This is a genomic window from Flavobacterium sp. LC2016-01 (genome assembly GCF_009711135.1).
Taxonomy (GTDB): domain Bacteria; phylum Bacteroidota; class Bacteroidia; order Flavobacteriales; family Flavobacteriaceae; genus Flavobacterium.
The window spans coordinates 57672-224091 of the sequence record NZ_WMIC01000009.1; the positions used below are offsets into that span (position 1 = coordinate 57672).

General features: G+C 32.2%; 167 protein-coding genes (1 of these 167 running past the window's edge). 138 read left to right on the forward strand and 29 right to left on the reverse strand.

What is annotated here, in order from left to right:
• Positions 1-926: the 3' portion of a sodium:proton antiporter gene (locus GKZ88_RS17770; RefSeq protein WP_155103682.1), read on the forward strand. Its footprint begins 337 nt before the window's first position; the window shows 926 of its 1263 coding nt (coding positions 338-1263); its start codon lies beyond the left edge, outside the window; its stop codon occupies positions 924-926.
• A 143-nt stretch (positions 927-1069) separates the two neighbouring features.
• Here GKZ88_RS17770 and GKZ88_RS17775 read toward each other — a convergent pair whose 3' ends face one another.
• From GKZ88_RS17775 to GKZ88_RS17815, 9 genes are all read right to left on the reverse strand, one after another.
• Complete coding sequence (locus GKZ88_RS17775; protein WP_347343894.1) at positions 1070-1729, reverse strand: ElyC/SanA/YdcF family protein; 660 nt, start codon at positions 1727-1729, stop codon at positions 1070-1072.
• Positions 1730-1852: 123 nt separating this feature from the next.
• The gene (locus GKZ88_RS17780) at positions 1853-3880 is read right to left on the reverse strand and encodes a M3 family metallopeptidase (protein WP_155103683.1); all 2028 of its coding nucleotides are present in this window, start codon (positions 3878-3880) and stop codon (positions 1853-1855) included.
• A gap of 36 nt (positions 3881-3916) precedes the next feature.
• Complete coding sequence (locus GKZ88_RS17785; RefSeq protein WP_155103684.1) at positions 3917-4204, reverse strand: type II toxin-antitoxin system RelE/ParE family toxin; 288 nt, start codon at positions 4202-4204, stop codon at positions 3917-3919.
• The gene (locus GKZ88_RS17790; RefSeq protein WP_155103685.1) at positions 4205-4432 is read right to left on the reverse strand and encodes a hypothetical protein; all 228 of its coding nucleotides are present in this window, start codon (positions 4430-4432) and stop codon (positions 4205-4207) included.
• Between the two features lie 161 nt (positions 4433-4593).
• Positions 4594-5079 carry a 5-(carboxyamino)imidazole ribonucleotide mutase gene (gene purE, locus GKZ88_RS17795; RefSeq protein ID WP_155103686.1) on the reverse strand — a complete coding sequence of 162 codons (486 nt, stop codon included), beginning with the start codon at positions 5077-5079 and terminating at the stop codon, positions 4594-4596.
• Positions 5080-5190: 111 nt separating this feature from the next.
• Positions 5191-6348, reverse strand: coding sequence for a 5-(carboxyamino)imidazole ribonucleotide synthase (locus GKZ88_RS17800; protein WP_155103687.1), 1158 nt, complete (start codon positions 6346-6348; stop codon positions 5191-5193).
• Between the two features lie 187 nt (positions 6349-6535).
• Complete coding sequence (locus GKZ88_RS17805) at positions 6536-7090, reverse strand: hypothetical protein (RefSeq protein WP_230392547.1); 555 nt, start codon at positions 7088-7090, stop codon at positions 6536-6538.
• 19 nt (positions 7091-7109) lie between these two features.
• Positions 7110-9212, reverse strand: coding sequence for a TonB-dependent receptor (locus GKZ88_RS17810; RefSeq protein WP_155103688.1), 2103 nt, complete (start codon positions 9210-9212; stop codon positions 7110-7112).
• A gap of 222 nt (positions 9213-9434) precedes the next feature.
• Entirely contained in the window at positions 9435-10706 is a 1272-nt protein-coding gene (locus GKZ88_RS17815; protein ID WP_155103689.1) for a sorbosone dehydrogenase family protein, read from the reverse strand.
• 166 nt (positions 10707-10872) lie between these two features.
• Here GKZ88_RS17815 and hpt point away from each other — a divergent pair, with 166 nt between their 5' ends.
• The 5 genes from hpt (at position 10873) to GKZ88_RS17840 (ending at position 16954) form a co-directional block, all read left to right on the forward strand.
• Positions 10873-11403: a hypoxanthine phosphoribosyltransferase gene (hpt, locus tag GKZ88_RS17820; protein WP_155103690.1), complete on the forward strand. Its 531-nt coding sequence runs from the start codon at positions 10873-10875 to the stop codon at positions 11401-11403.
• 71 nt (positions 11404-11474) lie between these two features.
• Positions 11475-12047: an adenylate kinase gene (locus tag GKZ88_RS17825; RefSeq protein WP_155103691.1), complete on the forward strand. Its 573-nt coding sequence runs from the start codon at positions 11475-11477 to the stop codon at positions 12045-12047.
• A gap of 203 nt (positions 12048-12250) precedes the next feature.
• On the forward strand, positions 12251-13525 hold the full coding sequence (locus GKZ88_RS17830) for a hemolysin family protein (RefSeq protein ID WP_155103692.1): 1275 nt from the start codon (positions 12251-12253) through the stop codon (positions 13523-13525).
• A gap of 103 nt (positions 13526-13628) precedes the next feature.
• Positions 13629-14630, forward strand: coding sequence for a GTPase ObgE (gene obgE / locus GKZ88_RS17835; RefSeq protein ID WP_155103693.1), 1002 nt, complete (start codon positions 13629-13631; stop codon positions 14628-14630).
• A 179-nt stretch (positions 14631-14809) separates the two neighbouring features.
• The gene (locus GKZ88_RS17840; RefSeq protein ID WP_155103694.1) at positions 14810-16954 is read left to right on the forward strand and encodes a S46 family peptidase; all 2145 of its coding nucleotides are present in this window, start codon (positions 14810-14812) and stop codon (positions 16952-16954) included.
• Positions 16955-17198: 244 nt separating this feature from the next.
• On the opposite strand, the gene GKZ88_RS17845 is transcribed toward GKZ88_RS17840, so the two are convergent.
• Positions 17199-23732, reverse strand: coding sequence for an MG2 domain-containing protein (locus GKZ88_RS17845; protein ID WP_155103695.1), 6534 nt, complete (start codon positions 23730-23732; stop codon positions 17199-17201).
• A gap of 130 nt (positions 23733-23862) precedes the next feature.
• Here GKZ88_RS17845 and GKZ88_RS17850 point away from each other — a divergent pair, with 130 nt between their 5' ends.
• The 5 genes from GKZ88_RS17850 to GKZ88_RS17870 all read left to right on the forward strand — a co-directional run bounded on the left by GKZ88_RS17850 (position 23863) and on the right by GKZ88_RS17870 (position 28315).
• Positions 23863-24549: a hypothetical protein gene (locus tag GKZ88_RS17850; RefSeq protein WP_155103696.1), complete on the forward strand. Its 687-nt coding sequence runs from the start codon at positions 23863-23865 to the stop codon at positions 24547-24549.
• Positions 24550-24615: 66 nt separating this feature from the next.
• A complete protein-coding gene (locus GKZ88_RS17855; RefSeq protein WP_155103697.1) occupies positions 24616-25971 on the forward strand; it encodes a Mur ligase family protein in 1356 nt (451 codons plus the stop codon).
• A 191-nt stretch (positions 25972-26162) separates the two neighbouring features.
• On the forward strand, positions 26163-26852 hold the full coding sequence (gene radC / locus GKZ88_RS17860) for a DNA repair protein RadC (protein ID WP_155103698.1): 690 nt from the start codon (positions 26163-26165) through the stop codon (positions 26850-26852).
• 3 nt (positions 26853-26855) lie between these two features.
• Positions 26856-27542 carry a YjjG family noncanonical pyrimidine nucleotidase gene (locus GKZ88_RS17865; protein ID WP_155103699.1) on the forward strand — a complete coding sequence of 229 codons (687 nt, stop codon included), beginning with the start codon at positions 26856-26858 and terminating at the stop codon, positions 27540-27542.
• Positions 27542-28315: a hypothetical protein gene (locus GKZ88_RS17870; protein ID WP_347343895.1), complete on the forward strand. Its 774-nt coding sequence runs from the start codon at positions 27542-27544 to the stop codon at positions 28313-28315. Before GKZ88_RS17865 ends, GKZ88_RS17870 begins: the two co-directional genes overlap by 1 nt.
• Before the next feature lie 15 nt (positions 28316-28330).
• Here GKZ88_RS17870 and GKZ88_RS17875 read toward each other — a convergent pair whose 3' ends face one another.
• A complete protein-coding gene (locus GKZ88_RS17875; protein WP_155103700.1) occupies positions 28331-29608 on the reverse strand; it encodes a replication-associated recombination protein A in 1278 nt (425 codons plus the stop codon).
• A gap of 172 nt (positions 29609-29780) precedes the next feature.
• Between GKZ88_RS17875 and GKZ88_RS17880 the strand changes: the two genes are divergently transcribed.
• Together GKZ88_RS17880 and GKZ88_RS17885 are read left to right on the forward strand one after the other, a co-directional pair.
• Positions 29781-30548, forward strand: a complete 768-nt coding sequence (locus GKZ88_RS17880; protein WP_155103701.1) for a rhomboid family intramembrane serine protease — start codon at positions 29781-29783, stop codon at positions 30546-30548.
• A 65-nt stretch (positions 30549-30613) separates the two neighbouring features.
• Positions 30614-31120, forward strand: coding sequence for a hypothetical protein (locus GKZ88_RS17885; RefSeq protein ID WP_155103702.1), 507 nt, complete (start codon positions 30614-30616; stop codon positions 31118-31120).
• A gap of 3 nt (positions 31121-31123) precedes the next feature.
• Here the strand turns inward: GKZ88_RS17885 and GKZ88_RS17890 are convergent, their stop codons facing one another.
• The 5 genes from GKZ88_RS17890 to GKZ88_RS17910 form a co-directional block, all read right to left on the reverse strand.
• The gene (locus GKZ88_RS17890) at positions 31124-31927 is read right to left on the reverse strand and encodes a DUF2490 domain-containing protein (protein WP_155103703.1); all 804 of its coding nucleotides are present in this window, start codon (positions 31925-31927) and stop codon (positions 31124-31126) included.
• A 43-nt stretch (positions 31928-31970) separates the two neighbouring features.
• Entirely contained in the window at positions 31971-32705 is a 735-nt protein-coding gene (gene rlmB, locus GKZ88_RS17895) for a 23S rRNA (guanosine(2251)-2'-O)-methyltransferase RlmB (RefSeq protein ID WP_155103704.1), read from the reverse strand.
• Positions 32706-32792: 87 nt separating this feature from the next.
• On the reverse strand, positions 32793-34238 hold the full coding sequence (locus tag GKZ88_RS17900; protein ID WP_155103705.1) for a SusD/RagB family nutrient-binding outer membrane lipoprotein: 1446 nt from the start codon (positions 34236-34238) through the stop codon (positions 32793-32795).
• A gap of 11 nt (positions 34239-34249) precedes the next feature.
• Positions 34250-37495 (reverse strand): SusC/RagA family TonB-linked outer membrane protein, encoded by a 3246-nt coding sequence (locus tag GKZ88_RS17905; protein ID WP_155103706.1) that lies wholly within the window; start codon positions 37493-37495, stop codon positions 34250-34252.
• Between the two features lie 85 nt (positions 37496-37580).
• Entirely contained in the window at positions 37581-39299 is a 1719-nt protein-coding gene (locus GKZ88_RS17910; RefSeq protein ID WP_155103707.1) for a hypothetical protein, read from the reverse strand.
• Between the two features lie 167 nt (positions 39300-39466).
• Here GKZ88_RS17910 and rpsL point away from each other — a divergent pair, with 167 nt between their 5' ends.
• The 37 genes from rpsL to GKZ88_RS18095 all read left to right on the forward strand — a co-directional run bounded on the left by rpsL (position 39467) and on the right by GKZ88_RS18095 (position 63099).
• Positions 39467-39850: a 30S ribosomal protein S12 gene (gene rpsL / locus GKZ88_RS17915; protein ID WP_007136570.1), complete on the forward strand. Its 384-nt coding sequence runs from the start codon at positions 39467-39469 to the stop codon at positions 39848-39850.
• 24 nt (positions 39851-39874) lie between these two features.
• On the forward strand, positions 39875-40351 hold the full coding sequence (rpsG, locus tag GKZ88_RS17920; protein ID WP_017495022.1) for a 30S ribosomal protein S7: 477 nt from the start codon (positions 39875-39877) through the stop codon (positions 40349-40351).
• A gap of 11 nt (positions 40352-40362) precedes the next feature.
• The gene (gene fusA / locus GKZ88_RS17925; protein WP_155103708.1) at positions 40363-42519 is read left to right on the forward strand and encodes an elongation factor G; all 2157 of its coding nucleotides are present in this window, start codon (positions 40363-40365) and stop codon (positions 42517-42519) included.
• An 11-nt stretch (positions 42520-42530) separates the two neighbouring features.
• Complete coding sequence (rpsJ, locus tag GKZ88_RS17930; RefSeq protein WP_007803605.1) at positions 42531-42836, forward strand: 30S ribosomal protein S10; 306 nt, start codon at positions 42531-42533, stop codon at positions 42834-42836.
• Positions 42837-43239: 403 nt separating this feature from the next.
• Entirely contained in the window at positions 43240-43857 is a 618-nt protein-coding gene (rplC, locus tag GKZ88_RS17935) for a 50S ribosomal protein L3 (protein WP_007803612.1), read from the forward strand.
• Positions 43857-44486: a 50S ribosomal protein L4 gene (gene rplD, locus GKZ88_RS17940; protein ID WP_155103709.1), complete on the forward strand. Its 630-nt coding sequence runs from the start codon at positions 43857-43859 to the stop codon at positions 44484-44486. The genes rplC and rplD overlap by 1 nt, the downstream gene beginning before the upstream one ends.
• Positions 44487-44493: 7 nt before the next feature.
• Complete coding sequence (gene rplW, locus GKZ88_RS17945) at positions 44494-44784, forward strand: 50S ribosomal protein L23 (protein ID WP_017495018.1); 291 nt, start codon at positions 44494-44496, stop codon at positions 44782-44784.
• 9 nt (positions 44785-44793) lie between these two features.
• Positions 44794-45618: a 50S ribosomal protein L2 gene (gene rplB / locus GKZ88_RS17950; protein ID WP_035650459.1), complete on the forward strand. Its 825-nt coding sequence runs from the start codon at positions 44794-44796 to the stop codon at positions 45616-45618.
• A 6-nt stretch (positions 45619-45624) separates the two neighbouring features.
• Complete coding sequence (rpsS, locus tag GKZ88_RS17955) at positions 45625-45903, forward strand: 30S ribosomal protein S19 (protein WP_031456039.1); 279 nt, start codon at positions 45625-45627, stop codon at positions 45901-45903.
• A 6-nt stretch (positions 45904-45909) separates the two neighbouring features.
• Entirely contained in the window at positions 45910-46323 is a 414-nt protein-coding gene (rplV, locus tag GKZ88_RS17960; protein WP_007803631.1) for a 50S ribosomal protein L22, read from the forward strand.
• Between the two features lie 5 nt (positions 46324-46328).
• Positions 46329-47087 carry a 30S ribosomal protein S3 gene (rpsC, locus tag GKZ88_RS17965; protein ID WP_008464292.1) on the forward strand — a complete coding sequence of 253 codons (759 nt, stop codon included), beginning with the start codon at positions 46329-46331 and terminating at the stop codon, positions 47085-47087.
• A gap of 19 nt (positions 47088-47106) precedes the next feature.
• Positions 47107-47532 carry a 50S ribosomal protein L16 gene (gene rplP / locus GKZ88_RS17970; protein WP_017495016.1) on the forward strand — a complete coding sequence of 142 codons (426 nt, stop codon included), beginning with the start codon at positions 47107-47109 and terminating at the stop codon, positions 47530-47532.
• Between the two features lie 12 nt (positions 47533-47544).
• Positions 47545-47736, forward strand: a complete 192-nt coding sequence (rpmC, locus tag GKZ88_RS17975) for a 50S ribosomal protein L29 (protein ID WP_008464297.1) — start codon at positions 47545-47547, stop codon at positions 47734-47736.
• 17 nt (positions 47737-47753) lie between these two features.
• Positions 47754-48014, forward strand: coding sequence for a 30S ribosomal protein S17 (gene rpsQ, locus GKZ88_RS17980; protein WP_007803646.1), 261 nt, complete (start codon positions 47754-47756; stop codon positions 48012-48014).
• 2 nt (positions 48015-48016) lie between these two features.
• On the forward strand, positions 48017-48385 hold the full coding sequence (gene rplN, locus GKZ88_RS17985) for a 50S ribosomal protein L14 (RefSeq protein ID WP_007803649.1): 369 nt from the start codon (positions 48017-48019) through the stop codon (positions 48383-48385).
• A gap of 11 nt (positions 48386-48396) precedes the next feature.
• Positions 48397-48711 carry a 50S ribosomal protein L24 gene (gene rplX, locus GKZ88_RS17990; RefSeq protein WP_007803650.1) on the forward strand — a complete coding sequence of 105 codons (315 nt, stop codon included), beginning with the start codon at positions 48397-48399 and terminating at the stop codon, positions 48709-48711.
• Positions 48712-48713: 2 nt separating this feature from the next.
• Complete coding sequence (gene rplE, locus GKZ88_RS17995) at positions 48714-49265, forward strand: 50S ribosomal protein L5 (RefSeq protein ID WP_017495015.1); 552 nt, start codon at positions 48714-48716, stop codon at positions 49263-49265.
• Between the two features lie 3 nt (positions 49266-49268).
• A complete protein-coding gene (gene rpsN / locus GKZ88_RS18000) occupies positions 49269-49538 on the forward strand; it encodes a 30S ribosomal protein S14 (RefSeq protein WP_031456037.1) in 270 nt (89 codons plus the stop codon).
• 105 nt (positions 49539-49643) lie between these two features.
• Positions 49644-50042 carry a 30S ribosomal protein S8 gene (gene rpsH / locus GKZ88_RS18005; RefSeq protein WP_029272051.1) on the forward strand — a complete coding sequence of 133 codons (399 nt, stop codon included), beginning with the start codon at positions 49644-49646 and terminating at the stop codon, positions 50040-50042.
• A 19-nt stretch (positions 50043-50061) separates the two neighbouring features.
• Positions 50062-50604: a 50S ribosomal protein L6 gene (gene rplF / locus GKZ88_RS18010; protein ID WP_155103710.1), complete on the forward strand. Its 543-nt coding sequence runs from the start codon at positions 50062-50064 to the stop codon at positions 50602-50604.
• A gap of 11 nt (positions 50605-50615) precedes the next feature.
• On the forward strand, positions 50616-50966 hold the full coding sequence (gene rplR, locus GKZ88_RS18015; RefSeq protein ID WP_095952362.1) for a 50S ribosomal protein L18: 351 nt from the start codon (positions 50616-50618) through the stop codon (positions 50964-50966).
• Between the two features lie 3 nt (positions 50967-50969).
• Entirely contained in the window at positions 50970-51494 is a 525-nt protein-coding gene (rpsE, locus tag GKZ88_RS18020; protein WP_085950926.1) for a 30S ribosomal protein S5, read from the forward strand.
• A gap of 12 nt (positions 51495-51506) precedes the next feature.
• Positions 51507-51689: a 50S ribosomal protein L30 gene (rpmD, locus tag GKZ88_RS18025; protein WP_017495010.1), complete on the forward strand. Its 183-nt coding sequence runs from the start codon at positions 51507-51509 to the stop codon at positions 51687-51689.
• An 11-nt stretch (positions 51690-51700) separates the two neighbouring features.
• Positions 51701-52153: a 50S ribosomal protein L15 gene (rplO, locus tag GKZ88_RS18030; protein ID WP_155103711.1), complete on the forward strand. Its 453-nt coding sequence runs from the start codon at positions 51701-51703 to the stop codon at positions 52151-52153.
• Positions 52154-52165: 12 nt separating this feature from the next.
• Positions 52166-53512, forward strand: a complete 1347-nt coding sequence (secY, locus tag GKZ88_RS18035) for a preprotein translocase subunit SecY (protein WP_029272054.1) — start codon at positions 52166-52168, stop codon at positions 53510-53512.
• A gap of 7 nt (positions 53513-53519) precedes the next feature.
• Complete coding sequence (gene infA, locus GKZ88_RS18040) at positions 53520-53735, forward strand: translation initiation factor IF-1 (protein ID WP_007136545.1); 216 nt, start codon at positions 53520-53522, stop codon at positions 53733-53735.
• Positions 53736-53747: 12 nt separating this feature from the next.
• Positions 53748-53864 (forward strand): type B 50S ribosomal protein L36, encoded by a 117-nt coding sequence (gene ykgO / locus GKZ88_RS18045; protein WP_002987490.1) that lies wholly within the window; start codon positions 53748-53750, stop codon positions 53862-53864.
• Between the two features lie 2 nt (positions 53865-53866).
• Positions 53867-54241 carry a 30S ribosomal protein S13 gene (gene rpsM / locus GKZ88_RS18050; protein WP_007803675.1) on the forward strand — a complete coding sequence of 125 codons (375 nt, stop codon included), beginning with the start codon at positions 53867-53869 and terminating at the stop codon, positions 54239-54241.
• An 8-nt stretch (positions 54242-54249) separates the two neighbouring features.
• A complete protein-coding gene (rpsK, locus tag GKZ88_RS18055; RefSeq protein ID WP_007803677.1) occupies positions 54250-54633 on the forward strand; it encodes a 30S ribosomal protein S11 in 384 nt (127 codons plus the stop codon).
• 92 nt (positions 54634-54725) lie between these two features.
• Complete coding sequence (gene rpsD, locus GKZ88_RS18060; protein WP_029272055.1) at positions 54726-55331, forward strand: 30S ribosomal protein S4; 606 nt, start codon at positions 54726-54728, stop codon at positions 55329-55331.
• Positions 55332-55352: 21 nt separating this feature from the next.
• Positions 55353-56345, forward strand: coding sequence for a DNA-directed RNA polymerase subunit alpha (locus GKZ88_RS18065; protein ID WP_026109818.1), 993 nt, complete (start codon positions 55353-55355; stop codon positions 56343-56345).
• Positions 56346-56407: 62 nt separating this feature from the next.
• Complete coding sequence (gene rplQ / locus GKZ88_RS18070; RefSeq protein ID WP_029272056.1) at positions 56408-56899, forward strand: 50S ribosomal protein L17; 492 nt, start codon at positions 56408-56410, stop codon at positions 56897-56899.
• Between the two features lie 248 nt (positions 56900-57147).
• The gene (gene carA, locus GKZ88_RS18075; protein ID WP_155103712.1) at positions 57148-58266 is read left to right on the forward strand and encodes a glutamine-hydrolyzing carbamoyl-phosphate synthase small subunit; all 1119 of its coding nucleotides are present in this window, start codon (positions 57148-57150) and stop codon (positions 58264-58266) included.
• A 101-nt stretch (positions 58267-58367) separates the two neighbouring features.
• The gene (gene eno / locus GKZ88_RS18080) at positions 58368-59660 is read left to right on the forward strand and encodes a phosphopyruvate hydratase (protein WP_155103713.1); all 1293 of its coding nucleotides are present in this window, start codon (positions 58368-58370) and stop codon (positions 59658-59660) included.
• A gap of 156 nt (positions 59661-59816) precedes the next feature.
• On the forward strand, positions 59817-61094 hold the full coding sequence (locus tag GKZ88_RS18085; RefSeq protein WP_155103714.1) for a citrate synthase: 1278 nt from the start codon (positions 59817-59819) through the stop codon (positions 61092-61094).
• A 64-nt stretch (positions 61095-61158) separates the two neighbouring features.
• Positions 61159-62073, forward strand: a complete 915-nt coding sequence (locus GKZ88_RS18090) for an arginine deiminase family protein (protein WP_155103715.1) — start codon at positions 61159-61161, stop codon at positions 62071-62073.
• Positions 62074-62163: 90 nt separating this feature from the next.
• Entirely contained in the window at positions 62164-63099 is a 936-nt protein-coding gene (locus tag GKZ88_RS18095) for an arginine deiminase-related protein (protein ID WP_155103716.1), read from the forward strand.
• A gap of 82 nt (positions 63100-63181) precedes the next feature.
• Here the strand turns inward: GKZ88_RS18095 and GKZ88_RS18100 are convergent, their stop codons facing one another.
• Positions 63182-63808, reverse strand: coding sequence for a MarC family NAAT transporter (locus tag GKZ88_RS18100; protein WP_155103717.1), 627 nt, complete (start codon positions 63806-63808; stop codon positions 63182-63184).
• Positions 63809-63960: 152 nt separating this feature from the next.
• Between GKZ88_RS18100 and GKZ88_RS18105 the strand changes: the two genes are divergently transcribed.
• The 77 genes from GKZ88_RS18105 to GKZ88_RS18480 all read left to right on the forward strand — a co-directional run bounded on the left by GKZ88_RS18105 (position 63961) and on the right by GKZ88_RS18480 (position 146331).
• Positions 63961-64326: a CoA-binding protein gene (locus tag GKZ88_RS18105; RefSeq protein WP_155103718.1), complete on the forward strand. Its 366-nt coding sequence runs from the start codon at positions 63961-63963 to the stop codon at positions 64324-64326.
• 153 nt (positions 64327-64479) lie between these two features.
• A complete protein-coding gene (gene recR / locus GKZ88_RS18110) occupies positions 64480-65100 on the forward strand; it encodes a recombination mediator RecR (protein WP_155103719.1) in 621 nt (206 codons plus the stop codon).
• A 71-nt stretch (positions 65101-65171) separates the two neighbouring features.
• Positions 65172-65963, forward strand: a complete 792-nt coding sequence (locus GKZ88_RS18115; RefSeq protein WP_155103720.1) for a polysaccharide biosynthesis/export family protein — start codon at positions 65172-65174, stop codon at positions 65961-65963.
• 27 nt (positions 65964-65990) lie between these two features.
• Complete coding sequence (locus tag GKZ88_RS18120) at positions 65991-68435, forward strand: tyrosine-protein kinase (protein ID WP_155103721.1); 2445 nt, start codon at positions 65991-65993, stop codon at positions 68433-68435.
• Positions 68436-68446: 11 nt separating this feature from the next.
• Positions 68447-69436: an SDR family oxidoreductase gene (locus GKZ88_RS18125; RefSeq protein ID WP_155103722.1), complete on the forward strand. Its 990-nt coding sequence runs from the start codon at positions 68447-68449 to the stop codon at positions 69434-69436.
• Between the two features lie 21 nt (positions 69437-69457).
• Positions 69458-70849, forward strand: coding sequence for a UDP-glucose 6-dehydrogenase (locus GKZ88_RS18130; protein WP_155103723.1), 1392 nt, complete (start codon positions 69458-69460; stop codon positions 70847-70849).
• Between the two features lie 83 nt (positions 70850-70932).
• On the forward strand, positions 70933-71397 hold the full coding sequence (locus tag GKZ88_RS18135) for a UpxY family transcription antiterminator (RefSeq protein WP_155103724.1): 465 nt from the start codon (positions 70933-70935) through the stop codon (positions 71395-71397).
• Between the two features lie 293 nt (positions 71398-71690).
• Positions 71691-72974 carry a nucleotide sugar dehydrogenase gene (locus GKZ88_RS18140; protein WP_155103725.1) on the forward strand — a complete coding sequence of 428 codons (1284 nt, stop codon included), beginning with the start codon at positions 71691-71693 and terminating at the stop codon, positions 72972-72974.
• A gap of 31 nt (positions 72975-73005) precedes the next feature.
• The gene (locus GKZ88_RS18145; protein ID WP_155103726.1) at positions 73006-74013 is read left to right on the forward strand and encodes a mannose-1-phosphate guanylyltransferase; all 1008 of its coding nucleotides are present in this window, start codon (positions 73006-73008) and stop codon (positions 74011-74013) included.
• Between the two features lie 11 nt (positions 74014-74024).
• A complete protein-coding gene (gene rfbB, locus GKZ88_RS18150) occupies positions 74025-75071 on the forward strand; it encodes a dTDP-glucose 4,6-dehydratase (RefSeq protein ID WP_155103727.1) in 1047 nt (348 codons plus the stop codon).
• Between the two features lie 42 nt (positions 75072-75113).
• Positions 75114-77558 carry an SLBB domain-containing protein gene (locus GKZ88_RS18155; RefSeq protein WP_155103728.1) on the forward strand — a complete coding sequence of 815 codons (2445 nt, stop codon included), beginning with the start codon at positions 75114-75116 and terminating at the stop codon, positions 77556-77558.
• 6 nt (positions 77559-77564) lie between these two features.
• Entirely contained in the window at positions 77565-78638 is a 1074-nt protein-coding gene (locus GKZ88_RS18160) for a Wzz/FepE/Etk N-terminal domain-containing protein (protein ID WP_155103729.1), read from the forward strand.
• Between the two features lie 21 nt (positions 78639-78659).
• A complete protein-coding gene (locus GKZ88_RS18165; protein ID WP_155103730.1) occupies positions 78660-79688 on the forward strand; it encodes a ferredoxin--NADP reductase in 1029 nt (342 codons plus the stop codon).
• A gap of 29 nt (positions 79689-79717) precedes the next feature.
• Positions 79718-80494, forward strand: coding sequence for a glucose-1-phosphate cytidylyltransferase (rfbF, locus tag GKZ88_RS18170; RefSeq protein WP_155103731.1), 777 nt, complete (start codon positions 79718-79720; stop codon positions 80492-80494).
• The gene (rfbG, locus tag GKZ88_RS18175; protein WP_155103732.1) at positions 80488-81579 is read left to right on the forward strand and encodes a CDP-glucose 4,6-dehydratase; all 1092 of its coding nucleotides are present in this window, start codon (positions 80488-80490) and stop codon (positions 81577-81579) included. The genes rfbF and rfbG overlap by 7 nt, the downstream gene beginning before the upstream one ends.
• On the forward strand, positions 81572-82480 hold the full coding sequence (locus GKZ88_RS18180) for an NAD(P)-dependent oxidoreductase (protein WP_155103733.1): 909 nt from the start codon (positions 81572-81574) through the stop codon (positions 82478-82480). The genes rfbG and GKZ88_RS18180 overlap by 8 nt, the downstream gene beginning before the upstream one ends.
• 4 nt (positions 82481-82484) lie before the next feature.
• A complete protein-coding gene (locus GKZ88_RS18185) occupies positions 82485-84203 on the forward strand; it encodes a thiamine pyrophosphate-binding protein (protein ID WP_155103734.1) in 1719 nt (572 codons plus the stop codon).
• 34 nt (positions 84204-84237) lie between these two features.
• On the forward strand, positions 84238-85542 hold the full coding sequence (rfbH, locus tag GKZ88_RS18190; RefSeq protein ID WP_155103735.1) for a lipopolysaccharide biosynthesis protein RfbH: 1305 nt from the start codon (positions 84238-84240) through the stop codon (positions 85540-85542).
• Between the two features lies 1 nt (position 85543).
• Entirely contained in the window at positions 85544-86908 is a 1365-nt protein-coding gene (locus GKZ88_RS18195) for a hypothetical protein (protein ID WP_196216494.1), read from the forward strand.
• Positions 86896-87927: a glycosyltransferase gene (locus GKZ88_RS18200; RefSeq protein WP_155103736.1), complete on the forward strand. Its 1032-nt coding sequence runs from the start codon at positions 86896-86898 to the stop codon at positions 87925-87927. Before GKZ88_RS18195 ends, GKZ88_RS18200 begins: the two co-directional genes overlap by 13 nt.
• Positions 87924-89033, forward strand: coding sequence for a UDP-N-acetylglucosamine 2-epimerase (non-hydrolyzing) (wecB, locus tag GKZ88_RS18205; protein WP_155103737.1), 1110 nt, complete (start codon positions 87924-87926; stop codon positions 89031-89033). Before GKZ88_RS18200 ends, wecB (GKZ88_RS18205) begins: the two co-directional genes overlap by 4 nt.
• A gap of 10 nt (positions 89034-89043) precedes the next feature.
• Positions 89044-90111 carry a hypothetical protein gene (locus tag GKZ88_RS18210; protein ID WP_155103738.1) on the forward strand — a complete coding sequence of 356 codons (1068 nt, stop codon included), beginning with the start codon at positions 89044-89046 and terminating at the stop codon, positions 90109-90111.
• Between the two features lies 1 nt (position 90112).
• Positions 90113-91333 carry an EpsG family protein gene (locus tag GKZ88_RS18215; RefSeq protein WP_155103739.1) on the forward strand — a complete coding sequence of 407 codons (1221 nt, stop codon included), beginning with the start codon at positions 90113-90115 and terminating at the stop codon, positions 91331-91333.
• 53 nt (positions 91334-91386) lie between these two features.
• A complete protein-coding gene (locus tag GKZ88_RS18220) occupies positions 91387-92283 on the forward strand; it encodes a glycosyltransferase family 2 protein (RefSeq protein ID WP_155103740.1) in 897 nt (298 codons plus the stop codon).
• Between the two features lie 27 nt (positions 92284-92310).
• Positions 92311-93258, forward strand: coding sequence for an NAD-dependent epimerase/dehydratase family protein (locus tag GKZ88_RS18225; protein ID WP_155103741.1), 948 nt, complete (start codon positions 92311-92313; stop codon positions 93256-93258).
• Between the two features lie 3 nt (positions 93259-93261).
• On the forward strand, positions 93262-94563 hold the full coding sequence (locus tag GKZ88_RS18230; RefSeq protein WP_155103742.1) for an HAD-IIIA family hydrolase: 1302 nt from the start codon (positions 93262-93264) through the stop codon (positions 94561-94563).
• Positions 94553-95524: a GHMP kinase gene (locus GKZ88_RS18235; protein WP_155103743.1), complete on the forward strand. Its 972-nt coding sequence runs from the start codon at positions 94553-94555 to the stop codon at positions 95522-95524. Before GKZ88_RS18230 ends, GKZ88_RS18235 begins: the two co-directional genes overlap by 11 nt.
• Before the next feature lie 2 nt (positions 95525-95526).
• Positions 95527-96090 carry an SIS domain-containing protein gene (locus tag GKZ88_RS18240; RefSeq protein ID WP_155103744.1) on the forward strand — a complete coding sequence of 188 codons (564 nt, stop codon included), beginning with the start codon at positions 95527-95529 and terminating at the stop codon, positions 96088-96090.
• Positions 96083-96937 carry a glycosyltransferase gene (locus tag GKZ88_RS18245; protein WP_155103745.1) on the forward strand — a complete coding sequence of 285 codons (855 nt, stop codon included), beginning with the start codon at positions 96083-96085 and terminating at the stop codon, positions 96935-96937. The genes GKZ88_RS18240 and GKZ88_RS18245 overlap by 8 nt, the downstream gene beginning before the upstream one ends.
• The gene (locus tag GKZ88_RS18250) at positions 96921-97820 is read left to right on the forward strand and encodes an NAD-dependent epimerase/dehydratase family protein (RefSeq protein WP_155103746.1); all 900 of its coding nucleotides are present in this window, start codon (positions 96921-96923) and stop codon (positions 97818-97820) included. The genes GKZ88_RS18245 and GKZ88_RS18250 overlap by 17 nt, the downstream gene beginning before the upstream one ends.
• A 60-nt stretch (positions 97821-97880) precedes the next feature.
• A complete protein-coding gene (locus tag GKZ88_RS18255) occupies positions 97881-98855 on the forward strand; it encodes a glycosyltransferase family 4 protein (protein ID WP_155103747.1) in 975 nt (324 codons plus the stop codon).
• The gene (locus GKZ88_RS18260; protein ID WP_155103748.1) at positions 98852-99277 is read left to right on the forward strand and encodes a WxcM-like domain-containing protein; all 426 of its coding nucleotides are present in this window, start codon (positions 98852-98854) and stop codon (positions 99275-99277) included. Before GKZ88_RS18255 ends, GKZ88_RS18260 begins: the two co-directional genes overlap by 4 nt.
• Positions 99270-100409: a DegT/DnrJ/EryC1/StrS family aminotransferase gene (locus GKZ88_RS18265; RefSeq protein ID WP_155103749.1), complete on the forward strand. Its 1140-nt coding sequence runs from the start codon at positions 99270-99272 to the stop codon at positions 100407-100409. The genes GKZ88_RS18260 and GKZ88_RS18265 overlap by 8 nt, the downstream gene beginning before the upstream one ends.
• Positions 100410-100429: 20 nt before the next feature.
• Complete coding sequence (rfbC, locus tag GKZ88_RS18270) at positions 100430-100978, forward strand: dTDP-4-dehydrorhamnose 3,5-epimerase (protein WP_155103750.1); 549 nt, start codon at positions 100430-100432, stop codon at positions 100976-100978.
• A complete protein-coding gene (gene rfbD, locus GKZ88_RS18275) occupies positions 100979-101824 on the forward strand; it encodes a dTDP-4-dehydrorhamnose reductase (RefSeq protein ID WP_155103751.1) in 846 nt (281 codons plus the stop codon).
• Positions 101825-101900: 76 nt separating this feature from the next.
• Positions 101901-102785 (forward strand): glucose-1-phosphate thymidylyltransferase RfbA, encoded by an 885-nt coding sequence (rfbA, locus tag GKZ88_RS18280; protein WP_155103752.1) that lies wholly within the window; start codon positions 101901-101903, stop codon positions 102783-102785.
• A gap of 82 nt (positions 102786-102867) precedes the next feature.
• Entirely contained in the window at positions 102868-104835 is a 1968-nt protein-coding gene (locus GKZ88_RS18285; protein ID WP_155103753.1) for a nucleoside-diphosphate sugar epimerase/dehydratase, read from the forward strand.
• 239 nt (positions 104836-105074) lie between these two features.
• Entirely contained in the window at positions 105075-105920 is an 846-nt protein-coding gene (locus GKZ88_RS18290; RefSeq protein WP_155103755.1) for an ABC transporter permease, read from the forward strand.
• A 2-nt stretch (positions 105921-105922) separates the two neighbouring features.
• On the forward strand, positions 105923-107119 hold the full coding sequence (locus tag GKZ88_RS18295) for an ABC transporter ATP-binding protein (protein WP_155103756.1): 1197 nt from the start codon (positions 105923-105925) through the stop codon (positions 107117-107119).
• A gap of 18 nt (positions 107120-107137) precedes the next feature.
• Positions 107138-107884 carry a hypothetical protein gene (locus GKZ88_RS18300; protein WP_155103757.1) on the forward strand — a complete coding sequence of 249 codons (747 nt, stop codon included), beginning with the start codon at positions 107138-107140 and terminating at the stop codon, positions 107882-107884.
• Positions 107881-108915: an N-acetylneuraminate synthase family protein gene (locus tag GKZ88_RS18305; RefSeq protein WP_155103758.1), complete on the forward strand. Its 1035-nt coding sequence runs from the start codon at positions 107881-107883 to the stop codon at positions 108913-108915. Before GKZ88_RS18300 ends, GKZ88_RS18305 begins: the two co-directional genes overlap by 4 nt.
• Positions 108915-109472 carry a serine O-acetyltransferase gene (locus tag GKZ88_RS18310; RefSeq protein WP_155103759.1) on the forward strand — a complete coding sequence of 186 codons (558 nt, stop codon included), beginning with the start codon at positions 108915-108917 and terminating at the stop codon, positions 109470-109472. Before GKZ88_RS18305 ends, GKZ88_RS18310 begins: the two co-directional genes overlap by 1 nt.
• Positions 109473-109961, forward strand: a complete 489-nt coding sequence (locus GKZ88_RS18315) for an HAD hydrolase family protein (protein WP_155103760.1) — start codon at positions 109473-109475, stop codon at positions 109959-109961.
• Positions 109955-111334 carry a hypothetical protein gene (locus tag GKZ88_RS18320; protein WP_155103761.1) on the forward strand — a complete coding sequence of 460 codons (1380 nt, stop codon included), beginning with the start codon at positions 109955-109957 and terminating at the stop codon, positions 111332-111334. Before GKZ88_RS18315 ends, GKZ88_RS18320 begins: the two co-directional genes overlap by 7 nt.
• A complete protein-coding gene (locus GKZ88_RS18325; RefSeq protein ID WP_155103762.1) occupies positions 111335-112042 on the forward strand; it encodes a CatB-related O-acetyltransferase in 708 nt (235 codons plus the stop codon).
• 7 nt (positions 112043-112049) lie between these two features.
• Complete coding sequence (locus tag GKZ88_RS18330) at positions 112050-113204, forward strand: glycosyltransferase family 4 protein (protein ID WP_155103763.1); 1155 nt, start codon at positions 112050-112052, stop codon at positions 113202-113204.
• 21 nt (positions 113205-113225) lie between these two features.
• On the forward strand, positions 113226-114185 hold the full coding sequence (locus tag GKZ88_RS18335) for a glycosyltransferase family 2 protein (RefSeq protein WP_155103764.1): 960 nt from the start codon (positions 113226-113228) through the stop codon (positions 114183-114185).
• Positions 114186-114192: 7 nt separating this feature from the next.
• Positions 114193-115311 carry a glycosyltransferase gene (locus GKZ88_RS18340; protein WP_155103765.1) on the forward strand — a complete coding sequence of 373 codons (1119 nt, stop codon included), beginning with the start codon at positions 114193-114195 and terminating at the stop codon, positions 115309-115311.
• 84 nt (positions 115312-115395) lie between these two features.
• Positions 115396-116265: a glycosyltransferase gene (locus GKZ88_RS18345; protein ID WP_155103766.1), complete on the forward strand. Its 870-nt coding sequence runs from the start codon at positions 115396-115398 to the stop codon at positions 116263-116265.
• Positions 116266-116417: 152 nt separating this feature from the next.
• Positions 116418-117368 carry a glycosyltransferase family 2 protein gene (locus tag GKZ88_RS18350; protein WP_155103767.1) on the forward strand — a complete coding sequence of 317 codons (951 nt, stop codon included), beginning with the start codon at positions 116418-116420 and terminating at the stop codon, positions 117366-117368.
• On the forward strand, positions 117365-118606 hold the full coding sequence (locus tag GKZ88_RS18355) for a glycosyltransferase family 4 protein (RefSeq protein WP_196216495.1): 1242 nt from the start codon (positions 117365-117367) through the stop codon (positions 118604-118606). Before GKZ88_RS18350 ends, GKZ88_RS18355 begins: the two co-directional genes overlap by 4 nt.
• Positions 118596-119444, forward strand: a complete 849-nt coding sequence (locus GKZ88_RS18360) for a glycosyltransferase (RefSeq protein ID WP_155103768.1) — start codon at positions 118596-118598, stop codon at positions 119442-119444. The genes GKZ88_RS18355 and GKZ88_RS18360 overlap by 11 nt, the downstream gene beginning before the upstream one ends.
• 75 nt (positions 119445-119519) lie before the next feature.
• Positions 119520-120491, forward strand: coding sequence for a hypothetical protein (locus tag GKZ88_RS18365; protein ID WP_155103769.1), 972 nt, complete (start codon positions 119520-119522; stop codon positions 120489-120491).
• 134 nt (positions 120492-120625) lie between these two features.
• Entirely contained in the window at positions 120626-121561 is a 936-nt protein-coding gene (locus GKZ88_RS18370) for a glycosyltransferase family 2 protein (protein ID WP_196216496.1), read from the forward strand.
• A gap of 23 nt (positions 121562-121584) precedes the next feature.
• A complete protein-coding gene (locus GKZ88_RS18375) occupies positions 121585-122535 on the forward strand; it encodes a glycosyltransferase family 2 protein (protein ID WP_155103771.1) in 951 nt (316 codons plus the stop codon).
• A gap of 96 nt (positions 122536-122631) precedes the next feature.
• Positions 122632-122763 carry a hypothetical protein gene (locus GKZ88_RS22665; RefSeq protein WP_347343896.1) on the forward strand — a complete coding sequence of 44 codons (132 nt, stop codon included), beginning with the start codon at positions 122632-122634 and terminating at the stop codon, positions 122761-122763.
• 111 nt (positions 122764-122874) lie between these two features.
• Entirely contained in the window at positions 122875-123729 is an 855-nt protein-coding gene (gene wecB, locus GKZ88_RS18380) for a UDP-N-acetylglucosamine 2-epimerase (non-hydrolyzing) (RefSeq protein WP_347343897.1), read from the forward strand.
• Between the two features lie 12 nt (positions 123730-123741).
• A complete protein-coding gene (locus GKZ88_RS18385; RefSeq protein ID WP_155103772.1) occupies positions 123742-124995 on the forward strand; it encodes a UDP-glycosyltransferase in 1254 nt (417 codons plus the stop codon).
• Between the two features lie 22 nt (positions 124996-125017).
• Complete coding sequence (locus GKZ88_RS18390) at positions 125018-125902, forward strand: glycosyltransferase (protein ID WP_155103773.1); 885 nt, start codon at positions 125018-125020, stop codon at positions 125900-125902.
• A gap of 29 nt (positions 125903-125931) precedes the next feature.
• Positions 125932-126948 (forward strand): N-acetylneuraminate synthase family protein, encoded by a 1017-nt coding sequence (locus GKZ88_RS18395; RefSeq protein WP_155103774.1) that lies wholly within the window; start codon positions 125932-125934, stop codon positions 126946-126948.
• 99 nt (positions 126949-127047) lie between these two features.
• Positions 127048-128205, forward strand: coding sequence for a UDP-N-acetylglucosamine 2-epimerase (gene neuC / locus GKZ88_RS18400; RefSeq protein WP_155103775.1), 1158 nt, complete (start codon positions 127048-127050; stop codon positions 128203-128205).
• A complete protein-coding gene (locus GKZ88_RS18405) occupies positions 128205-128903 on the forward strand; it encodes an acylneuraminate cytidylyltransferase family protein (RefSeq protein WP_155103776.1) in 699 nt (232 codons plus the stop codon). Before neuC ends, GKZ88_RS18405 begins: the two co-directional genes overlap by 1 nt.
• A complete protein-coding gene (locus tag GKZ88_RS18410) occupies positions 128884-129813 on the forward strand; it encodes an NAD(P)-dependent oxidoreductase (protein ID WP_196216497.1) in 930 nt (309 codons plus the stop codon). The genes GKZ88_RS18405 and GKZ88_RS18410 overlap by 20 nt, the downstream gene beginning before the upstream one ends.
• A 78-nt stretch (positions 129814-129891) precedes the next feature.
• Entirely contained in the window at positions 129892-130632 is a 741-nt protein-coding gene (locus GKZ88_RS18415) for a class I SAM-dependent methyltransferase (RefSeq protein WP_155103778.1), read from the forward strand.
• A 177-nt stretch (positions 130633-130809) separates the two neighbouring features.
• Positions 130810-132207, forward strand: coding sequence for a hypothetical protein (locus GKZ88_RS18420; protein WP_155103779.1), 1398 nt, complete (start codon positions 130810-130812; stop codon positions 132205-132207).
• A gap of 251 nt (positions 132208-132458) precedes the next feature.
• Entirely contained in the window at positions 132459-133535 is a 1077-nt protein-coding gene (locus GKZ88_RS18425; RefSeq protein ID WP_155103780.1) for an acyltransferase, read from the forward strand.
• Positions 133528-134598, forward strand: coding sequence for a glycosyltransferase family 4 protein (locus GKZ88_RS18430; RefSeq protein ID WP_155103781.1), 1071 nt, complete (start codon positions 133528-133530; stop codon positions 134596-134598). The genes GKZ88_RS18425 and GKZ88_RS18430 overlap by 8 nt, the downstream gene beginning before the upstream one ends.
• A 28-nt stretch (positions 134599-134626) precedes the next feature.
• Positions 134627-136060: an MBOAT family O-acyltransferase gene (locus GKZ88_RS18435; protein ID WP_155103782.1), complete on the forward strand. Its 1434-nt coding sequence runs from the start codon at positions 134627-134629 to the stop codon at positions 136058-136060.
• Positions 136060-136941, forward strand: a complete 882-nt coding sequence (locus GKZ88_RS18440) for a hypothetical protein (RefSeq protein WP_155103783.1) — start codon at positions 136060-136062, stop codon at positions 136939-136941. Before GKZ88_RS18435 ends, GKZ88_RS18440 begins: the two co-directional genes overlap by 1 nt.
• Positions 136942-136945: 4 nt before the next feature.
• Entirely contained in the window at positions 136946-138091 is a 1146-nt protein-coding gene (locus GKZ88_RS18445; protein ID WP_155103784.1) for a glycosyltransferase family 4 protein, read from the forward strand.
• Between the two features lie 12 nt (positions 138092-138103).
• The gene (locus GKZ88_RS18450) at positions 138104-139642 is read left to right on the forward strand and encodes a glycosyltransferase family 2 protein (RefSeq protein WP_155103785.1); all 1539 of its coding nucleotides are present in this window, start codon (positions 138104-138106) and stop codon (positions 139640-139642) included.
• Between the two features lie 2 nt (positions 139643-139644).
• Positions 139645-140646 (forward strand): glycosyltransferase family 2 protein, encoded by a 1002-nt coding sequence (locus GKZ88_RS18455; RefSeq protein ID WP_155103786.1) that lies wholly within the window; start codon positions 139645-139647, stop codon positions 140644-140646.
• Between the two features lie 105 nt (positions 140647-140751).
• Entirely contained in the window at positions 140752-141306 is a 555-nt protein-coding gene (locus tag GKZ88_RS18460) for a serine acetyltransferase (RefSeq protein WP_155103787.1), read from the forward strand.
• Entirely contained in the window at positions 141306-142415 is a 1110-nt protein-coding gene (locus GKZ88_RS18465) for a glycosyltransferase (RefSeq protein ID WP_155103788.1), read from the forward strand. The genes GKZ88_RS18460 and GKZ88_RS18465 overlap by 1 nt, the downstream gene beginning before the upstream one ends.
• A gap of 3 nt (positions 142416-142418) precedes the next feature.
• Positions 142419-143519 (forward strand): glycosyltransferase, encoded by a 1101-nt coding sequence (locus GKZ88_RS18470; protein WP_155103789.1) that lies wholly within the window; start codon positions 142419-142421, stop codon positions 143517-143519.
• 9 nt (positions 143520-143528) lie between these two features.
• The gene (locus GKZ88_RS18475) at positions 143529-144866 is read left to right on the forward strand and encodes an O-antigen ligase family protein (protein ID WP_155103790.1); all 1338 of its coding nucleotides are present in this window, start codon (positions 143529-143531) and stop codon (positions 144864-144866) included.
• Between the two features lie 73 nt (positions 144867-144939).
• Complete coding sequence (locus tag GKZ88_RS18480) at positions 144940-146331, forward strand: sugar transferase (RefSeq protein WP_347343898.1); 1392 nt, start codon at positions 144940-144942, stop codon at positions 146329-146331.
• A gap of 2 nt (positions 146332-146333) precedes the next feature.
• Here GKZ88_RS18480 and GKZ88_RS18485 read toward each other — a convergent pair whose 3' ends face one another.
• Together GKZ88_RS18485 and GKZ88_RS18490 are read right to left on the reverse strand one after the other, a co-directional pair.
• Positions 146334-147470, reverse strand: coding sequence for a DUF4105 domain-containing protein (locus tag GKZ88_RS18485; protein WP_155103792.1), 1137 nt, complete (start codon positions 147468-147470; stop codon positions 146334-146336).
• A 40-nt stretch (positions 147471-147510) separates the two neighbouring features.
• Positions 147511-148494, reverse strand: a complete 984-nt coding sequence (locus GKZ88_RS18490; protein WP_155103817.1) for a PorV/PorQ family protein — start codon at positions 148492-148494, stop codon at positions 147511-147513.
• 275 nt (positions 148495-148769) lie between these two features.
• On the opposite strand from GKZ88_RS18490, the gene GKZ88_RS18495 reads away from it, so the two are divergent.
• Both GKZ88_RS18495 and GKZ88_RS18500 read left to right on the forward strand, forming a co-directional pair.
• A complete protein-coding gene (locus tag GKZ88_RS18495) occupies positions 148770-149486 on the forward strand; it encodes a CDP-alcohol phosphatidyltransferase family protein (RefSeq protein ID WP_155103793.1) in 717 nt (238 codons plus the stop codon).
• An 11-nt stretch (positions 149487-149497) separates the two neighbouring features.
• Positions 149498-150352: a glycoside hydrolase family 25 protein gene (locus tag GKZ88_RS18500; protein WP_155103794.1), complete on the forward strand. Its 855-nt coding sequence runs from the start codon at positions 149498-149500 to the stop codon at positions 150350-150352.
• A gap of 86 nt (positions 150353-150438) precedes the next feature.
• Here the strand turns inward: GKZ88_RS18500 and GKZ88_RS18505 are convergent, their stop codons facing one another.
• The 5 genes from GKZ88_RS18505 to GKZ88_RS18525 form a co-directional block, all read right to left on the reverse strand.
• Positions 150439-150657 (reverse strand): DUF5808 domain-containing protein, encoded by a 219-nt coding sequence (locus GKZ88_RS18505; RefSeq protein ID WP_155103795.1) that lies wholly within the window; start codon positions 150655-150657, stop codon positions 150439-150441.
• 87 nt (positions 150658-150744) lie between these two features.
• The gene (gene lptB, locus GKZ88_RS18510; RefSeq protein ID WP_012022391.1) at positions 150745-151485 is read right to left on the reverse strand and encodes an LPS export ABC transporter ATP-binding protein; all 741 of its coding nucleotides are present in this window, start codon (positions 151483-151485) and stop codon (positions 150745-150747) included.
• Positions 151486-151690: 205 nt separating this feature from the next.
• Positions 151691-152041 carry a carboxymuconolactone decarboxylase family protein gene (locus GKZ88_RS18515; RefSeq protein WP_155103796.1) on the reverse strand — a complete coding sequence of 117 codons (351 nt, stop codon included), beginning with the start codon at positions 152039-152041 and terminating at the stop codon, positions 151691-151693.
• Positions 152034-152849, reverse strand: coding sequence for a twin-arginine translocase subunit TatC (tatC, locus tag GKZ88_RS18520; protein WP_155103797.1), 816 nt, complete (start codon positions 152847-152849; stop codon positions 152034-152036). Before tatC ends, GKZ88_RS18515 begins: the two co-directional genes overlap by 8 nt.
• Entirely contained in the window at positions 152849-153814 is a 966-nt protein-coding gene (locus tag GKZ88_RS18525; protein WP_155103798.1) for a KpsF/GutQ family sugar-phosphate isomerase, read from the reverse strand. The genes tatC and GKZ88_RS18525 overlap by 1 nt, the downstream gene beginning before the upstream one ends.
• Positions 153815-153901: 87 nt before the next feature.
• On the opposite strand from GKZ88_RS18525, the gene recQ reads away from it, so the two are divergent.
• Positions 153902-156097 (forward strand): DNA helicase RecQ, encoded by a 2196-nt coding sequence (gene recQ / locus GKZ88_RS18530; RefSeq protein ID WP_155103799.1) that lies wholly within the window; start codon positions 153902-153904, stop codon positions 156095-156097.
• Positions 156098-156209: 112 nt separating this feature from the next.
• Here the strand turns inward: recQ and GKZ88_RS18535 are convergent, their stop codons facing one another.
• Positions 156210-156449 carry a hypothetical protein gene (locus GKZ88_RS18535; protein WP_155103800.1) on the reverse strand — a complete coding sequence of 80 codons (240 nt, stop codon included), beginning with the start codon at positions 156447-156449 and terminating at the stop codon, positions 156210-156212.
• 154 nt (positions 156450-156603) lie between these two features.
• Here GKZ88_RS18535 and GKZ88_RS18540 point away from each other — a divergent pair, with 154 nt between their 5' ends.
• Together GKZ88_RS18540 and GKZ88_RS18545 are read left to right on the forward strand one after the other, a co-directional pair.
• Positions 156604-157026: a hypothetical protein gene (locus GKZ88_RS18540; protein WP_155103801.1), complete on the forward strand. Its 423-nt coding sequence runs from the start codon at positions 156604-156606 to the stop codon at positions 157024-157026.
• Positions 157027-157050: 24 nt separating this feature from the next.
• Entirely contained in the window at positions 157051-158610 is a 1560-nt protein-coding gene (locus tag GKZ88_RS18545) for an FAD-dependent protein (RefSeq protein ID WP_155103802.1), read from the forward strand.
• A gap of 156 nt (positions 158611-158766) precedes the next feature.
• On the opposite strand, the gene GKZ88_RS18550 is transcribed toward GKZ88_RS18545, so the two are convergent.
• Both GKZ88_RS18550 and GKZ88_RS18555 read right to left on the reverse strand, forming a co-directional pair.
• On the reverse strand, positions 158767-159726 hold the full coding sequence (locus GKZ88_RS18550) for a quinone oxidoreductase (RefSeq protein WP_155103803.1): 960 nt from the start codon (positions 159724-159726) through the stop codon (positions 158767-158769).
• A gap of 185 nt (positions 159727-159911) precedes the next feature.
• Positions 159912-161315, reverse strand: a complete 1404-nt coding sequence (locus tag GKZ88_RS18555) for an aminopeptidase P N-terminal domain-containing protein (RefSeq protein WP_155103804.1) — start codon at positions 161313-161315, stop codon at positions 159912-159914.
• Positions 161316-161555: 240 nt separating this feature from the next.
• On the opposite strand from GKZ88_RS18555, the gene GKZ88_RS18560 reads away from it, so the two are divergent.
• Positions 161556-161993 (forward strand): META domain-containing protein, encoded by a 438-nt coding sequence (locus GKZ88_RS18560; RefSeq protein ID WP_155103805.1) that lies wholly within the window; start codon positions 161556-161558, stop codon positions 161991-161993.
• Positions 161994-162081: 88 nt separating this feature from the next.
• Here GKZ88_RS18560 and msrA read toward each other — a convergent pair whose 3' ends face one another.
• Positions 162082-162690: a peptide-methionine (S)-S-oxide reductase MsrA gene (msrA, locus tag GKZ88_RS18565; RefSeq protein ID WP_155103806.1), complete on the reverse strand. Its 609-nt coding sequence runs from the start codon at positions 162688-162690 to the stop codon at positions 162082-162084.
• 7 nt (positions 162691-162697) lie between these two features.
• A complete protein-coding gene (msrB, locus tag GKZ88_RS18570; protein WP_155103807.1) occupies positions 162698-163255 on the reverse strand; it encodes a peptide-methionine (R)-S-oxide reductase MsrB in 558 nt (185 codons plus the stop codon).
• Between the two features lie 294 nt (positions 163256-163549).
• Here msrB and idi point away from each other — a divergent pair, with 294 nt between their 5' ends.
• From idi to GKZ88_RS18595, 5 genes are read left to right on the forward strand one after another with little or no spacing between them, the layout of a single operon-like run.
• Entirely contained in the window at positions 163550-164077 is a 528-nt protein-coding gene (idi, locus tag GKZ88_RS18575; protein ID WP_155103808.1) for an isopentenyl-diphosphate Delta-isomerase, read from the forward strand.
• 22 nt (positions 164078-164099) lie between these two features.
• Complete coding sequence (locus GKZ88_RS18580; protein ID WP_155103809.1) at positions 164100-164510, forward strand: 6-carboxytetrahydropterin synthase; 411 nt, start codon at positions 164100-164102, stop codon at positions 164508-164510.
• Between the two features lie 3 nt (positions 164511-164513).
• Positions 164514-164972: a peroxiredoxin gene (locus tag GKZ88_RS18585; RefSeq protein WP_155103810.1), complete on the forward strand. Its 459-nt coding sequence runs from the start codon at positions 164514-164516 to the stop codon at positions 164970-164972.
• A 57-nt stretch (positions 164973-165029) separates the two neighbouring features.
• Positions 165030-165998 (forward strand): type I phosphomannose isomerase catalytic subunit, encoded by a 969-nt coding sequence (locus GKZ88_RS18590; RefSeq protein WP_155103811.1) that lies wholly within the window; start codon positions 165030-165032, stop codon positions 165996-165998.
• A 57-nt stretch (positions 165999-166055) separates the two neighbouring features.
• Positions 166056-166322 carry a hypothetical protein gene (locus GKZ88_RS18595; protein WP_155103812.1) on the forward strand — a complete coding sequence of 89 codons (267 nt, stop codon included), beginning with the start codon at positions 166056-166058 and terminating at the stop codon, positions 166320-166322.
• Positions 166323-166420 lie beyond the last annotated feature (98 nt).

Here is a 166420-nt window from a genome sequence, read left to right on the forward strand (position 1 = left end):
TAATTATTTCTCTTTTACTTTATTATGTCGCACCACTTTTAGGAATAAAAATCCCTTATATATTTTGTTTGGTTTTTGGAACATTGATTTCTCCAACCGATCCAATCGTAGTTTTGGGCGTTTTAAAAGAAGCAAAAGTTCCGAAGAGAATCGAAACCAAAATTGTTGGTGAATCATTATTTAATGATGGAGTTGCGGTAGTCATGTTTGCTGTTGTTTTGAAAATGGCAACCGATCCAACTTTTGATGTAAGTTTTGGTTCTATTGCTTGGCTTTTTGCAAAAGAAGGAATTGGCGGACTTTTACTAGGAGCTGTCTTTGGATTTAGCGCATCAAAGGTTATGAAGAGAATTGACGATTATAAAGTCTCGGTTTTAATAACGCTTTCCATCGTAATGGGAGGATTTTTGATTGCTCAAAGTTTACACGTTTCTAGTCCGCTAGCAATGGTTGTTGCTGGATTGATTATTGGAAATTACGGTAAAAAAGTCGCGATGAGCGAAGTAACTAAAGATTATTTAGGGAAATTCTGGGAACTTATAGATGAAATATTAAATGCTATTTTATTCTTATTTATTGGTTTCGAATTACTATTGCTGCCCGATTTAAATAAACAATTAGTAACAGGTTTTGTTGCTATTTTTATCGTTTTATTTTCGAGAATTGCCTCTATAGTTTTACCGTGGAAATTCTTCGATATATTCAAGTTTTTCGGAATCAGATCGGCTTACAACAAAGGTTCTTTGATGGTTTTGGTTTGGGGAGGAATTCGTGGCGGAGTTTCTATCGCTTTGGTACTTTCAATGCCAGAAGGAGAATATAAAAACCTGCTTTTAGAAGTCACTTATATTGTGGTATTATTTTCAATTGTTGTGCAAGGCTTAACTGTTGGGAAATTAGCGAAAAGAGTTTTGGAGAAAGAGTAATAGAATATAGAACATAGAAAATAGAACAAAGAAAATAGAATCAAGAATAAAGATTTTATTTTTAAAACTTAAAAAAGGACTGTTTCAAAAATGAGCCAGTCCTTTTTTAGACTGCTCCAGAGGAGCGATATGTTTATTAATTTTTATCGTTTATCGTCTTTAGAATAATTTGAAACACCATTAATATCAATTGGATTTCCTAAAAAATGAGGTTCTCTATTTCTCAAAACATCAAAAAAAGATTTGAAAATAGAACCACATTCTCTAAAAGTCACATATTTATAGCCTAGATATTCACCATTGTTTGCAGAAAAACCAACCGATTTTATTCCGAGTTTCTGTCCGATGTAAATCGCACGGTTTAAATGATATTCTTGAGAAATCAACGTTGCTTTTTTAATCTTGAAAATATGTTTTGCACGATACATGGTTGAATATGTGTCAAATCCTGCATAGTCAATAAAAATTTTTGTGGTATCAACTCCATGATCAAAACAGTATTTTTTCATAACCGTTAATTCATCATATTCATCACGGCCATTATCTCCCGAAAGTAAAATTTTATTGATACGTTTTGCTTTCCAAAGCATAATTCCAGCATCTAAACGATCTTTTAGATATTTGCTTGGCTGATTTTCCTTGATTCCCGCGCCAAAAATAATTCCGACATCATTTTTAGGAAACTTTTTTACCGAATAATGAATTTTAGTTTTAGTTGAAGATTTTACATAATAATTCACTGAAATAACAGCAATTAATCCAATAAGAAAAAAGTAAAGCAAGATTCTGAAGTATTTTTTCACGGTATATTTTTGTAAGATTAAGATTCGAAAAATGCTAAGATAGGTAAAGTAAAATCAAATAAAAAACCGAAGCATTTTCGCTTCGGTTTTAATCTAAAATCTTATATCTAAAATCTAAAATTTTTATAGTAATCCTGCTCTTTTTAACAAAGCTTCAGGTTTAGGTTCCTGACCTCTAAAACGTTTGTACAAAATCATCGGATGTTCTGTTCCTCCTTTTGAAAGCACATTATCTTTGAATTTGGTAGCAACTTCTTTATTGAAAATTCCTTTTTCCTGAAAATATTCAAAAGCATCAGCATCTAAAACTTCTGCCCATTTGTAGCTGTAGTATCCAGAAGAATAGCCGCCTTGAAAAATGTGAGAAAATGCAGTACTCATCGCATTTTCTTTTACATCAGGATACAATTGCGTGTTGGCAAATTGTTCTGTTTCAAAAGCTTTTAAGTCGGTAATATTTGTTGGATCTTGTCCGTGCCAAGCCATGTCTAATAATCCAAAACTTAATTGGCGCAACGTTGCTAAACCTTCCTGGAAACTGGCACTTTCTTTAATTTTTTGCACATATTCAATCGGAATGATTTCTCCCGTTTCGTAATGATTCGCAAACAAAGCCAAAGCTTCCGGCTCGTAACACCAGTTTTCCATAATCTGACTTGGCAATTCTACAAAATCCCAAAAAACAGAAGTTCCAGATAAACTCGGATAAACCGTGTTGGCTAACATTCCGTGCAACCCATGTCCGAATTCGTGGAATAAAGTGGTCACTTCATTAAAAGTCAATAAAGATGGTTTTGTTTCTGTTGGTTTTGTAAAATTGCAAACGTTCGAAATGTGTGGTCTTTCGTTTACGCCGTCTTTAATATATTGTGATTTGAATGAAGTCATCCAAGCGCCGTTTCTTTTTCCTTTTCTTGGAAAGAAATCAGCATAGAAAATCGAAACCAAATTATTTTCAGCATCTCTTACTTCATAAGTGGTAACTTCTTCGTGGTATTTGTCAATATCAAAAACTTCGGTAAAAGTTAAGCCGTATAATTTTTTGGCAACTGTAAATGCGCCGTCCAATACTTTTTCTAATTGAAAATAAGGTTTCAGCTTTTCATCGTCTAAATTAAAAAGCTGCTGTTTTAATTTTTCAGAATAATAGGCACCGTCCCATTTCTCTAATTGTTCGATTCCGTCCAGTTCTTTTGCGAAAGCCGTTAATTCTGAAAATTCTTTTTGTGCCGCAGGTTTTGCTTTTGCCAATAAATCATTTAAAAAAGAGAAAACTTTCTCCGGACTCTCGGACATTCTTTCTTCCAAAACAAAATGTGCGTGTGTTTTGTAACCTAATAAATTAGCTCTTTCAAAACGCAGTTTGGCAATTTTTAAAACATTTTCCTGATTGTCGAATTCATTATTCTGAAACGCTTTTGCGCCAAACGCAATCGCCATTTTTTTACGCAATTCGCGATTGTCAGCATAAGTCAAAAACGGAACATAACTTGGATAATCTAAAGTGAAAATCCAGCCTTCTTTTTCCTGATTTTTGGCTAATAATCTTGCTGCTTCAATTGTACCTTCTGGTAAACCGGCTAAATCTTTTTCATTAGTCAAATGCAATTCGAAAGCATTGGTTTCTGCCAAAACATTTTCGCCAAACTGCAAGCTCAATCTTGATAATTCTTTGTCGATTTCTCTTAATTGATCTTTTTTATCTTCGGGTAAATTGGCTCCGTTTCTGGAGAAACTTTTGTATTTTTTATCTAATAAAGTCGTTTGCTCCGGATTTAAATTCAGATTTTCTTTTTGATCGTAAACCGCTTTTATTTTGGCAAATAGAGCAGCGTTTAATGTAATGTCATTTCCAAATTCTGAAAGCAAAGGTGAAACTTCCTGAGCAATTTTCTGCATTTCGTCATTCGTTTCAGCCGAATTCAAATTGAAGAAAATACTCGAAAGACGATCTAAAATATCGCCTGAAAAATCCATTGCAACAACGGTGTTTTCAAAAGTCGGTGCATCTGGATTATTTACAATTGCATCGATTTCGGCTTTAGCCAAAGCAATTCCTTCGTTGAAAGCGGGAACATAATCTTCGATTTTAATTTGCGAAAAAGGTGCAGTATTATGTTTGGTGTTAAAGTATTGTGTTAATACGCTCATATTGTTTATGCTGTTTAAAAATATAAAATTAGAAAATCATAATTTAAATTTCTTCGTATCCTGAAAAGTATTCCAAAAACGAAGTAATTCTAAATTAGTGTTTTCGATACGGTAATAAAGTGAAATTTGTTTGGTAATGACAATTTTATAAACGCTTTTGAAGTTTGTTTTTATAAATAAAACATTGTCATTTTTTAAAAGTTCTATAGTGGTATTTACTTTTTCGATGAAACTAAGAGCAACTCTTTCTGACCATTCTGCTTCTAAATAATCAATGTTGTTCCAAAAGTCTTTTTTAGCTTGTGGAGCCCAAATTACATTCATTTATTTAAAATATTTTGAATAACGATTTTTGGTTTCTTCCATTACAACATCATGCTGAATTCCTTCATTATTGTCTAAAGAATAAATCGCCTCATTTATATTGTTTTTTTGCTCTTCTGAAAGGCTTTCTTTGGATTGAATTAAATCCACAATTTCCTGAATTAAATCGGGATTATCAATGTCTAAAACAATTTTTGCCAGTTCTATTTTAGAAGTTTGAATGTTCATTTTGCTTTTTTTTCAAAGTTAAGTTTTTCTTTTAGAAATTTTTATAAGGATTAGTTAATAATTCCGATGTGGATTATTTCGCAAAATTTCTCAAAGAAAAAACACAGAGATTCACAAAAAAATTGTGTGCCTCTGTGTCTTATATGTGTATTTCTGTGAAATTATTTTTTCAAACCTTCAGCTGCTTTATTAACCGCTACTTTCAATTCTTCTTTATAAGAAATAATAGTTTCTAAAACTTTTTTATCGTGGCTTCCGATGATTTGTGCCGCTAAAATTCCGGCATTTTTTGCTCCATTTAAAGCTACAGTGGCAACTGGAACGCCGCCTGGCATTTGTAGAATAGATAATACCGAATCCCAGCCATCAATAGAATTACTTGATTTTACAGGAACTCCAATTACAGGAAGCGGCGACATTGAAGCGACCATTCCTGGTAAATGTGCTGCTCCACCAGCTCCGGCAATAATTACCGAAATACCGCGTGTATGTGCATTTTTACTGAAATCGAATAATTTTTCCGGCGTTCTGTGTGCCGAAACAATATCTACTTCAACTTCTACATTAAATTGTTTTAATATGTCGATTGCATCCTGCATAACTGGCATGTCGGAGATGCTTCCCATTATAATGGCTACTTTGCTCATGTGTTTTTTGTTTGTTTTGTTTCAGGTTTAAAGTTTCAGGTTGTTGCAAACTGTAAACACTGTTTGTTTAGTTTTAACTGAATATTGCGACTAAAAACTGACCACTAAAAATTACTGACCACTGATCACTCTAATAGTATTCTTAACTTCCTCAGCAATTCGTCTTGCTTCCTGCATGTCACTATTTACAATCGTAACGTGGCCCATTTTTCTAAAGGGACGTGTTTGTTTTTTACCGTAAATATGTGGTGTAACGCCGTTCCATCCTAAAATGGTTTCGATGTTTTCATAAACGACATCGCCTGAAAATCCTTCTGCACCGACCAAATTTACCATAACTCCGGCAACTTTGCTGTCCGTATTTCCTAACGGAAGATCTAAAATAGCACGTAAATGATTTTCGAATTGTGAAGTATAACTTGCTTCAATTGAATAATGTCCAGAATTGTGTGGGCGAGGAGCAACCTCATTTACTAAAATTTCATCCTCCTGAGTTTGGAACATTTCAACAGCCAAAAGTCCAACATGATTGAATTTTTCAGAAACATTTAAGGCAATTGCTCTTGCTTTTTCGGCTACTTTTTCATCAATTCTTGCAGGACAGATTACATATTCAACCTGGTTGGCTTCTGGATGAAATTCCATTTCAACAACAGGATAGGTTTTGATTTCGCCTGATGGATTTCTTACTACAATTACGGCCAATTCATTTTTGAACGGAACCATAGTTTCTGCAATACATTCCACATTTGGCAAATCATCCATATCAGAAATTTGACGAATCACTTTTACGCCATTTCCGTCGTAACCAAATTCGGTACATTTCCAAACAAATGGAATGGTGATTTCATTATTTCCGACCGATTTTTGCAAATGCGCTGGACTTCCAAATCGTAAATATGATGCTGTCGGGATATTGCTTTCGGTATAAAAATCTTTTTGAGTTCCTTTATTCTGAATTCCTTTTAAAGTTTTTGGAGATGGATATACTTTTAGACCTTCGTTTTCTAATTGCGTTAAGGCTTCAAGATTTACCAATTCGATTTCGAAAGTCAGAACATCAACTTGTTTTCCAAAATTGTAAACCGTTTCATAATCCATTAAATCGCCCTGAAAGAATTTATTGCAGGCAATTTTGCTCGGTGCTTCGTCGCTTGGATCCAGAACGTAAGTTTGTATATCAAATTTTCTAGTGTCGAACAAAAGCATTTTACCTAATTGTCCTCCGCCTAATATTCCTAATTTAAAATCAGAAGAAAAATAATTCATTTTGTGTTGTGTTTTTGCAAAGATACCTTTTAATCTTTTTTTAGCCAAAATTTAGTTTTTTTCGCCACAGATTAAAAGATTAGTATGATTTTTTGTTTGCCACGAATTACACAAATTCCCACTAATTTTTTAGATTCAATGAAAGATTAATTCGTGGAAATTTGTGTAATTCGTGGCAACTAAAATACTATTTTATTTTCTTCAAAACTTCTTTCGCAACGGCTTTATACGCGGGAGAATGATCGCCATAATCTTTGTTCAGAATGATTTTTAGTTCAGGATGAATCCAGTCGTAATGATTCCCCAAAACATATAAAGTTCTTATAGAATATGCTTTCGTAGCGACTTTGACATCGTTTATCAGCCAATCAAAAGAAGCTTCGATAATATCTTGTAAATTATTTTCGGAAAGAGAAATGCAATTTTCATCTTTTTTATAATGTGACTTAATCAAAAGCTGTGTCACTTTTGCAATTGGCCGAATGGCACTTTCGTCTTTTAAAATTTTCAAATTCGAACAGAAAAAATCAAGATGGGGCTGGAGCCAAAGCAATTCTTCATAAGATACAAATTCTAATATCCAGCAGGCTTTATGATTGTTTTTGTTTTCAGGCGAGAAACAAATCGAAACCAATTCATTAAAAAGGGAAGGGTTTTCTAAAACATTTTGTGCAGCTTTAAGACGATTTTCTCTATAAGCATTTACATAATCCAGTTTTTTTTGCAATTCAGAAAGCATCATTTGATATTTAAATACTAAGCTAAAATAAGTAATTTAATGCGATAATTCCGTAATAATTTATGGGTAATCCCGGATAATAAAATCTTGGCTGTGCATTTCCAACTGCAGTTGCGTTGGTGAGAATCATTGAAGCATATTTCTCATTTGTGACATTATTTATACCAGCGTCGAGATGCGCTTTTAAACCAGATAAAATTTCAAATTGATAACCTGTTTTTAAATTTAAAAGAGAATAAGAATCTGAAAAATCAGCATTGGAATCGTTCATCGGAATTTTATCGGTAAACTGAAAATCGGCAGTAAAATAAAAACCAGAATTCGTGTTTAAAGTAAAACCCGCGTTTGCGGTGTTTGCTGGAACTCCTGTTAATTTGTTTCCTGAGAAATCATTTTCTTTGTCGACAAATTCTTTAAATTCATAATTTCCAATTGAAGTTCCGATATAAGAATTTAAAGTGAAAATTCGATTTATTGGCCAATTGTGATTTAACGAAATTTCGATTCCTTCATGAAAAGTTTTTCCAGCATTTACGCCTTCATATTGATCGTCGCCAATTCTTTTGGCAACTAACAAATCTTTAATTTCCATTCTATAAATGGCAATTTGGGTATAAAGTTTTTTGTTGAAGAAATGAAGCTTTCCACCCAATTCAAAATTATAACCCGTTTCAGGTTTAATGTTTTGATTGATGTTTCCGGCGCTGGTTAAAGTTTCTTCGGTTGCGGGAAGAGAAAATCCTCGGCTTACAGAAAAATAAAAGGTCTGAACTTCATTCGATTTATATAAAAAAGAAAGCTGTGGCGAAAAAATACCGTCGTAACTATATTCTTCTTTCGGATTATTCGCGGAAGCGGGAAAATCATTTTGAAGTTCGAATTTAGTTTTGTTGTAATTTAAGCCTGCCTGAATTTCAAATTGATCAGAAAGTAAAGTTCTTATTTGCGAAAAAATATTATAAAAATCTCTTTTTTGATTCGTTGCTGTAAGTTGATTGCCTTGTAAACTTCCGTTTCCGTTATTTTGTTGATAGAGATTTTGAAAAGTATTTCCGCTGTAATTATCTCTGAAATATTCTAACCCACCAATAAATTGATTTTTGATTTTTCCGATTTTAAAATCTCCCGAAAACTGAGTTCTCGCACCCGAAGCAAAAGTATATTGACGCAAAATATCAAAAGGTCGCGGTTCGTTGCTGTCTTTATAATTAATAAAAACGGAAGTCGAATTATTGAGGTGATCGTTTAGTTTGAAATCATAAGCCAATCCGCCCAAAGTCGATTTGTATTCTTTAAATCCTTTTGAAGCGACCCAAGTTGGTGCACCTGCCTGCGGATTATTTTCAAAAGTGGTTTTGTTAATCGAACTCGGAATAAAAGCTTTTAAATAAGTGTAATTGGAAAAGTAGGTCAGTTTGCTGTTTTTCTTTCGAAATAATTCACCAGAAAGCGTAATTCCTTCCCGATTGTAAGCACTGTTTTCGCGCCAGCCATCAGTCTTTAAATTGTGATAACTCAGACTTAGAGAACTGCTTTTTTCATTCAAATCAAAACTGACTCTGTTTTTCAATAATCCAAAAGAACCAAAAACAGTGCTGACTTCAGTTTGATAATTGCCTTTTTTTAATGTTTGAGGCGAAATCAAGATAGCACCGCCCAAACCTGCGCCGTAAATGCTGGAAAGCGGACCTTTTATAATTTCAATTTGGTTGATATTTTGAAGATCGATATCATCAATAACCGTTTCGCTGTTTCCAGAAGTCAGCGGAATAGTTCCGTAAAAAGCTCTGATTTTATTAGTTCCGTACGGAGTTCTGGCACCAATGCCGCGAATAGAAATTCGGGTCGTCGTAATATTGGATGACTGCATAAAAACTCCGGGAATCGTATTGATGACATTGCTGATATCTGCGGTGTTATTTCGAAGTAATTCTTTTTCAGATAAAATGCCAATCGAAGCCGGACTGTTTTGCAAATCACGATTAATATGAAGCGGACTTATTAAAACTTCATTTAGTTTTTGAGTTTTGACAGAATCAATATTTCGGACTTCTTTTTCCTGAGCAAAAATGTTTAGGGAAACAAAAAGCACAAAAAGAAGACGAAAATATTTTTTTGAAATCATAAAGAATTGAAATTAAGGGCGAGTTTTTTAACACATAGAAACATAGCATTTATTGAGGCAAAAAGGGCGTTTCACTTATTTAAATTCACATAGCCATCTATGTGTGAAAACGGGTTTTCTTTTCAATCTTTATTCTACGAAACAAAAATCTATGTTTCTATGTGTTTTAAAAGTATTGCGTTTGGAATTTGGAATTTTTTCCGACAGCTTTAGAATTGGAATTTACTTATTCGCAGTAACCTTCCAAATTGTATTTCCACTATCATCATTTACCAAAAGCGATCCGTCTTTCATTACAGTAACCGCAACCGGGCGTCCATAAACTTCGGCTTTATCATTATCAGAAATAAAACCAGTTAAAAAATCTTCCGGTTTTCCTGAAGGTTTTCCGTCTTTAAAAGGAACGAAAAGCACTTTATAACCTGAAATTTTAGAACGGTTCCAAGAACCATGCTGACCAACAAAAGCGCCGTTTCTGTATTTTGCAGGAAAAGCTTCTTTAGTATAAAAAGCCAATCCCAAAGAAGCGGTATGCGCACCAACAGGAACATCGGGAACGATAGCTTTTTTCACTAAATCTTTTCGTTCGCCTTTCAATCTTGGATCAGGAATACTTCCAAAATACGAATAAGGCCATCCGTAAAAACCGCCTCTTTTTACACTCGTAATATAATCTGGAACTAAATCGTCGCCAAGTTCATCTCTTTCATTTACTGCAGTCCAAAGTTCTTTTTTGTTGGCCGGATTCCAGTCCATTCCCATTGGGTTTCTAAGTCCGTCAGCATAAATTTTTTCACCAGTTCCATCAGGGTTGATTTCTAAAATGGCAGCGCGGCGAATTTCTTTATCCATTCCGTTTTCTCCAACATTGCTTCCTGAGCCAACACCAATATAAATTTTTGTTTCGTCAGGATTAGCAAGCAAACTTCTCGTCCAGTGATTGTTGTATCCACCAGCTGGCAGTTCAACAATTTTAGTTCCCTGAGTTTCTAATTTTAGTGGTGTGTTTTTGTATGGATATCGATAAAGTCCGTCAGTATTTGCAACATAAAAAAAGTCTTTTAAAATTAACATTCCTAAAGGTCGGTTAAGGCCTTGTAAAAAAACTTCACGAGTTTCATAAGTTCCGTCTTTATCTTTGTCGCGCAAAATTATAATTTGGTTTTTACTCGTTCTTGTACCGCTTTCAACAACAAAAATATCATTGTTTGGACCAATATAAGACCAGCGAGGATTATTGAAGCCGTCAGCAAATTTTGTAACCGTAAAACCTTCTGGTGCCGTTGGCGTTTTTCCTTCGGGCCAGCCTATCACTTTACTGTTTTTTGTTTTTGATTCGGTTGCGTATGGCGGCGGCAGCGTGAGATCGCCTATTGCGGTTTTTACAACATTTGAAGGTTGTTTAGATAAAGCTTCTTTTTCTTCCTTTGTTACTTGTCCTTGACATGCTGTTAATATCAAGAATGCCGAAAAGATTTGTATTGTGGTTTTCATTGAGGTTTGTATTAAAGTTTAAAAGGCCTCAATTTACTAAAATTAAAGAGATTTTTTTCGAAAAGATGTGCGTAATGTGCTTAAAAAATACTCATACAGTTTATTTTGATACTTACAGTTAAGTTGTAATTCTGTATCTTTGTCCATTATTTTAAATTTAAAAATAATGATACAACTTCACGATAAACAATTTGTTCCGTTTATTTCGGCTAAAGAAATTGATTTTGCTTTAACCAGATTAGTGGCTCAGGTAGAAGACGATTTTGGAGATGATACACCAATTTTTATTGGAGTTTTAAACGGAGCCTTTATGGTTGTTTCCGATTTTTTGAAAAAATATAAAAAACCATGCGAAGTTTCATTTATCAAAATGGCATCGTATGAAGGAACCGAAAGCACAAATTCGGTTAAAGAATTAATAGGAATCAATCAGGATTTAACGGGCAGAACCGTTGTTATCATTGAAGACATTATCGATACCGGAAACACAATCGAAGAGTTAAAACATTTATTTAAAGAACGAAATGTAAAGCATTTTAAAATTGCAACATTGTTCTTTAAGCCAGAAGCCTATAAAAAAGACATTAAAATCGATTATATCGGAATCAGAATCCCGAATAAATTTATTGTTGGTTATGGATTAGACTATGACGGTCTTGGAAGAAACCTGACAGAGATTTATAAATTAGCTGAATAATTAAAACAAACACAACTATAATATTCATTTTAAACTTCTTAAAGTAAGAAGTCACAACACTAACAGTCATTATGATTAACATCGTTTTATTCGGAAAGCCTGGTGCAGGAAAAGGAACTCAGGCAGAATTTTTAAAAGAAAAATACAATTTAACGCACCTTTCAACAGGAGATATTTTTCGTTTCAATTTAAAAAATGATACTGAACTAGGAAAAAAAGCAAGAGTTTTTATGGACAACGGAGAATTAGTTCCGTGCGAAGTAACAACTGCAATGTTAATTGATGAAGTAAAAAAACACCCTGATACAGCAGGATTTTTGTTTGATGGTTACCCAAGAACAATTGATCAGGCTAAGGCTTTAGATAAATTTTTGCCAACAATTGGTTCAAGCGTTACTGCTACAATTGCTTTAGAAGCTGATGACGAAATTTTAGTAGCACGTTTACTAGAAAGAGGAAAAACAAGCGGAAGAGCTGATGATCAAGACGAAGAAAAAATTCGTGTAAGATATCAGGAGTACAATGAAAAAACAGCTCCATTAATTGGATATTATAAAGAACAAAATAAATTTCATGCCGTAGATGGTATTGGAACAATTGAGCAAATTACAGAAAGATTAACGTCAGTTATAGATAATTTGTAGAAGCTAATCCAGCTGTACGTTACAAGTCCTCACTAAAAAAACTATTTTTCCAAACCATAAAACGAGCTTCCTCCGGTCGCTGTTTTCTGGCAGGAAAAATTAGTTTTTTTAGCTCCGGGCTTTCCACTTCCATCTGGGCTAAAAAAGAATAAGAATACCATAATATTTATAACGAACCAAACAAATAACGAATCTACTAAACATTGGAAATACTAATAATATTTTTTCTAATACTATTAAACGGAGTTTTCTCGATGTCAGAAATCGCATTGATTTCGGCTAGGAAAAACAGACTTGAAACAGCAGCGAAAAAAGGAAATAAAGGAGCTAAAATTGCGCTGGATCTTGCTAATTCTCCAAACAAATTTTTGTCAACAGTGCAAATCGGAATTACCTTAATCGGAATTTTGACCGGTATTTACAGTGGTGATAAAATTACAATAGATGTTGAAAGTTTTGTTTCTGGTTTTGCAGTTTTAAAACCTTACGCGCATTCCATCGCAGTTGGGATTGTTGTTGTTGTTTTAACTTTTTTCTCATTGGTTTTAGGAGAATTGCTTCCAAAACGAATTGGATTAAATTATCCAGAAACGATAGCAAAAATGTTTGCAATGCCAATGAAAGTGATTTCGATTATTACGGCGCCTTTCATTTGGCTCTTAACATCTTCGACCGATTTTTTGCTGAATGTTCTTCAGATAAAACCAACCGCTGACGGAAAAGTTACCGAAGAAGAAATTAAAGCAATCATAAAAGAAGGAACTGAAGTTGGCGAAGTTCAAGAAATTGAACAAGATATTGTAGAACGTGTTTTTCATATTGGAGACAGAAAAGTAAGTTCGTTAATGACGCACAGAAAATCTGTTGATATGCTTCCGTTAAAAGAAGATAAAGCTAAAATTAAAGATTTAATAGTTCAGGATTTACATACTGTTTATCCGGTTTACAATCACAACTATGATGATATTGTTGGTATTGTAACGTTAAAAAATATTTTTGCCCATATCGAAAATGATAATTTTGATTTGGCTTCAATAATGACCGATGCGCCTTATTTAATGGAGCAGACAACAGCATACAAAGCGTTGGAAAACTTCAAAAAAACAGGCGTTCATTACGCTTTAGTTTCAGATGAATATGGCGTTTTTCAAGGTATGATTACGTTGAATGATATTTTGGAAGCTTTAGTTGGTGATGCATCAGAATTTTACAAAGATGAATTTCAGCTTATAGAAAGAGAAGATGGATCATGGCTGGTTGACGGACATTATTCATTGCACGACTTTTTAACGTATTTTGAGTTAGATGAACTCACAAACGATTACGAAGTAAACACTGTAAGCGGAATGATTATGACCGAGCTTTCGCATATTCCAAAAGAAGGCGAAAAATTAGTCTGGCAAAAATTCGTTTTAGAAGTCATCGACATGGATGGCGTTAAAATTGATAAAGTGCTTGTAAAAGCGCTTAAAGAGTAGAGAGAATTTTGTTTTAAGTTTCAAGTTTCAAGTTTCAGCCCCGATAGCTATCTGGATTGAAACTTGAAACTTGAACCTTGAAACTCCACATAAACAAACAAAAATGACAGAAGGAAATTTTGTAGATTACGTTAAGATATTTGTTTCGTCCGGAAAAGGAGGAAAAGGATCTACGCATTTACATAGAGAGAAATTTATTGAAAAAGGTGGTCCAGACGGAGGAGACGGAGGTCGTGGAGGACATGTGTATTTAGTGGGAAATAAAGGACTCTGGACATTATTTCATTTAAAGTTTGCACGTCACATTAAAGGAGGTTTCGGAGGAGACGGAGGATCTGACAGAAGTACAGGTGCAGACGGAGATGATAAAATTATTGAAGTACCTCTGGGAACTGTTGTAAAAGACAAAGAAACTGGAGAAACACTTTTTGAAATTACAGAACACGGAGAAAAAAGAATTCTTGCAAAAGGAGGAAAAGGAGGTTTAGGAAACTGGCATTTTAGAAGTTCAACAAACCAAACGCCAAGATACGCACAACCTGGTTTACCAGGTGTAGAAATGGATGTTATCTTGGAACTTAAAGTTCTGGCAGATGTTGGTTTAGTTGGTTTTCCGAATGCAGGAAAATCTACTTTATTGTCTGTTTTAACTTCAGCAAAACCAAAAATTGCTGATTATCCTTTTACAACTTTAAAACCAAACTTAGGAATTGTAGCTTACAGAGATTTCCAGTCTTTTGTAATTGCTGATATTCCGGGAATTATTGAAGGTGCTGCTGAAGGAAAAGGTTTAGGACATTATTTCTTGCGTCATATTGAGCGTAATTCAACTTTGTTATTTTTAGTTCCTGTTGATACGCCAGATATTAAAGCAGAATATGATATTTTGGTTAATGAGTTAACGAAATATAATCCTGAAATGTTAGACAAAGAACGTCTTTTAGTAATCTCAAAATGCGATATGCTGGATGACGAACTAAAAGCCGAATTAAAAGCTGAGCTGGATGTTTCTTTTAAAGATGTTCCGTATATGTTTATTTCATCTGTTGCACAGCAAGGGCTTACAGACTTGAAAGATAGACTTTGGAAAATGCTTAACGAGTAGAAAAGTAATACAATTATATATAAAAGGTGTTCTGTTTTTCAGAGCACCTTTTTTTTTGTTTTATAATGTTAAATTCGTAATAAACGAGTAAAAATCTATTGTGATTTTTAATTTTAGGATTGTTTGGGTTGAGATAATTGTGAAAATGCTTTATATTCGCATCACTTAAATAAAATAACATGAAAAAAATAGTTTTATTCTTAACCATGTGCCTAATGGCTTTTCCTGCAAGAGCGGATGAAGGAATGTGGTTTTTGATGTTTATCGAAAGATTGAACCATAGAGATATGGAGAAAATGGGACTTCAATTAACATCCGAAGAAATTTACAGTATTAATCACCACAGTTTAAAAGATGCAATTGTACAATTCAATGGAGGTTGTACTGCTGAAATCGTTTCTAACAGTGGTTTGGTACTAACGAATCATCACTGTGGATATAGTGCGATTGCAGAACTTTCAACTGCCGAGCAAAATCATTTGAAAGATGGGTTTTGGGCAAAAAATCGTTCAGAAGAATTGAAACCAAAATCTTTATTCGTACGTTTCTTTGTTCGTATGGATGATGTTTCTAAAAGAATTTTGTCAAAAGTAAATGATCAGATGACAGAAACGGAAAGAAACAAAATCATTCAGCAAGAAATCAGTTTAATTGAAAAAGAAAACAGCGAAAACGGAAAATACACTGTTTCTGTTCGTCCTTTCTTTCAAGGAAATGAATATTACTATTTTGTTTACCAAGATTACACCGATGTTCGTTTAGTAGGAACACCGCCAGAAAGTGTTGGTAAATTTGGTGGAGATACTGACAACTGGGAATGGCCTCGTCAAACAGGAGATTTCTCAATGTTCAGAGTATATGCTGATAAAGACGGAAATCCTGCAACCTATTCAAAAGACAATGTGCCTTTACAGCCAAAACATTATTTGCCTGTAAGTATTAAAGGTGTAAAAGAAAATGATTTTGCAATGATTCTTGGTTATCCAGGAAGAACAAACCGATGGATGCCAGCTGGCGGCATTGAGCAAAATGTAAAATTCGCATATCCTGCTTGGGTTGAAGGTGCAAAAACCGGAATGGACCAAATGAAAAAGTATATGGATAAAGACGCGACTGTTCGTTTACAGTATGCTTCTAAATATGCTTCGACTGCAAATTACTGGAAAAACCGTCAAGGTATGATTGATGCTTTAACAAAAGCCGGTACGGCAGATGCAAAAGCAGAACAAGAAGATAAATTTTATGAGTGGGCAAGCAAACCGGCTAATAAAGACAAATACGAAAACGTAATTCCGACAATTAATGATTATTACAGAGAAACGAACTTAAAAGCGCGTCACGATAATTATTTATCTCAAGTTTTACGTACATCAAGTTATGCTGCTGGTCCGGCAAATCTTGGTAATGCATTGATTGCTTACTATAAAGAAAATGATGCGAAAAGAGCTGAATTACTGCCAAAGATCAACACTTTGGTAGATAATATTTATGGTAATTTTTATGAGCCATTAGAAAAAGATGTTTTAACTGCGCAGTTAAATTTATATGCTGCTAAAGCTGCAGAATACGGACTTGCTCCAGAAATCGCAAAAATGAAAGCGGCTAATAATGGTGATTTTACTGCTGATGTAGCAAAAGCAACTGAAATTAGTTATTTTACGAATAAAGAAAAAGTATTGGCATTTTTAGCTGATCCAAAACCATTAGCGATTGTTCACGATCCGCTTTATATTATTTCTAATGATCTTTTGACTAAATCCCGTGCAAAAACAGATGATCAGGCAAAAGCTGATGATGGATTTGCAATTGCATACCGCAAATTAGTTGAAGGTTTAAGAGAATCGAAACTAAATGCTATCAAATATCCAGATGCAAACTCTACTTTAAGATTGACTTACGGAAAAGTTCGCGCTTTGCCTGCTGATCCTCGTAATGATGCAAAAATCAACAACTATACTACAATGGAAAGTATGGTTAAAAAATACAAAGCCGGAGATCAGGAATTTGACTTGCCAGCTCGTTTGTTAGAATTAAACAAGACAAAAGATTACGGACAATATGCTGATAAAGCAGGATATATGCCAATAAACTTTTTGACAGACAATGATATTACTGGAGGAAATTCTGGTTCACCGGTTCTTAACGGAAAAGGAGAATTAATTGGAATTGCTTTTGACGGTAATATCGAAGCTATGGCTGGAGATGTTATTTTTGATCCTAAATTGCAAAGAACAATCAACGTTGATATTCGTTACGTTCTTTGGATTATTGACAAATACGCCGGAGCGAAAAATATAATTGACGAATTGACGATTGCTAAATAATCTCAATTTATTTATAAAATTAAACCCGATAGTTTTAAAGCTATCGGGTTTTTTATTGTTTTTAATTTTGAAAAAGTATGCCATCCTGAGCGAAGTCGAAGGCTCGCCAATTGGAACGGGGTCTTCGACTTCGCTCAGACTGACAAACTTCGCTCAGACTGACAAATATAGATTATATGCTTTCGTTGGAATTTGGACACGAGCGCTAGCGAACTGGCGAAGCAATTTAAAATTTGGAATTTTTCTAATTCACTTTCACCCGAATCCCTTTTGTATGACTCGAAAATTCTGGCGCATACATACTTTGAATGGTTGTGATTCCGTTTGAAAATTCACCACCGTTATTAACTCGGATGTCATATTCTAAAACATAAGTTCCTCTATTTATATGATCAAAGAAAAAATGTGTTGCTGCATCTTTTGTGCTCATGTAAAATCCTAATCGATCTTTATATTGATATTCCGAAAGAACATTTACAGGTTCAAAACAGGAAGCTCGCATATCTTTTAAATGAATATATTCAACATCTTCTTTCGAAGTAATAATTAAACGGACTGTTACTAAATCACCTATTTTTAAAGAATTTTCAGTTGTTATCTTTTGCAATTCGTCTCCTTTTGGAGTGTTTTTCTTTAGATATAGTTCTTTCGAAACAGATAAAACGGCACCTGAATCGTTTTTGATTTTATCCAAATCTTCAAAATATTGCCAGTAAACACCACCAAAACCAGGAACTTTAGATTTGTTTTCGATTTTGATTGAAGCCATTTCTTTTTTAATTTCCTCAGCTTTCCAGTTTAGTTTAATGTATCCCGTTTCAGCTTCTTTTTCATTTTCGGCTAATTTTTTAGTAACGATTTTTTCGTCTCCCAATTTTATAACCGTATTATCTTTTACAGAAAGCCAGTCGGTTCCTTGCATTAATAAGGCATAAATCGCTTCAGTGGTTGATTTTGTTGTGGGCCAGTTTTTGGTTTGTTTGTTTTTCAAAAGCCAGACTTTCATCGCATCAACAGATTTGGTATCATTTGTTACTTCGGCGAAAGCCTCAATCAATAAAGCCTGAGTTTCAATTGGTGCCTGATACCAATACCAGCCCGATTTGTTCGCAATCCAGTACATTCCCCAATCTTCATTATTTGAAGAAGTTTCTTTTAAACTTTCAATTATTTTTTTTGCCGTTTCTTTTTCTCCAAAACGATTTAGCGTTACCGCTGCTAATCCTTTTTCGTAAAGTGAATATTGCAGCCAATCTTTTTTAGCCGTTTCCAAATATAATTTTGAAGCTTTTTTTAATTCATCAGACATTGGATAGTTCTCCAAATAAAAACTTCTCGTGTACAGATAATGCAAGTCAGAATACGGATTGATCCAGATTAATTTGTCGGTTGCTTTTAAGTTTTGTGTTCTCGTTCTATAATATTCTAAAAAGTCATTGTCTAAATAAGGAATTGCGTTTTTTGCAATTTGATCTATTTTATCTTCATTATCTTCAGATGTACTCAGCTTCGCCAAATGACCTAAACCGGCTAAAATATGTCTCGTAATATATTCACTTTCTGCGTAGCCGTCAAACCATCGAAATCCGCCAGAAGCAGTTTGTTTCTTTTTTAATTTTTCGAATGTAGCTTCTTGCGAAGTTTTCATTTTTTCTAAATCAAATAGAAGTGCTAAATTTTTCTTCTTTTCATCTTCACTCTGTGCATCATTCAGCCAAGGCGTTTCGGCAAGAATTATCGATTTTAGTTCTTCATTATCTTCTAATTTTGAATGCAGTTTTCCGTTTTTTCTCCAAGTTTCAAAAATGCCCGCAATTTTCGGATTGCTCGAAATAATTTCTGATGCTAGTGCATTCGCATAAAATCGAGCAAAAGTCTGCTCCGCGCATTCATGTTCATATTCCATTAAATAAGGAAGTGACTGAATGGCAATCCAAGTTGGATTTGAAGTATATTCAAGTGTAAACTGATGATTTCTTAAAGTTGAAGAATTGTTGTTTTTTAAATTCTCAAACGTATATTCTTTCGTCGAATTTTCACGAACCCAAAGCGGAATACTTTCGGTAACCAACATATTATTTGTCAAAACCGGAAGTATGTTTTCTTCTCCATCAGAAAAATTGCCGGATTTTGCCACGATTTTATATTGAACACCTTGCAAACCTTCAGGAATTGCAATAGTCCAGTTTACACTTGTGTTTCCAAAAGCGTTAATTGTAAAGTTTTTAATGTTTTTAGCATTGAGCATTTTACCATCAATTGGCTGCATCGTTGTGGCATCAAAAAACTGTAAACTTGCGATTCCAGTTTTTGCTTCATTGGTCACATTCGAAATTTTGGCACTAATTATAATGGTATCTTTTTCTCTGAAGAATCGTGGGAAATTCGGTAAAACCATCAATTCTTTTTGCGTGATAATGCTTTTTTCTAAATAACCCGAAACAGCATCTTTATTATGTGCCAATAAACGAAGTTTCCACTTTGTCAAAGCTTCTGGAGAAGTAAAGTTGAAACTTATATTTCCTTTAGCATCTGTTTTTAAATGAGGAAAGAAGAAAGCAGTTTCAGATAAATTTTTTCTAGCTTTTACTTGGGTTAAAGCTTCCATTGCTTTTTTGGTTGTAATGATAACTGCTCCTGCAGATGCTTTGTTCCCATAAATTGCAATGGCTTTATCTGCAGTTAAAAAATCAATGTCTACAAGATCTTCCGGATTTATTTTTTTGAAATTTTCTTCTGATGAAATCTCGCCGTCAATAATATACAATGTTGAAGAACTTATTATCATCGAAGTTAAGCCACTGACAATCTTTTTCCCAGGAACAAATATTAGCTTTTTGGTTTGAAAATAGTATTCAGGATTGTTTATATCGCCTGGAATTATTCGTACTGCCTTAGCCATAAATGTTGAATCAGAAGCTTGTATATCTGCTTGAACTTTGAAATCTGCGCTTTCAAGCCGTGTTACCGCTCCAGTAAGAGATTGTTTTTTTTGAGTACCATAACCAATAACGACAACTTCTTGCAGCTGGCTAGAGTCATCTTCAAGACTTAGATTTATAACTTTGTCATTGGCCACCTTAACTGAAGTATTTTTAAATCCGAGATAAGAGAAAACTAATTCTTCGCCAGTTACAGCTTCAATTTCATAATAACCGTCAAAGTCTGAAGTTGCAGTTCTTGGTGTCCCTTTTACCGTTACTGAAACTCCCGGAAGTGCTAATCCGCTGGTGTCTGTAAGGATTCCAGAAATCATTTTTGCATTTGCTGGTTTTTTTACTTTTTTGATGAGCTGTTTTAAATATTGGCTTTGCTGATAAGTGCCATTTGGATTATTAAAATCAAACCCAAACCAAATCAAGCTTGTCGACTCGCTCGAAAACTGCATTTTTGGAATATAGCTATTTAAATTATGTAATGTTTGATATATTTCGCCAAAGCCTAATATCGTTTTTCTGTTGCCAGAATTATAATTGTAGTCATATATAGTTGGACCATTCCATTTCGTAAATGTAAATTTATCTAAAGAGCTGTCATACATCGAGGCCAAAACTTCTGCTTCTTTTTTTGTGTTGCTTGCTTTCAGCTGAAACGACCAGTTTTCAGTACTTCCAGGTTCGATTTTACTTCTGAAGCTTTCTGCTTTCCATTCTAATTTTGGCGTTTCGCTTTTCAGTGTAACATCTAATTCGTCATTAAAAACTTGATTCTCAAAAATACTTTCAAATGTTAGTTTTAGTATTTTTTCAAATTCAGGCCTAAGCGGAATTTTAACAACGGCTTCATTGTTTTGAAGATGATTTGTTTCTTCAAAAAATAATCCACTTTTGTAATTTCCCGCCGTGTTAATGTAAAGTTCTTGAATTGGTGAAGTCAGTTTTATTTCGACAAAACCATCTTTTTTTGGATCGTCATTAATTTGCTGTGCTGTAAATAACTTACTCGGATTAAATTTGTCTTTGCTTTGCGTCAGCTGAAAATTTGTTGTTGCTTCAATTAGATTGTTGAAACTGTCATTTGCGCTAAAAACAATTTTATAGCTTCCCGATTTATAACTTGAAATAAAATCTAACGCAATAGTTTTATCTTTTTCGGTGTTGACTTTTTTCGAGTAAACTAGAGTTTCTTTAGGTTCGTCTATAAATTCTTTTCCTGTAATTTCATAAGGAAATAATTTTTCGAAATCTTGATCGGAAATCGTTTCAATTTCTGGTTTTTCAGAACTTCTAATTTTAAATTTATTCAAGAACGGACGAACAAAATATATTTTCACTTCGCCATTTGCCGCTTTAAATTCGCCGTTGAGGTTGGTGCTGGTTAAAATAATTTCGTTTTTGTCTTTGGTTTGAATTTTACTTGGCATCGCAGCTTCTAAAATCAAATCATGATAACCCACTTTTATTTCGGTGCGCGATTCATGCGTTTCGCCATTAATATCTGTAACCGAAACTTCAATCTCATAGGTAAAAATGGGTAATTCTTTTTTATTTGAATCTTCAGGAGGCAAAGCAGTAAAATCAATAATAAATTTGCCTGAAGCATCTGTTTTTACTTCTCCTTCGGCAATTTCTTCTTCATCTTCTCTGCCAAAATAATTATTCATATAACTGGTGAAACGCTTAACAGTATAATCTACTGTCGCGTCAGAAACATTGCTTCCGGCAAAAGCTTTTGCAGTACCTTTTACTTTTACTGATTGATTGACTTGAAAAGTTTCTTTTTTAGGATCAAATGTGACTTCAAATTTCGGACGTTTGTATTCTTCAACTCTAAAATGGGTTTGAGAATAGTCAAAATTTGCTTTTACCCAAAAAGGATATTTCTCTTTTTCCTTTTCGAAGTTGGCTGGTTTTAAGGCTGTAATGCTAAAATTACCCATCAATCCCGTTTTAGGTAAAGTAAATTCTCCCGAAAAAGATCCAAATTCGTTTGTAGTAATATTAAATTCTTTGAAATCACTATTGTTAGGATCTTGAATCAAAACCCTAAAAGCAGTGTTTGGAACAACACTTGTTTTGTCATTGTTTTTCTGAATTGCAATTCCTTTAAAATATACAGTCTGGCCCGGACGGTAAATCGCGCGATCCAAGTAAAATTCTACTTTAGCTTGTAAATTTTCTACAGTGTCTAATTGATACGCGTAGTTGCGCAGTATATAATTATTTCCAATTGTAATAGTATCATTTTCAAATGAAACTTGCAGTGTTTCGTAATTTCGGCCCTTTCCTATTTTATTATAAGAAACTTTACCGTTTTTATCAGTTATAGCCGTAAATCTTGGCGAACTGACTTTTACATTTTTTAAAGGATTTCCTTTTTTTCTGTCTAAAACCTGATACGTTTCATTCATACTAACTTCTGATACTGAGATCGAAAGATTAGTTACAGTCAAAGTTTCGAAAGCGGTTGCTTTTTCGTCTTTTGTATCTTTTTCAGTTTCAAAATAAACAAGATAAGATCCTGTTTTTAAATTTGGGAGCAAGACTTCTGTCGAATATTGAAAATAGTCTTTTTTATCTTTTAAAGTAAAAGCTTCTGTTATTTCTGGCTTTTTGTTGTTTACAATTTCCTCGGCTTGAGTCTCTCTTGAATTTCGATAACCCATGAAAAACAAAACTTGTTGTTGATCGATTTTATAAAATGAAATTTTTAAGTGTTCTACATTTTTGTATTGAATAAAAGCACGAGTATTTTCATTGTTGTAAATATATTTTTGAAGCTGGACGGTCAATGATTTTGAAAGCAGTTTTTGTTTTTGACTTATAGCTTTCTTGTGCTCATTCGATCTATTGTTGACTTGTATAATGCTGTCTAAAATAGCAAGAGCCTTAGTGTTGTAATCTGGATGTAAGGTTTTTGATGCAAATAGAACTAAGTATTGAACTTTTTCCAATTGAATTTTTTGAATTAATATTTTGTCATCGGCTTTTTTTTGAAGTTTATCTAGTGCTTTAGAATAATCTTCATCGGCTTGAAATAAGAAGTTTTTGCAAAAAAGCAAACGTTCAAATTGATTATCTGATGTTGGGCTGTTGCTTTCTTTTTTTTGATAAAGCGAAACAACTAAGCGAAGATTTGCATTAGTTATAAAATCTAAATTCAGTTTTGTAAATGCCGGAGAATCTCCAAAGAAATCTTTTTTATAAGGAATAAAAACAGTTTTCGGGATCTCCCAACGATGCAGTTCTTGCGTATAGAAATTGATGTTTTGATCTAAAACGTAATTGTAGAGATTTTCAGTTTTGAATTTTTCTGAATTAGCATAATCAAATATAGATTCGTACTTGCTCAGCGGTGTGCTTCTTAGCAAATTTTCGTTCTGCAGTGTTTCTTTCATTGCAGCATTTATTTGATCTTCAAAATTCTTTTGGGTCCATGTCAGGAAATCAGCAGAAGCCGTTTCAATGTTGGTTCGCTGTGTGATCTGATAATTATTTGTGTTGAAATAATTATTCAGGCAATTGGCATAAACGATATTCAGAATTGCTTTTGAAGGAGCAGAAACCTGACTTATAGTCGCTTTTAAATTGTTTATAATCTTGGTTTGTGCATTTTCTTCTAAAATTTGAATGTATTTAGATTGATAGAAAAAGCATTTTATTATTTGTTCTTCGTCCTTTTTAGCTTTTGCGTTTTTATAAATGTCAGCGACAATTTCATTAGCAGATTTTATTTTTCCTTCTTTTTCAAAAGCAATAATTTTATCCCATTTTTTGTCAGATTGCTGTGCAAAGATTGTAGCAGAAAGAAATAAGAATACAAATAATATATTTTTCATAAGTGGGGTTTTCTAGTATAGAGGATTATTTCGGCGGAAAGGTTGGAATGAGATTGAAAATAATTTTCGTACAAATTACTAATTTAACTTCAAAAGCAAATAGCATTTTATATTTCCTTATTTTTGAAATATGAAAAAGCTGCTGATTTTCTTTTTAATTGTTCCAATGTGCTGTTGGGCGCAATCTAATTTTGAAAAAGCAGAGAAGTTATTTCATTCCAAAAAATACAATGAAGCCCAAGTGCTTTTTGAAGGAATAATAAAAAATAATCCTTCAGATATAAAATCACTGGAATATCTGGGTGATATTGCGGCCTATCAAAAATCCTGGGTTAAAGGTGCTTCCTATTTTAAAAAATTGAAGGAATTAAAACCTACAGTTGCTGATTATTTCTTTAAATACGGCGGCTGTCTGGCAATGCATTCTCTCGAAGTAAATAAAATAAAAGCTTTTGGAATGGTGGGCGACATGAAAGAAGCTTTTGAAAAGGCAATCGAATTAAACCCGAAACATGTTCAGGCGAGATGGGCGCTGATTGAAATATATTTGCAATTACCCGGAATTTTAGGCGGAAGTGAATCAAAAGCAATGGCATATTCTAACGAATTGGCACAGTTTTCCCCAATTGACGGTTATTTATCAAGAGGACGAATTGACGAATATTTCAAACGATACGATTCGGCTGAAAAAAATTATAAAAAAGCACATGAAATTGGCAATTCAAAAGTCACATTTCAAAAATTATATAATTTATATTTGAACAAATTAAAAGACACAAAAAAAGCGCAGGATTTAAAACGAAAATTCGAAGCTTAACATAAAAATATCTAAAGGCAAATTCTGTATTTAATTGGAATTTGGAACTTAATAATTGGAATTTAAATGAAAACACATTTCATCGCGATAGGCGGAAGTGCTATGCACAACTTAGCATTAGCATTGCATAACAAAGGATATCAGGTTACAGGAAGTGACGATGCTATTTTTGAACCTTCAAAATCAAGATTAGAAAAAAAGGGAATTCTTCCTGCCGAATTAGGTTGGTTTCCAGAAAAAATTACTGCTGATATTGACGCAATCATTTTAGGAATGCACGCAAAAGCAGATAATCCTGAATTGCTGAAAGCTCAAGAATTGGGGCTGAAAATTTATTCATATCCAGAGTTTTTATACGAGCAGTCTAAAAACAAAACACGTGTCGTAATTGGTGGTTCTCACGGAAAAACTACGATTACTTCGATGATTTTGCACGTAATGCATTATCACAATATTGCAGTTGATTATATGGTAGGAGCGCAGTTAGAAGGCTTTGATACTATGGTTCATCTTACTGAAGAAAATGATTTTGTGGTTTTGGAAGGGGATGAATATTTATCATCACCAATTGACAGACGCCCTAAATTTCATTTGTATCAGCCAAATATTGCTTTAATTTCAGGAATTGCTTGGGATCATATTAATGTGTTTCCAACGTATGAAAATTATGTAGAGCAGTTTGAGATTTTTATCCAAAAAATTACAAACGGAGGGATTTTAGTTTTTAACGAAAATGATCCAGAAGTAAAACGTGTTGCAGAAGCGGCAACAAATCCAATTCGTAAATTAGCGTATCATACTCCAGAATATACCGTAAGTGATGGCGTTACTTTATTAAAAACTCCAGAAGGCGATATGCCAATTGAAGTTTTTGGAGCGCATAATTTAAATAATCTGGCCGGAGCTAAATGGATCTGCCAGAATATGGGTGTTGATGAAGCCGATTTTTATGAGGCAATTGCAAGTTTCAAAGGTGCCTCTAAACGTTTAGAAAAAATTGCTGAAGGAAAAGGAAAAGTAGCGTACAAAGATTTTGCACATTCGCCAAGTAAAGTTGCAGCGACGACAAAAGCCGTTAAAGAACAATATCCAAACCGAACTTTAGTAGCTTGTTTAGAACTTCATACGTACAGCAGTTTAAATGCTGAATTCTTGAAAGAATACGAAGGCGCGTTAGAATATGCTGATGTTGCTGTTGTTTTTTATTCACCAGATGCTGTAAAAATCAAACAATTAGAAGAAGTAACTTACGAGCAGATTGCAAAAGCATTTAATCGTGAAGATCTTGTGATTTATACAAATCCAGCTGAATTCAAAGAATATTTGTTCAATTTGAATTTAGATAATTCGGCACTTTTATTAATGAGTTCTGGAAATTATGGCGGATTAAACTTTGATGAAGTTAAAGGTCTGATTAATTAGAAAATTTGATAATTAGTCAATTAGATAATAAGCCGATTGTTTTAGACAATCGGCTTTTTTTTTGGAGTTTTCTAATTGATAAATTTTCTCATTACCTAATTTACTAATTAACACATTATCTAATTGTTGTATTTTTTGAATGATTTTTCTTTCTTTTTGATATATTCGCTTTTTGAAAAATCATTTAGTTTATGGAACAGACTCATTTCCCAATCACCAATTGGTCAGAAGATGACAGGCCTCGCGAGAAATTAATGCTGAAAGGAAAAAGTGCTTTAAGCGATGCCGAGTTGATTGCTATTCTCATTGGTTCTGGAAGCCGAAACGAATCGGCTGTTGATTTAAGCAAAAGAATTTTGAAGAATGCCGAAAATTTGAATGCTTTGGGAAAAATGTCGATTTCGCAATTGATGAATTTTAAGGGAATAGGAGAGGCCAAGGCAATTGCAATTATTGCCGCTATGGAACTCGGGCGCCGTCGACGTGCCGAAGATACTGTCGAATTAATAAAAATTACTTCGAGCAAATTAGTTTTTGAATTGATGGTTCCTATAATCGGTGAATTGGCTCATGAAGAATTTTGGGTACTTTTTCTGAATAATTCTAATAAAGTGATTTCAAAGTCACAGCTCAGCAAAGGCGGTATTACTGGAACTATAGTTGATGTTCGCCTAGTTTTTAAATTGGCACTTGAAAATGGAGCTACTAGCTTGATTTTGTGTCACAACCATCCGTCAGGCAATTTATCTCCCAGCGAAGCTGACAAACAGATTACGAAACGAATAAAACAGGCCGGCGAAAGTTTAGATGTTAAAGTTTTAGACCATTTGATTATTACTGAAACAAAATATTATAGTTTTGTAGATGAAGGAATTTTTTAGATTATGAATACCACAATTACAGACGTTTTTTTTGATTTAGATCATACACTTTGGGATTTTGACAAAAATTCTGAAATGGCTTTCGACCGTATCTTTAAAAACAATTATCCCGAAATAAAAACGGAGGATTTTATTGAAAAATATATTCCTATCAATCAAGCATGCTGGAAGTTATATCAAAACGATGAAATAACGCATACTGAACTTCGTTATAACAGATTAAAGTTTTCGTTTGATGCTTTGAATTATGAAATTTCAGATGAAAATATCAACGAAATTGCAAATTACTACATCGAGTTTTTAACAGATAATAATCATCTTTTTGAGGGCGCCGTTGAAGTTTTGGAATATTTAAAACCAAAGTACCGACTGCACATTATCACAAACGGTTTTGCGGGTGTTCAGGATAAAAAGATTAAAAATGCCTCACTTTCAGGTTATTTTGATACCATTACAAATTCTGAATTAGCTGGTGTAAAAAAACCAAATAGTATTATCTTTGATTATGCTGTTAATTTGGCCCAAGCTTCAAAAGAAAATAGTATCATGATTGGAGACTGTTTAGATGCTGATGTGAACGGAGCATTAAATGCAGGTCTGGATGCTATTTTTTTTAATGAGAAAAAAATTGAAGTAGCTCAAAATATTAAACAAATAAACCATTTATTAGAACTTAAAAAATATTTATAATGATGAGAATTAAATTTTTGCTGACTGTACTTTTTATTTCAGTTATTGGATTTGCACAATCTGCGGAGTCTGTGAATGATTATAAAGCGGTTGTTGTGCCGTTGAAATATGATTTTATGAAATCAGATAATCAATATAGAATGGCAACAATAAGTAAAGGAAATTTAACTAAAGCGGGCTTTCAGGCTTTTTATGCAAATGAAGAACTTCCAGCTGAATTTAGCGACCGTTGTCAGCTTTTGTATATGGACGTTAGAAAAGATAACGCGTTTTTAATGACTAAGCTTTTTGTTGAACTAAAAGATTGTTACGGTAAAGTGATTTACACTTCTGAAGTTGGTAAAAGCAAAGAAAAAGATTATGAAGCAGCATACAGAGAAAGTTTAAATATGGCTTTTATTTCAGTAAATGGTCTTCATTATAAATATAGCGGCAAAACTGTTGCATCTAACCCTAGAGCAGGTATGATTACTGCTGCTCCGGTTGCGGTTGCTGCTGCGGTAACACCATCACAGCCAGTTGCAACTCCAGCTCCAGTTGCTGATGTTACTGATCCAAATTTACTTTACGCTCAGCCAACAGAAAACGGATTTCAATTAATTGATAAAACACCAAAAGTGGTAATGAAATTATTGAAAACTTCGCGTCCAGATTCTTTCATCGCAATTAAAGATGGTGTTCAAGGAACTTTAAATGCAAAAGACAATCAGTGGTTTTTTGAGTATTATCAAAATGACAAATTAGTTTCTGAAAAAGTTTCAGTTAAATTCTAAATATAAAATCTGGTTTTAGTAACCATATTTATCTTTCCAGCGGTTCTTTAAAAATTCGCGGTTGCTGTTCTCTCGAGAATTGTTTCCCGGATTGTAAAGAACCGTTTCTTTTACAGCATCTGGTAAAAATTCCTGTTCAGCAAAATTGTTGGCGTAATCATGTGAATACTTGTAATCGTCGCCATATCCTAATTCTTTCATCAATTTAGTCGGCGCATTTCGTAAATGAATGGGAACCGGAAGATCGCCAGTTTGTTTTACTAATTGCTGCGCATTTCCAATTGCCATATACGAAGCATTGCTTTTAGGAGAAGTCGCTAAATAAATGGCACATTGGCTCAAAATAATTCGGCTTTCAGGATAACCAATTGTGGTTACAGCCTGAAAAGTATTATTCGCCATAATAAATGCAGTTGGATTTGCATTTCCAATATCTTCGCTGGATAAAATCAGCATTCTTCGGGCAATAAATTTTACATCTTCACCGCCTTCAATCATTCGGGCAAGCCAATAAACAGCACCGTTTGGATCACTGCCGCGAATTGATTTTATAAAAGCCGAAATGATGTCATAATGCTGTTCGCCCGTTTTGTCATATAAAACAGTGTTTTGCTGTACTAATTGAAAAACGCGGTCATTTGTAATCATAATTTCATCACCTTCAGAAGCATTGATTACCAGTTCAAAAATATTAAGCAGTTTTCTGCCATCTCCGCCAGAAAGTCGCAGTAAAGCTTCTGTTTCCTTTAAGATTATTTTTTTTGATGCCAGATAAGCGTCTGCTTTCATTGCGCGATGCAATAATGCTTCCAGATCATCTTTTGTGAATGCATTTAATATATAAACCTGACAGCGCGACAATAATGCCGGAATAACTTCAAAACTTGGATTTTCGGTCGTTGCGCCAATTAACGTGATCCAGCCTTTTTCAACAGCAGCTAAAAGTGAATCTTGCTGTGATTTGCTGAAACGATGAATCTCATCGATAAACAAAATTGGATTTTTGGCAGTAAACAATCCGCCGCTTTGTTTTGCTTTGTCAATAACATCTCTAATGTCTTTTACACCAGAATTGATAGCACTCAATATATAAAATGGACGTTTAGATTCTTGTGCAATAATTTGTGCCAAAGTGGTTTTTCCTGTGCCCGGCGGTCCCCAAAAGATTAAAGACGGAATAATTCCTTTTGAAATTTGCTGTGTCAAAGATCCGTTAGGGCCAACTAAATGACTCTGACTTACATAATCTTCTAATTTTTGTGGGCGAATACGCTCGGCTAAAGGTGCTTCCATTTTACAAAATTACTGTTTTTTAATTTTAGATTTTGTCTCTTAAAAGTTAAAACAGATGATTCAGAGAAGGATTGTTACAATCTGAGACATGTTTTATAATATGACAAATTATCAGTAAATTAGATTTGGACAGTTTTTTGATGCCAATAATTGAAACTGATTTCTTAAAAACATGAATGATAAAGATTTTAAATTTTCTACTGCTGTAATTGGACTTCCGGTATTTTTTGTCCTTTTTTTATGGGTCATTTATTGGTTTCAGATTCGCTTCGACTTTGATTTTTATCAAAACGGAATTTATCCGAGAGATTTTTCGGGTTTGCAGGGTATTTTGTTTAGTCCTTTTATCCATGAAAATCTGGAACATTTATATAATAATTCAATTCCGCTTTTAGTTTTGCTTGCCGCTTTGCAATTTTTTTATCCTAAGCAGACAATTCCCGTTATTGGTTACGGAATTTTATTTTCAGGTTTGATTACCTGGATTATTGGCCGAGAAAATTATCATATTGGCGCTAGCGGATTGATTTATGTTTTAGTGAGTTTTATTTTCTTCAAAGGAATTCAGACTGGGTATTATCGTTTAGTTGCACTTTCGCTTTCTGTAATTTTATTGTACGGCGGTATGATCTGGTATGTTTTTCCAGATGTTGATGCTGCAATTTCGTGGGAAGGACATTTGGGTGGTTTTATTACAGGTTTTGTTTTGTCATTGTTTTATAAAACGCCAGAGTATACAAAACCTATTGTTTATGATTGGCAGAAGCCAGATTTTAACCCAGAGGAAGATCCTTTTATGAAACATTTTGATGAAAACGGAAATTTTGTAAATACTGAAATTCCTGAAGAAGAGTCAGATTCAGGAAATAATTATTTCAGTTCAAGTTTTCCTGTGGTTTATGTTGTCACAAAATCTGAATCTGAGGATAATAGGCAATGATAATTCTTCATTTGACTTAAAAAGATTATTTTTGTTAGAGATATTCTAATTTTATTTAACTAGATATGAAGAAGATAGGGTTTGTTTTTGTTGTTTTGTTCTTTTTAGTAAACACCAAAGCAGTTGCGCAATGCAATATTAAAAATAGAATATTGGCTGATGGCTCAATGGTGTATTATTTTGATCCTGAAGTTTTTTATACAACAAATTCAAAATCCTTAAAGATTAATATTGTAACCGACAAAGAGCATTATTTTATAGCCTTGCAGCCAACTCCATTTCCATCAAAAAAAGAAGGAAAAAAAATTAAAGATGATTTGATTATGCATTTGGCAGATAATAAAACGTACACATTAAAGCATTATGATACACAGTATATCAAAAATGATTCAATAATGCAGGTTTTATATTTAATTGATGATAAAGATCTGGATTCGTTCTCTAAATTTGAAGCAGTGTCTGCTGAAATTAGAATGGAAGGGACAGATTTTGTACGAGAATTTAATTTTAAATTGCATAAACGAGCCATTATAAGACAGCTTGATTGCTTTTTGAAAGAAGAAGAAAAGTGATACTTACTCGTCGCTTGAGGGCGGAGCATTTTTCTGTAATAATTTTTTATTTAGGTTTTTAAAAAGATTATTAAATGTCAAGGTCAGTGACGTTGCGTTTACAATCTGGTTGCCGCTATTTCTTGGGAGATATTCGTTGGCATAAGTTAATTCAACTTGAATGTCATCTGTAAATAAATAACCTGCTCCGATGTTTAATCTGTTTCGGTCAAAAAAATTTTCTCCGGTTACTTTTGCTCCTGATTTAAAATACACTTCTTCTGAGGCAATTGCATAAACAACGCCTTCTCTGAGGATTTTGCTGTTAATTGGTTTTATGTATTTTACTTGTTGACGATAACGAATTACATTATCGTAGTTGTCATCTTCATTTTTCAGGTGTCTCAGTTCAAGTCTCATTCTGGTACTTAAAGTGTAGCCAGTTTTATGAAAATAATAGATGCCTTGTAATGCAAATCTCCATTCCGGCGATTCAAACTGACCTATTTCAGGTACATCTTTATTATGATTATAAGCTAAAAAAGAAGAAAGTTTCCAGCGCGGAGATAAGTAATAATGTCCCCAGCCTCTTATTGATCTTTGAGTGTTTTCTTGGAAAATATTAGAAGAAGTTTCTGTACTGCTATAGACAGCTCCAAGGTTTAATTCAACAGACCATTTTTTATTGATTGTTTTGTTGAATTGGTATTCATTCCAAAATTGATTGTAGGTTTTGGCTTGTCCATAAGCCATACTTGTAATTAATAAAATTACAAGTATGGAGATGTTTTTTTTGAGTACTATGTTGTGAGTGTTTTTTGAAGACATTAATTGGAATATTAGTTTGTCATCTTAACTCTTTCAATACTTTTTAACTTCTTTGACGAACAGCTTCGTATAAAAAGGCACCGCAGGCTACGGAAACATTTAAAGACCCAATAGTGCCAAACATTGGCAGTTTAGCTTTTTCGTCTACAATTTTAAGAACCGAAGGATTAATTCCTCTGTCTTCAGAACCCATAATAATTGCTACAGGTTCATTTAGTGTTATGTCGTAGATATTTTGATCTGTTTTTTCAGTGGCAGCAACCGTTTTGATCCCAGATCCCTGCAAATAAAATATGGCATCTTTAATATGTTCAACTTTACAAATTGGAACATTGAAAACAGCTCCTGCAGAAGTTTTAACTGTGTCACCGTTTACGGGTGCAGAACCTGCTTTTTGAACAATAATACCGTTTACTCCCGTACATTCGGCAGTTCTGATAATAGCTCCAAAATTTCTTGCGTCAGAGATCTGATCTAAAATTAAAAATAATGGTTTTGAACCAGATTCAATAGTTGATTCAACTAAATGTTCTAATTCAATAAAACCAATAGGCGATATTGTGGCAACAGCACCTTGATGGTTATTTGGAGTCAGGCGATTCAATTTTTCAACCGGTACATAAGAGAAATTAATGTTAGCGCGTTTCATCACTTTCATTAAATCTTTCATTAATTCTCCAGAAATTTCTTTTTGTATAAATACCTTATCAACTTCTTTTCCTGCCTGAATTGCCTCTATAATGGCTCTAATTCCAAATATTTGATGTTCTTTTTCCATGATGCAAATATAGGTATATTGTTTATATAAAAAAAAACCACTCTGAATGAACAGAGTGGTTTTAATATTAAGTTTTTCGGTCTAAAATTAGAATTTATCCCAGAAAAGTTTTGTAGTCAATAAATCTCCACCGATTGCTGTAGAAGCAGCTTTCCAGTTTGTGCTATTTACTTGTTGTTCAAGAACTGGGTAAGCCATTCTTACTGGAACTTTACCACCAGCGTTATTAATTGCTGTAGGAGGTGCCAATAATACAGGGAAGTCTAATCTTCTCCAGAAATTCCAACCAGTTAAAGCTTGATTGTACATCGCTACCCAAGCTTGCTCTCCAATTGATTTTTTCCAATTAACAGCATCGTATGGTTTTGTTGCAAGGTAAGCTGTAGCATCTGCTGCTGAACCACCCCATTCTAAGATTGAAGCAGTAACCGCTGCAGTATAAGCTGCTGGTGCTGCTGCTGTATTCCAACGTGCATTTGCTTCAGCAACGTAAAAAGCAACTTCTGTAGAAGTCAAGATATTTCCAGGAGTATCAGGAGTGTATGCATAGTCTCCAGCGTGAGAGAAATCTGCAAATTCACCACCTTCACCAATTGGAAGACCAATATATATACCACCTTTTGTTGTGAAGTATCCAGGTAATCTTGGATCGTTAGATGCGTTCATGTAATCAACTAAAGTTTTTCCACCAACGAAATCTTCTCTACCGCTTGCTTCTAAGTTTTCATACAAAGGATTGTAATTTGGTGAAGCCTCTTGGTATGGGAAATGCCCATCGCCAGCAGGAGATGTTATTACTCCAGCTGCAATAGCTGCAAGTGCATTAGTTTGTGCTAAAGTTGGATTTGAATCTGCGATTCCGATTGCAAGTTTTAATTTTAAAGAGTTTGCAAAAGTACGCCAAGCATCTGGATCACCTCCATAAATCTTATCTCCAGAAGAGAAAGTTGGGAAGCTATTAGCTGTACCACTGCTTAATGCAGTAATGTCAGCGTTGATTCTTGTAATTAAATCAGCATAAATAGTCGCTCCATCATCATAAGCAGGCAATGGATATTGAGCAAGGTTTGCAGCTTGAGTGTAAGGAATATTACCAAACGTATCTACTAAAAGCTGATATGTATAAACTTGCATGATATCAATAATAGCTAATTGAGTCTTTTTGTTTGCTGGCCAAGCTGCTAGTTCATCTGCAGTTGGAGCATAAGCATTAATGATCGTTTTAGCTTTACCAAGATTGTTCAATACGTTTACGTAGTTGTCTGAGTAAATTTGGTTAGAAACGTTACGGTTTGTAAAGTCGTAGTTACTTTCGTTTACGTAAGTTGTTTCTTGCCAGTATTGCATTGTCAATCTAAAGTTGTTCTCGTTTACGCTTGGAGTATTAACATAGTCGCTTAATTCTTTTTGTGCGTAAGTGATCAATGAACCCGGTACCGTGGTATAGGCACTATTTGGGTCGGTGTTTGCATCTTCATTAACACAAGCTGTCATTGACAGACCTATTGCTAATATTGCTATGATTTTTTTCATCTTCATTTTTTTTAAAAATTAACTTTGACATTAAAAGAAATATTTCTTGTTGTCGGCATAGGTCCTGATTGGTAACCTTGTGTGTTACCTGAAGACAATCCTGCTTCTGGATCAGAATAAGGCAAGCTTTTGTCAATGATCCAAAGATTGTTACCTATTACACTAAAAGAAGCTCCTTTAATTGTACTTCCTAAAATGCTTGAAGGAAGATTATAAGTTAATACAACCTCTCTTAATTTTACAAATCCAGCATCGTAAACAAATGCAGCAGCAGGTGGGTCAGTACCTAAAACCTGGCTAGATTGAGATCTGTCTAATCTTGTAGTGTTTGTAATATATTGTGGTTGAGTTCCTCCAGGAGTGTAAGCAGGGTTTGCCATTACACCTTGTAAAACTTCACCACCACCGTTTGGTAATGTATTTCTGATAGGGTTTCCTAAATCGTTGTTTCCAACAGAGTTAGCGTAAATACCTGTTCCGTATCCATAATATTGATCAAGTGAGAAAACGCTTCCGCCTTTTTTCATGTCAATTAAGAAACTGAAAGAGATGTTTTTGTAGTTGAATTTGTTGTTAATACCACCAATCCAATCAGCTTGGTAAGTTCCCAATTTGTTGTCAGTTGTTGTAGAAACTTCGTATGCACCGTTAGAACCAATAATTCTGTTTCCTGAAGCATCTAATACGTAAGTTGTTCCCCAAATTTGACCATAATCTTGGTTTAAAGGAGCATTGATACTTACACCACCTTGAAGAGTGTTAATTTGGATGTTTTCAATACCAGGAGCTAACTCAGTAACTTTAGTGTTAGGATTAGACCAGTTAACGCTAACATCCCAAGAGAAGTTGTCAGTTTTTACAGGAGTTCCTGTAAGAGTAACCTCAAAACCTTTTGTAGTTAATGTTCCAGCGTTAACAGTGTTGAAGTTTGATCCAGTAGCAGTTGATACTGGCAATGGTAAAATTTGATCGTATGCTTTGTTTTGGAACCAAGCAACATCAAATCCAAGTCTGTTTTGTGCAAACTGCATGTTCAAACCTAGCTCCACGTTATCTAACTGTTGTGGTTTTAAGTTTGGATTTTTAGCAGTAGTATTGAATGAATATACTGGAGTTCCGAATGGAGTTCTAGCAGTATAGTTATCTAATAATTGGTTTGGATCTGTATCAGAACCTACTTGAGCGTAAGCAACTCTGAATTTACCGAAGTTGATGAACTCAACATCTTTTAACCAGTTTGAGAAAACAACACTTCCTGAAATTGCAGAATACCAATATGCATTGTTATCAACTGGTAAAGCAGAAGATTGATCTCTTCTAACAGAACCTTCTAAATAGTAAGTTCCTTTGTATCCTAATGTAGCTTGTGCAAATAAACCTAATACTTCTTTTCTAGTATCTACGATTCTAGGAAGAGCAGGTGCAGAAACTGAGTTAGAGATAGTGTATAATCCAGGAATGTATAAACCTCCTGAAGTCATTTGTTGATTACTGAATTTACTTTGTACGTTGTAGTTTGTACCAAGAAGCACACTAAGATTTAAATCTTCAGTTAAGTCTTTTTTGTAAGTAGCTAAGAAATCATAGTTTTGCTCGCTATAGTTATAAAGATCTAATGCGTAACCAGATGGCTGAGCTGGAAGGTTTTGAAGGTTTGCGTTAGAACCTAGAGTTGCTGGAGTTGAACCTGGAGCAATTCTATCTTCTGTTTTTAAGTTGAAACCGTCAGTACCAACTCTACCTGTAAAACTTAAATTTTTATTTACGTCGTAAGTAATACTAGCGTTAGCAGCAACTCTTTGTCTGCTATCGTTGTTGTAGTTCTCATATCTTTGGAAATAAGGGTTGTCCCAGTATGCTGGAGTAATGTCTGCAGCACTTTTGATGTTCCAAGTATAGTTTTGACGGCTTTGGAAATAAAGATCTTTTTGCTCGTTAAGGTCAACGTTTGTAGCCCACCATTGTCTGAAACCAGCCAATTGGTTTCCTCCGTATCCAGTTGAGTTTCTGTTTCTTGTGTTTTGTGAAACATAAGTCGCATTGAAAGAAGAGCTTAGTTTGTCGTTGAATTTGTAAGTACCAGCAAAGTTAAAGTTGTTTTTGCTTAACAATGAATTTGGTAAAATGTCTCTACTGTCTGTGTTAGCGTAAGTTAATCTGTAAGTAGCTTTTTCACTACCTCCATTTAAAGAGATATTGTTGATTGTAGATGTACCTGTATCAAAAAATTCGATAGGACCATTTTCTGCAACTTTCCATGGAGTTTGTTTTCCATAATTAGGAGAACCTGGAATAAAAGCATCATATTGCCAAACTAGAGAACCATCATATTTAGGTCCGTAAGAAGCATCGTCTCCAGATCTAGATCTTGGCTGCCCGTTGTAAGTAGAGAATCTTTGTCCAAAATAACCTTCTCCGTACTCTTGTTGGTATTTAGGGAAAGTTGTTCTGTCTACAGTAGACATTGTGTAAGAAGAAGAGAATTCAACTGATAAATCAGTTCTAGCTTTTCCTTTTTTAGTAGTAATGATGATCGCACCATTTTGTGCTCTAGATCCGTAAAGAGCTGTTGCAGCAGCACCTTTTAACACGTTGATCTCAGCAATGTTGTTTGGGTTGATATCAGATGCAGCATTACCATAATCGTAACCACCTCTACCACTTTTTTGATCAAGACTGTTTACGTTATTGTTCAAAATTGGCACACCATCAACTACGAATAAAGCCTGGTTGTCACCCAAAAGTGATTTGAAACCTCTAAGAACTACGTTTGTAGATCCTCCAAAGTTAGTACCTTGAGTTACACTAAGACCAGCAACTTTTCCTGATAAGTTGTTTGTGAAGTTTCCTGTTGGAACAGTTCCAACTTGTTCAGCTGATACTGTCTGAGCAGAGTAACCAAGAGATTTTTTCTCTCTTTTAATACCTAAAGCAGTTGTTACAACAACTCCTTCAAGTTCTTGCGCAGCAGCTGCTAATTTTACGTTTAATGAAGTTGAACTTGCCGCTACTTCTTGAGTTTTCATCCCAATGTAGCTAAATACCAAAATTTGGCTTGATGATGCTTTGATAGTAAATTTACCATCAAAATCAGTTTGCGTTCCAGATTTTGTTCCCTTAACTAATACACTCACACCTGGCAAAGGCATTCCGGCATTGTCAGAAACTATTCCTGAAACGGCTCTTTCTTGCGCAAAAGTAAGTTGCGCTACTAGTACTAATAAAAGCACTAAGAATCCATTGAACTTTAGTTTCATTTTTAAATATTTTGAATTAGTATCGCAAAACTCTTAATAATTTGTTAACTATCCTAATATTAGTTTAAACTTTTTTCAGTTCCCGCTAAAATTTAACATTATAACATATGTTTACTATAGTGTTATATAATTGTAATTCTTTAATGTTTTGACTTCCGTTTGTAAGGTTTATCTTCAGTAATCCATTCGGTGTCTGTAAAACCGAGCCCAAGCCTAATCCAATTAATTTTTTTGTTTTGTTCGGATTTATTGCCAATGTTAAGTCTTGGTATACACCGTAATCTGCGATTGTGTGAGCGTAAATGTTTTTTGAAAACCGATATCGATACTCTGTTAAAATTAAAAAATTGAAGTTTGATTGGAGGCTGTTCTCTAAAAAGCCTCGAATGGAATTCATGCCTCCAAAACGAAACAATTCATTAGAAATATAATTCTTGCTGTTTAGGTAGAAATTTTGTGAATTTATGTTAATGAAATTCTTGTCGTTTATCTCGAAATTATAGGAAGCATTTAAGTTTGTATAAAATTGTTTGCTCGATCCAGCTGTTTCGGGTGAAGAATTAGTGTTTCTTTGGCCGTAGCCGATTATCCAGTTTACAAGAGCTTTTTTTGGAACAAGATTATTTGCGTGGTCTATTTTCTTATAATCAAAGCTTGATGTGAAATAGGCGTTTTTGAAGTCGCTGATTTGTGAATTATTAGTGTTTTGAATATCGCTTGATTCGGTTGACTGATATCCGGCATAAATTCTTGAGTTGTAATTTATGTAATAGCCTAAATCAATTGCTGTTTTTGTGTTTTGAAATGTGCTGTCTTGTTTAAATATGTTTAGTTGAGCTTTTATGCCTAATGAAGATTTAAAAATATATGGTATTTCAAGTTTGGTATTGAAAGTCTTTTGCTGATTACCGTCGCTTTTCCAATACAAAGAAAATTGTTCTCCCGCATGTAAAGTGTTTAAGAGGGAGATATCTACATATCCGTTTATGTTTACTTTTTCATCTTTATCGTTCGAAAAGCCAATATAGCCATCAAAAGTATTTGCTTTTCTTTTTTCTATATAAGTATAGATTTTGGTTGAATCAGTAGTGAATAATATTTCAGGATATTTTGTTTGAGAAATAAATTCATAACTGTTTATGTCTTCATAAAGTTGCTGTGTGGTTTCTTGGTTGAAAATTTTGTTTAGGTATTTTTTGTTTAGTTGTTTTAAATGCCCTTTCGGAAAAAAATCCTTTCCTTTAGGATTTGTGTAATTAAGAATGATTGAATTTATGGTTCGTTTTTTTTCGGATTTAAAATTTAAGTCGGCATAAATTATGGAATTCTTTTTTTGGATATTTTCTAATTTGATTTTGCTTAATGCAAAACCTTGTTTTTCTGCTGCTATTATTTTTTGATTTAAATAATTTTCAACTTCATTGTAAGGAAGAATGACGGTGTCTTTTTTTGTTTTTTCAGAATAAAAGAAAGAATTATTTATACCTATATATATATGCATGTATTTTGTTTGACTTTTTAGCTGTATTGTTGAACTGTAAGTGCTGTCGTTTATCCGGGTGGTGCTTTGGATGTTGTTTTCTAAGTATCCTATTTTAGTCAATCTTTCAGAAGTGTTTTTTACTTCCTCAAACAACGATTTTATATTTAGATGATTTGGCTTGTAGCTTAATGAGTCAATAATTTGATTTTCAGTTTTGTTGATTCCTTTTATGGTTAAATGAAAATTTTGAGCATAGCCAGAAAAGCTTATAAAGCAAAAGATGAATATTTGTAATAAGTGTTTCAAAAGCTGTTTTTTCATTGGTTAAAAGTATTGCAAATATCTAATGTTTGTTTGTAAAAACATAAGTCTAAATAATGTTGTTGAAAATTAATGAATTAACGTTTGTATAGTGAAAAATATTTTATACATTTGCAACCCCGTAAAAAGCGGGAATTTAATAAACATAATAATTTTTAGTATTAATTATGCCAACAATTCAACAATTAGTAAGAACAGGAAGAACTCAGATAACTAAGAAGAGTAAATCGGTTGCTTTAGATTCTTGTCCTCAAAGAAGAGGGGTTTGTACGCGTGTTTACACTACTACACCAAAAAAACCAAACTCTGCAATGCGTAAAGTTGCGCGTGTACGTTTGACAAATGGTAACGAAGTGAATGCTTACATTCCTGGAGAAGGACACAATCTACAAGAGCACTCGATAGTATTAGTTAGAGGCGGAAGGGTAAAAGATTTACCAGGTGTTAGATATCATATCGTTCGTGGAGCGCTTGATACGTCAGGTGTTGCGGGAAGAACGCAAAGAAGATCTAAGTACGGTGCTAAACGCCCAAAAGAAGCAAAAAAGTAATTTAAAAACTTTTAAGAAAAAGACATGAGAAAAAGAGCGGCAAAGAAAAGACCACTTTTACCAGATCCGAGGTTTAACGACCAATTGGTAACGCGTTTTGTAAACAACTTAATGTGGGACGGTAAGAAATCTACAGCTTTCAAAGTATTTTATGATGCAATTGATATCATCGAATCTAAAAAGCAAAATGATGAGAAAACTTCATTAGAGATCTGGAAAGATGCTTTAACAAATGTTATGCCTCACGTAGAAGTACGTAGTCGTAGAGTTGGTGGAGCTACATTCCAAATCCCAATGCAGATTCGTCCGGACAGAAAAATTTCTATGGCAATGAAGTGGTTAATACTTTATTCTAGAAGAAGAAACGAAAAATCTATGGCACAGCGTTTAGCGTCAGAATGTTTAGCTGCTGCTAAAGAAGAAGGTGCTGCGGTTAAGAAAAGAATGGATACTCACAAGATGGCAGAAGCTAATAAAGCTTTCTCTCACTTTAGATTTTAATTCATAAAGAAATGGCTAGAGATTTAAAATATACAAGAAATATTGGAATTGCTGCTCACATTGATGCTGGTAAAACAACAACAACTGAGCGTATCCTTTTTTACACAGGTAAGTCACATAAAATTGGTGAGGTGCACGATGGTGCTGCAACAATGGACTGGATGGCACAAGAGCAAGAAAGAGGTATTACAATTACTTCGGCTGCTACAACTTGTGAGTGGAATTTTCCAACTGAGCAAGGTAAACTTTTGCCAGAATCATTACCATATCACTTTAATATTATTGATACCCCAGGTCACGTTGACTTTACTGTAGAGGTAAACCGTTCTTTACGTGTACTTGATGGATTAGTTTTCTTGTTTAGTGCTGTTGATGGTGTTGAGCCACAATCAGAAACTAACTGGAGACTTGCAGATCAATATAGAGTTCCTCGTATGGGATTCGTTAATAAAATGGACCGTCAAGGATCTAACTTTTTGGCAGTTTGTCAACAAGTTCGTGATATGTTGAAATCAAACGCTGTTGCGATCACTTTGCCAATTGGTGAAGAAAATGATTTCAAAGGTGTTGTAGATTTAGTAAAAAACCAAGCTATCATTTGGCATGATGCAACTCAAGGGGCAACTTTTGATATTGTTGAGATTCCTGCTGACATGGTTGCTGAAGTTAAAGAATACAGATCTATTCTTATTGAAGCAGTTGCTGATTACGATGAAAACTTATTAGAGAAATTCATGGAAGATGAAAACTCTATTACAGAAGAAGAAATCAACAATGCTTTAAGAGCTGCTACTATGGATATGGCTATCATCCCGATGATCGCTGGTTCTTCTTTCAAAAACAAAGGAGTTCAATTCATGTTAGATGCAGTTTGTAAATATTTGCCTTCTCCAATGGATAAGGAAGGTATCTGGGGTATTGATCCTGATGATGCTGAATTATTAGAAGAAGATCAAACTAAAATCTTACGTAAACCAGACGTAAAAGAGCCGTTCGCTGCTCTAGCATTTAAAATTGCTACTGACCCATTCGTTGGTCGTTTAGCTTTCTTCCGTGCTTACTCTGGACGTTTAGATGCTGGTTCTTACGTTTTGAACACTCGTTCAGGAAGTAAAGAAAGAATTTCTCGTATCTACCAAATGCACGCTAACAAACAAAATCCAATCGAATATATTGAGGCTGGAGATATTGGAGCTGCTGTTGGATTTAAAGATATCAAAACTGGAGATACATTGTGTGATGAAAAACACCCAATTATTCTTGAGTCAATGAAATTCCCTGCACCGGTAATTGGTATTGCAATTGAACCTAAAACTAAAGCTGACGTTGATAAAATGGGTATGGCTTTGGCTAAATTAGCTGAAGAAGATCCAACATTTACTGTTAGAACAGATGAGGCTTCAGGGCAAACAATTATCTCAGGTATGGGTGAGCTTCACTTAGATATCTTAGTAGATCGTATGAAACGTGAATTTAAAGTTGAAGTAAACCAAGGTGAGCCTCAAGTTGAATATAAAGAAGCGTTTACAAGATCTGCAACACACAGAGAGACTTACAAGAAACAATCAGGGGGTCGTGGTAAATTCGGTGATATCGTATTTACACTTGAGCCAGCTGACGAAGTTGACGGTAAAGTTCCTGTAGGATTACAGTTTATTAATGCGGTAAAAGGTGGTAACGTTCCTAAAGAATATATTCCATCTGTAGAAAAAGGTTTCCGTGAAGCTATGAAAACTGGTCCTTTGGCTGGTTATCAAGTGGATAGTTTGAAAGTAACTTTGACAGACGGATCTTTCCACCCTGTCGATTCTGATGCTCTTTCTTTTGAATTAGCTGCTAGAATGGGTTATAGAGAAGTAGCGAAAGCTGCTGGAGCAATTGTTCTTGAGCCAATCATGAAAATGGAAGTTATTACTCCTGAAGAAAACATGGGAGATATCGTAGGTGATATCAACCGTCGTAGAGGTCAGGTTAATGACATGGGTGACAGAAATGGGGCTAAAACTATTAAAGCTGATGTGCCTTTATCAGAAATGTTTGGATATGTAACAACATTAAGAACATTATCTTCTGGTAGAGCAACTTCAACAATGGAGTTTTCTCACTATGCAGAAACGCCTGCTAACATTTCAGAAGCTGTAATTAAAAAAGCAAAAGGTAACGCTTAATTCTTAAGAAAATGAGTCAAAAAATCAGAATAAAACTAAAATCTTACGATCACATGTTGGTAGATAAATCTGCTGAAAAGATCGTAAAAACAGTAAAAACTACTGGAGCAGTTGTAACAGGACCAATTCCGTTGCCAACTCACAAAAAACTTTTCACTGTACTACGTTCTCCGCACGTTAACAAAAAAGCGAGAGAGCAATTTGAAGTAATGTCATACAAGAGATTGATTGATATTTATTCATCTTCATCTAAAACTATTGATGCTTTAATGAAACTTGAATTGCCAAGTGGAGTAGAAGTAGAAATAAAAGTATAATTATTTTTATATTTTATAAAAAAAAGCGAGACAGTAATGTTTCGCTTTTTTTGTTATGACAGATTTTGTATCTAGTGATTTTTTGAAGTTTTTATTTATTTGATTAAAGCTGTCAGTTTTGTAGAAAAGTCTTTTATTTAGGCTGTTGCCGATGTTTTTCTTGCAAATTATTATGTAATTGTTAAGAAAGAATTGGTTGTGGGTTAAGGATTGAAAATTTAATTTTTTGAGTAAATAAAATTGTTCAATCGCTATGTTGGAGTCTTTGATTTTGATAATGAGCGATTTAATTTTTATAACCGTTTGGTATATTCAAAATTAATGTCTACTTTTGCACTCCCTGTTTGGAAATTTCTGTTATTTTCAAATTGAAGGGAATTTTAGTAATTAATAATTAATATTTATGTCTGGGTTAATTGGTAAAAAAATCGGCATGACTAGCATTTTTGATGAAAACGGGAAAAACATTCCTTGTACAGTAATCGAAGCTGGGCCGTGTGTTGTTACCCAAGTCAGAACCAAAGGTGTTGACGGGTACGAAGCGTTGCAACTTGGTTTCGATGACAAAAACGAGAAACATTCCACTAAAGCGGCTTTAGGTCACTTTAAAAAAGCTGGAACTGTTGCTAAGAAAAAAGTCGTTGAATTTCAAGATTTTGCAACTGAACAAAAATTAGGAGATCTTATTGATGTTTCTATTTTTGCTGAAGGAGAATTTGTAGATGTACAAGGTGTATCTAAAGGTAAAGGTTTTCAAGGGGTTGTTAAACGTCACGGGTTTGGTGGTGTTGGACAAGCAACTCACGGTCAACATAACCGTTTAAGAGCGCCAGGTTCTGTAGGAGCTTCTTCATATCCATCTAGAGTATTCAAAGGAATGCGTATGGCTGGAAGAATGGGAGGAGACAATGTAAAAGTTCAAAACCTTAGAGTTTTAAAAGTAGTTGCTGAAAAGAACCTACTTGTTATTAAAGGATGCGTTCCTGGACATAAAAACTCTTATGTAATCATTCAGAAGTAATGGAAGTAAAAGTATTAGATTTCAACGGAAAAGATACTGGAAGAAAAGTTCAACTTTCTGATTCAGTATTCGCAATTGAGCCAAACAATCACGCTGTATACCTTGATGTTAAGCAATATCTTGCTAATCAAAGACAAGGAACTCACAAAGCTAAAGAAAGAGCTGAAGTGACAGGAAGTACACGTAAGATTAAAAAACAAAAAGGAACAGGTACTGCTCGTGCGGGAAGTATCAAGAATCCATTGTTTAAAGGTGGTGGAACAGTTTTCGGACCAAGACCAAGAAGTTATTCATTTAAATTGAATAAAGCTTTAAAAAGATTGGCAAGAAAATCAGCTTTCTCAATCAAAGCAAAAGAGTCGAATATCATCGTTCTTGAAGACTTTAATTTTGAAGCGCCAAACACTAAAAATTTCATTAACGTTTTGAAAGCTTTAGGGTTAGAAAATAAAAAATCTCTATTTGTGTTGGGAGAGTCAAATAAAAATGTATATTTGTCGTCACGCAATTTAAAGGCTTCTAATGTCGTAACTAGCTCAGAATTAAGCACTTACGCTATTTTAAACACTAATAATTTAGTGCTTTTAGAAGGTTCTTTGGAGTTAATCGAAGAAAATTTAAGCAAATAATAGGAGTATGAGCATCATAATTAGACCTATAGTAACAGAAAAAGTAACCAAAGAAAGTGAAGTTTTAAACCGCTTCGGATTCGTTGTTGACAAAAAAGCAAACAAAGTTCAAATTAAGAAAGCTGTTGAAGCTGCTTATGGAGTAACTATCGTTTCAGTTAACACGATGAACGTGAGACCGGATAGAACTACAAAATACACTAAAAGTGGTTTAATCAGTGGAAAGACAAATGCAATTAAAAAAGCGATTGTTCAAGTACAAGAAGGAGAAACAATTGATTTTTACAACAATATCTAAGATAGAAAAATGTCAGTAAGAAAATTAAAACCTATTACCCCAGGTCAGCGATTTAGAGTTGTGAATGGTTATGACGCCATTACAACTGATAAGCCGGAACGCTCTTTGATAGCGCCGATAAAAAACTCTGGAGGTAGAAATAGTCAAGGAAAGATGACCATGCGTTATACGGGTGGTGGTCACAAGCAGAGATATCGTATTATTGATTTCAAAAGAACTAAAGACGGAATTCCGGCTACTGTGAAATCAATCGAATACGATCCAAATCGTACTGCATTTATCGCTTTATTAGCTTATGCTGATGGAGAGAAAACTTATGTTATTGCTCAAAACGGATTGAAAGTTGGTCAGAAATTAGTTTCTGGTCCAGAATCTCAACCTGAAATTGGTAATACATTACCTTTAAGCAGAATTCCTCTTGGAACTGTTATATCTTGTATTGAGTTACGTCCAGGACAAGGAGCTGTTATTGCTCGTTCAGCTGGAACTTTTGCTCAGTTAATGGCAAGAGACGGGAAATATGCAACAATTAAAATGCCATCTGGTGAGACAAGATTGATCTTGTTAACTTGTTCGGCTACAATTGGAGCTGTTTCTAATTCTGACCACCAATTAGTTGTATCTGGAAAAGCAGGTAGAACAAGATGGTTAGGAAGAAGACCTAGAACTAGACCAGTAGCGATGAACCCAGTTGATCACCCTATGGGAGGTGGTGAAGGACGTTCTTCTGGAGGGCACCCACGTTCAAGAAACGGATTGCCAGCTAAAGGTTACAGAACTCGTTCTAAGAAAAACCCGAGTAACAAGTATATCGTAGAACGTAGAAAGAAATAATAAGATATGGCACGTTCATTAAAAAAAGGACCTTTCGTTCATTATAAATTAGACAAGAAAGTTCAAGAAAACATAGAAAGTGGAAAAAATGGAGTAGTAAAGACTTGGTCTAGAGCTTCAATGATTACTCCAGACTTTGTTGGACAAACTATCGCAGTTCATAACGGTCGTCAATTTGTACCAGTTTACGTAACAGAAAACATGGTAGGTCACAAATTAGGAGAGTTTTCACCAACTAGATCTTTTAGAGGTCATGCTGGAGCAAAAAATAAAGGTAAAAAATAAGAAGCAATGGGAGTTCGTAAAAGAGAAACAGCAGATGCGAGAAAAGAGGCTAATAAGTCTATTGCTTTCGCAAAATTGAATAACTGCCCTACTTCACCTAGAAAAATGCGCTTAGTAGCGGACTTGGTAAGAGGTCAGAAGGTAGAAAGAGCACTTAACATTTTAAGATTCAGTTCTAAAGAAGCTTCAAGAAAATTAGAAAAACTATTATTATCTGCAATCAACAACTGGGAGCAAAAAAATAGTGAAGGTAATTTAGAAGAAGCTGGTTTATTTGTTAAAGAGATCAGAGTAGATGGTGGAATGATGTTAAAAAGACTTCGTCCAGCTCCACAAGGTCGTGCACACAGAATCAGAAAACGTTCTAACCACGTAACAATCGTGCTTGGAGCTATCAATAACACACAAAGCAATTCTTAAGCAGCATGGGACAAAAGACAAATCCAATTGGAAATAGACTTGGTATCATCAGAGGGTGGGACTCAAACTGGTATGGTGGAAATGATTACGGTGATAAATTAGCCGAAGATCACAAAATCAGAAAGTATATCCACGCTCGTTTATCAAAAGCTAGTGTATCAAAAGTAATCATCGAGAGAACTTTGAAACTTGTAACCGTTACTATCACTACTGCTAGACCTGGTATCATTATCGGAAAAGGTGGACAAGAGGTAGACAAGTTAAAAGAAGAACTTAAGAAAGTTACTGACAAAGAGGTTCAAATTAACATCTTTGAAATTAAAAGACCTGAGTTAGATGCTTATCTTGTGGCGACAAGCATCGCTCGTCAAATCGAAAGCCGTATTTCTTACAGACGTGCAATCAAAATGGCTATTGCTGCTTCTATGCGTATGAACGCTGAAGGTATCAAAGTTTTGATTTCTGGTCGTTTGAATGGTGCTGAGATGGCGCGTTCAGAAGGTTTCAAAGAAGGTAGAATTCCTCTATCAACTTTCAGAGCTGACATTGATTATGCTTTGGCTGAAGCTCACACTACTTATGGTAGAATGGGTATCAAAGTATGGATCATGAAAGGTGAAGTTTACGGTAAGAGAGAACTTTCTCCACTTGCTGGAATGGACAAAAAACAATCTGGTACAGGTGGTGGTAAAGGTGGAGATGCTCCTAGAGGCAAATCTAACTTTAACAAAGGTGGAAAACCAGACGCTCGTAAAAGAAAGTAAATTTTTAAACTAAAGAAAAATGTTACAGCCTAAAAGAACAAAATACCGTAAGGTACAAAAAGGTAAAATGAAAGGTAACTCTCAAAGAGGGCATGAACTTTCTAATGGAATGTTTGGTATTAAATCTGTACATGAAGATGGAATGTTCTTAACTTCTCGTCAAATCGAAGCTGCGCGTATCGCTGCAACTCGTTACATGAAGAGAGAAGGACAATTATGGATTAAAATATTTCCAGACAAACCTATTACTAAGAAACCTCTTGAAGTACGTATGGGTAAAGGTAAAGGAGCAGTTGAGTATTGGGCTGCTGTTGTTAAACCAGGAAGAATTATGTTTGAAGTTGGAGGAGTTCCGTTATCAGTTGCAAAAGAGGCTTTACGTCTTGCGGCTCAGAAACTTCCAGTAAAAACTAAATTCGTCGTTGCTAGAGATTTCGAAGCATAATTTATATTTATTATGAAACAATCAGAAATAAAAGATCTTTCTGCAGCGGAGTTGCAAGAAAAGCTTAGTCAAACTAAGAAAGTATATGCTGACCTAAAAATGGCTCACGCTATTTCTCCAATTGCTAACCCACTTCAAATTAGAAGCGTTAGAAGAACAGTTGCAAGATTGGCTACAGAGTTAACTAAAAGAGAGTTACAATAATTGTATTCTGCTGAAAGATGGAAGAAAAAAGAAATTTAAGAAAAGAAAGAATAGGTGTTGTTACTTCAAATAAAATGGATAAGTCTATTGTTATTGCTGAAGTAAGAAAAGTAAAACACCCGTTATACGGTAAGTTCGTGTTGAAAACAAAGAAATATGTTGCACACGACGAAACAAACGACTGTAACATTGGAGATACTGTAAGAATTAGCGAAACGCGTCCTTTAAGTAAAACAAAATGTTGGAGATTAGTTGAAATCTTAGAAAGAGCTAAATAATTATGGTACAACAGGAATCAAGACTAAAAGTAGCAGATAACACGGGAGCTAAGGAAGTTTTAACTATCCGTGTTTTAGGAGGTACCAAAAGAAGGTATGCCTCTGTTGGTGACAAGATTGTAGTATCTATTAAAGATGCAACTCCAAACGGTAACGTGAAAAAAGGAGCTGTTTCAACTGCAGTTGTTGTGCGTACCAAAAAAGAAGTGAGAAGAGCTGATGGTTCTTATATCCGTTTCGATGACAATGCATGTGTTCTTTTGAACGCTGCAGGGGAAATGAGAGGAACTCGTGTTTTTGGTCCGGTAGCAAGAGAACTTCGTGAAAAACAATTCATGAAAATTGTATCATTAGCACCAGAAGTGCTTTAATTCGTTTTAAGATGATAAAGCTAAAAATAAAATCAGGAGATATCGTAAGAGTTATTGCTGGAGACCATAAAGGTGCTGAAGGTAAAGTCTTACGTGTTTACCGTGAGAAAAATAAAGCGATAGTTGAAGGTGTAAACATGGTTTCAAAACATACAAAACCAAGTGCTAAAAACCCTCAAGGTGGTATCGTTAAGAAAGAAGCTTCTATTCAAATTTCTAACATTTCTCTAATTGATCCTAAAACTAAGGAAACAACTAGAGTTGGTATTAGAGTAGAAGGAGATAAGAAAGTAAGATTTTCAAAAAAATCTAATCAAGTACTATAGTAATGGCATATACACCTAGACTAAAAGAAGAATATAAGAGTAGAGTAATCTCTGCTCTTAAAGAAGAGTTCGGATATACAAACGTAATGCAAGTTCCAAAACTTGAAAAAATCGTTTTGAGCCGTGGAGTTGGTGCAGCTGTATCTGATAAAAAACTTATTGACTATGCTGTTGATGAGTTAACAAAGATCACTGGACAAAAAGCAGTATCTACAATTTCAAAGAAAGACGTTGCGTCTTTTAAATTGAGAAAGGGAATGCCTATTGGAGCAAAAGTTACTTTACGTGGTGAAAGAATGTATGAGTTTTTAGATAGACTTATTACTTCTGCTTTACCGCGCGTTAGAGATTTCAGTGGTATCAAAGCTACTGGTTTCGACGGAAGAGGTAATTACAATCTTGGAGTTTTGGAGCAAATCATTTTCCCAGAAATTGATATTGACAAAGTAAACAAAATCTCAGGAATGGATATTACATTTGTTACTACTGCAAAAACAGACAAGGAAGCAAAGTCATTATTGGCTGAATTAGGATTACCTTTTAAAAAGAATTAAGACATGGCTAAAGAATCAATGAAGGCCCGTGAGGTTAAAAGAGAGAAAACGGTAGCTAAGTACGCTGAAAAAAGAAAAGCTTTATTAGAAGCTGGAGATTATGAAGGCTTACAAAAATTGCCTAAAAATGCTTCACCAGTTCGTTTACACAATCGTTGTAAATTAACAGGTAGACCAAGAGGTTATATCCGTCAATTTGGTATTTCACGTGTAACTTTCCGTGAAATGGCTAATAATGGGTTAATTCCTGGAGTTAAAAAAGCATCTTGGTAATCTCGCAATAAGTTATTACTTTTGCAAACCAAAAAATAATTTTAATTGATTAAAGGTTCAGGAAGCATAGTGCTTCCTGAAAACCGTAATCGCAATCAAATACATATGTATACAGATCCTATTGCAGATTATTTGACTAGAGTTCGTAACGCTGTGGCTGCAAACCACAAAGTTGTTGAAATTCCAGCTTCTAATCTAAAAAAAGAAATAACTAAGATCTTATTTGATCAAGGTTATATCTTAAGTTACAAATTTGAGACGAACACTGTTCAAGGTTCAATCAAAATTGCTTTAAAGTATGATAAAGATACTAAAGAGCCTGTAATCAAAGATATCCAAAGAATTAGTAAACCTGGTTTACGTAAGTACGCAGGTGCTGCCAAATTACCTAGAATCCTTAACGGATTAGGAATTGCTATTGTTTCTACGTCAAAAGGTTTGATGACTGGAAAACAAGCTAAGCAATTAAATGTAGGTGGTGAAGTAATTTGTTACGTATACTAATTTTAAACACTAGATAAAGATGTCAAGAATAGGTAAAAGCCCAATTGTAATCCCTGCTGGTGTAACTGTTGAAGTTAAAGACGGTATTATTACGGTAAAAGGAAAAAAAGGTCAACTAGTTCAGGAGTTTTCGGACGTAAATGTAACTGTTGAAGGCGATCAAGTTCAAGTTGAAAGATCGTCTGATCATAAAGACCATAGAGCAAAACACGGATTATACAGATCATTAATCAATAATATGATTGTTGGTGTAAATGAAGGTTTTACTAAAGAACTAGAATTAGTTGGAGTTGGTTATAGAGCTTCAAACCAAGGTCAAAAATTAGATTTAGCACTTGGATATTCTCACAATATTGTTTTAGAAATTGCTCCAGAAGTAGCTTTAGAAACAATATCTGAAAAAGGTAAGAACCCTATCGTAAAATTAACATCATTTGATAAACAACTTTTAGGTCAAGTTGCTGCGAAAATCAGAGGTTTCCGTAAGCCAGAGCCATATAAAGGTAAAGGTGTTAAATTTGTGGGTGAAGTATTAAGAAGAAAAGCAGGTAAATCAGCTTAAAAAATAAGATTATGTCATTAACAAAATCTGAAAGAAGACAGAGAATTAAATTCAGAATTAGAAAAACGATTAGTGGTTCTGCTGCTAAGCCAAGACTATCTGTATTTAGAAGTAATAAAGAAATTTACGCTCAAATCATTGATGATGTAAATGGAGTTACTATATTAGCTGCATCTTCTAGAGAAAAAGAAATAGGAAAAGGTACTAACGTTGAAATCGCTGCTGCTGTTGGAAAACTAGTTGCCGAGAAAGCGTTAAAAGCTGGGATTGATACCATCACTTTTGATAGAGGTGGATATTTATATCACGGTCGTATTAAATCATTAGCAGAAGGCGCAAGAGCGGCTGGACTTAAATTCTAATATATTATGTCTAAATACAAAAATGTAGAATTGGTAAAACCAAGTGGTCTTGAACTTAAAGATCGTCTGGTAAGTGTTAATCGTGTTACTAAGGTTACAAAAGGTGGTAGAGCTTTCGGTTTTTCTGCTATTGTAGTTGTAGGTGATGAAAATGGAGTAGTTGGTCATGGATTAGGAAAATCTAAAGACGTTTCTGAAGCAATTGCGAAAGCAGTAGAAGATGCTAAGAAAAATTTAGTAAAAATTCCTTTGAATGGACAATCTGTTCCTCACGAACAAAAAGGTAAATTTGGTGGTGCACGTGTATTCTTAATTCCTGCGTCTCATGGTACAGGAGTTATTGCTGGTGGAGCTGTTCGTTCAGTTCTTGAATCAGTAGGTATTCACGATGTATTATCTAAATCTCAAGGATCATCAAATCCTCATAACGTAGTGAAAGCAACTTTTGATGCTTTATTACAAATGAGAAGCGCTCATACTGTTGCAAAACAAAGAGGTGTTTCTTTAGAAAAAGTTTTTAAAGGTTAATTCAAGGAAATTATGGCTAAATTATTAGTAAAACAAGTAAGAAGCAAAATCAACTGCCCTCTTTCTCAAAAGAGAGGTTTGGAAGCTTTGGGTCTACGTAAAATGGGACAAGTTGTAGAGCATGATTCAAACCCTGCTATCCTTGGGATGATAAACAAAGTTAAACACTTAGTTTCTGTAGAAGAAGCTAAATAACAAATACTGTTATGAATTTAAGTAACTTACAACCAGCTGAAGGGTCAACACACAATCAAAATAAAAGATTAGGTAGAGGAGAAGGTTCTGGAAAAGGTGGCACTGCTGCAAGAGGTCACAAAGGAGCAAAATCTCGTTCTGGTTATTCTAAAAAGATTGGTTTTGAAGGAGGGCAAATGCCACTTCAAAGACGTGTGCCTAAGTTTGGTTTCACAAACATCAATCGTAAAGAATACGAAGGTGTTAATTTAGATACGCTTCAATTATTAGTAGACAAAGGTGTGATTACTGATTCTGTTTCTATGGCAGAATTTGTTGCAAACCGTCTAGCTTCTAAAAATGAAATCGTTAAGATTTTAGGAAGAGGAGAATTGAAAGCAAAATTAAAAGTAACTGCTCACAAATTTACTGCTACTGCAAAAGCTGCTATTGAAGCTGCTGGTGGAGAGGCTGTAACAATATAATTTTTCTATTGTATGAAGAAATTTATTGAATCAATTAGCAATGTTTGGAAAATCGAAGAACTAAAGAATAGAATTCTAATTACTTTAGGATTACTTTTAGTATATCGTTTTGGAGCACACGTTACGCTTCCTGGAATTGACGCAACTCAATTGATGGGGTTAGCAGGACAAACTAAAAATGGTTTAGGATCTATCCTAGACATGTTCACCGGAGGTGCATTTTCTAAAGCTTCAGTTTTTGCTTTAGGAATTATGCCTTATATTTCTGCATCTATTGTTGTTCAGTTAATGGGAATTGCTATTCCTTATTTACAAAAACTTCAAAATGATGGAGAGAGTGGTAGAAAAAAGATTAATCAAATTACACGTTGGTTAACTATTGCTATTACATTGGTTCAAGGTCCAACTTATATCTATAATTTATACAGAACATTGCCTGGTAGTGCTTTTCTACTAGGCTTTAATTCGCCTGAATTTTTATTCTCGTCTGTAATCATTTTAGTTACTGGTACTATTTTTGCTATGTGGCTAGGTGAAAAAATTACTGATAAAGGTATTGGAAATGGAATTTCATTATTGATTATGGTTGGTATTTTAGCTCGTTTACCACAAGCTTTTATGCAAGAATTTAAGTCTGTAGTTACAAATAATACTGGAGGCTTGATGTTAATGGCCATTGAAATTATTGTATGGTTATTAGTAATTATTTCTTGTGTATTGCTTACAATGGCAGTACGTAGAATTCCTGTACAGTACGCTCGTCGTACTACAACAGGAGACTATGAGCAAGATTTGGCAGGTGGTAATAGACAATGGATTCCTCTTAAGCTTAATGCTTCTGGAGTTATGCCAATCATTTTTGCTCAGGCAATTATGTTTATACCTGCAGCTGTAGCTGGATTATCTAAATCAGATACATCACAATCTATTGTTGGAGCATTTAGTAATATGTTCGGTTTTTGGTATAATTTTGTATTTGCAACTTTAATTATTGTATTTACATTTTTCTATACTGCAATTACTGTTCCTACGAACAAAATGGCTGATGATTTAAAAAGAAGTGGTGGTTTTATTCCTGGCGTTCGCCCAGGAGCTGAAACTTCAGACTTCCTAGATAAAGTGATGTCTTTAATAACTTTCCCAGGATCTTTATTCCTTGCTTTGATTGCTGTGTTCCCAGCCATTGTTGTAAGTATTATGGATGTACAACAATCTTGGGCAATGTTTTTTGGAGGTACCTCATTAATAATTATGGTTGGGGTTGCAATAGACACTATTCAGCAAATCAATTCATACTTGTTAAACAAACATTATGATGGTTTAATGAAGACTGGTAAAAATAGAAAAGCGGTAGCTTAATATATTTATGGCAAAACAATCAGCAATAGAACAAGACGGATCAATCATTGAAGCATTGTCAAATGCGATGTTCCGTGTGGAGTTAGAAAATGGACATATTGTAATTGCTCATATTTCTGGTAAGATGCGAATGCATTACATCAAGTTATTACCTGGTGATAAAGTGAAACTAGAAATGAGTCCTTATGATTTGTCAAAAGCAAGAATTACTTATCGATATTAAAGGATAATTACTATGAAAGTTAGAGCATCAGTAAAAAAGAGAAGTGCCGAGTGCATTATCGTGCGTAGAAAAGGGAGACTGTACGTAATAAACAAAAAGAATCCTAGATTTAAACAAAGACAAGGATAATTATGGCAAGAATAGCAGGGGTAGATATCCCAAAAAACAAAAGAGGTGTTATCGCACTTACCTATATCTTTGGATTAGGAAGAAGTAGAGCTATTGAGATTTTAGAAAAAGCTCAAGTTAGCCAAGATAAAAAAGTTCAAGATTGGAATGATGACGAAATCGGAGCAATTCGTGATGCAGTTTCATTTTACAAAATTGAAGGAGAATTACGTTCTGAAGTTTCTTTGAACATCAAACGTTTAATGGATATTGGTTGTTACAGAGGTATCCGTCATAGATCTGGTCTTCCGTTAAGAGGACAAAGAACTAAAAACAACTCTAGAACAAGAAAAGGTAAAAGAAAAACTGTTGCTAACAAGAAAAAAGCAACTAAATAATAAGTAATATGGCTAAAGCAACTGCAAAAAAACGTAAAGTTATCGTTGAATCAACGGGTGAAGCTCATATTTCTGCCACTTTCAACAACATCATTATTTCGTTGACAAATAAGAAAGGTGAAGTTATTTCTTGGTCTTCAGCTGGTAAAATGGGTTTCAGAGGTTCTAAAAAGAACACTCCGTATGCAGCTCAGATGGCAGCAGAAGATTGCAGCAAAGTAGCTCTTGAGGCAGGACTTAAAAAAGTTAAAGTTTATGTAAAAGGACCAGGAAACGGACGTGAGTCTGCTATCCGTTCTATTCATAACGGTGGAATTGAAGTTACAGAGATTATCGATGTTACTCCAATGCCTCACAACGGATGTCGTCCTCCAAAAAGACGTAGAGTTTAATACTCAAAATTTATTATAGTATAACCTAGATAGAACATAGATTATCGAAGGATAAGACCTGAATTCATAATCTCTATCTTAAACAAATTAAAATGGCAAGATATACTGGTCCTAGCACAAGAATCGCTCGTAAATTTGGCGAAGCAATCTTCGGAGATGATAAATCTTTCGAAAAAAGAAATTACCCACCTGGACAACACGGGATGGCTAAAAAAAGAGGAAAAAAATCTGAGTACGCTGTTCAGTTAATGGAAAAGCAAAAAGCTAAATATTCTTACGGAATTTTAGAAAAACAATTCAGAAATTTATTCGAAAAAGCATCAGCAACTAAAGGTGTAACTGGTGAAGTTTTATTACAATTATGCGAAGCAAGATTGGATAATGTTGTTTTTAGAATGGGAATTGCTCCATCTAGAAGAGGTGCTCGTCAAATTGTATCTCACAGACACATTACTGTTAATGGTGAAGTTGTAAATATTCCTTCTTACCACCTTAAGCCTGGTGATAAAGTTGCAGTTCGTGAAAAATCTAAATCTTTAGAAGCTATCGAACGTTCTTTATCAAATTCAAGTCATGTTTATGAATGGATTACTTGGAACAATGATCTTAAAGAAGGAACTTTCGTTTCTGTACCTGCAAGACTTCAAATTCCAGAAAACATTAAAGAACAATTAATCGTAGAGTTGTACAACAAATAATAATTGACTTAGTCGAAATTTATGGCAATATTTAATTTTCAAAAGCCCGATAAAGTTATCATGATCGATTCAACCGATTTTGAAGGTAAATTTGAATTTAGACCTTTAGAACCTGGTTACGGATTGACAGTTGGTAATGCACTTAGAAGAGTTTTGCTTTCAGCATTAGAAGGTTATGCAATTACATCTGTTCGTATCGAAGGTGTAGATCATGAGTTTTCTACTATTTCAGGTGTTGTTGAAGATGTTACCGAAATTATCCTTAATCTAAAACAAGTGCGTTTCAAACGTCAGATTGAAGATATCGATAATGAAGCAGTTACAATTTCTGTTTCTGGTAAAGATCAATTGACAGCAGGTGATTTTCAGAAATTTATTTCAGGTTTCCAAGTTTTGAATCCAGACCTTGTTATCTGTAATTTAGATTCTAAAATCAAATTGAACTTCGATTTAACTATCGAAAAAGGTAGAGGATACGTTCCTGCTGAAGAGAACAAAAAACAGAATGCTGCAATTGGAACCATTTTTACAGATTCGATTTTTACTCCGGTAAAAAATGTAAAATATGCAATTGAAAACTTCCGTGTTGAGCAAAAAACAGATTATGAAAAATTAGTTTTTGAAATTAAAACTGATGGTTCTATTAATCCAAAAGATGCCCTTACTGAAGCTGCCAAAGTTTTAATTCACCATTTCATGTTGTTTTCTGACGAAAGAATTACACTTGAGGCTGACGAAATTGCACAAACAGAATCGTATGATGAAGAGTCATTGCATATGAGACAATTGCTTAAAACTAAGCTTGTTGATATGGATTTATCTGTAAGAGCATTAAATTGCTTGAAAGCGGCTGAAGTTGATACACTTGGTGATTTAGTATCGTTCAATAAAAATGACCTAATGAAATTCCGTAATTTTGGTAAAAAATCTTTAACTGAACTTGATGAACTTGTTGCAGTTAAAAATTTAACTTTCGGAATGGACTTAGCTAAATACAAATTAGATAAAGAATAATTTACTTCATATTTTGCTCTCCATAGCGGATTGTAGCAAGATGAAGATAAAAAAAACACGTCATGAGACACGGAAAAAAATTCAACCACTTAAGCAGACAGACTGGACATAGAAAAGCTATGTTAGCTAATATGGCTTGTTCTCTTATCGAGCACAAACGTATTAACACTACTGTTGCTAAGGCTAAAGCGCTTAAACAATTCGTTGAGCCTTTAATCACAAAATCAAAAGAAGATACGACTCACAACCGTCGTATTGTTTTTGCTTACTTACGTAGTAAATATGCTGTAACTGACTTGTTCAGAGACGTAGCTGCTAAAGTTGGTGACCGCCCAGGTGGATACACTCGTATCATTAAAGTTGGAAATCGTTTGGGAGATAATGCTGATATGGCAATGATCGAACTTGTAGATTTCAATGAACTTTACAATGGAGGTAAAAAAGAAGTTAAAAAAGCAAAAAGCCGTCGTGGTGGTAAAGCTAAAAAAGCTGAGGAGACTACTCCAGAAGCTCCTGCTGCTGAATCAGAATCGACTACTGAAGCTTCTGAATAATTATGAAAGTAATGATTCTATAGAAATCAAGGATAAGCTAATTTTTAGTTTATCCTTTTTTTTTGATTTTTTTTAAACTAGATGAAATTTAACTTATTTCAGTAAGTAGGTTTTATTTTTATGAAGGAAATTTTTAAAAAATCTTGGAAGCACTCTTTTAAAGAAGTAAATTTGCAAAATATCTAATTTCAATTGAAACGCGGTTTGCGCGTTTTAAGCAAAAATTATAAAACAACACAAATTAAAGAATGAAATACACTACACGACAAAGCGCCATTTTACTATTAAGTGATGGGACAATTTTTCACGGAAAATCTATCGGAATTAGCGGTAAGACTTTTGGTGAAGTTTGTTTTAATACTGGAATGACTGGATATCAGGAGATTTTTACAGATCCTTCTTATTTTGGACAAATAATGGTAGCAACAAATGCTCACATTGGAAATTATGGTGTTAATGATTTGGAGGTAGAATCTGATAGTATCAAAATTGCTGGTTTAGTTTGTAAAAACTTCAGTTTTAATTTTTCTCGCGAATTGGCTTCAGGAAGCTTAGAAGATTACTTTGCGAAGCAGAATCTAATCTGTATTTCCGATGTTGATACTCGTGCACTTGTAAGTTATATCCGCGATAATGGTGCTATGAATGCCGTGATCTGTACTGATGGAACTTCAATTGAAGATTTGAAAAAAGAATTGGCAAATGTGCCAAACATGGAAGGTTTAGAGTTGGCATCAAAAGTATCAACTACTGAGCCTTATTTTTTTGGTGATGAAAATGCGACTTACAAAGTTTCGGCATTAGATCTTGGAATTAAGAAAAATATTTTAAGAAATCTTGCCAAAAGAGATTGCTACATTAAAGTTTATCCATATAATTCGACATATAAAGATATGGCTGAATTTAATCCTGATGGGTATTTCTTGTCTAATGGGCCTGGAGATCCAGATCCTCTTTTTGGAGCTATCGAAGTTGCAAAAGAAATATTGGCTGATGATAAACCATTATTTGGAATTTGTTTAGGACATCAAGTTATTGCTTTGGCAAATGGAGTTCAAACTTATAAAATGTTTAACGGACACCGCGGAATTAATCATCCTGTGAAAAATTTAATTACAGGTAAAGGTGAAATCACTTCTCAGAATCACGGTTTTGCTGTGAATAAAGAACAGTTAGATAATCATCCAGATTTAGAAATTACACACTTACATTTAAATGATGGTACGGTAGCGGGTATGCGCATGAAAAACAAAAATTGTTTTTCTGTACAGTATCACCCAGAAGCTAGTCCTGGGCCACATGATTCGTCTTATTTATTCGATCAATTCGTAGAGAACATCAAAGAAGCTTCTGCTAAAACGATATAGTTAATAAATAAAGGTGTTTAATAGTTAGAATGCATTTTTTCTATTAAATATTTTTATAATTTCGAAAAAAAATATAATTTATTAATAAAAAAACAAAAATAATGAGTATTATAATTAAAGTTCACGCAAGACAAATTCTTGATTCTAGAGGAAACCCAACTATTGAAGTTGATGTAGTAACTGAAAATGGGGTTTTAGGTAGAGCTGCTGTTCCATCTGGAGCATCAACTGGAGAGCACGAAGCTGTTGAATTACGTGATGGAGGTAAAGCTTATCTAGGTAAAGGAGTTTTGAATGCAGTGAATAATGTAAATACTGTTATTGCTGAAGAATTAGTTGGGACTTCTGTTTTTGAACAAAATACTATCGATCAATTAATGATTGATTTAGACGGGACTCCAAATAAATCAAAATTAGGAGCTAATGCTATTTTAGGAGTTTCTTTAGCTGCTGCTAAAGCTGCTGCAAATGAACTTGGATTGCCTTTATACAGATATGTAGGTGGAGTTTCTGCTAATACATTACCTGTGCCAATGATGAATATCATCAATGGTGGTTCTCACTCTGATGCACCTATCGCATTTCAAGAATTTATGATTTTCCCAGTAAAAGCAACTTCTTTTACACATGCTATGCAAATGGGAACTGAAATTTTCCACAGCTTGAAAAAAGTATTACACGACAGAGGTTTAAGTACAGCTGTTGGTGATGAAGGAGGTTTTGCTCCAAACTTAGCTGGTGGTACTGAAGATGCTTTAGATACTATCAAGCTAGCAGTTGAAAAAGCAGGATATACTTTCGGTGACGAAATTATGATTGCGCTTGACTGTGCGGCTTCTGAGTTTTATGTAAACGGTAAATACGACTATACTAAATTTGAAGGAGAAACTGGAAAAATCAGAACTTCTGAAGAGCAAGCGGATTATTTAGCTGAACTTGCTGCTAAATATCCAATTATTTCTATCGAAGATGGTATGTATGAAGATGACTGGGATGGATGGAAATATTTAACAGACAAAATTGGACATAAAGTACAATTAGTTGGAGATGATTTATTTGTAACTAACGTTGCTCGTTTGTCAACTGGAATCGAAAAAGGAATTGCGAATTCAATTTTAGTAAAAGTAAACCAAATTGGAACTTTGACAGAAACTATTGCTGCAGTAAATATGGCTAAAAACGCTGGATATACTTCAGTTATGTCTCACCGTTCTGGAGAAACAGAAGATAATACAATTGCTGACTTAGCAGTTGCTTTAAACTGTGGACAAATCAAAACGGGTTCTGCTTCACGTTCTGATCGTATGGCTAAATACAACCAATTATTAAGAATTGAAGAAGAACTAGGAAGTACTGCTTATTTCCCTGGGTTAAACGCTTTCAAGATCAAATAATTGTAAGAGTTATATATTGAAAAGAAACCATTCGTGTTAACGAATGGTTTTTTTTTGGAGTTTTAACAAATTCATAGCAGGATTCTTTTTTTAGTTAGTCTGAAATTCATTAGATTTGATAAATTATTATTTTATAGAATTATTCCCGATTATATTATGTCAAAAATAGCTACATTAGAAGTAGATGGTAAAAAAATTGAACTTCCGGTTATCACAGGGAGCGAAAATGAATCAGCTATCGATATTAACAAATTACGTGACTTAACAGGTGTTATTACAATTGATCCAGGTTATAAAAACTCGGGATCTTGTACAAGTGAAATCACTTTCTTAGACGGAGAATTAGGAATTTTGCGTTATAGAGGATACTCAATCGAAGATTTAGCTGATAAAGCTAGTTTTTTAGAAGTGTCATATCTTTTAATTTTTGGAGAATTGCCTACTGCTGCAGAATTGGAACAATTTGAAAATGGTATTAAAAAACATTCGTTAGTAAACGAAGAAATGAAAAATATCATTGACGGTTTTCCAAAAACTGCGCATCCAATGGGCGTATTATCTGCTTTAACAAGCGCTTTAACTGCTTTTAATCCAAAAGCGGTAAATGTTGATAATGAAAAAGAAATGTATGAGGCAATTTGCAAAACAATGGCTAAGTTTTTAGTTATTGCAACTTGGACATACAGAAAATCAATGGGTTATCCTTTGAATTATTATGATAACACAAAAGGATATGTTGAGAGCTTTATGCAGTTAATGTTTAAACTGCCTACTGGACCTTATGCGGCAAATCCTGTAATTGTTAATGCATTAGATAAATTGTTTATTCTTCATGCAGATCACGAACAAAACTGTTCTACTTCAACAGTAAGAATGGTTGGTTCTTCTCATGCTGGTTTATTTGCATCAGTTTCTGCTGGAGTTTCTGCACTTTGGGGACCTCTTCATGGAGGTGCTAATCAAGCTGTACTTGAAATGTTGGAAGATATCAACAATGATGGTGGAGATACTGATAAATTTTTGGCGAAAGCAAAAGATAAAAATGACCCTTTCCGTTTAATGGGATTTGGTCATAGAGTATATAAAAATTTTGATCCAAGAGCAAAAATCATTAAAAAAGCAGCTAAAGAAGTTTTAGAAACTTTAGGTGTTGATGACCCGATTTTAGAAATTGCTAAGAAATTAGAAGCTGCAGCTCTTGAAGATGAGTACTTCAAATCAAGAAACTTATATCCTAATGTGGATTTCTATTCTGGAATTATTTACAGAGCATTAGGGATTCCAACAGATATGTTTACTGTTATGTTCGCTATTGGAAGACTTCCAGGCTGGATCGCACAATGGAAAGAAATGCGTGAAAACAAAGAGCCAATTGGAAGACCAAGACAAATTTACACAGGTCATCCTTTGAGAGAATTTAAACGTAACAAATAAAAAACAGAAAGCTTCACTTACAATGTGAAGCTTTTTTTATCTTTGCTCAAAATATAATAAAGTCATGTTGCAATTAAATGTAAAGAACGAAACTTCAAGACTGCGCGCTGTAGTTTTAGGTTCAGCCGTTCATAATGGGCCAACTCCAACCTTAGAGGAAGCTTATGACCCTAAGTCATTGGAACATATTAAAGCAGGAACATATCCAATAGAAAAAGACATGGTTCTTGAGATGGAAGCTTTTAATTCTGTTTTTAAAAAATATGATGTAAAAGTTTATCGTCCAGAAATGATCGAGAATTATAATCAGATTTTTGCCAGAGATATAGGATTTGTAATTGATGATGTTTTTGTAAAATCGAATATACTGCCTGATCGCGAACGCGAATTAGATGCTATTCAATATGTAATTGATCAAATCGAACCGCAAAAAGTAGTTCGCCCGCCAGAAGAAGTTCATATTGAAGGTGGCGATGTTATGCTTTGGAATGATCATATCTTTATTGGTACTTATAAAGGAAGTGATTACAAAGATTATATCACAGCTAGAACTAATATGCATGGTGTTAATTTTATTAAAGAGCTGTTTCCAAATAAAATTGTAAAAGAATTCGATTTGGTTAAATCTAAATTAGAAGCCAGAGATAATGCATTGCACTTAGATTGTTGTTTTCAGCCAGTTGGTGAGAATAAGGGGATTATTTATAAAAGAGGTTTTCGTGAAGAAGCTGATTATCTGTATTTGGTAAATTTTTTTGGAAAAGAAAATTTATTTCATATCGAAAGAAATGAAATGTATAACATGTTTTCGAATGTATTTTCTATTGATAAAAATGTTGTGGTTTCTGAGAAAAATTTCACTCGATTAAATAATTGGCTGCGTGCAAATGGTTTTACAGTTGAAGAGATTCCGTATGCTGAAATTGCAAAGCAAGAAGGTTTGCTGAGATGTTCAACTTTGCCATTAATTAGAGACTAAAAATAGTTTTTGAGTTTCAAGTTTCAGGTTTCAAGTTTTGTATAACGTGAGATCTGAAACTTAAAACTTGAAACAAAAAAATATAAAAAAATGAAACAGACAACAAACGCAATCGTAATGATTAGGCCAGTTGCTTTCAGAATGAATGAGCAGACTGCAGTTAATAATTATTACCAAAAAGTATTAGACGGTTTATTGCCAAGTACTGTGAATGCAAAAGCGCAGCAGGAATTTGATGCTTTTGTTGAAAAACTTAGAGATGTTGGAGTTGATGTAACTGTAATCGAAGATACTTTAGAAACAGATACTCCGGATAGTATTTTTCCGAATAACTGGGTTTCATTTCATGAAAATGGCGATGTAGCTCTTTATCCAATGTTTGCTGAAAATAGACGTCAAGAACGTCGCGAGGATATTTTAGACACTTTAGAAGAAAAGGGTTTTGAAATTTCTAATATAATGGATTATACTTCGGCAGAAGATGATGGTTATTTTTTAGAAGGAACAGGAAGTTTGCTTTTAGATCGTGCTAACGCAAAAGCATATTGTGCATTGTCGCCTCGTGCAGATGAGGAATTATTTATCGAATTTTGTGAAGATTTTGATTATGCACCTGTAATTTTTGAAGCTTTTCAAACTGTTGATGGCGAAAGAAAACTAATCTATCATACAAATGTGATGATGTGTCTTGGTGAAACTTTTGCAGTTATTTGTGCAGATTGCATCGATGATAAAAAAGAGCGCAAAATGGTTCTTGATAATTTGAAAGATGATAAGAAGGAAATTATTTTAATTACCGAAGATCAAGTAAATAATTTCGCAGGAAATATGCTGGAAGTTAGAGGAACAAACGATAAAAAATATATTGTGATGAGTGCATCAGCACATCAGAGTTTGACTGCAAAACAAATTGCGCAATTAGAAAAACATGCTGAAATTTTGAGTTCAAGCCTAGATACTATTGAGGCTTGCGGAGGTGGAAGCGCACGATGTATGATGGCTGAAGTATTTTTGCCGAGAAATTAGGAAAAGCAATTTAGATAAAATAAAAAGGGATAAAGCGTAAAGTTTTATCCCTTTTTTTATGTTTTAAAAAAGATGCTTTGTGTTAAAAATTTCCTTTTATAATATTTACGATTGAGCTTACGATATATTGAATTCCGATAGAAATTACAATAAAACCAACTATTCTTGATATTGCTACGATTCCTGAAGCTCCAAGTATTCTGGCAAGGTAGTGAGCACTTTTTAAAATTGCAAAAATGACTACAGCAATTGCTAAAATTGCAAGACATGAAAAAATGATTTCTTCCATTTGATGATGTTCTTGATAGAAAGCTATTAACAATGACATTGATCCAGGACCTGCAAGCATTGGAATTGCTAGAGGTGTTAACGCAATGTCGTTTCTCTGTTGAGCTTCGTTTTCGATCTTTTTGTTAATGCCTCGTTTCTTGTTGAACTTTCCTGATAATAATGAAAATCCTGAATTTACAATTACAATTCCTCCTGCAATTCGTAATGCATCAATGCTTATTCCAAAAAAAGTTAAAACATATTGGCCTATAAAATAAGAAACCAATAAAATTATACCAACATTTATGGCTGTCCAAAGAGAAATTCTTGAACGTTCTTTTTGCGAATCATGCTGTGTCAATCCGACAAAAATAGGGACAGTGCCAATTGGGTTTAATACTGAAAAAAGTGCGGCAAATAAATAAATGAATAGATCCATAAAGTTTTGGTTAGTCAAGTAAAAGTAGTTAAATTTTTATATAGACAGAATGTTTTACATTATGTTATTATTTTTTTAGAGTCAATATTCTGAATCAATAAGGTAAGCTAAGCTCATTCTTTTTAACTACTTTTGCGTTTTAAATTAAAAAGATGAAAAATAAAAAAACTTTGCTTCTTGGTGCAACGACAAAACCAGATCGTTATGCATTTAGAGCTATAAATATGCTTACTCAAAAAGGACACACAGTATTAGCGATTGGCCAAAATGCTGGAGAAGTTGCCGGAGTAAAAATTTATACAAAACAAATTCCGGTTAAAAATATTGATACCGTTACTTTATATTTGAACCCAAGCCGACAACGTGATTATTATAATTACATTATCGAAGCACAACCTAAAAGAGTTATTTTTAATCCTGGAACTGAAAATCCAGAATTATACCAATTGTTGGAATTAAATAATATTAAAGTAGAAGTTGCTTGTACGTTGGTTTTGTTGGCAACAAATCAATATTAATTATACGAAACTTTTTTGTCAGCTTTACAATTTTATTGGAAAGCTTTGTCTTTTATTTACAGGTAGAAAGATCATTAAATGTGAATTTCTTAAAAGTTTGAATTTAATTGTTTCAAAGTCTTTGATACCGTTAAAAATGTTACTTTTGTCGACATGGAATTTTCATCAAAATTAATAGAGAAAGCGGTTAACGAAATGTCGCAATTGCCAGGTATTGGCAAGCGTACAGCTTTGCGATTGGTTCTTCATTTGCTTAAACAGCCAAAAGAGCAAACAGGATTTCTGTCACAAGCTTTGTTAAACATGCGAGAGGATATTAAGTTTTGTGAAAACTGCCATAATATTTCAGATACCAAAATCTGCGAAATTTGTGCTAACGTTTCAAGAAATCAGCAGATTATTTGTGTTGTAGAGGATATTCGTGATGTCATGGCGATCGAAAATACAGGTCAGTACAAAGGTATTTATCATGTACTTGGTGGAAAAATTTCTCCAATTGAAGGTGTTGGTCCGAGTCAGTTAAATATTTCAAGTTTAGTTGAAAAAGTTAAATCTGGAAAAGTAATAGAAATCATTTTTGCACTTAGTTCAACTATGGAAGGAGATACGACCAATTTTTATATTTATAAGCAAATTGCTGAATCTCAAATTGTAATTTCAACTATTGCAAGAGGAATTTCGGTAGGTGATGAACTAGAATATGCTGATGAAGTTACCTTAGGCAGAAGTATTTTACATCGTGTTCCTTTTGAAAAAACATTCAAAAATAATTAAACAACCCCCAAATAAAATATAGATTTTCTGAAGATTAAAGGAAAAGCTATATTTGCGCTAAAATTTCAATAATGACAAAAAATAGTTTTTATATTCTGTTGCTGGTTAGTATGCTTTTTACCTCATGTATACCAATAAAAGATTTGGTATATCTTCAGGATAAAAATAGTTCTGAAGAGAAAAACGCTGTTGTTGCAGTCGAAACAAAACCTTATCGATTACAGGTTAATGATGTTTTAAGTATTACTATAAAGGCTATAGATCCTAAATTAGTTTCGATTTTTAGTAAATCAGAAAATGCTAATTCGACAACAGGAAGGTCGGAAGCAGCCTTATATTTTGATGGTTTTACTGTTGATGATCATGGGAATATTAGAATTCCAATATTAGGAGAAGTAAACGTTATTGGCTATACTTTAGAAGAAGTTCGAGTGATGATTGAGAAAAAATTACTTGAAGAATATTTTAAAACAGAGGCAAACATTTTTGTTACTGTGAAGTTAGCAGGTTTTAGATATACGATAAATGGAGAAGTAGGAAGTACTGGAACAAAAACGCTGTTTCAAGAACATGTTAATATTATGGAGGCTGTCGCAAATGCAGGAGATATTAATACAGTTGGAAATAGAAAAGCAGTAACAATAATTCGTCAGACTCCCACTGGAGTTCAAATGAACGAGATTGATCTTACTGATGTCAACGTAATGAAATCGCCGTACTATTATTTACAGCCTAACGATTATATTTATGTAAAACCTTTGAGACAAAAAACTTGGGGGACTGGTCAGACAGGAATTCAGTCAATTGGCACAATTATTACTTTATTATCACTGGCAACAACAGTTTATTTAATTTTAAAATAACTTTAAAACAAAAACGAGATTCAGAGGATGTTAGATATAAAAGATTTTTCGATTTTTGAAAATCAATCAAGTTTTGATTTTAAAGGTTTGTTGTTGAAGATTCTAAGTTATTGGAAATGGTTCTTAGTAAGTTTAATCATTGCGCTTACTATTGCATATCAAGTAAATATTCGTAAAGAAAAAATTTACGGAATGCAGACACTGATTTCAATTAAAGAAGAAAGCAATCCGTTTTTCACTTCTAATACAAGCTTAGTCTTTAATTGGGGAGGTATTTCTGATCAAGTAAGTGGAATAACAACCATATTGCAATCAAGATCTCATAATGAGCTGGTAGTTAGTAAATTACAATATTATGTAGACTACCTTACAATGGGTAAATATAACTTGATTGACTCTTATGGTGCTGTGCCTTTTTATGTGGATATTGATAAATCAAGAGGACAGTTAGCTAATACGTTAATTAAAATTAAGTTTATCAGTGCAAATGTGTACGAAGTACATATACCGTTTGAAAGCAATTCGGTTTCACTTATTAATTATGCTGAAAATTTATATTCTAAAACTGCTGTTCAGCCTGTAGAATTTGTAAAAAGATATAAAGTTGGGGAAAAGGTTTCTCTGCCTTTTTTAAACTGGAAACTGCAAATTAATGATAACCCTGGTTTGTATGAAGGGAACGAATATTTTGTCAGGTTTAATGATTTTGATGGAACAGTTTCTCGTTATAAAGGTATAGATGTTAGTTCTGATGATAAGGGAGGTTCCATATTGACATTAGGAATGCAGGGGACAAATAAAGCGAGACTTGTTGAGTATCTTAACTCAACAGTTAAGATGTTGATTAAGATCCAGCTTGATGGCAAAAACCAATTTGCGAATAACACTATTAAATTTATTGATAGCACACTTGTCGCCATGGAGTCTCAATTGAAACAAACTGGAAATGAGTTGAAATCATTTAGAAAAGATAAAAACATATATGAAATAGAAGGCGGGGGTGCTAAATTTTCTGATAAAATAACGGATTTTGATGTTGCAAAAGACCAAGTAACCAGAAAAATAACGTACTATAATTCACTAAAAGCTTATTTGAATAATAGTGTTGATTATTCAAGACTTCCAGCTCCATCTGTAGCAGGAATTGATGATCCTAATATTGTCGCAAATATTTCTAAGTTAATAGCACTTTCTACTCAAAGATCTGAAATGGCTTATGCTGTCAAAAGTGACAAAATTTTTAAAGATTTTGACAATCAAATGGAGGCTGTAAAAAGTGTTTTGCTAGAAAATATTGTTTCTGCAAAGTCATCATTGCTTTATGATCTATCTTTAATAAATGCAAAAATCGGGGAGGCTGAAAATACAATTAAAAGACTTCCGGAAGAACAGCAAGAGCTATTGAAAATTCAAAGAAAATATGATTTAAATGACAATATTTATACGACATTTTTACAAAAACGAAATGAAGCAGAAATTGTTAAAGCATCTAATTTGTCAGATATTCATTTTATTGATCCGGCGAAAGATATTGGTGGTGGGTTAGTGGGGCCAAAGACTTCTGTAAATTACATCTTGGCTTTGTTTTTAGGTGTTTTGATCCCTTTATTAATTGTTCTGGCTATTTTCTTTATTAATAATTCTATTCAAAATACAGAAGATGTAACTAAATTAAGCCAGATACCAATAATTGGAGTAGTTGGTGTTAATAAAGGAGCTAACCTTGCCGTTTTTGATAAGCCAAAATCGGCCCTTTCTGAATCTTTTAGAGCAATTCGATCATCATTGCAGTTTTTGTACAAAAAACAGCAAGTGAACGGTTCGAAAACTTTGATGATTACTTCGTCTATAAGTGGAGAAGGTAAAACATTTTGTTCTATAAACATTGCTACAGTTTTCGCTTTAAGCGAAAAGAAAACAGTGATTGTAGGTTTAGATTTAAGAAAACCAAGATTAGCTGATGAATTTAACTTAATAAATCAAATAGGTGTTGTCAACTATTTAATTAAGCAAAATAGTTTGGGAGAAATTACGAACTCAACAAAGATTCCAAATCTTGATGTTATACTTTCTGGACCAATCCCGCCAAATCCATCAGAATTGATTTTAAGTGATTCTATGCGTGAATTGATTGATGAGTTAAAACAGAAATACGATTACATCATTTTAGATACGCCTCCTGTTGGTTTAGTTTCTGACGCTCTGGAACTGTCTCAATATTCAGATGTGACATTATATATTGTTCGACAGAACTATACTAAAAAAGATATGATTACGTTGTTGAACACAAGAGTTAAGAGTGGGGAGTTAAATAATGCAAGCATTGTTTTGAATGGTTACGAAAATAAGGCAAAATATGGATCTGCTTACGGATATGGTTATGGATATGGAGATTATTCTAATGGCTATCTTGATGAAGAGAAAAAAATAAGCCCTGTAAAAACTTTTTTAAATAAATTGAGAAAGAAATAAATTTGCTTCAAATGGAAACATCTAATCGAAATACTATTTTAATTACTGGTGGAGCAGGATTTATTGGCTCAAATTTGTGTGAATATTTTTTAGAGCTGGGTAATAAAGTAGTTTGTTTAGATAACTTTTCAACTGGTCATCGTCGTAATTTGGATAGTTTTATTCAAAACCCAAATTTTAGATTAATAGAAGGTGATATTCGAAATATTACGGATTGCGCTTTAGCTGTTAAAGGCGTTGATTATGTTTTGCACCAGGCAGCTTTGGGCTCTGTTCCGAGGTCTATAAATGATCCAATTGCCACAAATGATGTAAATGTTTCGGGGTTTCTAAATATGCTGGTTGCTTCTAGGGATGAAAAAGTAAAACGTTTTGTATATGCCGCCAGTTCTTCAACATATGGAGATTCTATTGGATTGCCAAAAGTTGAAGAGGTAATTGGTAAACCATTATCTCCCTATGCTATTACAAAATATGTAAACGAATTATATGCTGATATTTTTAGCAGAACGTATGGTTTGGAAACTGTAGGTCTGCGTTATTTTAATGTTTTTGGAAGACGACAAGATCCGCAGGGAGCTTATGCCGCTGTAATTCCAAAATTTGTTATGCAATTAATGAAACATGAAAGTCCAATTATAAATGGTGACGGGAATTACTCAAGAGATTTTACATATATAGAAAATGTAATTCAGATGAATGAATTGGCAATGAAAAGCCAAAACCCTGAAGCTGTAAATACAGTTTACAATACCGCATTTGGTGAGCGAAATACACTAAATGATTTGACAAGATATTTAAAAAAATATCTTTCAGACTTTGATCCAAAAATTGCAGATATTCAAATTATCTATACTGATAATAGAGCGGGAGATATTCCCCATTCATTAGCTAGTATTGATAAAGCAAAAAAAATATTGGGCTATAACCCTAAATATTCTTTGCAGGAAGGTTTGAAAGAAGCTGTAAATTGGTATTGGAATAATTTAAGAGAACAGTAGACTAAGATAATAGTATTATAAATGAAAATAACAAAAATTTGTTGCATAGGTGCAGGTTATGTTGGAGGTCCAACAATGGCAGTTATAGCTCAAAAATGTCCACACATTCAAGTTACTGTAGTTGATTTGAATGAGCAAAGAATTAAGGATTGGAATGATCCAAATACAGAGAATATTCCAATTTATGAGCCAGGTTTATCTGAAATTGTAGCCGAAGCAAGAGATAGAAATTTGTTTTTTTCTACAGATGTTGAAAAAGCAATAGATGATGCCCAGGTAATTTTTATATCAGTTAATACGCCTACTAAAACCTATGGTAAAGGAAAAGGTATGGCGGCTGATTTGAAATATATTGAATTATGTGCTAGGCAAATTGCAAAAGTTGCAAAGCAAAATAAAATAGTTGTAGAAAAATCTACCCTGCCGGTAAGAACAGCGGAAGCTATAAAAAGCATTTTAGATAATACTGGAAATGGAGTGCAATTTCAAATTCTATCTAATCCAGAATTTTTAGCAGAAGGGACTGCTGTAACAGATTTATTGAGTCCTGATAGAATCTTAATTGGTGGAGATACTACACCAGAAGGTGAAGATGCAATAAATGCTTTGGTTGAAGTTTATGCAAACTGGGTTGATAAAGATAAGATTTTAACAACGAATGTTTGGTCTTCAGAGTTGTCTAAACTTACTGCTAATGCATTTTTGGCACAACGTATATCTTCTATTAATGCGATGTCTGAATTGTGTGAAAAAACAGGTGCCGATGTGAGTGAAGTTGCAAAAGCAATTGGAATGGATAGTAGAATTGGATCAAAGTTTTTGAAGGCTTCAGTAGGTTTTGGCGGTTCTTGCTTTCAAAAGGACATTTTGAATTTGGTTTATATCGCTAAATCATATGGTTTGAATGAAGTAGCTGACTATTGGGAACAGGTAATCATAATGAATGATCATCAAAAAAGGAGATTTTCAAATAAGATAGTTCAGACATTGTACAACACTGTTGCTGATAAAAAGATAACATTTTTAGGATGGGCTTTCAAAAAAGACACAAATGATACACGTGAATCTGCAGCAATTTATGTAGCTGATGATTTGATCAATGAGCAGGCTAAAATTGCAGTATATGACCCTAAAGTATCAAGAAATAAAATGCTGAGTGACTTGGATTATTTGCAGACTAGATCAAGTGAAGAAAATAGTAATGCGCTCGATATATTTAATGATCCTTATAAGGCTTGCGAAGGTGCACATGCAATTGCAATTCTTACCGAATGGGATGAATTTGTTACTTATGATTGGCAAAAAATATATGATTCCATGCATAAACCTGCTTTCCTATTTGATGGGCGAAATATATTGAATGTAAAAGAAATTGAGTCGATTGGATTTATTTACAAAAGAATAGGTTCTTAATTGCAATTGATATTGAGGTAAAATTTAATATTAAGTTAATAATGAGGGTGGTGTTGTGGATTTTATTTCAATAAATTAGAGTTATGAATTGGTATGTGGTTTATACAAAGCCCAAATGGGAAAAAAAAGTGGCAGAGAAACTTACGCAGATTGGTGTTGAATGTTATTGTCCCTTAATTACTCAGGTGAAACAATGGTCAGACAGAAAGAAAAAAGTTGAAGTTCCTCTTTTTAACTCCTATGTGTTTGTACAGCTTTCTGAAATTGATCGGAATTCAGTTTTTAATGTTCCGGGAGTTGTAAGATACTTGTTTTGGTTAGGGAAACCGGCAATTGTTCGTGATGAAGAGATTAATATAATTAAATCTAGTCTTAAGGCTGCTAATGTAAGTGATATTACAGTAGCTTCAATTCAAGTGGGTGACAGAATAAAATTAGAATCGGGAGCTTTTAGTAATCAAGATGCAATTGTACAGGAAGTTTCAAAAACACATTATATATTGGTGTTAGAATCTTTGGGTTGTGTGCTAAAGATTAAATATAAATAGGAATTGCGCTGAAATAACAGAAATAAAAAACAGGAAATTAAATCGTCTTATTTTAGATTTTTTTTCCTGTTTTTTTTAATGGCTGTTTTTTTACGACCTGATTAGTAGTAGGTTGGTATTTTTTAGTTTTTTTCTTATTTTTTGTTATATAGTATTACGGGAAACCGTATTGAATAAATTGAGTTATTATGTTATATTTGCCGAGAATATACTTTTTTAGTAAACCGAGCAAATAAATGGGACTTGGAATGGCGAAGCCATGTGTTGTAATGATTAAAGCTAATATTTTTTAAATGAACGAAAACATAAAAATAGCTGTTATAGGTTTAGGTTATGTTGGTCTTCCTTTGGCAAGATTATTTGCTACAAAATACCCAGTTGTTGGATTTGATATTAACGAATCGAGAGTCGCCAGTTTAAAATCTGGAGTAGATTCAACATTAGAGGTTGATCAGGATGATTTGCACAAAGTGCTAGTTGATAAACCTACAGCAGAAGTTGGACTGTTTTGTACAAGTATCGCGGCAGATATGTCAGATTGTAATTATTTTATAATTACGGTGCCAACTCCAGTCGATCGAAATAATCGTCCAGATTTGACTCCTTTATATAAATCAAGTGAAACAGTTGGTAAAATATTAAAAAAAGGAGATATTGTTATTTATGAATCGACTGTTTATCCAGGTGTTACAGAAGAGCAATGTGTTCCTGTTTTAGAAGAGGTTTCTGGACTTAAGTTAAATGTTGATTTTTATGCAGGATATTCTCCTGAACGAATTAATCCTGGTGATAAAGAACATACTGTAGAGAAGATTCTAAAAGTAACCTCTGGCTCAACACCAGAAATTGGACTAAAAGTTGATGCATTATACAAATCAGTAATAACTGCTGGGACTCATTTAGCACCAACAATAAAAGTTGCTGAAGCGGCTAAAGTTATAGAAAATTCACAGAGAGATATAAATATCGCTTTTGTGAATGAGCTTGCGAAGATATTTAATTTAATGAATATCGATACTCAGGAAGTATTAGCGGCAGCAGCAACAAAATGGAATTTTTTGCCTTTTAAACCTGGTTTGGTTGGAGGGCACTGCATAGGTGTTGATCCTTATTATTTAGCACAAAGAGCCCAAGAATTTGGTTATCATCCTGAAATAATTTTGGCAGGACGACGTTTAAATGATAGTATGGGTGAGTATATTGCTTCGCAGGTAGTTAAATTAATGATCAAAAAAGGTATTTCAGTTAATGGAGCAAGTCTCTTAATGTTAGGTATTACTTTTAAGGAAAACTGTCCAGATGTTAGAAATACTAAAATAGTTGATGTTATTAGATCATTGAAAGAATATGGAATATCGGTTACAATTTATGATCCTTTAGCAAATATAAAAGAAGTGCAAAAAGAATATGGATTGATTACAGTGAATTCAGTTCCAAAAGAAAAATTTGATGCTATTGTTCTAGGTGTTGCCCATGCTGAATTTTTAAAATTAAATTTTTCAGAGTTGCAAAAAGATAATAGTTTATTATATGATGTAAAAGGAGTTTTAGGTACTATAGCCGATAATAGATTATAGTAGCTGAGATTCTTTTTTATTTAGAGAAATAATGAGTGAAAAAAAAACAATTACACACGTAATTTTAACAGGAGGGGTAGGTAGTAGATTATGGCCGCTTTCTCGAAAAAGTCAGCCAAAACAATACTTAGAGATTTTCGAAGGTAAATCTTTGTTTGAAATGACAGTAGATCGTAATAGTCATTTGGTTGATAAAGTAATGGTTGTTGGGAATGTCGATAATCATCATTTGAGCGGAAAAGTAATGGAGAAAACGTTGACTTCATATATCAATATTGTTGAAGCTACGCCTCGTAACACTGCCGCAGCAATTGCATTTGCAGCATTTGCTTCTGACCCCGAAGATATATTAATCGTTACTCCTTCAGATCATATTATAGATTTGATGGATAATTATAATAACGCTATTGATGAAGCAGTTTCAAAAGCTAATGATGGTTTTATAGTTACGTTTGGAGTTATTCCAACTAAACCAGAAACGGGATATGGTTATATTGAATCTAAAGGCGATAAAGTAATTTCGTTTCGCGAAAAACCAAACGAAACGACAGCAAAAGAATTTATTGCGAGAGGTAACTTTTTATGGAACAGTGGTATGTTCTGTTTTAAAGCAACTGTTCTTTTAGATGAGTTAAAACAATTTCAACCAGATATTTATGAAAAATCCAAAGCTGTCTGGGAATCAAGTAAAGATGGGTTCTTAGATTTAGATCTTTCATTAGAAATTCCTTCAATAAGTATTGACTATGCTGTAATGGAACGCAGTAAAAAAATTAAAGTTGTCCCAGCTTCCTTCTCTTGGTCAGATTTGGGATCATTTGAGTCAGTTTATGATTATCTAATTTCTAAAGGCCATCCAACTGATCAAAATGGTAATATGGTTATCGGCTCTGATAAACATACTACTTTTTTAGGATTAAAAAATACTATTTTCGTATATACAGATTCAGCTAATTTGATTTTGCAGAAGGAAAACTCACAAGATGTAAAAGATATTTACAGTGAATTAGAAAAACAAAATTCTGAATTACTAAACTAATTAAATTTAAAATGAAAAAAATTCTTATCACTGGCGGTGCTGGTTTTATAGGTTCACATGTAGTAAGACGTTTTGTAAATAAATATCCAGACTATCAAATTTTTAATCTAGATGCATTAACCTATGCTGGAAATCTTGAGAATATTAAAGATATAGAAGATCAGCCTAATTATACTTTTGTAAAAGGCGATATTGTTGACGAAACTTTTATCAATGAACTTTTTTCGAATCATAAATTTGATGGGGTTTTACATTTAGCAGCCGAGTCACACGTTGATAGATCTATTGAAGATCCTTTGGCTTTTGTTAAAACCAATGTTATCGGAACAATGAATTTATTAAATGCAGCAAAAAATCAATGGAAAGATAATTTTGATGGAAAGAGATTCTATCACATTAGTACAGATGAAGTTTATGGTTCACTGGGGGCTGAAGGATTGTTTACAGAAACTACTTCTTATGACCCTAATTCACCGTATTCTGCTTCAAAAGCAAGTTCGGATCATTTTGTAAGAGCATATGGAGAAACTTATGGTTTGCCATATGTATTGACAAATTGCTCAAATAATTATGGATCTTACCATTTTCCTGAAAAATTAATTCCGCTTTTTATAAATAATATTATTAATAATAAGCCATTACCAGTCTATGGTGATGGAAATTATACCCGCGATTGGCTTTTTGTTGAAGATCATGCTATTGCAATAGATTTAGTTTTTCATGAAGGTAAAAATCATGAAACGTATAATATTGGCGGATTTAATGAATGGAAAAACATTGATTTAGTTAAGTTATTGTGTCAGATAATGGATGGAAAGTTAGGACGCGAAAATGGAACTTCTGCAGGACTTATCACATATGTTAAAGACAGGCCAGGACATGATTTACGTTATGCAATTGACGCATCAAAAATTAATAAAGAATTAGGATGGAAACCATCTGTGACTTTTGAAGAGGGTTTAGAAAAAACTATTAATTGGTATCTAAACAATGAAGAATGGCTAAAAAATGTTACTTCAGGAGTATATAAAGATTATTATAAAAAGCAATATTCGTAGACTTTTTTAAACAGTAATTTTAAGTTTAAATTATAATTTAGTATGAAAAAAATAACTTACGTTCTTACTCTATTTTTTATTTTGATGATGTCTTTTAATGTGCATGCTCAAGATTTATTGAAATCTAAAGATTTAAGCACAGTAAAAGTTGATTATTTGTCAGATGATGATCTTGCAAAAATCAGTGCACAATTAAAAAGCAATAATGCAACGCTGGATCAGGTTGAGCCAATGGCTTTGTCAAAAGGAATGAGTCAGATGGAGTTTAATAAATTAAGAGTCAAACTTACTGAATACGAAAAGAAACAGTCTAAAGATCCTGCTAAAAATCCTGACAAAGAGAGTAAAGAAAAAAAAACAGAGAAAGATTCTGAATTTGGCAGAAAACAAGAAAAAATCAAAAATGATAAAGTTAAGGATTCTGTTAATGCTTTAATTTTCGGATCTGAATTATTTGACAATCCGACTTTAAATTTTGAACCCGATTTAAAATTGGCAACTCCAATGAATTATGTTTTGGGCCCAGGTGACGAATTACAAGTAAGTGTTTATGGAGTTCAAGAGTATAATGCAAATATTCCGGTAAGTGTTGAAGGAAAAATAACAATAGATTATGTTGGACAAATTGCAGTGTCAGGAATGTCTATTGAAGCTGCGACTCAAAAAATAAAAGCTGCAATTGCTCGCGTTTATAGTACGGTAAGATCTGGTCAATCTCAAGTTAGTGTCAGTTTAAGTCAAATTCGTACTATCAAAGTAACAATTGTTGGCGGAAAACAGCCTGGAAACTATTCTATATCATCTTTAGCAACAGTTTATAATGCATTGCATTTAGCTGGAGGACCAGGAAAAAATGGCAGTTATAGAAATATTGAATTAATTAGAAATAATAAAGTTTATCGAAATATTGACATCTATAGATTTTTAGTTAAAGGAGATCAATCTGATAATGTTAGTCTAAAAGACAATGATGTAATTCGAATTCCAGCTTACAGTCAAAGAGTGGTTGTAGAAGGAGAAGTAAAACGTCCAGGGATTTTTGAAATGAAAAAAGGAGAAAAATTCTCTGATTTATTAAATTTTGCTTCTGGATTTAATGAGTTTGCTTATACAGCATCTGTAAATGTTTTACAAAAAACAGGAAAAGAATTTAAAGTTCATGATATCAACGAAAGTGAATATAATACATATGTACCGCAGTCAGGAGATGTTTTTAAAATTACTAAAATTTTAAATCGTTTTGAAAACCGTATCAAAATTGAAGGTGCTGTCTTTAGGCCAGATTATTATTCTTATAATGAAGGAATGCGAATTTCTGATCTTATAACTAGAGCTGAAGGACTTAAAGAAGATGCCTACACAAAGAGAGCAAGAATCATTCGTTTAAAAACAGATTTAACTACTGAAATTGTAAATGTTGATTTAGCAAGTGCTTTATCAGGTGATTTAAATGCTGACATTGAATTAAAGAGAGAAGATATTGTAACGGTATATTCAATTTTAGATTTTAGAGAAGAGTATAAAGTTACTATTGATGGAGAAGTTAAAAATCCTGGAGAGTACGAATATTTTGAAAATCTTACATTAAACGATTTGGTTGTACAAGTTGGTGGATTAACAGGTTCAGCATCAAAAAGAGTTGAAATTGCAAGAATGGTGAAATCTGATGTAATAGACGATGCAGATCCAAAACGTGTTGAGTTGGTCGAACTTGAAATTACTGCAGATAATAACGAACAGGTTAAAAATTTCATTCTAAAACCTTTTGATGTTATTAATATCCGTAAAATGGCAGTTTATGAAAAGCCTCAAATGGTGACAGTGAGCGGAGCAGTTGGTTATCCAGGAAAATATGTTTTAGCCAATAAAAAAGAAACTGTTTATAATGTGGTTATGCGAGCTGGAGGATTAACTTCAATTGCAAACTTGGACGGGATGAAAATAAAAAGGCCAATTAAGCAAGAACAGATTGAGAAAATTGAAAGTGTTGATTTGAATCTGGCGAAAAATGATACTCTTAAAGAAAAACTTGCTAAAAAATTAAAGGAAGATTTAAAATTTGCTACAATTCCGGTCAATTGGGAAAAAATAGTTAAAGATAAAAATCACTATTCAAATGTTACTTTATTTCCAGGTGATGAAATTGAAGTAGCTGTTTATAATGAAGGTGTAAAAGTTACTGGAAATGTATTATTAACTTCTGAAATTCCATATAGAAGTGGAAAAGGGTTCAAATATTATATAAATGCTGTTGGAGGTGTTGACAATAAAGGATGGAAAAAGAAGGCATATATTATTTATCCTAATGGTAAGGCGTCTGTGACTCAGTCATTTCTGTTTTTTAGATCGTATCCCAAAGTTGAACCAGATTCGCAAATTGTAGTTCCTGAAAAGCCAGAAACTAAAAGAATGAGTACTGGAGAATGGGTTAGTATTGGTAGTGTGTTGACTAGTTTGGCTTTGTTAATTGTTACAGCTTTTAAATAATTGTTGATGGATAATAAAATTATTACAAATAATGAGATTTCGTTAAAAGATTTACTACTTAAGGGACAAGAGTGGTTTTCTTATTTACTTTCTCAGTGGAAACTTTTTTTATGTGTTGGAATAATTGGTGCATCATTAGGATTAACGTATTCGATATTAAAAAAGCCTGTGTATACTGCTACATTGTCTTTTGCATTAGAAGATGATAAGTCTAGTGGCGGCGGACTAGGTAGTGCATTAGGTTTGGCTAGTACATTAGGGTTAGATTTAGGCAGTGGTGGAGGAAGTATTTTTACAGGTTCAAATTTGACTGAATTATTTAAGTCCCGTACGATGGTAGAAAAAACTTTATTAAGTCCAGTAATTGTTAATGGTAAGATAATTTCTTTAGCAGAAATGTATATTCAAGATAACGATTGGAGAGAAAAATGGAAGGATGAAGCAAAACTGAATAAAATTCAATTTTTGCCAAACGCAAATAGAAAATTATTTAGCAGAGTGCATGATAGTATATTAGGAGTAATTTATAAAAATTTGTCCAAAGAGTCTTTATCAGTTGCTCAGAAAGATAAAAAAATTTCAATAATTAGTATGGATGTTTCTTCAAAGAATGAATTGTTTTCACTTTATTTTTGTGAAGCACTTGCCAAACAAGTTGGGAATTTCTACGTTGCTACAAAAAGTAAAAAAGCTCGTATGAATATGGAAATTTTGCAAAAGCAAACAGATTCTATTCGTGCAGAATTAAATAGTGCTATTACCGGAGTAGCAGTGGCTAATGATAATACCTTTATGCTAAATCCAGCTCTTAATGTTCGTCGCGCCCCATCGGCAAGAAGACAAATAGATGTACAAGCAAATACAGCAATTTTAACAGAACTGGTTAAACAATCAGAATTAGCAAAAGTAACTTTGCGTAAAGAGACACCATTGATTCAAGTAATTGATAGGCCAATTCTACCATTAGCAAAAGAACGTTTTGGCAAATTAAAAGGAATTATAATGGGAGCTATTTTAGCTGGGTTTTTAACTACTCTATTTTTGATTTTTAAGAAAGTGGTTAAAGAAATTATGAAATAATTTTCTGATTGTAATAATAAAATGAAAAATTACACCTTAAAAGTTCAAGAAGTTAGAAGAGAAACTGATGATACTGTTACTTTATGTTTTAAACAACCAGGATTAAAAAAAATTAAGTATTTAGCTGGTCAATATCTAACACTCCAATTTAGAATCAATGGACGAAGATATATCCGACCTTATTCGTTTTCCTCTACTCCTTTAGTAGACTCATCGCTTGATGTAACTGTTAAACGCGTACCCAAAGGTATTGTATCTAACTATATCAATGATTATGTAAAAGTTGACGATGTGATTGAAGTGCAAGAGCCATTAGGTGAGTTTACATTTGAATCAGATGAAAAGTTAAAATCAGTTGTTTTTTGGGGAGTAGGAAGTGGTATAACACCTTTGTTTTCAATGATTAAGTATTTGTTAGCTTTTGATTCTTTAATAAAAATTCATCTAGTCTATGGTAATAAATCTAAACATTCAGTAATTTTTCATGATGGATTAGAGAAACTTAGAGCTGCCTATTCAGACCGTTTTAAGATATATTATTTTTACTCAAAAGAAGATTTTTTTGATGATGAATCTCATAATTTTAAAGGAAGAATTAATTCAGATTTTGTGAGTAACTTAATTAAAAAAATTGATCAGCCTACAAGACATTATATTTGTGGACCTATTGGATTAAAAAATACAATTAAGGAATCATTGTTGTCTTTAATAGGAAATTTGGATAATTTTTTTTCTGAAGATTTTGAAATTGTTAAAAATCCTGAAGATTTTAAAAATATATTTAATCAAGATATTATATTAAATTTTCAAGGAAATGAAAATAAAATTACCATAAAGAAAGGAAATTCGATATTAGAGGATGCATTGGAAATGGGTTTAGAATTACCTTATTCATGTCAAACGGGAAATTGCAGTACTTGTAAAGCAACTATTAAATCAGGAGAAATTAAAATGATTGGTTTAAGTAAACCGAGAACGGACTTAAATGAAAATGAATATTTATTATGTTGTAGTTACCCCATGACAAATAATGTTTATGTTGAGATATAAAAAACAATAATCATAGATAAAATATAATAATGAAAGTAGTAATTTTTGCAGGTGGTTTTGGAACACGACTTATGGAAGAAACCGAAGCTAGACCAAAGCCGATGGTAGAGATTGGTGGAAAACCTATATTGTGGCATATATTAAAAATGTATGAGCAACATGGTTACAATGAATTTGTTATTTGTTTAGGATATAAAGCGACTTTTATTAAGGAATATTTTTATAATTATTATTTGCATAATTCGGATGTAACAATCGAATTAGCCAATAATAATATTAATGTTCATTATTCAGAAACAGAATCTTTCAAAGTGACATTGATAGATACTGGTTTGCATACAAATACAGCAGGAAGATTGAAACGTATTCAGAAATATGTTAAAGATGAGACTTTTATGCTAACATATGGTGATGGTGTTGCGGATGTGGATTTATCTCAATTGCTTAAATTTCATAAATCACACGGTAGATTAGCAACTTTAACAAGTGTTCAGGTACCTGGACGTTTTGGAAATTTAGAAATTGGAAACGAAGGCGAGGTTGATAGTTTTATTGAAAAACCAGCTGGTGATGGAATGTGGATCAATGGTGGTTTTTTTGTTTTAGAACCAGGGATTTTTAAGTATCTTGAAAATGATGTTGACGACATTCAATGGGAAAAGGAGCCTTTGGGAGCTATTGCTAAAGATCAACAATTGGCTGCTTACAAGCACACTGGATTTTGGAAATGTATGGATGCTCTTAGAGATAGAGTGGAATTGGAAGCAATGTGGAATTCTGGAAATGCAAAATGGAAAACATGGTAGTTTCATTATTTGAAAAATTAAAGGCATCCTATGATGGTAAAAAGATCTTTTTGACAGGTCATACTGGTTTCAAAGGTGCTTGGATGTTAAAAACTTTGTCTTTATTAGGAGCTGAAGTAAAAGGCTATGCCCTTGAACCTCAAACCAAAGATGATTTGTTTTGTCTTATAGATGGAGATAATATATGTGATTCTGTAATTGCTGATTTAAGAGATAAAAAGCGTTTAGAAAAAGAGATCATAGACTTTCAACCTGATTATGTTTTTCATCTTGCAGCACAGCCATTAGTTCGTTTGTCGTATGATATACCTGCAGAAACTTTTGAGGTTAATGTTATTGGTACAGCTAATGTTTTAGATGCAGTTCGCTTGTTAGAAAAAAAATGTGATGTGATACTAATAACAACCGATAAAGTTTATCATAATAACGAATGGATATATCCTTATCGCGAAAATGATAGATTAGGAGGTTATGATCCCTATAGTGCAAGTAAGGCTTGCGCAGAATTGGTTATAGATTCTTATAGAAATTCTTTTTTTAATATTAAATCTTATGATTTTCATAAAAAAGCGATTGCTGTTGGAAGAGCAGGGAATGTTATTGGAGGAGGAGATTGGTCAAAGGATCGTTTGATTCCTGATATAGCAAAAGCTTTTGCAGATAATAAAGCTGTAATTATAAGAAATCCCAAATCAGTCAGACCATGGCAACATGTTTTAGAACCAGTGATGGGATATTTATTATTAGGAGCTAGTTTATCTACAGATCCACTACAATTTAGTCAAGCGTATAATTTTGGACCGCATTTATCTGATGCTCTTCCAGTAGAAGAGATGTTAAAGTTAGCTATTCAAAGTTGGGGTAAAGGAGAATATAAGGTGGAAATAGAAGAAAATCAGCCTCATGAAGCCGGATTGTTGAAACTTGATATTAGTAAAGTTATAAATGAATTAAAATGGGCACCAAAATTGAATGCTACTAAAGCTGTTAGTATGACGATGGATTGGTACAATCAATTTGTTACTAAAAAAGAAAATATTAATTTATTTACAGAAACTCAAGTTAAATTATTTCTAAATGCGTAATATCTTAATTACAGGAATTACGGGCTTTTTGGGTTCTCATATTGCTGAAAGTTTAATTGCTAATAATATTAATGTAATTGGATTAAAGCGTGAAAGTTCTAATTTATGGAGGTGTGAAGAATTTAAAGATAGAGTAGTTTGGGTAGATATTCCTGATAATGGATCACTAGAAATTCTAAACAATTATTCTTTTGATACAATTATCCATGCCGCATGGATTGGTGTTGAATCAAAGGATAGAGATAATTGGATTGAACAAATTAAAAATGTTACTTTTTTTGTTGAATTATTAGAAGTTGCTAAAATTTTACAAGTAAAAAAAATAATATTTTTAGGTTCACAAGCTGAATATGGTATTATAAATAGTAAAATATCTGAAGATTATGAATCAAATGCTTTAAACGCATATGCAGCTACTAAATTAGCTTGTTTGGAAATTTTAAAAAGTTTTTCGCGTATAAATAATATAAATTGGGTCTGGCTTAGATTATTTTCGGTATTTGGCGAAAAGGAAAATTCAAATTGGTTAATCCCATCTTTAGTAAACTCAATGTTAAATAAAAATGAGATGGATTTTACTTTAGGAGAGCAGAAATATGCTTATCTATATGTAAAAGATTTTACTGAAATAATGAAAGAAATTGTTCAAAAAGATTTGAATTCTGGCGTTTATAATATTTCCTCCAATGAAATTAGAACCATAAGATCTCTTATTGAAGATATAAAAAACATCGTTAATCCAGAATTTAGTTTAAATTTTGGAGCTTTAAGTTATAGACCTGGACAATCAATGCATATGGAAGGTGATATGTCAAAATTGAGCACCCAAATTGGAAAAATTCAATTTTCTAGTTATAATATTGCTTTGCAAAATACTTTAAATTATTATTTAAAAAAATAAAATTATGAAAGCATCTGACTTTATTGCAGAGTTTTTAGAAAAAAAAGGAATTAAAAGTGTTTTTGAATTATCAGGCGGAATGATAACTCATATTCTAGACTCTTTAAATCAAAAAACAAGTATCAATATCATTACAATGCATCATGAACAAGCTGCCGCATTTGCTGCAGAGGGGTATGCTAGAATCACTGGTTTGCCTGGTATTGCTCTAGCAACGTCAGGACCTGGTGCAACTAATTTATTGACTGGAATAGGAAGTTGTTTTTTTGACTCAACTCCTGCAGTTTTTATAACAGGCCAAGTAAATAGACATGAATTAAAAGGTGATAGAGAGATCAGACAATTAGGTTTTCAAGAAACAGATATTTTTTCTATGGCCAAACCTATTACTAAGGCTTGTTTCCATGTAAATGATCCTAATGATATTCCAGCTATTTTTGAAAATGCTTTTAAGATTGCTTTAGAAGGTAGACCTGGTCCAGTTCTTATTGATATTCCGATGGATGTCCAACGTACTCAAATTGAGAATACGATTATTGGTACTGAACCTTTGGAATTTTCAAAGATAGATTCTAATATTTTTAAAAGTTTAATAGAAGATATTAATAAGGCTAAAAAGCCTTTGATATTATCTGGACGAGGAATTAAAGCAAGTAAGAGTCAAGAATTATTTGACGAATTTATTTTAAAAACCCAAATACCAGTGATTACGACCCTTTTAGGTTTAGATACTATTCAATATGACAATTCTCAACGAGTGGGATTTATTGGAAGTTACGGTAATAGATGGGCAAATATTGCATTTGGAGAATGTGATTTATTAATTGTTTTAGGGAGTCGTCTCGATATTAGGCAGACAGGAGCTGATGCTAAATTTATTGAGAATAGAAAAATTTATCATATTGATTGTGAAAAAGGAGAAATTAATAATCGTGTTAAAGGCTGTGAGGCTATTGTAACAGATTTAAAATCCTTTTTTAATGAATTTAAGATACATACCATTAATAGTTCTTTTATTTTAAACCAAGAATGGCTCAATCACATTAATGACCTGAGGAAAACTTGGCCAGATATAAAAGAATTAGATCCAAAAGGCATAAACCCAAATGTTTTTATGCATTTGCTTTCTAGCAAATCTAAAAAAGCAAAGTCATATTTGGCAGATGTTGGAAGTCACCAAATGTGGGCCGCACAATCTTTAGAACTTTATAAGGATCAACATTTTTTGACTTCTGGAGGAATGGGAGCTATGGGATTTTCATTGCCAGCTGGTATTGGAGCAAGCATTGCTTTAAATAAAGAGCCAGTTGTTGTTTTAGTAGGCGATGGGTGTATGCAGATTAATATTCAAGAATTGCAAACTATTGTTAGGAATAAATTGCCTTTAAAAATTGTTGTTTTGAATAATAAGACTTTAGGCATGATTAGGCAATTTCAAGATAGTTATTTTGAATCTCGTTATCAGTCTACCTATTGGGGATATGACGCTCCTGATTTTGCTAAAGTTGCTATAGCTTATGGAATAGATGCAAAAACAATTGAAAATCCAATTGAAATTGAGGATGCTATAGATTGGTTTTGGAATAGTGAAAATGCAGATAAACCACAATTATTGCAAGTCATGATTGATCCTCATACTAATACTTATCCGAAAATTGCTTTTGGCAGACCAATTACTGAAATGGAACCATTTGCTAAACCAATAGCAATGGAAGCCACTTAATATTAATTAAAATTATTGTTAAAGATAGACTTATATGTTACAAAATTTAAAAGAAGATTCTCTATTAAATAGTTTAAGAGAAATTGCAAAGAAAAAATCAACTCAAGTTATTGTTGCTGGAGAAAATTACATTCCCGTTACTGGAAAAGTATTAGATGAAGAAGATATTTTAATGGGAGTTGATGCAGCTCTTGATGGTTGGTTAACTGCAGGTCGTTTTGCTAACAAATTTGAAGCAGATTTTGCTGCTTATTTTGGTGCTCATAGATCGCTTTTGGTAAATTCAGGATCTTCTGCTAATTTGGTGGCCTTTTATGCTTTAACTTCTCCGAAGTTAGGAGAAAGAGCGATCAAGCCAGGTGACGAGGTAATTACTGTAGCAGCTGGTTTTCCAACAACGATTAATCCTATAATTCAATTTGGAGCTATTCCAGTTTTTATTGATGTGGATATCGCAACACACAATGTGAAAGCAGATATGATTGAGGCGGCGGTAAGCCCTAAAACAAAAGCAATTATGATAGCTCATTCGCTTGGCAATCCGTTTGACTTAGATGAAGTAATGCGTGTTGCCAAAAAATATAATTTATGGGTAGTCGAAGATGATTGTGATTCTTTAGGAGCAACTTATAATGGAAAGAAAACTGGAACTTTTGGAGATATTTCAACATTTTCATTTTATCCAGCACATCACATCACAATGGGCGAAGGTGGAGCAGTTTTAATAAACAATCCAGTTTTATCAAAATTGGCAGAAAGTTTTCGTGATTGGGGACGTGATTGTTATTGCGAACCAGGAAAAGACGATACTTGTGGTTGCCGTTTTGGTCAGCAATTAGGGACATTGCCTTATGGATATGATCATAAATATACATACTCTCATATTGGTTTTAATTTAAAAGTAACTGATATGCAGGCTGCTTTTGGAGTTTCACAAATTAAAAAAATCGATCAATTTGTAGAGCGTCGTAAAGAAAATTATGCGGCTTTATATGAGCGTATGAAAGAATTTGAGGAAGTTTTTGTTTTACCAGAACCTACTCCAAATTCAGAACCATCTTGGTTCGGGTTTCTGTTGACGCTTAGAGAAGGTGATGCAAATGATCGCCATATGTTAGTACAACATCTAGAAAAAAATAAAATTGGAACTCGGTTACTGTTTGGAGGGAATTTGTTAAGACAACCTGCTTATGCTAATATAGAGCACCGTGTTGTAGGTGATTTGACTAATACCGACATTATCATGAATCAATCATTTTGGTTAGGTGTTTGGCCTGGTTTGAATGAAAGTCACTATGATTATATAGCTGATGTGATTCGTGACTATTTAAATTCGTAGAGTGATTAAATTATTAAAAAAGAGCTCTGCTATAATTGGTATTGATGGAGCTATCGCTTTTACAATACTTTCAAGATTAATTCAAGCTGGTGGTGGCATAATCACTTTAATTTTTGTCGCAAAATGTCTTACAAAGATTGAGCAAGGCTATTACTATACGTTTGGTAGTATATTAGCTATCCAGATTTTTTTTGAATTAGGTCTTTCAAATATTCTTACACAATTTGTGGCACACGAAAATGCCAATTTGATTTGGAATGATAAAACAAGTTTTAGAGGGCCAATTGAATCAAGTTCACGATTGGCTTCTCTATTGCGTTTTACAGTAAGATGGTTCGCTGTAATTGCTGTTTTATTATTTTTAGGTTTGCTGATTGCTGGATATTGTTTTTTTAATAAATTCGGCAAAAATGACAATATTGTTGAGTGGCAAGTTCCTTGGTTAATACTTTCAATTACAACCTCTCTGTCGTTAATGCTTTCTCCCATTTTAGCCTATCTTGAGGGACTAGGAAGGGTAAAAGAAATTGCAAGGATAAGATTAGTACAACAGTTGATTCAACTCTCGTTTATTATTCTTTTCTTTCAATTTGGATTTAAATTATTTTCTAGCCCATTAGCTTCAATAGTCTCTTTTACTGTCATTCCAATCTGGATTTTTTTGGGAGATACAAAAAAAACATTGCTATTCATTTGGAATAAAATTGATGTTTTTAAAGTGAATTATAGATTAGAAATTTTTCCTTTTCAGTGGAAAATAGCCTTGAGTTGGATTAGTGGTTACTTTATATTTCAATTGTTTAATCCCGTTCTTTTTGCTACAGAAGGCCCTAGTGTTGCTGGACAAATGGGAATGACATTAGTGATTTTAAATTCTATCTTGATGTTCACTTTGAGTTGGGTTTCAACAAAAATTCCTTTTTTTTCAAGTTTGATAGCAAAAAAGAGCTATAAAGAATTAGATAATTTATTTTATAAAACGTTGATTCAATCTTCAGCATTGAATGCATTAGCATTATTTTGTTTTTTTATTATAGTTTTTTTATTGAGATATTTTGATTTAAAAATCGATGGTAAAAATTTTGGAAATAGGTTTTTATCTTTTCTGCCACTGTTATTTATGAGTATACCGGTTTTTTTAAATCATATAATTGCCTCATGGGCTACTTACTTGCGTTGTCATAAAAAAGAACCGATGTTGTTACAAAGTGTAGTTATAGGTGTTTTATCTTGCTTGTCGACTTTGGTTTTGGGTAAATTCTTTGGAGTAATAGGAATGACTCTAGGATATATGGTATTAACTATGGTGGCATTTATATGGACTTATATGATTTTTAAAACAAAAAAGAGATTATGGCATTCATAGAAAAACCGCTTTTAACAATAGCAATACCTACTTATAATAGATCAAAGTTTTTAGATAAAGCGTTGTATTATATAGATGTTCAGGTAAATGGATTCGACTTTCCGATTGAAATAATTGTTTCAGATAATTGTTCAGATGATGATACGTCATTAATAGTTCAAAAATACATCGATAACGGATTGGCAATTAGATATATAAAAAATGAGATAAATAAAGGTGCAGATTTTAATATCGCTCAGTGTTATACACAAGCTAAGGGGAAATATGTTGTAGCTTTTGGGGATGATGATATATTTAATAAAGGCTCAATTGTTCAAATATTGAATGTTTTGAATAAATATGAAGATATTGGTGTTTTTTATCTGAATTGGAAATTACTAGATAGTGTTGACGAGATGGATAATCTTAGTAATAGTGAAATATTATTATTTAAAGATTATATAGATTTTTTTGAAAAGATTAGCCATAATGTAACTTTTATTTCTGGCAATGTAGTTAACTCAAAATTTATAAAGAATATAAATTTTGATTCTTACTTAGGTACTAATTTAGTTCAGCTTCCACTTTTTTTGACAGCGGCATTTGAATCAACATATAATATTGTTCATAAGGCTCCACTTGTGAGTGTTGAACCAGAAAATAGTGGGGGATTTAGTGTATTGAAAGTGTTTGGGAAAAATATCAATGATATCTTTAGAAAGGTTTGTTTAAATTCGAAACAAGCACAGCTATCTGAGATGATAAATTGCAGGCTATTTATGGAATGTTTTCCTGGCTGGATTTATAGAATTAAAACTCAAAATCACAGTTTTACTGATAGATTAAGTTCTTTTAAATTAGAATATAATACAAAGAAAGAATTATTTGTTTATTTATTTTTTGTGTATCCAGTAATAATAATGCCTGAAAAATTACTAAAAATAATATGGCCAATATTTAAAATATATTCTGCAATACTGAGAAAAATTATTTTATTTAAGAAGAAAAAAAATGTTGAATTTATAACTATAAATAAATGATTAAAATACTCATAGTTTTTGGAACTAGACCGGAAGCAATTAAAATGGCTCCGTTAGTAAAAGAATTTCAAAAACATACTGATAGATTTGATGTTAAGGTTTGTGTAACAGCTCAACATAGACAAATGTTAGATCAAGTTTTAGATTTTTTTGATATTATACCAGATTATGATTTAAATTTAATGCGTCCAGGTCAAAATTTATCACAATTAACGGCAGATGTTATTTTAGGTTTAAAAACAGTCTTTGAACAATTTACGCCTTTTTATACCTTTGTACATGGTGATACCACTACTTCTACTGCTGCTGCCCTTGCATCATTTTATGCAGGTGTAAAGGTTTGTCATGTTGAAGCAGGCCTACGTACGTATAATAAATTGTCGCCTTTTCCTGAAGAAATGAATAGACAATTAACTGGCAGATTAGCAGATATACATTTTGCTCCAACTTATCAATCAAAAGAGAATTTATTAAGTGAAGGTACTCTTGAAAATTCTGTTTTTGTAACTGGAAATACTGTTATCGATGCACTTTTATATGCAAAAGATAAAGTTGAGTTAATTAATGATTCACAAATAAATTTTTTAAAATCCATTATTGATAATTCAAAAGATTTAGTTTTAGTTACTGGACATAGGAGAGAAAATTTTGGAGATGGCTTTATCAATATTTGTAAAGCATTAAAACAATTAGCGGCAGAACGAAATGTTCAGATTATTTATCCTGTACATCTTAACCCTAACGTAATTGATCCTGTTCATTCTATTTTAAAAGATACGGAATCTATTCATTTGATTGAGCCTCTTGCTTATCCTGCTTTTGTCTGGCTTATGAAAAAAGCTAAAATTATAATAACTGACAGTGGAGGTGTTCAAGAAGAGGCACCAAGTCTTGGAAAACCTGTTTTGGTAATGCGAGATACTACAGAAAGACCAGAAGCTGTTGAGGCAGGAACAGTAAAATTAGTGGGAACTAATATTGATAAAATATTATTTGAAGCAAAATATTTGTTAGATAATCCGAAAGAGTATCAAAGAATGTCTTTGGTTCATAATCCATATGGTGATGGATCTACTTGTGCAAAAATTATAGAATGTATACAATAATTAGAATAAAATGAATAAAATTTTGTTTGTTTCAAGATATCCAAATGAGATTGACCTTAAGGATGGTATGATGCAACGGATAGCAAATGTTGATGCTTTCTTTGAGAATGTTGAAAGAACTTATTTATATATATCCTTAACAAAAAATTTATCTTACTCAAATAAGCTTTTGGGTAATTTAAATATTATTGAATTAAATCTATTTTTTCATTTTTTTAAAATTTGTAAGTTAATAAATAAGAATACGGTAATTTATGTGCATTCGCTATGGAACTATATTTGGATTGCATTATTTAGCATGAAAAATAAAAAGCTAGTTATTGATTTACATGGCGTAGTTCCCGAAGAATTAGAGTTTTATAATCGAAATATTTTAAGTTGGTTTTTTTCAATAATTGAACGTAGATTAATAAATACTGTTAGTGTTATGATCTATGTAAATACAACTATGAAAGATTATTACTTAAACAAATACAAAAAGTTAGCTAAGAAGGAAAATTATGTCTGTCCAATACTGACAAAAAATGTTTTTGCTCAAGATAACGATTTTGATATTGACGCTTTTAAAAGTGAAATTGGAATTTTAGAAAATAATATTGTTTTTATTTATTCCGGCAATATTCAAAAATGGCAAAATTTTGATATGGTTATTGATTCCATTAACAAGTTAAATAATGTAAATTATAAATTCATAATTTTAACTAATGAAATAAATGCTGTCAACAAAATAATTTTAGATCGCTGTAACGAGTCAAAAAGAAAACAAATTTTAGTTTTTAGTGTGTCTCCAAAAGAACTTTCCAAATACTATTCTATTTCTCATTATGGTTACATTCTTAGAGATGATCACATTTTGAACCGAGTTGCAATGCCAACAAAATTAATTGAGTATTTATATTTTGGTATAGTACCAATTGTTAAATTAATTGATATTGGTGATTTTAATAAGTTTGGTTATGAATACATTTTTATTTCAGATGTAAGTAATGATTTATGTCCTGTAAAAAGTGGTAAAAATACTGCAATTGCTGAAGGACTTTTAAAAGAGAATTATAATATTAAAGAGTTAATATTATAATATGATTGCATACTATTTGTTCTATGGATCCCTAGGTTTATTTTCCTTTTTTCAGTCGATTGATTTTAAAGAGCAAATAGTTAAAGAGAACTTGAAAGTTATCGAAAGGTTAGTGCCTTTTGGATTGTTGTTTTTTATTGGGTTAAGATATAAAATAGGAACTGACTGGGTTGAATACAAAACTTTTTTTGATAAAGTAGAAACAATTGATGTAGTTTTATTTAAGTCAAAACTTGCAATTGAATTTTATAGCGAAGAGTTTTTTGAATTAGGATTTAAGTTTTTAGTATCGTTAATAAAAACTTTAGTAGGACAATTTCAATTTTTAGTATTTATAATATCGGCATTTAATATATACTCATTCGTTAGGTTTTTGAGGATAAATAATGTTGAGAATAAATTTATGTTCTATTTAATGTATTACTCTTTTAATTTATTTACAGAGTTTGATATTATTAGACAAGCTTTGGCATTTTATGTTTTTTTATTTGCACTTGAGTATGTCAACAAATCTTTCATAAAATATGCTTTAATCTGCTTAATCGCTGGAAGTTTTCATTCAAGTGCATTATTATTTATTCCCCTATACTTTTTTTTTAAGATTGATTTAAGTAAGCGGTTGTTAGTGATAACTTTAATTGTTTATTTTTTTGGTTATTTGTTTGGAGTTAAATGTATCTCATTGATTTTGGATCTTTTTTCTTTTATTTCAGGTAATTACGTTTTTGATAAAATTAAAATTTACATTGGATTATTTGGATATCCCAATAAATTTGGAATATTTACCTTAGTATATTCTTTACTTGCCCTTATTCTAATATTTAATTATGATAAATTACAAAGTCTGTCTAAGTCACAAAAAGTAATGATATTATTTTTTCTTGCTTATGCTTACGTATCTGTCTTTTTTTCTGAAATTAAAGTGGTTGAAGCTAGATTTGTTTTCTTCTTTAACTTTGGAATAGCGTTTCTCTTTTCATTCTCTAGTAAATTGCTAAAGCCAAAACCTCAAATCATTGCGGTAAGTTTTTATATAACCTATGCGATTTTACGATTTAATCTTTCAATGATGGATGAAACTGTGAGGTTAACATATTCACCTTATTTCAATTATTTGTTTGTCGATGATCAAGATGAAAAATTTATTCTAGAAAAATATAATCGGGTTAAAATAAAAGTTGGGGATTATTATGAAGATAAGGTAATCGAAAATAAAGAATAATATATGCGAGTTAAAAATAACTTTTTAGTTATAGAAATTGAAAAATTAGTAAAATGGAAAAATCAGTAAACTTTAATGCAGATGTATCTGCGGTTGTTGTTTTATATAATCCTGATTTATCAAATCTCAAAAAAAGCTTACTTTCACTGATTACTCAGGTTGGTAATGTGATTTTAATTGACAATAGTCCTATAAATTTAGAAACTGGAGAATTTTTATCTTTTTTTAAAGATTTCTCGATTGAGTATTATTTTCTAGGTGAGAATTTGGGAATAGCTAAGGCTCAAAATATAGGAATACATAAGGCATTAAATAAAAAATCAAACTTTGTTTTGATCATGGATCAAGATAGTATTCCTTTTAGCGATATGGTTTACCATTTAAAGCATGATTTTATATTTTTATCTAATAAAGGATGTAAAGTAGGTGCAATAGGACCTGTCCCAATTAATATTCAGACGCAAGCACCTTATTCATCTAGAATCAAAAAAAACTATCCGTTTTTTGATGATTGTCAAAATATTATAAAAGTTAGTGAGTTAATTAGTTCAGGCAGTTTAATTGATTTAGCTATTTTTGAAGATGTTGGTTTAATGGATGAGTCTTTATTTATTGATGGGGTTGACCATGAATGGTGTTGGCGAGCTAACTCGAAGGGGTATGTTTGTGCAATGTCTAATAATGCAAAATTACAGCATATGCTTGGTGAAGGAGATAGAAAAATATTTGGAATCCGGATTGCAATTACTTCTCCTTTTAGAGTTTTTTATCAATTTAGAAATTACTTTTATTTATGTAAGAGACAATATGTGCCCTTATATTGGAAAATTAATAATGGATTTAAATATTTGATAAAAATACTTTATTATCCTACATTTGTTTCGCCTAGAAAGCTTTATTTAAAGAATATTCTTAGAGGAATAAAAGCGGGTTTGAGTGTAAAAGGATAAATTATAATTTAATATAAATATATATATATGAATATTTTAGTTACTGGCGGTGCTGGTTTTATTGGAAGTCATCTTTGTGATCAATTATTAAATGACGAAAAAAATTATGTTTCCGTTGTGGATAATTTATCTTTAGGGCGTATTAAAAATATAGAACATTTAATTCCTAATGCCAAATTTAAGTTTTACGAAATAGACATACTTAATGATACTGAGCTTAACTCGGTTTTTGTAGAAGGTAAATTTGATGTGGTTTTTCATTTGGCAGCTAATTCTGATATTGCAAAAAGTTATAATGATCCAAGCGTAGATTTAAATAATACATTTTTGACAACATTCAAGGTTTTAAATTCTATGCGAGTTCATGAGGTTAAACAGCTGGTATTTGCATCGACATCTGCTATTTATGGTGATACTATTGAAACACTAAATGAAGATTTTGGCCCACTTTTTCCGGTATCTCATTACGGCGCTGGAAAGCTTGCATCTGAAGCATTTATTTCTTCTTTTTCTGCAAATTACGGAATTCAAACTTGGATAATAAGATTTCCAAATGTTGTTGGAGAAAGAACAACACATGGTATTCTTTTTGACTTTGTTAAAAAAATTAACGATAACCCAATATATCTTGAGGTTCTTGGCAATGGTGAACAAAATAAGCCCTATGTATATGTAAGAGATTTAGTAGAAGCAATAAATTTTGTTTGGACAAATTCAAGTGAAAAATTTAATTATTTCAATATTGGTGTGGACAGCAGTACTAAAGTTAAAGATATTGCAAAAATTGTACTAGAAGAAATGAATGAATTGAGAGAAATAAGATTTACAGGAGGAGATAGAGGCTGGGTTGGAGATGTGCCTTTTTTCTCCTATAGCTTAGATAAAATTCATGATTTAGGCTGGAAAGCAAAGAATACTTCTGATGAAGCAGTTAGGCTATCTATTAGAAGTATTGTTAACCAGATAAAAAAATAAAGTATGAAAGCTGTCATACTAGCAGGAGGAAAAGGTACTCGTTTAGGGCTAACTGATGTTCCAAAACCTATGGTTAATGTAGCGGGAAAGCCTTTGTTGTTGCATCAAATTGAATTATTGAAACGTTACGGAATTAAAGATGTGATTCTATTAACTGGACACTTGGGAAATGTAATTGAAAATTATTTTGGTGACGGACATAAATTTGGTGTAAATATTAGTTATATCGTAGAGGATATTCCTCTAGGAACTTCAGGTGCAGTTAAAGAGTTAGAAGGCTTAATTAGTGATCGTTTCTTGGTTTTATATGGAGATGTCATGATGGATTTTGATATAGACTCATTTATTCAATTTGACAGCGAGGCTAATTCGATTGCCTCAATCATTGTCCATCCTAATGATCATCCTTATGATAGTGACTTAGTAGAAACCAATGAACACGGTTATGTAAATAAATTTCTTTCTAAGCCACATGAAGAAAACTTGTTTTATAGTAATAATGTAAACGCTGCTACTTATATCTTTCATCCTGATATTTTTCAGTATATAAATAAAGGCGAATTATCTGATTTTGGGAAAGATATTTTTCCTGCAATTTTGCATAAAGGAATTCACAAAATAAGAGCTTATAATACTCCTGAGTATATAAAAGACCTTGGAACTCCTGATCGCCTTACCCTAGTTGAAAATGCAGTTATAAGTGGAAAAGTGGCCTCGTTTAATAAGAAATTTAAGAGACCAGCAATCTTTCTAGATAGAGATGGGGTAATTAACGAAGAGGTCGATAATTTAAGAAATATCAATGACTTTAAATTGCTTCCACGAGTTTCTGAAGCTATAAAGAAAATTAATAATTCTAAATTTTTAGCAATCGTAATAACTAATCAGCCTATGATTGCAAAAGGATTTTTGTCAGAATTAGAGCTTAGCGAAATACATAAAAAACTGGAGACTGAAATAGGCCATGAAAGGGCTTATGTTAATAAAATTTACTATTGTCCGCATCACCCAGAAGCTGGATTTGAGGGTGAAATCATTTCTTTGAAAATTAAATGTGAATGTAGAAAACCTAATATAGGGATGATCGAGAAAGCAGTAAAAGAATTTAATATTGATCTATCTAAATCTTATTTTATTGGAGATACAACAATAGATGTTCAAACAGGAATTAATGCAAATGTTAAAACCGTGTTGGTAAAGACAGGACATGCTGGAAGTGATAAAAAATATAATGTTAAACCTGACGCAATTGCAATTGATTTGTATGATGCAGTCAGTCAAATTTTGGAAATGAATGATAATTAGTAGAACACCATTTAGAATAAGTTTTGCCGGGGGAGGCAGTGACTTAAAAGAATATTATCAGAATCATGGCGGTGCTGTATTAAGTGTATCAATTGATAAATATGTTTATCTTTCTATGCATCCTTATTTTAATGATGATAAGTATCTTTTGAAATATTCTAATATAGAATTAGTAGATAGGCTAGATCAAATACAACATAGAATCATTAGAAAAGTTTTTGAAGATTTTGATATAAAAGGTGTTGATTTCAATTCAAGTGCAGATATTCCTTCAGGGACAGGTTTGGGGTCTTCGTCAGCTTTTACTTCAGGACTGATTAGTTTATGTAATGCATATCAGGGAAAATATCTTTCTCGAGAAATGATCGCAGAACTAGCTTGCATAATTGAAATAGATAAACTTCATGAACCTATAGGGAAACAAGATCAATATGCTTGTGCCTTAGGTGGATTAAACTTCATTGAGTTTAGAGAAAATGAAAAAGTTATTGTTGAGCGAGTAAAAATGAATCAGAATAAATATGATCTATTAGAGAATTATTTATTGATGTTTTATTTAGGTAATACTAGAAAAGCATCTTCGATACTGACTGAGCAAAAGGAAAATACAAAATCGGATCATAAAAAAGTAGATAATTTGCATAAAATGGTAGGTCTTGCCCATGATCTAAAGAAAGAACTTCTGTCTAATAATATAGAATCAATGGGAGAGATTTTGCATACTGGATGGATGTATAAGAAAGAACTAGCTTCTAATATTTCTAATAAAGATATTGACATATTTTACGAAAAAGCTATTAGAGCTGGAGCTGTAGGCGGAAAATTATTAGGAGCAGGTGGTGGAGGATTTTTGCTTTTTTATGTTGAGGAATCTAAACAACAAGCGGTAAGATCAGCATTGAGCGATCTTTATGAATTACAATTTAAATTTGATAATACAGGAACAAGTATAATATTTTAACTATGGAATCATTAACAATTATAGATACATATCTATCAGAATTAAAAAATACAATTGATGCTTTAAGCAGAAAAGAGATCGTTCAATTTTCTGAACTTTTAGAAAAAACAAGACAAGAAGGAAAACGCGTTATTATATTTGGTAATGGAGGTAGTGGGTCAACTGCTTCACATTTTGCCTGTGATATAAACAAAGGAGTTTCACTTGGAAAAAGTAAAAGATATAAGGTAATAGCATTAACTGATAATATTGCTACAATTTTAGCTTATTCGAACGACTTATCATATGATGATGTGTTTGTTGAGCAAATGAAAAACTTTATTGAAGAAGGAGATCTTATTGTTGGTATATCAGGTAGCGGAAACTCTAAAAATGTTCTGAAAGCTATTGAGTATGCAAACGAAAGAGGGAATTTTACTGTTGGGTTAACTGGTTTTTCAGGCGGAAAATTGCGTGAAATTTCATCTTTAAGTATCAATGCTAATGTGAATGATATGCAAATTTCTGAAGATATTCATATGATGCTCGTGCATGTTTTAATGAAAGTACTGTCTCGCTATGACTAATAGTAAAGATTTTGACTTTAGTGTTCTAATGCCATTGTTTTTTAAAGAAAAACCAGAATACATCGAAGAAAGTTTGAAAAGTTTATATAATCAAACTCTTAAACCTACTGAAATAATACTTGTACAAGAGGGAGTTTTAAATGAAGAGCAAAATAATATCCTTAACTATTGGATTAAGGCTTTTGGAGACGAAGTAATAAGAGTTGTCGATTCCAAAGAAGTAAAAGGATTGGCTCCTTGCTTGAATTTAGGATTACATGCAAGTAGATGTAATTATATTGCTAGGTTTGATTCAGATGATATCTGCTTTCCTGATCGTTTTGAAAAACAAATTGAGTTTTTAAAAAATAACAATGACGTTGTTATATTAGGTGGCCAAATTGAAGAATTTGATGAAAAAATGGAAGTTTCAATGGGAATTAGAAGAGTACCCGTTAAATATCGTGAAATATTGTCATTTGCCAAATGGCGATGTCCTTTTAACCATCAGACAGTTTTTTATAAAAGAGATGTTGCCATCGCATTAGGAGGATATCCTATCATGAAAGTTTATGAAGACTATTCATTTTGGGGCTTGTTTTTAGTCAATGGCCATAAAGCGGCTAATCTGCCAGATGTTTTAGTTAAAGCGCGTACGGGTGAAGGGTTAATAACAAGGAGATCAGGTATGAATTTCTTAAAAGGAGAACTTACAGGAATAAAATTTTTGTACAAGATTAAATTTCTTTCAACTCTTAGGTATTATACTTTAGTTATTTCACGAATTGTTGTACGCTCACTGCCGACAGGCGCTTTGAGGAAAATTTATACCTTATTAAGAAAAAGACAAGATGCAAGTTTGGGTTAGTGGAAATTCAGGTTTCGTTGGGAAAAACCTTATTCAGTATTTAAAGGACAGCTCTTTTGAATATTGTCCAATCACCAGGACAGACTTTCATGATGTGTCTAAATTAGAATTTGATGTAAATGATGCCATAGTTCATCTAGCGGGTAAAGCGCACGATCTTAAGGCAACATCAAATCCTGATGAATATTATCGGATAAATTTTGAACTAACCAAAAAGCTATATGATGAATTTTTGAAGTCTAAGGCAGGAAAATTTATTTTTGTTAGTTCAGTAAAAGCCACAGCAGATGTGGTCGATGGAATTTTAACTGAAGAACATTTGCCAAATCCGCAGACACATTATGGAAAGTCAAAACTTATGGCCGAGGAATATATCCAAAACCAACCATTGCCAGAAGGAAAATCATACTATATTTTACGTCCATGTATGATACATGGCCCTGGTAATAAAGGTAATTTGAATTTGTTATATAAGTTTGTACAAAAAAATATTCCTTACCCGCTGGCTGCATTTGATAACAAACGATCGCTTTTAAGTGTAGATAATTTATGCTTTGTCATTAAAAAATTGTTTGAGAAGAATATACCATCGGGGATTTACAACGTTGCTGATGATGAACCATTGTCAACAAATCAGATCGTCTCGTTTCTAGCTAATTCTTTAAATAAGAAGCCTAAATTATGGCCGATTTCACAAAAAATAATAATAAAAACAGCTAAAATTGGAGATAAAATAAAACTCCCTTTAAATACAGAACGTTTAAAAAAACTAACAGAAAACTATATTGTTAGCAATATTAAAATTAAAGAGGCCTTAGATATAGAATTTCCATTAAGTTCAATGGAAGGGCTTTGTAAAACGGCTAAAGCTTTTAAGAGATAAAATAAAAAACTGGATGTTTTTAAATGCGATTAATTAAAGATTAAAATACCTTATAAATAAATGTTACAAGCATCTCTGTGTGTCGTTATTCTATTACTTTTTATTGTTGAATTAATTTATTTTAGAATAGCTGATTATTTTAATATTATTGATAAACCAAATCAAAGGAGTTCGCATACCGAAATAACATTAAGAGGAGGTGGAATCATTTTTTGGTTCGCAGCTTTATTTTATTTTGTGCAGAATGTTCAAAACAATTACTTTTTCTTTACAGGAATTACTCTTGTGAGTTTAGTTAGTTTTTGGGATGATATTCAAAGTCTATCAAATAAAATCCGAATTTCAATCCATTTTCTCTCGATTACTTTGATTTTTTATGATATGAATTTATTCAATACAATTCCGATTTGGGGTATTGTAATTGCTTATATTACTGCCATTGGCTTGATAAATGCCTATAATTTCATGGATGGAATTAATGGAATTACAGGACTGTATACATTGGTAGTTATGGGGTCATTATTATATGTAAATACAAAAATTCAGCTTTTTGTTGATGGAGCTTTTATAAAATATGCAATGCTTGCAAGTTTAATTTTCTTGTTTTTTAATTACAGGAAAAAGGCAAAATGTTTTGCCGGCGATGTTGGAAGTATAGCCATCGCTTTTTGGATAATCTATTTAGTTTTAAAATTAATTCTTGCAACAGAATCAATAATATGGCTATTGTTTTTGGCTGTATATGGCGTTGATGCCGTTTGTACAATATTACACAGACTTTACCTGAAGCAGAATATTTTTGAAGCCCATCGATTACATTTGTATCAAATACTAAGTAATGAATATAAAATACAACATAGATTAGTAGCTCTTTTTTATGCTTTAATGCAGACAGCAATTTCTTTATTAGTTGTTTTCCTTTATCACAAAGTTCAAGATTTAATAATATTCTTAATTATAATCCTGCCTTTGCTGTGTATTTATTCTTCAAAATTTTATTTGCTAAACAAAAATAATTTACAGATAAAAGCATGATACCAAAAGTAATTCAAGGAGGTAATTTTTCAGATCATCGCGGTACGATTTCATATGTAAATGATTTTACTTTTGAGGATATTGAAAGATTTTATATTATAAGTAATTCCAATGAAAGTCCTATCCGTGCCTGGCAAGGGCACAAACTAGACGCAAAAAACTTTTACTGTCTAAGCGGGTCTTTTAAAATACATTTTGTGAAAGTTGATGATTGGGAAAATCCATCAAAAAACTTGAAAGTTGAAACTATAATTGTTTCTGAATCTGATAGTAAAATAATTCATATTCCAGCTGGTTATGCTAATGCCATTGAATCTTTAGAAAATAATTCAAAATTAATATCTTTTTCAACTTTACCCTTGAAGGATGTAAAGGATGATGATGTTCGTTATCCAGCAGATTATTGGTTAATAAATGAATAATTCTAGAATTTATTTGTCCTTAGGAGTACAAAGTGGTTTTGAAAAAGAATATGTTTCAAAAGCCTTAGAAGATAATTGGATAACTTCTGGAGGTCCAAATGTAGATAATTTCGAAATTGAACTTCAAAACTATTTAGGAGAAGACTTATTTGTAACAGCATTAAATTCTGGAACATCGGCAATTCATTTAGCACTCGTTTTATTGGGTGTAGAAAAGGATGATGAGGTTATTTGTCAGACAATGACATTTTCTGCATCTGCAAATCCAATTTTATATCAAGGAGCAATTCCTGTTTTTATTGACAGTGAGAAAGAAACTTGGAACATTTGCCCTGAAAATCTTGAAATCGCAATAAAAGACAGAATTAAAAAAGGCAAAAAACCAAAAGCGATTATAGCAGTTCATTTATATGGAAATCCTTATAAAGTGGATGAAATTCATGCTATAGCAGATCGATATCAAATTCCAATTATAGAAGATAGTGCCGAAGCTTTAGGCAGTTCTTATAAAGGAAAAAAATGTGGAACTTTTGGGAACTTAGGAGTTTTATCATTTAACGGGAACAAAATTATAACAACTTCTAGCGGAGGAGCATTGATTTCTAATTCTAAAGTGATCAGAGAAAAAGCAATTTTTTATGCTACCCAGTCAAAAGATAACGAAGTGCATTATCAACATAGTTCAATAGGTTATAATTATAGAATGAGTAATATTTGTGCAGGTGTTGGTATTGGTCAGATGAAAATTCTAGATAAAAACGTTATAAAAAGAAGGGAAAATCATAGTTTTTATAAAGAGATTTTTAAAGAGATAGCTGCTGTCGAATTTTTTGAAGTTTTAAATGAAGATTATTATTCTAGTTATTGGTTGAATACTATTTTGATAAATAATGAGAGTCCAAATAAAAATAGAGAAAGTTTAAGGCTAGCGCTGGAGGCAAAAAATATTGAAAGCCGTCCGCTTTGGAAACCAATGCATTTACAGCCTATTTTTGAAAAGTATGCTTATTATGGAACTACTGTAGCGGAGAATTTATTCAAAAAAGGATTATGTTTGCCATCTGGCTCAAATTTAACAATGGACGATAAGAATAGAATAAAAGAGGTGATTACCACTTTTTTTAAATCATAAAATACGATTAAAAATATAATATGAGAATTGAAGAAACATTTATAAAGGATTTGGTTGTTGTAGAGCCAACTGTTTTTGGTGATGCAAGAGGATACTTTTTTGAATCATACAGTAAAACTAAATTTGAAGACTTAGGAATTAATATTGATTTTGTACAAGATAATCAGTCTTTTTCAAAAAAAGGGACATTAAGGGGAATGCATTATCAAAATCCTCCTTTTGCACAAACTAAACTGGTTCGTGTTTTAGAAGGTGAAATTATTGATGTGGCCGTAGATTTGAGAAAAAATTCTCCAACTTACGGAAAATCATTTAGTATTTTATTGTCAGCCGAAAACAAAAAACAATTGTTGGTTCCACAAGGATTTGCTCATGGTTTTTCGGTTATTAGCGAAACAGCTTCAGTGATGTACAAGTGTGATCAGTTTTATAACAAAGCCTCAGAAGGCGGAATTAAATTTGATGATCCGTCTTTAAATATTGATTGGGGAATGGATTTAAACGATGCAATTGTGTCAGAGAAAGATCTAGTTTTACCTACTATTGAAAATTGTAATAGTCTGTTTTAAATGAAAAAGATTCTTGTAACAGGAGCAAATGGACAGCTGGGATCTGAACTGCAGGTCTTGTCTGAAAATTACAAAAATTATGATTGGTTCTTTGCTGATAGAACTAAGGTAACATTAGATGATTTATTGTTACTTAAAACTCAATTAAATGAAATCAATCCAGATATAATATTTAATTGTGGAGCTTACACAGCAGTTGATAAAGCTGAAAGTGAAAAGGAATTAGCTTTTACAATAAATCATTTAGCTGTTGGAATAATTGCAAAATATGCTTCAGAAAATAAAGCGAAATTAATTCACGTCTCTACAGATTATGTTTTTGATGGGACATCTTCAGTGGCTTTAAATGAAGAAGCTGCAACAAATCCTATAAATGTTTATGGTGAAAGTAAATTAGCAGGTGAAATTGCTTGCTTAAAAGAAAATCCAGATTCAATTATTATCAGGACTTCTTGGGTTTACAGTAAATTTGGAAATAATTTTGTTAAAACCATGCAGCGATTAATGCAGGAGAGAGATTCAATAAATGTAGTAAATGATCAGGTGGGTTCTCCAACTTACGCCACTGATCTCGCGCAGGCTATGTTAGATATTATCGAGTCTTCAAAATGGATTCCAGGGATTTATAATTATTCTAATGAAGGAGAAATAAGTTGGTATGAGTTTGCGTTAGCCATAAAAGAATTAGGTAATTATAACTGTATTGTTGGAGGCATTCCATCAGCATCTTATCCAACTCCGGCAAAGCGCCCTGAGTTTTCTTTACTTGGCAAAAATAAAATAAAGAAAGATTATGGTTTGGAAGTACCTTATTATAAAGAAAGTTTAAAAAAAATATTTATATAAATTGATTCAAGATTTGAATTTATCATTGTTAAACAGGTGATGAAATCTAAAGTCTAGAATTTAAAATTAAAAACATATGAAAGGAATTATTTTAGCTGGAGGTTCAGGTACTCGCTTACATCCATTGACACTTGCAATGAGTAAACAAATGATGCCGGTTTATGATAAGCCAATGATTTACTATCCGTTATCGACTTTGATGATGTCAGGAATCAGCGAAATTCTTATTATATCGACTCCGCATGATTTACCAAATTTTAAAAAATTATTAGGAGATGGATCGTCGCTTGGATGTAAATTCTCTTACGCAGAACAAGCAATTCCTAATGGATTGGCGCAGGCATTTGTAATTGGCGAAGAGTTTATTGGGAATGATGATGTAGCTTTGATATTAGGAGACAACATCTTTTTTGGGTCTAATATGCAGGAATTGCTGAAGTCTAATACAAAACCGACAGGTGGTGTTGTTTTTGCTTATCATGTTTCAGATCCAGAACGATATGGAGTAGTTGAATTTGATGAAAATTCTAAAGCGATTTCGATTGAAGAAAAACCCATTGAACCAAAGTCGAGTTACGCAGTTCCAGGATTATATTTCTACGACAATTCTGTAGTGGAAATTGCAAAAAATATTAAACCAAGTGCACGTGGTGAATATGAAATTACAGATGTTAATAAGGTTTATTTAGAAAGAGAAGCTTTAAAAGTTGGGATCTTAAGCAGAGGAACAGCTTGGTTAGATACCGGAACTTTTAATAGTCTAATGCAGGCTGGGCAATTTGTTCAAGTCTTGGAGGAGAGACAAGGACTGAAAGTAGGATGTATTGAAGAGATTGCATGGAGACAAGGTTTTATCAATGATGCTCAATTAGAGGAACTTGCATTGCCCTTAGTCAAATCTGGTTATGGAAATTACTTAATAGAGTTTTTAAAACAGAAGAAAAAAGGGATTAAAATTTAATTTACTTACATAAATGCATTTTTAAACGTTTAATTTGTATTTTTGTAAGACCTACAAATTTGCAGAATCAAAATTAATACCATTGAATACAGATAAACAGGCCAAAATAGCCGACGTGTTGCATAACTCGTTATCTCCTAGAAATCTAAGGGCTCACATTAATAACCTTAGCTATTTGCCTAGGTGGATTATTGTTGGGATTGATGTAATGGTTTTAATATTTTCTTTTAGTTTTACTTATATGCTGTTTGAAGGGACAGCATTGGGATATATAATTACATCTCACGACTTTTATTTTGTTTCAAGTTTAATACTTGTAAATATATTTTTCTTCTGGCTTTTTAGAACTTATTCAGGAATTATTAGGCATTCTTCTTATATTGATGCCATAAAATTACTGTTTTCGCAAATGTCAGTTTTGGTGTTCTTTTTATTTTTTAATTTAGTTTTTGAATTATACACAGGACATAAAGCTTTTTTAAATACAGCACTTTTTATCAACTTGGTTCTATCCTTTTGTGGATTGTTTTTATATCGTGTAATTGTTAAACAAACTTTTGAATTATATTTTTCAGAAAAGGCAAACACAAAACTTATTAGAACGGTAATTTATGGAACAGATGCAAACGCAATTTCTGTTGCCAATGCATTAAAATTTGAAACGCCTTCCCGATTTAAAATCGTTGGATTTGTTGACAAAAATAATCAAAATGCATCGAAGAGAATGCTTGATTTGCCAATCTTGATTTTAAGGAAAAAATTACCAGCTTTAATGCGTTCTGTAGCTGCAGAAGGTGTAATTATTGCCGATAAAAGTTTGTCTAAAGACGAGCAATTAATCATTGTAGATCAATGTTTAGAGTTCAATTATCGAGTTTATACAGTTCCGTTGATTTCAGACTGGGAAAATCAAAAAGAGATTTCTCAGAAAGTTAAGAATATTCAAATTGAAGATTTATTAGAAAGAAAGCCTATTGTTTTAGACAGCAAGTCAATTTCTAAGCAATTAAAAGATAAAACTATTTTAATTACAGGCGCTGCAGGTTCGATAGGGAGTGAGATAGTTAGGCAAGTTCTTGGATTTAATCCAAAAGTTGTAATAATTTTAGATCATGCTGAAACTCCCTTGCATAATTTATGTTTAGAAACATTCGCCTCAAAAGCAGAAACTAAAATAGTTGCCGTAATTGCAGATGTAAGAAGTAAAAAAGCACTCGAAAAAGTTTTTAAAAACTATAATCCGCATGTTGTTTTTCACGCAGCGGCTTATAAACATGTTCCTTTGATGGAAGAAAATCCGTCACAGGCTATTTTGACAAATATTAAAGGAACTAAAAATCTAGCAGACTTATCATGTAAATATCGTGTCAAAAAATTTGTCATGGTATCAACAGACAAAGCTGTTAATCCTAGTAATGTAATGGGAGCGAGCAAGCGAATTGCAGAGAAATATGTACAATCTTTGTTTTTGAAGAATCAAAGAGAAAATAATGAAGGCAGTACAAAATTTATTACAACACGTTTTGGTAATGTTTTAGGTTCAAATGGATCTGTAGTTCCTTTATTCACAAAACAAATTGCAGAAGGAGGTCCAGTAACCATAACACATCAAGATATTATTCGTTATTTCATGACTATTCCTGAGGCTTGCCAATTAGTTCTTGAAGCTGGGGCAATGGGTAATGGAGGTGAGATTTATATCTTTGATATGGGTAAACCAGTCCGTATTATTGATTTGGCAAAAAAAATGATCAAATTAGCTGGTTTTATTCCAGATAAAGAAATCAAAATAAAAATCGTTGGCTTACGCCCTGGAGAAAAACTTTATGAAGAATTACTAAATGATACTTCTAAAACGTTGCCAACATATCATAATAAAATCATGATTGCTCAAGAAATTCAGGATGAATATGAAAGCCTCCATATCGATATAGATGAACTGATTGGTATTGCTGATTTCTATGATAACGATGATATTGTAGCAAAAATGAAAAAAATTGTTCCCGAATTTAAAAGCATGAATTCTGCTTTTGAAGTTTTGGATAAGTAATATTTATTACGTTAAGTTTAAGTTTTAATGAAAATATAAGAAAAAGGTGTTTTTTAACAAAACGCCTTTTCGTTTTTTATAGAATTTTCAAACGACTAAAAATCTTGTTAATTCATTAAAAAAACTTTTGATTAAATTTAATTGGAATAAGTTCTACGAAATTATGTTTCATTAATTATAAATAAATTTAGCCTCAAATAAAATAATAATAAAATCAACAATTATTCTAACCTACTTAAATGGAATTAAAAACTACGGTTTATCAAAAAGTAAATAATAATAAAATTGGTAAACTTTTACGAGAAAGCCTTAATGATATGTTTAGTTCGCGTTTTTTGGCAAAACAACTTGCTATTCGCGATATTAAGGCACAATACCGCCAATCATTTTTAGGTATTATTTGGGCATTTATTACGCCATTGTCTACAGCTTTAGTTTGGATTATTTTAAGTAAATCAGGAACAGTTAAATTATCAGATACTGGAGTTCCATATCCTGTGTTTGTTTTCTCAGGAACATTACTTTGGTCAATTGTCATTGAGTCTATTAATGCACCAATGGCAAATACTAATGGTGCAAAATCGATACTTTCTAAGATTAATTTTCCTAAGGAAGCCTTAATCTTATCAGGCGTTTACAAACTGCTGTCAAATAGTTTTGTGAAAATACTTTTGCTGTTAATTTTTTTAATAGTTTATGGAGTAGGTTTTCATTCTTCTATTCTGTTATTTCCATTTGCTTTTTTAGGAATTATTTTTTTTGGAACAACCATCGGTTTATTTATTACACCTTTGGGAATGCTCTATAATGATGTGGGGAAAATAATTAGTATGGGGCTTAGTTTCTTGATGTATGCTACGCCAGTAGTTTATGCAATTCCTAAAACGGGATTGTTAAAGACTTTGATGGAAATAAATCCACTAACACCTTTACTATTAACTACTAAAAACTTATTATTTGGGCAGAATATAGATTATCCTATCTATTATTTAGGGGTTTTTGCTGTTTGCATTCCTTTATTTTTTTTAGGATTAGTTTTTTATAGAATTTCTATTCCAATAATTGTTGAACGTATGAGTGCCTAATAATGAAGGAAAAAGAAGTATTAGTAAAAGTAGAAAATCTTTCTAAAAAGTTTTGTAAAGATTTAAAAACCAGTCTTTGGTACGGTGTAAAAGATTTATGCTCCAACGTAGTGGGAAATAAAAAGGATAGTTCAGATTTGCGTCCAAAGGAGTTTTGGGCCGTAAAAGATATTAATTTCGAATTAACAAGAGGAGAATGCCTAGGATTAATTGGGCATAACGGAGCTGGAAAATCCACGTTACTAAAAATTTTAAATGGGTTAATTAATCCAGATGAAGGAAAAGTAACCATGAAAGGGAGAGTTTGTGCTTTAATTGAATTAGGCGCTGGTTTTAATCCTATCTTAACAGGGCGAGAAAATATCTATAATAATGGTGCCGTTTTGGGTTTTTCAAAAAAAGAAATCGATTCTAAGGTAGAAGAAATTATTGATTTTGCTGAGATCCGTGACTTTATAGATATGCCAGTGCAAAATTATAGCAGCGGGATGAAAGTACGTTTAGGTTTTGCAGTGGCAGCTCAAATGGAACCAGATATTTTAATTATTGACGAGGTACTTTCGGTTGGTGATTTAGGGTTTAGAGTAAAATGCATGAATAAAATTACAGAATTGTTAGCAAATTCTGCTGTTATATTTGTATCACATTCAATGGCTCAAGTTACTACAGTTTGTAATGAAGCAATGCTATTAGAGCATGGTAAATTGGATTTTTATAGTAAAAATGTTGGAGAGGTAGTTGAACAATATTTTTTCAAGTTTCAAACTAGTGATGAACAATTGATTGGAGATGGAAGTGTAGCATTAATTGGATTTAATTTTATAGAAAATTCGAAAAAAGTTGCTGAGACTTCTATAAAAAATGGAGATGATTTAAAAGTAGAATTTGAAATTGATGCTGTTAATGATGTCCAGAACTTAAAATTTAGATTAGGTTTTTTTAATATAGAGTATAAACTTTTGGCTGAGGTAGACTCTGATACAGTAAATTTTATTGGGAAAGTAGTTGATGGAAAAATTAAGGTAACTGCCATCATTAAAGGTTTATATTTAAAGTACGGAAAATATAGCATTCATTTACATGTAACAAATCTAGATACAAATAAAAGAATATTAAGGCAAAGCAATATTGGTCATTTTATTGTAAAACCGACGATTACTGTTGGGGCTGATTTTTTATTGCCTAGTGAATGGTATTAATTTGAATGTACTTTTAAAATGACTCATATATTCATACAAGCCAGAACAGGATCAACACGGCTCCCATCTAAAATTTTATTGCCATTTTTTGACAATAAGAGTATCCTGGAGATTATTATACAAAAACTTCAAACGAGTTTTCCTTTAGTGCCAATAATAATTTGTACAACTGATAATACGAAGGACGATGAGATAGCAGAATTTTGTAAAAAAAGAGATATAAATTATTTTAGAGGGGATGAAAAAAATGTCTTAAAAAGGTTTATAGATGCGGCTTCTCATTATGATTCTCAAAAGATTATTAGAATTTGTGCCGATAATCCTTTTCTTGATATCAACTTTTTAAATGAATTACTTAAATTTCACAATGATAATCCTAAAGCTGATTATTGGAGTTTTAAAAACAGCAATAACATTCCTGTAATTAAAACACATTTTGGTTTTTTTGCAGAAATAGTCACTGTTGAAGCATTGTCTAAAGTGCTGTCAATAACTTCAGATTCTCTATATTTGGAGCATGTTACAAATTTTATTTATGAAAGTGATTTGTTTGAATGCAACTTAAAAACAATACCTTCTTTTTTAAGAAATAGAAACCATTTACGTTTTACAATAGATGATATTGTTGATTTTGAAGTTTTGCAGGAAGTATATAAATACTATAGTGAAGTTAATTATGATATTGTAAAAACTATTCTTTTTGCAGAACAAAATCCATTAATCATAAAAAATATGATTGCAAATATTAATAAATACTCGAAATGACTTATATAATAGGAGAAATAGGGCAAAACCATAATGGGTCAGTTGATTTAGCTAAAGTTATAATTGATTTAGCCTCAAGAGAAATTAAAGACGAAGTCTTTGGGAATGTATTAAAAGGGATGGATGCTATAAAGCTGACCAAACGTGATTTAAAGCAAGAATTGTCACAATCACAAATGGCTAGAATTTATGATTCACCTCATTCTTTTGGAAAAACTTATGGTGAACATCGTGAAAAACTAGAGCTATCAGAAGAAGAACATTTTGAAGTTTATCAGTACGCAAAAGCAAAAGGTTTAGATTTTGTTGAAACAATTTGTGCAGTTGGCTGTTTGTCAATGTTACGTCTTTTTACCCCTGATAAATTAAAAGTAGCTAGTAGAGATTTAACAAATTTACCTTTGTTGGAAGCCTTAGCAGAAACTAAAATCCCTATTATTGTTTCTACTGGCATGGCTGGTAAAAAGGAATTAGATGATGCTATTAAAGTTATAACAAAACATCATTTTGATTTATCAATACTGCATTGTGTTTCTCAGTATCCTACTGAACCTAAAAATGTTAATTTAAATACGATTAAGTATTTGCTTGCAAATTACAATGATTTCATGATAGGTTATTCAGATCATACTATAGGTATTTCTACCCCAGTAGCAGCAGTTGCAATGGGAGCCAAAATTATAGAAAAACATATTACACTTGATCGAAGAATGAAAGGAACTGACCAAGCTGGTTCATTAGGACCTGATGGAGTTAATAGAATGGTGAGGGATATCAGGATTTTAGATCAATCCATGGGAATCGAAGATATTTTTATTGTTCCAGAGACGGCAGTGGCGAAAGAAAAATTAGAACGTTCTATTGCTACGAATAAAATGATGAAATCTGGAATGGTAATTACAGAGGCTGATATTCATATGTTATCGCCAGGAGATGGATTCAAGTGGACGGAAAAGGAAAAAATTTTAGGCAAAAAAATTAAAAATGATATAGAAGAAAATGAAGTGATTTATTTTGATAATCTTTTGTAATGATAGAAAATTTAAAGGAAATAATTAGGGAATTAGGAAACAAATCTATTTTTAATCCGGATTGTAATTCTTTATCAAATCAAGAATGGAATGAAATAATTGAATTATTTAGTTATGATTATCAAAGGTATTATAGTGATTCCCTTGATATTTATAAAGTGAAATATTTTCCAGGATTATTAGCCACTTTCTTTTATAGAATTGCAAGAAAACTATTTTTAAAAGGTGATGAAATAAATGCTTTAGAATTTTCTTCAGTAGGTTTTTCATTGACCGCTATCGAAATTTATTTTTCTGCAGAGATTGGAAAAGGATTAAAAATAAATCATGGAATTGGAACTGTTATAGGTTCAAGAACAATTTTGGGAGATAACGTTTTGCTACACCATGCTGTAACTATTGGCGAAAAAAATGGGGGAAGAGCTAAAATAGGCAATAATGTAATTATTTACCCAGGATCAATTATTGTAGGTGATATTTACATTGGTGAAAATTCAATAATAGGGGCGAATGTTTTTGTCGACAAGAGTTATCCTGAAAAATCAAAAATATATTAAATGAAATTACCAAAATTAATATTGACAGATATTGATGGTGTTTGGACAGATGGAGGTATGTACTATGACCAGACGGGTAACGAATGGAAAAAGTTTAATACCTCAGATAGTGCAGGTGTCCTATTTTGTAAAAAACTAAATATTCCAGTAGGAATTATCACTGGTGAAGATACGGAGATTGTAAAACGACGTGCAGAAAAATTAAAAATTGATTTTTTGTATCAAGGAGTTTCTGATAAGTTGATTATTGCTAGGAAAATCTGTAAGAAATTAAATATTTCTTTAACTGATGTAGCTTACATAGGAGATGATTTAGGTGATTTAGAATTGCTATTGCATGTTGGGATTAGTTGTTCGCCAAGTAATGCTCCAAAATACATAAAAGATAAAGTAAATTTTGTAACTGCTAGAGCAGGGGGGGATGGAGCTTTTCGTGAGTTTGTAGAAACTATCTTAGGAGATGAGTTGGTATTGAAATTATTATGTTAAATCAAGAAGTTTTTATTAAAGAATTTGAAAACCATGAATTTTTATTTTATGATATTAATTGGTGGCCTCTGATAAAAGTTCAAGTTGCTTATCAGCTGCATTTAAAAAACGGCAATATTTTTAAATTAAATGATAGTGCAAGGTGTTTTTCTGACGTTGCGGTAAAAATAACTTTAAAAGATCGCTTAAATTTTTTTAAGCAAAATTTTAAGCAAAATAAAATTGTTAAAAATATAATTGTTACTAACTCTCATAACAGAATTAGCTCTGCCTCTAATTCAAAAGTACTTACTAATCCTTATACAGATCCATTTATAGATTATTTTGAAAAGCTGAAAATAGATTACAGTGTTTTTGATTATAAAAATGAGGATTTTTTTCTTGGATGTAATATAAAGATTTTGAAAAAAATCTATTTAGCGCAGGTTAAAAATGAGTTTAATAAAAATTCTGAAATCAAATTTAAATTAAAGCAATTTTGTGACTTTTTGACTCAACAATATGGCACAGATTTTAAACTCTACAATCATTTAGTAGAAAATATTATTACTAATCAAGCGGAGTATTTTACGTACTTCAATATTTTGAAAAAAAGTAATGTAAAAAATATTCTGTTGTACTGTTATTATAACAATACAATGATGAGTATTATTAGAGCAGCAAATCAGTTAAATGTTGCCATAGTAGAATATCAGCACAGTCAAGTGACTTCAAATCATTTTGCATATAGCAGTTGGAAAGCCATGCAAGGAAGTGGAAAAGATTTTTTTCCTTCAAAAATTTGGGCTTGGAGACAGAGTGATGCTGAATATTTAGAAAGACAATTTCAAGATATAAAAAAGATAAACTATATCGTAGGGGGCAATCTTTCTTTAGAGTTATCAAAAAAAACAAAAAAAATAAAGACAGACTCGCAAATTAGGATTCTTGTTACTTTGCAAGGAACTGGGTTGCCAGATTATATAATCAATTCTTTAGATCGACATCCTAATGTTGTACTATATTTGAGATTGCATCCGCGTTATACTCAAGACAAGGAAATATGTGAAATGCTTAAATTAAAATATAAAGAACAAATAGAAATAGATAAAGCAAATTCATTAACATTGCATGAACTTTTTAGTTTTGTAGATTACCATTTAACTAATTTTTCAGGTGCTGCTATTGAAGCGGAATATTTTGATATAACAAATATTATATATGGAGATAAGGGTTATTTATGTTATGAAAATGAAATCAAAACAAAAAGATATTTATTTATAAATAATCAAAATGATTTAGAATTTATATTTGAACAAAAAATAAAGTACGAATCAAATACGAGAGTAGAGAAAAAAGATATTTGTAAATTGATTAAAGAAAATTTTAATTAAATGAAATTAATTAAGAGCTTATATAGAAAATTAAAAAAGACTTTAATTAGCGAACCTAAGAAAAAGGTTGTTAAAAATATAATTGAATCGAAAGTTCAATGCTCAGAATTAATTGATGTAAGTGCACAAGTACAATTTTCAGAATTAAGAGGAAAAGTAAAAGTTGGTGCCAGAAGTTTGATTAATAAGGTACTATTTGACGGTAATATAATTATAGGCTCGAATACTACTGTTAATGGACCTAATACAGAGTTTTATTCGTTAGATTTTCCAATAAAAATAGGAAATTTTTGTTCTATAGCTCGAGGAACAAATATTCAAGAACATAATCATGATATTAATTGTATAACAACTTATTTTATAAAATATAGAATTTTCAATGATAAATATGGCGCAGATGCTGTTTCAAAAGGAGCAATTGAAATAGGAAATGATGTCTGGATTGGAACAGGTTCAACAATATTAACAGGGGTAAAAATTGGAGACGGCGCTGTAATTGCGGCAAATGCGGTGGTAACAAATGACATACCTCCTTATGCAATAGCAGGCGGAACTCCTGCGAAGGTTTTGAAATATAGATTTTCTCCTGAAATTATAAATAAGCTGCTAGAAATTAAGTGGTGGGATTGGGAGATAGAAAAGATTAAAAAGAATAAGGATTTGTTTTATGATAAAGTCAGCCTAGAATCACTAAAAAAAATAAATTAATTAATTAATGCGTATTGTATTTTACTCTCATATGGGACAATTGGGTAATGGAGCTAATGAATCTTTTTTAGGAATAGTTAGCGGTCTTTCTCAAAAACATGAATGTTTTGTAATCACACCATATAAAGGGACTCTAAATGAAGAATTAGACAATTTAAAAATTAATAATACCATAATTCCATTTAAATGGTCAAGCCAAAGCAAGAATGATTATAAAAAAGTTAGTTTTATAGATTCATTAAAAACAGTAAATAAATGGTTTTCTGTCAGAAGGTTTAATGAAAAAGTAATAAATCAGCATTTAATTTTTTTAAAAGAGTTTAATCCGGATATTATCTATTCAAACACATCTGTAATTAATATAGGTGTAGCGTTAGCTGAAAAATTAAAAGTAAAACACATATGGCATATAAGAGAATTCCAGTTTTATGATATAACTCCTAATTTCGGATATTTTTATTTAAAAAAGTATTTGAAAAAATCTGAAGTAATCATCGTAAACTCTAATTTGCTTAAGTCGTATTATTCTAAATTTATTAAGAAAGATAAAATCAAAGTAGTTTACAATGGAATAGATATTTCAAGCAATACTATAGATAGAAAGAATAAAAAAGATGTTTTTGTTTTTTTAATAGTGGGCTCATTAATTAAAAGAAAAAGTCATTTTGAAGCATTAGAAGCTGTAAAACAATTGAAGTTAAGAAACGATAAGTTTCAATTACATATTGTAGGAGAGGGGAGGCTGCGGTCTGAAATGGAGTTTTTTATAAAAGAAAATGATTTAGAAGACTACGTTCGTTTATTTGGTCACCAAAACAATGTAGAACAATTTTATAAAGGAGCTGATTGCTATTTAATGTGCTCAGAGTTGGAGTCCTTTGGCCGTGTTACTGTAGAGGCTATGTTAAATACATTACCAGTAATAGGAAGGTTGTCAAAATATAACGCAACAAAAGAAATAATTAGAGACGGAATTGATGGTGTGTTATATGAAAATGTTAACGAACTAATAACTAAAATGGAATGGATGATGAATAATTCAGATTTAAGACTAGCAATGGGAAAATCTGGAGAAGCAAGGGCTAGAGAAAATTTTTCACTTGAACATAGTATTTATCAAATGGAGGAGATTTTATTATCATTTCAGAATAGTATTAAATAATTATTTTATATATAATATACATTGAATCCATTAATTTCTATAATTATACCGAATTACAATCATGCTGCTTTTTTGACGCAAAGATTGGATTCAGTTTTTAACCAAACCTACCAAAATTTTGAAGTTATATTGTTGGATGACAAAAGCACAGATAATAGTATAGTTATTTTGGAAAAATATGCTAATCATCCTAAAGTATCTCATTTTATCGTTAATAGAGAAAATTCAGGAAGCCCTTTTAAACAGTGGCAAAGAGGGATACAATTAGCAAAAGGAAAGTATATTTGGATTGCTGAGAGCGATGATTATTGTGAGCTGACTTTTTTAAGTAAATTGATAAAATGTACTGATGATGATTCTTTAATTGGTGTCATTTATTGCCAAACGAACGACGTTAATAAAAATGGGGATCATTTGGCTAATCGAATAAACTATACAAGTCGATTTCGACCTAATATATGGGAAAAAGACTTCGTTAAAGATGGACAAGAATTTGTTGAATCTTATCTTAGCTTTATTAATGTTATTCCTAATGCAAGTGCAGTAATTTTTAAAAAAGAATTGGTTGAGGATGCTATTTTTTCAACACCTCTCATAGATATGAAAATGTGTGGTGATTGGTACTTTTGGGTTCGGATAATTTTAAAATCAAAAGTTTGTTTTGTATCTGAGACATTAAACTATTTTAGAGAGCATCAATCTGTCAGCCGTAATCACAATGATATGTTTAAAAAAAAGTTGCGATTACTTGAAGAGAAATCTATTCGGATTTTTATGAATTCAGTTCAAATTATAAACTTACAATCAGAAGAATTGTTATATAGTAAATGGTTTAATTTGCACGGATATCGGGCTATTTTTACCAGACCTTTTTATGCTATAAAACTAGAGAATATTTCTTTTTTTCTTTTTTTGAAAATGTGTATTCAAAGCAAGTTTAGTTTTTCTAACATTAAAAGTAAATTTAAATTTGTAGTATAATTGATTTATGGAATTGCAAAAAAATAGAATAGCTATCGTTTCTCCTTCTCAAGATGTATATTCTGAAACTTTTATTCAAGAACAAAAAAATGGGTTAAAAGGAAAAGTTTATTATTATTACGGAGGGGCAGTACCACAATTTTTAGAAGAGTTTGGCAAATTGGGTAGTAAGAGTCTTGTATGGTCTACGAAAATAAAACGTAAGCTGGGATTTAAAACCTTTTCAGTAACAGAAAAGGCTTTTATGAGCTCGCTTCAAAAGAATGAAATTCAAGTTGTTTTGGCACAATATGGCACTACAGCTCATCAAATTGTGGCTGTTTGCAAGAAGCTAAACATTCCTTTAATTACTCATTTTCATGGATATGATGCCTCGGTTGAAGCAATTATTAATAAATGTGATCATTATAAAAATGTTTTTGAATACAGTACATATGTCATCGCAGTTTCCCATTCGATGCAAAAAAAACTAATTGAATTAGGTTGCCCAAAAGAAAAAGTGATCTATAATACATATGGCCCAAATGATTTGTTTTTAAATGTTGTTCCTCAATTTAGTAACCCAACTTTTGTTGCAATTGGGAGGTTTGTAAATAAAAAGGCACCTTACTACACGATTTTAGCATTTAAAAAAGTTCATGAACAATTTCCTAATGCAAGATTGGTTATGGGCGGTAATGGGGAATTATCAGAAGTATGCCTCAATATGATTAGAACATTTAAATTACAAGATGTTGTCTCATTGCTAGGCATAGTAGATAGAAGTCAATTTATAGAATATTTATCAACCTCTTTAGCTTTTGTGCAACATTCTATCACTGCCTTGAATGGCGATCAGGAAGGGACTCCAGTAGCTATCTTAGAAGCTAGTGCAGCCGGATTGCCAGTTATTTCAACAAAACATGCAGGTATTCCTGATGTAATTATTGATGGCAAAACAGGCTTTTTAGTAGAAGAACATGATGTTGAAGGTATGGCTGAAAAAATGAAACTATTTTTATTAAATAAAGAATTGGCTATAACATTAGGTATGAACGGAAAAAAGAAAATTAAAACTGATTTTACATTAGAAAGGTATTTGAATGTTATTGATGATTTAATTGAAAAAATAATTAATAATAAATAATCTTCTTTTTTAGTATTAGTAGCGGATGTTCATAATTTTTAGAAACTATTTTGGTACTGAATAAATTGATATAATTAGGAAAAAATGAAACATTTTATCGCAACTAGATTTAATTTAAAAACATCTGATTGGAAAAAAAGTAAATCTGGTAATTTAGTTTTAACTGACGAATGGTTGGAGCATAGATTTAATTTGTTTGAAAACTATTGTTTTCCGTCCGTTAGAAACCAATCTAATCAAAATTTTACTTGGTGTGTTTTTTTTGATATTGATACGCCACAAAATTTTAAGGATAGAATTATTGCCTTAACCACAAATACGCCAAATATAATCCCAATATTTATAGATGGAATGCGTGATTTAAACGGTTCATTTAAAAAATATATATCTGAAAATATTGTCAATACTGATTCCCATATTATTACCACAAGAATCGATAATGACGATATTATTCATAAAGATTTTGTGAGCATATTACAGGTTCTATTTCAACCAATTGACCTTGCAGTTATTGACTTAACAAAGGGATATCAAGTTTCAATTGATATTTCAAAGCCAGAAATTAGGTTGTATACTCATCCGTTTAATGCTTTTATCAGCGTAATTGAAAATGCAAAATCTTTTGAGACCGTTTTCTCCCGCATGCATTATGGGTGGAAAAGCGAAAAGAATGTTATTTCATATAGCAAAAAAAGGCTTTGGATGGAATTATCGCATCAGGAAAATTATGTAAATCATCGACGTGTAGGTCTGAAAAAGGCTTATCGTTATGATAAATTGAAATTTATTTTGCCGAAAGCTTTTGAAATAAATTTTTTAGATGCTTTGCAGACCAATCTAAAAATATATAGTATTGAAATCACAAAAGATCTAGAAAAAACAATAAAATTTATCAGTAAGATGCCATTTAGAGGAAGAAGATATGTTTTAAAAAAAATCAAAGGTTCTAATTAAGAATATAATGATTTTTAAAAATGTACTTAATAAAGGATAACATATGATTTTGCTATGATATCAGTAAGATTATAATCATTACAAAGCATTGAAAATTGAATTGATACAATATGTGTAAAAGAATAAATTGCAATTAAAAATTATAATTAAAGATGAATGAGATCTTAATTTCAATTATTATTCCAACATACAATAGGGCAAATCTCTTGGGGCAGACACTTGATAGTGTACTGGAGCAAACTTATACGAATTGGGAGTGTATTGTCGTAGATGATGGCTCCACAGATGAAACGGAGCAAATCTTATTGAGATATTGCAAGCAAGATTCTCGTTTTCAATATCATAAAAGACCAAAAGAAAGACCAAAAGGTGGTAATGTTTGTAGAAATTTTGGCTTCGAGTTAAGTAACGGAGCATTCATTAAATGGCTTGATTCTGATGATTTATTGTCTAATGATCTTTTACTTTCTCAAGTAAATGTTGTGAGAACAAGTTTAGAAAATAATTATATTTTAGCGACCAGTAAATGGAATTATTTTTCAGAGACAATAGAAAATGTTGGCCCTAAAATAAAAGAAATTAATAAAAACTATAACAATGGTTTTGATCTAATTTATGATTTTGGAACATATAATACTTTTTTGCCTCCTCATACTTATTTAGTTAAAAGGGAATTGGTTATAAAAAGTGGCCTTTGGAATGAGTCATTGACAATAAACCAAGATGGTGAATTTTTTACTAGAGTTTTGTTGAATACTTCTAAGGTTTTACATGCTGAAAGTGGTATAGCTTTTTATAGATATGGATTTTTAAATGACAATGTTAGCAGTTTTTCTAATACTGAAAAGTGTAGAGACGCAATTCTTAGTTGGATACTAATAGATAGCTATATAAAGTTAAAAACCAAAAAAACTCACACTATTAAATATGTAGAAAATGGTAAACAGTATTTAATTAGAAGTATTTCAGATAAAGATTTGTTGAATCAATATTTATTTTTCTTTGGTGAGACTTTATCTAAGAAAGGGTTTTATGAAAAAACAAAGAGTTTTTTTTATTATGTAAAAGTTATGGTTGCTAATAAAATACGTAAATTTAAGTGAAGAGTAAAAAAATAGTTTTTAAAATAGGACAGTTTCCTCATTTGTCAGAAACTTTTATCTTGGCACAAATTATAACGGCCGTACATTGCGGTTATGATGTAAAATTGATAGTAGGTAAAGTATTAGATTTTAAAGCTAGCAAACAAGAGGACCTTATCGCAAAATATGAAATTGAAAAGAAGATAATTGTAGAAAATTATAAAATTCCAAAAAATAAAGCAGTTCGCTTATTTAAATGGATCTTGCTGTTAATTTTAAATTTAAAAAAGATAAAGCAAATATTTCATTATAATAAAGAACACTCAAATTTTAGTTTATCGTGGGTATACCAATGGCATTTTTACAACCAATTTAATGATGTTGATATTTTTCATGTTCAATATGGAACCAACTCAGGAGTATTGTCTTTACTTAAAAAAAATGGCTATAAACCTTCATTAATTGTTAGTTTTCATGGACATGATGCTTTTTTCCCCATAAATGGATATATTGCTAATAATGGCTATTATGATAATCTCTTTAAATATGGAGATTTAATAGTAGCTAATACACCATATTTGGCAGAAGTAATCACAGATTTAGGATGTCCAGAGGAAAAGCTTAAAATAGTTCCGATAGGCGTCGATACAGATTTCTTTTATCCTCAAAAGACCCAAAGAAATGATAGCGTTTTTAATTTAATTATTGTCGGAAGATTAAATGTTGTCAAGGGACATATTTATGCTTTAGAGGTGGTTAAGAAATTAAAATCTGAAGGATTTGATGTAAAGTTAATCATCATCGGAGAAGGACCGGAACGTGAAAATTTAGAAAATTATATAAATAATAATAGTTTAAGTGATTCAATAATTTTGGCTGGAGCTAAATCACGTGAAGAAATTCGTGAATTGCTTTGGCAAAATGACACATTCTTATTCCCTTCAGTTTCTTTACATAATGGTAAAAGTACTGAAACTCAAGGGTTGGCAACTATCGAAGCAATGGCTTGCGGACTTCCTGTTGTGGTGTTTGACTCAGGGGGGATAAAATATACTCTTGAGAATAAAGTTTCAGGCTTTATTTGTGATGAATATGACATTGATTGTATGGTGGTCAAAGTGAAAACATTAATTGAAAACAATAATCTTTTAATTGAAATGGGAAATCAAGCTGTCCGATTTGTAAATAATAATTATTCTCAAAAAGTCATTGATAAGAAGTGGGAAATAATTTATAGTGATTTAAGTAATGAAAAATAATAATCTTATATCAATTGTTATACCTTGTTATAATGATGTTCAATATATTAGGCAATCGGTAAATTCAGCTCTGAATCAAACATATCCAAATAAAGAAATTATCATTGTTGATGATGGATCAAATGATGAAACTAAAAAAGTCTTGAAAACAATTGAGCCAAAAATCACAAAATTGATTACACAAGAAAATAAAGGACAAAGTACAGCAAGAAATGTTGGAATTAGAGAGGCAAAAGGAGAATATATTCTGGTATTAGACAGCGATGATTTTTTTGAACCTAGTTTTTGCGATAAAGCAACAGTTTTATTTTCAGTAGATAATTTAGTTAAAATTGTTACTTGCTTTACAAATAGAATTTTTGAAAATAATAAAACGGATATTTTTAAGCCTAGAGGAGGTAAAATAGATGCTTTTTTATTAAATAATTGTGCTATGGGGAGTTCAATGTTTAGAAAATCTGATTGGGAAAAAGTATCAGGTTATAATGAAGAAATGAGGAGAGGTTTTGAAGATTGGGAATTTTATATTCGATTATTAAAAGAAGAAGGGGTGGCTTATGTAATTCCTGAACCGCTGTTTAATTATCGAGTAAAAGAGAATTCAACCACAACAAAAGCTAATAAAATTAAATATACCTTATTAAGAGAAATTTATTTAAAACATAAAGATTTGTACATAAGCCATTATGAAGAATTCATAATTCATTTGTTATCTAAAATAGAAAGAGAAGAAAAAGAGAAGATAAAAAACTTGCATAGAATTGAATATAGAATTGGAATAATTGTTTTAAAACCGCTTCGATGGGTAAAAAAAATATTTAAGATAAAGAAATTATAATATTGGATAGTGCACTAATAAAGGAGGATATATCTGCTAATTCTGCTCTTGCAAAAATTTAAAAGCAAAAACTAGATGTCTACATTTAAAATAAAGAAAAATCTACTTAAAATGCGTCATTATTCGCTTAAATTTTTTTTAAAAAATTATAGCAATAAATACTTAATATTAAGATTAAAAGGAGGGTTGTGTAATAAACTTTATTGTTTATTTAGTGCTTGTGATATTGCTTTAAAGCAAAATGCATTTATCGTCGAGCCTGATTTTGGCTGGACTAACAGAATTCTATTTTCAGATATTTATGATATTGAATATTTCAATGAAGTAATGAGTAAGTACAATAATGGCAAAACATTAATGATCGCTAAAGATAAAATTGTAAAAAATAAGTTTTTAAAGTTTTTTAGCTTAAAATTAATTGATAACGATATTGACTTATGGAATTATTCAGAGAAGGAATTAAAGATAGAACGTAAATCAGGAGTGATAAGTTCCGAATCAACTAAATTAAAAGTTATAGAAGCATTAAGGCTTAAGCCTGAATATGAAAATATTGTAGAAGAATATGTGTCAAATAGAGTAGAAATTGCTATTCAAATAAGAACAGAATCAGATTGGACAAAACATGCGAAATTTTTACAAGTATCGGATAAAGAAGAATCAGTCTTCGTAAATTTAGATAAAGTGATGAACATGCTTCAGGCTTTGAGCAAATCGAAGAGTTTGTTTTTTACATCAGGCGAAAATCATCATGAAATAAAGAGCTATTTAGAAAAATTAAATTATAATTCTAACTATTTTTTTGATCCAAAACTTGAATATGAAATTAATGCAGCAATTAACTTTGAAATATGCTGTAGAGCAAGTGCTTTCATTGGAAATTCTAGAAGTTCTTATTCTAGCTTAATTTCTTTGAAGCGAGCTTTTCTTTTAGATAATGATGAATCCTTTATTTATAATTATGGAAATGAAATTCATCGCCGTATTGATAAAGGTTTGCAAACCGTTGCTTATGAAAGTATTAGTAAAAAGACAATTGTAAGCTAAAATTCATAAAATTTAGTATTTTTTAAATAATTAACTTGAAAATTTAAATAAAAACTATACTGTGGAGTTTTCTTTCGATGGTTGCAGTAGATGACAGTATTAAAATTTAAAACAAAACAATTCAAATGAATGAAATGAAATTAGTTACTATTCTCTTAGCAACTTTTAATCGATCACACCTGATTGCTGAGACATTGAATTCAATTGTATCACAAACTTATTCTAATTGGGAGTGTATTATAATTGATGATAATTCTACTGATTCAACTGAAGAGATTGTAAGCGAGTACATAAAAAAAGACAACAGGTTCAGTTATTATAAGAAAACAAAGAAATATAAAAAAGGGCTCTCAGGAACTAGAAATTATGGATTAGACATTGCAATTTCTCGAAACGCCGAATTCATTCAGTTTTTTGATGACGATGATTTAATGTGCCCAAACAATATAGAATCAAAAATTTTATCATTGGCCCCGAAATCCAACGTAAATTTTACCATCAGTAAATTTGAAAAATTTGATCATGATGATAGATCTAATGTATCACGACCAATTTTTCAACTTTCACATTCGCACATGGGAGATGCTATATTGGTTGGAGACTTAAAGGTAAATATTCAATGTATTTTGTGGAGAGCAATATATATTAAAAATTTTCGCTTTGATGAACATTTATTATATGCTGAAGAGTGGGAACTCCTTACAAGGATAGGTTATCTTAACCCAAGTTATGATGTTGTAGACGAATACTTATTTAAGTATCGTAAACATAAAAAATCATTAACAATGGGTGATGATTTAGATTTTAGCAGAAGGAAGACATCTGCAATAATACGCATAAAAATATATGAATATCTTACCGTAAATCGATTGCATACAAAAAAAAGTATTCTTTTTTTGGCAAAAACATTTATGATTGATTATTATCAACCTCATTATTTAAAAGAATTAATTAAATATGTGACTCAAAACGAAGGGTTTTCTATAAAGTTAAAGCTTTATTTAAAATCGACTCTTTATATCTCTAAAGTTAGCAATAAGATTATAGGTAAATTGTCTACTTGGGTGTAGTCAATCAAATATTTTAAATTTAAATGAACGAACAATATATAATTAAGGTCTCTATTATTATTCCGACTTTTAATAGAATTGATTTTTTAAAAGAAGCTTTGCTTTCAGTCAAAAATCAAACTATTAACAATTGGGAGTGCTTGATAATTGATGATGGTAGTACTGATCAAACAGATGTTGTCATTCAAACAATAATAAAAGATGATTTCCGATTTAAATATTTCAAAAGACCTGAAAATTATCCGAAAGGAGCAGCAAGTTGTCGAAATTATGGTTTAGGATTAAGTAAAGGAAAATACATTCAGTGGTTGGATGATGATGATTTGCTTTCAATAAATAAGTTGGAATTGCAAGTGAAGTTGCTAGACAAGTTAAATGACGAAAAAATATTTGCTAGCTGTGATTGGGATCTGTTTTGGCCACAAAAGATTTTTGAACGAAATAGTGTTTTTGATTCTAAATCTTACTTGACGGCAAATAACTTTTTCATTGAATTGAGAAAAAAACAAACTTTTATACCCATCCATGCATTCTTAATGCACAGAAATTTGATTAATATTTCGGGTAATTGGAATATTGATTTAAAATTGAATGATGATGCAGAGTTTATGACTCGTATTTTGCTTAAAAGTAAAAAGGTGGTAAATACTCATGAGTGTTTTGTTTTATATCGTAGTTATGAAAGTGAAAGAATTAGTGCTTCCAAAGATGTTCATAGTTTAAAGTCGCTATTGTATAGTTTACAGTTAATGAGTGATCATTTAAAATTTAATGACATAGAGTGTGTTTCTTATTTTAAATGGAAGTTGTTTAAAGTGTTTTATAATTATTGGAGATCAAACTCTATCTTATTAAAGGAGCATTTTTATTTTTTTAAAGAAAATGAAATTAATTTAAGGTTTGCGAGATATTATATGCTGAAATACGCTATCTATAAAAAACTTTATCCTCTGTATAAAAAATATAAAAAATAGATTTTTACTCATAAATCTCTTATTTGTAATGCGATATCTTCAGGTATTATCAAGCAAGTAATAGAGTTATTAAATTTTATTAAATTTAAAAAAATTATGAAGATCCTCCTTTGTTTTGGAACTCGGCCAGAAGCTATAAAAATGGCGCCACTTTATCACGAACTTCAAAAGAATAATTTTGAAGTTAAGGTATGTGTTACAGCCCAGCACCGACAAATGTTAGATTAGGTTTTGAATTTCTTTGAAATTATTCCAGATTATGATCTTGATTTAATGTAACCAAATCAAAGTTTAAATGAGTTAAGCTCTAAAATACTCTTAAAAATAAATGAGGTATTAATAAAAGAAAAACCAGATTTAGTTTTGATTCATGGTGATACAACAACATCCTGTATGGTAGCGTTAGCAAGTTTCGATTTGGGAATAAAAACGGGACATATCGAAGCTGGATTGAGAATCTATAATAAAAACGCACTATTTCCTGAAGAGATAAATCGTCAAATCACGAGTAGAATGGACGACATATATTTTACGCCAACACTTCAAGCAACGCAAAATTTGTTGCAAGAAGGTTTTTCTTCTGACAGAATTATTGAAACTAGTAACACTGTCGTGGATGCTTTATTATGGACAATTAATAAAATAGAATCAGACGATTATAAACATTCTGAGATAGAAACATTAAAAAAAATAATTTCAAGAGATAAAAAAAATATATTAGTAACAGGTCATCGTAGAGAAAATTTTGTCATAGGTATGAGAAATATTTGTGAAGCGTTGTTAACTATTTCGAAACGTGAAGATGTTATAATAGTTTATCCAGTGCATTTAAATCCAAATATCAAAGATGTTGTTAATCAATTATTATCTGTTAAAGATAATATTTTACTTACTAATCCTGTATCTTATTCAGCTTTTGTATGGTTAATGCAACAATCTTTTTTGATTGTTACTGATTCAGGTGGAATTCAAGAAGAAGCCCCTTCGTTAGGGAAACCAGTCATAGTTACTAGAACAGTTTCAGAAAGATCCGAAGGAATTGCGGCTGGATTTTCTGCACTAACAGGAACTGATGAGGTTAAAATTGTAAAAGCCATTCAAGATATTTTGGATAAGTTTGACGGTTTCAATAATATCATGAACCCTTACGGAAATGGAGATGCTTCAAAAAAAAAATCTAAATTATTTGCTTAAAATAGAAGTGAAATGAAAATACTTGTTGTAGTTGAGTCTATTAACATTGAGGATAGCAGTGGGTCAAAGGCAAATGTTGCTTTAATTAATAATTTAAATAAAGCTGGTTTTGAAGTTTTGGCATATCATTACACTTTAAAAGATATTAAATTAGAAGGTATTAAAACCTATGCAATTCCTGAAATCAAAATTAGTGGCTTATTTTTTTTAAGCAGACTACAGCGCGTTATAAGTAGGAATTTAAAAGTGAATATGGCATCTTTTTTAGAAAAATTATTTGGTTTTTCTTTTACTTTTTTTAATGATACTAATAGTATTAGACAAGCTATTGAAAAAAATAAATTCCAGCCAGATTTAGTTTTGACATTAAGCAAAGGAGCGAGTTTTCGTCCACATTATGCAATGTTAAAAATTCCCGATTTACATAACAAATGGATCGCGTATGTTCATGATCCATATCCTTTTCATTTTTATCCCAGACCTTATACTTGGGTCGAACCTAATTATAAAGCTAAAGAAAATTTCTTTTTAGAAGTTTCAAAAAAAGCTAAATTTAGTGCATTCCCTAGCCAATTGTTGTTAGAATGGATGGGAAGTTATTTCCCTGACTTTATGAAGACAGGTATAGTAATACCACACCAAAATTCTAAGGATATTTCACAAAATTTAGATCAAAACACTAATTTGCTAAGCTATTTTGATAAAACAAAGTTTAATTTGCTTCATGCAGGAAATCTTATGAAGCAACGTTCGCCAGAAGGTTTAATAAAGGGCTTTAAATTGTTTTTGGAAAAAAATTCTGACGCAAAAAAAGAAGCAAGACTTCTCTTGTTAGGAAATGCTTCTTATCATACAGAAATGTTAAACGATTATAAAAAAAACAGTCCTGAAATTTTCATTCATAATGGTAATAAACCTTTTGATGAGGTTTATTATTTGCAAAAAAATGTTTCTGTTAATATAATTCTTGAAGCAAAAGGAGAAATTAGTCCTTTTCTTCCAGCTAAGTTTCCACATTGTGTAGAAGCAAACAAAGCTATTCTTTCTTTAGCGCCATATTATAGTGAAACAAGAAGATTACTTGGTGAGGATTATGAATATTGGTCAGAGGTAGATGATGTAAAAAGAATTGCATTTTTGATAGAGAAGCTGTATCTATTATGGAAACAAAACCCCAATGAATTAAATTTAAACAGAAAAGACCTTGAGGAATACGTGTCTGTATCCTATTTAACAGATACACTAAAAGATTTAAAAAGTGTTTAAAAAAAACAACAAATAATTAAAAATGAGAGCCTCAATACTGATTGTATCAAAAAATCGGAAACAAGATTTATTCAAAACATTAAATATTTTAGAATCTTTAATAGATAAATCTGAAGTAGAAGTTTTAGTTTTTTTGGATGGCTGTACTGATGAATCTGAGAGCCTTAAAAATGAATTTATTTGGGTAAAATGGTTTATTTCCATGAATTCAATTGGAGCTTCAGGTGCGAGACATCAAATTTACCCGTTAGCAAATTCGGAAATTCTCATTGGTTTAGATGATGATGCACATCCGTTAAGTATTGATTTTTTGGATCAAATCGAAAATCTGTTTCAAAAAAGCACCAATGTTGGAATTTTAGCTTTTGAAGAAATAAAAGGAGTTTTTCAATCTGATCAAGAAGCTATAAGACAAGCAGAAACAGAAAAGAAAGAGTATTTGACGTCTGAATTTATTGGTTGCGGTTTCGCAATTCGAAAATCAGTTTATAATCTTACGAATGGTTTTCCTGTATGGATTGATATTTATGGAGAGGAATCTTGTTTGTCTATTGAAGTTATATCAAAAGGCTACGATATTTTATATACAAATCAAGTAAAAATTAATCATCGAGTAAACAAAGAACAAAGGAAATTAAATAAACAGAATTATTTTAGATTTGGAAAACAATTGAAAAATTCAACTTTTTATTTTTTGGTATATTATCCATTTCCTTTAATTAATATTTTAAAATTATATTGGCATAATTTTAAAAAATATGCCTTAACCGACTGGGAATGCTGTAAAATATATTTTAAAACGTTATTTATTGTAATGATTAATATTCCTAAAATTTTAAGTTATAGAAACGCAATTGATAAAACGGTAATTTTAAAAATGCGAGGTTTGTCTCGTTTAAAATTTTAAGACTTAAAATTAAAAAAAGAAATTGTAATATGCTGTCAAAAAAATCATCCCCTTATATTATTGCAGAAATTGGCCAGGCGCACGATGGCAGTTTAGGAATTTTACACTCTTATATTGATGCTGCTGCTCAAGCTGGTGTTGATGCTATTAAATTTCAAATGCATATTGCTGAAGCTGAGAGCAGTGAACATGAACCATTCCGAGTTCAGTTTTCATTAGAAGATAAAACACGCTTTGATTATTGGAAACGAATGGGTTTTTCTTTAGATCAATGGAAAGAAGTTAAAAAGCATTGTGATGAAGTTGGATTAGATTTTATTTGTTCTCCATTTAGCAATTTTGCAGTAGATTGGCTGGAAGAAATAGGTGTAGAATGTTACAAAATTGGCTCAGGCGAAGTAAATAATTTCTTGATATTAGAAAAAATAGCCCAAACAGGCAAGCCAGTAATTTTGTCTTCAGGTATGAGTTCGTATGTTGAATTAGATGATACAGTTGCTTTTTTGAAAGAAAGAAATGTCAATTTTGCAATTTTGCAATGTACTACTGCATATCCAACTCAGCCAGAACAATATGGTCTAAATGTTATTCAGGAATTGAAAAATCGATATAATGTACCAGTTGGTTTCTCGGATCATTCTGCAAAAATAGAAACTTGTATAGCTGCAACTGCTTTAGGAGCAAATATTTTAGAATTTCACATTGTTTTTGACAGACAAATGTTTGGTCCGGATTCAAAGTCTTCATTGACAATTTCTGAGACTGCAGATTTGGTTATTGCTGTTCGAAATATAGCAACTTCTTTATCAAATGATATTGATAAAAATGATAATGAAGCTTTTTCTTCGCTGAAGCAAATCTTTGAAAAATCATTGGCTGTCAATAAAGATCTACCTAAAAATCATATTCTCACATTTGAAGATTTGGAAGCTAAGAAACCGAAAGGATTCGGAATAGACGCTTCTCAATTTCAAAAAATCATTGGCAAAAAATTGAATAAAGAATTAAAACAATGGGATTTTTTGAATGAGACAGATTTGTTATAAGTAAAAAAAAAACGACTTTTTTCGCGTAATAAATTTGATAAAAAATAACGTTTTTCTTTTCCTCTTTTTTATCTACTTTAGCCCCTTAATAAATTAAAAATGCCAAAAAGAAAAATAGCTGTTGTTATTACAGCACGTCCTTCTTACAGTCGTGTAAAAACAGTATTGTCTGCTATCGAGAAGCACCCGGATTTAGAGTTGCTTTTGGTTGTAGCAGCTTCAGCCTTATTAGATCGATATGGGTCTGCTGTAAATTTTATCGAGAAAGACGGTTTCAGCATTGCAGCCAAGGTTTTTAATGTACTAGAAGGAGAGAATCTGACCGCCGCTGCAAAAACTACCGGAATTGGGATTTTAGAATTATCTACTGTTTTTGATAATTTAAAACCAGATATTGTGGTAACTGTAGCTGATCGATTTGAAACAATGGCAACTGCTATTGCGGCTTCTTACATGAACATTCCTTTGGCGCACATACAAGGTGGCGAAGTCACTGGAAATATTGACGAAAAAGTACGCCACGCAATCACAAAATTATCAGATTATCATTTTGTAGCCTCAGAGAGTGCAAAAGATAGAGTTATAAAATTAGGAGAAGATCCTGCGATGGTTTTTAATACAGGCTGTCCTTCCATTGATTTAGCAGAAGAAATTATTGAAAGCGAAAAACTTCCGTTTGATCCTTATCAAAAATATGGAGGGGTGGGGGCAACACCGGATTTATCTAATGGATATTTGGTAGTAATGCAACATCCTGTTACCACAGAATATAAAGATTCTAGAAAGCATATTGAAGCTACTCTTGAAGCTATTTATAAAATTAATAAACCGACGCTTTGGTTTTGGCCAAATGTAGATGCAGGAGCTGACGGAACTTCAACAGGAATACGTGCTTTTAGAGAACAGCACCAGTTGCCCAATGTTCACTTTTTTAAGAATATGGAAGGGAAAGATTTCCTGGAATTGTTAAAGCATAGTGATTGTTTGATAGGAAACTCTAGTGTTGGTATTCGTGAATGTGCCTTTTTAGGAGTTCCAGTAATTAATATTGGTTCTCGTCAAAATAGAAGAGACCGTGGAGGAAATAGTGTAGATGTTGACTATTTGCAAGACGAGATAGAAGCGGCCATTATCGCTTCTGTTCAAAAAGGGAAAACCGTTTCTTCGTCAATTTATGGTATTGGAAAAGCAGGTGAGCAGATAGCTGAATTGTTGTCTGAATTGCCTTTGCAATTTCATAAAACAATAATGTATTAATGAAAATTCTTGCTATTATCCCAGCTCGAGGAGGCTCAAAGGGCGTGCCAGGAAAGAATATAAAACTTTTAGGAGATAAACCGCTTATTGTACATGCCATTGATTGCGCAAAGGAGTCAAAAATGATTTCGAGCATTGTGGTTACAACTGATAGTGTTGAAATTATAAATGTTGTTGAAAAAGAAAATATCAGCATCATAACGCGACCAGATAATCTTGCAAAAGATGACAGTCCTGTTGTGAATGCAGTTAAACATGCACTTGACGTTTTAAAAACTGATTTCGATTTGCTAGTTTTGCTGCAGCCAACGGCACCTCTTCGTTCAGGACAACAATTGGATGAAATAATTGATATGTTTAAAAAAGACGCAGCATTAGAAGGAGTTATTAGTGTTGTGCCTATGGACGATATTCACCCAGCCCGAATGTATAATCTTGATGACCATAATAATTTGATTCCTTATATTGATTCCGGTGAAAGTTTAAGAAGACAGGATCTGGCACCGGTTTATTATAGAAATGGCTGTTTTTATGTGATTACGCAAAAAGCTTTTCTAGAACAAAACACCTTAATGCCTCAATATAAAAAGCCTTATGTGATGGATCCAAATTGGCTCGTAAATATTGATAATAAAAGGGATTTTGCACTCGCAACTTTATTATATGATGATTGGAAAGATGAAAATAGCAATAACTGAATCCGAGCATTTTAGCCCAAAGGGACTAGAGAAACTTTCAGAAATTGGCAGTGTGAAGCTGTTAGATTGTAAAAGTGAACAACAACTAATATCAGAATGTATTGATGCTTCTGTAATTTTTATTAGATTAAAATTTAAGATTAGCAGTTCTATAATAGATCAGTTGCCAAATTTAAAATATATTCTTTCGGCTACGACCGGAACAGATCATATTGATGAAGACTATTTTGCCTCAAAAGGAGGAAGAATAGTTACCTTAAAAGGAGAAACTGAGTTTTTAGAAAGTATTCCTTCTACGGCAGAACATACTTGGGCTTTAATTCTATCCTTAATCAAAAAAGTGCCTTTCGCCTTTGATGATGTAAAATTAGGAAATTGGAATAGGGATGGGTTTAAAAATAACAATCTAAAAGGCAAAAATATTGCGGTTTTAGGAATGGGAAGAGTTGGTAAGCAAGTAGCCCATATTGCATCAGCTTTTGGTATGAAGATAGGATTTTACGATGTGCTTTCTTTTGAATCTATTTATGAAAGATTTGAAACTCCAGAAGCTTTATTTTCTTGGGCTGATATTGTTACTATACATATTCCGTACACAACAGAAAATGATGGGTTTATCAACGAGAATCTTCTTGATTGTTTAAAAAAAGAAGCTTGTGTTATCAATACATCTAGGGGAAGAGTTTGGAATGAAAATGTAATTGCTAAGAAATTAGAAAACGGTCTAATTAAAGGGATAGCGACTGATGTTTTGTGTAATGAGTTTCATCGTGAAGATGAAAAGAATGAGTTGGTTACTTTGGCAAAAAAAGGACTTGATATTGTCATTACTCCTCATATTGCCGGAGCAACGTTTGAATCTATGGCAATGACAGAGGAATTTATTGTAGAAAAATTTTTAAAAAAATAGTTTAATACTTGAAATAGTATAGCACTATAAATAAAAATAGTAGGTTGTAATATATAAATTTAATTGAAAAAAAAGAAAATGGGAAAGTGGAATTATTGGACAGAAAGGAGTTACTATCACGCTGAATTAAGAGATAGGGCAAAAGGGCTTAAAAGTGAAATGGAAGCTGCTAAACAAATTTCACAACTGGTATTTCACAAAGCAAAGAGTCATAATTCTATACTTGATGCAGGTTGCGGTACAGGACATTTTATTTTAAGTCTTGAAAAAAAAATAGAAAATGATTTTAAGTATTTAGGCGTTGATATTACAGAGCAACATATAATTGATGCCATTGAGATATTTAAAGAGAATGAGAATTATCAATTTAAGTTAGGTGATATTAGAAACTTAGAAATTGAAGATAAAAGCTTTGAAGTGTCAATCTGCTCAAATACAATTCCTCATATTCCTCAAATTGAAAAAGCAATTAATGAACTTATTCGAGTTACAAAGAATGACGTTTTTATTAGGATGTTAGTGGGTGATGAGGTTCTAATAACCAAAAAAGCACTATCAAATAATTTTGATGAAAATGGAGAGCCAGAATCTTTCATGTATATTAATATTTATGACGAAAATTATTTAAAGAATATCATTGGGGATAAAGGTCAATTAGTTATTTATGACGATGAATTTGATGAAGAGGCCATAATGAAGCATTTCAATGAACACAAGAATATTGCTGGTAAAAATATTGCCACCCGAATCGTTGAAGGAAACCAATTCAAAGGATATTTAATGTTGCCTTGGAAAATAGTTCATATAAAATTGTATTAATTGATCTTAATCTAATATTGTATCAGAAACAAAACTTTGCTGCAAATTTTAAGAACAAATGATTTTTTGTTTTGCGAAATCTTAAAGTATAGACATATTAAAAAGTAGTAATGGAATTTGGTGAGCTTCTTAAAAAGAAAGGTAAGCCACCGAAATAGAATAAATGATTTAAAAAAAATGAAAAAATTAGGAATTGTAATCACAGATGGAGTAGGATTCAGAAATTTTATAATGAGTGATTTTATTAAAGAAGCTTCTTCACAATTTGACAAGATTATTATTTATTCAGGACTGCCTAAAAATTGTTATACTGATTTTAATGGGTTGGATGTTGAAATCAAAGAACTGCCTGTTTTTACAGAAGGTAAAGGCACATGGTTTTTTAGAAAATGGAAAGAATTAGCTCATTTGCAACTTCATAAGGGGTTTTACGGAATGAAAGATAATCTTGTTACTGGTTATCCTAAGAACAATTCTATTCGTTCTTTATTGATAAAAATGTTGCACTTTTTTACGCGATATGTAAATTCAGATAAAAGCATTTTGTTTGCTGAAAAAATGCAGTTTTTAACTTTTTCAAAAAATAAAATTACAAAAGAATATATTGACTTACTTAAAAAAGACAAACCTTCTTATGTGTTTTTTACGCATCAACGACCTCCATATTTAGCCCCTTTTTTATATGCCACAATTAAATCCAAAATTCCTGTAAGTACATTTATTTTCAGTTGGGATAACTTGGCTTCTAAAGGTCGAATGTTAGGAACATTTGATTGTTTTCTGGTTTGGAGCCAATTAATGAAAAACGAATTGCTTTACTTTTATCCAAATGTAAAAAGTGAAAACGTACATATTGTGGGAACACCTCAATTTGAACCATACGTTTTGGACAAATATAAGTCATCAAAAGAAGATTTTATCTCAAAATTTAAATTAGATTCATCTAAAAAAATAATCAGCTACAGTTGTGCTGATGTTTCAATTGGTTCAAACGATCCTTTAGTTATTAAATCTATTGCCGAGGCTATTCGAAATAATGAAATTAAAGTTGATGTGCAGCTTTTGGTTAGAACTTCGCCAGCAGAGGATGACAGTAGGTTTAAAGCTATTCGTGATGAATTTCCGGAAATTATGTGGAATGTCCCAAAATGGGTTTTGACCAGAGAAAATCATCAGGAAAGCTGGTCTCAAAGGATTCCAAGTCAAGAAGATATTGCAGATTTGAGGGCATTGTTGGAAAACGCAGATTTGAATATCAATATGTGCTCAACTATGAGTTTAGATTCTATGTTTTTTGATAAACCGGTTATAAATACTGTTTTTGGAAATTTAGAAAACGGGCTGTATAACGACCAAAGATTTTTAAATTATGTTCATTACAAAAAAGTAATTGACGGAAATGCTGTGACAATTGCCAAAGATAAAAAAGAACTTATTGATCAAATTAATCAGGCATTGGAAAATCCTGAGGAAAGAAAACAAGAAAGAATTGAAATGATTAATTTGCAAATAGGGCAGAGTCTCGAAGGAACCAGCAAAAGAATCGCTACAACTTTAGCATCATTCAATGACTAAAAAAATAGCAATTACCTGCAATTATCAATTACTTCCAGAACAAGTAGGAGGAATGGATCATTTTTTCTAAAATTTTGATCAAAAATGCAAAGAAAATGGTGTTAATATAGATTGTTTTTTTCGTAACAAATCGAATAATAGAAATAATTCTGATTTGGCTATTAACTGTAATGACACAGAAAATATTGAAAACTATTTTCTTTATTTCACAATCAAGATAAAAAGAAATGACTAAAAATTTTGTTTAAATTATGATGGATTCAAAGATTTTAATGTCTAATAATAGAATAACTATTCTGGACGGCTTTAGGACATTAGCAATTATATCAGTTCTTTTATATCATTATTTTTATCGTTGGAATGATCCTATTTATCCTTATTTTGGAGGAGACAATTTTCATTATGGATTTAAAGGAGTTCCTTTTTTCTTTATGATAAGTGGTTTTGTTATTTTTTACTCATTAGAAAATACTTCTGATTTTGTCTCTTTTTGGAAAAAAAGATTTATTCGTTTATTTCCTTCAATGTTTATTGCTTCAATTATAACTTTTATTTTCTTACTAATCTTTGACTACAATAATATTTTTGCCGACAGTAATCATTTTCGAAACTTAATTACAAGTTTTACTTTTTTACCTCCTAATTTGTTTGACTTGATCTTTGGAACCAAAAATCATTTTAGTTATCTAAATTATTCCTATTGGAGCTTATGGCCCGAAATTCAATTTTATTTTTTGTCAAGTGCAATTTATTTTTTTGATAAATTTAATTTTAAGAGAAACTATATTGTTGCTTGTTTTTTGTTACTAGGCATTTTTTATTTGGCTAACTTTTATAATTTAAATCAAATTAAATACGTTGAAAAAAGCATCAATTTATTTAATCTTATAAAGCATTTGCCTTTTTTTCTTGCGGGGTCCTTATTTTATATGCTTTATAAAAATAAGAATTCATATAAGGACCTTTTTTTCATAGTTATCACTTTTATTTTAATTAATTTTTCTCTGTCAATGGTAGAGTTAATCGCTACTTTAATTATGTATAGTTTGTTTTTTTGTTTTATATACTATCCAAAATTAATAGGGTTTTTAGATAATAAGATTTTTATAAATATTGGGATATCCTCCTATTTTTTGTATTTAATACACGAATATATAGGAGTTGTTTGGATACGAAATATCGTTACTTGCTTTTATCCATACAGTTTTATAGCGCCGGTTCTCATTATTATTTTAATGACAATTTTTAGTGTATTGTATACCATTAAAGTAGAGATGAAAATAGCAAAAAAATTAAACAACTATCTATTTCAAAAAAAGAATGATTAAAATAGCTATAATCTGCAATTATCAATTACTTCCAGAACGAGTTGGAGGTATGGATCATTTTTTTTGGAGTTTTGATAAAAAATGCAAAGAAAATAATATTGAAGTTGACTGGTTTTTTCCAAATAGCTCAAATCATGGGAATTATTCAGAATTGAAAATTTGCAGTTCTGAAACTAATGTAGAAAATGGTTTTCTAACGTTTCTTGAACAGAATAAAGAGCAGTATTCTCACATTATTACTCATTTCGTTGAATTATGCACTCCTTTTTTTAAAAAAGTAAAACAACTTTCTACTGCAGAAATTATTGCCATCGATCATAATCCGAGACCTTTGAACGGATATTCATTTAAGAAAAGAATAAATAAAAAACTCAAAGGATTACTTTTTTCAAAATATATAAATCTGTTTATTGGAGTATCTGATTATACAGTAAATGAGATTTTAAAAGATTTTGGTTCACGTTTAAAATCTAAAACTAAGACAATTTATAATGGAGTAGTTATAGATAAAATTTTAGTTCGAGAGAACAGAAATGTTTCTAAGCCAACTTTTTTAGTTGCCTCGCATCTTAGAGAATCAAAAGGAATACAAGATTTAATTGAATCGGTTTCGTTTCTTTCAAATGAAATAAAAGAAGAAATAAAGATTGATATTTATGGCGATGGACCTTATAAAAATCAATTAACAGAGAAAATTGAAGAATATTCACTTCAAAATTGTTTCTGTTTTAAAGGAAGCAAACCTAATCTGAATGAGATTTTTTTTCAATACGATTATATGCTTCAGCCTACGCACATGGAATGTTTCAGTTTGTCTATTTTAGAAAGTCTTGCAGCAAATGTTCCTGTTGTAACTACTAATGTTGGAGGGAATGCTGAGGTTATAAAAAATGCCGATAACGGATATATTTTTGAAGCAAAAGATATAAAGGCCTTAAGTCAAATTCTTGAAGATATTTATTTAGGAAACAAAAAGATATCGATTAATACGAGGGAATTAATTTGCAATTCCTTTTCTTTGCCGAAAATGGTAAATGACCATTTTGACCTGCTTTACAAATAGATAAGTTTACAATTTTATAAATACATAAATGTTTTTTAACTCATTAGCATTTGCTATTTTCTTGCCAATCGTTTTTTTCTTGTATTGGTTTGTCTTTAATAAAACTAAAAGCACACAAAATGCTTTATTAATCATAGCGAGTTATTATTTTTATTCTTGCTGGGATTGGAGATTTTTGTTTTTGCTAGTTTTTTCAACATTTCTAGATTATTATACAGGAATCCAGATTGAAAAAGGAAAATCTGAAAACAGTCGTAAATTTTGGTTTTGGCTAAGTATTATAGTAAATCTTGGGTTTTTAGGTATTTTTAAATATTACAACTTTTTTGCCGCTTCTTTTTCAGAATTGCTAAATACAATTGGATTTAAGGCGAGTCCAATTTTACTTAAAGTTATTCTTCCTGTCGGAATTTCATTCTATACTTTTCACGGACTCTCATATGTTATAGATATTTATTACAAACGAATTAAAGCCGAATACAATTTTGTTGATTATTCTCTTTTTGTGAGTTATTTTCCACTTTTGGTGGCGGGTCCAATAGAAAGAGCAACACATTTGCTTCCTCAGGTAAAAGTAAAACGAGAGTTTGATTTTCAAACTGCAAAAGAGGGTGTATATCAAATTATTTGGGGTTTAGTCAAAAAAGTTGTTATTGCAGACACCTGCGCAACTTATGCTAACGCTATTTTTGATAATTATACCGGAATGAATTCATTTTCATTAATTCTAGGTGCTGTTTATTTTGCGTTTCAAATTTATGGAGATTTTTCAGGTTACTCTGATATTGCTTTAGGAGTTTCAAAACTGTTTGGTTTAGATTTATTGCGAAATTTCAATTATCCTTATTTTTCAAGAGATATCGCAGAGTTTTGGCGCCGCTGGCATATTTCGCTTTCATCTTGGTTTCGTGATTATTTATATATTCCATTAGGAGGAAGCAAAGGTGGACTTTGGATGAAAATCAGAAATACATTTATTATTTTCCTGGTAAGCGGATTTTGGCATGGAGCCAATTGGACTTACGTAGTTTGGGGATTTATAAACGCTATTTATTTTTTACCATTGCTTTTATCAAATAGCAATCGAAACAATATGGATGCTATTCAATTAAAATTTGATTTTGATTCGGTAAAAGTAATAATGAGTATTTTATATACTTTTTTACTGACTTGTGCCGCTTGGATTTTTTTTAGAGCCAAAACAATCACTGATGCAGTTCTGTATATAAAAAGAATTTTTTCAAATAGAGACTTTAGTTTTCAATATTTAGAAAATGAACGTTACAGCTATGAATTATTAGGAATGATTGGCTTATTTGTTTTGATCGAATGGAATAATCGAAACAAGGTAGAACCGATTTCAGGAAAAAGAAGTCTATTGAAGTTAGCTTTGGCGATAACAGCGATTATGGCTTTCGGAACTTTTTCAGATTATAAGGAATTTATATATTTTCAGTTTTAATGAAGAATTTTTTAATTTATATCGCCAAAATTTTAGCTTTAGTGATTTTGATTGCTATAGCATTAGATGGAATTTATACTTATATTTTTCTGCAATCTAAAAATAGAGGAAAAATCGAAACCGTTATTAATTCAAGTGCGCAAAATTATGATGTTGTGATTTTAGGTTCTTCAAGAGCAAATAATCATTTCGTGTCACAGATGTTTGAAGATCAAGGATTAAAAACTTTTAATTATGGAATGAGCGGCAGCCATTTATTTGAAGCGTCGTTAATGTTGAAATTAATGATCGAAAGAAAGTATGTAATAAAAAACGTAATTCTTGAAACCGATTTAAATCTGTCTAATGAACATACGGCTGATGGTATTTCGGCTCTTTTTCTGCCATATATTCATAATTCTAATATCATTAAAGATCATTTTTCAGGTCAAGAAAATTTCAATGAATTATATTATATTCCTTTTTATCGATATATTAAATATGAAACAAAAATTGGAGTTAGAGAAACATTTTTCACGGCAATTCATAAAAAAACCAATAAACTGGATAATCTAGGATATTACCCTTTAGAAAAACATAAAAATGGTAATATGAAAAATAATCTTGTCAATTTAAATCCACTTCCGCACAATAAATATTACGAAGAAATCAAAAGTATTTGCAAAACAAACAATATCAATTTTATCGCTGTAATGACGCCAATGTGCGAAAATGTAGTAGGGATGAATTATTTCGATAAGGTTAAAAAAGCATATCCGGAAATACATAATTATGAAAATGTAGTAACTGAGGATAAATATTTTTCTTCATGCGGACATATGACAGATACTGGAGCAAAATTGTTTACAGCCAAAATTTTAAAAGATTTTTTCAATAAATAAAAAGATGAAAATAGCTTTTTTAACACCAGAATACCCAAACCCTAAAACCGGCAATTCTGGAGGTATTGGCACCAGCATAAAGAATTTAGCAATAGGACTTTTAGCGGAAGGAATTTCTGTGCGTGTACTTGTTTATGCTCAAAAAGAAGATGCTGTTTTTGAAGACAATGGAATTATTATTCAACAAATAAAAAATATTAAGTTCAAAGGATTTTCTTGGATATTAACAAGAAAAAAAATTGAGCGAATAATTAATGAATTATATTCTAATAAAGAAATTGATTTAGTAGAAGCAGCAGACTGGACAGGAATTACATCATTCATACAACCAGATAATTGCCCTGTAATTATAAGACTGCATGGGTCTGATACTTACTTTTGTCATTTAGACAATCGTCCTGTAAAATGGATAAATAAGTTTCATGAAAAAAGAGCAATTCAAAAAGCAGATGGTTTATTGGCTGTAAGTAAATTTACTGCAGATAAAACGAATGCTGTTTTTGGATTAAATAAAAAGTTTGAAATAATTCCAAATCTTATTAATACTGAATTGTTTAAAAAAGATGATTCAGATAAGCAGTCAAAACAAAATATCTTATATTTCGGAAGTCTTATTCGAAAAAAAGGACTTTTAGAATTGCCTTTGATTTTTAATAAGGTCATTGAAAAAAATCCTGATGCAAAGTTAATTTTGATAGGTAAAGATGTTTCAGATATTGTATCTGGAAATTCATCTACTTGGAAAATGATGCAGCATCTTTTTTCTGAACCGGCATTAAAAAATGTAGAATATCTTGGAAGTGTTCCGTACGAAGAAATAAAACAAAAAATTCAGGAATCAAAAATATGTGTCTTTCCTTCTTTTGCAGAAGCTTTTCCAGTTTCTTGGTTAGAAGCAATGGCAATGGAAAAACCAATTGTGGCTTCAAATATTGGCTGGGCAAATGAAATGATAGATGAAGGAAAAAATGGATTTTTAGTTTACCCAAAAGATCATGATTTGTATGCTCAAAGAATTATTGCGTTTTTAGACAATGAAAAACTTTGTTCTGAATTAGGAAAAGCGGCAAGGAAAAAAGTTCAAGAAGTTTTTGATATAAAAGTTCTGGCAAAAAGAAATATTGAGTTTTATAAAAAAATGAAAGTATAATTAACATTAATAATGATACTAAAGGAATTTATTACAAGTACTGGCGAAATTATACTTTATAATGGCAACCCTGATTTTGAGAAATTAGAAATCTTAGTGTCTGGTGCAGGAGATATTTGGCACAGTTCATTTGAACAAGGATATAAAAATGCTTTTCCAGAATTAGTATATCAGACTGCTGTTTTTTTTATGTTTATTAATGATTTTGACAATCTTGATGAATGTGTAAGCTGGAGAGTCAATCCGAATCAATTTGCCGTTCGTAAATCTGTGTGGGAACAATTAAAAGGTTTTGATGACGAATATCAAAATGTTCAGCTGAAAGCTCTAGATTTTGGTTACAATGCATTGCGTAATTCTGCGGCAGTTCCACTTTATATAAAAGGGCTTTTTCAAGAAAATTTCCAAGAAAAAATTAATATAACGGCAAAAGACAGATATGTTTTTTTTCGGAAAAATTTCAAATTAGATCACTCAGTTTTTATGCTGTACAGAGAAGGATTTTGGAAATGGAAAGAATGGAATGCTTTCTTTTATGCAAAGAAAAATTTTGGATTATCAGTTAAAAAAACTGTGGTTGAACCTCGTAAATTATTGCCAATTGAAGGGCAGCCTATTGTGAGTTATATTATTCCTACAATGATGCGCCAGGATTTTACTTTACAGCTATTACAGGATTTAGCGGTTCAAACCTATCCGCTTTCTCAAGTTGTTATTGTGGATGCTACTCCTGAAAATGCAAGAGATGAAAAGTTATATCAGGCACATGATTTTCCTTTTGAATTAATTGTAAAATGGCAGGAAACAAAAGGAAGCTGTAGAGCTCGAAATGAAGCTATAGACTTATGTACGGGCGATTACATAGTTTTTGGTGATGACGATGTAAGGGTACTCCCAGATTTTATTGAAAATCATATAAAAGTACTGCAGACATATAAAGCCGGAGCCTGTAACGGCTTGGATATTCGAGCCGATAATCAGCAGCAAAATTTGACAGACTTGAACGAAAAGCTGGAAAGAATAAATGAAAATAGATGGAAAGCAGGAGTAAGTTCTAGTTTTAGCAATGCAAATTCATGTGTAAAAACAGAATATGTTAGAAAATTAATAGGTAATGATGTCAATTTTGATGGAGGTTATGGAGAGGACAGTGATTTTGGATTATCATTACTCAAGTTAGGGCAGGTTGTTCTTTACAACTCTTTTTCACCTAATCTGCATTTGAAACCACCTGTAGGAGGTTATAGATTTTGGGGCAGTCAAGCCAAGATATTAGGTAAAAAACGAAAAATTCAGCCTTGGGAATTAGATAATCCTGTGAAACTTGTTCGTCCTGTACCAAGTCCTACCGTTATGTATGGTATTGTTAAGCATTTCAAAGCACAGCAAGTATTAGAATATAAGTACAAATACTTTTTTCTTTATCTTTTTAAAGGTTCAAAAAGAGGTTTTCTATATCGATTTTTAAGGATTCCATATAAAAATCTTCAGTTTAAGAAATCACTTTTTTATGCTAAAAAATTAAATAATTTAGGGATTAGATATAAATAAACATGAAATTCTCTCTAATTATTTGTACCTACATGCGTCCTGAACCATTGCTGAAATTATTGCAATCGATTCAAATTCAATCTTTTTATCCAGATGAAATTTTAATTATTGATGGATCTTTAAACAATGAAACCCAAAATATTTTAGAGAAGAACCAATTCACAGGTTTGAAATATTTTTTGGTTGATAATGCTAATCGAGGCCTCACAAAACAACGGAATTTTGGAATCAAGAATGTAAATCAGAGTAGTGAAATTGTTTGTTTTCTAGACGATGATACCGTTTTAGAAATAGATTATTTTGAGAAAATTATCGAAACTTATAAAATATTTCCCGATGCTCTGGGAGTAGGAGGTTATATCTGCAATGAAGTAAAATGGGAGAAAACTTCGGAGCATTATATTCCGGAAATTAATGAGTTTTATTATGATGGATGGAAACGAAAAGACGGAAGCCGATTTGTTCTTCGAAAAAAACTTAATTTAGACAGTAATTGTCCTCCTGGTTTTTTACCCAATTTTTCACATGGTCGAAGCGTTGGTTTTTTACCTCCTAGCAATAAAATATACAAGGTTGAGCAATTAATGGGAGGTGTTTCATCCTTTAGAAAATCTGTTTTTGACAGGCTTTCTTTTTCAACTTATTTTGAGGGCTATGGTCTTTATGAAGATGCAGATTTTACGATAAGGGTTTCAAAAATTGGGAATTTATATTTAAATACAGCAGCAAAGTTAGATCATTTTCATGCGATATCAGGGCGTCCAAATCAATACAAATATGGAAAAATGGTCGTTCGAAATGGCTGGTATGTCTGGAGAGTGAAAAATCCAGATCCAAGTTTCAAAGATCATTTTAAATGGAACGTAATAACTATTTTGCTGACAATAATAAGATTTAGTAATGCATGTAAAGGCAACAAGAAAAAAGAAGCTTTTACAGAAGCAATTGGAAGAACAATAGGTTGGTGGAGTTTATTATTCAATAAACCAATAATTGAAAAATGAAAATAGAAGAAGAAATATGTAAAAATATTCTACTATTTTTTTTTTAAAATCTAATATATCTTCGAGTGGAAACTCATAAAAAATGTTCAAAAAAAAGATAATTCAATGAATGTATTTCAGTTAATAGCTTCAGATTATAAAAAATATCAGAAATATGGAGGACATTTTTTCAGCATCATTTTTCTGACGCAAGGTTTCTGGGCTATATTTCAATATAGAATTGCACATTTGATTCATAAAAAAATAACCTGGAAGCTTTTTAGATTTCCACTGTTGGCTTTTGTTTTATTGTGGCAAAAAAATATTGAAATTTTTACTGGGATTTCAATTCCCTATGCTGCAAGAATAGGCCATTCTTTTTATATTGGTCATTTTGGAGGAATTATTATAAATTCTAATGTTATAATTGGTGATAATTGCAATATTTCACAAGGAGTAACGATTGGAGTTTCTGGAACTGATGAAAATAGGGGAACTCCTGTTTTAGGTAATGAAGTATATATTGGCGCTAATTCAGTCATTGCAGGTAAAATTACTTTAGGAAATAATGTTGTGGTAGGAGCATGTTCGATGGTAAAAGATTCGTTTTCTGATAATTCAGTTGTCTTAGGAGTTCCGGCAGTATTAATTTCCCAAAAAGGTTCAAAAGGTTATATTTAATGAAATTATTAGTTGTTACAAACGCTCCCATTATTTATAAAACTGATAAAGCTTTTGCGTATAGTCCATACGTTAAAGAATTAATGGTTTGGGAAAAATATGCAGATATTGTTTTTTGTTGTCCAGTTTGGAAAAATGATCAAGGTCTTCTTATTAGTGAAATGCCTTTTAATATTAGCAAGCATTATAAGTTGTTTGATACTAATCTTAAATCATTTAAAGAGATAGTAAAAGCTTTTTTTTTAAGTTTTTGCAACTTTTTTATGCTGCTTAAAGCAATGAATAATGCAGACCATATTCATTTGCGTTGTCCAGGAAATATTGGTTTACTAGGATGTATAGCACAAGTTTTTTTTCCAAATAAAAAGAAGACGGCCAAATATGCTGGCAATTGGGACCCTAAAAGCAAACAGCCTTTATCATATCGTTTGCAAAAATGGATTCTTAGCAATTCTTTTTTAACTCGTAATATTCAAGTTTTGGTTTATGGAGACTGGAAAAACCAATCCAGAAACATAAAACCATTTTTTACAGCAACATATTCCGAAACAGAGAAAGAAATTGTTTCAAAAAATAATTTAAATCTCAAGGCCGAATTTATTTTTGTTGGCAGTTTGGTTTCTGGAAAAAATCCTCTTTATGTTATAAAGTTAGTTCAAGAGTTGATGAAAAAGGGAGTAAAAGCTAATTTGAATTTATATGGAAATGGCTCAGAAAAGAATAATTTAGAAATTTATATTAAAGAAAATAAATTAGAAGACTATATTATTTTGCACGGAAATCAAAATAAAGAGACAGTAAAAAAAGCATATCAAAAAAGCCATTTTGTAATACTGCCATCAAAAAGTGAAGGCTGGCCAAAAGCAATTGCTGAAGGAATGTTTTGGGGATGTGTTCCTATTGCTACTAAAGTTTCGTGTGTGCCATTTATGCTTGACTATGGAAATAGGGGTGTTTTATTAGAGATGAATTTAGAAAAAGATTTGCACCAGCTAGATTGTCTTTTTAAAAACAATGAGGCTTTTGAGTTTAAAAGTAAATTGGCCCAAGAATGGTCTCAAACTTATACGACTGATTTTTTTGAGAATGAAATTAAAAATTTACTGTAAATAATGAGGATTGTACAAATAATTGATTCTTTAGAAGCTGGCGGAGCGGAGCGCATGGCAGTCAATTATGCTAATGCACTGTCAAAAGAAATTGAATTCTCCGGTTTAATTGCAACCAGAAGAGAAGGTTTACTGTTAAACCAAATTGATGAAAAAGTCACTTACTTATTTTTAAACAAGAAAAAAAGAATAGATTTTAAAGCTGTTTTTGCAGTAAGAGCATATATAAAAAAACATGCAATCGATGTTATTCACGCACATAGTTCTTCATTTTTTTTAGCCGTTCTGGTTAAATGTATTTTTCCTAAAATAAAAATTGTTTGGCATGATCATTATGGTATTTCGCAGAATCTGGCTGAACGAAAAAACATAGGATTAAAAATAGGCTCATTGTTTTTTGAAGGAAGCATTGCGGTTAATTCGGCTTTGAAAAATTGGGCAGAATCCTATTTAAAGATCAAAAATGTTGTCTATTTTCCTAATTTTATTGATGAGATTGTTGATTCACAAAAAGGATCTTTGCTAAAAGGAAATGATAATAAAAGAATTATCTGTGTTGCCAATCTGCGCCCACAAAAAAATCATGAACTATTAATTAAAGCCGCACACTTAATTAAACAAAAATATCCAGATTGGACTTTTCATTTTTTTGGAAAAGATTTCCATGACAGTCATTCTGAAAAGATTAAAAATTTAATTGCAGAATTAAAATTAGAAGAATCTGTTTTTCTTTACGGGACTGTTAATAATGTAGGTTCTGTATTAAAACAGTCTGAAATAGCAGTTTTGCCATCTTTATCAGAAGGTCTTCCACTAGCGATTTTAGAATACGGATTGTATAAAAAAGCTGTTGTAGCTACAAATGTTGGTCAGATTTCGGAAATTATTTCTTCAGATAAAGAAGGCTTTTTAGTTGATTCAAATGATTTAGGTCAATTTACACAGTCAATTCTTAGATTAATTGAGAATGAAAATGAGCGTGTTCAAAAGGGGCTCTCATTACACCATATTGTTGAGTCAAAATATTCTCAGAAATCAATTCTCAAAGATTATTTACAATGGTTAAATTCTTTGACTAATTTTGCTCCCGAAATTCCAGTTTAAATATTTTTAATGAAAAATAAAACCATCACATATAATTATCTTATTTTATTTCATTTCCTTATTGCTCTGGCAGTTTTTGTTTTGCCAGTTCTCTCGAAACTTTATGCGCTTATAATTCCAATAGCTGGAATTTATTTGGTAAACAAAACAAAAAACCGAAATAATGAAGTATTGCTGGTGTGTGCATATTTGGTGGGTGTAGAAGTTTTTTTGCGTATGACAGGAGGGAATTTTAATAATGAATATGTAAAATTTAATCTTGTTTTTTTCATGTTCTTAGGCATGATTTATAGTAGTTTTTCACCATCTTCTTTTATTTATTGGTTTTTCTTGATTTTACTTATTCCTTGTATTTTGATTACAGCTTCAGTAGATCAAATTAATATTGATGTTAAAAAACTATTATTTTTTAATCTTTCTGGACCAGTTTGCTTAGGAGTTTGTTCTATATATATGTACTCTAGGCGAATTCAATTTTCTCAATTGCAGAATATTCTTTCTGTAATGGGATTGCCGATTTTGACTACGACAGTTTATTTATTTTTATACACACCGAGTGTGAGAGATGTAGTAACAAGCACAGGTTCTAATTTTGAAACATCGGGAGGATTTGGACCAAATCAGGTATCGACAATTTTAGGTTTGGGAATTTTTATTTTTTTTACGCAGCTTGTGTTGTCTTCCAAATCAATAAAAGATATTATTTTGAATGGATTCATACTGGCTTTTATTAGTTATCGAGGAGTTGTAACTTTTTCTAGAGGCGGGGTTATAACTGGAGTTGTCATGATTGTTTGTCTTCTGTTTTTTTTGTATCAATTTTCAAATGCAAAAGGGAAGACAAAATTTGGTTTAGTACTTATCTTAACAAGTTTAATGGGTGTTGGAGTTTGGACTTATAGTTCTATTCAAACAAGAGGGCTTATTGATAAGCGTTATGCAAATAAAGATGCCTTAGGTCGAGTGAAAAAGAGCAATTTAAGCGGAAGAGAAGAAATTATGGATACCGAAATTAAATTCTTTTTAGATAATCCTATTATGGGAATTGGTGCCGGAATGGGAAAAGAGCTTAGAAAAGAATCTGGTGATGTAATTGCCTCACACAATGAAATTACTCGAATGCTGGCAGAACATGGTATGTTTGGTGTTTTCGGGCTCTTGATATTATTTATCACACCATTAATTCTTTTTATTAATAACAGACAACATCTTTATTGTTTATCTTTTTATCTCTTTTGGCTGTTAACGATAAATCACGCGGCAATGAGAATCGCAGCACCTGCATTTGTTTACGCTTTGGCATTGCTTTCTGTTAGAATTACAATGCCGGAAAAAGCTGAAAAGTAAGATAGTTAATTATAATTTTTTTATAATACATTTGTGTCGAAGAAAAAGTCCCCAAACTTTAAAACTTACGACTATTATGACTACTAAAAAAATGCATTTCGAGATTTCGGAAAGGAAAATACTATTGCATATTTTTGACGCCGCTTTTATTTTTGCCGGTTTATATGTATTACATTTTTTATTTGATAACCGCTACTATGTATTAGATTGGGATTATTTTTATAGACCAATTTTGCTTATTTCTTATATTATTATTTTTGGAGTAATTTTCGAAATGTATAACCTTCAGGTTGCAGGTAATCAATTTCAAATACTACGAAGCGTTATTCTTGCTGTTACTGCAGCAATGATACTTTACTTATTTACCCCTATTTTATCGCCTGAGCTTCCAAAAAAACGTCTCGTTATTTTGGTTTTTTATTTCTCTATTCTTGGCTCTTTATTGGTTTGGCGATTTTTTTATGCTGTTTTTCTGGCCTCGCATCGGTTTTCTCAAAATGTTGTTTTGATATGTGATCAAGACCAGGTGGAGGAATTGGTTATGGGCCTTGAAAATGTTGATCCGCATTATACCATAATTGGTTTTGTTAATTCAGATTCAGTTTCTGATCAAAGCAACGAGTTTAATTATGTGAAAGAGATTAAGAAACAGGATTTAGAGGATTTTGTAATTCATCATAACGTTTCTGAAATTGTCATCGCAACTCAAAAAACGGACGGAATCACAGCTGATTTATATCAGCAACTACTTCACTTATTAGAATCCGGCAATATTATAAAAGAATATACTAAGGTTTATGAAAATAAAACACAGCGAATTCCAGTTCATTATATTGAACGTGATTTTTATCGTTTTTTTCCATTCAGCCGCAGTAACAGCAATAAATTATATCTGATTTTAACTCGCTTGATAGAGTTTGTTCTGTCTTTTATTGGTTTGGCTTTTTGTATCCTTTTTATACCACTGATTTTAATTGGAAATCTTATCGCAAATAAAGGCAGTTTATTTTACACGCAGGAACGCGTTGGAAAAAACGGTGTTATCTTTAAAATTTATAAGTTCAGGACAATGATTGAAAATAATGATGTCAATGGTCCGTTTGCGCAGTCAAATGATAAAAGAATAACTCCGTTTGGAAAATTTATGCGTAAATCGAGATTAGATGAACTGCCACAGTTTTTTAATATTTTAATGGGAGATATGGGAGTAATTGGACCTAGACCTGAGCGTCCTTTTTTTGTTTCTGAAATAGCAAGAGTAATGCCTTTTTATGAAACACGACATGTTATAAAACCAGGTTTGACTGGCTGGGCTCAGGTAAATTATTCTTATGGAGAATCTATTGATGAAAGTCTGATAAAACTTCAATATGATTTATACTACATCAAACATCGCAGTATCTTTTTGGATTTAAGTATAACTTTTAAAACGATTACAACTGTTTTATTTTATCGCGGACAATAATTTTAGATAATTATCGGAATGCGTTTTTTGTTTTTGATTGCAAGTCTTGCCAAGACAAATCCGCTGGTAATGATCATTGGCAAAACAATAAAAAAGTGCGCTTTATTGATTAGGAAAAGTGTGTACATCAATAAGAATAGTAAATGTAAAACCGCAAATCGATAGGTCCATCTTTTATTTTTTAATATTGATAAAACAATCAGAATCAATAACAGCGGACTAAATAATAATACGTTGTAATTCATCGCCAATTCGTGATGAGAAGAATAAAATCCAACCACAACAAAAAAGATTCCCATTAGAGATAAAATGAAAAGATAGATTTTATCTGCGATTTTATTTTGTGCCAATACAATAAAGCCAAGTATAAATAGATAAGTATAAACATTATTCCACCATGAAGTTGGTGTTTCTTTTTCAAAACTTAAAAGTGTTTGACTTTCTTTTGCCAGAGGATGATTTTGAAAAGTAGTTTTCGCTAAACTGTTTTTCAATTCAAAAGGCAAAAATATTTTTGTGCCTAATTGATCGACTTTGGTTCCAAAAATAATACTGGTTCCTAATTTATCATAAAAATGACCATCAAAATACGGGAATAAAATAGAGCGATACGTAATATTCGTGTCGCCTTTTTTTGTAATTATATTTCCATTTAACGTTTTATTGATAATATCAACAACCATCGAAGTACAGTTTTTATCAATAAATTTATAGGTATAATAACGATCTTCAGATAATAATGTCGCGTTTAAATTATCAAAAAGCTTTTGTTTTAAATCTTGTGAAATAATCAATTCCTGTTCAAAAACACTTCTTTTTTCATAATTGTATTCATTCATGAAATCAATAAATGGATGAACCACTACAAAATACTGCAAATCACCTTTTGCAAATTTGGCTACAAAATTTGGCGTTGTAAAATCAAAAGCACCGTAATTGTAAACCAAATCAATATTGTTTGCAGGATCTGCAACACGAATTGCAGTATGACCAAAATAGGAGTAAGTTTCGTTTCCTAATCCGCAAGTGATAACGCTGATTTTAGCATCTTTTGATAGAGGTAAATTTTGGCTGAAACCAATAAAATTCAATAACAATAGTAAACAAAAAAGTGTTTTTTTGAAAATGACATTTTTCATAATTTAAAATTTTTAAGAATTTTTAATGGTTTTGTAAATATTATCTAAAGATACCTAAATCTACTTTTAAAGAAAAAATATTCGAATAAAGCGCCGCACTTTGATTCCCTAAGTCGGTCAAAGCATAATCTACCTGAATTCCTTTGTATTTGAAACCAAGGCCAATATTTGGCTGGAAATTTACTTTTTCAGTATTGTCTAATTGTGTGACATTTTGAAAATTTCCTGCACCGGCTCTTAAGAAAACAATATCTGTATAGCCAAATTCAAAACCAACCGCAGGGTCAATACTTACTACTTTTGATGAAATTATATCGTTTGTCTGCTCAAATCGCATATTCAAATTTGTAGCAACCAGAAGACTGTAATCATTATGGAAATCAAATTTTTTAGAAACTCCTAATTGTGCTTTTGGTAAAGTAATCTCTGTGCTTTCAGGCAATTCGTTGTTTTCTCCAGGAATAGCGTTGGCGATTTTTGCATATTCTTGTTCGTCAATGTTCCAGATATTATATGTGGTTGTAATATCGCGAAGCATCAAGCCAAATTTCCAGTCATTACGTTCAAACTGCAAACCTACGTCAAAACCAAAACCCCATGAATTGGCAAATTTTCCAATTATTCTTCGGATTATTTTGGCATTTACACCGTATTGAAAACCTTCAACTGGCAATTTTCGTGCATACGAAAAAGTAAAACCGTAATCTGCGGTTGAAAATAAACTGATTCGGTTATAATCAATATTTCCCTGGCTGTCGATTAATTGGGTGGTGTCCATAATATCATCAACGCCAAAACGAATCATCGAAATTCCCCAAGCACTTCGGTCATCAATTGGACTTGCGTAGGCTATAAAATCATATTGTGCAATATTCGCAAAATAATTGGCATGCATTAATGAAATTTGGTGGTCTTCAAGATTTGTTAAACCTGCGGGATTCCAGTACACTGCGTTAACATCATTTGTTGAAGCGACAACGGCACTCGACATTCCTAATGCAGCGGCATCAACACCAATATTCATAAACTCATTCGAATATTTTCGAACCGTTTGTGCATACTGTGCAGTAAAACTCCAAAACAATAAAAACGCAAAAAGTTTTTTCAAAAGTTATTTTTTTGCAGACTGAGGCCTGTTTTTAATTTTTACCAAAAATATAATATTTTAGTCATCTAATTTCTTCCTTTTATGAAATATTGCAGAACTAAGAGCTTTAACTAAAAAACTCTTGCGAAAACCTATTTTACATGCACTTATTATGCTAAATTTGTTCCTTACCATTATCAAATTTTATAAAGATGAATATTAAAAAACACATTCCTAATTTAATTACTCTAATAAATCTTTTCTGTGGCTGTGTAGCCGTTGTTTACATTTCTCAAGCCAATTATGAAATGGCTTTTTACATGGTTTGTTTAGGAATCTTTTTTGATTTTTTTGATGGTTTTTTTGCCAGACTTTTTAAAGTTTCAAGCCCACTTGGATTACAGTTGGACTCTTTGGCCGATATGGTAACCAGCGGAGTTGCTCCAGGTTATGTAATGTATAATATGTTTGTGAATGGCGGTCATCAATTAGGGACAAGTCCATTAATTCCGTTTTTAGGTTTTATAATAACTTTAGGATCTTGCTACCGCTTGGCTAATTTTAATATCGACACCCGTCAGACAGATTCTTTCATAGGTTTGCCAACTCCTGCAAATGCACTTTTTATTATTAGTTTGCAAGTAGTACTTGACATGTATGCTGATTCTTCGTTTTTTATTCTTGAATTATTAACAAATCAATGGGTTTTATTAATCATCACATTATTTAGTGCTTATATTTTGAACGCTGAAATCCCGCTATTTGCTTTAAAAATCAAGAAGTTTAATGTAAAAGATAACGCACTTCAAATTGTGTTTTTACTAATTTCAGTTGTATTGGTTCTTTTGCTTCATTATATCGCAATTCCTTTAATTATCTTTTTTTATGTATTGTTATCGATCATAAATAATTTGTTTTTGAAGAAGTAGCTCCTATTCTAATGGCAAGAAAAACAACTTACCGTAAAACATATTCAAGAAAACCGGCTGGAAGATCTTTTCTAAGCAAGCTTTTTCGAGGGATTTTGTTGCTATTTTTTTCGCTTTTATTCATCGGAATCGTCTATCATTACCGAAAAGGGCTGGCATACTATTTAGGATTTAAATCGGAGAAAGTTTTAGACGAAGATGAAGTAGACAAACACCTTTCTGATGTTCGAAATATTCGTGTTCTTGAAAATCATAAAGGAAAAGTTATCGGAATTGATGTTTCTGAATTTCAAGGAAAAGTCGATTGGGACGAGGTTGAAATTTTAGATGAAAAGTATCCGGTGCAATTTGTTTTTATAAGGGCAACTGCAGGAAATGATCGTGTAGATTCACAGTTTAAGAAGAATTGGGAAGGTGCAAAAGAAAATAAAATTATGCGTGGGGCCTATCATTATTATCGTCCAAACGAAAATTCTATTGAGCAGGCTAATCTTTTTATCAAAACAGTAAAATTGCAAAAAGGTGATTTGCCTCCGGTTTTAGATATTGAAAAATTGCCAAAAAATCAGCCTTTGGACAGTTTGAAAAAAGGTTTGAAACGATGGCTGACTAAAGTTGAAAAGCATTACCAAGTTCGCCCAATAATTTATTCGGGAGAACGATATTATAGTGATTTCCTAAAAGAAGAATTTAGCGAATATTTATTTTGGATTGCGAATTATAATTTCTACAGAGAAAAAATCGAAGACGATTGGCTTTTTTGGCAGTTTACAGAAAAAGCTTCTTTGCCCGGAATAAAACATCGTGTTGATGTGAATATTTATAACGGCGATTTGGAACAATTGCAGTTTATTACAGTGGAGTAGAAGTGAATTGGAGTGTTCAGTGTTCAGTTTAAAGTGTTCAGTTCCACTGCTTACTAAAAACTGAACACTGACCACTTTTTTTAAAGTTATTTTAATAAAACCAGAATAATCATTATCACTAAAGGTAATAGAAGAAGCACAGAATAAGGATTGGCAAAATTTATAGTAAGACCCATCCATTCAATCCTTTTTGGTGGCATTAACCGTTTGTCTTTCGGATTATAATAAAAGCATCCCAAATACCAATTGTTTGGATCTTTATGCCAATTGTCGTAATCTTCCTGAGTTGGTTTTTCTGACTTCATTATATTTTTAGATTAGTGTTCAGTGTTCAGTCTTTAGTGTTCAGAAAAAAACTGATTACTAAAAAGACTGAACACTGACCACTTTTTTTAAAATTCCAATTTCTTCTTACGAAGTTCAAAGTTTTGACCAAGATAAACGCGGCGAACCATTTCATCTTCTACTAATTCTTCGGGAACTCCTGCTTTCAGGATTCCTCCTTCAAACATTAGGTATGTTTTATCGGTAATTGCTAAAGTTTCCTGAACGTTGTGATCCGTTATTAGAATTCCGATATTTTTATTTTTTAATTGCGCAACAATTCTTTGAATATCCTCAACCGCAACCGGGTCAACTCCAGCAAAAGGTTCATCCAATAGAATGAATTTTGGGTCAGTTGCCAATGCGCGAGCAATTTCTGTACGACGACGCTCACCTCCAGAAAGTAAATCGCCTCGGTTGGTACGAATGTGTTCTAAACTGAATTCTTCAATTAAACTTTCCATTTTTGCAATTTGAGCTTCTTTAGAAAGTTTAGTTAATTGCAAAACGCTTAAAATATTATCTTCAATACTCAATTTTCTAAAAACCGAAGCTTCTTGTGCTAAATAACCAATTCCTTGCTGAGCACGTTTGTACATTGGGTAATCAGTAATATTCAAATCATCAAGATAAATATTCCCTTGATTTGGTTTTACCAATCCAACAATCATATAGAAAGAAGTTGTTTTTCCAGCACCATTCGGACCCAAAAGCCCTACGATTTCTCCTTGATTTACTTCAACGGAAATTCCTTTTACAACACTTCGGCCTTTGTAGGTTTTGATTAAATTATCGGCTCTTAGCTTCATTTTTTTAATTAGATAATTAGATAATTTGAAAATGAGATAATTGAAAAACTAACTCAGATTTAATTTTGATAATGTGCCAATTAGGCAATTTGATAATGAGATAATTTATCTCAGACGGGCAAAATAAGTAAAAATAAATCAATCAAATAAATGAATTAACATATCGTATGAAATTATCTAATTGACTAATTATCAAATTTTCTAATTATTTCCCAGCTTCTTCAAGAGCTTCCCAGAATTCGTAAGCTCTTCTTAAATGCGGAATTACAATTGTTCCTCCAACCAAAGTTGCGATTCCCATTGCTTCCATCATTTCTTCTTTCGAAACGCCTTCTTTATAACTTGTTTCCAAGTGATATTTCACACAGTCGTCACATCTCAAAACTGTAGATGCAACTAAGCCTAAAAGTTCTTTAGTTTTTACATCAAGAGCTCCAGGAGCGTATGCGTTTGTGTCAAGGTTAAAAATTCGCTTAACAATTTTGTTGTTGTCAGCTAATAATTTTTCGTTCATTTTAGAACGATAATCGTTAAATTCTTGTATTAATTCAGACATTTTCTTTCATTTTATTTCGATATACAATCCTTGAAATCAGGATACTCACTTCGTAGATAATCAGCATTGGTATTGCTACAATGGTTTGGCTTACTACGTCTGGTGGTGTTACAATTGCAGCAATAATTAAAATAATTACAACAGCATATTTCCAATATTTTCTTAAAAAAGCAGGAGTTACAAGTCCTAATTTGGTTAAGAAATAAATAGCGATTGGCAATTCAAAAAAGATTGCACTTCCTAAGATACTTGTTTTTACCATTCCCATATAAGACTCTAGCGTGAATTGATTTTTCACGACATCACTTACAGAGAAAGTAGCAACGAAATTTACCGACATCGGAATTACAACATAGTAGCCAAATAATACTCCTAAAAAGAATAGCATCGAAGAAACAAAAATGAAAACTTTTGCGTTTTTACGTTCTTTCTCGTACAAGGCCGGACTGATAAATTTCCAGATTTCCCATAAAATATAAGGGAAACTTAAAATGAAACCTGCCAATAGACACATCCAGACAAAAATATTTACTTGTCCTTCCATTTCTGTATTCTGAATAATGAAATTCAGTTCAGTAATACAAATGCTGTCTGCAAATCCCAATGAATGAGATAAATCGCAAAACCATACATAAGTAAAAAATGTAGGTCGAATTGGACCTAAAATAATTTGATCAAATAAATAATCACTAATAAAATAAGTCACAAATGCCATAATACATATTGCAATTGTACTTCTAACTAATAACCATCTTAATTCTTCAAGATGGTCTAAAAATGACATCTCGCCAAGGTTTTTCTTTGCCATTATACGATTCCTTCTTTTAAAATGTCATGTAAATGTAATACTCCTTTGTATTCGCCATTGTCGGCCACAATCAATTGTGTTATAGCGAAATCCTCTAAAATGTTCAGGGCATCAACTGCCATAGTTTCTGAAGATACTAATTTAGGATTTTTTGACATAATATCTCTTGCAGTTAAGTCAGCAATAGTATCTACGTCATTTAGCATTCTTCGGATGTCTCCATCGGTAATAATTCCAACTATTTTATTGTTTTCAATAACCGCTGTTACGCCTAATCTTTTTTCTGAGATTTCAAAAATAGCTTTTTTGATTGAAGTTTCTGGTGTAACCATTGGTTTTAGTGAATGTTCAATCATGTCTTTCACTTTAAGCAGCAGTTTTTTTCCTAAAGCTCCGCCTGGATGATAAATTGCAAAATCCTCAGGTTTAAAATCGCGCATTTCCATTAAGCAAACGGCAAGGGCATCGCCCATAACAAGCTGTGCTGTTGTGCTGTTTGTTGGTGCAAGATTTATTGGGCAGGCTTCTATTTCAACAGTTGTATTTAAAACGTAGTCTGAACCTTTGGCTAAAAAAGAAGTTATGTTGCCAGTGATTGCAATTAAAGTGTTTCCGAAACGTTTCAATAATGGAACTAAAACTTTAATTTCAGGACTATTGCCGCTTTTTGAAATGCAGATAATGATGTCTTCATTTTGAATCATGCCTAAATCACCATGAATGGCTTCAGAGGCATGCAAAAACATAGATGGAGTACCTGTTGAGTTAAAAGTGGCAACCATTTTTTGCGCGATGATTGCGCTTTTTCCGATGCCGGTAACGATTAAACGGCCTTTGGTTTCGTAAATGCGTTGGGTGGCTTCGTAAAAATTTTCGTCTAAAAAATCAATTAGTTTTGTAATTGCCTCACTTTCAGATAGTATTGTTTTTTTGGCAATCGCCAATATATTTTCTTTTGAGATCAAAACAGAATATTTAAAATTTGTATGTATAAAAGAAAGTTGTATCTTTATGTGTTGCAAATTTATACAAAATATCCATTAATATAAAGAATGAATTCAAACGAAATTGAAATACACAAGGAATTAAAGAAGTATTTCGGCTTTAGCCAATTTAAAGGCTTGCAGGAGCAAGTCATTACGAGTATTTTAGGTAAAGAGAATACTTTCGTAATTATGCCAACAGGCGGTGGAAAGTCTCTTTGTTATCAATTACCCGCTTTAATTCAGGACGGAACAGCCATTGTTGTTTCTCCTTTAATTGCTTTGATGAAAAATCAGGTTGATGCGATTCGAAGCCTTTCTTCAGAAAACGGAATTGCGCATGTGCTTAATTCCTCTCTCACAAAAACAGAAATTGCTCAAGTAAAAAAAGACATCAGTTCTGGTTTGACCAAGCTTTTATATGTGGCCCCAGAATCTTTAACTAAAGAAGAATATGTGGCTTTTTTACAAAGTGTGCCCATTTCATTTGTTGCTATTGATGAAGCGCACTGTATTTCAGAATGGGGGCATGACTTTAGGCCGGAATACAGAAATCTTAGAAATATTATCAAACAATTAGGCAAAGTGCCAATTATTGGATTAACCGCAACTGCAACCCCAAAAGTTCAGGAAGATATTCTGAAAAACCTTGATATGTCTGATGCAAATACTTTTAAAGCATCATTCAACAGACCGAACTTGTACTATGAAGTTCGCACAAAAACGAAAAATATTGAATCGGATATTATTCGATTTATCAAACAACATAAAGGCAAATCTGGAATTATTTACTGCTTGAGCCGTAAAAAAGTAGAATCGATTGCCGAAGTTTTACAAGTGAACGGAATCAGTGCTGTTCCGTATCACGCAGGATTGGATGCAAAAACACGCGCCAAACATCAAGACATGTTTTTGATGGAAGATGTTGATGTTGTTGTGGCAACAATTGCCTTCGGAATGGGAATTGATAAACCAGATGTTCGTTTTGTAATTCATCATGATATTCCAAAATCACTAGAAAGTTACTACCAAGAAACAGGTCGCGCTGGCCGTGATGGAGGCGAAGGACATTGTCTTGCTTATTACTCTTATAAAGATGTAGAAAAACTGGAGAAATTTATGTCTGGCAAACCAGTTGCCGAACAGGAAATTGGTTTTGCACTTTTGCAGGAAGTTGTGGCTTACGCCGAAACTTCAATGTCACGCAGAAAGTTTCTTCTTCATTATTTCGGAGAAGAATTTGACAGCGAAACTGGAGAAGGTGCAGATATGGACGACAACGTTCGTAATCCTAAACATAAAGTTGAGGCTAAAGAACAAGTTGTTAAATTATTGGAAATCGTTCGAGACACGAAACATATATACAAGTCAAAAGAAATTGTCTTTACTTTAATTGGGCGTATAAATGCTGTAATTAAAGCACATAAAACAGATACACAGTCCTTTTTTGGTTCAGGTTCTGATCATGATGAAAAATACTGGATGGCTTTGTTAAGACAAGTTTTGGTAAGTGGTTATTTGTCTAAAGATATTGAAACGTATGGCGTTATAAAGATTACAAAAGCAGGTCTGGATTTTATTAAAAAACCGGTTTCATTTATGATGTCTGAAGATCACGAATATAGTGAAGCTGAGGATGAAGCAATTGTAACAGGAGCAAAATCATCAGGAACTGCAGATGAAGTTTTGATGGGAATGCTTCGCGAACTTCGTAAAAAAGTGGCCAAAAAACTTGGAGTGCCACCTTTTGTTGTTTTTCAGGATCCTTCACTTGAAGATATGGCTTTAAAATATCCAATTACATTAGCTGAATTGTTTAATATTCATGGTGTTGGAGAAGGAAAAGCAAAAAAATACGGCGGTGAATTTGTTGCCTTAATTAGCCGTTATGTCGAAGATAATGATATTATTCGTCCAGATGATTTAGTAGTAAAATCTACGGGAGTAAATTCTGCAAACAAGCTTTATATCATTCAGAATATTGACAGAAAATTGCCTTTAAGCGATATTGCTTCAGCCAAAGGTCTGACAATGGATGCTCTAATCAAAGAAATGGAACAAATCGTATATTCCGGAACCAAATTAAATATCAAATATTGGGTTGATGATATGCTCGACGATGATCAGCAGGAAGAAATTCACGATTATTTCATGGAATCAGAATCAGATAAAATCGAAGACGCACTTAAAGAATTTGATGGCGATTATGATATTGATGAATTACGTTTAATGCGTATTAAGTTTATTAGTGAAGTAGCGAATTAAAAAATAAATTCCAAAATTTTTAAAATTCCAAATTCCAAGCTGTCGGTAGCAATTGGAATTTGGATTTTTTTTAATGTAAGTTTTGGAGTTTGGAATTTAAAATATTGGGATTTTATTCAACATAAACTTCCCCACGATGTGGTTTCAAAGCATCTCTAACCTGGATCATATTTTCATCAGTCACGACCATAAAGGCAGTTGCATGCATGTCGTTTACGATTTTATATCCTGTAATATTCAAAGGCAATTTTTCGATTGCGATATATTCTTTTAAATGAATTTCATGATGTTCGGCTGTTTTTGCAGAAGCCGGACCGCGAAAATCCCAAATCAGTTTTATTTTTCTAGACATTTTTTTTAAGGTACAAAGGTTCAGAGTTGCAAAGGTACAAAGTCTGTTTTGAAAATGGATTTTTATATTAAAGATCTAATTTCATTTCAAAATAGTACTTTTGCATTGTATTTTTGATTTAATCGAAAATCTTTTAAAACCATAAAAAATAAGAATGGAGGAAAAGTCAGAAGAAAATGAATTATCGTTGAGTGAATCTGCGAAAGATCATTTAAGAACGGCGGCAAATTGGGTTTATGTAATATCGATTATCGGATTGATTGTAGTAATGTATGGAGTTCTCCGTCTATTTTATGATTATATGAATCTTTCTAAATGGGATGACGTTCCTTCAGGTGGAGGAGTGGGATATTTTATGGCTATGGCCATATTGCCCATTTTGTTGCTTATTTGTGTCGTTTGTTTTTTTCCGCTTTATTATTTATATAAATTTTCTTCAAATGTTAGAATAGCTTTTAGAGATGATGATTCAGAAGCTTTAGAAGATTCATTTAGATATTTAAAATTACATTATATCACAATTGGAATTTCGCCTCTATGCGTCATTGTATATTTTTTAGTGGTTAGCATCTTTTAACAATATTATTACCTTTTAATCAAAATGCCAAGAGAACTTTTACTTCAGGTAACTCCAGAAACTGCTGCAAACGAATTGTTGCTGAAAGACTATTTGTCTAAACAAATAAAAGTTTCTCCACAGGAAATTCAACACATTACAATTTTAAAACGTTCGATTGATGCACGCCAGAAAGCGATTAAAATCAATTTGAAAGTTATTATATATTTAAAAGGAGAAGCATTTCAGGAAACTAAAATTGAACTTCCTATATATAAAGATGTTTCATCAGCTCAGGAAGTGATTGTTGTTGGGGCTGGTCCAGCCGGACTTTTTGCGGCTTTGCAATTAATAGAATTAGGCTTAAAGCCAATTGTAATTGAACGAGGAAAAGACGTTCGCGGGCGCCGACGCGATTTAAAAGCAATAAATGTAGAACATATTGTAAACGAAGATTCAAATTACTGTTTTGGAGAAGGCGGAGCCGGAACGTATTCGGATGGGAAATTATATACACGTTCTAAAAAACGTGGTGATGTAACTAGAATCTTAGAACTTTTAGTTGCTTTTGGAGCTTCAGAAGATATTTTAGTTGAAGCGCATCCTCATATTGGAACAAATAAACTGCCAAAAATTATTGAAGATATTCGAAAGAAAATCATCGAGTTTGGCGGTCAGGTTTTGTTTGATACCAGAGTTGATGATATTTTGGTAAAAAATAATGAAGTCGAAGGTATCGTAACGCAAAACGGAGATAAGATTCTGGCTAATAAACTGATTTTGGCAACCGGACATTCGGCGCGTGATATTTTTGAATTATTAGATAAAAAGAAAATTTTAATCGAAGCAAAACCTTTTGCTTTAGGTGTTCGTGCCGAGCATTCGCAGGAATTAATCGACAGTATTCAATACAGTTGTGATTATCGCGGAGAGCATTTGCCTCCAGCACCATATTCTATTGTAAAACAAGTTAACGGCCGTGGCATGTACTCGTTTTGTATGTGTCCGGGTGGTGTCATTGCGCCTTGCGCTACAAGTCCGGGAGAAGTGGTTACTAATGGCTGGTCGCCCTCAAAACGTGATCAGGCAACGGCAAATTCTGGAATTGTGATTGAGTTGAAGTTGGAAGATTTTAAACCTTTTGCAAAATTTGGAGCCTTGGCCGGAATGGAATTTCAAAAAAGTATCGAACAAAAAGCATGGCATTTGGCTGGACAAACTCAAAAAGTTCCAGCACAAAGAATGATTGATTTTACACAAAATAAAGTTTCTGCCGATATTCCAAAAACTTCTTATGTTCCAGGAACAACTTCGGTTGAAATGGGACAAGTTTTTCCAGGATTTTTATCGCAGATTTTGCGTGAAGGTTTTAAAGAATTCGGAAAATCAATGCGCGGTTATTTAACCAATGAAGCCATTTTGCATGCTCCTGAAAGCCGAACTTCATCACCAGTCAGAATTCCGAGAGATCCTATCACTTATGAGCATTTGCAGATAAAAGGTTTATATCCGTGCGGAGAAGGGGCAGGTTATGCCGGCGGTATTATTTCTGCTGCAATTGATGGTGAAAAATGTGCTTTGATGATTGCTGAAACTTTAAAATGATACTATAAATGTGGTTTTGAAAACGGATGCCGCGTGAGGGATAGAGCTAAGCTACCGAAGTAGCAGCGAAAGCCCGACAGCAATAAAAAAAGGGGCCGACTAAGCGTTTTGCATAGTCGGCCCCTTTTTTTATTGCTGGCACGCCCAGATTATTATTTACGGAATCAAAATTATTTTTCCGGTACTTTTTCTGCTTTCCAGATAATCGTGCGCCAGTTTTCCTTCAGATAATTTGAAAGAAGTTGGTTCTGAAAGTTTGATTTTTCCTTCGATAATCCAATTAAAAAGCTGTGTTGCTCTTTTGATTCTTTCTTCTTTAGAATTCAAATAACTCCACAAATCGCCTCCGGTTAAGGTTTTGGAACCGTCCATTAACATTCTTGGATCTACAGGTTCAGGATCTCCGCCCGCCATTCCGAAGAAAACGACTTGTCCGCATTCTTTAGCTACTTCAAAACTTTCTTTTAAAGTGCTTCCTATACTGTCGTAAACAACATCAACGCCATTTGGAACAGTTTTGAAAACTTGCGATTTCCAATCTTCATTGTACAGGAAAACATGATCTGCACCTTGTTCAATTGCAACTTTTGCCTTGTCTGCTGAAGAAGTTAAGCCAATAACAGTTGCGCCAAAAAGCTTGCTGATTTGTGTTAAAATTTGTCCGACTCCGCCGGCAACTGCGTGAATTAATACCGTTTCGCCTTTTGCTGTTTTATGACTGTCGGTTGCTAGATAATGCGCTGTTAATCCTTGCAATAAAATCGAAGCTGCGGTTTCAAAAGAAATGTTTTCCGGCAATGGCAAAACGTGATTTATGTTTACGGCAACCAATTCGGCGTTTGCAAAAGGAGCATCGGCGAAAGCCACGCGATCACCAACTTTATATTCAGGATGATTGTTTGCATCAACAACAATTCCGGCGCCTTCGTAACCGGCAATAAAAGGCGGGTTTCCTTTTAAATGGTAATTTCCTTTTCGTCTGTAAACATCGGCAAAATTTAATCCGATGGCTTTCATTTCGATTAAAATTTCATCCGTTTTTAATTCCGGATTCGGGATTTCGATATATTCTAAAACATCTGAATCTCCAAAAGTAGAGAAGGTAAGTGCTTTCATTTTTTTAATTTTTAGGACTACAAAAGTACGCCAAAATTCAAAAAATAAGCCTCATTTAATTTTTTAAATGAGGCTTTGAAAAAGTTTTTTTAGCCACAGATTAAAAAGATTTTCACGGATTAAATTTTAGTTTTAAAACTTTAAAAAAATCCTTTTAATCTTTCTAATCTGTGGCTAAAAATAAATTAGATTTTTGGGAATTTCATTTCGTTGAAAGTGCTTTTTTGTTTGGCCAAAGCTTCAACATCTTGCCATTTTCTTGGAGATTCTGCAGAAAGGTTTTCATAGGAATCTTTTTTGATTAAAATATCATCTTCGATACGAACGCCTATATTCCACCATTTTTTATCGCATTTGCTGTTTGCCGGAATATAAATTCCCGGTTCAACTGTCAGAATCATGTTTTCTTTTAAAGTCCCCATGTAATTTCCTTTGTCATGAACATCTAAGCCAAGAAAATGTGAACAGCCGTGCGGATAGTAAATTCTGGCATCTTTAGGATCTGTAATGATTCCTAATTTGATTAATCCTTTTGCGATAATTTCTCTCGATTTTGTATTTAAATCCTGAATAGGAGTTCCTTCTTTGCAAAGTTTAAAAACTTCTTCCTGTGCATCATAAACCAATTGGTAAATTGCTTTTTGTTCTTCAGTAAATTTTCCGTTTGCGGGAACTGTTCTGGTGACATCGGCAGAATAACCATGATATTCTGATCCAACATCCATCAGCAATAACTGGTTGTCAATTTTTGTTGAATTGTTTTCGCCATAATGCAAAATACATCCGTTTGCTCCGGCACCAACAATTGGCGGATAGCCTTCGCCTTCGGCGCCATAATGTCTGTGAACGTAAGCGTGAATTCCGTCTGCTTCATTTTCGCTCATATCAGGACCAACAGCTTTCATTACTTCGTTGTGGGCAATGCAGGAAAGTTTTACGGTTTTACGCATTAAATCAAGTTCTTCGGGAGTTTTTATTTCTCTAAGTGAATTGGTTATATTGGTGAACAAATCTGTAGAAGTATCGTTGTTTTGGGTAATTCCGGCTTTGGTTTTAAAAGTTTCAAGTAAGCCAAAAAAATCAAATCCGCTTTTGTCATTTCCTAGATCTGTTGAGATTTTGTCATAAATGACTTTGTCAAATTTCTTGAAATCTATAACAAAGCCGTTAAAATCTTTGCCATTGTAAGCGGTTGTAAAACCAAGTTTTGATTTTGCACCTTCAACGCCTAAACGTCTTCCGGTCCAAGTTTCTCTGTTGGCATTTCTTTCTCTTACAAAAAGAATTTCGTTGTATTTTTCTGTTCCCTGAGGTTCTTTAAAAAGCACTAAAACAGCATCTGGTTCTTTGTATCCAGTTAAATAGTACATGTCTGGATTTGCGTGATAATTGTAATTAACGTCTTTTGAGAAAATTCTTTCCGGATAAGAAAAAACTACCGCTACTGAATTGGCAGGCATTAAAGCCCTGAAAGCTTCGCGACGGCCTTTGTGAAATTCTTTTGAAAGATAATCTGTTGGGAGATTTTCTTGAGAATGAACTTGTGAGAATGTAAATAAAACGGCAAAGAATACTACTAATTGCTTCATTTTTTGGTTTTTTATTGATAATTTTTGGTTTTTTGATTAGTGCAAATTACAAAAAAAATACAATCACATATTGTAATTTAAATGTTTGATTAATATAGTTTTAAACAAAATGATGTAACTTAGAGATTAGAAAAATACAGTTTGTTGTGAAAATTAAATTTCAATTAATCGTGTAACCGGGCACGAATATTGAGAACGTTCTATTTATAAAGTAATTTTAATCTTCAAAAATACATTTTTATGAAAAAATACACACTAGCAGCCGTTTCCCTTTTTATGGTATTATTGACTTCTTGCAAGGCATCAAAAGAAGCGTCAAGCGGAGGAAATTTATTTGGTACAACTTGGGAATTAGAATATATTTCAGGACCAAGAATTGCTTTTGAAGGATTATATCCGAATAAGAAACCACAAATCACTTTTGATCAAAAAGAAACAAAAGTTTTTGGAAACAATGGCTGTAACGGATACAGTGCGCCTTATACTTTAAGCGGAAAATTGTTAACTTTTGGAGAACCGGGACCAAGTACATTGATGTTTTGTGATGGAGGAGGAGAACAGCAATTTTTACAGCAAATGAAAAAAATCACAAGCTATTCGATTGATAAGGACGGAAAATTAAATTTAATTCAAGGCGATGTGCCGATGATGAGATTTAAAAAAGTGGCGAAACAATAGTTTCAGTTATTCAACTTTGATAAAGTTCAACATAAAAAAAGGGAAATGACAGAATCATTTCCCTTTTTTATTTTACAAGCTTTTGCCCTTATTTCTTTTTCAGTTTGTCTTTAAAAACTTTTTCAAATTTTTCAATTTTTGGCTGAATTACCATTTTGCAATACGGCTGATTTTTATTGTTTGCATAATAGTTTTGATGGTAATCTTCGGCTTTATAAAAAGCTTTAAAAGGCTCGACTTTTGTCACAATCGGATTGCTATACACTTTTGCTTTGTTTAATTCGGCAATAATGCTTTGAGCCGCTTTTCTTTGCTCGTCATTTTTGTAAAAAATAACAGAGCGATATTGAGTTCCAACATCTGCACCTTGACGATTTAAAGTTGTTGGATCGTGAACGGTAAAAAAGACTTTGAAGATTTCATTAATATCGGTTACATTTTTATCATAAGTGATCTGAACTACTTCGGCGTGACCCGTTTCTCCTGTACAGACTTCTTCATAAGTAGGATTAGGAACATTTCCGCCTGAAAATCCAGAAACAACAGATTTTACTCCATCCAGGTTTTCGTAAACAGCTTCTACACACCAATAACAGCCTCCGCCAAGTGTAATAGTTTCAAGATTTGAAGCTTTTTTATTTTGTGAAAATCCGTTTAATGACAAAGTGAATAAACAGATTAAAAGTAGATTTTTCATAGTTAAATTATTTGTTGTCGGGTATAAAATCTAGAGCAATTGAATTCATGCAATAACGTTTTCCGGTTGGCTCAGGACCGTCGTCAAACAAATGTCCAAGATGTCCGCCACAACGGCCGCACAATGCTTCGATTCGTTCCATTCCGTATGAATTGTCATTTTTGTAAACCACGCTTGTTTTGTTTTCTTGTTCGAAAAAGCTTGGCCATCCACAGCTGCTGGAGAATTTTGCGGTTGATCTAAAAAGTAAGTTGCCGCAAGAAGCACAATAATAGGTTCCTTTTTCGTCAGTGTTCCAATATTTTCCCGTAAATGGTCTTTCGGTGTCGGCATGGCGCATCACGGCATAAACATCTTCGGGTAAAACCTTTTTCCACTCGGCATCACTTACATTTAATTTTGTTGTATCGGTGTTGGAGTAATAAGGATTTCCGGGTTTGCTGATTTTGTTTTCCATAGAAGTAGCTGTTTTTGAGGCTTGTTTTTTTGTGTTTTGTCCGCAGGCCTGAAAAATAAAAAGTGGCAGTACAAAACAAAGGCTGAAAATTAAGTTCTTAGATTTCATAGGTTTTTGGTGCATTAATCTGATGTTCAAAGATACGGCGACATTCTGCTTTGAAATGTCGGCTAAATTACAATTCAGATATTTTTAAGTATGTTTTAACTTTTTATTATTTACGTAAAAAGAAACTTTGCAGTTTTTATATCTTATTTTTAAAGGATTTTCGATTAATAAGGAATGTAGTCTATTGTTGTCCAGAGTTTTGTAAAAAGAGGAAAGTAGTTAAACTTTTCACAATGTCTTCTAGGATTTTATAGCCATTTCTTTTTTCGTATTTTTGTTAATTCAATACGCCCTATGACAGAAGAAAACGTAATATTAGTTAACAAAAACGACGAACAGATTGGCTTAATGCCAAAATTAGAAGCACATGAAAAAGCACTTTTGCATCGTGCATTTTCGGTTTTTATTTTAAACAATAAAAATGAAATTATGCTCCAGCAAAGAGCGCATCATAAATATCATTCGCCTTTGCTTTGGACAAATACCTGCTGCAGTCATCAGCGTGAAGGCGAGAGCAATATTGAAGCCGGAAGCCGTAGATTGTATGAAGAAATGGGATTTAAAAGCGAATTAAAAGAGCTTTTTCATTTTATTTATAAAGCGCCTTTTGATAATGGTTTGACAGAGCATGAGCTTGATCACGTAATGATTGGGTATTATGATGGTGAACCGGCCATTAATCCTGAAGAAGTTGAAGACTGGAAATGGATGAGTATTGAAGATGTAAAAGCTGATATTGAGAAACAGCCCGAAATTTATACGGTTTGGTTTAAGATAATTTTTGATGAATTTGATCATTATCTCGAAGACCATAAATTATAACCAAAATTAACCAAAAACCTAAATGAGAGTAACCATATCAAGAAAAGCACATTTTAATGCTGCGCATCGATTGCATAGGAAAGATTGGACAGCTGAAAAAAACAATACTGTTTTTGGGAAGTGCAATAATCCCAATTTTCATGGTCACAATTATGGTTTAACTGTTAGTGTTACAGGAAAAATTGACCCGGAAACTGGTTTTGTTTTAGATGTGAAAGTATTAGCGGATATTATACTTGAAGAAGTTGAAATCCCGTTTGATCACAAAAACTTGAATCTGGATGTTCCGGAATTTCAGGATTTGAATCCGACAGCTGAAAATATAGCTGTTGTGATATGGAATAAAATTAGAAAAAGAATTCAGCCTGATTTTGACTTAGAAATCGTGCTTTATGAAACGGACCGCAATTTTGTAACTTATAAAGGAGAATAATAAATGTCATTAAAAATAGGAGATATAGTTCCGAATTTTACTGCAAAAGATAGTCACGGAGAACTTTTTGAAAGCCAGAGTGTTTTAGGAAGAAAGCCTTTAGTGATTTATTTTTATCCAAAAGATAATACGCCAGGCTGTACTACAGAAGCCTGCAGTTTCCGCGATCAATACGAAGATTTTAAAGATTTAGGTGCTGAAGTTATTGGTATTAGCAGTGATAGTGTAAAATCGCATCACAAATTTGCCAATAAATACAAACTGCCTTTTATTTTATTGTCAGACCAAGACAAAAGATTGAGACAGCTGTTTGGTGTCCGTAATAATTTGTTTGGGCTTTTGCCCGGAAGAGTAACTTACATTGTTGACAGAAATGGTGTGGTTATTTTTATTTTTGACAGTATGAATGCTGAAAAGCATATTCAAAAAGCGCTGGAAACAATCAAAGAATTAGTATTATAGATTAATAAAATAGTATTACGACAATATTTAAATAATAGAGATATTAGCCCAAAAAAGATGAGCACACAATTATATCCATTGCAGTTTGAACCAATTTTGAAGGAAAGAATTTGGGGAGGCGAAAAGCTGAAAACAGTTTTAAATAAACCAATTACTTCTAAAATTACTGGTGAAAGCTGGGAATTGTCTACTGTTGAAGGAGATGTAAGCGTGGTTTCAAATGGCGATTTGAAAGGAAAATCGTTAATGGAACTTATTAATGAAAAACCAAATGAAATTTTGGGAACTAGCGTTTATGAGCGTTTCGGAAAACAGTTTCCGTTACTTTTTAAATATCTAGATGCTCGCGAAGATCTTTCGATTCAGGTTCATCCAAATGATAAATTGGCAAAAGAGCGTCATAACTCTTTTGGCAAAACCGAAATGTGGTACGTAATGCAGGCCGATTCTGATTCAAGAATTATTGTTGGTTTTAAGGAGAACTCAAGCAAGGAAGAGTATTTGAAACATCTGCATGATAATACGCTTGTATCTATTTTAGATGATGTAAAAGCAAAATCTGGTGATGTTTTCTTTTTAGAAACAGGAACAGTTCATGCAATTGGAGCAGGTTTGGTTGTTGCCGAGATTCAGCAGACTTCTGATATTACGTATCGATTGTATGATTTTGACCGAGTTGATGCGCAGGGGAATAAAAGAGAATTGCACGTAGATTTAGCGCTTGATGCGATCAATTACAATAAAGTTGATACACAGAAGAAATACGAAACAAAATCAAATGTTTCGAATACAGTTGTTGATTGTCCTTATTTTACAACGAATTTTATTCCGTTAGAAGACAAAGTGGGAGTTTCAAAATCTGGGGAAACTTTTACTGTTTATATGTGTATCGAAGGAAGTTTTGAAATCGAATATGCCGGATTTAGTGATACTTATGTGAAAGGAGATACAGTTTTGGTTCCGGCAACTGTAAGTGATTTTATTTTGGACGGAAATGCTTCAATTTTAGAAATTTACATTTCTTAGCACTTATTCTAAAGATAATATGTATTTTTGCAAACGCAAATTAAAATTATAATAAAAATGGCAAACGTTAAAAATTTAAAGAAAGACATCAATTTTGTATTAGGAGATATTATTGAAGCAGTTTACTTGTTTGAGCTTTCAACTACAGGAAACCCTACTCCAGAAACGAATGCTTTAATCGATGAAGCGATCGCTGCATTTGATACTTTGATCACAAAAGTGAACGCAAAGAACGTTGAAAACAAAAAAGCGCACTTCAAACAAATCAATGTTGAATTGGAAGAAACTGCTAATCAATTGATTGCTAAAATCAACGAATTGTAAGCAAAAAAAAGTATAAAAAAGTGCAAATTTATTTTGGAAAAACGAAAAACCGCTTTATATTTGCACCCGTAATGAGTCGCCAGCGTAGCTCAGTTGGC

Coding starts and splice junctions, on each gene's coding strand:
- rplR (WP_095952362.1), top strand. CDS start 50,616: ATGTCATTAACAAAATCTGAAAGAAGACAGAGAATTAAATTCAGAATT.
- rfbA (WP_155103752.1), top strand. CDS start 101,901: ATGAAAGGAATTATTTTAGCTGGAGGTTCAGGTACTCGCTTACATCCA.
- rplB (WP_035650459.1), top strand. CDS start 44,794: ATGTCAGTAAGAAAATTAAAACCTATTACCCCAGGTCAGCGATTTAGA.
- GKZ88_RS18185 (WP_155103734.1), top strand. CDS start 82,485: ATGAAAGCATCTGACTTTATTGCAGAGTTTTTAGAAAAAAAAGGAATT.
- GKZ88_RS18305 (WP_155103758.1), top strand. CDS start 107,881: ATGACTTATATAATAGGAGAAATAGGGCAAAACCATAATGGGTCAGTT.
- rpsD (WP_029272055.1), top strand. CDS start 54,726: ATGGCAAGATATACTGGTCCTAGCACAAGAATCGCTCGTAAATTTGGC.
- rpsH (WP_029272051.1), top strand. CDS start 49,644: ATGTATACAGATCCTATTGCAGATTATTTGACTAGAGTTCGTAACGCT.
- rfbC (WP_155103750.1), top strand. CDS start 100,430: ATGAGAATTGAAGAAACATTTATAAAGGATTTGGTTGTTGTAGAGCCA.
- rpsC (WP_008464292.1), top strand. CDS start 46,329: ATGGGACAAAAGACAAATCCAATTGGAAATAGACTTGGTATCATCAGA.
- recQ (WP_155103799.1), top strand. CDS start 153,902: ATGAATTCAAACGAAATTGAAATACACAAGGAATTAAAGAAGTATTTC.
- GKZ88_RS18065 (WP_026109818.1), top strand. CDS start 55,353: ATGGCAATATTTAATTTTCAAAAGCCCGATAAAGTTATCATGATCGAT.
- GKZ88_RS18340 (WP_155103765.1), top strand. CDS start 114,193: ATGGAATTGCAAAAAAATAGAATAGCTATCGTTTCTCCTTCTCAAGAT.
- obgE (WP_155103693.1), top strand. CDS start 13,629: ATGACAGAAGGAAATTTTGTAGATTACGTTAAGATATTTGTTTCGTCC.
- GKZ88_RS18320 (WP_155103761.1), top strand. CDS start 109,955: ATGTTAAATCAAGAAGTTTTTATTAAAGAATTTGAAAACCATGAATTT.
- neuC (WP_155103775.1), top strand. CDS start 127,048: ATGCCAAAAAGAAAAATAGCTGTTGTTATTACAGCACGTCCTTCTTAC.
- GKZ88_RS18485 (WP_155103792.1), bottom strand. CDS start 147,470: ATGAAAAATGTCATTTTCAAAAAAACACTTTTTTGTTTACTATTGTTA.
- GKZ88_RS18165 (WP_155103730.1), top strand. CDS start 78,660: ATGAAAAATTACACCTTAAAAGTTCAAGAAGTTAGAAGAGAAACTGAT.
- GKZ88_RS17800 (WP_155103687.1), bottom strand. CDS start 6,348: ATGAATTATTTTTCTTCTGATTTTAAATTAGGAATATTAGGCGGAGGA.
- GKZ88_RS18135 (WP_155103724.1), top strand. CDS start 70,933: ATGAATTGGTATGTGGTTTATACAAAGCCCAAATGGGAAAAAAAAGTG.
- hpt (WP_155103690.1), top strand. CDS start 10,873: ATGATACAACTTCACGATAAACAATTTGTTCCGTTTATTTCGGCTAAA.
- GKZ88_RS17875 (WP_155103700.1), bottom strand. CDS start 29,608: ATGGAAGCACCTTTAGCCGAGCGTATTCGCCCACAAAAATTAGAAGAT.
- GKZ88_RS18405 (WP_155103776.1), top strand. CDS start 128,205: ATGAAAATTCTTGCTATTATCCCAGCTCGAGGAGGCTCAAAGGGCGTG.
- GKZ88_RS18300 (WP_155103757.1), top strand. CDS start 107,138: ATGACTCATATATTCATACAAGCCAGAACAGGATCAACACGGCTCCCA.
- GKZ88_RS17780 (WP_155103683.1), bottom strand. CDS start 3,880: ATGAGCGTATTAACACAATACTTTAACACCAAACATAATACTGCACCT.
- infA (WP_007136545.1), top strand. CDS start 53,520: ATGGCAAAACAATCAGCAATAGAACAAGACGGATCAATCATTGAAGCA.
- tatC (WP_155103797.1), bottom strand. CDS start 152,849: ATGGCAAAGAAAAACCTTGGCGAGATGTCATTTTTAGACCATCTTGAA.
- GKZ88_RS17810 (WP_155103688.1), bottom strand. CDS start 9,212: ATGATTTCAAAAAAATATTTTCGTCTTCTTTTTGTGCTTTTTGTTTCC.
- GKZ88_RS18415 (WP_155103778.1), top strand. CDS start 129,892: ATGGGAAAGTGGAATTATTGGACAGAAAGGAGTTACTATCACGCTGAA.
- rfbH (WP_155103735.1), top strand. CDS start 84,238: ATGTTACAAAATTTAAAAGAAGATTCTCTATTAAATAGTTTAAGAGAA.
- GKZ88_RS18345 (WP_155103766.1), top strand. CDS start 115,396: ATGAAACATTTTATCGCAACTAGATTTAATTTAAAAACATCTGATTGG.
- GKZ88_RS18440 (WP_155103783.1), top strand. CDS start 136,060: ATGAAGAATTTTTTAATTTATATCGCCAAAATTTTAGCTTTAGTGATT.
- GKZ88_RS18210 (WP_155103738.1), top strand. CDS start 89,044: ATGAATAAAATTTTGTTTGTTTCAAGATATCCAAATGAGATTGACCTT.
- GKZ88_RS17840 (WP_155103694.1), top strand. CDS start 14,810: ATGAAAAAAATAGTTTTATTCTTAACCATGTGCCTAATGGCTTTTCCT.
- rlmB (WP_155103704.1), bottom strand. CDS start 32,705: ATGGAAAAAGAACATCAAATATTTGGAATTAGAGCCATTATAGAGGCA.
- GKZ88_RS18160 (WP_155103729.1), top strand. CDS start 77,565: ATGGATAATAAAATTATTACAAATAATGAGATTTCGTTAAAAGATTTA.
- carA (WP_155103712.1), top strand. CDS start 57,148: ATGAAATACACTACACGACAAAGCGCCATTTTACTATTAAGTGATGGG.
- GKZ88_RS18430 (WP_155103781.1), top strand. CDS start 133,528: ATGATTAAAATAGCTATAATCTGCAATTATCAATTACTTCCAGAACGA.
- GKZ88_RS18545 (WP_155103802.1), top strand. CDS start 157,051: ATGCCAAGAGAACTTTTACTTCAGGTAACTCCAGAAACTGCTGCAAAC.
- rpsS (WP_031456039.1), top strand. CDS start 45,625: ATGGCACGTTCATTAAAAAAAGGACCTTTCGTTCATTATAAATTAGAC.
- rfbF (WP_155103731.1), top strand. CDS start 79,718: ATGAAAGTAGTAATTTTTGCAGGTGGTTTTGGAACACGACTTATGGAA.
- rfbD (WP_155103751.1), top strand. CDS start 100,979: ATGAAAAAGATTCTTGTAACAGGAGCAAATGGACAGCTGGGATCTGAA.
- GKZ88_RS18095 (WP_155103716.1), top strand. CDS start 62,164: ATGAAACAGACAACAAACGCAATCGTAATGATTAGGCCAGTTGCTTTC.
- GKZ88_RS18230 (WP_155103742.1), top strand. CDS start 93,262: ATGAAAGCTGTCATACTAGCAGGAGGAAAAGGTACTCGTTTAGGGCTA.
- GKZ88_RS18555 (WP_155103804.1), bottom strand. CDS start 161,315: ATGAAGCAATTAGTAGTATTCTTTGCCGTTTTATTTACATTCTCACAA.
- GKZ88_RS18235 (WP_155103743.1), top strand. CDS start 94,553: ATGATAATTAGTAGAACACCATTTAGAATAAGTTTTGCCGGGGGAGGC.
- GKZ88_RS18450 (WP_155103785.1), top strand. CDS start 138,104: ATGATACTAAAGGAATTTATTACAAGTACTGGCGAAATTATACTTTAT.
- GKZ88_RS18550 (WP_155103803.1), bottom strand. CDS start 159,726: ATGAAAGCACTTACCTTCTCTACTTTTGGAGATTCAGATGTTTTAGAA.
- GKZ88_RS17805 (WP_230392547.1), bottom strand. CDS start 7,090: ATGATGCTTTCTGAATTGCAAAAAAAACTGGATTATGTAAATGCTTAT.
- rpsK (WP_007803677.1), top strand. CDS start 54,250: ATGGCTAAAGCAACTGCAAAAAAACGTAAAGTTATCGTTGAATCAACG.
- GKZ88_RS18595 (WP_155103812.1), top strand. CDS start 166,056: ATGGCAAACGTTAAAAATTTAAAGAAAGACATCAATTTTGTATTAGGA.
- GKZ88_RS18500 (WP_155103794.1), top strand. CDS start 149,498: ATGGCAAGAAAAACAACTTACCGTAAAACATATTCAAGAAAACCGGCT.
- GKZ88_RS17870 (WP_347343895.1), top strand. CDS start 27,542: ATGATGAGAATTAAATTTTTGCTGACTGTACTTTTTATTTCAGTTATT.
- GKZ88_RS18220 (WP_155103740.1), top strand. CDS start 91,387: ATGGAAAAATCAGTAAACTTTAATGCAGATGTATCTGCGGTTGTTGTT.
- GKZ88_RS18365 (WP_155103769.1), top strand. CDS start 119,520: ATGTCTACATTTAAAATAAAGAAAAATCTACTTAAAATGCGTCATTAT.
- GKZ88_RS18310 (WP_155103759.1), top strand. CDS start 108,915: ATGATAGAAAATTTAAAGGAAATAATTAGGGAATTAGGAAACAAATCT.
- GKZ88_RS17845 (WP_155103695.1), bottom strand. CDS start 23,732: ATGAAAAATATATTATTTGTATTCTTATTTCTTTCTGCTACAATCTTT.
- GKZ88_RS18120 (WP_155103721.1), top strand. CDS start 65,991: ATGTTAGATATAAAAGATTTTTCGATTTTTGAAAATCAATCAAGTTTT.
- rplF (WP_155103710.1), top strand. CDS start 50,062: ATGTCAAGAATAGGTAAAAGCCCAATTGTAATCCCTGCTGGTGTAACT.
- GKZ88_RS18115 (WP_155103720.1), top strand. CDS start 65,172: ATGACAAAAAATAGTTTTTATATTCTGTTGCTGGTTAGTATGCTTTTT.
- eno (WP_155103713.1), top strand. CDS start 58,368: ATGAGTATTATAATTAAAGTTCACGCAAGACAAATTCTTGATTCTAGA.
- msrA (WP_155103806.1), bottom strand. CDS start 162,690: ATGAAAAATCTACTTTTAATCTGTTTATTCACTTTGTCATTAAACGGA.
- GKZ88_RS18245 (WP_155103745.1), top strand. CDS start 96,083: ATGACTAATAGTAAAGATTTTGACTTTAGTGTTCTAATGCCATTGTTT.
- GKZ88_RS18580 (WP_155103809.1), top strand. CDS start 164,100: ATGAGAGTAACCATATCAAGAAAAGCACATTTTAATGCTGCGCATCGA.
- GKZ88_RS17855 (WP_155103697.1), top strand. CDS start 24,616: ATGAAAACACATTTCATCGCGATAGGCGGAAGTGCTATGCACAACTTA.
- rplO (WP_155103711.1), top strand. CDS start 51,701: ATGAATTTAAGTAACTTACAACCAGCTGAAGGGTCAACACACAATCAA.
- GKZ88_RS18455 (WP_155103786.1), top strand. CDS start 139,645: ATGAAATTCTCTCTAATTATTTGTACCTACATGCGTCCTGAACCATTG.
- recR (WP_155103719.1), top strand. CDS start 64,480: ATGGAATTTTCATCAAAATTAATAGAGAAAGCGGTTAACGAAATGTCG.
- GKZ88_RS18105 (WP_155103718.1), top strand. CDS start 63,961: ATGAAAAATAAAAAAACTTTGCTTCTTGGTGCAACGACAAAACCAGAT.
- GKZ88_RS18585 (WP_155103810.1), top strand. CDS start 164,514: ATGTCATTAAAAATAGGAGATATAGTTCCGAATTTTACTGCAAAAGAT.
- GKZ88_RS18290 (WP_155103755.1), top strand. CDS start 105,075: ATGGAATTAAAAACTACGGTTTATCAAAAAGTAAATAATAATAAAATT.
- GKZ88_RS17910 (WP_155103707.1), bottom strand. CDS start 39,299: ATGAAAAAACAGCTTTTGAAACACTTATTACAAATATTCATCTTTTGC.
- GKZ88_RS18260 (WP_155103748.1), top strand. CDS start 98,852: ATGATACCAAAAGTAATTCAAGGAGGTAATTTTTCAGATCATCGCGGT.
- GKZ88_RS18445 (WP_155103784.1), top strand. CDS start 136,946: ATGAAAATAGCTTTTTTAACACCAGAATACCCAAACCCTAAAACCGGC.
- lptB (WP_012022391.1), bottom strand. CDS start 151,485: ATGAAGCTAAGAGCCGATAATTTAATCAAAACCTACAAAGGCCGAAGT.
- GKZ88_RS17815 (WP_155103689.1), bottom strand. CDS start 10,706: ATGAAAACCACAATACAAATCTTTTCGGCATTCTTGATATTAACAGCA.
- rfbG (WP_155103732.1), top strand. CDS start 80,488: ATGGTAGTTTCATTATTTGAAAAATTAAAGGCATCCTATGATGGTAAA.
- rplC (WP_007803612.1), top strand. CDS start 43,240: ATGTCTGGGTTAATTGGTAAAAAAATCGGCATGACTAGCATTTTTGAT.
- rpsQ (WP_007803646.1), top strand. CDS start 47,754: ATGGAAGAAAAAAGAAATTTAAGAAAAGAAAGAATAGGTGTTGTTACT.
- GKZ88_RS17850 (WP_155103696.1), top strand. CDS start 23,863: ATGAAAAAGCTGCTGATTTTCTTTTTAATTGTTCCAATGTGCTGTTGG.
- GKZ88_RS18085 (WP_155103714.1), top strand. CDS start 59,817: ATGTCAAAAATAGCTACATTAGAAGTAGATGGTAAAAAAATTGAACTT.
- GKZ88_RS17790 (WP_155103685.1), bottom strand. CDS start 4,432: ATGAACATTCAAACTTCTAAAATAGAACTGGCAAAAATTGTTTTAGAC.
- rpsL (WP_007136570.1), top strand. CDS start 39,467: ATGCCAACAATTCAACAATTAGTAAGAACAGGAAGAACTCAGATAACT.
- ykgO (WP_002987490.1), top strand. CDS start 53,748: ATGAAAGTTAGAGCATCAGTAAAAAAGAGAAGTGCCGAGTGCATTATC.
- GKZ88_RS18590 (WP_155103811.1), top strand. CDS start 165,030: ATGAGCACACAATTATATCCATTGCAGTTTGAACCAATTTTGAAGGAA.
- radC (WP_155103698.1), top strand. CDS start 26,163: ATGGAACAGACTCATTTCCCAATCACCAATTGGTCAGAAGATGACAGG.
- GKZ88_RS17825 (WP_155103691.1), top strand. CDS start 11,475: ATGATTAACATCGTTTTATTCGGAAAGCCTGGTGCAGGAAAAGGAACT.
- GKZ88_RS18435 (WP_155103782.1), top strand. CDS start 134,627: ATGTTTTTTAACTCATTAGCATTTGCTATTTTCTTGCCAATCGTTTTT.
- GKZ88_RS17880 (WP_155103701.1), top strand. CDS start 29,781: ATGAATGATAAAGATTTTAAATTTTCTACTGCTGTAATTGGACTTCCG.
- GKZ88_RS18215 (WP_155103739.1), top strand. CDS start 90,113: ATGATTGCATACTATTTGTTCTATGGATCCCTAGGTTTATTTTCCTTT.
- rpmC (WP_008464297.1), top strand. CDS start 47,545: ATGAAACAATCAGAAATAAAAGATCTTTCTGCAGCGGAGTTGCAAGAA.
- GKZ88_RS18385 (WP_155103772.1), top strand. CDS start 123,742: ATGAAAATACTTGTTGTAGTTGAGTCTATTAACATTGAGGATAGCAGT.
- rfbB (WP_155103727.1), top strand. CDS start 74,025: ATGAAAAAAATTCTTATCACTGGCGGTGCTGGTTTTATAGGTTCACAT.
- GKZ88_RS18470 (WP_155103789.1), top strand. CDS start 142,419: ATGAGGATTGTACAAATAATTGATTCTTTAGAAGCTGGCGGAGCGGAG.
- GKZ88_RS17890 (WP_155103703.1), bottom strand. CDS start 31,927: ATGTCTTCAAAAAACACTCACAACATAGTACTCAAAAAAAACATCTCC.
- GKZ88_RS18265 (WP_155103749.1), top strand. CDS start 99,270: ATGAATAATTCTAGAATTTATTTGTCCTTAGGAGTACAAAGTGGTTTT.
- rplW (WP_017495018.1), top strand. CDS start 44,494: ATGAGCATCATAATTAGACCTATAGTAACAGAAAAAGTAACCAAAGAA.
- GKZ88_RS22665 (WP_347343896.1), top strand. CDS start 122,632: ATGAAGATCCTCCTTTGTTTTGGAACTCGGCCAGAAGCTATAAAAATG.
- GKZ88_RS18560 (WP_155103805.1), top strand. CDS start 161,556: ATGAAAAAATACACACTAGCAGCCGTTTCCCTTTTTATGGTATTATTG.
- rpsG (WP_017495022.1), top strand. CDS start 39,875: ATGAGAAAAAGAGCGGCAAAGAAAAGACCACTTTTACCAGATCCGAGG.
- rplE (WP_017495015.1), top strand. CDS start 48,714: ATGGCATATACACCTAGACTAAAAGAAGAATATAAGAGTAGAGTAATC.
- rplD (WP_155103709.1), top strand. CDS start 43,857: ATGGAAGTAAAAGTATTAGATTTCAACGGAAAAGATACTGGAAGAAAA.
- rpsJ (WP_007803605.1), top strand. CDS start 42,531: ATGAGTCAAAAAATCAGAATAAAACTAAAATCTTACGATCACATGTTG.
- GKZ88_RS18255 (WP_155103747.1), top strand. CDS start 97,881: ATGTTACAAGCATCTCTGTGTGTCGTTATTCTATTACTTTTTATTGTT.
- GKZ88_RS18425 (WP_155103780.1), top strand. CDS start 132,459: ATGATGGATTCAAAGATTTTAATGTCTAATAATAGAATAACTATTCTG.
- rplP (WP_017495016.1), top strand. CDS start 47,107: ATGTTACAGCCTAAAAGAACAAAATACCGTAAGGTACAAAAAGGTAAA.
- GKZ88_RS18395 (WP_155103774.1), top strand. CDS start 125,932: ATGCTGTCAAAAAAATCATCCCCTTATATTATTGCAGAAATTGGCCAG.
- rpsM (WP_007803675.1), top strand. CDS start 53,867: ATGGCAAGAATAGCAGGGGTAGATATCCCAAAAAACAAAAGAGGTGTT.
- GKZ88_RS18145 (WP_155103726.1), top strand. CDS start 73,006: ATGAGTGAAAAAAAAACAATTACACACGTAATTTTAACAGGAGGGGTA.
- GKZ88_RS17900 (WP_155103705.1), bottom strand. CDS start 34,238: ATGAAAAAAATCATAGCAATATTAGCAATAGGTCTGTCAATGACAGCT.
- GKZ88_RS18540 (WP_155103801.1), top strand. CDS start 156,604: ATGGAGGAAAAGTCAGAAGAAAATGAATTATCGTTGAGTGAATCTGCG.
- GKZ88_RS18505 (WP_155103795.1), bottom strand. CDS start 150,657: ATGAAGTCAGAAAAACCAACTCAGGAAGATTACGACAATTGGCATAAA.
- GKZ88_RS18330 (WP_155103763.1), top strand. CDS start 112,050: ATGCGTATTGTATTTTACTCTCATATGGGACAATTGGGTAATGGAGCT.
- rplV (WP_007803631.1), top strand. CDS start 45,910: ATGGGAGTTCGTAAAAGAGAAACAGCAGATGCGAGAAAAGAGGCTAAT.
- GKZ88_RS18495 (WP_155103793.1), top strand. CDS start 148,770: ATGAATATTAAAAAACACATTCCTAATTTAATTACTCTAATAAATCTT.
- GKZ88_RS18125 (WP_155103722.1), top strand. CDS start 68,447: ATGGAAACATCTAATCGAAATACTATTTTAATTACTGGTGGAGCAGGA.
- GKZ88_RS18325 (WP_155103762.1), top strand. CDS start 111,335: ATGAAATTAATTAAGAGCTTATATAGAAAATTAAAAAAGACTTTAATT.
- GKZ88_RS18180 (WP_155103733.1), top strand. CDS start 81,572: ATGCGTAATATCTTAATTACAGGAATTACGGGCTTTTTGGGTTCTCAT.
- GKZ88_RS18475 (WP_155103790.1), top strand. CDS start 143,529: ATGAAAAATAAAACCATCACATATAATTATCTTATTTTATTTCATTTC.
- GKZ88_RS18535 (WP_155103800.1), bottom strand. CDS start 156,449: ATGTCTAGAAAAATAAAACTGATTTGGGATTTTCGCGGTCCGGCTTCT.
- GKZ88_RS18370 (WP_196216496.1), top strand. CDS start 120,626: ATGAAATTAGTTACTATTCTCTTAGCAACTTTTAATCGATCACACCTG.
- GKZ88_RS18090 (WP_155103715.1), top strand. CDS start 61,159: ATGTTGCAATTAAATGTAAAGAACGAAACTTCAAGACTGCGCGCTGTA.
- GKZ88_RS18240 (WP_155103744.1), top strand. CDS start 95,527: ATGGAATCATTAACAATTATAGATACATATCTATCAGAATTAAAAAAT.
- rplX (WP_007803650.1), top strand. CDS start 48,397: ATGATAAAGCTAAAAATAAAATCAGGAGATATCGTAAGAGTTATTGCT.
- GKZ88_RS17865 (WP_155103699.1), top strand. CDS start 26,856: ATGAATACCACAATTACAGACGTTTTTTTTGATTTAGATCATACACTT.
- GKZ88_RS17785 (WP_155103684.1), bottom strand. CDS start 4,204: ATGAATGTAATTTGGGCTCCACAAGCTAAAAAAGACTTTTGGAACAAC.
- wecB (WP_155103737.1), top strand. CDS start 87,924: ATGATTAAAATACTCATAGTTTTTGGAACTAGACCGGAAGCAATTAAA.
- GKZ88_RS18250 (WP_155103746.1), top strand. CDS start 96,921: ATGCAAGTTTGGGTTAGTGGAAATTCAGGTTTCGTTGGGAAAAACCTT.
- GKZ88_RS18155 (WP_155103728.1), top strand. CDS start 75,114: ATGAAAAAAATAACTTACGTTCTTACTCTATTTTTTATTTTGATGATG.
- GKZ88_RS18375 (WP_155103771.1), top strand. CDS start 121,585: ATGAACGAACAATATATAATTAAGGTCTCTATTATTATTCCGACTTTT.
- GKZ88_RS18515 (WP_155103796.1), bottom strand. CDS start 152,041: ATGTCTGAATTAATACAAGAATTTAACGATTATCGTTCTAAAATGAAC.
- GKZ88_RS18390 (WP_155103773.1), top strand. CDS start 125,018: ATGAGAGCCTCAATACTGATTGTATCAAAAAATCGGAAACAAGATTTA.
- GKZ88_RS18460 (WP_155103787.1), top strand. CDS start 140,752: ATGAATGTATTTCAGTTAATAGCTTCAGATTATAAAAAATATCAGAAA.
- msrB (WP_155103807.1), bottom strand. CDS start 163,255: ATGAAATCTAAGAACTTAATTTTCAGCCTTTGTTTTGTACTGCCACTT.
- GKZ88_RS18410 (WP_196216497.1), top strand. CDS start 128,884: ATGAAAATAGCAATAACTGAATCCGAGCATTTTAGCCCAAAGGGACTA.
- GKZ88_RS17905 (WP_155103706.1), bottom strand. CDS start 37,495: ATGAAACTAAAGTTCAATGGATTCTTAGTGCTTTTATTAGTACTAGTA.
- secY (WP_029272054.1), top strand. CDS start 52,166: ATGAAGAAATTTATTGAATCAATTAGCAATGTTTGGAAAATCGAAGAA.
- GKZ88_RS18350 (WP_155103767.1), top strand. CDS start 116,418: ATGAATGAGATCTTAATTTCAATTATTATTCCAACATACAATAGGGCA.
- GKZ88_RS18295 (WP_155103756.1), top strand. CDS start 105,923: ATGAAGGAAAAAGAAGTATTAGTAAAAGTAGAAAATCTTTCTAAAAAG.
- GKZ88_RS18140 (WP_155103725.1), top strand. CDS start 71,691: ATGAACGAAAACATAAAAATAGCTGTTATAGGTTTAGGTTATGTTGGT.
- rpmD (WP_017495010.1), top strand. CDS start 51,507: ATGGCTAAATTATTAGTAAAACAAGTAAGAAGCAAAATCAACTGCCCT.
- GKZ88_RS18130 (WP_155103723.1), top strand. CDS start 69,458: ATGAAAATAACAAAAATTTGTTGCATAGGTGCAGGTTATGTTGGAGGT.
- GKZ88_RS18490 (WP_155103817.1), bottom strand. CDS start 148,494: ATGAATATTGGTGTTGATGCCGCTGCATTAGGAATGTCGAGTGCCGTT.
- rpsN (WP_031456037.1), top strand. CDS start 49,269: ATGGCTAAAGAATCAATGAAGGCCCGTGAGGTTAAAAGAGAGAAAACG.
- GKZ88_RS18420 (WP_155103779.1), top strand. CDS start 130,810: ATGAAAAAATTAGGAATTGTAATCACAGATGGAGTAGGATTCAGAAAT.
- fusA (WP_155103708.1), top strand. CDS start 40,363: ATGGCTAGAGATTTAAAATATACAAGAAATATTGGAATTGCTGCTCAC.
- GKZ88_RS18360 (WP_155103768.1), top strand. CDS start 118,596: ATGAAAAATAATAATCTTATATCAATTGTTATACCTTGTTATAATGAT.
- GKZ88_RS18225 (WP_155103741.1), top strand. CDS start 92,311: ATGAATATTTTAGTTACTGGCGGTGCTGGTTTTATTGGAAGTCATCTT.
- GKZ88_RS18200 (WP_155103736.1), top strand. CDS start 86,896: ATGGCATTCATAGAAAAACCGCTTTTAACAATAGCAATACCTACTTAT.
- rplQ (WP_029272056.1), top strand. CDS start 56,408: ATGAGACACGGAAAAAAATTCAACCACTTAAGCAGACAGACTGGACAT.
- GKZ88_RS18465 (WP_155103788.1), top strand. CDS start 141,306: ATGAAATTATTAGTTGTTACAAACGCTCCCATTATTTATAAAACTGAT.
- GKZ88_RS17885 (WP_155103702.1), top strand. CDS start 30,614: ATGAAGAAGATAGGGTTTGTTTTTGTTGTTTTGTTCTTTTTAGTAAAC.
- GKZ88_RS18100 (WP_155103717.1), bottom strand. CDS start 63,808: ATGGATCTATTCATTTATTTATTTGCCGCACTTTTTTCAGTATTAAAC.
- idi (WP_155103808.1), top strand. CDS start 163,550: ATGACAGAAGAAAACGTAATATTAGTTAACAAAAACGACGAACAGATT.
- purE (WP_155103686.1), bottom strand. CDS start 5,079: ATGAGCAAAGTAGCCATTATAATGGGAAGCATCTCCGACATGCCAGTT.
- GKZ88_RS18315 (WP_155103760.1), top strand. CDS start 109,473: ATGAAATTACCAAAATTAATATTGACAGATATTGATGGTGTTTGGACA.
- rplN (WP_007803649.1), top strand. CDS start 48,017: ATGGTACAACAGGAATCAAGACTAAAAGTAGCAGATAACACGGGAGCT.